Genomic DNA, 230,686 nt, shown 5'->3' with positions numbered 1-230,686 from the left:
AATTCATACAACCCTTTTTTTAAGGCTTCGTCATTCCAACTAATCGGAAGTTCAAATTGACTACGTGGTGCTACAGAAATTTGTTTTGATAATTCGCGAATTTTCTCATTTTTTCCTTTTTTGGTAACAAAGGCGTTCATTTTCAATTGACTCATTAAAACTGGTGCTGGATTTTCAATTGTCGCGAACAGTGTTAAATAGCCATTTTCTAAACCTGGTTTCACCTTTGTTAACTGAAATACAGGTTCCATTTTTTTATTTTCAACAACAAGTTTTGCTCCGATTGTATAAGCAAATTTATTCGTTAAACTAAACCCTTTTACTTCTTTCTCTTTTCCATCTGTTAATTCATAACAATAAAATCCACCTAAAATCGTTCCTTCAAAACCATTTTTAGGAACATTTAATTGAAATGAAACTTCTTTTGTTTCTTTTCCTTGTAATTCGACTGTTTGTGACGGCGAAATCAATTCCTCAAATGTAGGACTACCTAATAATTTTTTCCCATGTTGTGAATAATCTAAAGCGCCATTTTTATTGGTAATCCCATTATTTGCATCGACACGGACTTTAACAGGCTGATCACTTACATTTTTCAAGCGTAACTTAAACTCTTGTGTACTTCCAGGGGTTACTTTTAAATCGTAATAACTAACAGAAGATTGCTGGTTTTCTGGTAAAATAGCTTCTGCTTCAAAATTAATCTGATTCCCCTCAGCGGAAGCCGGTGCAGACCACAAAACCAACCAGCTGACTAAACTAAGAAAAAAGATGGGAATAAAGGTTCCCCATCTTTTTAAAGTCTTACGCTGGCGCATCAGATAATCCCCATGTAATCGTTGCTGTGTAAGCTTGTGCTTCAACACCTGCACGTGGCACAAAAAGTTTTACATTTTCATTTTTACCTTTTTCCCCTTGGAATAAAGCAGCCCAGGCTCCTGCACCTTTACCTTTTTCAGCTGACATTAATGGTTGTGGTGAGTCATTTAACGTTAAACTATTTGATGCAATGATTGGTGCTTCTGATTGGTTACCTTCTGTAGTTACTTGACCATTGGCTAAGGTTAACTGCGCACCTTTTAAAACGTTTTGATTTGTTGCACCTTTAAATTCTGATATGGATGCGTATAGTGCCCAACCTTCTGCACCTCCACGGGTATCATTAACTTGGACAAATGGTTTTTCGTTCTGTGCAAAGTAAGTGGTATCGCCTTGTTGAATTTCTTGTTCACCAAAGCTAATACTTGAAGCGTACGGAATTGATAATGCACCTTCACCACCTGTAGATGGATTTTCATCTGTATCACCTGTTGGATCAACGACAGGTTTGACGTCTTTCCCAGAACCTGCTTTTAAAGTTACATCAGCTTGCGTGTCTTGTAAGGTTGCTTCATTTGCATAAACTGCTGGTCCCGCAATACTTAATGCTAATGCACTTAATGCAACACTTGCTAAAATTTGTTTTTTCATTCTAAAATTCCTCCTAAAATTTCTTGGTCACTTGCGACCTGCTTTTATTTTTACATCATTTTGAAATTTTAGTAAGAGTAAAAAAATTCTTTGTTTTAGAAAAAAAGTAAAAGTGCGTTGTTATTTTTTTGAAAATATACAAAAAGAACGATACTATTTTCAGCATCGTTCTTGTCTGGTTTTATTAACGTTCTTGTTTTACCGCTTCTAAAGCCGCTGTATTAATAATGTTCCAAGGTTTATCAAACGCTGGTTGGAAGAAGAAATCCGCATAGGCTAAGTCTTCAATCGTCATTTTGGCTTGAATCGCTAATGAAATAGCATTAATGTTTGCAGTTAAATCTGCTTTTGACATTAATTGAGCACCTAAAATTTGTGTTGTTTCAGGATCATACACTAATTTAAACCACGCTTTTTGTTTGTCTGGATTAAAGTCCATTAAGTAGTCTTCTACTACTGTCACCGCTTTTGTATCTTTTCCTAACTTTTGGGCCATAACTTCGTTAATCCCTGTAGACGCAAATTTATAATCAAAGACGGCCAAACCAGAAGATCCTTGAACACCAGGGAAAGGTTTAACTGGTTCCTCTAGATTTTTCACAGCAAAGCGACCTTGTTTACGAGCATTCGTTGCTAAAGCAATATTTACTTCTGTATCTGCAGGATTGTATTTAATTAACGTAGCATCCCCTACTGCAAAAACATCTGGCTCACTTGTTCGCATGTATTCATCCGTCTTGATTAGGCCATTCGGATGTAATTCCAAGGTACCTTTTAACCAAGCAGTGTTTGGACGAACGCCGACCGCTACAACGACCAAATCAGCATCGTAAGCATTTTTATCCGTAACGACTTTTTGTACACGGCCGTCGCCTTCGTAACGTTCAACTGTTTCACCAGTTGCAATGGTAATGTTATTGGCTTCCATCTCTTCTGTTAAAATATCTGTAAATTCTTTATCTAGATATACCCCTAATGGACGATCTAAAATGTCAATAACAGTAACCTTTTTGCCAGCTTTCGCAAATGCTTCGGCAGCTTCAATACCAATATAACCACTACCAATCACAACCACATTATTGACTTCCGGGTCTACTGTCTTTTGTTTTAATTTAATGGCCCATTGACGACCACGCATCAAGTAAATATTGTCCAAATCTTTACCTGGAATATCTAATTCAAATGGGACAGCCCCGGGACTGATGATTAATTTATCATAATTTTCAACACGTTCTTCACCTGACACTAAATCTTTCACTGTCACTTGATGTTCTTTTGGTTGAATCGCTGTAATTTCAGTATTAGAAAAGACATTCACACCACGGCTCTCCATTTTTTCGCCAGTCATATAACGAACAGAATTAACATCTTTCACTTTTCCTTCTAGATACAACTGCATGCCACAAGATAAGAATGAAATAAAATCACCTTTCTCATACCATTGAATTTCTGCATCAGGATGAAGATTTAGTAATTCCTCTACCGCTTCATAACCTCCATGTGATGATCCTAAAACAATAACTTTCATCGCTCGTTCCTCCCATATAATATTATTTCTTACTTAATAAAGAATATCATATCTCCTCAAAAAATAACAAGTAATATCCTCTTTATCATTCTCAATTAAGTTCTTTAAATGAGAATAAAAAGGAGTATCCTCTGTATTTCGCCACTTTTCAATTACTTTTTTTATTTACTAAAAAATAAAAAATACTAAATTCTGCGATACGATTGATAGGGGCGCCCCACTTTTAAATAGCTGTTTTTACTTTCTAAAAGGTTATTTTTTTCTAGAAACAACACATATTTGCGAACAGAAACATGAGAAAGCTGACTCGCTTCTGATAATTCTTGAATCGTAAAATAGTCTGTAAATTCGTCTATTTTTTTTAACAATAATTGTAATGTTGCTTGTGTTAGTCCTTTTTCTAAGGACAGGTTTTGAAGATCTTGTTCATTTTTACATGCGTTTGTCTGTGAAGAATGAAACAATTGATCTACTTTTGTTTGCGAAAGCGCCTCCGTTTCCAGCGTGAATTGAGCAGCTTTCTTCTGAAATTTTTCGATACTTTGTTGAAATCGCTCAAAAGAAAAGGGTTTAACTAAATAGTCTAAAACACCTAAGTGTAAGCTTCGCTTAACATTTTCCAACTCGTTAGCAGCCGTAATCAGGATGACTTCTGTATCAATTTTTTCATCTCTAATTGTTGCCAGATAGCTCAAGCCATTGCCATCTTTTAAATGAACATCTAATAAAACAAGTGCTGGTTGTTTTTCTTTCGTTAGTTGTAGACTTTCAGCAATTGTTGCCGCCGTAAAAATAGTCGGTTGGTGAATTAATTTTTCAAGATATTTTTGATGTATATATGCAACCATAGGATCGTCTTCAATAATCAATAGGTTCATTTTCCTCTGCTCCTTCGTAATGAACATTTATGCGAATGACAAGCCAATTGTTTTGTTGGTTTTCCCAAGTCAATGTCGCTTCCGCATTCTCTAATAATCTTGCCAAATAAGAAGTGAAAAACTCTTGCTCAAAACGTTCCAGTTGTTCTTTTGGATAAGCAAACGAATAAGTCGTCGTCAAACTTTCTGGCTGATAATCAATGGTTTCAATGATCTCTTCTGGTAACGGTTGTTCCATCAGGAAACGATGAATATATCGGTAGATAGCAATCAAATTTTGTGTATCTTCATCTCGTTTATTTGGTGGAATTTCTGGATAAATTTCAATGGCTAATTGCGTTTTAATTTCCGCAAACTTAATTCTTTCTCCACTTAAAAAACCAGCTAAAATAGGGTTCCTGACCAAAATAGCTAAGCGCTGTGCAAATTCCTTTTCTGGTTTCAATAAATCGGCGAGATAATTTTTTAGCGCCTCATAATCTTCTAAATCGACTAAGCCATAAATGACATGCATCTTATTCATAAATTCGTGTGATTGACTTTGTAATGCCGAAGCGTACGTTGTTGTGCTGACAAGCTGTTCTGCGACAATAAACGTTTCCGTCGCATTTTTCAGAAAGATAACATGCCCAATTGTTTTTTTACGGACATTAATCGGGGCGATTGAAACGAAATAATCCTGGCCATTTTGACGATAGAATTGCTCTGTTTTTGAATGTACGATTAATTTTTCAGGAGATAAAACCAATGCTGACAGTTTCTTTCCTAGTAAATTTTCTTCGCTATTTGTCATATTATGATACATTTTAGTTGCCTCAATATTTGCTAATAAAATATTTTGATCGGTATCAATCACAAGGATTGCGTCTTTTGTTTCCTCGAGCATGGCGTTTCGCTCTTCTAATAGACGAGCAATTTCTCTTGGCTCTAAATCGTGAAGTTGTTTTTTTAAATAATAAGAAACAACGATGGCTAAAATAAAGCCAAAACCAACACTTAAAAGGACGCTCACTGTGTAATCATTTTTTGTTCGTTCAATCAATTGTGAAAGTGAGGTCATTTTAATGCCCATTGCAACAACCCCAATTTGTTTTCCTTGATCATAGACTGGGACAAAACCTCGTAATGATTCCCCTAAACTCCCCTGACTAACAGACAAATGTTCCTCTCCTTTTAATGCTCGCACTTCGTCGCCACCTTCAAAATGCTTACCTATTTTTTGGCGATCAGGATGTGTTAAACGAATCCCTTGCATAGTCATAATCACGATAAAATCCAATTGATGGATGTTACCTAAACGAACCGTATACGCTTCCAATTCATCTGAATAATGATTATTCTTTAAGGCTTCAATAACATTCGGTTCAATAGCCAACTGTTCCCCGACTGCTAAAAGTGCTTGTTCTTGGTTTTTCTGAACTTCTTTAATTGTTTGGACTGTCGTTACTCCGTAAAAGAAAGTAATCATAATAATTAATGTTGCAATAAAAATCACTGACAAGAAGCACCATAATTTCCCGCCACGCTTCATTCCATCCCTCTTTTCTCTTCAAATAAAGTATAGCATAGGAAGATTTGGTTAAAAAACTTTTCTTTAGTTAAATTAATTAAATAATCTACTATCAAGAAAACGTTTACATTATGATGAATATAGATTAAAGTTATAGGAGGAAATAGCATGGAAAAGAAATTGCACGCAGCTGCTGCTAACGAAACAGATTGGCGCAATAAATTAACCAAAACAAGGATTGGTTCGGTTACGTTACCTATTTATCTTGTAACAGCTAGCATCATTCTCGTTACGGCTCTTTTAAAACAACTACCAGTCAATATGTTAGGTGGTTTTGCCGTAATTTTAACAATGGGTTGGTTACTTGGAACACTTGGTGGAAATATTCCTATTTTGAAACATTTTGGCGGTCCCGCAATTTTATCTTTATTAGTACCATCAATTATGGTCTTTTTCAATTTACTGAACCAAAATGTCTTAGACTCAACAGATATTTTAATGAAACAAGCAAACTTTCTCTATTTCTATATTGCTTGTTTGGTTTGTGGAAGTATCCTTGGAATGAACCGCAAAATTTTAGTCCAAGGTTTAATGCGTATGATTGTCCCAATGGCATTAGGAATGATTTTAGCAATGGGTGTTGGGACCCTTGTTGGAACGCTGTTAGGCCTCGGTTGGAAACATAGTCTTTTCTATATTGTCACTCCTGTTTTAGCTGGTGGAATCGGTGAAGGCATTCTTCCTTTATCCCTTGGTTATAGTGCCATTACAGGATTGCCAAGTGAACAATTAGTGGGGCAATTAATTCCCGCAACCATTATTGGTAATTTTTTTGCTATCATGTGTTCTGGTTTACTCAGTCGTTTAGGAGAAAAACGCCCTGAACTTTCTGGACAAGGTCAGTTGATTAAAATTACCAATTCAGATGATTTAAGTGATGCCCTAGAAGAAGACAAAGCACCAATTGATGTAAAATTAATGGGCGATGGTGTTTTAATTGCGTGTACCTTATTTATTACGGGTGGTTTATTGCAACATTTAACAGGCTTTCCTGGTCCTGTTTTGATGATTGTCGTTGCAGCCTTTTTAAAATACCTAAACGTAGTACCGAAAGAAACCCAACGCGGATCAAAACAGCTTTATAAATTTATCTCTGGTAACTTTACGTTCCCGTTAATGGTTGGCTTAGGTATGTTATATATTCCTTTAAAAGATGTCGTAGGAATGCTTAGCTGGCAATATTTTATTGTGGTGATTAGTGTTGTTTTCACTGTTATTGCTACAGGATTTTTCGTTTCACGCTTCATGAATATGAATCCCGTCGAGGCTGCCATTGTCTCCGCTTGCCAGAGTGGTATGGGTGGTACTGGCGATGTTGCTATTTTAAGTACAGCCAATCGAATGAACTTAATGCCGTTTGCACAAGTTGCGACACGTTTAGGCGGCGCCATTACAGTAATAACAATGACAGCTATTTTTAGAATGCTTTTTTAACCATACTTGAATTATTTAGGAGGAAAATGATATGTCAACAAAAGATGTAAAAGAATTAGCAATTGAACAAGCAAAAAAATTTGGGGGAAAATTAGCAGTCTGCCCTAAAGTTCCGATTGAAACAAAAGCAGATTTAGGAATTGCCTACACTCCAGGTGTTGCGGCTGTTTCTTCTGCCATACATGAAAAAAAAGAACGAGCTTACGAATTAACGACGAAGAAAAACACCGTTGCCGTTATTAGTGATGGCTCAGCAGTTTTAGGTTTAGGTAACATTGGTCCTGAAGCAGCGATGCCTGTCATGGAAGGAAAAGCCGCTTTGTTTAAACGCTTTGCTGGTGTAGATTCGATTCCCCTTGTTTTAGATACACAAGATACCGAAGCAATCATCCAAACAGTGAAATTTTTGGCTCCAACCTTTGGGGGGATTAACTTGGAAGATATCAGCGCTCCTCGTTGTTTTGAAATTGAACAGCGTTTAATCGACGAACTAGATATTCCCGTTTTCCATGATGATCAACACGGGACGGCGATTGTTGTTCTAGCAGCTTTGTACAACAGCTTAAAATTAATCGACAAGAAAATAGAGGACATTCACGTGGTAATCAATGGAGGTGGCTCTGCTGGTCTTTCAATCACAAGAAAATTTTTAGCTGCTGGCGTAAAACATATTATCATTGTTGACCGTACAGGGATTCTGAGTGAAACAGACACAGCTCTACCACCACACCATGCAGAAATTGCAAAGCTAACCAATCAGGAACATCGTACCGGTGATTTAGCTGCTGCACTTGAAGGCGCTGATGTCTTTGTTGGTGTTTCGGCACCAGGTGTTTTAAAACCCGAGTGGATTCAACAGATGAATGAGCAACCGGTTATTTTTGCAATGGCTAACCCAGTTCCTGAAATTTTTCCAGATGAAGCTTTAGCGGCAGGTGCTTATATTGTCGGAACTGGTCGTAGTGACTTTCCGAATCAAATTAATAATGTGTTGGCCTTCCCTGGTATCTTCCGCGGTGCCTTAGATGCTCGTGCGAAAAAGATTACGATTGAAATGCAAATTGCCGCTGCCAAAGGGATTGCAAAATTGATTCCCGATAATGAACTCACGCCGACGAATATTATTCCCGATCCGTTCCAAGAAGGAGTAGCCAAAGTCGTCGCCGAAAGTGTTCGTAACGCTGTCAAAGAAATAAATTAAAAAGAGAAAAAAGGAACAACTTAACTCAAGAGGAGTTAAGTTGTTCCTTTTTAAAACCTGAAACGATAATCTATTATTTAAAACTGATGTTAAACTCTTGCATATCTTTTTCAATATAAGCAAGTAATTTTTTATTTTCAAAGAAACGTGTAAAGTAGTACGCAATACGATAATCTTCCACAGCATCTAGTCCTAGCATTTGTTTATTAAACGCTTTTTCGTATAATAAGCAATCTAAAGAATAAATAGAACTGTGTGTCCGATTGATTTCAATTCCTTTATCACTTAATTCAATGCTCTTTGCATAGTCTTTAATTAATGAATAGAATTTTGCAGTATTATAATAAATACGGCATTGCTCTAAAGGATAATCTAATTTGAATTCGCTTAGCAATTGTAAAGATTTATCGTAATAAACTTTTGCTTTTTCAATATCATCTTCTAATTCATATAAAATACCAATCGCATTCATGCTCAAAATATTATAAATATTAATATCACGACTAATTTCAGAACCACGATGTAAATAGAACAATGCTTCGCTATTATTTTTCTTACCTAATAAACTCGTAATTCCCTTATAATAGAAAAATTTTGTTTCTAAAATTCTGTTTGAACTTTCGATATCATCTGGATAGTCTTTCAACAAATCATAGGCTTCATCGTGCTTAAAGTAAAAGCATAATTCTTCTACTTTATTTAATAAGCTTTCGAGTTTTTTCTCACTAGAACCTTCGATACATTCTTCCACTTGTAAGTCTAAACGTAGACATACAGATGAGAAAATGTCTAAACTGTCACACACATTTTTGTTTTCAATGTTACTAATTGTTGCTTGTGTACAAATTCCTTTTGCCAATTCAGCTTGCGATAATTTTTTCTTTTTACGCGCTGCTTTGATTTTTTCTCCCGCTACTCTCACAGTCAAAACTCCAATCTTTCTATTTTTTTTTGTATTAAACATACCATCATTTTACAGATAATGTTATAATGAAGCTATCATAATAAAGGAGGTGAAATATATGTTTGATTTACTTGCTTTATTAACTGGAATTACAGTATACGGAAATGCTCCTCATCAATAATTAGTGAGCTACATTACTGAATTTCTGACGGCTCTACCTATGCCAGTAGGTAGAGCTATTTTTTTATTCAAAATTATAAAATTAACAGTATTTCCAAAACCCCATCCTTAGTATAACACAAATTATAAATTATGCTAGATAGTTATCAAATTAACGTCATTACAAGGATGTTACGTTTTTACAACATCTTGTAAAACTAGACAAGGCTGTCCTCCTTTATCTAATACGTTCAATGATAGCGATAGTATCTTATGATAGAAACAACATGTACATTATAACAATTATTATTAAGAAAGCTACTTCTCAATAGGAGAAGTAGCGCTTCTCTCGTTACAGTTTTACTCTTCTTCTTCAGCCATGAATGTATTGAAAACTTCTTCAATCATGTCCCATTCAGCATCTGTTTCGATTTGTTGTAAGTCGCCTTCTGTTCCTTCTGCATTTTCTACATATGAGTAAGCTTGCAATTCAACATCTTCATCCTCAGGAATTCCTGCTGGATATAATAAAACATAATTTTTACCGAATTCTTCTTGACCATCGACAGTTAGTAAGATTTCGTATAATGTTTCATTTCCTTGCTCGTCTACTAAAGTAATGTGTTCATGTCCTTCATGATCATGATCGTGGTTGTGTTCTGTCATTCTTCTTCTCTCCCTTGATGTATTCAAAGCTCGATAATTATCGGCTGTGTGCATCTAAATAATTTTGTAGAATCATTACTGCTGCTAGTTTATCAATAACTTTTTTTCTTTTGGCTCTTGAAGCATCTGCTTGCTCCACCAAGAAACGCTCTGCTTGGACAGTTGTTAATCGTTCATCTTGATAGTCAACCGGTAATTGAAATAATTCTTGAATCTTATCACCATATGCTATCGATGCTTCAGCTCTAGGACCAATTGAATTATTCATGTTTTTCGGTAAGCCTACGACAAATTTCGTAACTTCGTATTCTTTCACCAATTCACCTAATCGCTCAAAACCAAAGTTTTCTTCATCTTCGTTGATACGAATAATTTCGATGCCTTGTGCTGTCCAACCTAATAAATCACTGACAGCCACGCCGACTGTTCGCGAACCTACATCTAGCCCCATGATCCTCATTTGACATCGATTCCGTGGTTCACTAAGTAATATTTGGTTAATTCTTCCATGATTTCATCGCGTTCATGACGACGAATTAAGTTTCGAGCATCTTGATAACGAGGAATGTAAGCCGGGTCCCCAGAAAGTAAATACCCTACTATTTGGTTAATAGGATTGTATCCCTTTTCTTCTAATGCCCGATATACGGTTTCTAACGTTTCACTGATTGCTTTTTTTCGATTATCATCAAAATCAAAGCGTACTGTTTCGTCTGTAAAACCCATTTTACTACACCTCACTTCTACTTTTATACAATTTCATTTTACTAGAAAAGAACCGAAACTACAAACAAAATTTCTTCCTCTTCTCTCTTTTTTGTTATTTCTTAGTCTTTTATTAATAAAGGCTTCGCAAAAAAATGACAGCCATCGATAATTTTAAAATTATAAAAACAAATCCACAACTTTATAAAACAAGAATAAAGCTCTGATAAATCGCCAGAATATCACCTTTCCCTTCAATTTATTTTGTGAAAAAATCGACGTTTTTCTTTCGAAAACTTTTAAATATCTATGATTAAATAATATCAGTCTTTTAATGTTACAATTCGCTAACAATCTGTTTACGATGTAATTTTTTGATTGCGGCTGTTATTTATTTCCTCTTTTTGATTGGTTTGTAGTACACTAGAAGAAAATACATAAAGTGAGGCTTGCTCAATGACTCCTGCTCATTTGGATTTACTTTTAGAAACCTGTTTGTTAGCTGGTAAAATTATGATAGAAAGTGATGCAGAAATGTATCGTGTTGAAGATACAATGAGCCGGATTGCGCTTGCTTCTGGCAACTATCGAATGGTTAGCTATGTGACACAAACTGGATTATTTGTTGGCATAGATGGGACCTCCACGATTCGGATGGTTCAAGTAATGAAACGTGGCATTGATTTAGAAAAAATCTCTCGTGTGAATCAACTGTCTCGTGCTTATGTAGCTGGTGATATTTCTTTAGAGGAATTATTAAATAAACTAAAAATGATTGATAGTGAACACCGACATTTTCCGATTAGCGCACGCATCGTTAGTGCGGCCGTTGTCAGCGGTACGATTATGATTCTTTTTGGTGGTGTCTGGTCCGATTTGTTCTTGACTTTTCTAATTGGTGGTTGCGGCTACAGTCTTTATTATTTCAGTTTAAAGTTTCTCAAGATTAAATTTTTATCTGAGTTTTTAGCTTCGTTATTCATTGGTGCAGCCGCTATTCTTTCAGTCAAATTGGGACTCGGACAATCACAAGATTTAATCATCATTGGTTGTGTCATGCCTTTAGTACCTGGTGTGCAAATTACCAATGCCCTTCGCGATTTGTTAGCTGGACACTACTTATCGGGTGTTTCTCGTGGGACTGAAGCATTAATGACTTCAGGAATGATTGGTTTTGGCATTGCTTTTGTCTTTCAACTTTTCTATTAAAAAGGAGTGACTTACTTGCTAGGAATCGTTTTGGTACAATTTATCTTTAGTTTTTTAGCTTCTGCAGCGTTTGCGATTATTATTAATGTTCCTCGACGGTCACTGGTGGCTTGCGGTCTAACTGGCAGTGTCAGCTGGATGCTTTACTGGGTAATCGTTGAAGTTTTTAGTGGAAATGCGGCATTAGGTTCCCTTATTGGTGCTGTGGGTGTTGCTGCAATAAGCTATCTATTCTCGAAAATATTGAAAATGCCTGTCACGATTTTTAATATTCCTGGTATTGTTCCATTAGTGCCTGGCGGCTTAGCTTATCAAGCTGTTCGGAATATCGTAATTGGCAATTATGAAAAAGGCGCCTATTTTACCGTGCAAGCTGTAATGATTGCTGGGGCAATTGCGTTAGGCTTAGTCGCTTCTGAGGTTTTCAATCAGAATATCCGCAGCTTTCGAGAAAAAAGAGAATCTTTGGGTTTTATTCGTCGTAAGCGCAACAAAATAAAAAAATAGATATCAAAAAAGTTGGTTGCTTCCTTATCAAATGGAAGCAACCAACTTTTTTTAAAAGGAACGATAGACATATTGATTTTTTGGTGCTTGATCCGCTATGACTTTCTCAACTTGCACAGTTGGTATTTGTCGTTTAAACGGTGGATAATAGGACAACTCAACCGTTCCAGTAATCGTTACCCAATCATTGTTTTGAAATTGAGTATGTTCAGGAAAATGAACCAACAAGCCAAAAACGCCAGAATCAGCGACACAATGAATAATTCCAAAACGGAAGACAAATTGGTCAACACTTTCTTCTCGTTTTGAATTATAGACAAAGCCTTTATAAGAAATCCTTTTTCCTGCAAATTGACTTGGATAATTATAGATTAGTTCCATAATTTCCAAATAGTTTTCATCCGTAATTGAAATCACAGATTGTCCATCATATTGTTTCATGGCTTTTGCCATCTGCTTGTCATAATCCGTCTTATTGAAGTACATACTTGTATCAGGTTTCAAATATTGCGTTTGCATATCAGGATCCCCTACTGATTCTTTACTTACTGGAAAGTTAAATCCTTTTGCTTCAACAATTGTTGTGTCTAAACTAACTGTCGGAAATAATAAGCCAACAATCAACGGTAAAGACAGTAGTAAATAGGCAAGCCCTCTTTGGCTGGTTTTTTCCAAATTATGCTGATGACCATGATGCTCATGTCCTCCATGTTGGTGTATTTCTTCATGTTTTTTTTGCATTGATGGATCTGCTTGGTTCCACAAAATCAATTGAACAATCGCCATAATAAAAGCTAAAACCATTGATAAAACAGCTAAATAATTATAATGAACATTGATATATTGGTTGAGCTCACCTGAAATTTGAAGATACATCATCAACCCCATATATCCAATTAAAATAATAAATCGTATCATCGATTGTAGGCCTCCTTTTTAAACTACTGCTGCATAAATAGTTACGACAAGCGCCACTATCAAAACAAATTGTACAATGAATGACATTTTAAAATAACGTTTCATCATCAATAAATTTTTAATATCTACCATTGGACCAAAAACTAAGAAGGCGACAATCGGTCCTGTTCCAAACAAACTCAAAAGAGATGAACCAATAAATGCATCTGCTTCTGAACAAAGTGATAGAGTGGCAGCGATGACTAGCATGACTAGAATCGCTAAAATCTTTGAATGGCCCAATTGCATAAGTGCACCAGTTGGGATATACGTTTGCATGATTGCTGCCAACAAAGAACCAAAAATTAAATAACGACCCGTATCAAAAAATTCATCAATACTATGGGTTAACGCTGACCAGCCGTTTTTCCAAAATGAACGAGCTTCATCAACGTGTTCATGCGTATGAGCAACCTGCTCTTCTTTAATTTGCGCCAACTCTTTTTCTGTTAAAATTGATTCTTTTCGAAAATAAGCTAACCAAATGCCGATAACCCACGCAACAATCATACTGCCTAAAACTCGCCAAATCACAAATTTTGTTGCGCCACTAAAGGCTACGTATGTTGAGAATAGCACAATTGGATTAATGATTGGTGCCGTTAACATAAAAGCAAAAGCGGTATGTGTTGGTACATCTTTTTTAACAAATTGATGCACAATTGGTACAATCCCGCATTCACATGAAGGGAAGAAAAAACCTAGAAAACTACCTACACAAATTGATAAAAATTTATTTTTAGGTAACACTTTTTTTACTCGTTCTGGTGTTAAAAAAACATGTAAAGCGCCTGAAATCAGGCAACCTAACATGACAAAAGGCAATGCTTCGATAATAATCGAAAGGAAAATAGTGCTCATCTGTAAAACAGAGTTTGGTAAAAATTGAAACATCATAGACCTCCCACTAGTAAAAATCTAATTAACTATACTCCTAACACCAGACAAACACAAGTATTTGTCAAAAAATTAACTAAGAGTTTAAAAGTATTATCATCGATGTAGCTGTCAAAACAACTGGATAAAAGAACAAAAAGATACGTAGAATACTAGTTATCTAACTACTATCCTACGTATCTTTTTATTGTTAAACCACCATTATTCTAAATTTGAAATAACTCTGAGGCTGAATCTGGGTCTGTATCATATACCTTAAATGCTTCACCGACGCCTAAATCCTTTTGCTTCAAAGTAGATTCCATGGCCATTCGCGCATGAAGCTTCGTGTTATTTTCTTTGCTGAGATGGCCTAAATAAATGCGTTTTGTTTTATCACCTAACACATCCGCCATCACAAGAGCACCATCGTCATTGGATAGATGGCCTTTGTCTCCTAAAATCCGTTGTTTAAGACTCCATGGATAAGGTCCTGCTCGCAAAATTTCAATTTCATGATTGCTTTCGACTAAATAAGCATCCGCATTTTCAATCGTACCACGAATATGATCGCTACAATAACCTGTATCCGTTAGAACAACAAAGGAACGATTATTACGATGAAAACGATAAAATTGAGGCGCAATCGCATCATGTGAAACGCCAAAACTTTCAATGTCCATATCTCCCAAGGTCAAAATTTTGCCCATTTCAAAAATATGTTTTTGGGCAACATCGACTTTGCCAATCATGGGATCCATCGCTTGCCACGTTTTTTCATTGGCATAGACATCTAACTTATATTTTCGCGCTAACACGCCAACGCCGTGAATGTGATCGCGATGTTCATGTGTAACTAAAATCGCATCTAAATCTTCTGGTTTGCGATTGACTTCTGCTAACAGTGAAGTAATTTTTTTGCCACTTAACCCCGCATCTACTAATACTTTCTTTTGGTTGGTTTCAATAAAAAGGGAATTGCCTGTACTGCCACTGGCAAGAACACTGATATTAAAAGCAAACTCTGAATCCATTTAAAACTCTTCCCTTCTACATTACAACATTAACGTGTTTCATTATACAACGACCCTTAATGTTTTTCCACCTTTGGCACAGTATTATTTGTGATGATGGTATTACTTACGGCATTTACCTGTTCAATTTCAACTGAATCTTCACCAGTAGAAATTCCTACAAACCAGACTGGAACGTATACATTTTTCTCACGAATTTTATAAATTCTTGAATAAGCCAATTTAATGAATGTTATTTTGGAATTACTAGGAATGCGGTTATTCATATAGAGCGTGTCTATCGCATCACGATTAGAATATAAATCCGTTTTGTCTCGCAATTCCTCAATATTTTCAATGTGCGTTTGCGAATATTTACTAATTTTCCATAATTCACCTGACGTATCTGCTAAAATACTTAATTTTGCAGTATCATCTCTAAAGGGAATTCCTTTATACGATTGTGCAGCCACAATTTCTGCCGTGGGCTCTTTTAAATGAGAAAACTCCGGTAAGTATTGATATTCGTCTCCGAATAATAAAGCATTTTTTTCATTTAAAAAGGTACTTAAATCTTTATCAATTTTCTTAGGATCAATAAAATAGTTCTTACTAGGCACACTCGTTAAAGTATTATCCGCAATTTGCAGCCCATTTCTCAAAAAGTTCTTGTTCTTTTCACGTTGGATTTTTAAAGCAGCAGAAAAATTGGTTTGTTCCCCACTTAAATAATAGCCTTCCAATCGTTCTGAAGAAAGTGTTCCTTTATACGAAATGTTATCTTTCTCCAACCGACTCTCAATCGATTCTGTTTGGCTGGAAGAAGAGACACTGCTTTCTTCTTGTTGTCCTTCCCGATAAATTCCAAATAAAAAGATATTTAATCCTAAAAACGCTAAGAAGAAAATCCACTCAATTCGTTTAAAATCCATTAGCCCACCTCCAAGCTTGGTAATTGTTTTACCAAGTCCGTTGCAGTGTACCAATTGTTGTTATAAAGGACATACCATTCCGGACTTAAATCAACGACTTGTTTGACTTCTTCAATTGTCTGCCAAGTATAACCGATAACAGCCGATTGGATTTTTTCCTTTTTAGCACCAGCCGTTTCTAAACGCTTAATCAATTTTTCCGTGCTTTCCAACGTCACTTCTTCTTCTGAAGGAATCGGTACTTGAATCGTATTCACACTTGTGTTAATGGTTACGCTTGGCGCAGCACTATCATTGTTCGTGATGCGAATATCCACTTGGCCTTTCAAATCATTACTGAACACTGGGAAACCTTCCACAAAGGTCCGATAATTGACACTATCTTTCGTTCGATCAAAGTAACGTAAATTCCCCATGTTGGTTCCTAAACGTTTTACATAAGAAAAGCTTTGGTTATAAATTGAGTCCCGTTTATTCTCTTCTGGCAAGGTCCCTTTAAAATCGATTTTCCCCAGCTTTTCTTCTGCAAACAATCGTTCTTCTTTGCTCGTGTAGGTTAAGTCTTGACTGTCTTCATTGGTTTGAATATCTTCTGTTTCATTGAAAAAAGCATTTCTAAAACGAGTAACTGGCTGCGAAGCTAAGATATAACTGTACTTTTTCAACTTCATATCATTGGTTAAATAACATTGCCCTTGTTTGGTTAGCGTATTTTCGGAAACGTCTTGATATTGCAAACCCTCTTTATTGATAATTCCCATTAAGCGCGCCTTATTGACAGTCATGGGTGCTTCATAGACGTTGGCTTGGTCATAATCTAAAAAACGTATCTTATTTTCGTTAAAATCCAATTGAATTTTCGTAAAATACTGGTCCGTCAACTCATTAAAGTTAGTAAAATTAATGGATAGATTATAAATCGAAGCATAGTCCGAGATTAAAAAGGGACCTTGATAAAGAAGTTCAATTCCTTGGTCCATTTGATTGTAGCGCTTAAGTTGCTCTGCATTTTTTGTCACAACTTGTGTCAATTTACCAAACGTAGCCATTTTAATATCATTTTGAACATTACTAATTAATGTTTCACGATTACTTTGCATCGCTTTTCCATCGGCTATTCGAATCAATTGCAAAGGTAAATAGACATCGCCAATGGCTTTTTCATTGACAGCTGTTGTGACTTGGCTTCCCGACTTCATTTCTGGTATTTTTTTGGCAGAATTCAGCCAGATATTGACTGAAAAATATATACTTAAAATGACCATCAAAATCAAGCCAATTCTTGTAATCCATTCTGATAATTTCATCATTCCCACCAATCCTCTTCATAAGGTTCATATGGTAGTGAAATATAGAAAGTCGATCCTTCACCTTCTGTACTTTCCACCCAAATACTCCCGTTATGGGCTCGAATTACTTCTTTAGAAATTGCTAAACCTAAACCAGTTCCACCTTGTGCTCGCGCACGTGCTTTATCCACACGATAAAAACGCTCGAAGACTTTCCCGAGATCTTTTTTAGGGATGCCCAAACCTTGGTCCGAGATACTAAAGACGACATTATTATGTGTTTCAACTAGTCGGCAAGTAATGACACCGCCATCTGGCGAATACTTAATCGCATTGTTCAAAATGTTGTCTAAAACCTGAATTACTTTGTCGGTATCTAACTCTACCCATAAATCGCGTTTAGTAAATTCACGGCGAATTTTGTAATTTTTTTGCTCATTTTCAATCATCATATCAAAGCGATCCAAGACAAAATTAATCAATTCGTTAAAATTCACATACTCTAATTGAAGATGTGTATTCCCAGAGTCCATCCGAGATAAATTTAACAAATCATTAATCATACGAATCATCCGGTCAGTTTCTTCTAACGTGACTTTTAAGAAATTAGGCGCAATCTCAGGGTTTTCCCAAGCCCCTTCACTTAAAGCTTCTATATAACTGCGCATACTTGTCAAAGGCGTTCGCAACTCATGAGAAACATTGGAAACAAATTCCCGTCTTTCCCGTTCATTTTTTTCCTGTTCTGTGACATCATGAAGTACGCAAACTAAGCCAGTAATAAATCCTGATTCCCGACGAATCATCGTAAAGTCTACCCGGATAATCATTTGGTCTTCTTCACGATCAGACGTTGAGCGATCAATCAGCAGTTCATCTGGCTCTTCTAACAGCTTTCGTAATGTATAATCTTCTTCAATATCTAACAACTCTAATAACGAGGTCCCAATCACATTCTCATTTTTTACATTTAATAATGAAAGGGCCATTTCATTAATCGTAATCACCTTTCCGCGGCGATCCGTCGCAATGACACCATCTGTCATATGCGTTAAGACACTATCTAAGCGATTTCTTTCTGCTTCCATTGTTTCTTGTGCTTCTTCAATCCGTTCTGATAATTGATTAAATGTTTCTGCTAATTGGCCTAATTCATCTTTTCCATGGACTTCTACTTTTCCAGCGTAATCACCACGAGCGATTCGAATGGCTTGCTCGCGCATCTCCCCAATCGGTTTCGTGATAGATCGTGCAATCAGTAAGGTCACAATAATCGAGATTGCTGCGGCAATAATAGAAGCAGTGAAAAAGATACTTGCTGTGTTGGTAATTTCTTGGTATTTATTTTCTAAATTACTTTTCACATAAAGGACGCCAATCACTGTTTCTCCAGTAGGCGATTGAATCGGCTGGACATTCACATACACGCGTTTATCATTATCTAAAGCTTGATATTTTTTACTCGTAAAGTCATTTAAATCACGATAATCATTCTTTTTCCCAATAATATTTTGTTGATTTAAATCATTGGTTGCCCGGATAATCCCTTTATCATCGACAATTCTCGCTTCAGAAATGTCTGCATTTGAAAAATCAGATAACGCTTTTTTTAGATTTGCATCAACGTCACTACGTTCGAGATCTTTATTGCTCATCTGCGTACTTAACGTGTTTGACAATTGGACAACTTGGGAATCCATATTTTTTTTAAAATCGGAAATTGTAGTGGCTTCCAATTCACGAATGAAATAGCCACCAATGATTTGAATCGCAATCAGTAACAGCAGAATAAATGATAAAGCAATCTTAAAATTAACAGATTGAAAAAAGTGAACTTTTTTCTTCATACCTGATTACTCCTGTTCAGGATTTCTTAGATAATAACCAACCCCACGACGAGTAACTAAATACGTTGGATGACTTGGACTATCTTCAATTTTTTCTCTTAAACGACGTACGGTGACGTCCACTGTCCGCACATCACCAAAATAATCATAGCCCCAAACGGTTTGTAGTAAATGTTCACGAGTCATGACTTGTCCGATATGTTTTGCTAAGTAATAAAGTAACTCAAATTCACGGTGGGTTAATTCAATTTTTTCACCCCGTTTTGAGACCATGTATGCATCAGGATGAATGGTTAAATCACCAATCGTTAATTCAGATTGCGTTGTCACCTCGGCTTCTTTCGCATTGGTTGCACCTCGCCGTAAATTAGCTTTTACACGAGCGACTAATTCACGATTTGAAAATGGTTTCGTTACATAGTCATCGGCTCCTAATTCTAATCCTAAAACCTTGTCAATTTCAGAATCTTTGGCGGTCACCATAATGATTGGCATATCATGTGTTTTGCGCACTTCTCGCGCGACTTCTAAGCCATCCATTTTAGGGAGCATTAAGTCTAAAATAATTAAGTCTGGTTCCACTTCTTCCACTTTTTCAAGTGCTTCTTCTCCATCGTAAGCAGTAAATACTTCATATCCTTCTTTAACCAAATTATATTTAACGATCTCTGAAATTGGCTTCTCGTCATCAACTACTAAAATTTTCTTCACAAAGAGACACCTCTTTTTCCTTCTAATCTTATTTGATACTTTCCTATTATACCTTATTTTGATGATGTTTTCATCTTTGGTTAAAAATGCGCCTTTAGGTTCTCCTAGTATAACAAAAAAAGAATCTCTGACAACAATTGACGCTTGTTATCAAAGATTCTTCTTTCGCTAATCTATTCTTCCGTATCTAAGACGAATTTCGCGACAAGTGCGGCTAATAATCCACCAATTAATGGCGCAACGATAAAAATCCACAACTCAGATAACGCTGAACCACCCGCAAAAACGGCTGGCGCGATGCTACGAGCTGGGTTGACAGAAGTTCCTGTCAAAGGAATACCAACTAAGTGAATCATTGTTAGTGTTAACCCAATTACGATCCCTGCTAATGAAGCATTGCCTTTCTTAGCACTTGTAACTGTCATGACAACTAAAACAAAAATAAAAGTTAAAATAATTTCGACTGTCAATGCACCAGCAACACTTAATTCCCCTACGCCATTTTGGCCTAAGTTCTCAATACTTTTACCAGCACCTTTTAGAATGCTTAATAATGCAAATGAAGCAATTAAGCCACCAACAATTTGTCCAACTACATAGTAAATTAGTTCCATTGTTGTCATTCGTTTATTAAGCCACATTCCTAGAGAAACAGCTGGGTTTAGATGTGCACCTGAAATTGTGCCAATACTATAGGCAGCAGCAACGATTGTTAACCCAAATGCTAAGGCAATCCCCGTTGTTCCAATCCCTTCCATACCATTTCCTAAAACAGCTGTTCCTGTCCCAAAAAAGACAAGAATAAATGTTCCTAAACATTCTGCTATTGCTTTTTTCACAAAAAATTCCCCCTTTGTAGATGAATTGTAACACATTTGTGAAATTTTCAATATAATTTTCGTTATTTTTTCAGAAAAATTATATTTCTATGAAAAAGAGAAATCTTAAATGAAAAATCCCCTCAAAAAATTTGAGAGGATTTTTTATTTAATTAATCATTTAATAACTGTATGCCAACGCCCAAAAGTCCTGGGCCTGTATGAACAACTAACGCCGGACTAATCGTTCCAAAGTAAATTTCTTCTGCTTGCGGAAAAGCTGTTTTCAAGCGTTCCATCATGGCTTTTGCTTCTTCCTCTGCCGCACCGTGAGCAACTGCCAAACGAAAACGGGGTGCCTCACCTATAAAGTTCGTCACCAACTCAAACGTTTTATCAAGACTTTTTTTACGGCCACGAGACTTAGCCACCGTATAGTAAATGCCTTCTTCATTACAAGAAATAATGGGGTTTAATTTTAGCGCATTCCCTAAAATAGAAGTGACTAAACCAATTCGTCCACCCTTTTGTAAATATTCTAAAGTGGCTACATTAAAAAACACTTTTGCGTTGGCTACTTCTTCTGTTAATTTTTGTTGTAGTTCTTGCCAGCCTAGTCCTGTTTCAATTAATTCTGCTGCTCGAATCGCCTGAATGCCAGCCCCGATACCAATGTTCTTTGTATCTAAAACAAATACATCTAGTCCTTCGGTTTGTTCTCCAAGCAAGCGAACCACATTATACGTTCCACTTAAACCACTAGAAATGGTCACCGCTAAAACTTTTTCGTAACCCGCTTCTTTAATTTTGTCAAAAATAGCTTGGATCGTGGCTCCATCTGGTAATGAAGTACTAGGAATTTCTTTCTCTAAACGTTGATACACTTCTTCTGGTGTAATATCTACCTTATCTGTATAGGTTTTTTCAGGATAAATAATCTGTAAGGGCAAGACATACATGCCGTATTGTTTGACCAATGCCTCTGGAACATCTGTCCCAGAATCAACCAGTAATGCAATCTTTTCTTTATTCATGTGTCATCTCATCCATTTCTTTTAAGTATTCTTGTTCCAATTCAATCACTTTTTCACTAAACATTTTAGTAGCAAAAGACATCGTCGCTGCTTTTACAGCCAAATATTCAATCCCCATGGGTTCTTGTGATTTGGCCTGAACTTCTTTTTCTTGCGCTTGAGCAGCAATCACATAAATCGCTCGTTCCTGTTCTTGACAAAATAAATTGTACGCTTCACGAATACCAACCGCGGCTCCTTGGAATAAAATGCCTTGCTTAATTTCTGGCAATGTTAACACTTGTTTCAACAACGTAATCGCAATTAAAAACGCTAAATGTTTTTGATTGTAGCGCTTTTTCACTGGGGCCGGGATTAACCCGTGTTTGACATAATTATTAACCATTGAGGAAGTTAACAAAGTATGTTTTTCCAGTGTAATCAATGGGGATAAGTATTTTTCTATCAGAGTAATCACTTGATCCATATATAATTCAATATCTGGTAACTCATGCCATCTTGGCAAATGAACGTTTTCCAATTGTTGGCCCCAATCTTGTAGTGATTTTTCTATCTCGTCCATAAAAACCCTCCTAACCATTTCTAAAAAAGAATATCATACTTTTGATAATTATTCAATCTAGTTTTTAAAACTAGATTGAATAAAAAAGAAAAGTGAACACTTTGGGAATTGTTCACTTTTCTCTCTTTATTTTTTTAAAGAACGTTTTCCGATTAAAATGCCTATTAAAAACAGGCCTTCTAATAAAACAAAAAACAAGATAAAACAATGCATAAAGTAGGCTTCAGGTAAGGCATTGATAATTGGATCAGTCAGCGGATTAAATAACCAAGCATCGTTGGTAAAAAATAATCCATGAAACGCAATAAAAAATTGATCAAAACCAATCAGCATGAAAAAGCCAAAAAGCACAGGCAAGAACATTCCCCACTGAAATGGCCGTATCAATGTCCATAAACGCTGATTTTTTACCAAATATTTTAAATAAAGGACACTAGGAAACAACGTAACTAGTAATACGCCATAGCACAATAAAAACAATTTTTTCACTTCATAAAAATGAAAAGCCGCACTATCAGACATGGGGAAATCAGGAAATACTAATGTTTTTTCAAAAGGATTGTTTAAGTACCTCATTAAATGATCGTAATTTTTAATCAAGGTCACACGATCAACCTCTACGTCTTTTAAAATATTTAAGTGTTGGATATCAAAAAGATACAATGGACGAAAATTGATCGTAATCGTGATACTTAAAGCCACAATCGTTAAAAACAAACAAATGAGTCCAAGTGTTTCCCTTAAGCGCAATTTCGACCTCATCATACTCAAAAAGTCCATTCATCTAAGGAATCAACAACATAGGTTGGCGGCGTTGGTAAAGTTGGAACCGCTGACTTAGGGGTAAAACCTGATGTAACTAACAAGCTATCAATACCATTTTGAATCCCTGATTGAATATCGGTTTCATAATTATCTCCAACCATAATCACTTGCTCTTTTTCCACGCCTAAATGCGCAATCGCTCGTTCCATGATAATCGCTTTTGGTTTACCAATATAAACTGGTTTTGTTTGGGTAGCTGTCTCCACAAACGTCACAACTGAACCTGCACCAGGTAATAAGCCTCTTTCTGTCGGAATGTTCTTATCTGGATTGGTCCCAATAAATAACGCCCCTTTTTGAATAGCTAAGGTGGCTAAAACCACTTTTTCGTAGGATAGTTCTGTATCAAGTCCCACGACAACATAATCAGGATTTGTTTCCTCCCATTCAAAACCTGCTTCTAAAATTAAATCAATTAAACCAGCCTCGCCGATGACAAAGACTTTCTTGCCTCGATTGGTTTCTTTCATGTAATCAATCGTTGCTAAAGTCGCTGTATAAACAAGGGATGCTGGGACATGAATATCAAATTCATTTGCTAAACGTTGGGCCACTGTTTCAGGAGATTTAGTGGTATTATTCGTTACAAATAAAAAAGGCAAGTTTTTTTCCTGTAACTGCTCGACAAAACGTTTTCCGGCTGGAATTGGTTCTTTTCCTAAATAAATCGTTCCATCTAAATCAATTAAATATCCTTGATAGTCTTTTTTCACTCTGTTTACTCCTCACGTTGACGAATCGTAAAGCCTTTGCCAGATTTTTTGGGACTAGGCTGTTTTGGTGTAGTCGTTTTTTTATTTTCTTCTTTTCGCGTACGAATTACTGGCTTGCTATTTTTATTAGCGGGCGCACTCTTTTCCTCGACAAACGCGTTAGAACGATTATTCTTTTTATGACGACGGCGACGATGCGTTGTTTTTTCTTTGCGTTCACCTGTTCGCTCAATTACAAAATAGGCACAGCCAAAATTACAATATTCATACAGATAGTCTTCTAGTGTATCAATTCGTTGATCCGGCGCCGCCCGACGATTGGAAGTATCAAAAAAGCCACGCAAACGTAACTGTTCATAACCCCAGTCTCCCACGATATAATCATAACGCGCTAAAACTTCACTAAACCGTTCACCTAAGCGTTCAGGATCAAAGGCATCACGATGATTTTTAACAATTCGGTACTCTCTTTCACCAATTTGAATATCTGTTTCATTCACAACGGTGACAATTTCCCCTTTTTTCTTTTCTTTTACAGGTTCTTCTTTTATTTCTTCAAGAACTGCTGTTAATTCTTCTGTAAAGGTTGCAGCAGTTTCTGTTTCTTTTTTTTCGGTTGTCTTTTTGTCTGTCATTTTTTCACCACCTAGTTTTTATTATACCTTGTTTTTATTTGATTGGATAGTGGTCATGCAGATAGTTCGCCACGACAGTTCTTAAAACGTCTGGAAACAAAAATTCGACTTCTCCAACTAACTCAATCGTTGGGAAAAACGGGACAAATTGAAAGTGATCCACTGTTGTCAGCGTATATTTCTGCTCTGGCTGAATAGGTTTCCCTTGCCAAAAAACGGACTGGCTATTTCGATCAAATTGAATCCCATCATAACATAATTCGCCAAAAATTTTCCCGCGGAAGCCCATCCCGCGAATAGGAAATTTCCGCAGAAATTGACGACTTTTTTCCATTTCACGAATCAAACGGCTCATGTCTGACCCTTTCAAAGTAACCTTGATTAAATGCATTGGATGAGGCAAAGCCTCATGTAATTGGTCTGCATTGATTATTCCTTCTGGTAAATCTGCTAAAAATAACCCGTTGTTTAATACAGCTGCATCTGTCTGTCCCGCTTCTTTTAATGCCTTCAAGGCAACAGTTATAAAGGAATGCGGTTGCCGTAAGTCCGTTGAAAGGGTTTCTGGGATTTGTGCAATTTGCTGCGCTTGCAATAGTCGATGACCTTCCGTTAAGTAACCCGCAATTTCCTTGGCATCATTTGTTTGCTCTTCTAAACTTGCTGTTTCAATAGTTTTCGCATAACTTGTGACTTGCTTCGTTTCAGCATCAACAAACAGATGCACTTCACCAATATACTGTCCGTATTTGCCAGCAGCTGCTAGTTGTACATGATTAATTTTTTCCCCATCTTTAAATAAATGATGTGTATGGGAACCTAAGATTACTTGAATTTCAGGATAATTCGCCGCAATCATAAAATCAGTATCTATCCCCAAGTGACTAAGCAAAATGAGAACATCACATTGAGGGGCAACTTCTGTAATCAGTTGAGGAAGGACTGCTTCCACTTGTTTGATTGTCCAGCCATTGGGATTATACGTTAAAGGAAACGGTGCGGTTAAACCAATAAATCCTAACTTTGTGCCTTCTTTAGTTGTCATTATTTTATATGCTTGACAAAAATCTGGTAACATTTGAGTTTTTGGATCTTGTAAATTAGCTAAGATCACTTCAAAGGTTGCCTGATCATATAAATGCTCTAATTGTTTCTTTGAATTGCCGATTCCTTCATTATTTCCAATTGTAACCAGGTCATACGCTATTGTATTCATTATAGCTACATTTGCTTGACCATCTGTTGCTTCGGTCAAAGGATGACACCGATCTGAAAAGTCACCTAAATCAATGGTTACGACTGTTTTGCCCTCTTTTTGGTACAGCGAACGTTTGGCTTTAACCAGACGCCGTATTTTGGGCCAATTTTCAAAGTGAGAATGAAGATCATTGGTATGGAACAACACAATCTCTTCCACTAAAATCGCCTCCTTTATTCAGCGCTCTGATTAATAGTACCATATTTATAGAAGAAAGTTACAAAAAAGAACAGATGACTTTAGAAGAATTTCTCCTAAAATCACCTGCTTTTATCAGGACGAACTATGCGTTATTTTTGGGACGCTTGCGTTGCGTCGCTTCCATGATAACTGGTAAGATCACAGGACGACGTTTGGTTTGTTCAAATAAATAACGGCTTAAGTTTTCACGAATTTCTTGTTTCAATTTGCTCCATTCAAAATCGTCACTCTCTAAATGTTTTTCAACAATTTCTGTGACAATATTGCTACTTTCTTTCATTAGATCTTTACTTGTTTTAACGTAAACAAAACCTCTAGAAGTAATTTTAGCTGGTGAAACAATTCGTTTTTCTCGACGATTAATTGTCACGACAGCCACAAAAATGCCATCTTCAGAAAGAATACGACGATCTCGTAAAACGATATTACCAATATCGCCGACACCAATCCCGTCAATCATAATATTTTCGGCCGTTGTGCTACCGGCTACCGACATTCTACCTTTTGTATATTCTAGAATGTCCCCACGACCTGTAATAAAGATATCTTTATAAGGCATGCCAATTTCGTGAGCTAAGTCCGCATGCGCAGCTAACTGGCGGTACTCACCTTGGACAGGAATGAAATATTTTGGTTTCATTAAATTCAACATCAATTGCAAGTCATTCGGATTAGCGTGGCCTGACACACGTAAATTGTCGGAAATTTGCTTCACTGTAGCACCGGCCCGATAGACAATATCCTCTGTTTTGGCAACTGTTGTTTCCATTGCCGTTGTTGGCGTTGTCGTAATATAAACTAAATCGCCTTCTTCAATCCGAACAACACCATGTGTATTATTAGCCATTTTTTGAAGTGACTTAATAGGTTCTCCCATTCGGCCTGTTTCTAAAATTAATAACTGTTCTGGTGCATATTTTTTCATTTCTTTTGGTTTCACTAATAGATCTTCGCTTGGCAATTGTAATTTTTCCAATTTCATCGCCGTCCGAATAATCCGTTCAAAATCTTGGCCTGTCAAAACGACTTTACGACCAGAACGATCAGCGGCATTCAATACTTGTTGGACCCGTTGCAAATTACTTGCCACACATGCCACGATAATTCGTCCTTCCCAATATCGAATCGTGTCGAACACTTCATCAGCGATTTGGGCTTCGGAAGCAACTTGGGCTGGGTTTTCAGCATTTGATGAATCACTAAGTAGCGCCAAGACGCCTTCTTTCCCAATTTCAGCTAAGCGGCCATAATCGGTTTGATACATCTCAATCGCACTTTGATCAAATTTAAAATCACCAGTATAAACAATGTTGCCTTCTTTTGTTTTGATGCTAACGCCAATCGAATCTGGAATGGTGTGCGTTGTTTTAAAGAAGCTCACCGTTGCTTGACCAAAATCAATTTCTGTATGTGGGTCAATCACATGGAAATCTTTAAATTTCTTCGTTTCCGCATGATTGTTGACACTTAGTTTTGCTAGTTCAATCGTTAATTCTGTCCCAAAAACAGGCACTTGAATTTTTGAAAGCAAATACGGTAAGGCCCCAATTGCATCTGCATGGCCATGTGTTAAAAAGACCCCTGCAATTCGTTCACTATTTTCTTCTAAATACGTAAAATCCGGAATGACGACGTCAATTCCTAAAAGTTCGTTCTCTGGATATTGTAATCCACAATCCAGTACAAAAATTTCATCTTCCACTTCAGCAACGTACATATTTTTTCCATTTTCACGAACGCCGCCTAATGGAACGATTTTTATTGTACTCACTCTTTTCACCTCTCTATGATTACACGTTCTTTAAATCTCTAACGTGCGAATAATTCTTTGCTCTTCTTCTGGTGTACAAGCAACTAGAGGTAACCGTAAATTTCCAACAGGAATACCTAAATGATTTAAGGCTGCTTTCACGGGTGCCGGCGAAGGCACTGAAAACAACGCGTTCATTTTTGGTAACAACTGTCGTTGAATTTTAGCCGCTTCCGGCAAGTTCCCCTGCTCCAGCGCTTGATACATCTCATACATTGACGAACCGAAGACATGACTGGCTACCGAAATAACCCCTTGTCCGCCAAGTGCCTTGGTGGCAAAAGCCAACCCGTCTTCTCCAGTATACACTAGAAAGTCTTTTGGCGCTCTTTCAATCAACTCAGTAATTGCATCTAATCCTGCACATTCTTTAATCGCCACAATTTTTTCCAATTGTGCTAAGCGCAAAGTAGTTTCCACTTCTAGACATGCAGCCGTTCTACTAGGAACATTATACAAAATGATTGGTAGTTCACTTGCTTCTGCGATGGTTTTAAAATGTTGATACATGCCTTCTTGATTTGGTTTATTATAATAAGGAACAACCGCCAAAACAGCATCAATACCAGCGATTGTCGCTAACTCTTTCACAAAAGCCACTGAGTCACGTGTATCATTCGTACCAACACCACAAATAATCGGAATACGCCCATCGATTAGTTCAATAATCCGCTGGAATAATTGTAATTCTTCTTCATGAGTTAAAGTGGGTGATTCACCAGTTGTTCCTGCTAAAATAACGCCTTCTGTATGATTGGCCAATAAATATTCTACCAATTGCGGTAGTTTATCAAAATCTATTTCTCCCGATTCTTGAAACGGCGTAACCATTGCCGTAATAATTGTTGCATTCGTTAAATCCATCCTATTCCCTCCCGAGTATACAATACAAACCTTCTAGTCGTTTTCAGGTACACGAAGCAAATTCATTTCGTGTAGCGTTTCAGCAATTTGGACCGAGTTCCAAGCAGCTCCTTTTAATAGGTTGTCTGATACAATCCATAAATGGAAACCGTTCTTCACGTCAACGTCTTGACGAATACGGCCGACAAATGTTTCTTTCTGATTGACGCTATTTAGCGCTTGTGGATATAGTTGTTCACTTGGCTCATCTTGCAAAATTACACCTGGAGCTTGCGCCATTAATTCTTGGATGGCTGAGACCGATGCATCTGCTTGTTTCACTTCTATATAAACAGATTCAGAATGTCCTGAAATTACCGGAATACGGACACAGGTGGCAACGACTTTTAGCTTGTTGTCCCCCATGATTTTTTTGGTTTCATTCATCATTTTCCATTCTTCGTAGGTATACCCGGCTTCTGAAAAAACATCAATTTGAGGCAACGCATTAAAAGCAATTGGATAATGTTTTTTGTCACTGCCGGCTGGTAAAATTTCAGCTGACCATTCGCTGACAGGTTTTCCCTCTAAAAAATCTTCGGCTTGTTCTTTTAGCTCATTAATTGCACGGATACCTGCACCACTCACAGCTTGATACGTTGAAACGATGATTCGTTCTAAGCCAAACGCTTGCCGAATTGGTTCCAAGGCTACCATCATTTGAATCGTAGAACAATTGGGATTCGCAATGATTCCCTGATGATTTTTTAAGGCTTCCGGGTTCACTTCTGGAACAACTAAAGGAACGTCTTTTGCCATTCTAAAATGGCTAGTGTTGTCAACGACAACAGCTCCACGCTTAACTGCTTCTGGTGCAAACTTTTCGGAAATACTCCCACCAGCACTAAATAACGCTAAATCGATTCCTTCAAATGATTCCGGGACTAATTCTTCCACGATAAGAGGTTGTCCTTTAAATTGAATCTCTTGTCCCGCAGAACGCTTAGACGCCAATAACCTCACGCTTGCAATTGGCAAACTTGTTGCTGCTAACAATTCAATCATTCTTGTCCCGACAGCACCTGTTGCTCCTACCACGGCAACATGATATTCTTTTCCCATATTTCCATACTCCTCTCTTACCTTCTTGTAAAAGCTACTTGTCCTATTTTACCATAGTATTGAAAAAACCTACATAGTCAAAAAAATGATTTTTTTATTTTCCCATGATATTTTAAAACTATTACCCATCAAAGGACTATCCATTGACTTTTGACTTAAATTTGTTATAGTTAAAACGAATTTAATTATAAAGGGAGCGAAATTTCATGGCACGCGTAGAAAGTTTTGAATTAGATCACAACACAGTAAAAGCACCATATGTTCGCCTTGCTGGCACAGAACAAAATGGGGATGCGTTAGTCGAAAAATATGACTTACGTTTCTTACAACCAAACAAAGATGCCCTACCAACAGGCGCATTACACACGTTAGAACATTTATTAGCAGTTAACATGCGTGATGAATTAAAAGGAATCATTGACATTTCGCCAATGGGTTGCCGCACTGGTTTTTATATGATTATGTGGGATCAACATTCACCACAAGAAATCCGTGATGCATTAGTCAACGTTTTAAACAAAGTAATCAATACAGAAGTTGTTCCAGCAGTTTCTGCAAAAGAGTGTGGAAACTACAAAGATCATTCTTTATTTGCAGCGAAAGAATACGCAAAAATCGTCTTAGACCAAGGAATTAGTTTAGATCCATTTGAACGCATTCTGTAATCTTTAGCAATTAAAGACAGAAAAACCCACTATTAAGCTGTGGGTTTTTCTGTTCTCTTTCTTAATTTAAACGGAGGTTTTTTATGAATCAAACAATTGAACAATTACTAAGTCACCGTTCCGTTCGTCATTTTAAAAATCAAGCGTTAACGGACAAGCAGAAACAACAGTTAATTACTGCAGCTCAAGCAGGATCAAGCTCCAATTTTTTACAAGCTTATACAATTATAGAAATCAAAGATCCTGAGCTACGCAGAGAATTGGGACGTTTAGCGAATTGTGAAGACTATGTCGTTAACACTGGTGTGTTCTATGTTTTTGTTGCTGATTTGTATCGTCATGCAACGATTTTGTCAAAAGAGGGGCAATCATTGGAACCCTTAAAAACACCAGAATCATTATTAGTAGCTGCCGTTGATACAACGATTGCTGCGCAGAACATGGCCATTGCGGCTGAATCTATGGATTTAGGGATTTGTTATATTGGCGGCATTCGAAATAACTTAGACACAGTGGCCACACGCTTATCTTTGCCTGAATTAACTGTACCACTTTTTGGATTAACGATTGGTGTACCAGAAACGTTAAATGGCGTAAAGCCACGGATGCCTTTTGAAAATATTTTAAGCGAAAATCACTACCAACCAGACAAATTGACAGACATGCACGCGTATGATGAATTATTAAAAGATTATTATGCCAGCCGCTCAAGCAACGCCCAAACAGCGGATTGGTCACAGAAGTCTTTATCCTATTTTTCTTATAATCGTCGCCCAGAAGTTAAAAATTTCTTGCAAAAACAAGGATTTGATGTCTAAACAAAAGAGTGTGGGCCTATGTTGAAATAACATAGGCCCACACTCTTTTGTTTATTTTTATTTATCTTTACTAAATTTGTCTTTTAAGTCTTCAAAGCCTTCTTTAACTTTATCAGTTAATTTTTCAGCGCCTTCTTTAAGGTCGTCACCGGCATCACGTGCTTTGTCTTTTACGTCAGCAAAGGTTGATTGAGCTTTTCCTTCAAGTTCTTTGCCTTTATCATCCGTAACTTTGCCTTGCGCTTCTTTTGCAGTGCCCTCTACTTTATCTTTTGCATCGTCAAAACGTCCTTTTAAATCTGCCATGCTAATCCCTCCTAAATAATTAATTACATAATAAGAGTATCATTCTTAGCCGTTTCCTTCAAATATAATGCATGAACTGCGAATAAATGGTTATTTTTGAGCCATTAAAGCTTTTTTTGCCAACGCAAAGCAACCAATTGTTCCTGGATTATCTTCTAAAAGAGGCGTCACCAGGTATTTTTCTAACGGCGGTGTTTCCACGTATCCATTGACTAATTCAGCAAATTTTTCACGAACTTTCGGCATCAAATGACGTTGTTTCATGACGCCGCCACCTAAAATGATCACTTCTGGTGCTAATAATAAAGTAGTATTGTACGCTGCTTGCGCTAAATAATAAGCTTCTAGTTCCCAAGTTTTATGATCCTCTTCCAATAAATGACCTTTTTTACCAGAACGCCCTTCAACTGCTGGTCCTGCTGCAATCCCTTCTAAACAATCTCCATGATAAGGACAATTTCCTGCATACGTATCTTCAGGATGACGACGGACTAACGCATGCCCCATTTCTGGGTGACTAAATCCTTCAATAAACTCACCGTTTTGAATCGCTCCAGCGCCAACACCAGTTCCAATTGTATAATATACACAACTAGATGTATGTTGCCCATTTCCAGCAACATACTCACCATATGCCGCAGCATTCACATCCGTTGTCCAAGCCATTGGCACATCAAAATGTTGTTTCATAGTTCCTAACAAGTCAAAGTTACGCCAAGCTAATTTTGGTGTAGAAGTGATATAACCATACGTAGGAGAATCAACGTGAATATCAATCGGACCAAACGAACCAATCCCAATTGCTTTTAAAGGATATTGTTGGAAAAATTCTATTACTTTTTTCATTGTTTCTTCTGGGGTTGTTGTGGGAAAACTGACACGTTCTACGATGGTCAAATCATCTGTCCCAACGCCACATACAAATTTTGTGCCACCGGCTTCGATACTTCCTAAAAGTTTTTCTGTCATTGCAATATGCTCCTTCGTTTCCATTTTATAAGTAAGCGGATACATTACTTTTGATTAAATAACTAACATACACGTTTAGTTTACCACTTTTTTGTCGTTTCGACAGAACAATTTGACAATTTCAGTCAGGTTGCCCAATGAAATCTGGCAAGTTGCTAAAGAGCATTTTCCTAAAACAAAAAAACGAGCATTCACGGTTATCTAACAATGAATGCTCGTTTTTTGTTTATTGATTCTTTAGCGAAAAATATAACAATAGTCCGATTGTGATCCACCCACCACTAAGTAAAAGCATTAACCAACTTAAAAGCGTTTCTTTTAGAATACTTCTGGGTTCTTTTGCATGCTGAATAAAACTCATACTAGTCAGCAAAGAAAAGAGGAAAAACATAAAACAAATGACCGCTAAACAGCCAGACAACCAAAACCAACTAGCCATTATTCTCACTCTCCTTTTCGCTTGTTTTTTGATAATTATTGCGCCAAATGACACTACAAATTGCCCCGATTGTGATTACTAACAACGTGTAGAAAGTCGGTAACCACCATGTAGGTAGGACCCATTTGACCGTAGCTTCTTGATTCAATTTTTTTGCTTCACGAGTGTTAATCGTAAATTCTTGTTGAAAAGGCCAAGACTGTTGTTCATCTTGTTGTAAAATAGCACGTCCTGTAAAAATATAAGTCCCAGCATCTAGCGGGTGTTTGCCCAAATCAAGATGAAAATTCATGGAACTATTCGGGGCAAAGCGGACATTTTTTAGTGTCCGTTGTGCAATTTTTTTAGAGGATCCTTTTTTTACCACTTGACCTTCTAAACGAACTTCTGGAAAAATAGCAGCATACGGATTTTGAATGACTGCCTTTAGTGATTTGACCCCTAGAGCAATTGTAGGGGTTACTTTCGCTAATTTCAGTTGGTTCATCTCTGTTAAAGGAACATTCTCAGCACTCCTCATAGCAATCGCAACATTAAACCCATAGCGACTGCTTAATCCCGTTGTTTGGGTCTTTTCTTCTGTATTTTCATCTTTAAGATGCGCGTAAACTCCACCTAAAATAACTCCTTTAATAGGCTGATCAAGTCCCTTCACCTTCATCTTTGCTGATACTGTTTGATGAGGAGGCACACTCGCTTCCTTGTTTTCTAAAGTAACTAGGTCTGTCAGCGGAACCTTTAACGATGAATCAAGTGGTTTATCAAAATCATTGTATACAATCAATCCATTATCATTTGTTGATGCATTTGCTAGAGTCAATACGACGGACAATTTTTCGTCTGTCTTATTTTTTATGTCTAAGGCAATAGTGGAAGATTGCTTTGGTGCCACAATTAAATCATAATAACTAGATGTTCCTGACACTTGATTTTCTGGCAAAACAGGCGTTACTGTAAATTTAGTCTTCATTTCTTCTGTCGCTTCTACTTTTGGAACAATAATAAAAAATGTGAAAAATAGAAATAGACAGAAAACACCGACTTTTTTTCTACTCATTTCTTCAAAATCTCCTTTATAAAGCTGAATGTACTTACTAGTCTAACAAACCAGCGAAACAATGATGATCAATCTTTGACCTTTGGGAAGGATAATCTTGAAAAGAAAGAGGAAAAGATTGGTAAGTTGCTTTATTTCTTTTCTCTGAATTAAAACTGCCTATCCAACGCAAAAAAAGAGATTTTCCACCACAGTGGAAAATCTCTATAAACCTTGTCATAACAATGTTTTGAAAGACTATGCGTCTGGATTTGCGTTTTCGTCTTTGAGACCGTATTTTTTGTTGAAACGGTCCACACGTCCGTCGGCTTGTGTGAATTTTTGACGACCAGTGTAGAATGGGTGTGAGTCTGAAGTAACCTCAACACGTAATAATGGATAAGTGTTGCCATCTTCCCATTCAACAGTTTCTGAAGATCCTTTAGTTGAACCTGAAAGGAATTTGAAACCAGTTGTTGAATCCATGAATACTACTGGTTGGTAATTTGGATGGATATCTTGTTTCATACGTTTTTTTCGCTCCTTTGCCCTGATCCATTTGCTGTATCAGAGTTATTTTGTCGGTATACAACAATGCTATCTTACCATGTTTTCAGCTGGTATGCAATTATCTTTTTGGATTTCTTTTAATTTGTTTACCAAACGAAACATCATGAAAAACTTCAAATAATTGTTGATTATTTTGGGTCCGTTTTAACATTTTTATGAATTGATCCGTATATTCCAGCGAGTCTCCCGACATATTGTTTCTCAACTTCCACGTTTCCTCTAGTTGTTCTGGTGTCATTAATAACTCTTCTTTTCGCGTACTTGATTTTTTAATATCAATTGCTGGGAAAATACGGCGCTCTGCTAATTCACGAGATAAATGGAGCTCCATATTGCCTGTGCCTTTGAATTCTTCATAGATAACATCATCCATTCGGCTACCTGTATCGACCAAGGCTGTGGCTAAAATAGTTAAACTACCTCCTTCTTCGATATTTCTGGCAGCACCAAAAAATCGTTTAGGTTTGAAAAATGCAGCTGGATCTATTCCGCCACTTAAGGTTCGACCACTAGGCGGGACCACTAAGTTATAGGCCCGTGCTAAACGAGTGATGCTGTCCATTAAAATAACTACGTCTCGTTTGTCTTCAACTAAGCGCATTGCTCGATCCAGAACCAATTCAGCTACTCGCGTATGATTTTGTGGTTGTTGATCAAAAGTTGAAGAAACCACATCTCCTTTAACGCTTCGCTCTAAATCAGTCACTTCTTCAGGACGCTCGTCAATTAATAACAGAATCAATTCCACCTCAGGATGATTTTCTGTAATTCCATTAGCAATTTCCTTTAAAACACTTGTCTTTCCTGCTTTTGGCGGCGCTACAATTAAACCACGTTGCCCAAAACCAATTGGGGCAAATACATCAATCATTCGTGTTGATAATCTGCCAGCTGTGGTTTCTAACGTTAATTGTTTTTCAGGATACAACGGTGTTAGTGCGGGAAAATGTGGTCGCTCTTTCGCTTCTTCAGGATCTTTCCCATTGACACTTTCAACATGCATGAGTCCATAGTAACGTTCTGATTCCTTTGGTGGACGCGCCTTGCCAGCTACTTTGTCCCCATTTCTCAATCCAAAACGACGAATTTGAGAAGAAGAAATATAAATGTCTTCTGCACTTGGTCCATAATTAATTGGCCGTAAAAATCCATAACCATCCTGAGAAACAATATCTAAAATCCCTTCCATGAAGAAAAACCCTTGCTTCTCAGCTTGTGCGCGAATCACAGCTAAAGACAATTCTTTTTTGTTCATTTGGCTATAATAAGGAATTTTAAACTCTTTCGCGTACGCATAAATATCTTTTAACGTACTGTTTTCCAATTCAGCCATTGTTAAATAGTCGCTCATTGATCCACCTCAAACGGACCTTCTTGTTCTTCGGTTTCTAGCATTTGAATATCGGCACCTAAAGCAGTTAACTTTTCGATAATGTGGTCGTATCCACGTAAAATATATTCTACATTATAAATTGTGGTCGTACCTTCAGCCATCAACCCGGCAGTGACTAAGCAAGCGCCAGCCCGTAAATCAGAGGCAACTACTTCTGCACCATGCAAATGATTTGGACCATTTAAGATAATCATATTGCCTTCAACTGAAGCATCAGCCCCCATCCGTACCAACTCAGGAATATGCTTATTTCGTTGAGCATAAATGGTATCGATAATTTCACCAGTTCCTTGCGCTTTTAAAAGTAATGGCGTTAAAGGTTGCTGTAAGTCTGTAGCAAAACCAGGATATGGATAGGTTTTCACCGTCGTCATTTTCAGATCATATGACGGATGAACTTCAATCATGTCTTCTTCAATCGTCATCTTAACGCCCATTTCTTGCAATTTCGCAATGAAGCTTTCTAAGTGCTCATAAATAACATTTCGAACCTTGATTCCTTCACCCATAGCTGCTGCCATAGCTAAATAAGTCCCAGCTTCAATTCGATCTGGAATAATCGAGTGACGACAGCCATGTAATTCTTCGACACCTTCGATTCGAATAACGTCCGTTCCAGCTCCTCGAACTTTTGCACCCATGTTATTTAATAATGTAGCAATATCAATAATTTCTGGCTCACGCGCAGCATTTTCAATAATCGTTTTGCCTTTCGCTTTGACTGCGGCTAACATGACATTGATTGTAGCGCCAATAGACACCATATCCATGAAAATTCGTGTTCCTTGTAAGCCATCATCGTCTGTTCTCAAGTACATCGCCCCATGTTCGTTGGTAACATGAGCGCCTAATGCTTCAAATCCTTTGATATGTAAATCAATTGGACGAGGTCCTAAGTAACAACCGCCAGGTAAACCGACAACACCTTCCCCAAATCGACCAAGAAGTGAGCCCATAAAATAATAGGACGCACGTAAGCTATTGATTTTTCCTTTTGGCATTGGCACAGAAACAACTTCTGTTGGGTCAATAATTAATGTATTATTTTCAAAAGTAATTTTAGCACCCATAATTTCTAAAATTTCAATTAATGAGTGAACATCCTGAATATCAGGAACGCCATCTAAAGTCACGGGCGAATCTGCTAAAATAGCAGCTGGAATTAAAGCGACTACACTATTTTTGGCGCCGCTAATGGTTACTTCGCCCTTTAATGGACGATTCCCATTGATTACGATTTTTTTCATTTATATTCTCACCTATCTATAATATACGTTTTCTAAATAAACTACCCAATCATTCTATCATAATCAAGCTTAAGAAAAAAGAAAACTTCTCAGGTATTTTAATAGAATGAAAAAATAACAAAAAATAAAAAAGACAGCCACGTGCTGTGACTGTCTTTAACGTAACTAGTTGATTAAGCTTTGTTAGCTGAACCGAACCAATCAATGTGTTCTTCTGCATCTTTGATGATTGCAGCTTTACCTGGTGCTAATAGTTTACGAGGGTCAAAACCTTTACCTTCTAAATCTTTACCAGCTTCAATATATTCGCGTGTTGCTTTAGCGAATGATAATTGGAATTCTGTATTTACGTTAACTTTTGAGATACCCATTGAAATTGCTTTTTCGATTTGTTCTTGAGGAATACCAGAACCTCCGTGTAATACTAGAGGTACATCAGAACCGACAGCTTCAGCAATCGCTTGTAAGTGATCAAATGCTAAACCTTTCCAGTTTTCTGGATATTGACCATGGATGTTACCGATACCACATGCTAAGTAGTCAATACCTGTAGCAACCATTTGTTTACATTCTTCGATATCAGCTAATTCGCCAGTACCGATGATTCCGTCTTCTTCACCACCGATTGAACCAACTTCACATTCGACAGAAATACCTTTAGCGTGAGCTTTTTCAACTACATCTTTCGCTAATTTTAAGTTTTCTTCGAATGGTAAGTGAGAACCATCAAACATGATTGAAGTATAGCCAACTTCGATACATTCTAAAGCAGCTTCGTAGTCACCGTGGTCTAAGTGAATTGCTACTGGAACTGTGATATTCATTGAGTCTACTAAATTAGTAATCATGTCTTTAGCTACTTTGTAGCCGCCCATGTATTTAGCAGCGCCCATTGATGTTTGGATTAGAACTGGTGCTTTTTTAGCTTCTGCTGCTTCTAAAATCGCTTGTGTCCATTCTAAGTTATTTGTGTTATAGCCACCTACTGCATAGCCGCCTTTACGTGCTGCTTTTAAGAATTCTGCTCCTGATACTACTGGCATAAAAAATTCCTCCTAAGTTTTTAAAAACTTTATTTGTTAGGTGTTCCCTAACCAACGGTTCTATTTTAGCAGAATTCCTGACACTTTTCTAGTAAAATTCCCTTTTTCAGAAAATTTTTGTCTATTCTTTCACATAACCTTCATTTTTATAAAAAAACCTCCAGTTTTCCCGTTATCACTTTGGGATCTGAAGGCCGACTTGCTATTTTAATTTTTTCTTTGGTGGATAACGTTTCACCTTGTAGGATTGAAGCTCAGGAAATGTTCCTGTACTATGAAAAATCCGTTGTTCATCTTCATTTGCAAAACGCCCTAAAACCGATTGTGTTGGTAAAATATTTACAAAGGCATTCTCATCGATACTGTAAACTGCCTGTTCTAAATCATAGAGTTCGTAGCGAGTAATGACCATCATAATCATCCGACCTTCTGCACCTGAATAGCCGCCGATTGAAGGTAACAAGGTCATGCCACGAGCGATTTGTTGAGAAACTTCTAAGGCAACGGCTTCTGGTCTCGTGGTGACAATCATTGCTGTGACTTTTTGGTGACTGGTATGAATCATGTCAACCACCTGACTCAAACAGTAAATAGAAATAATGGTATACAACGCACTTTCCCAGTTAAATACAAAACCAGCCAACAGCACAATAATACCATTTAATAGGAACATAAAATTACCAACTGTTTTCCCTGTTGTTTTTGAAAGAATCAGTGAAATAATGTCCATGCCGCCAGTGTTAAAACCCATTTTCAATGAAAGTCCTGCGCCAACGCCGACTAACACACCACCCATAATTGCGTTCATCAAAGGATTCGTTGTGACTGTTACGATTGGCACGAACATAGTGACAACGGAAATGCCAATAACATTGATGAAACTAAGAATCGTTGATTGTTTCCCTAACTTTACAAACCCTAGAACAAAGACAGGAATGTTTAAAAATAAAATGAAGATTCCTGTATTAATATGCATCCCTAAATTTGTATATAATAATGTAGCAATGATTTGCGCAATTCCGTTCATCCCTGCCGAAAAAACTTTTGCCGGAATTAAAAAGAAATTCAAACCGACCGCGGAAGTCAAGGCGGTTATCGCCATCACTGCTATTTTTTTTATCGATTCATTTCTTTGGTAAGTACTAACCAATCGACTCATTTTGCTTCGCTCCTTCGCTATTCTTCTGACTTAGAATAACAGGTTCTATCCTAAAAGAAAAGGGGCTAAAAGCGAACATTGAAAAAAATTTTTTTGCAACATTTCCATGAAAGAATGCGGGAAGATATCCCTAAAATTTGATCTGCTAATTTCTCTATTCAAAATGATTCTAACCTAACCTTTTTTGCTATTTCATGATATGATGAAGCAAAGAATATTTTAGGAGGTTTTTACATGGCTGCAAAAGAAGCAAGTTTTGATGTAGTTTCAGAGGTCAATATGGAGGAAGTCAAAAACGCAATTCAAATTGCCTTGAAAGAATTGAAAAATCGTTTTGACTTTAAAGGGTCAATTGCTGATATTAAATTGGAAAACGATAAATTAGTGGTCGTAGCTGAAGATGATTATAAAGTCGAGCAAGTGAAGGATATTTTATTTGGAAAATTAGTCAAACGCAATGTTCCGATTAAAAATATTCATTTCTCAGAAAGTGAAAAAGCCTTAGGCGGTACCGCCCGCCAATATGGTGATTTAATTAGTGGTATTGATAAAGAAAATGCCAAAAAAATCAACACAGCTATCAAAAACTCAGGGATTAAAGTTAAGTCACAAATCCAAGAAGACAAAATTCGGGTAACTGGAAAAAGTCGGGATGATTTACAAAAAGTCATGGCTCTTTTACGAGAATTAGATTTGCCAATGGCTCTTGAGTTTAATAATTATCGCTAAAAAAATCCTTCAACTGTTAATTAACAGTTGAAGGATTTTTTGGTTTTGGTATTGGCCATTCTTGATTATTCAATAAAACAATTGGTTGGCGCTTGATTTTTTCTGAAAAAGCAGCAATCGCTTTGAAAACCTTTGGCATAAAATAAAACGCATTTAATTCTTCTAAATTCAGTTCTTCTTCTGCCGTAAACGAGACACAAACCTCTTGTTCTGAAAGCATAATTTCAATTTTCCTTAAAAATTGAAATTGCCGCATTCCCGGCACGAAATAACCAGCCTTTGCTACACGAGAGGTTGTAATATCTAATTTATCACTAATGATTAGCGCTAGCGTCATTAACTCTTCCGAATCAAAGCCATTACTATGATTTTCTATAGAAGATAAAATTTCTTCTTGATAAGGCAAACAAATCTTTTGCTTACGAAAATATGCTTCTGCAAATTGTTTCCCACGAAGCGCATGTCCTGCTTTTCCTTGTAGCGCACCCACATCATGGAGCAGTGCCGCAATTTTTGCCGCTTCTAAATACTCCTCTGAAACAGCAAGTTGTTTCAAAATCATTTCCGTCATGGCTACGACATTGTTTACATGAAACCAATTATGGTAGGCCCACCCAGCTTCTTCATCTTCCATTTGACCAATTGCATCATAAATTTGTCGAATTTCAATATCTTGATAAATGCGTTCAAACAGCTTCATTTATTTTCTCCTTAAAATTAGTTACTGTTCCAAGAATTCTTTTAACTCTGCAGGATTTTTTTCACTGTTTAAACCAACAATTAAACGAATTCGCGCTTTCGGTCCGTTTAAGCCACGAGCAAAAACGACCCCCATTTTTTTCAAGCCAACGCCACCGCCAGCATAATCATAGATATCTTCAGCAATGCCATTGGAACATCGAGAAACTAAAACAACTGGAATCCCGTTGTCTAGCATTTTTTGTAATGCTGGGAGCGTTTCTGGCGGTAAATTGCCCGCACCTAGCGCTTCAATTACTAACCCATCCGTTTCTGGGGTGTTTAATAATTCAAACATCCGTTCACCCATCCCCGCATAGGCCTTCACTACGTGAACATTTCCTTTCACAGAAGAAACATCGCAGACTTCTTGCGGTAAAACCTCTTTCGCAAAAAAAGCACGTTCTTTCGCAATGGTTCCAATTGGTCCAAAAGTTGGCGTCCGAAACGTTGCGACGTTCGTTGTATGTGTTTTTGTCACATACCGTGCCGTATGAATTTCATCATTCATCACGACTAAAACACCTTTATCGTACGATTCGTCTGAACAAGCAGTCCAAATAGCACTGATGAAATTATACAAGCCATCACTACCGATTTCGTTACTTGACCGCATTGCTCCTGTTAAAACAATGGGAATTTTTTTCTCTAAGGTTATATCTAAAAAATAGGCTGTTTCTTCTAATGTGTCTGTTCCATGCGTAATAACAACGCCATCAATTGGTTCAGAATAAGCTTTTTGAATCCGTTCTTTTAATTGAAACATCCGTTCTAAGGTCATGTGTGGTGAGGGAATATTAAAAATATCTTCGACAACTAAATGAACCTTGCCAGAAAATAATGCTTCTTGTTCCATCAACGGATTTTTTTCATTTGGGGCAACACTTCCTCCTGCTACTTTCGACATGGAAATGGTCCCACCTGTATGAAGGACTAAAATGGTCTTCATTTGTTTCCTCCTTCGTTTTCTTTATTTTTTAACCAAAATTGTCTCACTTGTTGAATGAGTTGTTCATTGGCGTCTGCCTTTCGATACGCCAACCAATGCGGCGGAAAGAAACGCTGGACACTTGGCAATTCAAACCGTTCGTCTAATAACAAGACAAAGCCTTTATCTTGCGCATCTCGAATGACACGTCCAGCCGCTTGCAAGACTTTATTCATACCAGGAATTTGATACGCAAATTGAAACCCTTGCCCTCGCTCTTCTTGATAAAAAGTGCGGATCAGTTCTTGCTCTGGATTCATTTGTGGTAGCCCGACACTAACAATTATCGTACCAATCAATCGAGTACCTTTCAAGTCAATTCCTTCTGAAAATATACCACCTAAAACGCAAAAACCGATGAAAGTTTCTTGAGGATTCTCTTTAAATTCAGCTAAAAATGCTTCCCGCTCTTTTTCGTTTAAGTCCGTCCCCTGAATTTGCGTTTTTACTTGCGGATAACGTTGGCTAAATACTTGATAGACATCATCCATATAGGCATAGGAAGGAAAGAAAATTAAATAGTTGCCTGTTTTTGTTTCACTTAGCTTGCCTAAAAGTTCACTAATCTGTGGATAACTTTTTTCACGGTTTTTATAGGTTGTTTGAAGATGACTACCGATCATCAGCAATTGATTTTCTTCTGGAAAAGGATACGGAATCCGATAACGTAGGCTTTCTTCACCTCCACCAAGCACTTCTTGATAATAATTCAGAGGTGTTAAGCTTGCCGAAAATAAGATACTCGCTTTCCCTTTATCTAATCGTTGTGACAATAAATAAGCCGGATCGACACAAAATTGTTTCACAACACAGTCATAGTTTCGCAAAGAAATAGACGTATAAAAGCCGTTGTCGTAATACTCACTGATTCGAAGATAACTTAAACAATCAAAATAAAAACTGAGAATCGACGCCAATTCCTCAATGTGTTGATTTTCTGGCAACCATTCTGCAATTACTTCTGTTAATTGATGTATCTGTTTAACTAATGAATCAATTGGCGCGCGTTGGGCAAAAAAATCCGTGTCTTTTTCTTCACAGATTGCTTCAATATCATCAAACGTAGTTAAGACTTTTTGACAAGCTCTTTTTAATTGAACAGATTCTTTTTGCAATCTTTTTTGAATTTGTAAAACCGCATTCCTAGAAATAGCGGCCGAATACATCTCCCGTGAACGATTAACCAAATTATGGGTTTCATCCACTAAAAAAATATTCTCTTCTGCACTTTGGGGTTCTTCAAAGAAGCGCCGCAAATAAACCGTTGGATCAAATAGATAATTGTAATCGCCAATAATTAAATCACACCAAAGACTTGCATCTAGCGACAACTCGAATGGACACAATTGGTGCTTTTGTGCATACCGTTCAATAACCTCTCTCGTTAAATGATTTTCATGCTGCAATAAATCCCACAGTCCCTCATTTAAACGATCATAATAGCCGTCAGCAAACGGGCAATGTTCTGGCGTACAATTTCGTTCAGTTAAAAAACAAATTTTATCTTTTGCTGTCAACGTAATACTCTTAGTTTGCGCTTGTTTTTCGGACAGCGCTTTGACGGCATCTTCAGCCACTTGCCGCGTAATGGTCTTAGCTGTTAAATAAAAAATCCGTTCACCTTCTTCTTCACCAATTGCTTTCATTGCTGGAAAAAGAGTGGACATTGTCTTGCCAGTTCCAGTTGGTGCTTCCACAAAGAGCCGCTGTTTACTAAGAATCGTTTTGTAGACGGCTACCGCCAATTCTCGTTGTCCTTTGCGATACTCTCCGTAAGGAAAACTAAGATTTTTTAATGATTTATTTCTCAAAATACGCCATTCTTCTTTAAAAATTACCCACTGTTCATAGCGCCTCATCAAATCAGTAAAAAACTCCGCTAATGCAGCTTCTGTAAAATGGCGTTCTTGTCGTGTAATTTGTTTCGTAGTGGTCTGATAATAAGTGAGTTGAATTATTATTTCAGAAAGCTGTTCTTGTTGGCAATACATATGACCATAACACATCGCTTGATACCAAAACAATTCGACTTTTTCTGGCGGCAATTCTTCAAACGCTGGTTCGGATGTTTTAATTTCATCAATGACCACTTGACCAGTTTCTTTCGCAAAAATGCCGTCTGCACGACCTTCTACACAATAATTATGGCCATTTAAAGGCACCTCAATTTTTAAAGATACTTCCTTTTGATAAAGGCTCCCCGCTTCCTTTTGCAACATTCGATGAAGGCGACTACCTTCTTGTGGTGTATGTTCACTCACATGGCGAGAATCGATACTTCCCCGCCTTAAAATAAATTCGACCACTTGACGAACTGCAATTTTTCTCGTTGATTTCACGTAATCCCACCTATCTGCCTCCCTATTATAGAACATACATTCGCTAAACAAAAGCAAAAAATCCAAAACGAACACAATCATGCGTTCATTCTGGATTTCTCTTTAGATTATCAACAATTAAAAACAACTCGTTTCTTCTAACTGTTTGGTTTCTTTGCCATTTGCTTTTGCCACAACCAATTGCGCCATTTGTTTAAACGAATTATTTAAACCAATGCCGCCCTTTTTGGGCATCTTCACAATTGGCACTTGCTGATAATAGTGACTGACTGCTGGATTTTCTTCTGCCATCGCTGCAATTGCAGGAATGCCCGCAGCATTAAACTTACAAGCTAGACGAGCGGCCATTTCTCCAAAATTAGGATAATGCATGGCAGGTCCGCAAAGAACCGCATCGGCATGAAACTTTTTTGCAAAGCCAATAAATTTCTTTGCTACCTCTTCCTCGTTTTCCAAATAATATTGGTCTCCACAATAAAGGGTCGCAACAATTTCCGCTCCTTGCTTCTGTATAAATGGTAGCAATGTTACCCCTGGACCTAAGGGAGCTTTTTTACCACTTGGTTTCAACTGAGCTTGTTCATCACTGCCAAATCCTGCTAAACTGTGGTTTAAGACTAAAAGGATTTTTTTCACGCCTATTTCCTCCTTATTTATAAATCATCGAAGTCAAAGGAATCAAAATCTATTTCTTCACTCTCTTCTTCTTGTGCTTTCCATTCTTCACGTAAATATTGGTCATCCATAACTCGAATAAAAGGATAATAAATGAACATTCCTAGTACCAATAAGAGAGCTTGCAGAATTGATCCTTGCCAACCGCTGACTAAAAATCCTGAGATAATTGGCGGGGTCGTCCACGGCAATTGAATACCATTCGTCAATGGAACTAAGCCCCAATCCATAGCAAAATAGGCAATAATAATATTAATCGCAGGTACTAAGACAAATGGAATTAAAAGGATTGGATTTAAAACAATTGGTAACCCAAAAATGATTGGTTCGTTAATCCCAAAAACACCAGGAATTAGTGAAAGTTGCGAAAGCTTTTTAATTCGTTGACTTTTACAGAATAAGACCATCACAATGATTAATGAGAGTGTGGAACCGGCGCCACCAAATGTTGCAAACATATCTTGAAATTGCCCAGTGATGATGTTGGGAATTTCATGACCGTCTTTAAATGCTTGTAAATTTTCAACAGACAATGCCCGCAAAACAGGATTAAAGACTGCGCCAACCACACTACCTCCGTTAATGCCAAAGAACCAAAAGAAGTGTAAAAATAAATAAGCAATGCTCATTGCACCTAAGGTATTACCAAGACTCAATAAGGGCGTTTGTAGAAATTCAAAAATAACATCTTGTAAATTACCATAAGGAGTTAAAGCAGCCAGCCAATTGACTAAAAACATGAGAGTAACAACTAAAAAACTCGGAATCAGAGCCTCAAAAGACTTAACCACTGTTGGTGGCACTCCTTCTGGCATTTTTATTGTCCACCCTTTACGAACAATGGCCACAAATAAACGAGTCGCAATTAACGCGACAATCATTCCTAAAAACAAGCCACTGGAACCCATCCATTTTAAAGGTAAACTGGTAACTTCATAAACCTTTGAACTATTTTCCGGTGTAAATAATGTTTGATAAGGCGTTACAATAAAAAATGAAACCAATGCGATAATTCCTGCTTGCATTGCATCCACATTGAATTGTTTCCCTAAACTATAGGCAATACCGACAACGGCCAGAATGGTCATTACATCAAAACTAGCACTAGCTGGAACAGACATCATTGTCGCCCAGTCTTTACCAAGCAAATGAGACATCCAAGTATCCCATTGTGGCAAAGGAAAATTAGCAATTAATAAGAAGACCGAACCAACAATCAACAAGGGCGTTGATAAAAGGAAGCCATCACGAATCGCTACTAAATACTTATTTTCTCCTATCACTTTTGCCAACGGGGTCAATACGCGCTCTAACCAATCCAAAAATTTTTGCACGGTCGTCACTCCTATCTATTATTTTTTATTTTGCTTAATTAACCGCAGCGCTTCTTTCAATGCTTTTTCGCCATCCATCATGCCATAAATTTCTGGCGCAATTGCAGCGACAGGAATCCCTTGAGGAGCAAATTGTTCTTTTGTTTTTTCTAATAAAAAACGGACTTGTGGTCCTAATAAAATAACAACAGGCTTCTCTGCTTCAACCACTTCTTGTGCTCTTGCAATAGGAAAAGCAGTAATCATTAAAGGCATTTGATGTTTTTCAACCACTTCCATCATTTTATTCACCATAATACTTGTAGACATTCCAGCATCACAAAAAAGATAAATTTGTTTTTTACTCATGTTCCTTCACTCTCCTCATTTATTCAATTGGTGCTTTAATTCTTTTTTCATAGGCCGCTAACCATTCTTGTGAAATTGGCTGAATCTCTGTGGTATGATTCTTGCCTGGATTTGCAATATAAATTTCTGGTTGCTGCATATCAGTACCAACCGTAAAAGTAAATTCCACATTCGTAGCTACGCCCCAGTCTCCCTGTTTGTTCATGGCCACCAGTGAAAAAGCTCCTGCTTTCCCATAACGTTGGGTCAATTTTTCGTGAAAAGCATAGACCGCTTGATCACATGCTTGTTGTGGCGAGCGCCCCTCCCCCATTAAACGGACGATTTCATAAGAAAGACAGCCTTTCATTAAATCTTCACCTAATCCTGTAGCCGCAGCACCACCAATTTCGCTATCAACATAAAAACCAGAACCTGACAGTGGTGAATCGCCGACACGTCCTGCTTTTTTCATAAAGAGTCCCGAACTGGAAGTGCCAGCTGCCATTGATCCTGTTTGGTCTAACGTAATAGCGCCGACAGTATCATGCCCATCATAGGGGTCCAACTGATTTTCCTGAATTTCTTTTAAACGCTTTTGCCACCATTGATTAGCGCGTTCTGTCAACATATTCTTTCTTTCAAAACCGTGCAACATTGAATATTTCGTTGCACCTGCGCCAACACGAAAACTATTAAATTTCTCTTTACTTAATGCTTTAGCCACTGAAATCGGATTTTTAACATCTGTAATTCCTGCCACAGCACCAATTGCAAATGTGTCTCCATCCATATAGGCAGCATCCATTTCTAAAATCCCTTCCTCATTAGGTAAACCGCCGTAGCCCACTGACTTATAAAAAGGATAGTCTTCTACTTCTTTAATTAATTGTTCCACGGCCGTGCCTGCAGCACCTCCTTGTTGTAATTCTTCTGTAGCTTTTAGTAACCCATCATGTGCCATCCGCCATGTCGCAATTGCACCCCAAGTCATTTTCCATCCGCCCTTTCGTTAACGCTTACATTTCTCCACTATTATAAACTAGTATATACTGTTTTGTATATACTGGAAATGAAATTTTAAACAGAAAAATAGAAGATACACGTATGCGACCTCTACGAAACACATTGGCTTCTTCTCATACGTGTATCTTCTATTGGTTTTACGCTTCTGTTAATGCAATCATCGCTTGCATATAGATTTCCAGATTAAGCAGTAAATCTTTTTCATCCATATATTCATCTTGGTTATGCGCAATGCCTTTTTGACCAGGAAATGATGGACCAAAAGCAACGATATTCGGCATAAAGCGAGCATACGTAGCACCTGTAGTTGTAACTGGCGTCCCATCTAAGCCAGTAATTTGTTCATAAACCTTGGTTAATTTTTGAACATTGCGCTCATCTTTTGGAAACAGCGTACTAGGGAGGCGGCGGATGACGGTCACTTCACTTTCTGGAAATAGTGCCTTTATTAGCTGCGTGGTTACTTCGTTTTCTGTAATAGAAACAGGATAACGCACGGCCAATGATAACACCAATTGCTGTCCTCGTTTTTCCAACGCATAGGGCGTTAAAATCAATTGCCCGCTATCCTGGTCCTTAAAGTCCAGAGCTACTCCTTCGCCATAGTGCTTTTCGTGAAAACTAGCGGTTAACCAGTCAAAATACTGTAATAAATTTCCTTTGACTAACTGTTCCTCGCTAATTTTCTGTGCCAATAAAGTAATCGCGTTCTTGCCTAGTTCTGGCGCATTGGAAGGAGCACGTTTTCCCGTGATTGTTGTTGTTTTTCCCGCAATTATCACACTTAATTGATCAGGCACATGGTCTTTTGCTTGATCACCCATAATCTGACTAATTTGTTCACTTGAATCATCTGGGATGGTCGTTGTGATTTCATAATTAACAATCCCTCGCTCCCCATAAACTACTGGATATTTACAATCTGGAGTAAATCCAAAAACGGGTGCGTTTTCCTTCTCTAAATATAAGGGGATATCTCCACTCCCACTTTCTTCATCCGTGCCAAACATTAAGCGAATGGTTTTCTTTGGTTGGTAACCAAGTTCTTTCAGTAATTTCATTCCATACAGGCAAGCCAAGATAGGACCTTTATTATCTAGAATTCCTCTACCATACAAACGTTGATTTTTTTTCGTTAATTGAAATGGCGGCACTGACCAGCCAGAACCTTCTGGTACTACGTCTAAATGACCAATAATCCCCAGATATTCTTCCGCTGTTCCCCATTGCGCATAGCCAACTGCGTCATTGACAATCTCAGTTTGAAAGCCATAACGCTCTGCAAGTTTCAGCGTTTCTTCCAAGGCTCTTTTCGCTCCTTCGCCAAAAGGTGCCTCTTTTTTAGGCGACCCTTTCACACTTCGAATCGCGATAATTTTGTTTAAGTCTTCATAAAATAAATCTTTTTGAGCGGCTATTTCTTCTTTTATCTTCATTCGTTCCAAGAACCTCCTAGCTCCACTTGGTTGTTTTCAGACGGGCTATAGCGGGTCAGTGTGTTTTTAAACGTGTACCGATCTGCTCGATATAAAGAGACATCATATAAAATAGGGGTTGCATCAAGCGCATAGGTGATAGAGTGGACTTGTAAAAGTGGCTGGCCCACAGGAACATTCAATAATTCTGAAATTTCCGCTTCAACTAAGATTGCTTCAATTTCTTGATGCGAATAAGCAATCTCGACGTTCTTCTCGATTAAGCAGAAAAGAGAGCCCTCGAAGTCTTGCTTCGTATGGCCTTGTACGTATGCCTGTGGCAAATAAATTTTTTCAACTGTCATTGGCTCGCCGTCTAACATTCGGCGGCGAATCAGTTCATAAATTGCCTCATTTTTGCCCACTTGGAGCGCCTCCCGAATTTTCTCAGCGGGATGTACTACTTCTTCAAAGGAAATGACTTCTGTCTGGCTTTTTTTCCCGTAAGCTTTGGCTGCCTCAGTAAAACCTTGTAAGCCAGCGCGACCACTTTGAATTTTCGCTTGCGACATCACATAACTACCTTTACCATGTCGTTTTACCAAAATATTTTTGCGGATCAAATCATCAATCGCTTTACGGATGGTCAAGCGACTGCAGTTATATTCTTTAGCTAAATCATATTCTGAAGGTAATTTTTGTGCACTTACATACAGACCGTCTCGAATCTTCTTTTCAATTTCTGCAGAAATTTGCTTAAATTTGGGTGCATTTTCTGTCATTTCATCGCCTAACTTTCTTCAAAAAATAAATTCCCTAGTATATACCACACTGTCTATACTAAATCAATTTTTAAGAAACCGCAATCATTTGTTGCGTTTCTTAAAAATCAAAAAAGAAAGCGAGCCACAAGACGCTTGGACTTGTGGCTCGCTTTCTTAGGAAAAAATATGTTATTTCCCTTTCATCCGTTCTTTGCCTTCTTGACACATATAGAGTAACGGACAGGCTTCACATTTAGGCGCTCTTGCTAGGCAATGATAACGCCCGAAAAAAATCATGGTATGGTGCGTTTTCACCCAGAGCTCTTTCGGAACTTTACGCATTAAGGTTTGCTCAACTTCAGTAACATTCGCATTTAGCTTACAAATTCTAAGGCGCTTAGATACTCGTTCCACGTGCGTATCTACTGCAAAAGCCGGTTCGCCGAAAGCATCTCCCATTACTACATTGGCTGTTTTTCTCCCCACGCCAGGTAAACTGACCAGTTCATCTCTGGTTTGCGGAACTTCTCCATTGAAGCGTTCTAAAAGTTGTTGTGCGCACGCTTTAATATTTTTTGCTTTGTTGCGATATAAGCCAATGGTTTTTATTTTAGCAATAATCTCTTCCACCGACGCAGCTGCTAAAGCTTCTGGTGTTGGAAAAGCTGCGAATAAACCAGGAGTCGCTTTATTTACCGATACATCGGTTGCTTGCGCACTTAAAATCACAGCAATTAATAATTCAAAAGGATTCTTATGTTTTAATTCACATTCTGCATTTGGAAACATCTCATACATAATTTCAATAGCTTCCATTGTTTTCACTTTTGATAGCATGGCCCACCTCCTTTTTATTCACTGTCTTCTGGATTTAACCAATTGTGTAATGTAACCTTTGGCAACGTTTCTTGTGTCTGCCCTTGTTGTTCAATCTCATTTTGAATCATAGAATCTTTTCGTTTTTTCTGATCAGCAGCCACTTGTTCTTTGGTGGTAATATTTTTACGCTCCCACGCAAGTAAAATACGATCAATATATTTCAAACTATACGCCTGATTTAAAACGGCTTCTCGCAACGCTAACCGGATTAACTCAGGGGAATAATGGTCCGTGTTCAACCACTGACCAATCATTTCTAATTCAATTGGTGAAAGTGGACGTCCGAATTCTTTTTCAAAGCCTTGGTAAAGCTGTTTAATTTCATCTTCGTGGTTTGCGACAACTTGTTTTTCTTTGCTCGTTTGTAAAAATAATTGAATCTTTTGAAAAACAGGCAGTAAATCATACGTATCCATCATTTGACCTTTTTGGTTTTGTTGTGTTTCAATTCGAATAAATCCGCGAGAAACCAATTGATTTAATAACTTATAAATCGTATCTGGCGTTTTGCCCATCGTCTCTGCAATCGCCATTAAGTCTGGAAATAAATCGCCTGCATTTTGCGAACGAAAAAGTTGCAGTAAAAAGAGAAATTCATCATCTTTCAAACCAATTTTTTGGTAATGATCAAATAGTAAGTTTGAGATTGTCGTTTCACCAGCTTCTAAATATTCACGAATTGATAACATTGTTGTTGTCCACTTCCCCTTGCTTGTTTCACTTATTGCACTTGATAAACATCAAAATAAATAGCTTTCATATAATCAATTAAATAACTAGGATTCAATTCTTCCCCCGTTGCATCATAAATTAATTGATTTGGTTTACGTGAAGCGCCGTACTGATGAATATGTTGTGTTAACCATTTACGGATATCAGAATAATCTTCCGAAGCTAAAATTTCATCAACAGATAATTCTTGTTTCATTGCGTGAAATAGTTGTGCAGCGTACATATATCCCAAGGCATAAGATGGGAAATAACCAAAGCTGCCTCCAGACCAATGAACATCTTGAAGGACACCTTCTAAATCATTTTCAGGTGATACGCCTAAGTACTCTTGGTATTTTTCGTTCCACACTTTTGGCAAATTAGCGACTTCCAAAGAACCATTAAACAACATTTTTTCAATTTCATAACGAATAATGATATGCAAAGGATAGGTAAGACTATCGGAATCAATCCGAATCAAACTTGCTTTCGTTTCTTTTAAAGAAGCATAGAAATCTTCAAAAGAAATATCATCAAAAGTACCTTCTGCGCATTCTTGGAAAAACGGGTATTGTTTTTGCCAAAAAGCCTGGCTGCTACCAATGATAATTTCATTAAAGAGCGATTGTGATTCGTGAATCCCCATAGAGGCGCCTTCGCTTAGTGGCGTAAAGTCAAATTTAGGATCAAAATTTTGTTCGTACATCCCATGACCTGCTTCATGAATCACACCAAATGTTGCCATTGAGAAATTATTTTCTTCCCAGCGCGTAGTAATCCGCGCATCATTTCGATTTAGAGCTGTCATAAATGGATGAACTGTATCATCTAATCGACCTTTTGAAAAATCATAGCCTAATTGTTCAACCACACCAATCACAAAACGGCGTTGTTGTTCTTTGGTCATTTTTCTAGATAAAAAGTCAGTTCTAGGCGGCGTACCTTTTTCCGCTAAAACGGTCCGAATTTCTTGAATCCCTTGTTTTACTTGGTCGAATACTTGGTCTAGCTTCTCAACCGTCATCCCTGGTTCAAATTGATTTAATAACACATCGTACGGTGTTTTTTCTTCTTTTTGCCAATAAGGAATGAACTCTTTTTGGAACGCAACGACCTTCGTTAAGGTTTCTTCTAACAAGCCGAAATCTTGTGCAGCGCGTGCTTTTAACCAATCTGTATGTGCTTGGTTTAATACTTTAACATATTCTTGCATACGTTCAGCTGGAACATTTTTATTCAAAGCATATTCTTCTTTTACTTTTTCAAAAACCAGTTTCCCTAATTCAGATAATTCTTCAGGGCGTGTCTCAAAATAGGCCAATGCTTCTTGAATAACTGGACCAATACTTCGTTCAAAATATAATCCGGTTAAATACCCTTCTACTTCTCCTCGAAAAGGACTACTTTTTTCTGGCATCCCAGTTGAGGAATCCCAGTCTAATAATGTCAAGGCATTTTTTAGTAATTGAATTTCTTTCACTTCTTGTAAAAATACAGTTTCCTTCATTTTTTAACACCAGCTTTCTTAGTCTTCCCGTGGTTTTCTTGGTGGACGTGTTCCCCAGTATTGGAATAAATCTGTTCGTAAGGCTCCGTTGTAAAGCTTCCGTTTTTTAGTAGCTTTGGCACCATAATATTCTTCAAAAGCAAGATCACTCGTCAGTATATACTTGCTCCAAGTAGTTAACGGACGGAAAACATGGCCCATTTCTTTGTACAAACGACGAACACTTTCCTCTTCTCCTAAACGTTCACCATAAGGCGGGTTAGCTACCATTACACCATATTCCTTCTCGGTTGTAAAATCTTTTAATGCCAATTGTTTAAAGGTAATTGAATCACCTAAGCCAACTTCCTCAGCATTCGCCCGTGCGACTTCAATCATTCGTCCATCAACATCTGAACCACAGATATCTAATTCGACATCGTAGTCTGCCTTTGCCTCGGCTTCGTTACGTACTTTTTCAAAAATTGCTGGATCCACCCAATCCCATGTTTCACAAGTAAAACTACGATTAAAGCCAGGGGCAATGTTATGGCCAATTAATGCTGCTTCAATACAAATCGTTCCAGAACCACAAACTGGATCATAAAAAGGACGATCTTTGCGCCAATTGGTCAACATCACTAAAGCAGCTGCCATGTTTTCCTTCAGAGGTGCGCCCCCTTTTTCAATGCGATAGCCCCGTTTAAATAAACTTGGCCCAGTCGTGTCCAACGTCAACGTCACTTTATCTTTTAGAAGAGCTACTTCTAATTTAAACAAAGCTCCTGTTTCGGTTAAAGGCACCGTCACTGGACGATGGTAAACTTCTCTTAAACGGTTAACAATGGCTTTTTTGGTGATGGCTTGGCAATCAGGTACACTATACAATTTTGACTTAATTGACTTACCTGCAACCGGAAATTCTGCATCTAAAGGCAAATAATCTTCCCAAGGAAGTGCTTTAACTTTTTCAAATAATTCATCAAAACTATAGGCGTTAAATTCGCCAACGACGATTTTAATCCGATCCGCTGTTCGTAGCCATAAATTGGCAGTGGCAATTGTTTCAACTGTGCCTTCAAAGACGGCCCGGCCATTTTCAACTTCACAGGGAATCCCTAAATCACGCAATTCTTTTCCAACTAATGCTTCTAAGCCACTAGCAGCCGTTGCAACAAGTTTGAATGTTTTTTCTTTCGTCATAAAAACTCCTTCTTGACTCTTTTTTATTGTTTGGAGCTAATAGTCATGCTGACTACTGCTCCGTTTGTTTTTTGTAATTGTCTGCTTTCTCTGAGCTAAACGGTCCTGTCTTGACCTCTTTAGAACAGAAAACTTACTACTTTTATCTCAGTTTCTTTATTTTAACATTTCTTTATTCTTTTCGTAAAAAAAGCCTTCACAACTACGTTGGAAGGTCTTCCTGAATTACTTGTAATTTTCTATAAGCCATGTTCTGTATCACCAATTCTTCAGGAAAAATTGGTGACGGTCATCATCTATCTGCAGAGTAAACTCTGCCTCTTCTACTCGTTCATTTCCTTTAGAAGAGCGCCCCTACCATTGTTTGGGTTGCTCGCTCGAGGGGTTTACCGCGTTCCACCGATGGAGTTTCCCACATCGCTTCGTCACTGTGGCACTTTCAAGGATACTTTGACATAGTCGAAACCTTAGTCATTTTTCCTGCCGTTACTCTAAAAGAGTACCTTAGCTTATGATTTCGCTAAGCACGAACACTACAAGCATCTCAGCTTGTGCGAGCATGGACTTTCCTCAGCTTGCAAAAGCAAACCGCGATCACCCGAAAATTACAAATCTGTTTAGACGAACAGCAAAAATTTACACACTACAACAAGTATCCACTAGTCTAACAAATGCTTTCTGTTCCTCGTGAAAACTTGACTTTAAATTGTCTTGTTAAAATTGACGTGTTTGTGCATTATCAACATCATGGTTCACTGGTTCTGCAGTCATTGACGGTGCAGAAGGCGTTACAGGTGTTGAAGGTGTTTCATCTAACTTTTTACCAAAAACTTCACGCTCTAAGTTTGATAAACGTTTTAAAATATCAAAGTTGGTCACTGCTGCACTTTTTGGTACTTCTTGAGCAACACGAGGCGTTGGTTGGGCTTTTGATAATTGGTCTAATTTTGCCATTAAGCGGCTGTTTTCTTCTTGCAAGCTTAATAATTCTTTATTATAAGCTTCGTAGTCTTTAATGACATTGTCTAAAAATTCGTCTACTTCAATTGGGTCATACCCGTTCATCATTTTCGTTTTAAATTCTTTTTGTAAAATGTCTTTAGGACTATATACTAAATTTGCCATGTTTACACCTCATTTGTTTATTTACGATAGAAAATTTCATAGTTCCACAAATACTATTGTAACGAAAAATAGCTAGAAAATCAAACAGATTCTCTAATCAATCACCGAGTTTTGTAAATCATCCATTGTAATTAAGCGAATATCATAGGGTTCTCGTTCCGAAAAATGTTGTGCGTCTTTTAAAAAATACTCCGTTTTACCAGGGTACTCTTTGTCATAAATAAGTAAACTACCTCCAGAATGTTCCAAAAGAAATTTCGTATGCATTTTTAATTGTGCTGGCGATTGATAGGGCTGGTGACTTACTGAGTTGATATAATCAGCCAAACCTTCCGCTTTCGTTAACAATTCTCGATTTTGTTCATTCCAATTATTGCCAAAGTCTTTAAATGGATAAAGCAAACCTAGCTGAACTTCTGGATACTCCGTTTTTAATTCACCGACTACTTCAGCCGTCCAAAGTTCAACACCTAAATTGCCAGAAATCAAAATCCATTCTACTCCCGCTTCAATATAACTGGCTAACTCTTTTTTTAAGACATTTTTAATAACTGAGATTTTCGGGTCTTTTCCTTGAAATATCCCCAATTCAAAGCTGCGATAACCGGTGACATAGAGGGTTTTTATCATTTCCATAAGTCATCCCTTTTCTTTCAAGTCTTTTTTTTGGTATAATACAGGCTAGGAGTGTGATAAACGTGACGTTCCATTATCCTAACGGAATACCTTATAATCATCATGAAGCACAATCACCAAAAAAACAAGTAAAAAAGAAACGCCCCGTTGAATTTGGTAATCGCGGGATGGATTTCGAAGAAGCGATCAATCAAAGCAATCAATATTATCTATTGAATAAGCAAGCAGTCGTTCATAAGAAACCCACTCCTGTTCAAATTGTTAAAGTAGATTATCCCAAACGAAGTGCGGCTGTTATTAAGGAGGCCTACTTTAGACAAGCTTCAACGACAGATTATAACGGTGTATATCAAGGCCGTTACATAGATTTTGAAGCGAAAGAAACGAAAAATACCACGTCCTTTCCCTTTAAAAATTTTCATCAACATCAAATTGATCATATGGAACAATGTATAGCACAACAAGGGATTTGTTTTGTGCTATTATGGTTTTCAAGCTTAAAACGCTGCTTCTTTTTTAGTGGTGAAAATCTAATAACGCATTGGAAAAACCAAGCAGTTACTGGAAAAAAATCTATGCCGCTTGCACTCATCGAGAACGAAGGAATTGAGTTATCTTTTGGAATCGCACCGCGAATCCCTTATCTCGACGCAGTGGAACAATATATTCAGACACACTAGATTCATAAAGTTTTGAAAGTATAACAAAGGAGTTGCTATTTATGCCAACCGCAAATTCAGGCTCGCGAGCTGCTAGACATGCATCCAACACCTCATCGAAGTCGAGTTACAAGAAAAAGACACAACCGCCGAAAAAGAAAAAACGGCTTGTTTTAAAAATCTTTCTTGGCTTACTTATCGCTGGGATGGTCGCTTTTTTAGCAGGCGTTGGTCTTTTTTGGTTCTATGCACGACAAGCCCCAAAATTAGAAGATGACAAACTGAATGCGACAGTTTCATCGAAGCTTTACGATATTAATAATGAAATTTTTGAGGATTTGGGCGCAGAAAAACGTGAATTAATTCAACCAAATGATGTGCCTCAGTTATTAAAAGATGCCATTGTTTCTGTCGAAGACCGTCGTTTCTATAAACACATTGGTGTGGATCCGATTCGGATTATCGGTTCTGCTCTTTCAAATGTCAAAAATGGTGGATTACAAGGCGGAAGTACCTTAACCCAACAATTAATTAAATTGTCTTACTTCTCTACAAAAGAATCTGACCAAACCTTGAAACGGAAAGCACAAGAAGCATGGATGGCAGTTCGTTTAGAACGTGAAAAATCAAAAGAAGAAATTTTAACTTACTACATTAACAAAGTCTACATGGCGAATGGTTTCTATGGAATGGAAACAGCGGCTGAAAATTATTATGGTAAACATTTATCTGAACTTGATTTACCACAAACGGCCCTACTGGCAGGTATGCCGCAAGCGCCAAACTCATATGATCCCTATACAAAACCAGATACTGCTAAGGAACGTCGGGATGTCGTACTTTACACAATGTACGACAATAAAAAAATCTCGAAAGCAGAGTACGAAAAAGCCAAAGCTACCCCGATTGATGAAGGCTTAGTCCCATTAAAAGCCAGTGATGACAATCGAAAAGTCGTAGATAATTACGTCAAAGAAGTAATCAATGAAGTGAAAGCAAAAACTGGTAAAAATGTTTACACAGACGGACTAGATATCTACACAAACTTAGATATGAATGCCCAAAAACAACTTTACGATATTGTCAACAGTGATCAATATGTTGCGTTTCCAGATGATAAAATGCAAGTGGCTTCAACCGTTATTGATGTTGCCTCCGGACAAGTCCGAGCACAAATTGGTGGTCGTCACATTCCTGATGATGTGCAATTAGGAAACAATTTAGCAGTCAACACCCAACGTGATGTTGGTTCAACCGTGAAACCAATCATGGATTATGGTCCCGCAATTGAGAATTTAAATTATTCGACGGGTCGCCTAATGGTGGATAAGCCAACGAAATATCCTGGTACCGACATTGATGTCTTCAACTCTGATTTAACATATCAAGGCGTCATTACTATGCGCCGTGCGATTATGGGTTCTCGTAACACAACAGCGGTCCAGACATTTGATGAAGTTGGTAAAGAAAACATCATGCCGTTCATTAAAGGACTAGGAATTGACTATAAAAACTTAGAAGCCTCGAACGCCATTTCAAGTAACACAAGCGATGTAGATGGCAATAAATACGGGATCTCCTCATTAAAGTTAGCAGCAGCTTATGCGGCTTTCGCCAATAACGGGATTTACAACAAACCGTATTACGTAAACAAAGTCGTTTTCAATGATGGAACTAGCGTTGATTATCAACCTGATGGCAAACGTGCGATGAAAGACTCTACCGCCTATATGATGACGGATATGTTAAAAGATGTTTTAAACGGCGGAACAGGATTTAACGGCGCCATTCCAGGCTTAATCCAAGCGGCCAAAACAGGGACTTCTAACTATACTGATGAAGATTTAGCGCGAATGGGCACAACAGAAAAAGGAATTGCTCCTGATAGTACCTTTGTCGGTTATACAACGCACTATGCCGTTTCCGTTTGGACTGGATACAATGATCGAAATACACCAATCTATCAAGAATACTATGGGATTGCTTCGGATGTTTATCGTGAAATAATGAGTTACTTATCTCAAAACGTTTCAAACGATGACTGGGTACAGCCAGACAGTGTTGTGCGAGTAGGAAATGAACTATACGTGAAAGATGCCTACGAGGTACCAAATGTACAAGTTTTACCAAGTGCTACCTCTTCAGCACCACAGCCAGAATCTAGCAGTACTGTGGAGTCCTCTTCCACAAAAGAAGCGGAAAGTTCCTCAAGTTCTAGTTCAGAAAGTGTCCCTTCTTCTTCATCGGAAGCACCACAATCAACAGAACAGCCAGCAAGCTCTTCCTCAGCAGAGCAACCAGCAACATCGGAACAACCACCTGCACCATCAAGTTCAAGTACACAAGAACCACCACAACCACCTGAAAGTAGTTCTAAACCAGATGAAAATAAGGCAGCATAAAAAGCACGGGGCTCATGATGAGCCCCGTACTTTTTATGAGCAAAAATGGACGAAGTGAACTGAATCGCTTCGTCCATTTTTGATTATTTACTTTCTTTATTTGCCAAAGCTGCACCAACAAACCCTTTGATTAAGCGTTGTGGACGATTTGGACGAGAAATTAATTCTGGGTGGAATTGACAAGCCACAAAGAATTGTTTTTCAGGGATTTCAACAATCTCAACTAAACGATTATCTGGTGAAACCCCAGAGAAAACTAAGCCATTTTCTTCAAATAGTTGACGGTATTTGTTGTTAAATTCATAACGATGACGGTGACGTTCTTGGACAACATCTTCATTTCCGTAAGCTGCTGCAGTTTTCGTCCCTTTTTTCAATTTACATGGATATAAACCTAAACGTAGTGTGCCACCTAAATTCTCGATATTTTCTTGATCTGCCATTAAATCAATAATGTTATTTGTCACGTCAGGATTAGTTTCTGCAGAACCAGCATCTTCTAAGCCCACAACGTTACGACCAAATTCTACACAGGCCATTTGCATACCTAAACAAATGCCAAGGAATGGTACGTCATTTTCACGAGCAAAACGAATTGCTTCAATTTTTCCTTCAATTCCGCGATCACCAAAACCACCAGGAACCAAAATACCATCTGCTGAACCAATTCTTTCAGCGACATTTTCAGCAGTTAATTCTTGTGAATCAACCCAATCAATTTCGATATCTGAATCAAAATCAAACCCAGCATGTTTTAATGCTTCTACAACAGAAATATAGGCATCTGGTAATTCAACATATTTACCCACCAGCGCAATTTTTGTTTTCTTTTTCAAGTTAAGAACTTTTTCTTCTAATGCACGCCACTCAGTCATGTCTGCAGCCGGTGCATCCAATTTTAAATGATCACAAACAATTTGATCCATGTTTTGTGCTTGAAGTGCTAATGGAATGGAGTACAATGTTTCAACATCACGAGATTCAATTACCGCTTCCGGATTAACATCACAGAATTGTGCTAATTTGTTTTTAGTGTTTTGAGAAACCGGTAATTCCGTACGGACCACTAAAATATTTGGTTGAATCCCTAAACTTCTTAATTCTTTAACACTATGTTGCGTTGGTTTAGTTTTCATTTCGCCAGCTGCTTTTAAGTAAGGAATCAAGGTTGTATGGATGTACATTACGTTGTCACTACCCATATCAGCTTTCATTTGACGCAATGCTTCTAGGAAAGGTAATGATTCGATGTCACCTACAGTCCCACCTACTTCTGTGATAATCACATCGGCATCTGTCATTTTCGCTGCGCGCATGATTTTTTCTTTGATTTCATTGGTAATGTGTGGAATAACTTGCACTGTTGCACCTAAGTATTCCCCTTTACGTTCTTTACGTAAGACTTCTGAATAAATTTTCCCAGTAGTTACGTTTGAGTATTTATTTAAGTTAATATCAATAAAACGTTCATAGTGACCTAAGTCCAAATCTGTTTCGGCACCATCATCTGTGACAAAAACCTCTCCATGTTGGTAAGGACTCATTGTCCCCGGATCCACATTAATATATGGATCGAATTTTTGAATCGTTACTTTTAATCCACGATTTTTTAATAATCGTCCTAAAGATGCTGCGACAATCCCTTTTCCGATAGAAGAAACCACGCCACCTGTAACAAAGATGTATTTTGTCATAATAGTTAAAAACCCTTTCTTTGATAATATTTTGTAGAGAGAAGTAAAACAACTTTGAAACTCTTACGTTTCTCCAAATAAAAAAGAAACAAAAATAGAAAAGCTCCCTATCCATTACGAATAGGGAGCTTGTAAGTTCGTTCAAACTTCTGACCTTCTTAAAGGTGCCCAAGTAGTATAATACAAGCAAACGGACATCAGGTCAAGTACTTCTATTCAAGAAAATAATTTTTTCTATTTTCTCATTTTACTTGAGTGTTCAACTAAAAAGCTTGACTCCTTCTTAGGAATCAAGCTTTTTGGGTTCTTACTCTTCAGAATATTCGTCATCAAAATCGTCTTCATCTTCAACATCATCGTCATCAATGATCGTTAAATCTTCTTCAATTTGCGGAATGTCTTCTTCATCATCATCTGAATCTGCACCAATCTCTTGTAAGTCAGAGTTGTATGCTTTGATTTCTTCATCTTCATCTTCTTCATCATCGTACAAGATGTCTTCTTCATCATCATTTGTTAATTCAGCATCTTCTGGATCGTCATCGTTATAGTCAATTACATCTTCATCGTTTGGATTAGTGATGAAGGCATTTACTTTTTTACGTTTTCTACGACGTGGTGCATCTTCTTCGTCTTCTTCCAAGCCATGTGTAACTTCTTCATCGATTGAATCGATTGGATACCATGAACGTAAGCCCCAACGATTGTCTCCTAATGAGATAAAGCTACCGTCGATGTTTAAATCTGTATAAAATTGTGCTAATTGGTCACGAATTTCACTATCAGACTTGCCAAGATAATTTTGGATTTGGTTAACTAAATCAGAAAAATCCATTACATCTGCATGTTGTTCTAAAATAGCGTGTGCTACTTCAATCATGGATAATTCTTTTTTGTTTAACCCTTCAAATACATTAATTTCCAAGAGGTACACGTCCTTTCACAGTCTACTCCTTATCATACAAAAACATTGAAAAAAAATCAATTCTATTCTGCAATATTTATGCAGTAAATTCTAATTCTAAATGATATTCTCCGATTCGCTCTGTTTGAGAGTATAAATCATAATCAACTAAAATCTTACCAGACATCGGTTGGTCTTTTAAACTAACACGCAAATTATGTGTAAACGTACTAATTTGTAGCAAGCCATACGGAGTTCGATAACTTGTATCTAATTTTTCCTGATAGCCAAATCTTAAACGCATCCGCAATTCGCCGGCACGAATCAACTGAACATGCCCGTCTGGTTCAATTTTAATGGTTACGGGGGTTGGTTCTGTATCCTCTAATAATTCTTCTTTGTAACGAATGTATAATGTATCACCCATTTTTACTAATTGACCTTCTAAGTCAAAGAAAAAATCTTTTTGTTCGTTGCCTTGTTGGACAATCGTTTTTAGTTGAATCGATACAGGAACGCCTGTTGATAAATCCATAATGGTCACTCCTTTTCCAAAATATAACTTTCTTATTGTTGACTTTTTCAGTGTGTTTGTCAACTAAAGTCAATTCTCCCTTGCTTATGTACCTTTTCTTATTGTATAAGCTCTTTTCACGGGTTGCAAGCATTTGTTTCATCTATTTAATAAGAAAACCGTTTACTATTTTAGAGAATTCCTTCAGAATTCGTTTATATAACATGCTTTTTTACGTTTTTTGTATATAATATAAGAGAGAGTAAGAAAATAAACGTATTAAATGACGTAATTATAAATAGACAGGACGTTTTTTATGAGCACAACTTTTCCCCTTCAAACCGAATCATTTATACTCCTTGATTCAGGTTGTTTAACAAACAGTGACTATTTTTTACCTTTTGCCTTGACCGATGTTTTAACCACATTTTCAGGAATGCAGCACCAACCAATCATTCATTTTTGGCAATTGGATCAAGCAATGATTCTTGGCATGAAAGATACCCGTGTACCACATCTAAAAGAAGGAATCACTTCTCTGCAAGAAAACGATTATTCTGTAGTCGTTCGCAATGCCGGCGGTTTAGGGGTGATTGCTGATTCGGGTATTTTAAATGTTTCACTTATTTTACCAAATAATTCTGAACACAAATTAAGTATCGATGCGGCTTATGAATTAATGTGGGCTTGGCTCCGTCAGAGTTTTCCGGAGAAAGAGATTGACGCCTTTGAAATTACTACATCCTATTGTCCCGGTACTTATGATTTAAGTATTGGCGGTCAAAAGTTTGCTGGGATTGCCCAACGACGTGTCAAAGACGGCATTGCTGTCATGATTTACATCAGCGTTAACGGCAATCAACTTGCTCGTGGAGAAGTGATGCGAGACTTTTACCTTGCTGGCTTACAAGAACAATTTGGTGAAAATGGCTATCCACCCGTTGATCCAGCAGTGATGGCAAATTTAGAAACCCTGATTGAGACTCCATTAACAATAGACGCCGTAAAAACCCGTTTAATCGAAGCATTACCTCAACAATTTGAAAAATCTATTGATCCAAACTTAACCGAACCAATTATAACCTCAGAATGGTTCCAAACAAATTTAACTGTCCAGCTGGAAAAAATGGCGCAACGAAACGCCTTAATTAAAGGAGAGATCGTATGACGATTCCGTATAAAGAGCAACGATTACCAATCGAAAAAGTTTTCCGTGATCCCGTCCATAATTATATTCATGTCCAACATCAAGTGATTTTAGATCTTATTAATTCTGCTGAAGTGCAACGATTACGTCGTATTAAGCAACTAGGCACTTCTTCTTTTACGTTTCACGGTGCCGAACATAGTCGTTTTTCCCATTCTTTGGGTGTTTACGAAATTACACGTCGGATTTGCGAGATTTTCCAACGTAACTACTCTGTGGAACGATTAGGTGAAAACGGTTGGAATGACGACGAGCGTCTGATTACACTTTGCGCAGCCTTATTACATGATGTCGGTCATGGTCCTTATTCACATACTTTCGAGCATATTTTTGATACAAACCATGAAGCAATCACGGTCCAAATCATCACCTCACCAGAAACGGAAGTCTATCAAATTTTAAATCGTGTTTCGGCAGACTTTCCTGAAAAAGTCGCCAGCGTTATTACTAAACAATACCCAAATCCTCAAGTGGTTCAAATGATTTCTAGTCAAATTGATGCCGATCGCATGGACTATCTGCTGCGTGATGCTTACTTTACAGGGACGGAATATGGAACTTTCGATTTAACTAGAATCCTACGTGTGATTCGACCGTACAAAGGAGGCATTGCCTTTGCTATGAATGGAATGCATGCGGTGGAAGACTATATCGTTAGTCGTTATCAAATGTATGTCCAAGTTTATTTCCACCCTGTTTCTCGCGGGATGGAAGTGATTCTTGATCATTTATTGCATCGGGCGAAAGAATTATTTGAAAACCCTGAATTTGACTATGATTTACAAGCGTCTCTGCTTGTGCCATTCTTTAAAGGAGACTTCACATTACAAGAATATTTAAAATTAGATGATGGCGTCCTCTCTACGTACTTTACACAATGGATGGACGTGCCTGATTCAATTCTAGGTGATTTAGCCAAACGTTTCCTTATGCGTAAGCCCTTGAAATCAGCCACCTTTACGAATGAAAAAGAGAGCGAAGCGACGATTGCTTATTTAAGGGAATTGATTGAAAAAGTTGGTTTCAACCCTAAATATTATACTGCAATTAATTCAAGCTATGATTTACCTTACGATTTTTATCGTCCAAATAAAGACCGTCATCGTACACAAATTGAATTAATGCAAAAAGATGGCTCATTAGTGGAATTGGCAACGGTCAGCCCCCTAGTTGCAGCACTTGCTGGTCAGAGTCAAGGAGATGAACGTTTCTATTTCCCTAAAGAAATGCTTGACCAAGGAAATAAAAAACATTACGATTTATTTGATGAGACGTATCGTGAGTTTTCAAGTTACATTCATAATGGTGCGTTAGTTTTAAAAAAATAGGTTTTCTAGGAGGATTCTATGTCAATTCAGTTAGTTGCTATTGATATCGACGGAACATTACTAAATTCACAACACAAGATTACCCCACGAGTCAAAGAAGCGCTCCAAAAAGCAAATGATCAAGGCGTTCGTATTGTTTTATGTACAGGCCGTCCTTTGCCAGGCGTGAAAGAACAATTGGATGAATTAGCGTTATACGGTGAAAATGATTTCGTGATTACCTACAACGGTTCACTTGTCCAAGCAACCAAAGATAATACGATTATTTCACGCTATACCTTGAGTTATGAGGATTTTTTAGAAATTGAAATGTATTCTCGTAAAGTCGGCGCTCACTTGCATACAATTGATGATTCTGCTATTTACACTGCCAATCGTAACATTGGTAAATATACAATTCACGAAGCATCTTTAGTGAACATGCCTTTGAAATATCGTACGGTGGATGAAATGACACCAGAGATGAACATTATTAAAATGATGATGATTGATGAGCCGGAAGTTTTAGATCCTGCCATTGCAAAATTACCATTACATTTTACCGAAAAATATACGACTGTTAAAAGTACGCCTTTTTACTATGAAATCATGAATAAAAATGCTAGCAAAGGTAATGCTCTAGCAAAATTGGCAGACCACTTAGGCTTAAATAAAGACGAAGTGATGGCCATTGGTGACAATGAAAATGACTTATCCATGATTGATTACGCTGGGATTGGTGTTGCGATGGGCAATGCGACAGAAAATGTTAAAACAATTGCCGATGTGCATACCACTAGTAATGACGAAGATGGTGTCGCTCAAATTATTGAAAAAATGGTTTTAATTTAAACGTTCTTTTCAATAACAATAACCCTCAATCTAATCAACATAGATTGAGGGTTATTCGTTATTTTATTATGATGCCGCTAGCCATTTTTCAACGGCCCAGCGGTGGCTTCCTCTTTTTAATAAACGGATTGCTTCTTCTGGTGCAACCCAATGTAAAGTATTGGTCCTTTCTAAGGGTTCGCTGAGTTGCCGCCACGTATTAGCTACATAAAAATATCCAGGGTTATAATAGGCAGTTTGGCGATGGTTCGAATAAAAATATTCATCAGCTTCCCCTAAATAATGGCCAATTTCTACACTAATTCCTAATTCTTCTAGCACTTCTCGATGGATTGCTTCTTCTTTCGTTTCGGTGCCTTCAATTTCGCCTCCTGGTAAAAAATAAGCTCCATTTGGCGCTTGTACCAGAACCATTGTGTTATTTTCTGGTTTTGAAACAATAATGTATGCGGCATATCTTGTTTGATAGGTCAATGTCTCTTCTCTTTTTCCAAATGTTGGCGATTTCATTGGCGCACCTCTTCTCTTTTAATCTATTTTACCTGAGAAATTCCTTTAGAACAAGTCAGAAACCAAGCGTTTTTCTCTACATTTCACGTTTATCTATGCTACTATTAACATTGGAAATATAATTAAGTTTGAAAGGGAGTTTTTAACTATGAAAATGGCTCATACATGTGTGCGTGTAAAAGATTTAGAGGCATCATTAGATTTCTATCAAAAAGCCTTCAATTTTGAAGAAAGTCGCCGTCGTGATTTTCCAGAAAATAAATTTACTTTGGTTTATTTAACTTTACCAGGAGACGACTACGAACTAGAACTAACTTATAATTATGATCATGAAGCATACGATTTAGGAAACGGTTATGGCCATATCGCCATCAGTACAGATGATTTAGAAGGATTACACGAAAAACATCAAGCGGCTGGCTTAACTGTCACTGACTTAAAAGGCTTACCTGGAACTGCACCATCTTATTACTTTGTTGTCGACCCAGATGGTTATAAAATCGAAGTCATCCGTGAACGTTAAAAAGTTTCACTTGTTCACTTACTGAGCTTTTTGTGTTTGAGAGCTGTCTGAGACAAAACTTGTCTCGACTTCTTCTCAAACACTTTTTTCAAAAAAAGTGCTACAATAGAACGTATGAATTTATTGAGGATGTGATGTTATTATGACAAAAAAAATTATTGGAATCGCTGGCAATCAACTATTGCAGGCAGCTGAAGTGTTTCACGGCAATCAAGTGACTTACACCCCACAAGGTTTTGTCAGCGCTGTTCAAGCCGCAGGTGGCGTTCCTCTCGTTTTGCCAATTGGCCCCAAAGAATTAGCCGCTACGTATATACAACAAATTGATAAACTACTTTTAGCAGGCGGTCAAGATGTTGCCCCTGAATTTTACGGACAAGAACCCCATATAAAATTAGAAGAAACAAATCGTCATCGTGACGCGTTTGAGTTAGCCCTAATTGAAGAAGCCTTAAAACAAAACAAACCTATTTTTGCGGTTTGCCGTGGAATGCAATTAGTCAATGTTGCTTTAGGTGGCACATTATATCAAGATTTATCGATGTATCCTCAATGGTCAGTTAAGCATGGACAACAACCCACTCAACCAATCTTTGCGACGCATCGTATTGATGTTGAACCAGACAGTCAATTATCAAACATATATGGTACAACTGGTCAAGTCAACTCGTACCATCACCAAGCACTACATACTTTAGGAAAAGATTTACGCGTTACTGCTTGGTCCTCTGATGGCCTTGCAGAAGCAGTGGAATCAACAAATGAACAGCAGCCTTTATTAGCTGTCCAATGGCATCCTGAACTAATGTACGCACGTGATGCCAAATCCCAAGCACTCTTTAACTACTTTGTTCAAAAATTATAGTAAAAACGGAGGGACGTCTTTCGCCCCTCCGTTTTTACTTGCTATCATACTTAAAAATCAAAATTATCTGGATCTGCACCAAAACGATGATCCTTATTTAACTGATTAATTGCGGCTATTTCTTCTGGTGTTAATTCAAAATCAAAGACAGCAAAATTTTCCTGAATTCTTTTTTCGTGAACAGATTTAGGAATCACGATAATATCATTTTGTAAGTGCCAACGAATAATCACTTGGGCCGCTGATTTGCCATATTTTTCACCAATTTTCACTAGTACTGGCTCAGACAATAGATTACCTTGTCCGAGAGGAGACCAAGCCTCCACGGCAATCTTATTTTCGGCTAAATATTTTCGTAGCGGTTCTTGTGTTAACGTAGGATGTAATTCAATTTGATCCACCATTGGCACAACATTTGCTTCTGTTAATAAATCTTCCAAATGATGTTGATGAAAATTGGAAACACCAATTGCTTTGGCGCGACCACTTGCGTAAATTTCTTCTAACGCTTTCCATGATTCTTTATATTTACCTGCAACAGGCCAGTGAATTAAATATAAATCAACATAGTCTAACCCTAGTTTTTCTAAGCTTTTATCAAACGCTTTAATCGCATTTTCATAGCCTTGATCTTCATTCCATAATTTCGTCGTCACGAAAATTTCTTCGCGGGGAATACCCGATTGACGAATTCCTTCGCCCACCCCTACTTCGTTTTTATAAACGGCTGCCGTATCAATCAAGCGATAACCCGCTTCTAAAGCCCATTTTACTGAATTTGTTGCTTCTGAGCCATCTTCTACACGCCAAACGCCTAAACCCAGGCGTGGCATTTCATTACCGTTTGCTAATTTTTTTGTTTTATCCAAAGTCATGTGTTTCTTCAGTCCCTTCATTTTCATTACTTTTAGTATACTACGCATTCTTCTTTGACGAAACAATCACGACTTGTCAGGTCATTTTCTTTATTTTCAATAAATAACGACGCCAATAAGTCAGCACGCCGATTAGTGCCACAACTACAATTGTCCGACCACTAACGCTTCCAATCCACAGTTTAACTGCAAGTAACCAGATACAAAAAAGATAAACACAAGACCAATTAAAGGAAACTTTCAATGTACATGATTCCGCAATTTCGATTATCTGACTACTAAAAAAACGACTCCCTAATCGTAAAGTAACCGGACTGTGGAAAATGAATGTCCGTCGCTTATCAGCCGTCAAGCGAGTAGCACATCGTTCATCAATAAAAATTGTTACAGGTAATTTAGAAAGTAAATCATTTTTTGCCCATTCAATTGAAACTTTCACGCAGCATTCACAACCTTTAACAAAATTATAAAAGATATTATTTATTTACAAAATTATAACATTCCTAAAAAAACATGTTAAGTCTTAAAAAAACTTTCTATTTTCTTCCCCTTTCGCCGAGAGATTTAGTATACTAAAAGAAGAAATTTTAGAGAAAGTTGGATTTTTATGTTGATACTTGGTTTAGCCAGTACTGAAACAGTCGATTCTTCTGCTCCTGATTTAGCAGAAGCGACCGTAAAAAAAGTGAGCGCGTTGCAACGCTTTTGGAATAATATTAACTGGGATGCAATTGTCGCTACCTTAATCGAAAAAAGTTTATCCATTTTATTTTTAATTTTCCTATTTTTTATTATTCAGCGAATTGGGAAATATTTAATTGATCGCACCTATGCAAATTATAGTAAAAAGCAACATTTTAGTGAAAGCCGTTTAAAAACGTTACACACTTTAATCATCAATGCGTTTCAATATACACTGTTCTTTTTCTTTATCTATTCTCTTTTGACAATTGTCGGGGTGCCTGTTGGTTCATTATTAGCCGGAGCGGGAATTGCCGGAGTTGCCATTGGTTTAGGGGCTCAAGGCTTCATGAATGACTTAATTACTGGATTTTTCATTATTCTGGAACAACAAATGGATGTAGGCGATTATATTCGCTTATTGGCATTAAATATTGAAGGAACTGTTACTTCTGTCGGATTACGAACCACTCAAATCAAAGCAGTTGACGGAACCGTTCATTTTATTCCAAATCGAAACATCACCACAATCAGTAACTTATCTCGTGCCAATATGCAAGTGTTAATTGATGTCCGAATCAATCCTGAAGAAGGCTATGAAAAAATTTGTGAAGTGATTACAGAAGTCAATGAAACGTTAAAAGAAAAGTATATCGAAAGTATCCAAACTGGACCAGATATTTTTGGCATGGTTGATTTAGGCAATGGTAACTTTGCGGTACGAACGACCATGTATGTACTAAACGGCAAACAATTTGCGGTCAAAGAAGAATTTTTAGCCCAATATATCAAAGCATTAACAGAGGCAGGCTTTACGATTCCCAATACGCCCATTATTGCAAAATAAAAAACAGTCACCAGACGTTTATTGGCTTGTCTGGTGGCTATTTTTTTTATACATCACTAAAATAAATAGAAGAATTAAAAGTATTTCTCCCATAAAAAGATAACTCAAAGAATTGTATTCTCCTGTATCTGGCAATGTCCTTTCACTATTATATGAAATATAATAATTTGTTTTAAGATCAGAAACATTCCCTCCACTAATTATTTCATTCGAGTTTTCTTCCATTATCAACGTCGCCTTTGTTTCATCCATCCAATCCCTTCCTTTTCTTCACCAATAATAAAATGAGCAAAATGATTATTATTGTCATTAACGTAATAAATATATAAATATTAAGTTTACTCATCGGTTTTTTATCTTGGGAAATCACCTTCTTTTCAATTTGTTTTATTTCGTCTTGTGTCACGCTAAATTTCTTTTTAAAGGCCCAATTATTTTCTCCTGAGGAAAATAAAAGCTGCGCCTCATATCGCCCACTTTGAATTTTTTCTCTCGCCCACGGAACTTCGAGAGAAAACCAATCTTCTGGTGCAAAATTCATATTTTCTTGCACCATTTCAGAATATAATTTATCTTCGCCTTCTCGATATATTTTGATAGTCATTTTTACTTTATTTAAAACATTCGGTTTAGGATTTTGCATGTGTATCTTTAAAATAGATTGGTTATCTTTTTCAGCAATATTTAGTGAATCAACATTCAATTGATTACCACCTTGATAAGGAATTTCTTCTTGCAACATCACTGCGATTGCATAGGCTAACGTATGTTGTAATTCAATTCCCACTGATTGTTGGCTTTTTTTCTGAGACATGTCATTAATCAACGTTACATATATACCACCTAATAAAATACCCTCGTAACGATGTTCAGGTAATGTCAAATGGAAAGTGACTGTTTTAGAACTGTTTGCTTCTACAGTAACTTTTTGATTGGGCTTGTCTACCAATTGCTGAATATCTATTTTACTCGTTCCTTCATATTCTTTTATTTTTTTATTTAAACTATAATCAATCATACCATTTCCGTTTGTGTTGGCACGATTAAATTCTACATTAAATGTTTGAGGCTTTTTAGCATGATTTTTAATTTCTACAGCAATCTTTTTTTGTTCATTTGGAGCTACTTGATAATAAAAATAGTCAAGACTAGAGTCTGTTTGTTCTTTTTCTAACAATGGCTTTACTTCATAAGATAGTTGTTCTTGATTCGATTCAGCATTTACAATGATTGACAATGTTCCATTCGTAAGCATACTTAGAAGGAAAGCTGAGAAAAATAGCACTATTCTCAGCTTTTTTTTTGAAACTTTTTTCACTATTTAGCACCTTCATTAATACGTGAAGTCAGCGTCCATTTTATTTCTGCATTGTATAATCCTTTTTTAGCTTCATTACTATTAAAAGCTAGCGTGGCACGTTCGCCATCAAAATTTTGATAGTACGTTCCACCACCTTCATTTTTGTTTGCTGAAAAGATAGGTTGCGCTTCGGTATTGACCACAACTTTTTTTGTACTATTTCCTGTCAATTCAACTTTATTATTTTTTCCATCACTTACCTCTCCTGGACTAAGCGTTAAGGCAGCGGGTAATAAATGATCACCATTTTTAAAATCAGTTCTTGAAACAGAAACCACCCAACCTTCTAAAGTTCCGCGACCGTCTGTTACTTGTAAATTACTATTTTTTCTAGTATTGTTTGCAATTTTTTCGCCACTTCCGACTGAAAATTTACCAAAATGAAAATTTGGCGCTAAATCAATCCTTAGTGCTTCTGTATTTCCAGTGGGCTTATCTGGTCCGTTGGGGTCGGTTGGATCGGTTGGGTCAATTGGGGGAATCACTGGATCCGTTGGTGTTTTATTCTCTTCAAACAATAGCGTTGCGTTAGTTGAAGCACCATTTCCTTCAACTTCTTCACCGTTTGCAGTAACAAATTGACTTCCTAATACACTAACAGATAATCCTAACATCATCATTAAATTTCTTTTTTTCATTTTCTTGTTCCTTCTTTCTTTTTTTATATTTTAGGGTCCTAAATTCAAGACAAATTGAATGGATCCTTGGTAGGTTTCTTTTGTTTTGACATTTGCTGAATTCATTTTTAAAAACAGACCTTGATTTGGTTTAAAATCAATAGGCTTTGTTAACCCATTATTTCTTCTATCATTGATAAAAATAGGCGCAAAATCATTACTTAATTTAATGATTTCTTTGTTTTTCCCTTCAATATAAAGGTCTGCAGGTAAATAAGATTGTGTCTCGGTCTGCATTACTTTCTCAATTTTTGCTGATAATACCCAGTTTTTTTCAGATAGATAAGTATCTATTACTTGAATAGAAAACGCATTTTGGTTAAATAATTGGTCTCCAGGCTCTGGAATTGGATGCTGACCAAAATTAATCTCCTTTGTAATTGAAGTGAGCTTAACTTCTTCATTAATTACATTAACGGTAAATTGTTCCTCTTTTATTAACCCGTACTCATTGTTCACCCCAACCGTAATTTGGTGTTTCCCCTCAGACAAACCTTCAATTTCCATTTTTACTTCTTTATTTTTTCCTTTGTTTTCAGCAATTACTCTGTTTCCTGTATCAATTTTATAATAATACGTATCGTTTGTTCCCTCGGATTCAACTTTTCCGGTTACTTCGAATGGCTGATTCACTTGCAATTGTTCAGGAAATGTTTGTAGCGTCAAATTTAAAAATGTCTTTTGGTGAACCAACATTTGAACTGGGCTTAAATTTATTTGCCCGTCAGTTCCTTTAAAAGTATACCTGGTTGTTCTACTAAAATAAGGAATGGCATTTTCTTCATAAATATCTTCAGAGATGACTTGAGAATCAGCTTGAAGCAATGGTGTCACCGGGGTTTTAGTATACAGATTTATCACTCGCATATATTGATTAGGGTTGATAGTTTCTGTAATAGGTACCTGAATTGTCCTAGTTAAATAATTTTCACCATTTAAAACTCTGTTGACTCCTACTACTTCAGTGGTTCCATCTGTTTGTGTATCATCCTGCTTACCATTCACTTCGCCATTTGCTTGTTGGACATTCCAAGGAGAAATGTAGCTGTTCCATGTCGTTAACTCTGTTGAGTGATTTAAAATATTTTGTTGCTTTCGATTATAAAATTGAGAAGAAAACTGTAATCTCTTTAGACGATTAGGTGGTAATTTATTGTTTGTTACTACTTTAGAAACGCTTTTATCTGCTTCATTATTTTTAGATAGCGCATTTACATCTAAAACAAGTCTTGTTTTAATTGTCAGTTCTGGATTAAAAAGTAGCGACGCAAGCCATTTAAGTAATGCCCAAAAATCGAACCCGCTTTTATTAAATGTGTATGTTATTGTATTTCCAGAATAGCTTAATAAACGTTTATCTATTAGCACTATCTGGTTACCAATTTCAATGGTTGAATGATTTGTTAATGACTGCGCCATTTGTTGCCCAGAGATTCCTTCTGGTGTTACCCAGACTATTTTAAAATCGATAGTTTGACTTAAAATAGGATTATAACTAATATCGCTATTGTTGACAGTATAGTTATCCTCAAGGGTAACAACGCCACCTTTCCAAGGATCCTGTTGTAAATTTTCTGGCGTGTAAGTTACTTTCCCGTTGCTGCTAATAGCATAAGAATTGGAGGGGAATGAGAAAATACTGACGAGTATAAAAAATAGCCCCCACTTTTTCATTAAATCTCACCTCCTTTATAAAATTATTGTTCAGTCTTCTTGAAAGAATTTTTGAAAGAGCTCTTTTATCTTTTTTTCTTTAAACCCAATTTCTGGATGAAAAGCAATCAGCCGAATATGTTCTTCCGTTAATTGAATCCCCACCTTTTCATGCCAACTTTTATAAAATTCAACGAATAAACGTGCTTCCTCAGCAGTTATTTGTTTCTTCTGATAAACTTTTTCTTCTTCTTGATATAAATGAATATATTGTTTCTTCATTTCTTTGACGATAGCTTCATTAATTACTGGCATTTCCTCCCAAGAATATTTTTCCAAACACCTTTTTAATTTAATTACTTCTTTATTTAAATGATCTATTTCAATACGAACTAAGCCTAAACGAATATTTATAATTAAAGGCTTTATAAAAAACGGATTATTTAAAGTTAACTCAATATCTGACAATTTTAACTTTAAAGATTTCAGAAAAAAAATATTATTCATTCGTTCAACTATACGTTGTTGATGATAATATCGTTTTCCTTTTATTCTAGTTCCTTGCTCTATTAACCCAATTTCTTCATAATAACGGATTGTCCTGACCGTCGTCTTAAACAACTTAGCTAGTTCTGTTATTGATATCATTTTTTTACCTCCTAGTTTAGAATACTTCATTACGTTACGTAACTTTCAAGTATTTCGAAGTATTTTTTCATAATTTAAAATAAAAAAAAAGCCTAGGACAAAAATCACTTTGGATTTTTGTCCTAGGCTTAAAGACTGATAAAAGGCGAGAACAGAAGCAGCGTTACGTATTGAGTAGAACTAAGCACCTCTATATCGACCTCTGATATTATCTATGAGCAGATAGTTAATAATATTAAAATCATCGAACAAATTTCTAATTATCCAATGATTTTAAAAAGCCACTAACTGCCTCCACCCCAAACAATAACGCCTCTTCGTTCGGCTCAAACTTGGCAGAATGAAGGCTATAAGGGCTTGCCACTCCTAGCCAAAACATCGTGCCTGGGACTTTAGACAACAGATAGCCAAAATCTTCACCTGTCATTGCAACTGGCGCTTGTCGAAATTGAACTGTTGCTTGTTTACTCATGTATTCAATAAAATTCGTGGTACACGCTGGCTCATTTACTACAGGTAAATACCCTTTTTGATCAAGATGAACAGATACTTCACATTGAAAAGATTGCGCGATTCCTTCACTAATTTCGCGAATTCTTCGCTGCGTTTGTTCGTTGGTTTCTGCTGTCAATGTGCGAATTGTACCAGATAAAGTTGCTTCTTCTGCAATCACATTGCAGGCAGTCCCTGCATGAAAAGTCCCAAAGGTAACGACTGCCCCGACCACAGGATCAACATTTCGACTAACAATCGTTTGCGCTTGCTGAATTAAATTGGTGGCCGCCAAGACCATATCATTTGCTTGATGTGGAAAAGCCGCATGTCCACCTTTTCCTTTTAAGGTAATGTTCACTTCACAAGTGGCAGCAAACAACGTCCCTACTCTGGTACTAATAGTTCCGACTGGCAAATCAGGATTAACATGAAGCGCATAAAATTCATCAGGTAACCACTCACCAAACGCGTGGTCTTCATACATCAACATTCCCCCTGCTTCATTTTCTTCAGCAGGTTGAAATAAAAATAAAAAGTTATTGTCTGGTTGCTGTTGACTTAATTCTTTCAAAACCCCTAAGCCGATTGTCATGTGAAAATCGTGCCCACAGGCATGCATAAACCCTGGTCGTTTTGATTGAAAAGCAGAAATCACTTCCTCTTGAATAGGTAAACCATCAATATCAGCACGCCAGCCGATGGTTTTCTGAGGATTTTTGCCTTCTATGAAGACTAAAATCCCAGTTTGCCATGTTCGAACTTGCAGATAAGGTTGCTTCATTTTATCAATTTCATTAAGTAAAAAGGCTTGTGTTTCCTTTTCTTCTAAACCGATTTCAGGTATTTGATGTAGTTGCCGTCTAATCGCAATTAATTCTTCTTGCTCCACAAAAGCCACTCCTTCATTTTTGGGGTAATCGAAAGCCGCCATGAAGAAGTTTCTTCATCGCGACTGACTAATTTATTTTTAGAGTTTACGTAATTCTTCTAAAATCTCTGTTTTACTCTTGGTTTTATCATCAATCTGTTTAATTACTTTTGCTGGCACGCCTGCGACAACGGTATGCGCTGGAACGTCTTCCACAACTACTGCCCCAGCAGCCACAACGGCACCTTCACCAACACGAACCCCTTCTAGTACGACCGCATTCGCTCCAATGACAACCTCGTTTTCAATAACTACAGGTGCGGCACTTGGTGGTTCAATGACACCAGCTAAAACCGTTCCCGCGCCAATATGACAATGTTTTCCTACAGTTGCACGACCGCCCAAAACAGCACCCATATCAATCATAGTCCCTGCACCAACGACGGCGCCAATATTTAGAATAGCCCCCATCATAATCACCGCTTGATCGCCAATTTCAACTTTTTCGCGAATCAAAGCACCAGGTTCAATCCGGGCATTGATGTCTTTCAGATCAAGAAAAGGAATTGCTGAGTTACGCGCATCGTTTTCTACAACATAATCCTCAATTTTTTCTTTGTTTGCTTCTAAAAAAGGTTTTACGTCAGCCCAATCGCCAAACAGTGTCGCAGTTTTACAATTATTAAAGACCTTAATTGTTTCAGGAAACGTGACTTCTTTTAATTGCCCTTTCAGTGTTACTTTAACAGGCGTTTGCTTTTTGGCATCGCCAATATATTGAATAATCTCATATGCGTCCAATCACAGCACTCCTTTACTTCGTGTTATCATACAGAATAACGCATTTATGAGAAAAAAGTAAAGCGTTTCTTGCGTTTTATTTAAATTACTTTCATTTCTTCTTCTGGTTTCGGTAGAACAAGATGATGTTTTTCTAACTCATGCGCCATATGATTGACCGCTTTTAAAATTTCTTTGCGTGTAATGATGCCTTTAAAGCGTTGGTTATCATCAACCACTGGTAAAAAAGAAGCATCTACTAATAAATGCAACACTTCTTCTAAATCCCACGATTCACCAATTACGGGAACATTAACTTCCATTACATCGGCCACAGTAAATTCGTTCAATTTTTCAAAATCCACTGAAGTCAAATCAAACATTTTATCTACAACGTCTGTCAAGCCGATTAAGCCAACAAAGCGATCTCCCTTATCTAACACAGGAATCTTGGAATAGCGAACTTTCGATAAGACTAATGCCGCGTGACTTAATGGATTTAAACACATTACATTGGCGACATTTTCGGCGGGTACTAAAAACGTTTCTTGTTTTTCTAATAATAATTCTTTTACAGCAGTCCCTATCATGATTGGGTTGCCTCCATTTCTAATTCTTTAACACATAACTTATTGTACCTAATTCTGCGAAAAAAGTCTTGGAATTCGCAAATTCTTCATAACTTAACAAACGAAAATTAACGTTTTGTTCTATTCTCATCCAAAATAAGAGAACGCTTTCTTAAAAAAATAAAAACTTAGTTGTCCCATAACAGACAACTAAGTTTTTATAAAAGACCAATTAATCAGTCAATTATCCTTCTTTTTCACACGTTTCATCGTAGCCATCACTGACCATAATAAGCAGAAATCCCATGTTTTCTAAGATAGTGTTTATCCAATAAAAAATGATCAATTGGTTCAACAGCTGGATTAATTGTTTCCGTCAAACGTGCCATTGAACAGATTTCATCTAAAATCAAACTGTTTTCAACTGCTTTTGCCGGAGTCATTCCCCAAGTAAATGGGCCATGTCCATAAACTAGCACACCTGGAACTGCTAAAGGATCTAGTTCTTGTTCATGAAATGTTTCAACAATGACTTTGCCAGTCTCTTCTTCATAATTTTCTTTAATTTCACTTTCAGAAAGCGCTCTTGTACAGGGTACAGCGCCATAAAAAGCATCCGCATGGGTTGTACCGTAAGGAGGTAAGGCTCGCCCTGCTTGAGCCCATGTAACACTATTCAGAGAGTGCGTGTGAGCAATCGCTCCAATTTCTGGCATTTTTTGATAGAGATAAAGATGCGTGGGTAAATCAGAAGACGGCTTTAACGCATTGGTTTCCAATAGTTGTCCCTTTAAATCAGTCACTACCATCTGTTCCTTGGTCATTTCTTGATACTCGACGCCGCTTGGTTTAATTACGATAATCCCTAATGACCGATTGATTTCACTAACATTGCCCCACGTTAATTTGACTAAGCCCAGTTTTGGCAAAGCCAGATTCGCTTCATAAACACGTTGTTTCATTGCTTGAATGATTGCTTTATTGTTCATAATAACCCACCTCTGCTAATTTGGGATAGAGATATTGCTGCGCGGCTTGAATTTTTTCTTGAAAATTCAAATCCGTTTCATTCCACATTTCAATTAAAAAAGGACCACTATAGTTTAACCGCTTGAGTGTTTTCAATAAGCCTGTAAAATCAACACAGCCTTCTCCAAAAGTAACTTCCCGAAACTTCCCTTCAAATGTGTCTGTTACAGCGAAGGTGTCTTTTAAGTGAATAGCAGCGATTTCAGCAATTCCCTTTTCAAGCTCAACCGCCGGATTATTTTCCGGCCAAGCAGACAAATTACCCAAATCAGGATAAACATGCAAAAAAGGGGATGGAATTTGTTCCTTAATCTCTAGAAATTTTTGTATGCTATTCATAAAAGGATCATCCATAATCTCAACAGCCAGAATGACACCGTATTGTGCCGCTTCCTCAACGCCATTTTTCAGACCTTGAAGAAAAAATTCCCTTGTTTCGACAGTTTTTTCTTCGTAAAAGACGTCATAGCCAGCTATTTGAATTACCCGTATGTTTAATTGATGGGCCAAATGAATCGCTTGAGATAAAATTTCCCGTCCTTTTTCACGTGTTTCTTTATTTAAAGAGCCTAATGGAAACCGCCGATGACCACTTAAACACAAAGAATGGATAAAAAAATCTTCTTTCACCATTAATTGAGAAAGTTCTTGTAACTGGCTTGGTGTCCAAGTCAATCGTGCTAGACGTTCATCGGATTCATCAATTGACATTTCTAAAAAATCAAACCCTAATTTTTTGGCCCATGTTAATCGTTCTGTCCAAGTTAAATTTTGCGGGAGTGCTTTTTCATACAGTCCAATTCGTGCCATTTTATCACTTCCAAATCTGATCGATTTTTTTTTGAAAATCTTTGGCTGCTTGTTCAGGATTTTTCGCTTCGGTAATCCCACGGCCCGCAATAAATGTTGCAACTGCCATTGTTTGAAACAATTCAAGCGTTTCGACAGTTAAACCACCTGTGACGGACACTTCAAAGCCTAAGTCAATTAGTTCTTGAACTTTATTCAAATCTTTCTCTCCCCAGCTGCCGCCAGCTAAAAGAGCATCTCTACTTTGATGATAAATCACCTGATTAATCCCTAATTCTCGCCATTGTTGCGCTTGTTGCATTGTCCAATCTCCATATAGTTCTACTTGTAATTCTCGGACTTCTTTTTGAGCTGCAGCCATAGTTGGCAAGGTGGCGCAACAAATGACCGTCATGAAATCAGCACCTGCTTGTGCGACATTACGAGCAACTGTCCCGCCCGCATCAGCACATTTTGTATCAGCAACAATTGTTTTATTAGGAAACATACGTTTTAAACAACGAATTGCTTTTTGCCCTTCTTGTAAACACAAAATAGTGCCAACTTCGATAATATCGACAATTTCTCCGACTTTCATACAATCTGCTAAAGCGTCTTCTAAGCTATTATGATCTAAAGCGATTTGTAAGTTTGGTCTTTTCATCTTTCTCACCCTTTTATTCAGATTTTTGATAACGATCTGAAGCCATATATTTTTCTTGAATTTCTTTTGCAGACATTACATTTTTAATGCCAATCACTGTGACTCCGCGTTTTTCTGCTTGCTGAAACATTTGTAAAAAATTGACTGGAGTAAAAACAACGTCGTATTGGCTAGCAGAGCTTTTTCCTTCTGAAATGGCGCAATGATGAATTTTTGTAATCGGTACACCTAGTTCTTTCATTGCTTTTTCAACACTCCGCATCATCATGAGACTCGTGCCAGAACCATTGGCACAGGAAACAAGTATTCTCATTTCAAATTCCTCCTTTAATTCTCTTGAAATTTTTTAGCATATTGTTCATAATCATTGACAATCATAAAGTAACCTTCTGGATTTTTCCGATACTGAAGTTGCGGAATTATTAATAACCCAATCACCACCACCGCTACGCCAACATAGCCTAGAACTTTCATAATGATTGTAAATAACGGCCAAGCTGTTGCCCAATCGAACATGCCCAAATAACCGCCATATTGAGATAATCCAATCCATGTAGCAAATAAAGCTGAGCCACCTACTTGGATTAAACCTGAAAGGAAGGGGAATAAACAAGCAGCTTTTACTCCGCCACGATTATTTGCATAAACAGCTATGACAGCGTTATCAAAAAACAATGGGATAAAACCCGCAATAACGATTGTCGGAGACTTTAATAGAATCAGTAAGCCAATCATTAAAAACTGGCCTAATGCGCCAAAGAGAAACCCAATTGTTACTGCGTTGGGCGAGCCAAACCCGAAAGTCGCTGCTACGTCAATCCCAGGAACAGCGCCTGGTAAAATGGTATTTGAAATCCCTTGGAATGACTGCGTCAACTCGTCGACAAAGGTTCTAACGCCTAATTGTAAGATAGCTAAATAGACAGCAAAATTTAATGAAGTGGTCATGATATAAAAGAAGAAACTCTGCCCTTCTTGCATAAATTTAGCTTGAATTAAATAATCTTGTCCCAAAACAAGCAAGATAATGCCAAAGAAAAAGAGCATCAAAATGGACGTAGCAACCATATTTTCATTAAAAATGGATAGAAATCCTGGTAATTCGATATCTTCCAATTTTTTATCGACCTTCTCTGAACGATGTTTCTTTTGATCACGTTTTTTCAACCATTCTGCTAATTTTGCAAAAATAAATATACCAAACATTTGTTGATGGGCTACCGCAAAACCAGCACCTTCTGTTAATTCCTGCGTAATTCCTACCGTTAAATTTGAAGCAACTGCCCAATAACACCCAAGAATTAAGCCCATAAAAATTAGTACTTCGATTCTACCTAAGTTAGGGAAACAAAAGAGTAAAATCCAGAAAGCGGTAGCTGCTTGTTGAATCTGAACATTCCCTGTTGTAAAAACGGCTCTCAATTTTGTATATTTTTGAAAACGAACCAGCAAAATATTCATAATAAATGCGATCAATAACAAAATCATCACATCACCAAAGGTTCGTCCAAAGGTTTTCATCAAGCCTGCATCAACTGCATTTTGCCCGAAATATGGATCGGTAACCATTGCCTGTAAATTAAATCGCTCTTTCAAGCCTACTAGAATAGGGCGAAAATTATTAACCAAACCACCAGAACCAACACTCAAAATAAAATAACCAACTGTCGCTTTCAGAAAACCTGCTAAACATTCATAAAAGGGCCTCCGTAACAAGAGATAACCTAATAACACGATGAAACCAATCAAATATGCTGGCTGTGTTAAAACGTTCGTAGCAAAATAAGTCCAACTATTTAACAAGAACTCCCCCATTGATTTTTCCCCCTATAATTGATATTTCTCCATAACTTCTTTAAAATCCATTGGCGTGTTTGTTTCTAACAAGTCAGCAATCACGCCATCCGTCATCAATAAATCCATCAATTGCTGAATATTTTCAAGATGTTCGGCGGGATTTTGGGCTGCCAATGTAAAAAATAATGTTGCTGTTTTTGCTTCTTGATCGCCAGCAAAAGTGACTGCTTGCTTAAATTTTGTAAAAGAAATGGCCGTTCCAAAAACGCCTGCGCTTTCCTCTGATGAATGTGGCATGGCTACTTCAGGAGCAATGATGATATAAGGTCCAAACGTTTCGACACACTGGATAATCTCATCGACGTAACTCTGATCGATGATGTGTTTTTGGAGTAAAATCAAACAACTTTCCTGAATCGCCTCTTGCCAACTAACCGGTTCTTTATCAGGGTAATGAATAAGCTCTTGCTCCCAAAAATAAGTTAACATTGTACATCCAGCCTTTCTTACAAGAATGAAGGAAATGGTGTATCATTTTCTTTAACAAAAACATCATCAAAGCCACGATCAAAGTTAAATTCTAAGTTGTCTTTGTCATCTGGATAAACAAATTTGCCACCCACTTGCCAAATATATGGTTTGAATTGATAATGTAAACGATCTTTTTTAAATTTCCAAATTTCCATGATTTCTTTTGGATCCGCCATAAAATTAGACCAAATATCATAATGAACAGGAATGACTACTTTCGCATTTAAAGATTCTGCCATTCTCAACATATCAACAGAAGTTATTTTATCTGTGATACCGCGAGGATTTTCGCCATATGCTCCTAAGCAAACATCAATTGCATATTGATTACCATGTTTCGCAAACAAGTTAGAATAATGAGAGTCTCCGGCGTGATATACCGTACCACCTGAGGTTTCAAATAGATAATTGACAGCTAGTTTATTCATGTCCTGAGGCATTTTACCTTTAAAGGTATTTTCAGGATTATCAGAAGTAATTAGCGCGGTTCGATCAAAAGCTTCCAAGGCCACTACATTCACATCATTCACTTTTATTTCTTGACCAGGTTCTATAACGCGTGTTTTTTCTGCCGGAACACCCCAACGCTGCCATGTTTTCACTACTTCTTTTGGACCAATAAATAGAGCCTTAGGACAATTTTGATGAACAGCAGCAGCTGTGTGAATATCCAAATGGTCTGAATGAATATGTGTGACAACTAAAGCATCTACCTCTTTTATTTCAAAAGGATCAATCACAAAAGGTTGTGTTCTTAAATTAGGTTGCATTTTTTGGCAACCACTCATGCGCATCATTTGATGGCCGTTTTTCATTAAGCCGTTCCCGTGCGTTTGTTTTCCTGTTCCACACCATAAATCACATAAAATATTCGTGTTCTCATGCGTTTTCAGCCAAATGCCTGTACAACCAAGCCACCAGAGTGCAACCGTTCCTTGAAGCACATTCGTCTGATTAATTTCTTCGTTTAAATAAGTGCCCCATTCTGGAAATGTCGCCTTCAACCAACTTTCTTTTGTAATTTCATGAATCGATTTGCTCATGCTACCACTCCTCTTCTCAAATGATTGTGTTATGCTTTATAAGAAAATCATAGCCGCAAAAAATCACAATGAAAACCCTTTTATATGATTGTTTGCACTTTTAATGATTCTTTTACGTGTTTTGTTTTCCCATGAGTTATACTATTTCATGGGGGACCGTGTCCAAAAAAATAATTAAAGGAGGTTATATCACTTGAAAAGTTCCTTAGAAACCATTGAAAAAAGGCAACAAAACATTCTCGCACTGCTGCAAAAAAACAAACAAATGACTACCTATAAATTAGCAGATGCTTTAAATGTTTCCTTAAGCACAATTCGTCGTGATTTAAATGTCTTAGAAACTAAGAATGACATCATTCGAAAATATGGGTATTGTATTTACAACGACCAAAATCAGAAAGACTTTGATCAATCAGGACCGGAGTTATTAAAACAAGCCATTGCTCGTGTCGCTTGCAGCTATCTAAGTGATTATGATACCGTTTTCATCAATTCAAGTTCCACTGCTTTGAATATTCTCCATTATTTAAAGGCCGATCATCTGACCATCGTAACGAATAATTTAAAAATTGCCACCAAGCCTCATGTTTCTCAATACAATTATATTTTGACCGGAGGCGAATTACGTTTTCCCAAAGAAGTTCTGGTAGGAGATATTGCCATTAACACAATCACCGCAACGCATGCCGATGTTTGCGTAATTGGCTGTAGCGGGGTCAGTTTAGAACATGGAGTCACTACAAAAATTTTCAATGAAGCAAAAATTAATGAGCTTATGATAAAACAAACAACAAAAGTAAAAATTCTGGTCGCAGACCATCGAAAAATCGGCTTGACTTCTAAATTTAAAATTGCTGATATTACCGCTTTTGATTGTTTGATTACGGACAAACATTGCTCATCAACTTTAATTACAGAACTTCGTAAGACCGGCTTAAAGGTTATCCAAGTCGACTAAAAAAAGAGCGTAGGACAAAAATCTCTTTTGGATTTTTGTCTTACGCTCAAAATCTGATAAATAAAAAAGTAGCACTTATTTCTTAACATTCACTTACTTCGTAAACGTTGCCTTTAATCGTTCCAACGGTTGATGCTCTTTGTTATAGTACTGAACAAGATATTGTTCAGGCGTGCTTTCAATTATGGCATATGTTTTCTCTTGAACTGGCCCACGAGGTAAACGAATACTTCCTGGGTTAACAAAAAGAATGTTATTGTGTCGCTCTGCACCAAGTACATGGGTGTGACCAAATAAGGCAATTGTCGCTCCTGCTTCTTCCGCTTGTAAAGCAAGTGTCGTGAGACCCATTCTAACATTGGCCAAATGACCATGTGTCATGTAAATAACTTGATCCCCCACTTTTTTAGACACAGTTTTGGGAAATTCATCATAAAAATCACAATTTCCTTGCACTACAATGAATTTTTGCCAAAGTTCATCTGTCGGTTCTAATTCAGAATCACCACAGTGAAAGAGTGCATCGACTTGTCCTTCATAATGATTCACTAAGTCAACTAAACAGTCACGGTCGCCATGATTATCGCTTACTACCAAGATTTTCATACGTTTCAACTCCTATTTTTTTAGCCATTCTTCCCATTGTTCTTTTAATTTTGCCACCGCTTGTCCACGATGACTGACTTTATTTTTCTCTTCTCCAGACAATTCAGCTGCAGTCTTACCAAGCTCTGGAACATAGAAAAGTGAATCGTACCCAAAGCCTCCTTCACCACGAGGAATCGTACCGACTTCTCCTGGCCATTCAGCTTCGACTACCAGACTTTCTTTCTTTGGTTCAGCAAAAACCAATGTACAATGGAAACGCGCTTGTCTTTTTTCTTTTGGCACGCCCGTTAATTCATGTAATAGTTTCGCATTATTTGAAGCATCGTTAGTTGGCTCACCAGCAAAACGAGCAGAATAAATCCCTGGCATTCCTCCTAACGCATCAACAATTAATCCTGAATCATCTGCTAATACTGGTTTCTGTAAAATTTCTGCAATTGTTTCAGCTTTTAGACGAGCATTTTCTTCAAATGTCCGACCAGTTTCTTCTACATCTGGCAAATTCGGATAATCTAATAACGTCTTAACTGTATATCCTTTTTCACCAAAAATTGAACTAAACTCTTTCGCTTTACCAGGATTTCTAGTCGCAATGACAATCACTTTCTCTTCTGAATCTTGCGAAGGTATTTCTTCAGAGGCTAAAGCATAAAGCGCTTCTTTCTGATATGCAATTAATTCCTCAATCCCTGTTTTTCCATAAAAGAGCATGGCATTCAACTCATCTCCTGAGAAGGTGGCTTCTTCACCCGTTCCTTGAATTTCCACAAATTCACCAGATTCGGTCATCACGATGTTCATGTCCACTGCAGCATTCGAGTCCTCTGCGTAATCTAAGTCCAGTACACAATAACCATCGGGTAAAATACCCACGCTGACAGCAGCTAAATGCTCTTTAATTGGGTCTTCCGCTAGCGCACCAGTCATCAATAAATGATTGACTGCTAAGCGTAGAGCAACAAAAGCGCCTGTAATACTAGCTGTACGGGTTCCACCATCTGCTTGAATCACATCACAGTCGACAACAATGCTCCGTTCCCCTAACTTTTCTAAGTCAACAACAGCTCGCAATGACCGACCAATCAAACGTTGAATTTCCATTGTTCGCCCTGTTAATTTCCCTTTTGCGCTTTCCCGAATATTTCTTGTGTTCGTTGCGCGAGGGAGCATGCTATATTCAGCTGCTACCCAACCTGTTCCCGCACCTCGTAAAAATGGGGGAACTTTTTCTTCGACAGTGGCTGAGCAAATTACTTTTGTATCGCCAAACGAAATAACCACCGAACCTTCTGGATGTTTAAATACATTGGTTTCAATGGTGATCTTTCGCAATTCTTTTGGTGCACGACTATCATGTCTAATCATTTTCGTTTCCTCCTAAGTGAATCTGTTGTGCTTTTAAGTTCTCTATACCAAGCCAACTGCTTGCAATCTCTTCAAACATTTTTGCAGAACCAGTTGTATAAAATTCATGGGATTGTGTAGGAGCTTCAGGTGTATGTGCAATGTCAAAATAATCGAGAAGCATGCTAACTTCGCCAACTGTTTCGGCTCCTGAGTCAATTAATGTCACATGACTTCCCATCACATTTTGAATTACTGGGCGTAACAACGGGTAATGGGTACAGCCTAAAATCAACGTATCAAGTCCTTTTAATTGTAAAGCTTGAAGTGTTTCTGCCACAATTTTTTTTGCTACGGAAGAACGATATTGATTACTTTCAACAATCGGGACAAATTTAGGGCAAGCTAAACTAGTCACCTCAATTGCTGGTGCCTTACTTTTAATGGCGATTTCATAGGAAGCACTTTTGATTGTCCCTAACGTACCTATGACACCAATTTTGTTATTTTTTGTGACTTTAACGGCTGCTCGTGCGCCAGGTAAAATAACACCAACAACTGGAATTGGCAAGGCAGCTTTAATTTCTTCTAATGCGACAGCCGTCGCGGTATTACATGCGATTACTAGCATTTTTATTCGTTTTTTTAATAAAAAATCGGCCATTTCCCAAGTAAACTGAACGACTTGTTCGGCTGGCCGTGGACCATATGGGCAACGGGCTGTATCTCCTAAATAAATTAATCGTTCATTTGGTAATTGCTTTAGCGCTTCCTTTAAAACAGTTAATCCACCAACGCCAGAATCAATTAAACCAATGGCTTCTTGCTTGCTCATTCTCATCCTACCTTTGCCTTTTATTCACTGCCTTTATTTTCTACTTTTTAAGGACTATTGTCAATTTTTCCTGTTTTGCTCTCATTTATTTCTTTTTTTGAAGGAAATCTTTTTCGATTAAAAAACTAGTAATTCATTTTTTTGTATGTTATAATTCCTAACATTGAGAATACAATTAGAAATACATTTGGTTAATTTAATTTAAATAACATGTTTCTCACCGAATCCTCTGTTATCTTTTCTGCCAAATGATTGCAAAGGAGACTGCCTATGATTTCTTTAGAACATGTAAATAAGTATTTTGGGGAGCATCACGTTTTAAAAGATATTACTTTGAATGTAGAACAAGGAGAAAAAATTGTCATTATCGGACCCTCCGGCTCTGGAAAAAGCACATTAATTCGGTGTATGAACCAATTGGAAAAAGTCAATGATGGTTCCGTCGTAATTGATCACATTGACATCACCAAACCGAAAGCACCTATTCAAAAGGTTCGCCAGAAGGTTGCCATGGTCTTTCAAAATTTTAACTTATATGCTCACAAAACAATTATTGATAATTTAACGTTAGCACCGATTAAAGTGATGGGCGTTTCCAAAGACGAAGCGGTTCGGACTGGCATGAAGTATTTAGAACGGGTCGGCTTAGCTGATAAAGCTTCTGCTTATCCTTCGCAGCTTTCTGGCGGGCAGCAACAACGGGTCGCTATTGCTCGTGCCTTAAATATGCATCCTGAGATTATCCTTTTTGATGAACCGACTTCGGCACTTGACCCAGAAATGATTCAAGAAGTTTTAGATGTAATGGTCGATCTTTCCAAACAAAACATTACCATGGTTTGTGTCACACATGAAATGGGCTTTGCTCGTCAAGTTGCTGACCGTGTAATCTTTATGGACCAAGGAGAGATTATTGAACAAGGAACGCCTGAACATTTCTTTACAAGCACTGAAAACCCTCGTGCAAAAGAATTTCTAAGTAAAATTATTCATAACGGGTAATGAATAAAAAACAAAAAATTGGAGGAATGAACAATGAAAAAACAAAATAAATGGCTGGCTGGACTCTCCTTACTTGTATTAGCAGGCATCATTGTCGGCTGTGGTAGCGGCGACAATGACTCAACGTCAAAAAGTGCTTCATCAAACAAAACGGTTACAGTAGAACAATTAAAAAAGGCGGGGAAAATTAAAGTAGGTGTTAAAGAAGATATTCCTAATTTTGGCTATATGAATCCTGATACAAATAAAAATGAAGGAATGGAACCAGATATTGCACGTTTGATTGCGAAAGAAATTACCGGCAGCGAAGAGAATGTGGAATTTGTGGGCGTGACAGCGAAAACGCGCGGTCCCCTTTTAGACAATGGTGAATTAGATATGGTAATTGCCACATTTACCATTACTGATGAACGTAAAAAGACGTATAATTTTACAACTCCCTATTATACAGATGAGATTGGTTTCCTTGTGCGCAAAGAGGATAACTTTTCCAGCATGAAAGATTTAGACGGGAAAATAATCGGCGTTGCACAATCTGCTACGACAAAAGAAAATTTAGAGAAAAAAGCGCAAGAGGAAGGAATCAAATTTACTTATCAAGAATTAGGTTCCTATCCAGAATTAAAAACAGCGTTAACTTCTAAACGAATTGATGCGTTTTCAGTCGATAAATCAATCCTATCTGGGTATGTGGATGACAAGACAGAAATTTTAAAAGATGGTTTTTCGCCACAAGAATATGGAATTACTACAAAGAAAGCAAATACTGAATTAAATGATTATCTAAATGATTTAATTGAAAAATGGGAAAATGACGGCACACTAGAAAAAATTTATCAAGACTGGGGCTTAAAAAATTAATCATTCCTAAGACTTGAAGAATCAAAAATTTTAGGAGGGATTTTTATGTTTTTATTAGCCAATATTTCCTGGCTTGAAGAAGGACCGTTTGCCTTATATCGTTGGGAAGCTTTATTTCAAGATTGGCGAATTTTTGGTCAGGCTTTTCTCTATACTATTCTGCTTTCTTTAGGGGCGATCTTAGTTGCCTTTGCTTTAGGCATTTTCTTTGGCAGTTTATCAGCGACAAAAAGTAAACTTTTACATGCAATTAGTCGTGTCTATGTAGAATTTTTTCAAAACACACCTTTGTTGATTCAATTTATCGTTGTCTATTATGGCTTTCCTCTGCTAAGCCCGCTGCTTTCATTTTCTATTACTACGATTGCCATTCTATGTGTAGGCTTCTATCATGGCGCCTATATTTCTGAAGTGGTTCGCTCAGGAATTGGGGCTGTCCCAAGGGGGCAATTTGAAGCGGCTTATTCGCAAGGATTAACGTATGGCCAAACGATGCGGTATGTGATTTTACCACAAGCATGGCGGATTATGTTACCGCCTTTAACCAATCAAGTCGTTAACCTAATTAAAAATACGTCCACAGTTGCCATTATTTCTGGCGCTGACGTAATGTTTGCTGCCAATAGTTGGTCGTCTGTCAACTTGAACTACATTCCTGCTTTTGCGCTTGCTGGTTTCTTATATTTCATTCTTTGCTTCCCATTAGCGAATTTAGCTAGAAAAATGGAAGAAAAAAATAAGAAAGCATATAGTAGATAGGAGGAAAACAGATGCCTTTTTCAGAAGAAATGCGTCAATTACTGACAGCAAATAATTTTCAATTTCTATTTAACGGCTTAAAATTGACACTCTATATTTCTTTCGTCTCAATTATTTTGAGTACGATTTTTGGCACCATTCTAGCCGTTTTGCGAAATCAAACTCATGGACCACTGAAGTTACTTGCCAGTATTTATGTAGAAGTGGTACGCAATATTCCAAACTTATTGTGGATTTATGTTATTTTTTTGATTTTCAAAATCAAATCCACTCCTGCTGGAATTGTGAGTTTTACTGTGTTTACCACCGCTGCTTTAGCGGAAATTATTCGTGGTGGTTTGAATGGTGTCGATAAAGGACAAATTGAAGCGGCGCGTTCTCAAGGTTTTTCAAATTGGCAAATTCTTTATCATATTGTTTTGCCTCAAGCCATTCGCAATGTTTTACCAGCGATCGTTTCTCAGTTTGTTACTGTCATCAAGGATACAAGTTTCTTGTATTCCGTGATTGCTTTACAAGAACTCTTTGGCAAATCTTATATCTTAATGGGGCGCTACGCACAAACAGGACAAGTATTCACTATTTACGGAATCGTCGCCCTAATTTATTTCATTATTAACTTTAGTATCTCACAATTTTCACGTTGGCTTTCACGAAATTGGGCGAAAAGTTATTAATGTAGTTAAAAACAGGAGGCTGAGACAAAAGTGTTTAGCTCCAAGAAATAAGAAGGAATTTCCGAAAATTGTTCTTTAATTTTTGGAGAATTTCGGCTTATTTCCGAAGGAGCTGCTTTTGTTCAGCTGATTATCTTAAGATTTAGAAAGCGGGGCATAAGTCATTTCGACTTATGCCCCACTTTCCTGTTTTTATTTTATCTTACTTCTACTTGATGTTTTTCAATTAGCGCTTTTTCAACTTTTTCCATTGAACGATTAATTTCTTCATCCACTAATGTCGCTTCTGCATTAACGAAAGTTAAACTATAGGCCATTGATTTTTTACCAGCGCCTAGTTTTTCACCTTGGTATACATCAAATAAATGAACCTCTTTTAAATATTTACCTGCGTTATCTGAAATAGTTTTTACCAGTTCTTGATTGGTAACTGTTTCGTCGACTAATAAGGCAATGTCTCGAGAAACTGCTGGGAATTTAGAAACTGCTTCATAAGTAACTCCGCTTGCTTCTGTGGCTACTAATTGTTGCAAGTTTAATTCAGCAACATATGTTTCAGGAATATCATATGCTTTTGCTGTCGTTGGGTGAACTTGTCCGACAAAACCAACCACTTCATCTTCTAAATAAATCCATGCTGTCCGTCCTGGATGCATTTCTGGAATCGCCGTTGTCGCTTGGTAACTGATTTTTTCTGTTAATCCTAAAACAGCCACAATACTTTCCACTAAGCCTTTTACTGTATAAAAATCAACGGCTGTTGCTTTTGTTTGCCAATCTTTAACCATTGCATTACCAGTTAAAGCAAGTGCTAAGTGATTTTCTTCTGTAGGTAAATTTTTTGTTGGATCTTCTGTTTGGTAGAAAACGCGTCCTACTTCGTAGAAGGCGATATTATTATTTTTACGCGCCACATTGTACGCTACATCATCTAATAAACCAGAAATTAAGTTCATACGTAACACAGAACGCTCTTCGCTCATTGGCCATTGTAATCGTGTTGTTTGACTTTCTTTCATCATAAATTGACGTGATTTTTCTTCTGTTGTCAATGCATAGCTGATAGCTTCACTCGTGCCATGACCTTCTAGTAAGCTCTTTAATTGGCGCGTAACATGTTGTGCTTTGGTTAGACTTCCAGCAACCGTTTCTCCACTTGGCAATGTTGAAGGTAAATGATCATATCCATAAATGCGCGCCACTTCTTCAATAATATCTGCTTCAATCGCAATATCCCAACGTCTTGGTGGAATCGTAATTTCATATGCGCCTTGATTTACTTCATAAGCAAAACCGAGTGCTTCAAAAATTTCATTCACCGTTGCTTCATCTAATGCAGTGCCTAAATATTGGTTGATTCGTTCTAAAGTCACAGCTACCTGCGCTTCTTTAACGGCCACTTCAGAACCAATTGCAGTGCCTGAGACTACTGTTCCGTTGGCTAACTCTGCAATCATCGCGGCTGCCACATCACAAGCTAGCCCAACTGTCGCTTGGTTGATGCCTTTTTCAAATCTACTTGAAGATTCACTCCGTAAATTGAATTGTTTAGACGTTTTGCGAATAGACAATGGATTGAACAATGCCGCTTCTAAAGCCACAGTTGTTGTTTCTTGACTGATTTCAGAATTAGCCCCACCCATTACGCCAGCTAAACCGACAGGCGTTTTTCCATTCGTAATGACGATATTTTCTTCTGTTAATTGACGTGTTTCACCATCTAATGTAATTAGTTCTTCTGCTGCTGTTGCTCGACGAACCAAGATTTCTTTGCTATCTAATTTTTGGTAATCAAATGCATGCAATGGTTGACCAAATAATAATAAAATATAATTTGTCACGTCCACCACATTGTTAATCGGACGGATTCCTTCATTCATCAATCGGTTTTGCAACCACTGAGGACTTTCTGCAATCGTCACATCTTTAATAACACGAATTTGATACGCTGGCGCATCTTGTGAATCTTCAACAGTCACTGTTACGTAATTTTCCACGTTATCTGAAGCATCTTCTTTGAGTTCGGGATCATTAAACTGAGGCGTTTGACGATAAATTGCGCCAACTTCATAGGCTACCCCTCTCATACTTAGTGCATCTGCACGGTTTGGTGTAATTGATAATTCAATAATCGCATCATCCATGTCTAAATAAGGGAAAACCGGTGTCCCATTCACTGCTTCTTGAGGTAAATAATAAATCCCTTCAGCATAGGCTTTTGGTACGACATTATCTGAATATCCTAGCTCTTCTAACGAACAAATCATTCCGTTAGAGACTTCGCCACGCATTTTGCCTTTTTTAATTTTTTGATTTCCTGCAATTCTTGAACCAGGTAATGCTACGATGACTTTAATTCCGGCTTTTACATTTGGTGCTCCACAAACAATTTGTGACAATTCTTCTTCACCGATGTCTACTTGGCAAATTGATAAGTGGTCAGAGTTTGGATGAGGAACACATTCTTTTACTTCACCGACAACAATTTTCTTTAATCCTTCTTCAGGTACAGCAACGCCCTCAACTTCGATACCTGTCACAGACATTTTGTCCGCTAATTCTTGCGGAGTAACGTTTGAAAGATTAACATATTCATTTAACCATTTATAAGAAACTAACATTTTTCAACTACTCCTTTACCTTGAATTGATTTAAGAAACGTAAATCATTTTGATAAAAATTACGGATATCATTTACACCGTAACGTAACATAGCAACGCGATCTGGTCCTAAGCCAAAGGCAAAGCCTGAGTACTCTGTTGGATCAATCCCTGACATTTGTAACACATCTGGATGAACCATCCCCGCACCTAAAATTTCAATCCAACCTGTATGTTTGCAGACGTTACAACCTGCGCCGCCACATTTAAAACAGCTAACATCTACTTCGACTGAAGGTTCTGTAAAAGGGAAATAGCTAGGACGTAAACGAATTTTACGATCTTCACCAAACATTTTTTTCATCATGACTTCTAACGTCCCTTTTAAATCACCCATTGTGACATTTTTATCGACAACAAGGCCTTCAATCTGATGGAATTGGTGACTATGTGTCGCATCATCTGTATCACGACGGAATACTTTCCCAGGAGAAATCATTCGTAATGCACCTTTTGAAAAATCGTGTTTTTCCATTGTTCGAGCTTGAACTGGTGAAGTATGCGTACGAATTAACATCTCATCTGAAATATAAAACGTATCTTGCATGTCGCGTGCCGGATGATCTTTTGGTAGATTCATGCGTTCGAAATTATAGTGATCCGATTCTACTTCGTATCCTTCCACTACTTGATAACCCATGCCTAAGAAAATATCTTCAATTTCTTCCATAACTTGTGTCAAAATATGACGTGTGCCTTGAGGCATTTGTTTCCCAGGTAAAGTTACATCTAAACTTTCTTCTTTTAGTGCCGCATTTAATGCTTCGTTTTCTAAAACAACTTTGCGCGCTTCAATTGCTTCAGTTAATAAATCACGAATTTCATTTGCAAAGCCCCCCACCACTGGTCGTTCTTCTGGTGAAAGGTTTTTCATGCCTCTTAATACTTCGGTGATTGGCCCTTTTTTCCCTAATGTTTCTACGCGAATTTGGTTTAATTCTTTTAAAGTAGCAACTTGTGCGATTTCTTTGAGCGTATTGTCTCTAAGAGCTTCTAATTGCGCTTGTAATGTCATTATGCGTTCCCCTCTATCATTTATTTAAACTAAAAAAAACGATAACCCATTCCTTTCAAAGGAACGAGCTATCGTGTTACCATCCTAATTCATAACAAATTGTTGTCATGCACTCATTTCATTTAACGGCAATTACCGGTTTGCTTTCTTCTTGAAAACAAACAAACTCAGGAAGTGAATTTCGCTTGGTGACTGTGTAAATCAGCTTCCAGTCTCTGGCTGACTCTCCCTAAAACACGTCAATTCAAACTACTTGTTTCCATCACTGTTTTTTTAGTTATTTAATTACGTTTAGTTTACAAGAAGTTTTGCTTGCGGTCAACTGCATTCTTCGTCTTTTACCCATTTTTCTGCCCAATGTTGAATTTGTTCCATTGCTAATTGCAAGTCTTCGCCTTTTTCGGTCAGGAAATATTCTAAGCGATTTCCTTCACCGCAACGAACAGCTTTGGTGATAATCCCTTCAGCTTCTAGTTCCTTCAATCGCTCTACTAAGACACGATCACTTAGCATTGGAATTTTTTCTTTTAATTCGCCAAAACGTTGAGGACCTCGTTCTAATAAAACATCAATAATTAAACCATTCCATTTTTTACCAAGTATTGAAAATGATTTTTCAAATTTGGGACAAAGTACAAACGATCCTGTTTTTACTTTTTCCATCTTCCTCACCTCTTCAATGAGTATAGCACATTCCTTACAAAATGTAAGTGTTTCTGCTTCTAATTTTTTCTACTTTATAAAATCTACAACATTTCCTGTCTGCATGTCAATAATTACTCCTCCATTTAATAAAATTAAATAGACGTGCGACACCTCTTTATGCGTTGCCTCTTGTAGCGCTCTACGATAAAGATTCATCTGTCCGCGATACCGTTCGACAATTTCAGAAATTGCTTGGGGAGAGGTGCCTTTTACATGATCGGTTTTATAGTCATACAAAATGCATTGATTGTCTAATTCGATATAGCCATCAATAATCCCATGAATTAATAAATCATCTTGTGTCGTTTCTGGATAATTTTGAATGAGCTCTTCTGCTTCAATCAGCATAGAAAAAGGTTGTTCCCTTCTAACGGTTTGATGGTGTTGAATCAATTGTTTTCCTAAGGCGGTGTCAAAGAAGGCCACGATTTGTTCCAGATTCATTTTTTCAGCAATTGCTGGTAAAATCAATTTATTTTCCACTAAGCGTTCTTGAACAGCTCGCACTTCCTCATAAGAAGGTTGCGTACTTAAATCAATTAGTTGTAATAAATAATGGGTTGCTGTCCCAATTTCAGCTGCTGAGGGCGCTTGAACCGTATCTAAAAATTTAGGCTTACTTAAATCTCCTTCAATCATTCGATTGACAATTAACGGTTGCGCCTGAATAGTATTGTCTTCCCGAACCTCAATTTTACCAATTTCTTTGTTGTCGGGGTCATCAAATACTCGCTTGATTTCAGAAACAGACTGATAACTGGTGGTCCGAGTAGCCACTTCAAACGGATAGTTGAAACTTAACCGTGCAAGGCCACGATTGATTTTGTCAGCAGATAATTGCGCTTTTTCGGCTAAATCCTCTGCTTGTCTTTCTGGTAATTGTAATTGCTGAATGGCTGCTCGTAGTTGTTCTTCGTTGAACCACTGAATATGAAAGTTAGCTGGGTGCTTTTTGACTTGGGGAACGTTACTTACTACTACTTCTTGCTGATATTCAGCGGCTTTTTGATGGCGTACCAATGTCATCCCAACCCAATTCATTAAACTACTTTTACTTTGCAAGCGATTTTCAGCTGGTAGCACCAGTGTTTCCACATCGCCAACTTTCAGCCACTCTTTCCACATTGCCGCTTGGTCTTTATAGGAGCCCACCAGAAAAAGTTTTTGTTCTGCGCGTGTCAACGCCACATATAACTTCCGCATTTCTTCAGATAGTAATTTTCTCAATCGTACTTGTTTAATCGCCAAAAATGGTAAAGTATCGTACATAACTCGTTCTTCAGGTTGTAAATAACGAATGCCTACCCCTAAATTTTCTTCAAAGATATAGCGTTCATTCAAATCACTGACATTAAATTCTTTGGTCATATCTAAAACGAATACCACCGGAAATTCTAACCCTTTACTAGCGTGAATCGTCATGACGCGTACGGCATTCTCTTCACTTAAAACGACTGGTTCTGCTAAATCTTTGTCTTTTTCTTGCATTTTTTCGATGAAGCGAACAAATTGAAATAATCCGCGGAAGGTTGTTTTTTCATACGCCGCGGCCCGATCGACCAACGCATATAAATTGGCTTGGCGTTGTTTGCCAACAGGCAACCCGCCAACATAATCAAGGTAGGCCGTTTCTCGATAAATCGTCCACAGCAAGGTGCTAATCTGGTTGCGTCGAGCCTGTTCCCGCCATTTTTCTAATGATTCAGCAAAACGTATAGTTTTTTCCTGAACAACTGCTTCCTCCATGGTTGGTTCCATCTTTTGATTAAACGTTAAAAATGCTTCGTAGTAACTGGTTTCCTTATTAGCCAAACGAATAAGCACTAATTCGTTTTCTTTTAATCCAACAATTGGTGAACGTAACACAGCTGCCAAAGGAATGTCTTGATAGGGATTATCAATCAATTGAAGCAAGGCAATCATTGTACGAATTTCCGTTGCTTGGAAATAATTTTGAGCATCATTGACTTGAACTGGAATTTCTAATGATTTAAAAACATCTAAAATAGTTAAATTATTTTTCTTTGTAGGCGTTAATAAGACAATATCTTGATAAGTAATCGGTCGATCCGTTTTCAGCTTTTTATCATAAATTAAGAAATTCTGGTCAATTAATTCACGAATTTTCAAAGCAGTAACGTAAAGTTCCCCTTCTGTCTTATCTTCAATCAACAACTCAGGGGATTGTAATTCTGGAAATTCAACTGATTCTGTTGCTTTTTTTTCATAAATTAGCAATTCAGTTGAATAATCAGCCGCCTCCGAAAATTGATCAAAGCCATGAATCAAAGCGGCTGACTCATCGTAAGCAATTTGGCCCACTCGCTCATCCATTAATTGACTAAATACTAAATTCGTAAAGTCTAAAACGTCTTTGCGGGAACGAAAATTTTCAGCTAGAATAATTCGTTTGCCCTCTTTGCCTTGCCCATACTGATTGTATTTTTCAATAAACAACGTAGGATCTGCCAAGCGGAAAGAATAAATAGACTGTTTCACATCTCCTACCATAAAAAGGTTTCCTTCTGCGCTAAGCGGGCGGCGCAACCAATACAAAATAGATTCTTGTAATTGATTGATATCTTGGTATTCATCGACTAACACTTCATCAAATTTTTCGCGATAGTAAACCGAGGCTTCTGATGCATGCCAGCCATCTGCCTGATTTTTCGCTAAAATAGCTAACGTATAATGTTCTAAATCGTTAAAATCCACTAAATTTTTAAGCCGTTTTTCTGCGCCATAGGCCTCCATAAATTGTTTCCCCACGTGAGCCATTTCTTGAACAATGGGCGTGGCCTCTTTCAAGACTTGTTTCATGGCATCTGGAGAAAGTGTAAACAGTTGCTTTTTCAAATCATTTAACGCTTTTTTATTTTGTTCTCGTAACTGTTTGGCTTGTTCCGCGGTTGGTTTCAACTCTTCGGCACGAACCGTTGGGTAGCGGTCAAAGCTTAACAATTCAGTCAAATTATAGGCGCTTTCTAAATCATTTCTCTCTAAAAATTGTAAAAATTGTTTTGTTTGTTCCTTTTCATTTTGAGCTAAATACCAAATCTTTTGAAGTTTCTCTTCGCCCTCTGTTAAGGTCACCATTTCTTCGTAACGCTGAAGAGTTCGTTGTAACGTCTCAACGGCTAGCGGTTTTAAATACGTCTGAAATAACGTTGATTCGCCTAGCTGATCCCCTACTTCGTAGGCTTGTGTTAAGCCATTAATCCACGCCTCTGGATCAGGATTGGATTTGGCAAATTCATAAAAAGAAAAAATTAAGTTAGTGAGTCCGTCATCACTACGATCATTGGAAAAATTCGCTGTTAATTGGTAAAATTCTTCTTGATTTTCCGCATAAAATTGTTCACGTAATGCATCCCAAACATCTTCTTTTAATAACAATGTTTCTGTTTCATCTGTTAACATCCGAAAAACTGGATCTATGTCAATTAAATAATAAAAACGACGAATAACAGTTAAACAAAAGGCATGTAACGTGCTGATATTGGCTGTTGGCAAAAGAGCAATTTGACGAGAAAAATGCCGTCTTCTTTCTGGATCTTGTTCTTCATTCATTGCCTTTTGTAAAGCCACTTGGATACGTTCTTTCATCTCACGGGCGGCGGCTTCAGTGTACGTCACAATCAAGAGACGATCGATATCGACGCCGCTTTTGACTTTTTCAATGACACGGCGGACTAAAACAGTGGTTTTTCCTGAGCCAGCCGAAGCAGAAACTAAGATATTTTCATCGCCATCAAACACCGCTTGCCATTGACTGTCGGTGAATTGCTCATTGGCTGGACGTAGTGGAATTGTTTTACTCATCTTCGGTTGCTCCTTCCTCATCTTTGTTTAACAAGCGCGCCATAATTTCCTCTTTGGATAAATTCTCAATACGATGATAATTATTTTCTTTTAGCATCACATCAAAATCACAGACACTTCGAAACGGACAATAGCGACAAGCAATCCGTTCCTTGCCTTGATAAGCGGGATTAAGTTGAACTTCGCCGCCAATAATTTGATTCCCCGCTTCAATAAATTTATTTCGGTTATGGGAAAGCAACGCGCCTAATTCTGGTTCTGTCACAAATTTATCTTCTTGGCGACGACCAGGTTTAATTTGTTCTTTGGCGGATTCTTCAATCGGAAACAGCAACGAACTTTGTTTAGCTTGCAGACTCGTATCTAAATGATCCAATAAATCTGGGTCTTTCATCAAAAGACCATCAAACTGATATTTTTTAAGCATTTGTTGTTCAATGTCGTCTTTGCCTTCATAAGATAATGTAGGATTGTGTACATGCAGATAAAGTGAGCCAGCAGGTTTAGCTTCTTGACCAACTAATTGCACAGCATCCATTAAAGCCACATCCAAGTACGTCAGCATTTGCATGGCTAAGCCGTAATACGCTTCTGTCATATTAAATTTACGGTGACTCGATTTATAATCAATCACACCTAAATAGGTTGATTCGGGTGTAACCAATTGATCAATCCGGTCGATTTTCCCACGAACATGAATTTTCCCTTGATTTTTTAATGGTAGTTCCAAACCAGAAATTCCTTTTTTAGCGGCAATTTGGCCAAATAACACTTCCGTTTGAACAGTCGTCATGCCACTTCGTTGACTTTGGCGTTTCAGCGCCCAACTGACTTTTTTAATTGTTTGACTCAATTGATAGCGAATATAGTTCATGCGACTAGAGGTTGTTAATACGGAAAAACGCGCATCCCCTAAAATACTATTTAGCACTTCCTCCGCCAATAAATTGACTTCCTGATCGGTTAGCTCAGATAAGTTCCGTTGATTCATAATCAATAATTTAAAGAACTGATCCAATGCTTCATGGAAAAATTCCCCTGTAGCTGCTGGCGAAAGCCCAAAGACATCTCTTTCTTTCAAACGTAAGCCATAGCGAGAAAAGTATTGATATTGACACCGATAAAAACTTTCCATCCGAGAAACGGATGTATAAATATCTTTGCCGTATAAAGGTTCAGCTAAGACCTCGTCAATTTTTTCAGGAATATTTTGATGCGTTAAACTTTCGAAAACTTGTTTGGCTAGCGGAGCAATTGGTTGGTTCATTAGCGCTTTTTCCATATTTAACCAGAAAGGCAACAATCCTTCTTGTGTTTCTTTCCGTTGTCTTTTCAAGCGCGTTAATTCACCAATTAACGTCCGATACGTACTAATATGGGCTAAACTGGTCGTTTCATCATCGAAAATGGTTGTTTCATTTTTTTCAAAAACAGGCAAGTTTAAATCTTTTTGGATATTTTTAAAATAAGGAGACGGTTTGACTTCTTGAGCGGTGTCTTTAACACTTGGATAGGTTAAATATAACCGTTCTCGCGCTGAAGAAAAGACGAGATATGCAACAAAAGGTTCTTGCGCAATTTTGCGCCCGGTTGTCCCACGTAAATATTGGTTTTCCGTTAAAGTATCATTGATTGTCTGACGTTCTTCATCAGACAATAATGTTTTATTTTCAATCTTTTGTGGAAAAATTTCTTCCGTCATCCCAATAGCAAAAGTAACCTTGACGGCGCCAGGTCGCGTTAAATCCATTGCCCGAACTTGTACTTGGTCAATCGCTGTCGGTACTTTACTATAGTGTAAACCTTCCAAGCCACTAACAAATATTTCCTGAAACGTTGTAAAATCAAACAAACTTTCTCCATAAACAGTGACATATTCATCTAGTAACGACATTAATGCATCCCAGGTCTGTTCATGGTTACGAGCTGTTTCTAATTGACCTGCTTCAATAGCTTGTAAGCGCCACATTTTTAATTGCGTTGCCACACCACTTTGCAATAAAAAGTGATAGAAGATGGTCGCTGCTTCCAAACCAGTTTTGGCACTTATCATTGCATGAAAGTAACTAGGCAGCAGCCGTTGAAGCGATTGACGAATCGCATTTGACTCTTCTTCCATCGTAGCGACATCTTCTTGCTCTTCCGCTTCAAAATCATACCGAATAAATTCCCAATCTTTTTCTTGCGACCAATAATAGCCTTCATAGCCGTATGCAAGGACTACATTTTCGGTAATATCAACTTTTCTACGCCAAGCATTCCGCTGGTTTAACCAATCAGTCAAGCTTTCTTCAGAAGTAGCGTGTTGATTCATTGGCATAAATAATTCCGTTCTCAAAAAACGAAGCACATCTCGATAACGATAATTGTACGTATGAATAGCAAATAAAGACTCAATCCACTCGACTAAAGGATGCCGATCCATAGCCATATCTCGGTCAACATAAACAGGGATCCCGTGTTCCGCAAAAATCGGTTCTAATAAATTTTCATAACAATCTAAATCACGAGTCAATACCTGAATTTCTTTGTAACGATACCCTTCTTCCACCGCTAAACGGCGAATTTCGGTTGCAACATGTGTTAATTCTTCTTTAACGTTTTCAGCACGCCACAGAAATAAACCATCGCCCCTCCAGTCAGTTGTGCTTAATGTAGGTAGGTGTTCTTGCGATTGAATCCAATAATCGTTTAATCCTTGCAAGTCTGGATTTGTAATTAATATCTCTTTTTTTTCCACATAATCTGAAAGAATCGGCACTTGCTTCTGTCTTGCTAGTTGATAAAGCTGATGATAGGTTTGACCCGCTTCATAAAATAATGACCGCGGATCAGGTAAGTCATGCGGATATTGTTTGTCCAATAAAAGGGCTACTTTCACAGAACCTGCTTGTGCCATTAGCACTTCAATCAACTTTAATTCCCTAGCGGTAAACTGCTGATAACCTGAAATAACGAATTGAACATGCGACAAATCAACCGTTTGTAAATACTCGCTTAAATGTTGAATAATCTCCGCTGATTCATAGCCATACTGACTCATTTGTAATTGGAATCGTGTAAAAATTAACGTTAAATCTTGAAACTTAAGTTGTAAATCTTGTCCTTTAGGGTTCTCCGTTTGTTTTTCTAAAAATGGATAGAGCTCCGCGATTTCAATATTGCCTTCGCGCATTTCTTGATAAAGCTGAAATAGTTGCTGAATAAAGCCAGGCTTGTTAATTTCACCTCTAAAAATTTGCAACTCTTCTTCTGCTTCTACTAAAATTTTGCGAAAAATCATTGCAGCTCCTGCATCAGATAAAACATCTGCCGAGTAAAAAGGTGTATGTTGTAAATAGTACCAAGCCAAACGGTAAAAACTAAAAACCTGCAGACGGGTACTGGTTATTGAATCAGACGAGGTTGTCTGTAATTGACGTAACTTTTGCAAGACTTGAATTTCTTGCTCAAATTTAATATGGTTCGGGACTAAATAGAATACTTCATGCTGTGCGTCTTCTTCTAGCCATTGTTTTGTCGCCTGTATAAGTGGCGCTTCTAAATCTGCCACGGCGGTTCCTCTAATAAACTGCACACTCATGGTTTCACATCCTTTTCCTTTGCACTGCCTTTATTTTACCACAAAAGAAGGACGGAAACATGTGTTTGTTTTTACACATTTCCGCCCTTCACTTTTACTCATTGTATCTTTTATTGTTTTGACACTTCTGGTATCGGACCAAACCGTGAGAATGGCCACATAACAAATTTCACTTCACCCAAAATATCTTTTTTATGAATAAAACCAATGACACGACCATCTTTTGAATTACGTCGATTATCACCTAAAACAAAGTAGCTATCTGCCGGCACTTTTTCTTTTAGTGAAAAATCGCCTGTCAAAGGTTGACCATCTGTTAAGGCTTTTTTAAATTCATCTAAATAGGGTTCGTCAACTTCTTTTCCATTGATGTACAACGTATCATCCTTGTATGCAATTGTATCTCCAGGTAAACCAATCACACGTTTAATATAATTTTTATCTGGTTCATCTGGCGCTGGGAAAGTAATAATATCGAAACGATTAATTTCTGTGTTTTTTAATGTAATTACCCGTTCACCATCTGCTAACGTTGGATCCATTGAATGACCTCTCACTACGACAGGCGTAAATACAAATTGTCTCAGTAAAAACAGACCCAAAGCCAAACAGGCAAAAAAGACGACTGTTTTAATTAATTCTTTTGATTTCAAACTCATTCCTCCAAAAACCTTATTATCTTATGACTCATATTCTACCACAAAGTAAATCAATCCTATAGTGCTTAACACTCAATTAATTTTTATGTACGCTTTTTTTACAAAATGATCAGAAAAAAAACGTATTTCTTTCAAATTTGATTCTTACTTTTTTGATTCTGCTCATAAAAAAAGCATAATCAATTCTAAAAAGGGCTGAATTGATTATGCTTCTAGCGTTTTAGCGATCCATCACAACTACGTAACAAACTTCTAAAGGACCATGCAACCCGACAACCAGTTGCATTTCAATATCTCCTGAATTAGAAGGCCCTGAAATAAAGTGAATCGCTGAGCCGATTTTTTCGCCTTTTTCTATTTTTTCTGTATAAAAAGCTGCTGGCTGAGTCGAACGTGGAACGAGTTTGCTAAACGGTATAATTGAAATGTAATGCTTCGGTAAAAAGTGTAAAGCTCTGCCTTGTCCCGCATTGGATTCCACCACAATCGTTCCTGATTCAGCTAGTAAAAACTCAGCAAAGGCAATCGCAATATTAGCTTGGGCAGCTGTTTGAATATTCGCTTCTCGTTGCTCACTTCCAGGTTGCCATTGCTTAACAGAAACGTCCTCTAATGACTTAGCTAAATCAGCTAATCCATAGGTTTCAAAACGTGCATCTGTTGGCAATAAAAGATTGCCCCCTCCAAACTCAGCAACAATTTGCTGAATCGTCGTCTGTAAATTTTCTTGTGTGGTTTCCACTAAGTTCGTGTGAATCGTTTGCACACGTTCTTTCACAATCGTTAATAGCTCTGCTGGTGTTTTATCTGCCAACTGTTCTTCTGGCAAATGATTAATTGGCTCAAATGGATGGGCCGAAACAGGCTGTTTTTCTACGCCTAATTTTTCTCGTAGGTTTTGTAAAAAAGGTTCTCGATTTTGAATCGCTTCATTAGTCATTTTTTTCACCTTCTTGATGTTTTTTGAACCAACTTCTGAAATTTTCCGAAGATTTTGGTGGTCTTGGCAAATCGCGAACATCGGTCCAACCTTTTACTAACCCTGGCCCTTTATCAAGATAGCCCCCATGATTATACATGTTTTCAACAGTAATTTCTTTTTGTTTACTTAAAATGCCCGCTGCAGCATGATCGACTTTCATGGCTGCTTTAAACATTGCTGGTGAACCAGTGGCTTTGCCTACCATACGCATTTGGAAATCTTCAAATCCATGTTTCATTTTCAGATCATCGGTCATCACTTTACGATGTTCAATTAATAATTCGTGCAATGGAATTTTCACAGGACATGTTTCCGTACATGCCCCACAAAGACTAGACGCATAAGGCAATTCCCCAAACTGTTTATATCCGCCTAAAATTGGGGAAAGGACAGCACCAATTGGTCCTGGATAAATAGAGCCATAACCGTGCCCACCAATATGGCGATAAACAGGACAAACATTCAGACAAGACCCACAACGAATACACTGTAAGACTGGCTGAAAGGCTGTTCCTAACGCTTTTGAACGTCCGTTATCCAAAATGACCACGTGAAATTCTTCTGGACCATCGGATTCATCCGCATTTTTTTGCCCAGCAAATGTAACATACGTTGTCAAATTTTGACCAACGGCACTTCTGGCTAAAAGGTTATCTAAAACCTCTGCTTCACGCATCGTTGGTACGATTCTTTCCATTCCCATTAACACGATTTGTGTCTTAGGAATACTGATGGTCAGATCAGCATTTCCTTCATTTGTATTTAAGTTAATTAAGCCGCTATCCGCAATAGCGAAATTACAACCTGTAATGCCAATCTCCGCTTCCAAAAAGAATTTCCGCATTACTTCTCGTGCACAACGTGCCAAATTTACTGGGTCATTATCTCCTTGATACCCTAATTTTTTCGCAAAAACCTGACGAATTTGTTCGCGATTTTTATGAATACTTGGGAAAACAATATGTGATGGCTCATCCCAGTCATCCATTTGTAAAATGAATTCCGCCAAGTCTGTTTCCATCACACTGACATCGTCTAATCCCAATAACATTGGATCAATATCGACTTCGGTCGTCACCATTGATTTAGATTTTACAATTTTTTTCGCCTTTTTTTCTAGAACCACTTGTTTCACATATTCATTGGCCTCTTCGGCAGTTTGAGCAAAAAAGACTTTTCCACCTCGTTTGGCGACGTTATCACTGAACTCTTCTAAATAGTCAGGCAGATATTGAATCGTATGTTGGCGAATTTGTTCTCCCAGTTCACGCCATTGTGGCCAATTGCCTAAAGCTTCACGCGCACCTTCTCGTTTCTCCCATTGGGCATCTTGTGCTTTGGCGACAGCTTTTTGCATAAACACATCTTTTTTACTTTCTTCAATTCGTTCACTTAACGGCTGATTGCTTGTTGATAATCCCACAGTTCTTCCCCCTTACCCTACCGATATGATTTGCGGTTGGTCCATGCGTGCTTCATCCACTTCGTGATTAAGGACTTCTGCAATATGCATAATCTTAATCTTTTTCCCATCACGATTGAATTTACCCCCGATATTCATCAGACAACCCATATCAGCACTAATTAAAATTTCTGCGCCTGTATCAATCACATCGTTCATTTTTTCCGTCACCATTTGTTCAGAAATAGCTGGCATTTTCACTGAAAACGTTCCACCAAATCCGCAACAATTTTCAAGATGTCCTAAAGGAATCATTTCTAATCCTTTCACATGATCCAACAAAACAAAGGGTGATTCTCGTTCATTTAAAATTCGCGTCATATGACAAGAACGATGATAAGTGGCTTTCCCATATAACGTTGCGCCAACATCTTTGACCCCTAAGACACGATAAAGAAACTGACTAAACTCGTAAGTTCGCTCAGCTAAACGTTGTGCTTTTGGCCCATAAATAGGATCATCTGCTAAAAATTTGTGGTATTCTTTCATCATGCCGACACAAGACCCCGCAGGTCCCACCACATAATCGGCACCGTCAAAACTATCAATTTGATTCTTAAGCGTTGTCGTGCTCTCTGTCACATAACCACTATTATACGTTGGCTGACCACAACACGTTTGGTTTGTTGGTAAAACCGTTTCACAGCCATACCGTTCCAAAACCTCTACCATTGCTTGACCTACATTTGGAAAAAGTAAATCCACCACGCATGTCGAAAATATACTCACTTTCACGCAAAATAACCTCCTCGTTTTCTACGAAAAGGCTCCATGAAATCAATCGGGCGGCTGTCATTAAAAGTCACTTGGCTGTCGTCTCTAACTACTTCACAGTGCCTTTTCAACAAATACGTTATCTGTAACAAAAATCGTTTTTTAAAATGATTCTTATACAATAATTATTTTACCAGTATCTGGTTTTAACAGCAAACGATTTCAGAAATTTTGTGCATTTTCACACAAAAAAAGGTGGCTTTTTTATAAAAGTTTCTTTTAACCCCTTAGAAATTCGTTTTTTTCTGAAGAAAAGAGTGACGAAATTTTGAAATTTTGGTAAACTAAGAAAAAACTAGAAACGAGGGCCATGCATGTTCATTTCATTTAACATGTTTATTCTATTAATTGTCGCAACGATCCTAATGATTTTTCTGATTATTTATTTAACAGTCACTGGCAATGATAAAAATAATAAAAAGCAACAAAAGCAAGAAACAAAAAGAACTACGTCAACTTTAAACAAAAAAACAACTGTCCCCCCTTCTCAGAAGCCAACTATTGTGACTGATGTTGCAAAAAAGAGCGAGCCGGAAAAGCAAGCCGTACAACGAACACAGCAACCAACCACTAGAGAAGACGAGACTTCTCAATTTACACGAAGCCAACGTCATAAATGAAAATGGGCGTGGGATAAAAATCACTTTGGATTTTTACTTCACGCTCAAAAACTGATAAACGGCGGGAACAGAAGCAACTCCTTCGGAAATAAGCCGAAATTCTCCAAAAATTATAGAACAATTTTCGGAAATCCCTTCTTATTTCTCGGAGTTAAACACTTCTGTCCCGACCTCATTTTCTAATTCTTAAGATAAACATCTAAACAAAAAATCCGCTAGTTGTTTCACTTTTTCTTTTTAATTAATGATAGTTTATTCTTCTTTTCAGGTGTATACTAAATGATTGAAAAGAGACTTTTACTAATTAGGGAGAGGTGATTTTTTTGTCTGTAAAACGGTTTATTCAATTATTCATTTGTTATGCTATTTCAATGATTGTCGCAATACTTTTAACGGACTTATTTAATTTCTCGAGTCCAATAGCTTACTTAGTAGTGGCTAGTATCATCGGCTATGTGGTCATTACTGTTCCATTAACCATTATGACTCTATTAAAAAATAAAAATTAATAAAAAAATTGAGCGATTTTAATCACTTAAATTGCTCGATTTTTTTATTTTCATAATATTTTTCACTTATTTTTTCATTTTCATTGACAGAATAGTTGTAATTGTCAGAAAATTGTATATAATAAAGAAAGTTATTTTCATATTATTTTTTTCAATTAAAGGAGAATCCTATGAGTGAAACACAACAAACAACCTTAAAAAAACAATTAAGCTCGCGCCACATTACGATGTTAGCCTTAGGGGGAGCGATTGGCGCAGGTCTTTTTAAAGGAAGTGGCGAAGCAATTGGTATTGCTGGTCCTTCTGTTTTAATCGCCTTTCTAATTGGCGGTGCTGTTCTCTTCATCGTCATGAGTGGTTTAGGAAAACTCGTTTTAGATGGCGGAGACACACATCATGGTTTGTCTGGCTTAGTTCGACCATTTTTAGGTGCACATTCTGCTGATTTTATTGATTGGGTTTATTATTCCATGTGGACAATTAATATTATCGCAGAAGCGGTTGCCGCAGCTTCCTTTTTACAACTTTGGTTTCCTAATATTCCTGCTTGGTTTTTTGTTTTCATTTTAGCTATTTTAACGACGCTCATTAATCTTTACTCGGTTCGTTTATTTGCAGAAACAGAATATTGGTTGGCGTTTGCTAAAATTAGTGTCATCATTTTGTTAATTATTTTTGGCGTTTATCTGGTGGGACAACAAATGCTAGGCAGTGGTGTCTTCCCTACTTTACAAAGCATCACCAATCATGGTGGCTTCGCCCCGCATGGCATGAAAGGTATTGTTAATTCTTTATTAGTAGTTATTTATTCTTATGGCGGTTCAGAATTAATTGCGATCACTGTCAGTGAAGCAGATGATCCTAAAAAAGCCATTCCTAAAGCGATTCGTGGTGTGATGGGACGGATTATTTCCTTCTATATCATTCCATTATTCTTACTTTTGATTATTTTCCCTTGGAATACATTAGCAGGCACGACAGTGAGTCCATTTGTTATGGTTTTTGAAAAAATGAATATTCCTTTTGCTGCTGATATCGTAAATTTTGTGATTATTTTAGCCTTATTTTCTTCTATTAATTCTGGGGTATACGCCTCTTCTCGCCTTTTATATTTTCGTTTAAAAGACAAAAAAGGGTCAATGAGCAAACTAGCGGTTTTAAACAAGCACCAAGTACCCCAACGTTCAGTTTTCTTCTGCGCCAGTGTTTTATATCTGGGCGTTATTCTTTCTTATTTTGTTGGCGATGAATTATTTGGTTACTTAGCCGGTTCTCTTTCTTACACCGTCTTGTTAATTTGGATTTTAATTAGCGCTGCGGCATTTGTTCTTTCTTTAAAACGAGGGTCTCTCTTTGAAAAAAGTATTAATCTCCTTGCTTTAATCATTTTAGGCCTCATCTTTATTGGCATTTTATTTACGAATTCGTTAGGTGTCACTATTTTAACAGGCCTACTGTACTTTGTTATTTTCTTTAGTTATCGTAAGAAAAATGATTCCTTTCTACTCTCTGATGAAAACTAAATAGACTGAAAAAACGAACAGTTTTGTAAGACAACTGTTCGTTTTTTCGATGTTCGATTTCCTTCTTCTTTTGCTATGCTATTTTTGTAAATTGTTAGGAGGAGAAAAAATGAAAAAAATTGGCGCTATTTTATTTATTGGCTTATTCATTGTTGGTGGTTATACAGGCTATCGTTATTATGCAGATATCTATAAGGGTGAAAAAGCCTATGCACAAGTTCCTCTAGAAATTCCTGAACGAACGCAAACAGTAGATGACAATCAAAAAAGCATAGATGGGCAATATTCTTTACACTATCGACTAACTTTTGTTAAAAGTAATGGAAAAACGCAAGTCATGGAATATGAACGGACAGACAAAAATCCTCAACCTTTGGAGCCAAATGCTTACATAGAAGCGACCATTAGTAAAAAAAGAATCATCCAATCTCCTGTCAAAATTGATAAAAAAGAGATTCCAGAAAAAGCTTTCGCACAGTTAAAGAAAAGAAAAACGACCAGCGCTAATTAGTGATCGCTGGTTGTTTTTTCACATGGAATAGCAATTAATTCATACATAACAGTACGCTGATTTTGCTTAATTTCATGAGAACCAAAAATTTCTTGTATGCGTTGTTCTAAAATGGGAACTGGCCATTGCTCTTCAAAATAGCGGCGGAAAAAGTCTTTTGAAATAGTTTCTGATGCTTCAAAGAAAAATCTTTTTGTGAAAAAGGGTCGCTGTTCTTTTTTTAGAAATGCTTTGTATTGTGCCATCCAATTTAACTGCGGGTTGCTCTCTTGCTCAAAAGGAGAAAACAACGAATCTTGCTCTTCTACTAGCCGAAATATAAGACACCATTCCTCACTTAATTGGCACAATGCATTAACTTTTTCCGGCGTATCCAAAGCAGGATTCATCGCTGAAAAAACGACTTGAAATTTTCTCCCAGTCTCAATCAATCTTTCTTGGCTTTGGTGAAGAAAAACAACGTTGCTTTGTGCTTTTGCTTCCGCAATCTCCAACATTCTCTGAGAAATATCAGCTAGCGTGTACTCCGTGACTTGCTCTTGAAAAAAAGGTAAGTATCGTCCTGTCCCACCTGCAATATCCAGAAATGTCTGACACGGAAAAAGACCTTCTTGGACCAAGAAATCCCGTAATTCTTGGGCAATTGGAAACGGCGATTCTTGTTGAATTTCTTCATATTCTTCTGCAAATTCATCCCAAAATCCCGCTAATTCTTGCTCATTATTCTTCATCAACGAGTGCCCCTTTCACTCAATTCTTATAAAGAGTATAGCAAAAGATGTACCAAACAGCTAACAAGTTTACCCATTTAAATCAATAATTTCATCTACAAATCGCAGGGTTTTAGGTCGATGAGTAACCAAAATGGTCAACTTATTGTGGGTAAATTTTTGTACTTCTTGCAACACTTTTTCTTCGGTCTTTTCGTCCAATGCGGAAGTCGCCTCATCTAAAATAAGGATCTCTGCTTGTGTAAATGCTAAGCGCGTGAAAGCAATCCGTTGTTTCTCACCACCAGAAAAATTCATTCCTTTTTCACTCACAATGGTACTTAAGCCTTCTGGTAACCGTTCATAAAGTTCCCCCAACTGAAAACGGTACATGGCTTTAATTACTTGTTCATCAGAAATTTCTTGATTAAAAACAATATTTTCTTTCAACGTTCCTTGAAATATTGGCACATCTTGAGATAAATAAAAAACTTTTTCATAATAGTCTTCCAAATTAAATTGTGTTAGAGGAAATTGATTCACATAAACTGTCCCCTCTGTCGGCTTCAATAATCCTAAAATCAATTTAATCAGGGTAGATTTGCCTGTCCCACTTTTTCCAATTAAGCCATAGGTTTTATTCATTGAAAATTGTCGATTTTGTTGAGACATAATCGTTTGACTATCTACGCTAAAACACACTTTTTTTAATGAAATTGTTTGAATTTTAGGTAACGCTTTACCTGGAATCGCTAAGTTAGGATCATCTTCTTTTTTATAAAAATCTTCTAGGCGCTGATAGGCTACTTTATCCAAATTATATTGAACAAATAAAACATTAAATATGGCTATCGGCGTATAAATTCGATCGATATACATCACTATCGCTACAAGTCCACCTAGGCTTAACGTCACGACGTTAGTAAAACTAAGTACGACAATACTTACTTTGATAAGTGCTACTAACAAGGCAAAGAAACCAAAGAAAAATTCGTGGATCATGGTCATTTTTGTTATATTTTGACTATTTTCCTCTGCCATTAACGCGTAATTTTCAATCTCTTTTTTATATTTTCGATTAATTCTAAAAGTTGCTAGTTCGGTCATCCCTCGTATCAAAGTAGCATTCATTGCTTCTTCAGAAATAAGTGTTTTTTCTTTCATTTTTTGTAGCGTTTTCAAAAGTATTTTGGTTAAAATAAATACAATCACATAACCAATTAGAATTGCTGGCAGTAATTTTTTATCAATCAATGCTATGAAAAATAAATTAAATAAAGTCTCTGGAATTAGCTCTCGAAATAAGCGGCCATAAAAATTCAAGTGGATATTTCTCCCAGCTGCTGCACCAACTTCTACTTTTTGTAGTAAAGCTCCCGCTCCCAGTTTTAGATATTCTTCATAGGAAATCTTGCTCATTTTTATTAAACTTAATTTCTTCAAATAGAAATAGATGCCATTAGTTAAGTAAGCTTTCGGTTTCTGTTCACAGTAAGACAATAACGGAATTAAAATAATTGTCGTTCCATACGCTACTAATAACCCTAGTTGGAAACTTTTTTGGTAATTATCTAACAACTGTTGAAAAAAATAAATTGCTAAAGCACTACATAATGAAACAATCATGCCAATCAAAATGTACCAAGTGAAACTTTTTCGAAAGTGAGACCATATTTTTTTAGTCATTTACTCCCCTCCTTTTTCGAGCATTACATACCTTACTGTAGCATAGTTTTTGATTGACGCCTATCAACAATTTATCTCCAGATAATAGAAAAGCCACCTAGCGAATGCTAGGTAGCTTTTCTATTGTTAATTCTTTGTCATTTGTAGATAACTTACACCTAAAATTGCAAATGTACTTGCCAGTATTCCTGCTACTAACATAAACGGTGTTTTTGTTGTACCTGTTTTGGGAAGTTCTCGTTGCCCGTTTGCTTCATTTAATTTTTGAATTGGTTCACTAAGCAGTTGGGGAGCCAACTGTGGGCTTCCTTCATTTTTCAATGTATTTAATGGAGCGTTTAGTATTTGTGGTTGATTTTTTGATGTAACATTTTTATTTGTCTCCACAGTTGTTTCTGTGGATGGCTGTTTTTTCTCAGTTGTGGTCATTTCTTTTGTTGGTGTTACATGAACTTCTGGCTGGCTGCTTTCTGCGGTTTCTGTTGCGCCATTTTCTTCAGTTGTCGTGTTTGGTTTTTCAGGCACAATTGGTTCAATTGTGCCTAATGTTTCACTTTCATCTGGATTTTCTTCTTCTGTTGGTGAGACATGGACTTCTGGTTGGCTGCTTTCTGCAGTTTCTGTTACGCCTGTCTTTTCGCTTGTTTCTGTTGCCTGTTCCGATGTAGGTGTCTTTGGTTCCCATTCTTCTATTGTCTCTAAAGGAATTTCTAGACTTTCTTCTGTTGGCATCTCAACATTTTGATTGCCGCTTGCCTCACCATCTACAAAAACATTTTTAACCTGAGATGTATTTTTTTCATTCGTTGCTTCTTGATTGTTTAGTTGATAATTGATGTCATAACTATTTTCAAACGTTGCTTGATGTTGCCCCGCTTCTGTGATTGTCGAAGTGTAACGGACGATAAAAGAAGTAAAGCGTGCTTTTTCCCGATAAAAACGTAAATTAAAGTCGTTATCTGTCACAAAGTCAATTTTGCCATAACCTTGTTGCTCAAACTCGGCAAGTGAAATATATTTAGTTTCTTTGTCATTCACAATATCAAATGTAAAACTCTCTTTATTTAATTGTTGACCACTGCCTTGTCGATCCGCAATTGTGATATCTTCTGTGACATCAGATTTGTTGAGGTTCACATTTAAAAACCAACGTACTTGATTTGACTCACCAACCAAATCGCCTACTTTATAAAAAAACGGATATTCTCGCTCGATTTGGCCAGCCTCTCCGTTAGCTATTCCTTCAATTGTCAGACGTTGAGTCGCTGTTGCTGTTCCAAAATCTGTTTCTATCACGTTTGGCTGCGTATTATTCGTGATAAGTGTTTTAATCCCAAAGGAAAAATTTCCTTTTACGTTATGTAAAGATTCAACTTTTTCGTTAAATGTTGCTACAACACGATCTTTATAAATGAACACTTCCCCCAAACCATTCAAATTGATTTTTCGTGGCGAACCATCGCTCTCGGTCATTCCAACTAATGCATCTGGTAAAGTTAAAGTGATAGTATCTCCAGGTTTTATTTTCTGATTCTCTTTGTCACTAAAAGATACTTTAATGGAGGTCATCTCCCCTTGATACAAAGTAGTGTGATCTAATTCTACTTTGTCAACGATTGGACTTTTACTCAATTCGGCTCCAAATGAAATTGGACCAATCAGTAACGCCCCCGCAATTGGTAGAATCATTACCAACAGTAACACTAAAAATTTTACACTTTTTGTCATAAAAAAATATTCACCCTTCTTTTATCTTATTTTTTCCACTTATTAGTCTTTTTCAGAAGTTGACAATAGCAAAAAGATGTGTCTCGTACAATATTAATGCTCATTTAAGTAGATTTTTTTTTTAAATTCTAATTCATTTTCTAAGGAAAACGTTTTAGTATGGTAGTTACATTAGATAACATTTGTTACAAAATAACTAGTGCTGCCAATATTGAGTTGCATAAATAACATATTTCGAATCAATAATGAATAAAAATACCGATTTCATCCTGATTTTGTTTCCCAGGCCATTTATTCTTGTTATAATAAAATTTATGAGATGGGGGGAAAAGAATGAAAAATCCACTCTATAAAAAGTCTAACTTTTTAAGGATCACTACACCATCCTTCCTCTTTTTATGAATATCTAACAAACTGTTATCCTACTCTTTGAAAAAACAAGGAATTTATGCTATACTTTGATAAGTATCAAGGGATACTTATGTTATTTCGGGGGCGTTACGGATTCGACAGGCATAGTTGAGCTTGAATTGCGTTTCGTAGGTTACGGCTACGTTAAAACGTTACAGTTAAATATAACTGCTAAAAACGAAAACAATTCTTTCGCTTTAGCTGCCTAAAAACCAGCTAGCGAAGATCCTCCCGGCATCGCCCATGTGCTCGGGTCAGGGTCCTAATCGAAGTGGGATACGCTAAATTTTTCCGTCTGTAAAATTTAGAGGAGCTTACCAGACTAGCAATACAGAATGCCTGTCACTCGGCACGCTGTAAAGCGAACCTTTAAATGAGTGTCTATGAACGTAGAGATTTAAGTGGCAATATGTTTGGACGCGGGTTCGACTCCCGCCGTCTCCATTTTTAGAAAAGTAGAGAAAACCAAAAAAAGAGCTAAAACCTTATAAATAAAGGTTTTAGCTCTTTTTATTTCTAAAAGAAAGAGAAGGCTCGGTTCCTCCTCTTACACTTCCTGTCACATTGTCTTTCTAAAACTACATCATTTTCTTTTTCTATTGGTAATTTTTAGTATTGCATAAAACATGGCTAAAAATATTATTGTTATCAAAAGAGTCTTTAAGATTTCAATTTTTCCTGAATCTATCCAAGTATATACAAAAGCGATGATAAAAGTAATTGCTATTTCCGTAACATGATCTTTTAAATTCATTAGCTTAACCCACATTGAACTGCCCATAAAGCTAGTTGTCCAGCTACAATAATAGCATTCGTCTTCAAACCATTGGCTTTAGCAAAGCGTAATACAGTCACTGCTAATTCTTTCCAGGCTTTCTTTTGTGCAGCTTTTACAATTGCGCTGATACTAATCATTGCAAAAAACTCATCTTTGATTTTGTTAGCGACGCAACCTCCCAATGCATTCCAATTAAAACGTGCTTTAACTACTGTTGAAGCATCAAAAATATTTACATTTAACTCTTTCTCAACTGAAGAAATCTCTTGATAAGGAAAATTATTTTTGACATAGTTTTTAAAGTTATCTTCCGTCACTCCATTCGCATACATTTCTTCCAGTCCTTTTGCTACAGCCTCAACTTCTGAATCCTCTAGCTGGTCAGATGCATAAACACTTGTACCAGCGCTGATAAAAATACCTAATGTCATTAGTAATGCCATCGCCAAACAAAAAAATTTAGCCTTTTTTGTCACCTGTAATTCCATACATAAATCCCTACTTTCTTTTTACTTATTATTATCATAACAAGGAAAAAGATAATTTATCATCAAAGTCCCTATTTGATCCTTATATTTTCCTATGTATCCTAGAGCTGATTTTTCTCACTAGAGATCACATCAATTTGAACTAATGATTCAAAAAAAGACACAGGTTATTTGAGGTACATTCGAGGTAATGCTAGGTTCTATTTTGAAAACAACACTGCTCTCTTGAAATATTTTTTGAGCTTGTCTAAACTTCCTGAAACGAATATAGAAAATTAAAAAAGAGTCCCCTTTCTCAAGGAAACTCTCAATTGCTAAGTCAAAATAACTTCACGTTATCTAAATCTTTTAAATCAATTCTATGGTTCGCGGAACAAAGGAGCTAAAAACTTAATAGAATAAATCGCACAAATTCCGACAATAATATAAATAATTTTTGCTAATGGTGTGGTTGCACCGCCACTAATTGTTGCAACTAAATCAAAATTAAATGCGCCAACTAATAACCAGTTTAAGCCTCCGACAATCAATAAAATTAAAGCAATAATATCCAGATATTTCATTTACAACACTCCTTCCAAATTTGATAAACCAAGAGTAACACGTTTATTCTTTATTTACGAAAATAATGATTCAGGAAAAAAACTTTTTTTAATTATTTTCTTGAATCATTTTTTCATTATTAAGAATTTTATGCTATAACTAAAGAGTAGACAAAAACAGATTCATTATCTCTGATAAGAAATGGTGGTTTATTATGCGTGCTAAGTTATTTTTAATTTTGCGGAATCGAGTGTTATCTCGTGTTGTCTTTGTCATTCTATTTTTACATGTGCTTTTTACCACAAATGATTTTACGGTGTTGCTGCTCCTCTTGCTGTTGAATTATTTTATAACGCTTGAAGATAACGCGAAAAAAAACAGAAAAATCCAAACTTGGCAGGAATTTAAACAGTCGATTGATTGGTCCTTTGTCGCTTTTTATTCGGGGCTTGCTCTTTTAGTTATTTCGTTAATACTTCTGTTTCTCTGGTTCAATTATGCACGATAAGGAGGATTAATAATTGAAAAGCTATTTTTTCACTCTTTTTCTTAGTTTGTTTAGTCTTTTCGTTATACTACTTTGGTTTTCTGGGTATGATAGTAAAGGATTTCTATTGGCCCTTACAGATTTTCTAGGTTTTTCTATTATTCACCAAACGCCTGCGCTGGATACTTATTATTCCCAGCAGCCTTTAACAACCAGAATGTTGATTTCTTCTGGGCTTCATTTTTGTACTTATTTTTGCTTAGGTTTGGTCATTGATTTACTACGTAAAGGGGTTAAAAAAATAAAAACATAGTCACTTTTATTATACGAATCGTTAATTTCCATGCTTTCTGGTGGTCTTTTTCCGCCGCTTGTACCAGATAATGAAGCCGCTAATAATTAACGCACAGGCGATTAAAAGTAATGTCCATAATAATAAATTTTGTTGTTGTGCCACTTTTTTCATTCCTGCTGCTGCTTTTTCTGGTTGATATGGGATACGATGCCCTCGAATTAATAACCGATGACTGTTTATCATATACGGTGTGCAAGTTAATAAAGTGACGAGATCTTGGCCAGACTCAATGTGTAAATCTTTTGTATCAGTTGGTTCAACGGTTTTTATTTGATCCACTTGATAAGCGAGCGTCTTCCCATTGACTTCGATATAAAATTCATCGCCTTTTTTTAATTCTGGCAAATCTGTAAATAATTTGGCTTGAGGGAGACCACGATGGCCTGAAATGACCGCATGTGTATTCGCACCACCTGTAGGATAGGAGGTTCCTTCTAACAAGGAGCTGCCTTTTTCCAATAGCAATGCATTCGTTTTATCAAAAATTGGTAAACGGACATTTATTTTTGGGATGGTTAAAACACCAATCGTATGACTTTCAAAATAGGATTTGTCTGGTTTTTTCGTTGTTTTTTGCGTTTCAGAAAAAGGATCTAAGCCAGGATTGCTGCCTTTTTTTGCTAGTTCTTGATTTTTCTTTTCCATTTTTTCTTGAAGTTCAGCCATTTCTTTGGTGTTTTCTTGGCTTGCTTTTGCTTGATAATGAGCGATAATTTGTTGATCCAAATAGTTATTTAATGCATCGCTAACAAAAGGATACGCAAATGCACCTATTCCAATAATCAGTAAAAGAATCATAAAACCATCAATGATACGACGTTTCTTTTTTGACTTCATTGCTTCCTCCTTAAAAATAAAGCATGAGAGCCTGGGACAGTGATTGGCCCAGGCTCTTGTTTTTTCTAAAAATTTCTTCGGTGATGCTAGAAATTAAGCATTTTCTTTTCTACGTCTAGCAAAGTAGACTCCTGCAATAAGTAACAAGACTGCGCCACTTCCTAAGTAAACGTAGATTCCTTTGCCACCTGTTGAAGGTAAGGTACCTTTGTGTTTGTTTGGTACTTTTTCTGGTGAAACCAGGTTTTCTGTTGTGCCATATGATTGTTCATTGACCACAAATTCAATCCGATTTGTTAACAAGACATAATCATCAGGAGCTACAGTTTCTTCTAAATAATAGGTACCGTATTTAAGTCCTGTGATATCAACTAATCCATCAGCCGTTGTTGTAAAAGTAGTTGCTTCAGCTTTTGTTTTCACCCAAGTTGCTGCTTTCGTTGTTTCATCGATTTTCAAATAATTTGCTGTGTCACTATTTTGATCACGGACGACAAAGGAAGCTCCCGCCAAGGCTTGTGTCGCTGTCACATCGCCATCGACTTTAATGAAACGTTTCCCACCTGTCACAACTTCAACAGTTGGTGGTGTTTGGTCGTCGGTATGACCGTTATCAACATTCGCCTCATTTTTAAAGCCTTTCGTAGGATCTGCTTTTTCATTTAAATGCATAAAGTAAACGAATTTTAGTGTGCCGCCTGGTGTTAGCGCAGGAATATACGCTGGATTAACGGCGACGGTGAAGCCATTTGCTTGTTCAGTCACTTGGTAATTTTCAGGAGCGATCACTGTATCTCCATCATATAAAGCATAGGCATACTCTCCAGAAGTCACGTTATCAAAAGTTAAGGCTGCATCATGTTTATCAATTAAATTGAATTTGACGTATTTATTAGCATCGCCTTCTTTGTCTGCAATCCCCAATGGAATATTTACAGAAATTTGATATTTAATTTTTTCGCCAATTGCCACATCTTTGCCCTCTAAGTTTGGTGTTGTTTTATCAACTTTAGAGGTATCATTTTTGACTGTTTTTTCAACAGGTGTTTGATTGTTTGCTTCAATTGTAAATGGTGTTTTTGTTTGATCTTCAATTAATTCTGCATTATTTGGAGCTTTCACTTCTTCTAAAATATACGAACCAACCTCAAGATTTTTAACTGTTAATTCTCCCATTCCATTCTCTGCTTCTGTGAAATCATTTTCGCCAATTTCATAACTTTTCCCAGTAATAAAGCGTTTTGCTTGTTCTTTATCCGTTGTCCATGTATATAATCCATCTTTGACTCCTTGGATATATTTTACTGTGCTTGGTGAGCCTTCGCTTTTGGAAATAACAAATTCTGCGCCATTTAATCCTTCATTTTCAGCCGTTCCTACTTTTTTCACATGTAAACTACCATCGTTAGCTACCACATTTTTAGGATAAATATGAACAACCGCTAATTCTTCTGTTCCATATTTATAGGAACCATCTGCTTGCTTAATCATTTCGTAAACTGGAAACGCCACCACCATATTCGCAGCAGCAACTACGCCCTCTTTTGGTTCTTCTTTAATGGTATACACTGCATCTTTACCATTTTGTTTTTTAGGTAACTGAACAGTAACATTACCATTTGCATCGGTGGTTCCTTGAGCAACAGGTTTCCCAGGAGTTAAACTTTGGACAGCTTGTTTAGCTGCATCGACGCTTGCGCCTGCCGCTCGTTGCTCGTAAAATTCAGTCGTCACATTATAAACACTAAACGTCACATCTGCCAGTCCTTGATATTTATCAAACTCGCTCATTTCTTTCCCGCTATTTTGAATAAGCGAATCTGGTAAATCCGTCATTTTCTTTTTGTGAATAATGAGCTGTGCGCTCTCCCCATTTTCTTCTGCAAATGCAGTTGTTGTCCCTAATACACTCGTGAAAAGTGGCAAAATTAGTAACAAGGTACTAATGGTGTACCAAACTTTTTTTAATTGCTTCATTTTCTCTCTCCTCTTTTTTGTTTTTGATAAAATAGCCAAATGACTACCATCCCAATGATTAGCAGGCCTGCAATCGTTAACCAAATAGAACGTTCTTCATTTGTTTTTGGTAAGAAGCCTGACTCTTTTACTTTTTTATTGATTACATGTAACGGTGCGGTTCGTTGTCCATTCGTTGCATAAGAATTTTTTTCCACCGTAAAAGGAATTTCTGTTTGATTCAGAAGATAACCTTTTGGTGCAGAGACTTCTTCTAAGAAGTACTGGCCATCTTTTAAGCCTTTGACTGAAAATTCTCCGGCTTGATTAGATGTGATTTTTTTAGCTAACGCTTTTTCTTTCTGCCAACGATACCCGTTTACTGTTTCATTGAGGTATTCCCCCGCTTGATTTTTGACGATAAAAACAGCCTCTGGCAAGGTAATTTTCGCATTTTCACTATCAACTTTGACAAAAGACTTGCCACCTGTACGAACTGTAGCTCTTTTAGTCAAGGTATGCTTGTCAGTGACTAATTGTCCTTCGTTGTTAATCGCAGTGTCAGGTTCAGCGGTCTTTTCTAAACGCATTTGATACGACACAGCCATGGTTTGATTTGCAAATTTTTGTAAGTCTTTAATTGAAAAATCAAGCGTAAATCCATGCTTTTGCGTCGTCAGTGTGTAACCTGTAGTAACTGTTTTTCCAGCCACTTTTACCTCAATTGATTCTGGTAAAAGTGTCAACGTTGTATCCGCCTTATCTGACAAGCGGAATTCCTGATATCCTAAAATATTCGCTGGAATCTGAGTCGTTAACTGATAGTTAATGTGCTCTCCTTGATTAAAACCTTGTTGCTTATCGAGTACCGTTTTTTCAAGTGGTGGTAAGTCATAGGCATTTTCTTCATTTTTTGGATATAAATGAATATGCGTTAACGATTGCCCTTGTGGATCTTGAACAGGCAAAATCACTACTAGGTTGCTAGCTTTTTCTTTTACCACTTCTGGTGCTTCCGCTTCAACAAATAAATAGGCTTTATCTCGTTGCTGCGAATCTTTGCTAGCTAATGAAAAAGAAACCACTCCATCTTCTCCATTTATTGTCTGTGTTTTATCTTCTGCGATCGGTTTTCTATTCGTTGCACCGGTTTCTGCTAATTGACGCTGTGCCTCTTGGACCGTTTTTCCTTCAGAACGAAGCTGATAAAATGGCTCTGTCACATCATAAACTTGATAAGTGACGTCATTTAAGCCCCGATAATTTTGAAGCAATGTTCCTTCTTCCCCTGTGTTTTGCTGCTGTTCTGGTAATTGACCATCAGGGAACAATAATTTGTGCAACGTAACTTGAACGCTTGCTTGCGATACTTCTGCTAATGCTTGCTGTGAAAACCCGAAAAGAGCGAGTAGCATGATGCAAATACTTAGCCAACGTGCGTTTTTCATTGATTACACACTCCCTTCTGGTCGTCTAATAAAGAGATAAACACCTGCTATCACGAATGTACTAATCGCTATCAAGTAAAACCACAAGCGTCCTATGCCACCAGTTTCAGGTAAAGGAACCTTTGCTTGGTTAGTAACATCTAAAGTAATTTGATTATTCTTCTCCCCAGAAATTAAAACATCTGCTACTTTTTCCCCATCTATCGTGACTGAACCATCTTCGCGAATTATTAATTCGATTGGTTCTTTTAATCCCTGATATCCTTCTGGCGTAAATGTTTCTGTTAAGACATATTTTCCTGGCTTTAAGTTTTCAAAAACAAAAGTATCCGTTTCTTTGCCATCTTTTGGTAATTCAATATCCGTATCTGGTCCTGTTAAACGGAATTTCGCTCCTTTAAGTGGTGTCTGATTATCGGCTTTTTTATGAACCGTTAAATCAAAAGGTTTCAAATGATTTTGATGTGTCAGTGTCCATTCTGACGCATTTTCTTCAATATTTTTGCCTGCATAGTGAATTTTCCCATACTTATCAACAGTAAATTCATAATTCCCAGCAAGAGTGTCGTAACCTACTGGTCCTGATTGTTCGACCATTCGATATTCACCAGGTTCACTAATTTTAAAATAGCTTAATCCTGCAGCATCTGTTTTTTGGGTTGCCACAGTTTGGTAAGTTCCTTGAGCATTTTTTCTTTGCAACGCAAAAGTCGCCTCTGCTAAGTTCACTTGTTTGCCATTTTGCATAGTGTATTTTCTAATTCTGATTGGCAAAGAAGAAAATTTATTTTCAATTTCCAATGGAATAACTTGATTTGTGGTGGTCACTTCTTGTCCATCGATGCTTACTTTTCCTTGCTCACTCACCGCAATTTGCCAAGTCGTTTTCTTACCTAACTCATGTCCTGCAGGTGCTTTTACTTCGGTTAATGTATAGCGTTCCCCTTTTTGTAGGCGCACATCTTTTGGCAAGGAATAGCTCCCATCTTTATTGTCCACTAATGTTGTTTGAACGTTTTTACCACTCAATTCAAAGACGGCTCCCACTAAGTTTTTCTCACCTGAGGAAGAATTTTTGATTACTTTTAAATCTAATGGCTTGAATTGCTTCGTGTTTTTCCAAGTAGTATCGTCGATTTTTTCTTGACTGTAACCAGGAACTGCTAATTCACGGGTTGTTTGATAATTGAAAGCTTGTCCTTGATTGTTGTATTGGGGAAGCCCAAGAACTTCTTGATAGCTTTCATCCGCGGTTTTGGAAAGTTGGGTTACATTTTTGCGCTCCCAACTATTGCTGGTATCATTTTCTGGTTTTGATAATTTAATATACCCAGTTTGCCAGTTGGCTGTGTCAGTTACTTGCTTTCTACTAATTTCATAAATCACATTATCTGGTCGACTTGTTGGGTCTTGATCATACTCTTCCCAGATTTTTTTCACGTTTAACTTCACGCCAGGTGCTTTTCCAGAAGGAACCCCAAAATCAACTTTTTCAGGGGCCGTGGCTAATGGCTGAAACGTTGTCCGACCATTCATTTGATACCAAAAATCAGGTTTGAAGTTTTCTGACTCTGTTTGAATGCGTACTTGATAATGAATTTGAATTTCTTGCCCTTTACCCAAATAAATCTCATTACTATTAATTGTAGCGCCTGTTAGCGATACTTCCGGTAAGGTTTGAACCTGAACGGGGCCCACACTTTTCATTGATAATGTATTTGGCTCGTATTTAAAAGGTTCAGCAATTGGATCGACTACTTTTCCGTTTACAACCGTTCCTGAAATTTGAACGGCTTTTTTCGCTAAATAATCAGAAATGTCTGGTGCATAATCCGCGGATTCATAATAAAGATCTCCGTTTTCATCGGCTGACACCATTTCACGCATTTTATCTTCAACTTGTTGTTTAGATAAATTAGCTCGTGGATCGCTTTGCAATTGAATGCCCAATCCATGTATTTCAATCCCACGTTGTTTTAAGGCCATTGCCTCACCTATCGTGGCGATAAACGTACTGTTAATTCGTTTATTGATATTGTTTTGATCTGGCGCATTGTAGCTACCAGAGATATAAGAAGTACTGCCTGGTTGATCTTGTCGATTTGTAAATTGTGTCCCGTAAAAGCGACCATCCGCCTCTGTTTGAACTCGACTCACTTTATAGGAGAAGGTTGGGACACCATCCGTTAAAAGTACAATGACTTTCTTATGTCCATTTGGCGTTGCTAACATATCACCGGCATCTCTTAACGCTCTTTGGGTGAAAGTTCCTCCTCTAGTGCTACTTGGTGTAATATTTTTAATTGGATTTTTGACTGTATCAAACGGCCCCATTTGAATGGCGTTGTTATTATAACCGTCACTTGAGTAGCCAACATAGCCCATATTGATGTTATTGGTAATACCGCTATTTGCCAATGTATCAACAAAACGGTTCACGCCTTTTTGAACTTCACCGATCCGATTGTTTTCATTCATACTACCGGACCAGTCAACGACTAAGACCAAATCCAATGGCGTGATTTCTTTCTGAACATTTCCACGCACATTAAGATATACGTCAAAAAGCCCTGGTGTTGTTGTTTCTCTAGCATATTTTCGGATGGCATAGTCGGCTTGGTCTCCTGTACCGCCATACTCAATATAAGAATTTGTGCGATTAGTAGGGTCCCCATTCCAACTCGTTTGGCCATCCCATTGTGCACCACCGTCTTTATTCCCTTGATGGTTTAACACATTTTGATTACCTGTGGGCTGCCAATTAGCAGTCGGATAAGTGCCAGAATTATCCGTTGTATATTGTGGTGCAATTAAAGGCAGTGCAAGATTCGCTCTCAAAGTAGCTGGCGCCATTCTTGCTTCTGCAAATGGATTAGTTACCTCTTCTGTTGCGGTCGGCTGTTCTGTTTTTTCAGGAGCCGAATCATTTTTGTTATTTTCTTTCACATTTTCTGGTACAGTTATTTTTTCTGGTTCAGTTGATTCTTTAGCAGAATCCTCTACTGTTATTTTTTCAGAAGTAACTGAAACATCATATTCGTTGTTTTCATACAATAACTTAGGTTGCTGAGCGTCTTGAATAGAACTTTGCTCAACAGCTAACGAAAGCTGTACCGGCTTTTTTACTTGTGCATCCAAAGTGAGATAAAGCGTACCATTAGTCACTTGGTAAGAATATCCGTCTTTTTCAATTCCAGCAGAATCCATGAACTGTGCATTTTTCAATTGAATTTCTCGTTGTAATGGCTGCTCTGTTTGGTTGAGAAGATTTAACTCGATATTAATATTCGTTTTATCATTCTCATCTGTTATCATTTGAGCGGATGTAATTTCAACTTCTTTGGCTGTTTCTGCATAGCCAATGAGCGGTATGAAATAGGATGAGACAAGTAAAAAGACTACGCCGAAAACCCCAAATTTCTTTAGTAATTTAATGTCTGTTCTCTCCTTTCTTTTATGAATTAACAGTTAAATTAGAATTGCGTAGCACGTAAAATTTCATTATTCTAATCTGATAATTATTATACAGAGAAGGAGCTCATTAAATCACACCAGCTTTCATACCAAGCGGTTTCATTTCTGAAATTGCGTTATTGTTTCGATGATTGTTTCATTAAAGTAAAGGACTTGGGAGGAAACAATATGATTAGGTTTTTAGAAAAAAATTATCGGAAAATGGAAGAAATCATTCGTGTATTATCCATTTCTGATAAATGGATGACTAAAAAAGAACTTGCAAAATATATTGGTAGTTCTGAGTCTACTTTTATCCGTTATATTGAGGAGATTAAACAACGCTGGGGCGAAAGCTTAACCATTAAAACGTCTCATAAATTAGGCTATCGTTTAGAAAACTTTAATGCATCCTTATATTTAAAAGTACTGACGGATATGGCAAAAACGTCAACGACCACCCAATTGCTCCATGAATTTATCCAAAATCCTGGCAAAACTATCGAATATTATTGCGATACCATCAATATTAGTCGCTCTTCTTTTGCTCGAAAATTAAAGCAGTGTAATCAGGTCTTGGAAACTTACTCTCTTCGCGTTATCGTTGATCAAGGCTATCAATTAACTAGCCAAACAGAAGAATTACCCTTACGTGTTTTTACGACCTTTTTCTTTTTAATGTATTATGGTCATTATGAATTGCCCTATCAATTAGACAAGCAGGAAATCAAGCAATTAATGCGCCGTAATCAATGTCAATTAAATATTATTAGTATGGATAACAGTTATGAACACGATTTTTTTATTATGTATTTTATTGTTGATTTATTAAGAGAACATCAAGGATTTCAACAACGTTTCCAGAAAAAATCAGACAAAAAGAGTCCAATCAAAATGGAAGATTATCTTTTACTCAGTCGTCATTTTACTGGACTCAGCCGTGAGACCTATCGGGAAGTTCTCCGGTATTTTCAAAGAGGCGCTTTTCAGCAATACTACTCTGAAGAACAAGAAGTTATCAGTCAAAGGATACGTGAAAATTTAAAATTTAATGCTTTTTCACAGATTGAACAATTAACAGAAGAAGTCGTTGACTTTGCTGTTCACTTGTTAACCTGTCTTTATTTGTTTTCTCAATTAGTGCCTTTTGACACCACCGAATTAACACAAAGGGCCACCTTTTTCACTCGACAAATTCATTTTACTCAGCTCCACTTATATGCACGATTAAAAGCAGAATTGCATTTCTTTTCCGCTCTTTTAGAAACAAACCTATTAAACTATTCATCTTCTTATATTTTTTGGTTGCTCAATACTTTTCCAGAAATTAACCAGAGTTTCGACTCAAAAAAGATTTTGATTATTAGTGACATGGGCCTGAATCATAGCCAATACATAGGAAACTATGTCCACGATATTTTAGCGTTACATCGGATTCGTTCAAATACGTTAGCAATCACGGAAGAACAAATAGATGATCATCGACTCGAAGAATTTGACTTGATTATTACCAATCAACCAATTATTGAAACCAATGTTCCAAGTATTTTAATTAATGATGCTATCTTATTTTCTAACAAAAGAGAATTGCTCGATTTATTAAACTTTTAACGTCTTAATAGTTTGCCCTATCTACCAAAAAGATAACTCTTTTATCAAGAAGCACGCAATGTGAGGTACCATCATTCAAAAGATAATTTTATTTTTCTGAAATAAAAAAGAAAACATACTAAGATTAGAGGGTAAATTCATCGACGGATGAATTTACCTTCTATTGCTCTTTTAAGCGTATAGTTGGATGTGAAAGGAAGACCGACCACAGGCTCTTGGACTTCGAGTCCCAAACAAAAAATGGTCTCCTTCACTGTCATTTTAAAATCTGGTTTAAGTATGTTGGGGCTTCGAGCCCGTGTGAAGGAAATTAGGAACGAAATGAAGCAGTGAAGAACCTTTCAATACTTTTTAGGAGATGAAAATCATGTATGTACTTGCTTTAGATGTCTCAATGGGAAAAAGTTATGCCGTTATTTATCATGAAAATACTTGTCTTTTTGAACAAGAAATTCTTCACGATAAAATACATTTCAATGCACTTCTTCAAGAAATTTATGCTCTTCCAGAACGACCACAAATCGTTTTTGAAGCAACGGGTGTTTATTCAAGAGTCATTGAAACGTTTTGTCAAAAGAATCATTTCGCCTATTGTTTACTAAACCCTTTAGAAGCCAAAAGACAACTGAATATTGACTTACGTTCAGTAAAAACGGATAAACGTGATGCCCATCGTCTCGCACAAACACACGGTCAATTTTTGCGGAAACAAAAACAATCGCAATCAGAAATCTATGAACAAACACGTGATTTAGCACGTTTTTATCAACAAGTTGAAGGGGACATTAAACGCATGAGAATGAACCTGCATACCGCTTTACAATTAACTTTTCCAGAATTGGAAACACTTTTCACCAACAGGTTATCAAAACTCGCCTTAAATCTTGTCGAGCTGTTCCCGCATCCTACTTGTTTAGAAGGTTTGAGTCAAACAAAAGTAAAAAATCTTTTGAAGAAAAATACCGATAAAAAAATCTCCGATCAAAAAGCATTGAATAAAGCCCAAACCTTACTTTCACTGGCGCAAAATTCTTATCCAGCAGAATCTAGACAAAGTATTTCTGTTCAAAAAGTGGTGTACTATGCCCAACAATTGAAACAATTACTGGTGACGAAAGAGCAACTCGCTCAACAATTAATTGAAACTGCGCAACAAACAATAGAATTTGATTTGTATCAAAGTATTCCAGGGATTGGTGAACTTTCTGCTGGACTCATGATCGGTGAATTAGGGGACATTCGTCGTTTTTCTTCTCATAAACAATTGAACGCTTTCGTCGGTGTTGATACCAGGAGGTATCAATCTGGAAAATATATTGCCCAAGAACACATGAATAAACATGGGAATCCAAAGGCACGAAAGAATTTGTATTTTATTATGATGAACATGATCAGGCAACAAGCGGCGGGCCCCAATCATTTGGTGGACTATTACTATAAACTAAAAACGCAACCTTCGCCCAAAAAGCATAAGGTTGCGCTCATCGCCTGCATCAACAAGCTCTTGAAATGTCTCCACTCAATGGTACGACATTCAAGTCCGTATGATTACTCATACACGGCCTCTAACGACCAATAAGGAATATATCCTTAAATAGATTATAGCACACCTAATAAAAAAAATTCTAATTTATTAGGCTTATTTCGTATACTTTTTTTTCGTGATAAAAATAAACGAAAAAACACTTGACTAAACGTAGGAAATGAGCCTGGGACAAAAATCTCTTTGGATTTTTGTTCCAAGCTCAAAACCTGATAAACGGCGGGAACAGAACCAACTCCTTCGGAAATAAGCCGAAATTCTCCAAAAATTAAAGAGCAATTTTCGGAAATTTCTTCTTATTTCTCGGAGCTAAACGGTTCTGTCCCGACCTCATTTTCACTCTTAAGATAATCAGCTAAACGAAACCAGTAAATTAAATTTCTGATTGATTCACTGGCCATCTTGTGTGACTTTTACTTGGCAAAATTAATGTAATGAAGATCACTAAAGTACCGATAAAAGGAAGTAAATAGAATAAAATCCACCAGTTACTGTGGTCGCGATCATGCAATCTTCTTGCTCGAACAGTAAAGTTTGCCAACCAAATTAAAGCAGTCAACAAGAAAAAGATAATAGTCACAGTATTCCATTCTTTAATGATTGTTCCATCATTGGGTGTTACTTCAATATATCTGTAAACGCCCGTAATTGCTGAATAAATCCCTAACACTAAATAATTAATTAATTGTGGCCACCAATATTGTGCTCGTGTTGCTGACGCATTCATTGTTGTAATATTATTCCAGTATTCTCTATACGCGTTAAACATATTATCACCCCCGCATTAACTATTACAGAAGTCTTTCGTTTTGTCAAAGAATAACGTTATTTTATGCCGCTTAATGACACGTCCATGTGCCTTCCTTAAACTCACACGAAGCTGACTCTTCAGAAGAAGTAGTTAATGAAACTAACGGTTGCTGTTGGTTTTCTTCTGCGAGAATTTTTTGAATAGTTTGACTGATTTGTTGTTTCGGTACTGCACCATTAATTAAATATTTTTGATTAATGATTAGTGCGGGAACTCCTTGTAAACCATAAGCAGAAGCTAGCGCAAAATCTTCTTGAACCGCCGTCCAAACAGCCTCGGAAGCAACAGCTTCTTTCCATAAAGCAAAATCAATCGTTGTCTCTTTTACTAGCTCCTCAATTACTTTTGGCTCTTCAATATTTAAACTTCTCACAAATAAACCTTCTTGTAACTTATCAAACAGTAACCAATAGGTGTCTTGGTTGCCAATGTATCCAGCTGCTTTTGCTGCTAATAATGCATTCTTTGATGTTGGAAAATCAAATCGTTGCTTCCTCATCCCGTCAATATTAAAACGATGCTTTGAATCGTTTTGATTGGCATGCACCCAATGCGTCAAAACTTCTTCTTTTACTGCTGCTCGTGAGCCAAACATTGTTTCAAAATCGTTTGCTGACCACCCCAACGCAAACGACCGATGGATTAATTCAATTTCAGGAAATTCTTGTTGAATCTCATGCATGCGATCAGACATTGGAAAACAAAAACTACAAATAACATCATGGAAAAATTCTATTTTCTTCCTTACCCTCCAGTAACTCTTTTTTTCAAAACAGATTGAACTAAATTTACCATTTTACTTACTAAAAGTAAACAAATGAAGCCAATTAAAAGAAACAAGTGAAACAAAATGCGCTGTGGCTTTTGTCTCACCTGTTCTATCTACTTATTCTGATATGTCCATTCCATTACCCGCTCGCCATTCGTATCTAATTCACCATTAAATACAAAACCAAGTTGTTGGTACAACCGAATTGCTGAGCTGTTCGTATCATAAACACTCAAGTATAGCTTGTTTGTTTGGTATTTTTCTATTAGTGTTAACATTAAAAGTCGACAAGCTGTTTTCCCATAACCTTGTCCTTGGAACCGTTGATCAATTAAAAAGCGGTCTAACCAAACGCGCCCATCTTGCCAACGTCCATACATGGCATAGCCGATTAATTGATTGCCGTCATAAATACCTGCCGACTCCCATTCTGGAGATTGGTCCGATTCTTTCAGGTTTTCTGCCATTGATTCAATGAAGTCTTGTTGTTCCGCGAAGACCTGTAAGTTTTCCACTGCCGTACGATTATTGTTTGTTACTTTTTCAAAATGTATTTCCATTGTTTTCACCTAATTATTTTTTTATTTTATGACGCGATCGTAATAGGATTTTAGAAGGCTAAATTGCGACGAACATTTATTGAGAAAACAGTGTTTAGTTTCAAGAGCCAAGACCATCAATTCTAGCATGTTCCATACATGGAATTTGATGCAACCGAAATGAAATGCGGAATACTGCACACCATCAGTTCATTCTTCGCTTTTTTTATTTTTATACCATCTTTGGGAAATTCCTTCTTATTGGCTTTCTCACCTGAGCATTTATCTCCAAGTTTAAGACTTGGGAAGTACGTCATTTCTTTTTTTCTTACGTTTCACATTCCTTATATACTTATCTACTTCTGTAATAAATAGGATAATCATACCTGAAACGATTGAAATTACCCAAGCTAACAAGGACAGATTAGCCGTATAAAAAATTGATTGCATTAATGGAACATAAGTCAAAATTAGTTGCAATATGACCATTATACCGATAATCCAAAAAGCTTTTGGATTTGTAAATAAGCTTTTAGAGAAAAATGGTTGTGTTGTTCGAATATTAAATAAATAAAAGATTTTACTTAAAACAACAATATTAATCATCATAGTACTTGCTACCGCTTGTCCTACACCTTGAGTTAATAACCACTCATAAGAAATAAGACTAATTAAAGCCATTATTATTGAAACATAGGCCATTTGCCAAATATCATGATTATCCAATAAACGATTTCCAGTTTTCCTTGGTTTTCTTTTCATAATACCTTCTTCATCCGGTTCAAAGATAAACGCAAACTGAATAGTAATTGCGGAAACCATATTAATCCATAGTAGTTGGGTTGCTTGTAGAGGCATTTCTTTTTGCATTAAAATGGTAAATACTATAATTAAACCTTCAGCAAAAGAAGTTGGTAAAAGAAAGAGAATGCTCTTTTTTATATTGTCATAGATGCGACGTCCTTCTTTAATTGCCACCGATAGGGTACCAAAATTATCATCTGCTAAAATCATATCTGCAGAGTCTTTGGCTACGTCCGTTCCTTTTTTTCCCATCGCTACCCCAATATCTGCTCGTTTCAACGCGGGGGCATCATTGACACCATCACCTGTCATTGCAGTAACTTTACCGCTTTCTTGAAGGGCTTTGACAATATCAAGCTTATTTTTAGGCGTCGTTCTTGCAAAAACTTGATTTTCCAAAACAGCTTCACGAAACATTTCTGGAGTCATTTTATCTAGTTCACCGCCGGTTATGACACGAATTGTTGGTGCCAATCCTAATTTTTCCCCAATTGCTTTGGCGGTCAAGGGATGATCCCCTGTAATCATTTTAACATGAACTCCTGCTTGATTCATTTCACCTAACGCTTGAATGACTTCTTCTCTTGGCGGATCAATAATCCCTGCAATCCCGACTAACTGAATACCGTTCTTTAAAAAATCATGCGTAATTTCTGTTATAGCTGAAGAAACTTTTTGGAACCCGACCGCTACTACTCGTTTTCCTTCTTTGGATAGTTTTTCAACTTGTTCATACCAATACTTCGTATCAAAAGTTTGATCTGCTTTTTCTGCCATGGGCAAAAGCTTATCAGGCGATCCTTTTATAAAAATAAATTGCTCGCCCTTTTCATTTTTAATAAGTTTTGCTATATAGCGATACTCCGAGTCAAAAGGCAACATGTCCAATTCCTCATAACTAGGTTGGTTAGGATAATCAAATTGCTTATAGTATAAAGTAAGAAATGAACCATCAGTTGGTTCTCCGTTAATCGACCAATGATTTTCTTCTTTTACCAAAACTGTATCATTCGCTTCAAAGCCTATTTCTAAAAACAATTTTAGCTTCTCATCTAATGACGCTTTTTTATTTTCAAATAAAATTTGTCCTGTTGGCTGGTAGCCATCGCCCGTCACTTGGTACTCTTTTTTATATAATAGGATGTCTTTTACTGTCATTTCATTTTTGGTTAATGTACCTGTTTTATCCGTAGCTACTACATCTACAGAGCCTAAAGTTTCCACAGCAGGTAAAGTCTTAACAATGGTATGTTTATTTTTAGCCATATCGCTCACACCCATTGCTAAAACAACGGAAGTAGTAGCAGGCAAGCCTTCAGGAATAGAGCCGACAATCATTGTCACGACAGCCAGAGATAAAACAGACAGAGAGTAAGTTTCAAGAAACAAACTTACCAGAAAAAGAACAATCGCTACTGACATAATTACGTAAGTAATCCCTTTTCCCAAACTATCGATTTCTTTCATTAACGGAGTTTTTCTGGTTTCTGTATTGTTTACTTCAGAGGATATTTTTCCTATCTCTGTTTGTTCTCCTATTGCTATCACCAAACCAATCCCGCTTCCAGAAGTAACATCCGTAGAAGCAAAAGCTAAGTTAACTTGTTCTGCTAAAGGTGTATCTTCAGCGATTATCGGAGTCGTAACTTTTTCAACAGAATCTGATTCTCCTGTTAAAGCGGATTCTTGTATACGTAAATTATCTGCTTCAATCATTCGTAAATCTGCTGGAACATTGTCACCAGCCTCTAAAAAAACTACATCTCCCACTACTACCTGTTCAGCTGGAATGTCCTTTCTCACACCTTGTCGGTAAACGGTTGCTTTTGAAGAAAGAAGTTCTTTTATTTTTTCTAATGCATTTGTCGCACTAGCTTCTTGATAGTACCCAATCAGCGCGTTTACAAAAACTACTAGAACAATGATAATAGTATCTGAAGTATGTCCCATGAACAGCGTCAAAGCTGCGGAAAATAACAAAATATAAATAATCATATTGTTAAACTGTCGAAGCAACAATTTCCATTTAGGAGTCGTTTTAGCTTCTAGTTTGTTTACCCCATATTTCAAAATACTATCTTCTACTTGCTTTGCTGTTAAACCGTTTTCTAAATTTTTTATTTCATATTTTTTTAAAATCTCTTCTGTACTCAATTGATACTCTTTTATCTGTTCCATTTATTTACCTAACTTTCTTAATTATTTTTTTATAGTGCAAATAAGCTCATCATTTAATAGCCCATACTTGCTATCAATACTGAACTTCCCTATAAATTATTCAATTAAAAAGTAGGCTAAACACATTAAGAATCTCTGCTCGCCTTCTGACGTGTCACTTGTCAATCAAACGCACCTCCTAATTTTTTAAACATAATACTACTATAGAAGGATAAAAGTTGCAACATGAATAAACTGTTGCTATAAAAACTTAAATATCTATTATTAGTGAAAAAATGCTTTTTTATTTCCCTATTAAAGTTTCTCTTTTTTATGCCCATCTTTTCCTACAAATAGATACTCTTTTCAAGAGATTTCTTTTTACACCACCAGTTTCAAATGATATAAATGATATATAGAGTGTTTTAACTATGTGCAACATGATTAAAAGTTAACTGTTGGGGAGCAGTTAACTTTTTCTTTTTAACCACAAAAGAGAGGATCCGCTGTGAGAAATAACTGCAGCGGATGCTCCCTTTTGTATACTATTTATTTACTAGCCGATAGTTCAAAGCTTTCCCGTTACTCAGTAGTATCGATATTGTCTTCTTGACTATCTAAAGAACGGTCAACTTTTTCGTCGTAACTTTCCAGGGAATTTTCATTTTGATGTTTCTGATTATCGACAGTTTTATCGACTTTTTCTTTCTGTCGATCAATTGTCTTTTCCATCTCTTCGCCAGCCGAGGTACAGCCACTCAGCAAAAAGAAACTTGTGAATAAAAACGCTGACAAGATAACTGTTTTTCCGATTTTTGTTTTCATAAACTCACCTCTCGTTTAATTTAAAAAAACGCTCCGATAAAACATTGTGTCCTTGATTATTTACTCACAATTAGCGAACGACTAAGACATTGCACGAAGCATGATTAACCACATAATCTGTAGTAGAACCAATCAAGGTTCGTTGAATAGCGCCTCTTCCCGTGGCCCCTAGCACAATTAAATCTATGGCATAATTTTCAGAAATCGTGTTGGCAAGATAGCGTTTTGGGCTCCCAAGTTCAACAATTTTTTTAACTGTTTTTACACCAATTTCACTCGCTTGTTTTGCCTTTTCAGTGAGCATCTCTTCTGACTTATGTTTTTCTAAATCATACAATTCTTCAAAAGAAAAGGGACTCGTCGTAAATTCAGCATCATTAATAATTGTAGCTAAATAAAGAGTGGCTTGTTCCTCTTTGGCAATCCTGACAGCTTCATGAAAAGCTTTTTCAGATTGATCTGAGCCATCAAGAGCAACCAAAATATGTTGATATACTGACATTTTATCCGCCTCCTTAACCAAATTAAGAATCACAACTAACACAACAGCTGCATTACATTTTAGTGGCTATCTGTTGTAATTTTTCCACGGTTAATGCTTGATAATTTGTTTCTTCAAGTAGTCCCATTTGAATTTCAACAGAAACATCTTCCGTACATGTTTCTAAAAACATTGTGGCATAATCAAACTGTTGCTCTAAAAATGCTTCATACTCCAGTCGACAACGTAAAAATTCTTTCGCGGTATCTGAAACATGTAAACACATGCGGCGATTATTCGCTTTCTTGGTTATCACAAAATAGGTTCCTTCTAAAATCGTGGTAATCTCTTCAATAATATACGCTGCATCTTTTACCATTCCGTCAATCCAGTCCTTTATTTGTTTTCAGTATCGTTGCTTTTTTCTTTGTCATCACTTAACAGCTCTTTAATTTTTTCACGATTGTCGTATAACTTTTTTCCTACGCCCACTAAGGCGCCACCTGCCAATAACTTTGTTAAAAAGCCGCCACTTGCATTTGTTTTTTTACCATGGTGTCCTTTTAAATGATGTCCCATCCTAGCCACCTCCATAATTTTTATTTCTATTACCTATGAACATTATCTCATATGTTTTCACAAAACGCACGTATAACAATAGTTTTTTAATCAAGGCTCGACCACTTTGTAAACTCATGACTTTTAATATGACGAATATCTTCAAATAAAATATGTGTATGTCCAACTTTTGCATGCTCCATTGAGCTCATCCCTTCAAAAACACCGATAATTGGCGGCTGAACGCGGCCAAAATCATCCAAAGTATTCAATTGGATTTCTAAAACTTGGTTATTTTTTAAAGACTGCTCTAAGTATTCTTCAATTTCTTCTGTTGTCTGTTGCGGTAAGCGTTCAAACGCTCTCTTAGAATATTCGTCAGAAGCTTCGATTCCTTCTTGTAACTCCCCCAATGCAAAAGCAGTCGCCCATTTCAGTTCAAAGGGCCGATCGTGGTACTCATTATAAGGTGTAAATTCTTTTTTTGTTCGTTTCATGATGTTATCCTCCTAAACCGACATTTCCCCCAGCATGTCCACCCACTAATCCTGAACGATGAATTGCTGTCGCGCCTTCTAACAAAGAAGAGGCATGGATTAAAGCTTGAAAGCCAAATTTTTGTCGGATTTTATCAATCAGATAGTTTAACTCCATTTCACTAATTTGCTCTTCTGGTACCGAAAATAAATCTAATTGTAAAGATTCATTCCAAACTAATTTTCCATAAGAAAGACCTAATTGTCGGACATCGGTTCCTACTAGATAGTGTTCTCTAAAAAGGGCTAATACATGGGTGATCAAAACTTTTGTATTGTTTGTTGCAGGAATCGTTTGTTGTTTTCGCCAACCAGTTCGTCCTTCACGGTCAATTTGTCCTTTGGAATAACCAACGTAGACTGTGATACATTCCGTTTGACAATGCGCTTTTCTTAAACGAGCAGCCACTTGCTCTGTCAGTTCCTTTAAGACTAGTTCAATCTGATCTCTTCGCGCATAATCTCTCGGTAAAATCTGACTATTCCCAAATGATTTTTCAGCTTTACGTTGCGTTTTTTTTCCTAAAAAAGTACGATCAATTCCCCATGAATGAGCATACAATTGAAGCCCCATCACGCCAAATGTTTCTTGTAAAAGATGCGGATTCGCTTGCGCTAATTCATATACAGAATCAATTCCTAAACGATTTAGTCGTTTAGCCATTCTGCGACCAATCCCACAAAAATCTGTCAAAGAAGGCAACTGCCAGACAGTATCTGGTACACGATCATACCGCCATTCTGCAATAAAATCTGGCGAATGTTTGGCGCCATTGTCCAACGCCAATTTAGCCAGTAACGGATTGTCCCCTATCCCAACGGTCACATAAATACCCACATGATTATAAACGACTCTTTGGATAATCCGAGCCATTTTATAGGCGGTTTCACAATGAAAATAACTTAAAGAAGCCGTTACATCAAGAAATGATTCATCTACACTAAACACAGAGTGATCTTCATCTGCGACAAACTTTTTATATAAATTATTGATTTCTTGATTCTTTTTCATGTACAAATTCATTCGTGGCGGAACCACATATAAATCAGGATGAGCGGGCACTTGATTTTTACGCGTAACATTTGAAACACCTAAAACTTTTTTTGCCATTGGCGATGCTGATAAAACTAATCCCCCCGCATTTTCGGCATTGCTCATCACTACCAACATCGTTTTCAACGGATCTAACCCACGTTCTGCGCATTCTACACTAGCGTAAAAACTTTTACAATCAATACAAAGAATATCGCGACTAGGTTCTTTTTCATAATCAAATTTCACAAACATCACCTCACTTGCAAAATCATTATACGAACAAACGTTCGATTAATCAAGCGAACACTGTTTATTTTTTGTTTTTTTTCCAGAACGGTTGGTGATCAAAAAAATAAGTATTCGGAATTATTATATTCCAAATACTTATTTTTTCTTTTACATCTTATTTCGATTTAAAAATAATGATAAAAAGCCTGTTCCTAACAGAATCACTGCTGAAACATAATAAGGGAAAAAGTGGTTGATATCAAATAATGCACCTGCTGCCATTGGTCCTAAAATATTACCAAAACTTGTAAATGTCGAATTTAGCCCATTGATGGTTCCTTGTTGATCTCCAGCATGTTTAGATAAATAAGTGGTTACTGCTGGTCTAAACAAGTCAAACGCTAAAAAGACAATAAACGTTGAAAACACAACAACTAAATTATTTTTTGTAAAGGCAATCACGGCAATAAAAATGGCACTTGCAAAAAAGGTTAATTGGATTAAGCCCATTTCACCTATTTTTTGGACGATTGCATCAAAGAAAAACAACTGACAAATCAACGCTAAAATACCACTAACCGTAATCACGATTGCTATTTCACTTGTGGTAAAGCCGAAATTAATGGTCGCCATAATACTATAAATAGATTCGAACGCTTGCAGACCAAAAGAGGAAATTAAGATAATCACAAATAATGAGGTAAACATTGGATTTCTTAAAATATCCATAAATGAACCTTTTTTCGCTTCAACAGCGGCTAAAATTCGTTTCTCTGGCTCCTTCAAAACAGTTAATGTCAAAATAAAACCAATAAACGCTAAAAATGCGGCTGCAAAAAATGGGGCGCGAATACCTAAATAAGCAATAAAACCACCAACTCCTGGTCCGATAATAAAACCACCACTAATTGCGGCTGATACAAGTCCCATCGCTTTCGGGCGTTCAGAAATCGTGGTCATATCTGCCACAAAGGCTGTCACTGACGGCATTAATAAAGCGGCTGCAATCCCACCTAAACCACGAGAAATATAAAAACCGCTTTTCGCTTGGGCTAAACCAAATAATAACTCAGAAATTGAAAAAACCAACATGCCCGTCGCAATCATCTTTTTCCGACCAATTTTATCCGAAAGGACACCTGCGATTGGCGATGTGATTAATTGGGCAATCGCAAAAATAGAAATCATCATTCCCATTGTGGTACCAGAAAAATGCATTTCTTCTTTTAATTGGGGAATTACGGGAATGACTAGGCCTACGCCTAGAAAAACAAGAAATAAGTTAGAAATTGCTAAGTACATCATACTATTTTTTTTCGTCATAATTTGCCTCCTCCATAAAAAAACAGCCATCAAAAATGGCTATTTCTGTTTCTTTGTATGTACTTTCTTTGACAGTGTTTCGGCTGAAACACTCGTTGAGTCATTGAGATACATTTTACACTAATTCGCTGAAAATTTCACTAGTTTTTACTTATTTTTTTAAAGGAAATTGTTATTTTTTAAAGACATAAATTAAGTATCCAAGTATTTAATGAATCGCTTTTGTTTTTTATCAGAAATATAGCCAATGTGTTCATAAAATTGATGTGCTGCTATACGCTGTTCTCCCGAATTTAAGCGAATCGCAGACAAGTTACACTTTTTGGCTTCCGTTTCTAGTTTCGTCATTAATTGTTTGCCAATCCCACGGCCTTCTGCTTCTTTTGCGACTGCTAATCCCAGAACATTCAATAACGTTTGGGAATAAATTGTTTCATACAGTTGCGCATGCATATAGCCTAAAATCTTACCTGTCTTCGTTTCTTCATAAACATATAAAAACTCTCTGTCACTGGCTAGTAGTAATTTTTCAATCTGTTTACAGGTCACGTCAACGGGAACTTCATAGCCCAATTGTTCTTTATTAATGATAGTTAACGCCGCTGCATCGGTTGGCTTCATTTTTCTAATCAAGGGTAACAACCTCCTAAATGATATTTATAGAATATTACTTTGGCTACTCTATAGTTTTTTCGATAAATAAAGAACTAACGCATCATCATTAACACACCGATCGTTTGGTTTCAGCTGCTTATTTTGAAACCAGACTCCTGAACCATCTGGCACATATCCTTGTTTGATATATAATCTTTGCGCTGCACCATAACCAGGATGCAGGCCTACTCCCAAAGAAACAGTATCTGCATAACTTTTGGCAACATTTTCTGCACGATTTAATAATAACCGCCCCACTCCTTGTTTTTGAAATGGTAAGAATACATTGAAATCAGCTATTTCAGGATATAAATTTTTAAAAGGTCCTTCCTTAGCTAATGGCAGTAACGTCACATAACCTAACAGCGTTGCCTTTTTCTCCGCTACAAAAACCGTTCGTTGCTTGACTAATTGTTCTTCTAAATAGTTCATTAAAATCTCTTGGCGACTTGGCCAACCTTGTTGGACAAATTGAGTATCCAGCGCTAAGATATCTTTCTCTTGCATTTCTCTAATAACCACTAGCTCAGACATCAGCCTCCCCTCCAAAAAAACGTTTTCATTTTATACAACGAAGCGAATAATTCTCCGCTCCCTTATTCATTTTCAAAAACCATCGAGTTGATGATATTTGGGCAAAACAGCAACACATGTTTCTTCTGAATTAACAGCAATAACGAACCCTTGCCATAAGGACCACGTCACCGCTTCACCTAATTTCTCTTTCACTCGTTGAATCATTTCAGCTTGCGTTAAGTCTCGAGCAGGGAAATGTTGAACTTTATCGTTACTGATTAAAAAAATAAATGATTCTGAAAAAGCTGTCATGACTTCAGGTGGTAAATTTTTTAATCGTTCTTGGTAATCCATTGAAACCACTCCTTCTTTTTTATCATACCACAACATCCATTTCTCTAAAAAGCGCAGCACTTACTACTGAATATCTGCTAAAATTTGCCTGATAATCTGCTTTTCAGACAGTTGTTCAGATAACCGCTGTTCTCCCGGAAGCCCTAAATAATCTTCTGGTAGCCACCAACGTTTCATTTCCACGACACCAAATTCTTGATTCTTGTTTCTCTGGCTATGTCTTTTCAGCGTTTCTTCAAAAGAAATATCAAAATAATAAACCTGAACGTTTCCTTCAAAGAGATGAATTATTTCCTGAAAAAAGGAATGATAAATGGCTTTTTGAAAAATCCCTTCAACAATCACATACTGGCATTCTTGATAACCAAAAGCTACCAACTGTTTTAACAAAGCAATACTTAGATTACCTGTTTCATCTTTAACACGAAGCATTTCTCTGCGCACCACATCTTGAGAAATCAATAACGATTGTTCTTTAAGACATTGATGAAGCGCTTTAGCTATCGTTGTTTTGCCACTACCAGAATTACCACGTAAAATAATTAATTTCGGTTGCATCTGTTTCCCTCCATTTTCTTGATTGTTGAAAACCAGCAGAAAAGAGCAAAAAACTTGGAAAAAACTCTCCAAGTTTTGCTGTTATTTTGATGAACGTTTCGTTGAGTCTCGCTGAATGAATTCCGTTCCGATAATAATTTTTTTAGGAACTGGTGGTGTATTCAAGCATAACTCTTTCATTGTCTCAACGGCTAGCTCGCCCATCCATTCAGTATGAACTTTGACTGTTGTTAATGTGGGTGAAACATATTTTGCGACACTAATATCATTAAAACCAATGATAGAAATATCTTCTGGCACACGAATGGCTGCTTCTTGTAACGCCCGCATCGCACCAATTGCCAACGTATCACTTGCAGCGAAAAAAGCGGTTGGACGAGTGTCCGCTTTTTCAATAAAGTCTTTCATCGCTTGATAGCCTTCTTCAACAGAAAAAGCTGCTTCGACAACCCATTCTTGATGATAAAGGTCCAGATCTTTTAACGTTTCTTTAAAAGCAACAAAACGTGAATCAACCAATGCCACACGGGACTCTTTCGTATATTCTTGCCCAGAAAGCATACCAATTTTCTGATGCCCTTGCGCCAAAAATTCTTGCACAATTGTTTTAACACTTCCAGCAAAATCAACAACAATGGAGTTTTGGCCAAAAACCATTGCATCAAAGTCTACAAATAGAAGAGGTGCGCCTAAGGCGGCTAAGGACGCCACTTGCTTTTCATCAAATTTTCCTAGGGCAATTGTCCCATCAAATCTTTTTTGAGACAGGTTTGTCAGAGATTCTTTGACTAAAAGAAAACCCAATTCCTCTGCTCTCTTTTCAACACCTAAACGAATCGATAAATAGTAGATATCATCCAGCTCTTCTGGATCGCTGAACCACTGGACAAATCGAATTTTCTTTTTGCCTGCTTGTTTTTTTCTGGCTCGTTTTTTATAATTTAACGTTTCTGCTGTTTCAAATATTTTCTTCTTCGTTTCATCACTAACTGATAATGTTTCATCATAGTTCAAAACTCTCGAAACTGTCGCTGAAGAAACACCGACTTGCTCTGCTATATCTTTAATGGTTACGATGTTCCTCACCTCAAATTAATCATTTTCAATACATTGAATAAACCGTTCAAAAGCACGACGGCCTTCTTCGTCACGTTTAAAGACGCCGGCATCTGTTAAAATTTGAACAAAAATCGTCCCAATTCCTTGTTGAATCACTTCTTTGACATTGGCTTCAGTGATGGTTTGCTGGCTGAGTTCATCCGCCCAAGCTCGATGGCTTTCAGCAATTTGATTGGGTTGCTTTAATAAATACTTTTCGACTTCTCTTAATTCTTGTGCCAGCCTTGGTGGCAAAATAGCTAGTCCCATTACTTCAATTAAGCCAATATTTTCTTGCTTAATATGTTGTACTTCTGGATGTGGATGAAAAATGCCATCTGGAAATTCCTCCGAAACATTATTATCTCGTAAAACTAAATCCAATTCAAACAATGACCCTTTGCGTCGAGCAATTGGCGTAATCGTATGATGCGGTGTGCCATCTTCTGAATAGGCCCGAACTGAGACTCGTTCATCAGAATAATTGCGCCATTTGGTCAAAATTAATTCGGCTGCCTCAACTAGTTCCTCTTGATGATCACTTTGAAGACGAATCACAGACATCGGCCATTTTAAAATACCAGCAGTTATCCCAGGATATTGTTTCAAAGAAAAAATTTTTTCCATTGGTGCTAAATCCATTGGAAATGTATGCCGTCCTGCTTGGTAATGATCATGAGATAAAATAGAACCACCAACAATTGGCAAATCTGCATTAGAGCCCACAAAATATTCAGGGAATAACTCCGTAATTTTAAGGAGCCGCTGGAACGTTTTTTTCTCGATTTTCATTTCTCGATGCTGTTGGTCCAAGAAAATCGCATGCTCATTATAATAAGCATATGGCGAATATTGAAAGCCCCAAGCTTCGTCCTCTAAATTTAGTCGGATAATCCGGTGGTTTGTCCGTGCTGGATAATTCACACGACCATAATAGCCTTCATTCTCCATACATAACATACACGCTGGATATTTTTTTTGACTCATTTTCTTTTCAGCCAAAATTTTTCGAGCATCCTTTTCTGGCTTCGATAAGTTAATGGTAATTTCTAGTTTACCATAGGGTGAGTCCATTGGGAAAATAATATTTTTGGCGATTGCTTTCGTTTTAATGTAGTTATTCGTTTTACATAACTGATAAAAATAATCCGTTGCTTTTCGTGGAGACTCTTGATAATAGTCCATAAACTTCCGATTAATAGTGGTTGGGGTCGGCGTAATAAAATCCATTAACTCCGCTTCTAGTTGCTCTGCTTCCGTAATTGAGCCATCGATTTGGTGATTGGCTTGTGCAATGTTTAAAAGATGTTCCACCACACTCAACGGTTCTTGCTCACAGTCAACCGCCTCTGGTTGTTCAAAAAAATCACAGCCAACTAGTTTGGCAATCCGATTCGTCAAATAATAGCGGTCTGTTTCCGTCCAATCGCCATTTTCTATGATTATCTCTACAAATGCAGCAATCCATTTACTACTTTCTTTCATCATCTGATGTTCTCCTATTCATTATAGCCTTGAGGATGTTTCACATGCCATTGCCAAGCGGTGGCGATAATGTCCTTGACCTCAGTTACTTTTGGTTGCCAGCCTAAAACTCGTTTGGCTTTTTCACTAGAAGCAATTAACGTACTAGGATCCCCTGCTCGGCGTGGCGCGATTGTCGCAGGAATTTCTTGACCTGTCACTTCGCGAGCAGCATCTAACATTTCTTTAACAGAATAGCCGTTGTTGCTACCAAGGTTAAAGACGTCACTTTCACCGCCATTTTTCAAGTATTCTAAAGCCAAAATATGCGCTGCAATCAAGTCTTCAATGTAAACGTAATCTCGAATACACGTGCCATCTGGTGTATCATAATCATCCCCAAAAATACTTAGCTCTGCTCGTTGGCCTAATGCTACTTGTAAAATAATCGGCACAATATGCGTTTCTGGCGTGTGATCCTCCCCAATTGAGGCATCTTTTTTTGCTCCTGCGACATTAAAATAACGCAAAGCAACATATTTCATTCCATAAGCGTTGTCGCACCATTTCATGATTTTTTCCATCATTAATTTACTTTCCCCATACGGATTTTTAGGATTCGTTGGGGTTTCTTCTGTAATAGGCATTGCTTTTGGTTCGCCATAAGTGGCTGCTGTGGAAGAAAAAACAATGTGTTTCACCCCAAATTCTTGCATGACTTCCAAGGCAATTTGAGTGCCGTGAACATTGTTATTGAAATACATTAACGGTTGCTCCACGGATTCTCCCACTAAAGAATTGGCCGCAAAGTGCAACACACCTTCAATTGATTCCTTTTCAAAGACACTACGTAAAAAAGCTTTATCACGAATATCGCCTTCATAGAAAGTCGCTTGTTCATGAACTGCTGCACGGTGCCCCGTTAATAAATTATCAACAACCACAACGGCATAGCCTTTTGAAATTAATTGATCAACGGCATGTGAGCCAATGTAGCCTGCGCCACCTAATACTAAAATAGACATTTTAAGCCTTCCTTTCTAAAATAACTTTCTGGCACCATCATCAATTGATGCAGGATAAAAATCAGCAGCATAGCCAATTTTATCTTGATAACTCTGGCCAACAGCTTCAATAAATGCGTCTATCTTTTGCTTTGGTACCAAAGCAATACTACAGCCACCAAACCCTGCACCAGTCATCCGTGCACCCAAAACGCCTGGTTGTTCTTGCGCACAAGCCACTAAGGTATCCAACTCAATGCCAGTTACTTCGTAATCTTCTTTTAACGAACGATGTGAGGCATTTAATAATAAGCCAAATTCTTCCAAATCCCCTTCAGTTAGCGCTTGTTTTGCCAATAAAGTTCGTTCATTTTCTGTGACGGCATGACGTGCTCGTTTAATCAACGTTGGATCTCCAATCAATGCTTGATATTGTTCAAATGTCTCGCTGTTTAATTCACCTAGAAACTCAATAGATAACTCTTTTTGAAGCAAACGAACGGCTTCTTCGCATTCTGCACGGCGTTCATTATATTTTGAATCTGCTAATTCACGACGTTTGTTAGTATTCATAATGACAATCGTATACTCACCTAATTTGGCGGGAACCATTTCATAGTGCATATTATTGGTATCTAGTAGAATAGCTTGATCTTTTTCTCCCATCCCTACGGCAAATTGGTCCATAATTCCCGAATTAACGCCAATAAATTCATTCTCCACTTTTTTACCGATTTGCACCAATTCAAGCATTGGACAGTGTAAAGCATATAAATCATTACAGATCGTTCCCATTAAAAGTTCAATAGAAGCAGAAGAAGATAAGCCAGCACCATTAGGAATCGTACCGTAGAAGAGCACATCTAAGCCAGAATCAATATTGTGTCCGCTTTCAATCAAGTAATTTAAAACACCTTTCGGATAATTTGCCCAATCATCTGAATCTGAATAGGTTAAATCTTCTAATGTAAATTCGATGAGACCAACCTCTTTAAAATTATCAGAAAACATCCGAATTTTTTGGTCGTCTCTTTTTCTTGCCACACCAAATGTCCCTAAAGTAATAGCCGCTGGGAAAACATGACCGCCATTGTAATCTGTATGTTCACCAATCAAATTAATTCTTCCAGGGGCAAAATAACAGGCTGTCCCTTTCTCACCAAATATTTCTACAAATCGATTCATTAACAGTTCTTCCATCACTAATCGCTCCTTTCACTAGTAAACAAATTGTATAATATTTACTAAACTTTTGCAAATATTTACTTAACATTTTCTTAATTGTCATTTCGGTTGAAAACGTGTACAATACAATTAAATAAAGATTTATTTTCTTAGCGTTTCTTTTTGACTATTTAAATAATCTAAATAACAAAGTTAAATTTACTAAATATTTACTTGAAGGAAGGATTGATTATTTTGACTATTTCAACTGAATCATTTGGACAAGGAATGCTTCTTTACACACTGACGAATAAAAATGGTGTGTCTTTAAAAGCAACAGATTTTGGTGCACGAATTGTTGCGCTCGACGTTCCTCTTACAAAAAATGAATCCCGATCACTCGTGCTAGGCTTTCCCTCAGCAGATGAATATTTGTCTAAAGACTTATATTTTGGTGCAACAATTGGTCGAACAGCTGGTCGAATTGCCGATGGCTCCTTTGAACTAGCGGGTAAAACGTATCAAACGATGATTAATACGCCTACTCAAACAACACTTCACGGCGGCACACCTGGGTTTGAAAGTAAAAAATGGCACAGCGAAATCCAAGAGGCACAAGTGAATCCTTCTGTGAAATTTTGGCTAGAGAGTCCTGCTGGTGAAAATGGTTTTCCTGGGAACCTCACTGTTTCAGTCACGTATACATTGACTGAAGAAAATGAATGGCAAATTGAGTATCAGGCAACTACAGATGAACAAACACTTTTTAATCCAACCAATCATGTCTACTTTAATTTAACTGGAAATCCTGCAATCCCCATTGATGCGCATGAGTTACAAATAAATGCCCAAAAGTTTGTCCCGCTTGATGAAAGAGTTTTACCGCTTGGAGAATTAGCTTCCGTCGACCAGACAGCTTTTGATTTACAAAAACCTAAAAAATTAGCTGAGGTTTTTTCAAGTAACGATGAACAAATCCAAAAGATGAACGGCTTCGATCACCCTTTCATCTTAACCAATCATGATTTAATTAACCCGGATGTTATCTTAAAAAGTCCTACTAAAGATATCACCTTAGAGATGTTCACTGATCAACCTTCAGTTGTTATTTTTTCAGCAAATTTTGCTGATAACGGTCCCGATATTCAAGGGCAACAATTAGTCAATCACGGAGCGCTCACCTTTGAAACCCAAGTCTGTCCTGGTGCTGAAAGATTTCCGTTGTTCGGTTCTATCACCCTCTCACCTGAACAGGAATTTCATTCAACGACCCGTTTCAAACTAATTTTTTAAGTAACATGGTGCTCTTAACCAAGCTTATCTATGAGCTAAAAAAGAGAAGAAGGGTTAAGGGCATTCTATTATTTGACATTTTTAATCGCTCCATTTACACTATTTTCAATTAGAAAGGTGGTGATGTCTATGTATGCAATCAAGTTTTTTCATGGCTATTTAACTGCAGATGGTAAACGTACGCGTGATAAATCAGGTTGTTTAGTTTACCACTCTGAAAAAGAAGCACAAAAATTAGCAGATAAAATTGGCGGGAGAGTTAAAAAAATTGGATAACCTTTGATAAAGGATAGATAAGCAAGGCTATTTTGCTATCTGTCCTTTTTTATTTTACATATTCCTCGACTTATTGTATTGATTTGATACAATAGAGAAAAAGCCTAAAGGAGCGCTTACATGACACAAAATGACTTTGATTACATGCAAATGTTAAAAGGCGAATTATATTACGCCCCCACCATTTTACCCGAAAATAACTCGACAAAAGGCAAGGTGTTAGCTCAAAAAATCAATCAACTTCCTATCGATAATGTGAAAGAAATTGTGGCCCTAGAAAAAGAATTATTAGGAAAAACTGGCAAGCTGTTATATATCAACCCGCCCCTCCATGTAGATTACGGTCGCCATATTGAGGTAGGAGAAAATTTTTATGCAAACATGGATTGCATTTTTTTAGATGTAAACAAAATCATCTTCGGTGATAATGTCATGGTTGGTCCTCGTGCTAGCTTTTATACTGCCGGCCACCCAACTGATCCAATGATTCGAACTGCAGAATTAGAATTCGGTACGCCAATTATTGTTGAAGATAACGTGTGGATTGGCGGAAGTGCTACCATTTTACCTGGCGTTACAATTGGAAAAAATGCGATTGTTGCTGCTGGTGCTGTCGTTACAAAAGACGTTCCTGCGAACACAATTGTTGGGGGGAATCCAGCAAAAGTCATTCGCAAAATTGATGAAAACGATCAGCAATTTTGGACAGAAAAGCAACGGCAGTATCAAATCGCTAAGAAGCAATTCTTTCATGAATAAAAAAGCCCCAATCCAATGAAAATAGTGGATTGTGGCTTTTTTATTTTAATCTTCTTCATAATAATTAAACATCCAATGGATGCCAAACTGATCTTTTAGGGAACCATACTTTTTGGACCAAAAAGTTTCAGATAATGGCATTGTAACAGTGCCACCTTCAGATAATCGTTTAAATAAGCGTTCAATTTTTTCATCATCATCTGTGCTAACCACGAGCGAAAGGTTATTTCCTTCCGTAACTTCAAAACCAAACATATCAGGAACATCTGAAATCATTACATAGGTTCCTTCAATAATGATACTTGCATTCATCACTAAATCCTTTATTTCGTCGTTTATAGGATGCTCAGGATCTTCAGGTGCTTCGCCAAAAGTCATTAAATTTTGACATTTTGTATCAAAAACATCTTCATAGAACGCGATTGCTTCTTTTGCTTCACCTTTAAAATTTATATACAGCTCTAACAAATGACTCACCTTCTTTCATGATCAAATTTTATACTTTATTTTCTCATGACTTTTCAGAAAGCAAAAATAGTCTGCTTAAAAATCTGATTTTTCTAGCAATAAGGTAACAAATTTTTCCAAATACAGTTGGTCAACCGCATCATAGCTATTTGTTACACCACTATCAATATCTAAAACACCAACCAATTGATGATTTTTCACCATCGGCACAACGATTTCAGACATCGCAGCCGAGTCACAAGAAATATAATTGGCGTGTGTCTTCACATTATCAACAATCAATGTAACTTGTTTTTCTGCTGACTCACCGCAGACACCTTTGCCCATTTTAATTCTGGTACAAGAGACTTTCCCTTGAAAAGGCCCTAAAACTAATTCTTCATCTTTATATAAATAATACCCAGCAAAAACGGTATCTGGTAACGTTTGTGTAAGTAACGCGGACGAGTTTGCTAGATTTGCAATAGTGTCCGTTTCTATTTCTAACAAACCGCTCAATTGTTGTAAGCACAATTCGTAGGCTGCTTTTTTGTTTTCTCTCGTTTGTTCAGTCATGCTTGGTTCATCTCCTTCATTTTGTCTTATTATAAAGGAAGATACGCAAAAGTGCTATGTTAAAGTGAGTAAAACAAACTTGAAAAGCTGATACACGTTGTGAGCAGAAGCACTTTATAAGGATTAAACTGTGACGAGTAACCGCAGGACTAACACTATGTGTTGCTCATAGTTGAACACTGTTTCCTCTGTTTGGCTTTTTAGCATTCTATTTCAACCTAATTTTAAAGCAAGTTAAACCCATTGTCCTTTCAACATAATCTGGCGTTTCTGTGGTTTTCTAGCAATCACTTCTGCTGTAGAAGCTGCTTCTGTAAAGATAAAGTTTGCTTCGTCGCCTTCTGTAAACCAAAGGCGTTCTTCTTCAAATGAAAAAGGTGCTTCTTTGCCACAGCCATGGACGTAAGCTTGAGTAAGTTGCTCTTCTGTAATCTTTCCTGTCATTTCACAAAAATTTCGTAATTTTTCAAATAAATCACCTGAAACATTAGAACTCCAAGAGTCAAAAAAGCCGTCACTACCTAAATGAACCGATACACCAGCTTGGCGTAACACGTCAATTGGTGGCAATAAATAACGAGGATCGTAGGGAATTGTAGACATAATCGCCGTTTGATGCGTTGCCAAGCGTTGGTATAATTTTTCTTTTTCTGCTGGTCGAACATCTAGCAGCGCAAAGGCGTGACTGATAGCGGTTCGCTGAGTAAATTTTCGTTCTTCCAAAATGTCTAAAAATTTATCAATTGTATAAACACCCACTTCCCCCGTATCATGCAAGTGGATATCGATTCCTACTTGAAATTCTTCTGCCAGATCGAAAATGGTTTCTAAAGATTCTTCAATTGCATAATCAATGCCTGCAGGATCTAAACCGCCAACCATTGTTCCACCATTTTTTAGGGCTTCTCTCATGAGTAAAACCGTTTGGGGATTTTTTAATAATCCATGCTGTGGAAAGACAACAATATCATAATCAATCACATGCGCATATTTTTCTAAGGCTCTTTTGACGCCCCAGAAGTTTTCTAGTTCTACATAAGGATCAATGTTGACATGTGTCCGAATATAAGAGGCTCCATACCCAATCAATTTTTCAATCATGGCCGTTGCTCGTTGTTCTGTTGACGGAGCTAACAATTTAAGTTCACTGGCTTCGTCTGCTAAACGCTCTTTTAAATTCTTAACAGGTTGGCTAGCACGCCAGCCTAATGAAAGGTAGGTTTTATCTAAGTGGTTATGGCTCTCTTGAAAAGCGGGAATAGCCAGTTGTCCGTTTAAATCAGTACCTTGTTGCTTTTCAGCAACTTGATTTTGCGGAATAATCGCTTGGATTTTCCCTTCTTGAATCGCTAAAGTATAGCGTGCGGTTTTAGTATACGTTAATTCGTGGTGGTCTTTAGCAAAACCAGTTTCTAAACGAATATTATTCAAATAAACAATGGATGCTGTCATTCTTTTTCCCCCTTTTGAACGGCTTCAACCAGTTGTCCTTTTAGTATCAGTTGTTGGATTGGCTGTTGGCGGGCAATCACGTGAGCAGTGCTCTCAGCATTAAATAGTAGGAAATCTGCAGAATCGCCGACGTTAGGCCAAACACGCTGCCCGTTAGGATCAAGAGGCGTTACAAAATTACTTGCTAAGGCCCATAAACGATTCAAGCGATACTCATCGCTAATTTTAAATCTTTGAGCGGCTGTATTTAATTTTTCTATTGTATTGCCACTGCCAAAAGGCGACCAATGATCCGTCAAACTGTCATGAGCGACGGAAATCTTAACGCCTTGTTCAACCAAGGTTGGAATCGGCATGGTGGGCATGCCAATCGGGACAGTCGAAGTCAAATCAATACCTGTTTCGATGAATTTTTGCGCAATGCCACTAATTGCTGCTTCTTCTAAGCCCCCTAAGGCTAAAGCATGACTTAAAGTGACTTTGCCAAACATCTTTGCTTGTTCTGTATAATCAACAAATTTATTAAATTCATAAAGTCCCAAAGTATCACGGGCGTGTAAATGAACATCAATTTTTTTATTAAATGTGGTAGCTAATTCAAACATTTTGGCGATTGAATGATCCACATGACGATCCACAAGGGCTGGATCAACGCCACCGACATGAGTTGCCCCCATGCGTAAGGCTTCGCGCATCAAAGGTTCGACTTGTGAGCGGAGTAATCCGTGTTGAGGAAAAGCCACAATTTCATGAGTAATGTATTGTTCATATCGACTAAATGCTTCTTTAGTAATTTCAATATGTTTCGTTCCAATAGATGGATCTACATTACAATGACTGCGAATATGATAATGGCCTTGTTGAATATACTGTTCAATAACTTGGCAAGCACGTTCTAAACTAGTTGGTAATTGTTCAGGTAACAGCCAAGTTTCTTCTTCAATACGTGTTAAAATTCCTTTCGTTAGTGGACGACAGGCCTTCCAAGGTCCTCCAAAATACGTTTTATCAATATGAATATGCATTTCTCTTAGAGCAGGTAAAACGAGTTGCTGATTCACATCGATAACTGTTTCGTTCTCTAATGGCCTTAACTGCGGTGCGACCGCAGTACAGACCTCGTTTTCAATTCGAATATCATAGCTAGCTGTTTCTGTCGCAACAATTCGCTGATTCACAGTAGAAAAGCCTGTTTCTAATTTACAGTTTTTTAAAAGCATGACAAACCCCTTCCTACCTTCATTCAATTAGTTAACATAAGCCCATTTTAAACTGTACGTAGGTCCAAATGAATGCCAATACAGATCCTTGATTTTTTGATTAGCTAATACAGAAATGCTTCGATTGTAGATTGGTGCTAAAACCGTTTCCTGATTCACCAAAATATCTTGTGCTTGAGCAAAGTCATTTAAACGAGCCTCTTGATCAGCCGCATGTGTTGTTCTAGTTTCTTGAATTAATTGATCATACGTATCACTCTTGAACGTTACACCGCCCAAGGTACTATCCGAAGTAAAGATGCGCATAACCGTTAATGGATCACGATAATCGGTTCCCCAACCAGATAATTCTAAATCATAGTCTCTCGTTTGATCACGATCAACACGAATAGTAAAAGGAACTTGAGTAACATTCACTTCTAATCCATCTAGATTTTCTTCCAATTGAAATTGGAAAAATTCAGCAGCTTTTTTGGCACTATCTGTATCATCTGTTAAAAATTCTAATTTGATTTTAGCCAGCCCAATTTCTTTTTTCCCTTTTTCCCAGAATTCTTTTGCTTTCGCTGTATCGTAGGTTAAGTAGTTATTTTTCTTAGCAGCTAGTTTTGTGAAATCAGTTCCATCTGGTGCAATCGTTTGTCCCGGCGGAATTACTTGATCTGTAGCCGTGGATTGATCTTGCAAGACTTCTTTTACAAAACTTTCTTTATCAAAAGCTTGTGCCAACGCTTTACGAATATTGTTGTTCGCTAGAGCCGGATTTTCTTTTCCATCACGAACACTGTTCATTTTTAAAAAGTATGTGACGAATTGAGGAATCGAAAGAAAGGCTGGATTATCAACATAACCAGGAATAAATTCACCACTTAGCTTATTCACTACATCCAATTCATTCGAGTCAAACAAATTCACCGCTGTCGTTGGGCTCTTAATTACTGAAACTTTTGCTTCTGTTAATTTAACTTTTTCAGCATCCCAATACGTATCATTTTTTTCGTAGGTCCAATCATCGGAAGAGGCGTTATCCCATTCTTTCAATTTAAAAGGACCATTATAAATCAAATGTTCTGCATCAGTGGCATATTTATCCCCTTGTTCTTTGATATATTTTTCATTTTGTGGAAACAAAACAGGAAACGAAAGTAATGATTTCAAATAAGGGGTAGGCCGTTCTAAAGTTATTTCTAATGTTTTATCATCTAGCGCCTTAACCCCAAGAGTATTCACATCTGCGCCTTCTAAAGCAATTTCCTTAGCATTTTTAATGACATCAAAAAATAAAGCTTGATGAATCGACCCTGATTTAGGGGAAGCAACTTGTTGCCATGCATAAACAAAGTCGTTTGCTGTCACTGGATCATCGTTCGACCATTTGGCATCTTCTCTAATCTTAAATGTATAAACGGTTTCATCTTCAGAAATCGCTGGTTCTTCGGCAGCGACCCCCAACTCTAATTCGTCTTCCTTACCTAAAACATAGAGTCCTTCATAAACTTGATTCATGACTAAAGTCGAGGTAGTATCCCCCGCTGTGTGCGGTTCCATTGTCGAAATAGCCGCTTCAGAACTAATTGCAATTTTTTGTTCCGCTGCTTTGTTACTATCAACCGAGTTTCCCGTTCCCGCCTGACAAGCCGTTAAAGCTAAAAGCAAACCGACGCATCCTAACATTTTTAATTTCTTCATACCGATCCCTCCATTTTACAAACTATAACCTTCAAAATTATCAGAATTTTCTGATAAAATATAGAAAAAGAAGCATATCTGATAAGAGTCTCAAAAAACTTACAGATTATAGAAATACTTGAGAAATTTAAAGTAGCTGAAACAATAGTAAAAGCACTAAAAATTAAGTATACTATTGCTATATCTTTAAACGATGCGTTTCTATAAGTTGCAAGCGCTGATTGTTCTTATTTGGTCACTTGTGACTACCAATCACGTGATGACTTGGAACTTTTTTCTATTAGTATAAGGATACCTTATTTTCCCTAAAATAGTTTTGTAACATCTTACAATAAATACACTTAATTTTTAGATAATTCATACAAAAGGAGGGCTTGCTAATGATGACGGTCAATGATCTACTCCATGCAGAAGAACTACCTGGTTTAACCTTATTAACGCACGAGACCAATTTAGATGCGCCAATTCTACAAGCAAATATTTTAGAAAATCCTGATGCTTTTGACTGGTTAACGCCAGGAGAAATTTTATTAACTACCGGCTATATTTTCAAAGATCAGCCTTGCTTGCAAAAACGTCTTATTCAAGAACTAGCAAATATGAACTGCGCTGCTCTAGGCTTTAAAGTCCAACGTTATTTCAATGAAGTTCCACAAGAGATGATCCAATTAGCGAATGACGTCGGCTTACCAATTCTCTCAATTCCTTATAATTACAACTTTTCTCAAATTATTTCATTGGTCAATCGCCGAGTCAATCAACCTGACGAAACGATTAGCCAACATTCTGTTCATATGCATAATAAATTTTATACAATTATCAAATCTGGCGGAAAAAGTACCCAATTACTGGAAGTATTAAGTACCGCGATTCAAGCGCCTGTGATGCTTCTAGACGAGCGTTTTCAGATTATGAATCATTTTGATTTACCTGATGCGCCAACAAGAATCACCAGTATTTTAAACAACGCGACTCTCAAAAAACAGTTTGAGACAGCTTTAAAAGCCCAGAACAATGAGCTACTATTATTTTATAAAGAACCATTGACTGTTGAATTTTCCTTAGCGAACCATCAGTTATCTTTGCGAATTTTACCCATCAAAAAGAAAAATCTCAGCTTATCTTACTTAGTGATTTGGCAAACTACCAAAAAATTACAGACGATTGATTTATTATCTGTGGAGGTCTGTGCTCACTACCTTTTACCACAACTTCAATTAGAATCTTCGGAAAATTTAACAACGAGGCAAAAGATCGGGGCGCTGTTTCAAGACCTTATCCAAGAAAAAAATACCAATCCTCAAGCTTGGCAAGAATTTAGTAATTATCTGCAATTAAATGAAAAAGATACATTTAGTCTCTTGCTTGTAGCCATTGAACAATTGGAACAACTGTTTAATCCGACTATTCAAATGAATAGCATTGGCCATCAATTGAATCATATTTTAGAAGGATATCGACAAAAAATTACTGCCTTTCCTACACAAACTGGCTTTATTTTATTACTAGAAAATCCAGTACAAGAGGAAGCCACCTACCTTGCACAAACCACTCATCTTGCCAAGAATTTACTAGAGCAATTAATGAAACTGAATCCAAAATTATCATTTAAATTAGCGATTGGTCCAACTGTCAAAAAAATCACCAATCTGTGTGATTCTTATAAATTAGCACAAGAAACATTCCACTTAGCACAAGCAAGTCAAGAATTACAACAACGAACCATTTTGAACTATGACGACCTCTTTTTTTATCGTTTAATGATCGAAACCCTGACCAAACAAGCCAAACAAAAGATATATCAACGATTGATTGAACCATTAGAAAAAGAAGATCAAAAACATGAAAGTTCCCTACTAGAAACCATCAACACCTACTTTCAATCGAATAAAAATATTTCGTTGACTGCCACAAATATGTATGTACATCGTAATACAATTATTTACCGCTTAAAAAAAATAGAAGAGATCCTTCACTTAACTTTAGAATTTCCTGATAGTTCGCTACAACTAAGTTTGGCTGTTTATTTATACAAACAAAAATTATTATAAAAAAGGCCACCACGATTTACTATTCGTGGCGGCTTTTTTAACTGTTTAAATTTTGTTAGCGAATAATCATTACAGAAATTGGGGCATATCGAGCCATATAAGCTGCTTGGCTACCAAAAAAGCTTTTTAATTTGCTAGTTGACTTGGAGCCAATAATTAACAAATCTGGTTTATTCAAAGGAATAAGCTTATTAATAATTAATTCCCCTGGGTTTCCTTCATTGACAATTATACTTACTTTATCGATGCCATTCGCTAACGCTTCTTGTTGATATTTTTCCGTTTGTTTCTCTAATTTCGCCAACTGTTCTTGCCAGTAATTTTTATCTAACGATTGGTAAACATTAATCTCTTTCTCTTCTAAAATCGAAACAATAACCAATTCAGCTTGGTCTTCTTTTGCTTTTTGGATAGCATAATGAAATGCTTTTAACGCATCTGGCGACTCTTCAACACCAACCATAATTTTTGAAAATTTCATTATTTAACCTCCTCTACTTGTTGCTCCATAGCTGCAAGCTGCTGTGCATATCGTTTATCGCCTTTATATAATTCTACAACCGTCCAAACTAACAAGAGAATGACGAGTGCTATGATGACATAAGCAATATTATCGGCTAACGTAATTTGACTCGCTGTCGGATTATCACCGAAGAACCCTTCAATTTGATCAGGTAAACCTTTCATATTGAGATAAATTAAGCCAATGACAGAAACCCAACCTAACAATTTAATCAACCACGAGTTTTTAAAATGCTCACCCATTTCAACACGGCTATCTGTAAACATCAGTAAAGGCAACATCGAAAACGGCAAAGCAAATGCTAGAAAAACTTGTGAATTGTTCATTAAATTATTAATCGCGATATGCTCTTCCACCGTGCTTTTCCCGCTGGTCATTAAAACACAAATTAAGACAGGAATAACAGATAACAAACGTGTGACCATCCGACGTAACCAAATTGGCACGCGCATATGAATAAACCCTTCCATAATGATTTGACCAGTTAACGTTCCTGTAATTGTTGAATTTTGACCTGATGCCAATAAGGCTACCGCAAATAAAATCGATAAAATCCCAGAACCTGCAATATGTGCCAAAATAGAATTACTCATAACCGCTGGATTTGATAAAGCATCAAACAAACCAAAGAATGAAGGATCTTTGACACTGCCGGATTTAAAAACGGCCACACCCATGATCAATAACAAAGAGTTAACAAAAAATGCCATCGTTAATTGAATATTAGAATCCCAAGTTGAAAAGCGTAAAGCGCGTTGAATATCGGTTTTATCTTTACGATCAATTTTACGACTTTGTACAACAGAAGAATGTAAATACAAATTATGAGGCATCACTGTTGCACCAATAATCCCCAATGCACCTGTCAGTGGCGTTTGCCCATTCACCGCATGCGATGTAGAAAAAGCTTCTGCACTAGGAACCAGCCCTTTAATTACATCTCCCCATACTGGATTTGACAATGCCACTTGATAAGCAAAAATCACAAAAATAACAACAATTAAAGCAACAACGATAGCTTCAATTTTTCTAAAACCAATTTTTGTCAATAACAACAAAAGTAAAACATCAAATACCGTAATAAAGACAGCCAGACCTAAAGGGATATGAAATAATAAATATAAGGCAATTGCGCCCCCGATAACTTCAGCAATATCTGTAGCCATAATTGCTAACTCTGTTAAAATCCATAATACAATACCTAACGTCTTACTAGTTCTAGCACGAATCGCTTGTGCTAAATCCATCTGTGAAACAATGCCTAATTTAGCCGCCATATATTGGAGCAACATTGCAATCAAACTGGAAATTAAAATAATCGACATCAATAAATATTGAAAATTTTGTCCCCCAGTAATTGAAGTAGACCAGTTTCCTGGATCCATATACCCCACTGCTACCAATGCTCCTGGACCTGAGTAAGCAAATAACGTTTTCCAAAAACTCATATTTTTAGGCACGTCAATGGTGCCATTAATTTCTTCAAGCGAAGGACCATTTGCATATTCAATCAAATGATGTCTTTGCTTTGGTTCATGTTCTTCTGAATTTTTCAATTCAATTCCTTCTTTCGTTTTGCAATAATTTTAAAAGGCCCTTCTCATCAGAAGGCTAACCTCTAATATATTTTAGGTACACCTAAAATATACTGCTAAAAATAACAAAATGCAAGACTTAAAAGAAAATTTTGACAGTGTAAAAATAGATTGTCGTAAATGTGTAGTCTTAAAGTTTGAAGAAATTAGGGTAGCTGGTAGTTGATTATCTTAAGAAGTAGAAAATAAAGGACCTAAGTCATTTCGGCTTAGGTCCCTTATTTTGTTTTTATTCGGTTACTCTATTAAGAATGGTTGCTACAATTTCTGTCGTGTCAGCTGAATGATTTCTAAAAATCTCGGTAAACTGAATCTGACGAAAACCTTCAAGTACTTCGGGCAACTTATTTTTCCCCCATTCAAAAGTTCCATCATTTCTTTTCAATAATCTTTGTAAAATTTCTTCTTTCTCGACCGCTAACAAAAAATGATAAACGTCAATGCCTGCTCGTCTCAGATATCCAATCAGCTCTTCTTCATATTCATTTTTATAAAGGGTCATTGGAACAATAATCGGCCGTCCAGACGCTTTCGACAGTCTTTTTAATAAATGAGCATTCCAGCAACGCCATTCCTGATACTCTTGAAAATCATTTTCTTTCATTTCTTCGGGAACTAACTCCATCAATGCACTACCAATAATTTCTGGATCATAAATGATTGCATTGGGAAGTTTTTGTTGTAATTCATGTGCAATGGTCGTTTTTCCAGCTCCAAACGCACCGTTTAACCAAATAATCATCATAATTTCCTTTCTTCTGAACAAATTTCTTTGTTGCTTCATATAGGTGCTAGATTACTTTTAATTTTTTATCCATTCACCTATAGTTAAGATTACATCTTTAACAGTAAACGAGACAAACTAAAAATATAACATCCTACGCTATTCCCCTTGCGTTACATAACATACTCTTCTGATAATTTTTTCTTAAAAAAAACAGAATCTGGGCAAACTTTTTAAGAATAATTGAATAGAATAACAACAAACAGTCATTCAGGTATAACTAGCTAGAAATTGTTTTATTTTTAGTCACGAGTATGATAAGCATGTAAATCAAATAGAATCATATTAGGTGAGGTTACTCTGAAGAACACAGGTTATCGCTCGGAAATGTCGAGAGACAGTAACGAGTAAAGCAGGGATTGTCGAATTAAGGCTTTCCTAAGATAACTAGAATTTTTTCTTACGTCTCAGAAAGCCAAAGCTCAATTATTGTGATTACCCTATAATCTTCTTCTTTTATTCGGCGACCTCTTTAATATGATTAATTGGAGGTTTTTAAATTGAAAGCTGTCACTGCATCATCTAAGAAAAATACCCTACTTGCTAAAAGTATCGGGAATCTTACCTTGCTCATCATTTTAGGCATTTTCATTTTTATCATCGTCTTCTCTTGGCTAAAAATGAATCGCCCTCTTCACACCCTTCCCTCAGAAGAATTCCTCGCAACACCAAGTAAAACAGATGATTTCTTATCTCCATCAAATCTTTTTTACTTTTCAATTCGAACCATGTTTCGAATGATTGTAGGCATGGCTTGGTCCTTCCTGTTTTCCTTTGTTTTTGGTATTTTAGCCGTAAAATATAAAACGGCACGAAGAGTCATTTTACCATTAGTTAATTTCCTTGAATCCGTTCCATTACTAGGCTTTTTGACCTTTACAACTGCTTGGTTACTTGGGTTATTTCCAGGAAATGTGATGGGCGCAGAGGCGGTTGCTATTTTTGCTATCTTCACAGGTCAAGCTTGGAACATCATGTTGACTCTTTACCAAATAATGGAAGTGATTCCTTCAGATCTAGTGAATGTGACCGATCAGTTCAAGTACAATGCTTGGGAAAAATTTTGGCGCCTTGAATTTGTTTACTCAATTCCTGGCTTACTTTGGAACGTTATTATTTCTCAAACGGCGGCTTGGTTTGCCTTAGTGGCTAGTGAGCAAGCTTCTGTTGCTTTTCCTAAAGAAACCAACCTTTACTTACCAGGAATTGGTTCTTATATCCAAGTGGCATTAAATCGAGCCGACTTTAAATCTTGTTTATGGGCTGTTTTTGCCTTATTAATCAATGTGGTGATTTTAAACTTTTTAGTCTTTCAACCTTTAGTTCGAGCCACTTATTATTTTAAATATGAAACAGATGTCGAAAGTACGACGCCACCTAAATCCATCATTTATCATTTATTAAAAAAAGCAACTTTAACGAAATACTTTTCAAAAGCTTTTGTGAAATTCAGTCATTTTTGGATCTATGATTTACCAAAAGTTTGGTACTTTTTCAAACTAGATTATCTCTATCGCTTACTAGCAAAATTACGCCATTTCTTCAAAACATTATGGTATGTCAGCTTAACGATTATTGGGATTTACTGTTCTATTAAGCTCTATCATTTCCTGCCCCATCAAGATTTCAGCATGATTCCTAGATTAACACTTTATACTACGCTAAGGGTTACCTTGGCCATGGTCGTTGCTGGCATTATCTTTACTCCCTTAGCAATTTGGGTTGCGAATGATAATCGGCGCTTAAGCATCGTTCAACCGATTGGACAAATTTTAGGCTCCATTCCGTCAAATGTTTATACTCCATTCATTGTGTTGATTATTAGTATGGGCTTCAACAAATTAGAATGGTGGATTCTACCACTCATCATGGTTGGTTGCCAATGGTATTTTTTCTTTAATGTAATTGCTGGCTACTTAGCCATCCCTGATGATATTCGTGACGTAACTAAACTTTTTAAATTATCTAAATGGCAATGGTGGACAAAATTTTTGATTCCTTCTATCTTACCTTACCTCATTACAGCAATTATTAACGCTGCTGGTGCTGCTTGGAACGCTGATATCGCAGCAGAAAGCATTCAATGGGGCAAAAAATCAATAGATGTTACTGGCCTAGGACAATATATTGCGACAAACGATGGTGTAAAAGATAAATCTGCCTTAGGAACCTTAGCGATGTGTTTCGTTGTTGGTTTATGTATCGCCTTTGTTTGGCAACCTTTATATCGAGCAGCAAAACAAAAATTTCACTATTAATAGCTGGATGACTCAACTCGACTAAATTTTTAAGATAAACTAGAGAGGAGAACGATAGGTGATTTCCCTTGACCTATCTAATAAGACGATGGAAAATAAAGAATTATTAAGCATAAAATCAGTATATAAAGAATTTGAAATTGAAGGACATTCAGAACATTTAAAAGTCCTTGAAAATATTGATTTAACAGTTAAAACGAATGAATTTTTAAGTATTATCGGACAATCAGGAACAGGCAAATCAACGTTACTCAGAAGTATTGCTGGACTTCTTCGCACAACTAGAGGTGAAATTACTTTTGAAGATAAAATCATTAATGAGCCTGATGCCAATATCGGTATGGTTTTTCAACATTTTGCCCTTTTTCCTTGGTTGACAGTCGAAAAAAATATCAGCTTTGGCTTAGAAAACCGTAAAGAAATTTCCCACGAACAAATAAATAAAAGAGTTAGTAATCTCATTGAAATGATTGGTTTAACTGGTTTTGAAAAAGCTTATCCCAGAGAGTTATCTGGTGGAATGAAACAGCGTGTAGGCTTTGCTCGTGCTTTAGCCATCGAACCTAGCTTATTACTTTTAGACGAACCTTTTTCAGCTTTAGATATCATTACAGCCAGCCAATTATCCAACGATTTATTAGAAATTTGGCTAAACAATCAAATTGCGACTAAATCAATTGTAATGATCACGCATGACGTTCAACAAGCAGTTCAACTTTCTGATCGGGTTGTATTAATGGATGCAAATCCTGGACGGATTGCCAAAATTTACTCAATCGATATCCCCAGAAATCAACGTTCACCAAAAACAACCATTGATATTGTAGAACAAATAACAGAAGAAATGATTCGTCGCATTCATTTGTAAATAGAACTATTTCTCCTACTGCTTATGTCTTGACAAAGAGTTACTTAAAAGACTATTATTTCTTTGTAATAAGTTAGGTGAGGCTCCTATACAAACATAGGCTATTGCTCAGAAATGTCGAGAGACACCAATGAGTAGAACAAGACTGGTCGAAGAGAAGGCTTTTCTTAAAATAGCTAAGAGTGATCTTTACGTTGTATAGTGCTAAAGCTCAACGTTCATGTTGATGTATGTTTTTAGTCTTTAGCAAATCAATTAAGTACTTTTATTTAAAATTAAGAGAGGAGTGAAAGTATGACTACTATGTTAGCAATCATTGGAACTGTTGCAATCATCACAGTTCAAGTTATTGAATATAATATGACAGAAATTCATATTCCCACTGCAGGAACATTTAATGACGATGATTCAGAACCCCCACATTCTTCTGTAACCCCTGTATTTATTCGCACTATACTTATCACTCTCTCACGTAACTTTCCATCTCATTTTTTGAGATGGTTTTTTTATGTATTTTAGAAAATAATAAACAAAAAAGACTGTTAAATCATTGATTTAACAGTCTTTAGTATACCGGCGGCCAGAGATTGTTTACCTAAAATACTGTCAAATACTTTATAAACTCTGTCATTTCAACGTTTCACTTTAAATACTTTTAACTATTTTTCATTTTCTCGCACCATCTTTGCACCAGCTAATTTAGTATTAAATAACAAATTAAAAGAGTGAATTCATCAATTTGCGCGTTTTAGATCGTGTTCTAACTTCATATTCCTGAAAGACATGATAGTATGTTTTTCTTATTTCTTCTGGTTTATCTCCAACAATTAAAGCAACTTCTTCTACTGAATAGCCTTGATAGATTAAAAAAGAAACAAAAGTATGTCTGCAACAATGCATAGAAAATTTTGGTTTATCAGTTATGCCACATGTCACAAGAATTTTTTTAATCTTAATATTGGCCTTTCGGTTGTCACAGGCACCTTCTTGCCAATCAAAGAAAATTTGTTTACGTGGATTTTTAATTTGATGAAACTGGCATTTTTTCTGTTGATATTGCCAAAACTCTTGCAAGAGTTCTGCCAAGTTCTGTGGCATTTCTACCTTACGATAGCTATTTTTATTTTTACAAGGAAGCCAATCGCTTGAATTAGACGGCGGATTCATATGATCATACGTTTTGTTTATATCTACAAACCCTTGTTCAAAGTTTAAATCATCAATTGTAATCCCAACTATTTCAGAAAAACGGCAACCTGTAATTAGAGAAAAGATGATTACATAATAAATAGAAGATTCTTTATCTCTATGTTGAACAACATACTGTAAAACTTTTTTATACTGAGTATCATCAATATACTTTTGATAAATTGGTTTCTCTTTAGACTTATCTCCAAGGCCTCTCAAAGAACTACCTGAAGTAAACTCAATAGGAATATGCCCCAGAGCAAAAGCCTGTTTGACACAAGCACGCATATGAGTATGAAACTTTTCTAAAGTAGCTGGCGAATAGTCTTTAGAAAACCGATTTAATAATTCTACATACTTATCATTTGTTAAGTCAGATAATGGTGTATCACCTAAATACCTTTTAATATATCTTTTAGTATGCTGATAGTGTCCTTGCGTTTTTTTGGAACAAGCTTCTTTTTTATATTTTTGAAAAAACCATTCAAAATACTCATAAAAAGGAAGCGTAAACGCCATACATCGATTTTTTGAAGCGACGGATTGCGCATGTTCCACTGCTTTTACTGCTTCAAATTTGGTATCAAAACTACCTAAGGTCTTATTTCTGTATTTTCCACCTTCCTTTTTTACGCTTACAAAAGCACGCCACTTTGTTCCTCGTTTACTAATTCCCATTTAAATCGCCTCTTTTAAAAAGAGCTTTTAAATAGCTATGGTCAAGATAATTATACCGCATCTATCTGAAAACTGGTAAAAATCTCGGAAAAATACTCTTCAATAAACGTTAACATCTTACTTTCTAATATATAATATTTGCCAGCACTACCACCTTTTGGATACGAGACACAACCATTGGGATTTTCTCTTATATCTAAGATTTTTTTTAATCTCGGATTTAAAAGAATTCGTTCATTAAACATTGGTCGACTTAAACAAGTATGTTTTTTCCTAAACGCTTCTACAGAAATACAGTTTCCTTTAAAACCTGCTCTTTTTAAATGATCGTACTCCTCTCTTTGAATTAGAATGAAATTTTTTGGTAAGATTATTTGAGCACTATATTCTATCACTTGTTCCAATTTTTCCACTTCTTTCATCCATTTAGTTTAAATTATTTATTTTTCTTTCTATTAATAAATATCTCTTTAAATCTATCAGCTGCTTTTGTCAGAAGCATCATAGGAATTTCACCTCTCCCCTCATTATGGCGAGCCTCACGGAAGTATCATTAGTTCATTTACGAATCTTGGCCTTAATTGACAGTTAAGTTGCTTTAGAAATTATTCGCTCAAAGAATTTTTTTCTTTGTCTTGGCGTAGCTAAAACATGCTCCTCGTAGATGGAAGGTACTGGTAGATTTTTATTTAGTTGTCAAAGAACACAAGCAGGAAATTTAATGTTTTTTTCCTGTTTCATATCTATAACAACCCAGAAGGGAGGATTTTCAATATATAAAAATAAGTTTATACAAAAAAGTCAAGTATCAAACTAAAATACACCTCGATATTTGCCTATAATAACCGTGTTTCTTACTTTATCAAAGTTATAGTTCTGTAGTTTTTAAGACAACTTCTTCACTATACGCTTTATAAATTCTCAATAACAATTTCACTCACTTGATTTTCTTCTTTAGTACTTTTAAAAATAAATCCAATAATATTTTCTATTTCTTTCTTTTTCTATATTAAAAGTATTTTACAAGAATTCCTAAAAACAAAACAACTTTTAAGATCACTATCAAATTATTACTCAATTCTTTTAGCTCTTTATTTTATAACTTTAATATAAAAATCCATGGTATATTTTAAACAAATACTTCATCTTAAACGGAGTAAATTTAAAAAGATGATACCTTAACTGATCAGTTGAAAAAGTTTCATCTATAGTAATATTTTAATTTTATATTAAAAAATCTTATGCGAAATCCATTCCATCTACAAACGTTAGAAATTTGGTATTCTGCATACCAATATAAATATTCTTCACAAACAAATTATATAACTACTTCAAAACAAATAACTAAATTCTATTTTTATTCTCTTATGAGTGGTTAATTTTTCGTCATGATTAATCTTAATGGAAATAGCTTTCTACACGTATAAATTTTCTGATGACAATCTTTCTTCTCCGTTTATGCTGCCATAACTTGTAGGATGGGTGGCAACTACTTGCCCTCTTTCATTTAGTAAAGGCAAGCCAGATCGATCTGCTTTTATATCATATTTAATAACCGGTTTATTTACGTCATCTGATTGTTTTTTTGAAAGCAAATTATTTTGTTCCCATTGATAATAACCTAGTCTTGGGACTGGATATCCAACAAGAGTTAGTAAACTAATAATATTTTCAAATTGCTTTAATTCAACAGGTATAACGATAAAACCATTAGGATTATTATTTTGTTTGCTAACTTTAACTACGGCTAAATCAAAACCTCCTTCTGATAAGCCTAAATTTTTTAAATAAAAAGTTCCATAAGGTAATTGATTATCTTGGTCTCTTATTTGTGAGGTCCTAAATTACCCAGTATATCCATTATCTGTCTTTACTGCATTTTTGCCACATGCCTATTAGTAACCCTATAATCTTTGCCTACAACAATACCTATACTAGATCCTATTCCGGTTATTCTCCTCACGAATGAATATTTGTGAAAGTCTTTGACTCTAGTACATCGATCATTTCCTAGAGAAATAATTCCACGTATGGATCTTAATCTTATAGGATTCTCTGAAGTTAATGAGCCTGTTTTTTTCAATATCCTATAGAGAAATTTGCTTGCTTAACCCAATCTCATCATTAACAAAAACAGATACTCCAACTGCTGTGACACTTGCGACAATTCCTTTCAATAAAATTAATGAAGCTAGGAATGAATCATTTTTTCGAGAGGAGATTGCCTAGATGTATCTAAGAAAAAACTAACAAGTATTGTAAACACACCATCAGTATTTGACAAAATTATTCTACTATAATAGAATAATTCTACATTTATAGAAAAGGTGAATTTTATTGATAGACAAATTAATCGGAAAGAGACTAAAAGCAATACGTGAGGAAAAAGGTTATTCTTTAGAAGATGTTGCATTAATGACTGGTGTCAGTCGTCCAAGTTTAAGTAATATTGAACGCGGCATTACTTCTACTTCTATCAATAATCTGTGGAAAATCTCAAAAGGGTTATCCATTCCAATTTCTTATTTTTTTAGTGAAAAAAATAGTACCTATGAATTAGTCTCTTTAGGAGATACTACAAAAATTGACTCACAGGATGAACTAATAAACATTTTTTCAACTTTTACATGGCGACCATCTGATAATTTTGAAACATTTTATTTAGAATTAGACTCTCATGCTGATCGTCTTTCCCAACCTCATACTTCGGGCGTGCAAGAAATAATTATCGTTTTAGAAGGGGAACTTCACCTTATTATTGACAACATTACCTTAATAGTTACTCCAAAACACATAGTTCGCTTTGATGCTGATAAAATCCATCATTATAAAAATAATACGAATCATCTTTGTAAATTTATAAGTATGATGTGTTATCCCGCTAAAGGAGAGTTATAATGGCATTCATTTTAAGTATATTTGCTTCATTCTTCTTCTCAATAACATTCGTATTAAATCAATTGATGTCAGTAGAAGGTGGCTATTGGCTTTGGACCGCATCCCTTCGCTTTCTATTTATGATCCCCTTTTTTTTAGTTATTGTAAGCTTTAAAAAAAATAGCTGTCTTTCTTCAATCTTGATAGCAATAAAAAAAAATAGTAAGTCTTGGTTTTTGTGGAGTCAAGTTGGCTTTGGACTTTTTTATATTCCTTTGTGTTTTGCCTCAACTATAGCTCCTGGTTGGCTAATTGCAAGTACTTGGCAAGTGACTATCATTATGGGAAGTGTACTTGCCCCATTCATTGAACCTAATCTTAGTATTGAAAAAAATATCACAAAAAATGATTGGTTTCTTTTTGGTCTTATTTTATTAGGTATCGCAATCATTGAATTACAACATCTTTCTTTTCACAATGTAGAAAGTATGATATTTGCTTTTTTTGCTGTATTAGTTGCTGCGGTTGCTTATCCACTAGGTAATCGAAAAATTATGATAATTAATCATTTAACTGATAAATTGAATACAGACGAAAGGATTTTGGGTATGCTTTTGTGCAGTTTACCAACCTGGCTGATCTGTTCATTAATAGGTTTAGTAAAAAGTGGACTTCCTTCAATTAGCCAAGTACATTCTTCATTTTTGATTGCTTTGTTTTCAGGTGTTATCGCAACCTATCTATTTTTTTTAGCTACACAGTATGTTCATAAAAATTTAAAGAAATTAGCAGCTGTGGAGGCAATTCAATCATTAGAAGTCATTTTTTCTATTATTCTAGGAATCACATTGCTAAAAGATCCTTTTCCAAATATTCTAACATTGTTTGGTTTAACACTAGTCATAGTAGGAATCGTTTTTAAAGTTTTGAAAAGTTAATTAAATGAATTTAAAATAAGAAATAACAATTTTTAGAGTAGACTAGTTTTATTAGGATTTAAAAATGATAAAACTGGTCTGATTATTCTTGTGTTTTTCTCTAAGAGAAGTTATCGGTAAAAAAAGATCATTAAAAAAATTATAAACATATTATTTTTTTAGTCAAATATAACGCCAGTCTTTCAATCAAATGAATTGGGATAAATAATAAGATCAATGTATTTTAACAAATTGAAACTGCAGTTCCTGTTGGAAAGTTGTCGTATAACCATTTTGAGTCTTATAGAGGAAAATCGGATACATCCTAGTAAAGCTTCTTGTCCTAATTTAATAGCTTCTTTATAGTTCTTGTAATTAGGAATGAACCACGCATTAATAAAGTCAACAGAACAAAAACTATAATTTTTTATTTATTTCAAGTTTTTAATTCCCCAACATAGCTTAGCTATATACTTGAAACTACTATTACTTTATCTCAATTAAAATTTATTGCTATAAAACTAATTTCTATGTAGTAATTTTCTTAAATAAATGAGAGTGATTTATCCTAATTATTATGCTTATTTACCATTTCTACTAATGTTGTATCACAAACCTAATTTCTAGTCTTATGCTAAAAATCTTAACATTAAACACTGTGTCTTGATTTTTATTATCTTGAACTCATATGAAATTAATCCCCAGTTTAGAACATCAAAATAAATCCATCTCAATTTGTTATACAAAAGTTAAGATGGATTTATTAAGATTGATAAGATAGTTTAAAACCAAAAGATATCTTGATTATACTCTAAGCGATCGCTAAACTTCCTTTATCTATCGAATTAATTTGTAGTGAATTTGGAAAGAAATGCAACTTCATATGATGTTTACAAAGAATCTTATAATTTACTAATTACTAAATAGTAGAATGATTGTTTTCTCTCATAACTTAAATACTAAAATATTTATTTTTATTTAGTAATATATCTTGTAATTTAAATATCTAAAAAGTACTAATGCGGGTAAAGATGTCTTTATTTTTTTAATAGAATTTAAAGAGACTTAATCGTTGTTTATCAATGGAATTACTAATTTTTCATATTTCTGATGACTCTTAGCTACTGGTTGCACAACTAGGCTTGTTGCATCTGCGGGGATATGATTCAAGTAGCTGTCTTCACTATTAATTCGGGTAATAAATGTTCCATTTGGTGCCGTTACATCATAGTATAAGAGGTCATCTGCCATCGTCGCATGTACAAATGCTTCGCCACTATCTTTCAAATAACGGTCAACTACAAAAATTGGAGTCCCTGCAACTTGCTTATTCTTTGGAACAACACCCAACTGACCTAACAAGATAGATTTTTTACTAGTATTTTCAACCGACACTGAGATTTTGCCAATTTCCCGATCTTTGTAGGCCGCTAAATCAAGCGTTGTTTCTTCCCATTGATTACTATTTCTAATTGATAACGCCACGGGATTTGTTAAATCATCTTTAAAGTAAAGAAGAACTTGTGCTTTAGCTCCTTCAGGCACTATCGTTTCCAACGTTAGTTCTTCTTGCCCTTTTAGTACATTATCCATTTTGAATAGGTGAACAATCGCTTGTCCCTCCATGTTTTTAATTTCTAAAGAACTTCCCCCGTTCCATGCATTACTGTAATTATAAGCAATCTCTGCTTGTCCTTCTTTCCACCATTGCCAAGTTGGTAATACGTCTTGAATACCAATATTGCTCCATTCTCTAGTTGAAACAGCTTGCCCTTCTGTGTAAAAACCTAATCCATGCCCTGTATTGAAGTTTGTTACAAAAGGAATACTTTGGACACTTGACTTTTCAGCAATAAAATTGGCTACACCATCCCAATGAGCGGCATTATTCGCATCATTTGGTTGCCCACGATCAGGATACGGAGAACTATTTTCTTCCGTCAATCTGCCTGTGGTGGTCGGATCTTGCTTAGGTCCAGACCAGTACTCCCGTTCCCGCGTATTGATAGCAACTTGATTGCCATTCGCTAAATTGTCTCCAGGGTAACGGGAATAGACAAAATCCGAACCAAATAACGCCCATGAAGCCAATGGATTCGTTTTATCTGCAAAAATTTGTCGTGGATCATACGGTGGATTAAACCCATATTTTTGATTTTCAGTTCCAGCAAACATGACTTGTAGCGGATCTAACCCAATGCTCTTCGCATATTGATTGCCTTTTTCTAAGCGATTTGTATTCCAGGCATAATTCATAAAAATACTATCTGAAGCAGAACCATTTGCCGCTTGTACCCAATAACTATTCGTTGTATCAAAGCCATTGACATAGTGCAATTGACCATCTTTGGTTAACGAATCGTAGAATTGGATATATAAGTCAGGCGCTTGCTGTTTAAAGTAAACTAGCATTGCCTGTAACTGATGGGCATTTTCTTTTGAAATGGTCGCCTCCTGATTAATGAAATAGCCATCAAAGTTCATGTAATGTGCTAACGCAATCATCTTATCTGCAATAGGGAAACTGCCGTCTTCCTTTTGAACCACCCATTTTGAAAACTCTTCCTGACGTGGCCAAAACCAGCTTCCTAAACTTTTCACCCCATTGCGGTGGGCCGCATCCGTATAGGCTGGATTAGGATAATTAACAACTCCATAGGTCAAACTATGATTACTTTTAATGTCATCATAGTTGGTTCCTTCGATTGGCACCCCATTCCATGATGCATAATAGTCAACGTATTGCCAGAATTGAAACACATTGCGGGCGTAAGCGTCCACTGTTCGTGTGAAGTCAGGAATTCCTTTTTCCACACCATAGCCCGGATCACCATAATCCCCAGATAGCGTTAATAATGCTGCCTCATTTTTTAATTGCGGTTGTGCCTGCGTCGCTGTATAAGGAGCATTTCTTTTTTCCAGTGGTGTACTTGAACGGAAATACTTAGCCGTTGTATCCGTCTCAGGGGACCAATTCAACATTTGTTCCGCATTAAATCCATGAAAGTAAGGTTGATTTTCCCCCTTAACAGAATAATTATCGGCAGCTTGACCGGCTTGTGGAACTCCTGCAACAACCACTCCAACAACGATAAAACAAAATAACAGAAAATAGCTCTTTTTCATTCGTAGTTCCTCCTGTTCAAAACAAATAATCGACAGCCAACAATAATGAATCTATTTTTTGTCTTCTCCCCTTCTTTATTCCTAATTTTTGCTACTTTTACGTAATGGTTATTGATGTAAAATTCGTTCTGACTCAATCCACTTTTTCACAGAATCCGCGTACAAATGAATATAACGTTCATAAACCATGTCTAATTGAATAAGAATGGGAATCTGTGGCGAAATGTTCCCTAACGCTTCTTCTCTGGTTAATATTGCTGTAAACAAGGTTACATCAGCGAATGGCAGCAGTTCGGATTGTTGATTAGACGTGACTAATAAAACCGACAAGGATTTTTTCTTGGCTTCCCGCATAGCTTGGCGCATTTTTTCGTCTTGTCCTCTAAGGCTGGACACAACAATGAGCTCATCAGATTCTGCAAATTTTGATGCCATTGAAATAGAATTCTCATCAGAACTAATTCGAATATATTTCCCCAAACGTGAAAACTTAAATTGAAAATCTAAACCGGCAAAAGAGTTGAAGCCTTTTCCGTAAAAATGAATCATTTTGTGCTGATGGATATATTCACAAAATTTGTCGATTTTTTGTTCCACATAAATATTCTCGCTTCGTGTCGCCAACGAGTGATAAGCGGCTGTAACCACAGAGGAAACCGACAGTTCTTTTTTTGTTTTGTCTAACGATAACTTGTAGAGAAAAATCAGTTCTTTGTAATTGTTTAAATCAATTTTCTTACAAAAGCGGGTAATTGATGCTTTTGAGACCGCTAAGTGTTTCGACAATTTATCAATCGTAATCGGCTGTTTCTTCGCTAAAAAATAATCCGCGATTAACTGCTCAACATACGTCATTTCCATTCTGTATGATTCAATCAACAGAAAAATATCTTCTTGCATGTTCTTCACCCTTTGCTAAATAATGTGAATGGTTCTAATTTCACCAGGAGCAAATATGCCTAAATCGATTTGATTTCCTACTTTTCTTGATGTTGTTGGGATTCCCTTTAAATTAACCCACTCATATGCTACTTGTTGATTAAAGGTTAACATACCGCCCGGCACCTGAACATTCTTAGGGTTAAATACTCGTAAATCAAACCCTGTCAATGTCGTAGATTTTCTCAACGAACGAAAGACTAATTCTTGACTGATTAAGGCCATACCCAAGGTTTGGACGGCTGGTTTCGGCAAAGGATTAGAAACAAAATATTTTAATGGATTCGTAAAACGGTTCAGCTCTTGAATTTGATAATACGGTAATGAGACCGCATAATCTAAATAGCTCTTCTCAATTTGTGCTGGTTGATATTCACTATCCCACTGTAACGCAAACTTGAATACCAGCGATTGCTGTAATTGGCTGTCTGGCGTGGGAATGTACTTAAATTCATTCCCAGAGGCAATTCCCGGACGTCTTAATAAGTCCGGTCTGCCCAGATATCCCACTGATCGAAACAGCGTAAGTGCTATTTGGCGAAATTCCTGTCCGACAAACTGATATTCTTTAATTCCTTTCGTAAATACCGTCAAACTCCCCGTTGTATTGTGTGCGTTGACATAGTGAAGCATCGGGAAAATCGTAGTTGGTTCTTCTTTCCAACCTAACTCCCGCCAATCAACCAAGTGAGGTTCTACTACTGCCCGTTTAGCGACGCCAAATGGTGTATCGGCGTAAGAATATCGGTTCGCAAACGGTGTCTGAATATGCACCCGCATTCGATGATCTATCGCTTGATTATCAATAGTCAGCTGACACTGAACCTGTCGAGACGCTTTTTTTAGGATGATACATAAAGTATATGCAATTTCTTTCGTTACACATTTTTGTTTTCGTTCCTCTAAATTTTGTGCCACCAGCCAGACACCAGAGAGCTGTAGTCTCTCTTCCAAGTGGTGTCGAATCACATGTACTTTAGCTTCACGAAAATCATGTAACGTCGTGAAATCCTCATAAGGTGGGGAATAATCATATGTATCGCCTTCATCCCCACTGTCTTCAATTTGAAAGATATCCTCTAACCATAGTTGCTGTTCTTTCACCAGTAATTGAATTTTCCCATTCTTCATTTTCACTTGATAATAGCTATTCTCAATCTGAGAACTGGTATCCTTCACCTTCGGCACTACAGCAGTTTCTGTTGCCTGCTCTATCAATTGATATGTTTTAAAGCTAAACGCAGGTACATTTACTTCAACTAATAATGTATGGATGTAGTAAAACTTCGTTTCGTCTTGTTCTTCGAGATTTCTACGAATCGAACCACTATATTCTTTAATGGTCTTACACTGCTCTATCTGAATTTCTGAGCTATTTTCCAGAATAGTAACGCTAGGACTTTTTACGGAAACCTCAACGGTTATTACTTGCTTCATAGCCCAAGGCAACGGGTTATACACGGTTATTTCATTTTCTTGTACTTCCGTGCGAGATTCCGCTATTTTTCTCGTTAGATAGTCCACCAAGGAAGCAGAGAGTTGCTCGGCTTCTGTATACCGCTCTGAAATAATCTGGTTGGTTCGATCACTGTTACAACCACCGGCACTGTCGTGGGCTTGGTTTTTAGTCAATAATTTCCAAATTCGATCCAATACACCTTTTTTATAGGGAATGCCGACTTTTTCTGCCATAACCATTAGCGGTTCGACTTGATAAATCATTCGCCGTTCCAATCGGTCATTCATATATTTGTGGTCATAGCGAGACGAATATATTGATCGATGGATTTTTGACACTGAACTAGCTATAAACTCTCCTGAAATTGTTTGTAACTTCTGCTCATTCAATGCATCAAAAAAGTCATCGTAGGTGCTTTCTACTAGTTCATACTCCGGCAAATGTTGATTGTATAACGCAATTCGTTCACGCAAGTTCCGATCGACATATCGCTGATCCCCACCTACTGGCAAAACTAGCTGCTCACTGGTAGCACCTGCCTCAATCTCTGTCATCAATTCTTGATAGTTTTCCTCACAGATCAGACCTACACCAACAAAGTAGCCATTTTTAATATTGGACACCCGAACAGTGGATCCATCCTGACTCACCCAATTAAATTCTCGATCCGTTAACTGTTCCTCCGATAAGCCTCGCCAAAAAACAGCCCGATGAATCCCAAAACCATTATAAATTTTCGGCATGTCCTGACTTTGACCAAAAGAATCCGGCAAATAGCCAACTGCCATATATCCCCCTAAATCATCCGCTAATTCAATTCCTAAATTCAAATTGCGAATAATCGATTCTCCTGAAACGATGAGCTCATCTGTCTGTGTATACCATGGGCCAATCTGTAACCTTCGGCTTTGAACTAATTTGTTCAATCGTGGCTTTTGCTCTGGAAAACTCTGTAAATATTCATCTAAAATGCTCATTTGTCCATCTAGTAAGTAGTAATCAATTTGATTAGTTTCCAATGCATTTATTACTTCATCTAAATGGTAGACTAATTGCACAAATGATTCGTTGTTGGTAAAATACCACTCAAAATCCCAATGGGTATGATGAATAACATGTACCTTTTTTTTCATTGCCAAACATCCCTCTACTATTTTTTCGTCCGCCTCATTTATCGATCGTTAAAAATCAATTTGATTTACAATTGTGGCTAATTTTTTTGGCTCTGTTTCTGTTAAAATTCCTTCTCTAAATGTTTGATCGATTAACTTGCGCGCAATTAAACTTAGTAATTTCAGATGTTCGGTTGCTCCTTCTTCTGGAATCGTTAAGGCAAAGGCAACCTTTACCGGCTGACCATCCAACGCTTGCCAAGGAATTTTGTGGGCAAATTTAACCAAAAACATGCCTGGCTTTAACACCGCTGGATTCTTACTATGAGGAATCGCCAATTGGTCCTTAAAACCTGTTGTTGCTTTTGCCTCTCGTTCTTTTAATCCTTCAAAATACGCTTGTGCATTAGTTACAAAACCCATTTCGTGAGCAAATTCGGCAATCACTCGAAATGCCTCTTCTTGCGTGGTTGCTGTTTCATCAAATAAAATATGTTGTTGATTAAATACTTCTGCATTCATCGTGGTTTCCTCCGATTACATCTCCGTCGTTTGTTGTTCCAAAATTTCTTCCGTTAACTCTCTGTGATCTTTACGCATAACACCAATTAGAATGGCCGTAGTCAAAATCCCTGCCGAAACGGAGAATATCCATGTAATAAATGGGATTGGCTGCTCGACATAGCCAATAAAGGTGCCTAAAGGTGAACCAATGCCTCCAAAGAATTTACAACCCGTCGCAGCCGCCATGCCACCAGCGACCGCTGAACCAACTACATTAGCAAAAATCATTCGAACTGGATCAGCCGCTACAAAAGGAATCGCTCCTTCTGTCACACCAACAATTCCCATACCAAATGCTGCACTTGCCGCTACTTTTTCATCTTTTGAAAATTTCTTTTTAAATATTATAGTTGCTAACCAAACGCCTAAAGGCGCCACTGAAATAGCCGCTTGCGTCGCTGTTTGAGGAACAAAATTTGTGCCTTCCACCCCATATTTTGCTAACGTATCGGTGAATATGGCGGTGCCAAACACCAACGCGGTTTTATTAACTGGCCCACCTAAGTCAAAACCAATCATCGCGCCACAAACAGCTCCAATAATGACATGCGCTCCAGCATAATTATTATTCAAAGCAGTTAAACCGTTATACATAGCATCCATGCCATTGGCAATTGGTGAACCAATAATGTATAGAACGATTAATGAAATCACCGCGGTTGCAATAAATGGAATAATCATAATAGGTACAATTGGTTGCAATAATTTGGGCCATTTTATTTTTTTCAAGCCCTTAACCATATAGCCGACAACAAACGCAACAATGATCGCACCAATAAACCCGCCACCTGCATTAGCTCCTAAGAATTCTGGATCGTTCGCTAAATATGCACCAATCATAGCTGGTGCAATTGCTGGTTTATCCGCAATTGAATTTGCAACGAACCCTGCAAATAATGGAATCATTAATTTGAAACCGACTTGACCGACATAAAAAAGTTTTGACATCAAGAATCCTAACTGAGTATCTGTATCAAATCCCCATTTAACGATACGACCTAAATCGTCTTTTTGAAATGCATATAAATTAGCAATTAAAAGAATAAGTCCTGCTGCAATAACCATAGGAATCATATAGGAAATTCCACTCATTAAATGGGTAAATATCGTTGTTTTTTCTTTGTCATTTCCTATTTGGATTTTTCCAACTTTGGATCCTTTCTTCCCAAATACTTCAGCTTCTGAAAAAGCAGTCGTGATTAGACCTTCTGCATCTTCAATCGCAGGAATGGATTTCGTTACATATAATGGTTTTCCAGAAAAGCGAATTGGGTCTATCTTAATATCTGAAGCAATAATTACTAAATCAGCCGCTTCAATATCTTCATCAGTTAAAACACTTTCTGCTCCAATTGCGCCATTGGTTTCCACTTTCATCTGATATCCTAATTTTCCAGCCGCACGTTCTAATGACTCTGCTGCCATATACGTATGCGCAATTCCAGTTGCACATGCTGTTACCGCAATAATTTTTTTCATACAATCCCTCCTTTGTATAAAACGCTTACAATTTTAGTTTACAATCTATTTGTTGGTAAATCTAGTTTACCTCGTCATTTTGTTTTTGGTTTCAAGAAAAAGCATAGTTTCGATACTTTTTTCAAAGCTTATTGCAATCCTGTTATTTAGCAGAAATATACTCAAGAATTTAATTTAAATACACATACTATTCTTTTTATAGACCTATAAGTAGTGTTTATCAAATGAATTTAACTACTCAGAAAGCTAAAAATGATAATTGATACAAATAACAAAGCTACTTACATAGTGATTGTTTTTATTTGGTTAGAATAAATGATCCTTATATGGTATTTTTTTATCTTTTTCCTTAAATATATACCGCTCTCCATATCAATTATCTAATAAAGCGTCATTGTATGTTTCTTCTTGCTTAAACAGTTATATCCCTCATATCGCTTAGTCAATGATATGATAAATTCTAATCGCTGACTACCTTACTTTAAAAAAACTAAGAAAAAGTAACAAGCTTGATGTAGTGAAACCCAAAAATTAGACTGAATATTGCCAGAGAAAGCTGGGCAGTACTTTTATAATACGAACCGTTCACGAAATTGAACGGGACTACACTCTAGTGGTATCTTGACTCTATTGTATTTATAATAGTCAATCCATTTCTTAATTGCTTAAACCTAGAATAAATAATGCTACAATAGGTTTCTTATTTTAGTAAATCGAAGAAATTTCCTATACGAGAATTGTCAAAACAATTTCCTTTACCTTTTTCGTGAATGCATAATTATATTTTGCCCAATTTAAATACGCCCCCAAAGTTAGACTTTTTGATCTAACTTTGGGGGCGTACTACATGAGACTTATTCTTTTTTTAATTTATCTGTCTAATTTTTCATCACTAGCAATATCTTCTGCTCTTTGTTTGTAGTCATCAGTCACATTTTCTACGACTTCCTTTGCTTTCCCAGATCCCTTCTCAGAAGTGCCTGTTCCTACAATACCTGATATAGATTGTTTTAAATCCTCTAAAACTTCTTTAGAAGCTCCGATAACTTGATCCAAAGTTCCTTCTGCCTGCATTTGTTCATTTCCTATCACTTTTCCAGCGACTTCTTTTGCTTTTCCCTTAACAGAATCTTTATTAGTATTCATCTTCTGCATTTTATTAACAACAGCTAAACCAAAAGCTGTAGCTAAAAAACCAACGATAATTCCACTTTTTTTCATAGATATTCCCTCCACATTTAAGATACCTTTATTCTACCAGAAATTGAAGTAAAACACTTGTATTATACATTTCAAAGAGTAAGGCAATTCGACTATGTTAAATCCTACATCCACTAGTTTTATTTCCTTGATTATTGTGCCACAATATATTACTCTATTCACCTAAATCGCTTGATAACGAAATTATTGCAATGGTCCCATCAGATTACAATCGTTTTAGCTTTTTCTTAATGTGTATTTCTACTCACTTCTTTCAAGAAATTACTTTGCTAAAAATATATATTATTTCCTAAATAATTACTAAATGGTATAATTATTCTACTTTCTCGGGAATATTATATTTGGAATAATTTTCCTCTCTTTCTAAAATAACTGTTGATAAACGATTGTCTCTATCATATCAGTTATTCAGACAGTGGTAGGCTGACTATTTTTTGTTAAAAACTTCTGGATATGGGGATAGTCCCAAGAGAAACAACCAGATCATAAAATAATTGTGGTTTCTACTTTTATTAGTCCAAAATGTACTATTTATATATCAAAATTAGGCAATTGAACTCTAAAAGTTACAGAAAACAGGTCAAAAATTTAAAAGTTTCTGACCTAGGAATTTTCCTAATCTCTTAAATAATTTGTTGAATTTAAAAAAATGTAAAGAGCAATCTATGTGTAGTCCACCCCCAAAGTTAGACCAAAAATCTAACTTTGGGGCCGCACTACAATGTTGACTTGCCCTTTACATTTATTTACGTTAGAGGATTAAAATGTTAGCTGATAATTATTCACTAAGATTCTTTATTTCAAATTCTACATCATATCCCAAGTCGTTGAGACGCTTAATATAACTTTTATATTTTTCTTTTTCATCTTTATCACTATCTACCATAATTTTAGTAGCTGAATTAGTTGCTAATTTGAGCAGCTCTTTAGCTTCTTGTATTCTGTCCATAACTTACCTCTTTCTATTATTTAAACAATTTTCTTTTAAAGAAGATTAATATTCCCGTTAGTAAAAGACTTATAGCTCCTAAACAAACTAATGTATTCTCTGATACTACTCCTGTCATAGGGAAAATTTTTGACGATGGCTCAGGCTTGTTTGGTACTTTTGGCTTATTTGGCACTTCTGGTTTTTCTGGTACTTCCACTGTCTGATTGACATCGTTGATGTCACTATGTGTCGCTATCTGTTTTCCATCCTGTTTTAGATCTTCAAATACAACAATCTTCTTCCCATTCAACGCAGAAGCATTGAATTCAAAGATTAACGCTTCTTGACCTGTTGCGTTTGTTGGCGTAAATTTCTTACTTGCCGTTACTTCTTTTCCATCTACTACTAAAGCTTTTCCAGTTGCTTTATCCATTAGCTTTCCTTGTAACTCATATTCTTTACCAGGAATAAGGTTTTTGTAATCAACTACGTCTTTCACTTGGACTTTTTCTTCTGCTGGAATAACTTTTGTGTTGTCTTTTGCGTTTGTCGCATTTGTTTTGATTTCTGGCACTTCTGGTTTTTCTGGTACTTCCACTGTCTGATTGACATCGTTGATGTCACTATGTGTCGCTACCTGTTTTCCATCCTGTTTTAGATCTTCAAATACAACAATCTTCTTCCCATTCAACGCAGAAGCATTGAATTCAAAGATTAACGCTTCTTGACCTGTTGCGTTTGTTGGCGTAAATTTCTTACTTGCCGTTACTTCTTTTCCATCTACTACTAAAGCTTTTCCAGTTGCTTTATCCATTAGCTTTCCTTGTAACTCATATTCTTTACCAGGAATAAGGTTTTTGTAATCAACTACGTCTTTCACTTGGACTTTTTCTTCTGCTGGAATAACTTTTGTGTTGTCTTTTGCGTTTGTCGCATTTGTTTTGATTTCTGGCACTTCTGGTTTTTCTGGTACTTCCACTGTCTGATTGACATCGTTGATGTCACTATGTGTCGCTACCTGTTTTCCATCTTGTTTTAGATCTTCAAATACAACAATCTTCTTCCCATTCAACGCAGAAGCATTGAATTCAAAGATTAACGCTTCTTGACCTGTTGCGTTTGTTGGCGTAAATTTCTTACTTGCCGTTACTTCTTTTCCATCTACTACTAAAGCTTTTCCAGTTGCTTTATCCATTAGCTTTCCTTGTAACTCATATTCTTTACCAGGAATAAGGTTTTTGTAATCAACTACGTCTTTCACTTGGACTTTTTCTTCTGCTGGAATAACTTTTGTGTTGTCTTTTGCGTTTGTCGCATTTGTTTTGATTTCTGGCACTTCTGGTTTTTCTGGTACTTCCACTGTCTGATTGACATCGTTGATGTCACTATGTGTCGCTACCTGTTTTCCATCCTGTTTTAGATCTTCAAATACAACAATCTTCTTCCCATTCAATGCAGAAGCATTGAATTCAAAGATTAACGCTTCTTGACCTGTTGCGTTTGTTGGCGTAAATTTCTTACTTGCCGTTACTTCTTTTCCATCTACTACTAAAGCTTTTCCAGTTGCTTTATCCATTAGCTTTCCTTGTAACTCATATTCTTTACCAGGAATAAGGTTTTTGTAATCAACTACGTCTTTCACTTGGACTTTTTCTTCTGCTGGAATAACTTTTGTGTTGTCTTTTGCGTTTGTCGCATTTGTTTTGATTTCTGGCACTTCTGGTTTTTCTGGTACTTCCACTGTCTGATTGACATCGTTGATGTCACTATGTGTCGCTACCTGTTTTCCATCTTGTTTTAGATCTTCAAATACAACAATCTTCTTCCCATTCAACGCAGAAGCATTGAATTCAAAGATTAACGCTTCTTGACCTGTTGCGTTTGTTGGCGTAAATTTCTTACTTGCCGTTACTTCTTTTCCATCTACTACTAAAGCTTTTCCAGTTGCTTTATCCATTAGCTTTCCTTGTAACTCATATTCTTTACCAGGAATAAGGTTTTTGTAATCAACTACGTCTTTCACTTGGACTTTTTCTTCTGCTGGAATAACTTTTGTGTTGTCTTTTGCGTTTGTCGCATTTGTTTTGATTTCTGGCACTTCTGGTTTTTCTGGTACTTCCACTGTCTGATTGACATCGTTGATGTCACTATGTGTCGCTACCTGTTTTCCATCCTGTTTTAGATCTTCAAATACAACAATCTTCTTCCCATTCAATGCAGAAGCATTGAATTCAAAGATTAACGCTTCTTGACCTGTTGCGTTTGTTGGCGTAAATTTCTTACTTGCCGTTACTTCTTTTCCATCTACTACTAAAGCTTTTCCAGTTGCTTTATCCATTAGCTTTCCTTGTAACTCATATTCTTTACCAGGAATAAGGTTTTTGTAATCAACTACGTCTTTCACTTGGACTTTTTCTTCTGCTGGAATAACTTTTGTGTTGTCTTTTGCGTTTGTCGCATTTGTTTTGATTTCTGGCACTTCTGGTTTTTCTGGTACTTCCACTGTCTGATTGACATCGTTGATGTCACTATGTGTCGCTACCTGTTTTCCATCCTGTTTTAGATCTTCAAATACAACAATCTTCTTCCCATTCAACGCAGAAGCATTGAATTCAAAGATTAACGCTTCTTGACCTGTTGCGTTTGTTGGCGTAAATTTCTTACTTGCCGTTACTTCTTTTCCATCTACTACTAAAGCTTTTCCAGTTGCTTTATCCATTAGCTTTCCTTGTAACTCATATTCTTTACCAGGAATAAGGTTTTTGTAATCAACTACGTCTTTCACTTGGACTTTTTCTTCTGCTGGAATAACTTTTGTGTTGTCTTTTGCGTTTGTCGCATTTGTTTTGATTTCTGGCACTTCTGGTTTTTCTGGTACTTCCACTGTCTGATTGACATCGTTGATGTCACTATGTGTCGCTACCTGTTTTCCATCTTGTTTTAGATCTTCAAATACAACAATCTTCTTCCCATTCAACGCAGAAGCATTGAATTCAAAGATTAACGCTTCTTGACCTGTTGCGTTTGTTGGCGTAAATTTCTTACTTGCCGTTACTTCTTTTCCATCTACTACTAAAGCTTTTCCAGTTGCTTTATCCATTAGCTTTCCTTGTAACTCATATTCTTTACCAGGAATAAGGTTTTTGTAATCAACTACGTCTTTCACTTGGACTTTTTCTTCTGCTGGAATAACTTTTGTGTTGTCTTTTGCGTTTGTCGCATTTGTTTTGATTTCTGGTACTTCTGGTTTTTCAATAGTAGCTTTTGCATTCGCAGAAAATATTTTGTTACTTGTAACTTTAAACGCTTGTATTGTTGCCATATGTTGTCTTGACGATTGATCAGGAACTAAATATCCAGAAAGTTGCAGAGCGCTTGCTAATTTTGTTGTAACGTTTATATTAAAGTCTACTTGGTCTTGTGTAGAGTTTACCACTTCCACAGGTATACTAATTTCCAATGTTTTTTCTTTAATTGTATAGCTGACCTTCTCTTGAGCTTCAGCATTATTACTTTTTATATCTACTTTAGTATCAGATATATCATTAGCTTCGGTTTCTAATAAATATGTTGCTTTATATCTGTTGCCATCTTTAATCATCATTTGATTTTCTGGATTTATATTTAGTTTGAAATTATTGATTTGTTCGATAGGATCTGGTTGGCTAGTCGCGTAGTTAACTAATTTTCCGACAACAGGATCAACATTCAGATCATCTGTGTTACCAGAAACAATATAAAATATAGCACATTGAGTAGCTGCGTATTGGGCATCTTCATCTAAATGAGAAATAAATTCTTTTTGATATTGAAAGTTTAGAATTAGATTTGCGATAGCTTTGTTTTCTAAACGTGACTTTACAGTTAAATAGCTACCGTTTGATGGATATTCTTTTTTAGGTTCTACACAAAATACAGCATCTCCTGTAGCAGAATTTCTCACCAAAGACATCTTATACTCATCAGAGTATTCATCCCAGTTTTTTAAATTAACATCAATTTCATCTAATTTTTTTATTCTTTGTACTTGTATTCGTTCTCCTGTATCAGCATATGCTACATTCCATAAAGGAATTGCATTTCCTGTAACTATTAGCAATGTTACAAATATTTTAAAAAATTTATAAAGCTTTTTCATTATAAGCCTCCTCTAAGTTTCTATCTTTAATGACACTATCCCTCTTTATTTATTATCGGTTAGTTTGTTAGTAATTAAATTTTTTATTAAAAGTAAAGCATAGTTTATAGGTAAATATAAACTATGCTTTATATAAAGTTACTCCCTCCTCCATTTTTTTAAATTCCAATTGCACTTATTAGAATACAATAGTATCAATATTACCTATATGTTTTACTAATACTCCTTAAACAATACCCTCTTTTTAAAATACGTCATTTAATTCTCCTTTCTTAGATAAAAAATTTGTAATGTAAACAAATGTATATGTACATCAATGTTAACTAAAAAAAATAGGGATTTCATAAAATGAAATCCCTTATGTACCAACATTCGACATAGTGTTATTTTTTTGTTGACATGGCGTCACATATACATTAGTATATTTTACATATAAAATCTTTAGTAGTATACTGTTATAACTGAATACTGCAATCCAATTTACGTATAGATCTATACGTAAATTGGATTGCAAACGAGAGGAGTGCTGTTATTTTAATACGTAAAAAAATGAAAGATAAGTTGTTAATTCTTTACTTACTAAGTCATCCAAATTGGACTACAGATAGTTTAGCGTTAAAATTGAACCAATCAAAAAGATATACAAAAGACTTGCTAAAGGAATTAAAAGACGACATAGTTTATCACTTAGATTCACCACTAAATATTCAAGTAGGATTTAGTGGTGAAATTATTATTACACCACACACACCAAGTGACATTTTGCACTTATTCTATGCTTTAAAGCTTGCTTATTTGGAACAAACAAATGAATTTAAGCTGTTGCACTTACTTTTACAGAAACAAACACTCTCTATTGAAGCCATAGCTAATTATCTATTTGTATCTCCTTCTTATGTTCGAAAGATAATAAATAGAATGAACGCTTTTTTTCAGTCCTTTCAGTTTCAGATATCCGAAGAAAAAAAAGTCTACGAATTAAAAGGAAATGAACTTTCTATTCGCTTATTTTTTTATGTAATTATGAATGACACTTACCAATCTATCCCTTGGCCTTATAAAAGTAAAGACTTTCCTGATTCTATTGATTACCGGCAGTCACTTCATATTATGCTCACTATTCTAAACAGTCGAAAAAGTCATAAGAATCGTGTGCCTGTACTAAGTAAAAAAAGTGCTTGGATTATCGCTCACATGAAAGAAACATATAATTTTATTCCACATTTGAAAAGTCAAAATATTTATTTTCATAATAGTTTAAATCAAGCTGCCATAGAAGAATACTTCATTTTTTTCACACATATTTGCGCACCACAGGTCATTCCGAAAGAAATCAAAATTGTTTTGGGCGAGACATTTCTAAATGCTACTACTGACATTACTTTCTCAAGGACACTTTCTTTTAAAGTCATAGACCATTTTCAATTGGACTATGAAGAAGAAAAAAAATATTTACTTGCATATTACTTAACCGTTCTAGAAGGTTTTTATGATCTTATGCAAGAAACTACTATTTTATTTGAAAAACTTGTATTCCCACCTCTAGAATATTCTTTGCTTTTTGAAAAAACATATGTTAAAGAAATAATGCAAGTCTTTCAAAACTTCTTATCAGAAGAACGTCATGAAGAGTTACTCAACAACTATAAATTACAGCAATACTTCTATGGCTTAATTTACACTATTTTACAAATTGAGACTCCTCCAGTTGTACGTATATTTCTGTATATAACAAATGCCCTTACAGCTCAAGATCTTATTCGGACGCGTTTAGAGACAATATATAATTCTAAGACTGTCTTGTTTGTCCCATGCTTTGAACAAGCAGATTTAGTTGTAACCGATTCGCTAAATTTTGGTCAAGATATTGATACAGAAATTTTTTCTTTCAATACCATTTTAAAAGAAGACCAATGGTCGCTTTTATTGCAAAAAATAAATCAATTGATTTTAAATAAAATGACTATACAAGAAAGGGATTATGAATGAAAATAGTTGGTTATGCTAGAGTTAGTACCACCCATCAACAACTTGATTCGCAAATCTATGCGCTAGAAAGTTTTGGTTGTGATATCATTTTTAAAGAATACGAAAGTGGACGCCTGAACAATCGTTCCCAGTTATCTCAGGCTTTAGAAAGTCTTTCACCAGGAGATACATTTGTTATATTCAAATTAGACCGACTTTCTCGAGGAACAAAGCACTTGCTTTCCTTAATGGAGTTCTTCAATGAGAATCAGATTAATTTCATTAGCATTCAAAACAATATTGATACAAGTACATCAATAGGAAAATTCTTTTTTACTATTATGAGTGCTTTCGCAGAAATGGAAGCTGATTTAATTAGAGAGCGAGTTATTTCTGGATTACAAGCTGCGAAAGAAAACGGTGTTACTTTAGGTAGACCTGTAAAAAACAAAAATATTGAGCAAGTAATTGATCAATACCTATACACTGATAAGTCAATTACACAGATTGCCATAGAGAACGATATATCTCGTCCTACTGTGTATCGTTATTTAAAAACTAGAAATGTGCCTCTCAGACCCACTAAAGAGAAACAAGATACTAGGATTAAATAAATCTATATCTCCCCCTAGTTATTGGAAAGTTAGTAAAGTATTATTGGCATCTTCTTTACTTTTATGTTATAAATGTTGCATAAGAAGCAAAAGTCTCACTTCTTTACAAATCTATCTCTTTGACCAGTCGGCGGAAAACGGCTGGCTATTTATCTGGTAAAAATGAAAAAGCAATCAGTGGTCGATTGCTTTTTTCCCATTGTCCTAATGTAATTCTTTGCACGATAGATACAGCAAATAGTTTGTTTTTTCTATGAATTGATAAAGAGCCAGTTTTATTGAAGTACTCAAATCTATCATCTTGTCTATTCTACTTTCTATCTCTTCCTTGTTATAAGTAAAAAATTATCTTCCCATACCAACGCTATTACTAATTCTTCTTCATGAAAACTTATAAAATACGTACATCCATAAGAATTTCCTCTTTCATGAGCATAAATTTGCATATGAACCTTTTCCTTCCCTTTTTATTAGTGGACACCAAAGGTTATTTTAACACTATTTTTTATTATTTATCTCCTCTTAATTGCTTCTTGTGAGCTAATTCTAATTCATTCGCTGTTTGCCGTAACCATTGAACTAGTCCCACTGTATCAAAGGTTAAAGCTGCTTTTTTTGTTCCATTTCCCACGTGTGTTCCTTTTTTACTAAGTAGAGTAATACTTAGCCATTCTACTGGTACATCAGGGGTTGCAATTGCAATTGAGCCGTGGTACCCTCTTTCTTCATTTAATGAATTCAATTCTTAATTCATTAATTACACTCCATTATTTAATTCCTCAGGATACAAAGCTTTCTTTTTGTATATAATCGGATATATATGTGATTTTTACCATATGAACAATTCCTATATAGGAAAGTATTTATTCTGAACACAAATTTTTCAAAAATATTGAATCCAAGTACAGCAAGATAAAACAAAGAGGTCAAAACTTTTATGTTTTTGACCCCAAACTTTATTATCCATAAATATATTTAAATCTATTACAAAATACCTATTCTTAAACAAATACTTTTATTAAAATGTAGCTTCAACTCAATCAGAGTTAATCCAACTTTTTATTTCTTTAAATAGTTTCTTGCTATTAGAAAATTGTATAATATCTTGAGTATTTCTATCTAACATCGATAAATCTACATAATAATCTGGTGGGACAGGTTGATTGTTAAACAACCATTGTCCCTTTATGGGCTTTATCGTCTCATAATAGCCAACAGTGTATACGAACCACCAATAATTATCGGAATTTTGATTTGTTAAAAAACGTCCTAAGTTAACTGAAGTATACCCCGCAGAAGGCATACCAAAAACTTTTACATTTGGATTATTCTTTAACGCTAAAAGTAAACTTTCAGCAGCACTTGCTGTGTTATTGTTTATTACAATTGCAACTTTTTTTCCTAGCTTCTTTTTTTGTAATGATAATTTATAAAGATTCAGTTCGTTAATCGTTCCTGGAATACCACCAAATAATTTACCATTTTTTAAGTAAACAGGATACTTTTCCTTTTTATTATTAATATTGCTAAAGAGCATACCATCGGGAATTAAAGAACTCGCACCAATAATCATAGGTTCTTTCAGTCCGCCATAATTATTTGATAAATTTAAAACAATGTTGCCAGAAATATTTTCGATTAAATCTATCAACTTTGATGCATATTTAATTGAGAAGTTATCATCATTGCTATAGACACCTGGAATATTAATAATTGTAAGATCCTCATACTTTGAAATACTTGGTAACTTAAGAGTTTCCATATCTTCCATATCTTTGTCACTACTTATTTGTTTTACAGAACTATGTTTGTTAGCACCATATACTAATGTATTTAAATTATCCACATTAGTTACTTTTTTACCGTATCTTGTTAATTCTAAAATATTTCTCCACTCATCTTTATTAGTAATTACTCCATATTGAGATATCGTATGAAGTACTTCATAGCTTCTAGAATCAATCGATTTTAGAGGTAAAAAGAAAAAAATAAGAGCAACAAAAATAATGACACATGTGCTAATAATATAAAAAAGTAAATATTTTTTGATACTCATCCTGTTCATCGTCCTTAAAAAGTAATATACTTCAATATTTCACTATACATGGCTGTTCTAACTAATTTTATTTTCACCAACGTACTTCTTCCTTTATATCTATAAATTGATTCACTAGCTTCTGGTACTCTTTTAGTTGTTCCTTTAAGCAAATCGTAAATATTCCACCCATGAGACTACCAAAAAACAACGAGCCTATTAATGAACCAAAAATAATAAATTCTTTTCTTACAAAAACTTGATGAAAGTTTGTTAGCATAACAAACATGAATAAGGCATTACATATAAAAAGGTTAAGGAATAGATGAATACTAGAAAAATCATGTTTTTCATCAAGAACAATTGGTTTAAAGAAACGATACATAACATAATATTCACTGATCAATATTCCCATTAATAATATACCTTTCACTATTATCAGCCAAGAAAAATCGCTTAAAATAAGATCAAAAAAACCAAGTACTGGTATAAACACAAATAGCCATCGAAATTGATAAACATACTGGTAGAAATTATGTGTCTTAAAAAAATCCATCTGTTTTTGAAACTTTTCTTTATCCGTTATATCCATATTAGCCTCTCTCTTCTTTAACGATTACTATTGCTTATTCTATCGACTTTTTGCCTATTATTTACTTTGAATGAATCCTCTTTTTATTAGTATTGTTAATATAGACGAAGTACGACATAAAACAGCGCTTTCATATTAGACGAATGATCTCCACATGAAATCATAGTTAACTTTATTAAATGATATATGCAGTTAAAATAAATCACACAAAAATCCTAAATCATATCTTATCTTAAGCTTCTGACCTTGATTTTCCATATTTTTATCTGATAATTTAAATTAAAACCTATTTTAATATTTGAAGTAATATTGAACAAAAGTGTTAAAAGTAAAATTTACTCAAAATATACAAAAAATTTAAATCAAATTATTGACTAGCAATATAATATTTTAGCTGAAAATTTTAACAACTCCTTATTCATCAACTATATCAATATTGTTAGGGGAATAAAGAACTTCTGCATGGTTCACTTTAATTAAGGTTCGATTGATTAAAGTATTATTATTATCATAACAGTATTGATATATTTTTCCACATCGGTATACTTTATCATCTTTTTGTACAAATTTTTCTTGTTCTATTTTAACTTCATATCTTAAATTCTGAATATCAGAACTATACAGTTCACCATGAAGGTAGTTATCACTTACGAATGTTACCAATTGATAAGTACTTTTAGTAGTGTTTTTAAATCGGTAATCCAGATAATTAAAAACAATTGATGTACCACTACCAAAGGGGACTTCCCTTTTAGCATCAGGAAACATATCTATCTGCTCATGATGATGTTTTTCTACAATCTCTAAAGGTGTGTGCAATATCATCCAATGAATTAGGTTACTAAACTGACATAGTCCCCCACCTGTTCCTTTTTTTAATTCGCCATCATTGTGTATCATCAGACCCATTTGGTATCCTTCTTTTTCTGTACATCTACCAATTAAATTCCAAAAAGAAAATACTTCTCCTGGCTTAATTATTATATTACTAATCTTCGGAGAAGCGATTCTTAGGTTTGTAACTTTTGCCTCTTCTATTTGAATAGGCACCTTGTGTAACCCACGTCTCATCAATGATTTATGGGAAAATACCTTATGCGGAAGTAATTCTTTACTTTTTTCTGTTGCAATATTTCCTGTGATTAAATCATGTACTTTCCGCTTGAAAACATGTAATTCATAGGATATTTTATAAGTTAATGGTGATACTTCACAAAATAGTTTTCGTCTAATTATCATACATTCCCCCAAAATTATTTTTTTACTTGAATATAAGCTATTATCTGAAACATATTCACAAACTTATTATTTCAGAATTAACAACGAGTTATGTTAATTTTATCCCAAAGAAAGTTGTTATACCAGTGTTTCCAAAATAAACTATGGATTTCTTTGAATTTTACACATAATTTCTACTAGTCTGTGTAACTGCTAAATAATTCACACAAACGTTTTACAATCTATTTAATCAAATAAAATATAAAAAATGACAAACTTTGTAGGTCTGTCTTTAACAGTATTATTTATCCAGTTTTTCTTTTACGTCCTCAACAACATCTTCGACTTTGTCTTTCGCATCAGAAGCGACTTCTTTTACTTTGCCAATGGTTTGATCTAAGAAGCCTTCTGCTTTTTGCTGATTATCGCCAGTCACATTTCCTGCCACTTCTTTTGCTTTTCCTTTGATTTTATCTGTCGTTCCTTTATCTGTCATAATTAATTCCTCCTGATATTTTATTTTTGTTAGTTGTTTGTATCTGAAGACTCTAATTCTCTACTAGCACCTTCAATGGCTTTACTAGCTTTTGTTTTACCTTCTTCTACTTTTTCTTTGCCTTTTTCAACTGCTTCACTGGCTTTTGTCTTTCCAGTTTCAACAGCATCACTGGTTTTATCTTTCGCTTCATCAAGCGCGCTGCTTCCTTTTTCCTTTGCCTCTTGTACTTTAGAAGAAGTAGCTGTAGAATTCTCTGTTTTCTTTTCTTTACTTCCGCCACACGCAGCTAATGAGAATACAGCTACTCCGGCAGCAATTGTCAATACAATCTTTTACAACTTTCATCGACCTCCGTGTATTAATTTTTTATGGAACAAACTAATTATAAAACAAATGCATAAAAAAATATAATAGTCTAAAGTCTGATTTTTTACCTTAAACACTAAAAAAGTGTTGTGTTTGAAAGTTCTCAAAAACAAAAGTCAAGTCCAATTTTTATATTAATCGTTAGGCATCCATGAGTAGGTGGTCAATTTCATCCCAAGGGGGAAGTACAGCTGTAATCCCTGTAAGTATGTGACAGCCTGTCTAATTATTCTTTGGCCTTTACCTTAATATATCGATTAAATCTTTTTTTGCTGCTTCTGATGCAGGCATTACAGAGAAAACTAAGCCAATAACTGAAGAGACGCCAACTGCTAATAAAATAGTAAATAGATCAACTGATACGTGGACCTTTATCAAGGAGCCAATGCCATAAGCAAAAACCATTCCTAATAAATAGCCAATTATTCCTCCTGAAATAGTTAAAATTAAACCTTCTAAAAGGAATTGTAACATAATAGATTTTCGAGTAGCTCCTAATGCTCTTCTTATACCAATTTCTTTTGTTCGCTCAGATACAGAGATGTACATCATATTCATGACCCCTACCCCCGCAATAAACAATGATATTCCTGCTACAGCTGTTATAAAATAAGTAATTGTACTGAGAATCTGACCAATTCCTTTCGTCAACATTGCTGTATCTAATACTTCATATTCTCCCAGATGTCTCAAACTACCCTTATCTTTTAATTGTTTTATTACTTTTGAAGTCACCTTATCGGGTTTAACTCCTTCTTTTAAGGTTAATGTTAGAGAGGAAGTATTTTTATCTGATTTAAAATAATAGTGATACGTATCTTTTGGAATCTCAATATTTGTATTTGACAAGGAAAACAAATTATCTTGCTCTTCTCCAGGGAAAACCCCTACCACTCTAAATAATTCTTGCTCAATTTCAATCCCTTTACCCAATGCTCGTTCTGGTGTATTAAATAACTCTTTGGCTGTAACTGAATCAATTGTTGCTACTTTATTTAATAATCCACTATCTTGATCTGTTAAATTTCTGCCAATAGAAACTTTTTTTCCTTCAGAATCTATAAGTTTAATCTGTTTATTTTTTTTATTTCCTCTAATAAACAAATCTTTGTAGATCTGCTCTTCATCAATTTTAGAATAGTCAGCTTTTTTTACCCCTTCTACATTTCTTACTGTAGATAAGTCTACATCTTGAAAAAATTTTGTATTTGTATCATATAAGGACGTATCACTCGGTGTAAAATTTAATTGAATTTCCACATTCTTAGAATCACTCTTAGTAAGATTTTTTACGGTGTCTTTCTCGAATCCTCTTCCAATAGCTAAAATTGTAATAACAGACGATATTCCTATAATAATTCCTATCATGGTTAATACACTACGTTTTCGATTATTTTTAATTGCTTTCCAAGCAGAACGCATGTTTACATAAAGATTCATTGCACCAACTCCTTATCTTCAATAATCGCACCGTCTCTAATAGTAATCAACCGGTGACAATAAGGAACGACTTCAGGATTGTGCGTAACCATAATAAGCGTTACGTCATCTTCTTTATTTAAAGTAGTAAAAAGCTGCATAATCTCCTCTGAGGTGTGTGTATCTAAAGCACCTGTCGGTTCATCTGCTATAATAAACTTAGGGTGATTAATCAATGCTCGGGCGATGGCCACCCGCTGCTGTTGGCCACCAGACAACTGCTTTGGATATTTATATTCTTTTCCTTTTAAACCAACTCTATCCAATACGGAAAAAACTTTTTCCTTCGTTTTAAAAGGAGACACCCCATTATAAAGAAGAGGTAGTTCTACATTTTCATAAACTGTGTTACTCTCAATCAAACTAAAGTTTTGGAAAATAAAACCTACTGTTTGATTTCTTACTTTAGAAAGAATGTCATCTGCTGTATTAACCAAAGATCTGCCTTCAAACAAGTATTCTCCCTCAAATTTACGATCGATAAATCCCAAAAGATTAATTAATGTCGATTTGCCAGATCCTGAAGGGCCCATGATCGCTATCATTTCCCCTTTTTTGATGGATAAATGAATATCTTTTAATACATGAAGTGACTCCTCTTCATTTGCATAGTATTTATTTATCTTATTGAGTTCAATCATTGTTTCACCGTCACTTTTTGGCCATCTTTCAGACTAGTATCTGGTTTTTCAACAATTGAATCATTTTCTTTAAGTCCAGTCTTTACTACGTATTTATCATTATCATCTTTTACTTCTATTTTCTGTTTAACAACTTTTCCATCTCTGTAAATAAAAACGAATACCTCATTATTTTTTTCTTTAACTGTATTCTTTTTAGACAACTCTAAATTATTCATTGGAACACTGATTTGGACATTATAACCATAATGAATAGGTTCTTTAGGGCTAACTATAAAGGAGAATGTTGAAATTGTACTGTTTTTAATTGATGATGTATTTTGTGGACTGACAGCCATATCTTCAGGCAGTGCATTAATTTCAGTAATTATTCCGTCCGTTGCTTTTTCTTCATTGATTTGACTAATCGTTACAGGTTGACCCACTTTTACTTTATTATAGTCATATTCTGTGACAGAACCTTTTATAACTATCTCTGGACTCACAATAGTCGCATATGGTACTGTTGCGTCTACTTTCCCTTTATCATTAATATAGACAATTCCTTTGAATGGTGCTGTTACGGTAGTGGTAATTTTCTTTTTTGTTTGTTCAATAGTATTATTGGCACTGGATAAATCAACATTCGCCGCATCTAACGCTTGTTGTGCTTGTAAAACTGCCTCTTTTTGTGCATCTAACGCTTGTTGTATAGTTTCAATTTTATTATCAGCTTCAGCTTTTTCGGCTTTTTTCATTTCATCATCCATTTTTTTATTTACAATGGTGGTTTGTTCATTTTTAGCAACAGTTAAGCGATTTTCTAATTCTTGTTGTTTTTGTGTTGCATTATCTAGATTTATTTGAGCATTTGTAACTGCCAGATTCAACTTTTCTAGAGATTGGGTTTGTTCTTCCGCTTGATCTTCAACAGTTGTATTTTGATAAGTAGCCACTACATCATTTTCATTGATTTCTTGACCATTCTTCACGGAAATAGTATCGATTTTCCCAAGGGATTGATCAAAGTTTAAATAACTAGTTGTTTTAGGTTGAACAATTCCTTTTAAAATCAAGGGATCACTCTTTTTTACCTTGATAATTTTATAGGATTCTTCTTCTTTTGGTTCAGTGGCGTTCAATTTATAAATAAGGGTCGCGCTGATTAATAGTACTCCAACAAGACAGCCTATGATCGTTAAAGAAACTTGTTGTTTTTTAGTTAACTTTTTCAATATCATTCTCCCCTGTATTTACTTTGAATAAGTAGACTAAAACCATAATTACTGGTAATTTGAACACTAACATGAAAATAATAATTGTAATTCCGATAATTAGTCCCATAGATTGCATTTCTGAAGTATTTGTAAAACTAGGCGTTGTTAACAAAGAAAATATAATGGACACGACAGTCCATCCCAAATTTAAATAATAAGGATATTTTAGTGGAATTTGATTCTTTTTTACCTTCCTGTGTGAAATAAAAAAGAAAATCACAAAAGTAATTGAAAAAAGAACATTTAAAACTGTAAACACTTTTACTGGCATACTGCTTAATTGATTATAAATGCTCATCCCCTCTGATCCCAAATCTGTGTATAGTGTTTTATCTGGATTTAATGCAGCAGGTAGCCCAATAATTGAAAAAATTGTTCCAACTGAAGTCAATACTAGAGCAATTAAATTCCATACTTTAATTTTTTTTACTTGTTTTTTATAATTGTCCATGAACTTTAAATCCTTTCTTATCATCACTTAAAAAATCTAATTTTTAAAAATCTAGGGCGTGTTTGAAAACTATCAGTCGTTCATGTTAATCTCTATTCAGAGGTGCCTTAAAATGAGAAAAAAACGTGAATCTTCTGATGTACAACGGCTTCAAATTAAAGAATCATTTCCACCTTATAGAACTGGCCGACCCCAAAAAGATCATCGATTAATGTTTGAAGCAATCCTATGGATTGCACGGAAGGGCACACCATGGAGAGCTCTACCAGCATATAATGGACCGTTTGAAACCGTCTATTCTCGTTCTAAAAACTGGCAAAAGTCAGGACTATTGGAGCAGTTATTTCTTAAATAATCAAAAGATCCGAATACAGAAAATTTTAGTATTGATTAAACTTCTATAAAAGTCCATCAGCATAGAGTTGGTGCAAAAAAAAGGCTGAAAATTCAGAAGTGAATCAGTACATTGGTTTAAGTAGAGACGGGAAAATAACAAAATCCATGCAATTGTTGATGGATTGGAGAATCTGGTATCCTTTCAGCTCTCTTCAGGAAATATTTATGATGGTAGTTATGCCATACACACGCTATCTAATATCAATATCAACGGCTACAATATTCTAGCAAATAAAGCCTATAATTCTTCTGCAATTCGTGAGTTTATCAAACGCGAAGGAGCGACTTACACCATTTCCCCAAAGTCTAATGCAAAAGAAAAATGGACTGTCGATTGGAACATTTATAAAGAACGACACTTAATAGAACGTTTCTTTTGTAAAATCAAGCAATTCCACAGAATTGCCACAAGATACGAAAAATTAATGGAATCTTTCATAGGATTTATTTATCTTGTCACTATATTTATTCTAAAAAAATAAGTTTCAAACACGCCCTAAACTAAATTAGATTTTTTCAAAATATATTAAGATTGTAAATTTATAATCAATTTAATCTTTTATTAGAAATTTATTTTACTTTTTAATAAGTTTAAGTCTCTTTATAAAGTTTCATTTGTCATCCCTCTAAATCTACCTGGTTTGCCTGCATGATTGGCTTCATAAACAACAATTCATTTTTTTGATTACTTGATTAAATGAACTTTTTTGTCAAGATTACTTCAGTACTACCTTCCTTAACAACTAAATTGTACAATGTTGTTTAAATATTTCTTCATATTTCATTGAAATATCTACCTCGACTAAGTTGTAGTAAACTTTTAGTATCGGGCTCCTTACACCATAGGACTGATTTGTTTAACACACTAACATACGACGTTGCGGATTTAATGGCAGGGTACATGTTTTCAATATATGTTATGCATTCATCTTATAACTAAATTCAATAATCAAGACTATCTATAAAATATAGTAGGTAGTTTCAAAAAACATAAAAATTTTTAAAATTATAATTGTATAGCTTTTTTAATTCCTTGTTTCGCAATAGCTGCTTTTACAGCAGCGAATACACCAGCTAAACCAGCGGTTGCCCCACCAATAATCGAAATTATAGATCCAACTGTCAATCCTGCGTTAATTAAACCCACAATTTTTTCAGCTACTCCCTGCGCAATACCATATGCTACTAAGTCATATACCATGAATATTCCTCCTTGTTTATACATGTACCCTGCTATTAAATCCGCAACTAGTTATTACAATAAAGCTATTAACGAAAAAGAAATAATTAATATTACTTTACTCTTCAAGGACACGCTAGATATCCGGCTAAACAATTTGAAATTAGTAAGGCCAATCACTATTATCAAGAATAGTGTAACAGCCCAACTAGAAATCTGATACTTACCAACTATTAATATCAAGTTACTCACAGTGAGAACAATTAACTTGATAGAATAGTCAACAAAAAAAATTCTTTTGAATAAAATTAATGCTTCTTCTTGAAATATTTTTTTATATAAGTATTTTAATATAATATATTCTAATAGAATTATTACAATTAAAGAAACCATAGAGAATATGGCACCTAATATTATTACTCCTGTTAGTTGTTGTTGGTCGATTGACACCGCTTCTAAAGTATTTTCTGGAAGTTCAATTAACTTCAATATAAGTGTCACCCCATATATAAATAAGCTAATATAAAAAAATGTTTTAAATAGATTTTTTTCTATCTTTTGCAACGTTTCTCCTCCTAAATAAAATTAAAATATATTAATGAAGATTCTATAACCGAACTCAGTAGCAATAAAAATATGACAAATATGAAACTAACTGTAATTTTTTTCCCCTTATCATTATAAACATAATTTGATTTGTCTTTTAAATAAGCCATTAAAATATCTGATATATAATATGAAATTGCTAAAGAAATGATTATTGCAGGTAATTCTAAAATGGAATGAGGATATTTAGTAAGGGTATTCTGAATTCCATTTTGAATGGTGTTTATGGTAGCCGAATAACTAAAAATGTATAAATTCACAAAAGTTAACAGTGTTGCTCCGCTATAAAATGTTATGCTTAAAACAATTGTAATTATACTAATCCGAAGGTTATTCATAAATATCTCATATATATTATCCAAAAAATTATAACTAGTTATAATTTGAACTATATTCTCTGAAGAAGATTGTGTTTGAAAAAGCAATCCTAACATGATACCTGAAATAATACCTATAGATGATACAAAAGCTGCATATGCAATTTTGTTAGACGGAATAAAATACTTTTCAATGTGATTCAAAATGTATTTCACCGTCCTTAACTATTAATTCTTCGTTAGATAGTTCGTGAAGTATTCTTGTATGTGAAATTAAAAATATAAAATGATTATTTGACAAATCTGTAAGTTTTCTTTTTACAACTTCCATTGCATATTTATCAATATGCTCAAAAGCCTCGTCAAACAATATAATTTCACTATTAGTTATAATTGTAGCAACAAAAGCTAATTTTTGTTTATTTCCTTGAGAAAGATCTTTTATTAATTTATAATTGTAATCTATTAATTCTAGTTCGGATAATAAATTTGTTATCATCAATTCCGTAACTTTTACATTGAAAAGTAATGATATATAAACTAAATACTCTTTGACCTTTAAAAATTCATAACCCACAAATTCATCATTTATACAAACTATTTTGTCTGACCTTTTTTTAATAATAGTATTATCTATATCTACTTTGTGTACCTCAACATCGATATCTCCTAGTAAACTTTTAAATAATGTTGACTTACCTGAGCCGTTTCTTCCACTTACAAAATAAAGTCCATGTTTATTTAATTTAATGTCTACTTTTTTTAATATTATATTTTTTTTATCATAGCTGCTGTTTCTAATTTCTATCTGTAAAAGACTCATAGTTTCTCCCCATTATAAATTCATTAATTGTAAACAAGCCCCTAGAACAATCAAAAATAAAACAATAACAAATATATAGCTCAACCATTTATATTTAGACTCACTTGTTTTGTTGTACATTGTCCTAAATTTCAGTATCAAATGTATTGAATATCCTATAACGATAATATCAAACAAATAATTAAATGTGGTCATATAGTTTCCTCCTCATTTTCAAGTTAATAGTTAGCAAACACATTTTAAAACATGTAAGAACAATTAGTAGTAGAGCAGTAAATAAATAAAAGTAATCTAAATAAATTGAATTTCCTGTTCTAATAATTTGATCAACAATTGCTCCGCATAGAACTAAAACCATAATGATTAGAGCATCAAAATTAACGCTGTATTTTATTTCACCAACTATAGATACTGTTTTCCAAGTAACTATTACTAATTTTTCATCTAAGACTGGCAAAATCACTCCCAGAAATACACAAATTGCTAAAAAAACTGAATCTTTTAAAGTTATATTATTAAAACTAAAATAATACGAAAAAAATATAGTACTCATATATAAGCTTTTAGCATATAATAAAAGTTTGATTTTCCATGTGAAAATCTTCAAGTTATTTTTTTGTATTTTTTCAAACGAAATCCTTTCCCTCTCGTTAACAAAAAAGTGAAAAAAATAAGCATATTGATTTAAAAATTGTTTAGTACTCAATATAGCAAATGAACAAGCAATCATAGGGAATACAGCTTGCTTTTCTGAGTAATTCCATAATGTCAAGATAAGTATTATTACTAATAAGTCCCATGGAAAGAAAATCATTAATTTTTTTGTTGCAGGCAGGGTTTTTACGTAATTAATAAAGGATGTATATCCTCTATCTAGACCAAAATGAAATTTTTTTGTAATAGATAGACTTTGTCTTGAGTATAAAATATCTATTACGAATATTAAAACAGCCGAAATAATTACTATGCCTGTAAAAACCGGTAAAAAAGCTTCAGCATTCACATTAAGATACAACAAATATTTATTCATGTTAACTGCATCGGGAATATTCAACATATGATTTTTAATGAATATACTCAAGCTTACAATAGTAATACATAAAATAAGATATATATGCTCTTGTTTACCTTCCATCATAAAATAAATAGAAATGACTATTGATAACAGCATAAACAGATCGCTAATTGACATGAATATAATCGTTCTAGATAAAAAAAACACAATGGTTAATAAAAAAAATAATATGTCTAAAACGGTTACTACCGATAAAATTTTATATATATTACTAGAAGTCGCTCTTTTAATTTTCAAACTATAAAAACTTTCAGGATGAGAAAATTTAAATACAGAAATTTTATTTCCAGTAATGAAAATTTTCCAAAAGACAACTATTACTAATGGATATAATAATTTATTTGTTGAAAGTATTAATAAAAAAATAAACGGAACAATTGACATGCATAAAAAGAAAAAACTTATTACAAGTGATAACAGTTTAATTTTTTTATCCCCCAAATAGATTAATAACCCCGGTAAAATTTTATTATAGTAACACTCTATCTTTCTCCTGTAGCAATTCAATAAGTAAAAGAAACTAAGCAACAATTTTTTTAAATAAAAGTAATATGTGTGATTATCAATGACAAACATCCTCCTATTCATGTTATGGCATCTTCCAAGCAATATTTTCGATTAACCTTTAATATAATTAATTATGATAAAAATTTTAATTAATCAATATTTCCTTAAAGTGAAGTAGCTATTAATTTATTAAGCGTAGCAACATATAGGAAGATCCCATCTATTTAAGGTCTATAAGGTGCTTTGCTCCAGAAAGGTTAAAATACTATATTTTGTTATCTTTAAAATTAAATAGTCTAGTTTGCATTAAATTATTAAAATTAATGGTTTTGTTGCTAAGTTTTCCGATAAGCCCAATTTAGGATAAAATTTAGGAAACAGATAGACTGGGAAACGAATATGGATCATTTTAAAGATAAACAATTTCAAAAAGATGTGATTATTGTAGCCGGAGGCAATTATCTTCATTACAACCTCAACTATCGTGAAGTTCAAGAAATCCTGCATGATCGTGGAATTCATGTATACTACACAACGATTTATCGTTGGGTTCAGGAATACGGAAAGAGACTCTATCAAACTTGGAAAAAGAAAAATAAGCAGTCCTTTTATTCATGGAAAATGGACGAAACCTATATCAAAATTAAAGGAAAGTGGCATTACTTATATCGAGAAATTGATGCAGGTGGATCAACTTTAGACATTTGGTTGCGTAAGAAACGAGATACATAATCTGCCTATGCCTTTCTTAAACTATTGAGGAAGCAGTTCGTAGAACAAAAGGTTCTCGTAACAGACAAAGCGCCATCAATCAAAGCAACATTCAAGAAATTACAAAAAAGGAGTTGTATCAAAAAACAGAGCACCGAACAGTGAAATATTTGAACAATTTGATTGAACAAAATCATCGTCCCATCAAACGCCGGAATAAATTTTATCAAAGTTTACGTACCGCCTCCACTACGTTTAAGGGCACGGAAGCGATTCGAGGAATCTATAAGAAAAGTCGAAAAGAAGGAACTTTTTCGGTTTTTCAGTGACGTTTGAAATCAAGCAGTTGTTGGATATTTCAACTTAAAACAAAGCCATTCTAGGAGACACTCTCTATTTTTTGAAACTTTGCAACAGAACCGTTTTATGCTTGAAAAATCATAAGTCGTTAATCTTGGCAGACTAAGATATTTTACTCGGTTGTTTTTAAAATTGACTAGAAATTCGTGTTTCTTACTATTATTCAGTATATTTAACTAACTAATCTTCACCAATCTAAATTCCTTAAATAAACCATATTTCCCCTTATATGGTATACCTCATCATCATGACCATCACGCTAAAAAAAAATGCTACATAACTTTTACATATCTTTTTTTATGCATGTATTCTCTGATTTTGGTATCTGGCAACAATATGTATAAAAAGAGCTCACTTCTCTCAATTTTAAGTGTCATTCAACATAATAACGAGCAAATAGTCGAAGTGTATCTAATTCTTTATCATATAAGCCAATTAGAACACCTAAATTGTCGCTTTCCCCAATAAATGGATTGAGGTAAATTAAAAAGAAGCGATTATTTTTAGATTCAATACTTATTTTAACTAGGGACATGACCTGTTCTTCCTCTTAAAAAAACCAGGATCTGTTGCTTGCTCCGTAAAAAGTTTTGAAATGTTTCGGTTGTTAGTGTCATAATTCTTACCTGCTTTCTCTTTTTTTGATTTGTTTTTTGGTACTTGTCAATGGAACTAAGGTAAGTTACACTTGTGATACATCGATTTTTCAAGTATAACTACCTTTTTAGAAATCTTTTGTTCATAGCAAGTGGTTTCTTTTTTTACTTTTCAAGGGCGTTATTCCGATATTCTTCCCACTATTTACCAATAACGATATAAAGTTCGTTCCAGTCTTTGTTCATTAATTCCAACATTTGCTCTAATTCTTCGTTAACCTCAGAGCGGACAATTCCGTTTTCTAGTTTTTCCATTGCGTAAGCTAGTGAATCTAATGTTTTAAGGACTTATTCTTTGTTCATTTGATTTTCCTTCTTTTGGTTTTGATTCTGGCTTTTGACAATTCATTTTTTTGAAGACTTAGGAAGGGATGTTCTTTTGATTTTGTTGGTTCGGCATTTTTTTGTATGAGCCTCCTTTCGTTGTTTGCTGTTATGGTGTGAGCTTGAGGTTTTGGGCGTGCAGTGAAAAGACAACGGACACAAAGCCGCTCACTGGAAAAATCATCCCTGCAACCAAGTGAAGCGGACAAAAAACATGCCACAGAACCAATGCTCTTGACCTTTGCCTTGTGAAACAAGGCTTTCTTCAGGTGGCGGTTGTAGTAAGGAAGAAACCGCTATTTTCTTTTGATTTTTCTCTATGTAGGGGTCAATTAAATATTTGGAAGAAAAGATACGCTATGCATCTGTTTGTCATCTTTTTGTATTATTTCTCTCGTGTCCTAAAAATCCTAAGTTTCTGAACCTAACGAATTAAGTCTAAGATATTTAATATTAATTGATACATTTAATTACATTAAGTTAATTAAATGTAATATATAATTATTTTATTATTCAGTATAACAAACAATAAGAGGTGGTTATGTGTTAACCACAAAATCAAGAAAATTAGGAAGTTTTGTAGTATTGATATTACTATCTAATAACGGTCAGAAGCTAAAACAGACCAAGAATATATCTTTATGTATTCTGATGATGGGACAATTTTGTTAGTTTCTAAATTGATTGTAACTATTTAAGAGAAACCTATATATTATAGCTTTATAGGTTTCTCTAATAATTATATTCTACAATATATTATTTATTTTTCTTTTCCAAAAAAATAAATATTAAAATTATGGAAACAAAAACACCTGAAACGAGAAGGATATATAACCAAACGTTATTAGATTTTTTAATTGTTACATCTTTATCATTAAGACTTTTAGCTACCTCTGATTTTATTCCAAAGTCTTTTGTAAAAGACCATTTTTCTTTAGAAGATCTGACGTTCATTGTTAATGTATACTTTCCAGGCTCCAATTTTTTCCCCTCTAAAGGAAATGATAGGTAACACTTTAAACACGATTCTAATTCTGAAGAAGTAAAATTCATAGTCACAGACCTGAAGCCGATAGCTTCCCGTTCACTAACTGTGTTCTAACAAAAACAGAATTAACGACTGATAGATTTCACATTATCAAGCATATAAATGAAGAGCATGTCCTGTTGACACTTTTAATCCATAAGACCTAAAAAAGAAGCCACCACTAGGTAGCTCTTTTATATATATTCTGGAGGTTTTAAGTTTCTGACCTTTTTTTATTATTATCTATTTTTGTTCAACCACTTTAAACAAGTTGGCTTAAAAATAAATGAGTCATACACCTATGATGAGTTAGATACTAACGATAGACGTATGAATTTACTTTTTAACTTTTCTGTAAGGATAAACAGGCCTTATTTTCCTGTCTTTGTATTCATATCTCTTCTTTAAACGTCGCAGGATATACTTTATTTAAATCTAATAACATTTCAGCGTATTGCCTTTGTGAAATTCCCTCGTCATGAGCAAGTTGTGCAAACAGCATGGATAAAAATACATGTTTTGTACATTTATCTAAATTTGATGATGTTTCTATCCAATATCCTTTTCCTGGTCTGTGGACTAATCTAAAACTCCCAATAATATTTTTACTCATTATCCTTCCTCCTTTTGGTAATTTTTTGTTTTATAAAGCAATCTCTTGGAATTTCAGTAGGTTCCTTAAAAATAACGCCTTCTAGCGCACGATCCCACTTGCTTTGTTTAACTAAACGTTTCTTTATGCTATCTTGATACTTTTTCTTTAAGCCATCTTCTCCCATATACTAGAACCTCCTTTTTTAACAACCATTATGGATACTTATTACCCAAAAAACACATAAGCTTCTTCTATCTATCAAATAAATCAATATAATTCTTAAAAAATATCTTATTAATGTTTCAGCAATACCGAAGATAAAATTAAAATGAGCAGCTCGGCATGATTGCCTCAACTGCTCATTTTAGGCTATTTGAATCATTCACAAAAAGAACAATAACAATCGGCTGATGGACTTTTGAAGGCTCTTTCTACTTGTAATTGATATAATAACTTTTCCAAATCCTGCCAATTGCGATGGGTAGGAATACTTTTCATTAATAAAAGTGGCTTATCTCCAGTTTCTACGTAATAGTTGGAAATAACTAAGTCGGCATCCGTTATCTCCTTTAAATGATTGTAGCAGACTAGACTATAAACATTTCCGAAAAAAGCTTCTATTTTGTGCTTTAGCCATACGCAATTAATTGGGTCACGATCATTTAACAACAAAATTTTTAATGGTGGAAAGTTTTTTGTTAGCAAACCATAGTAATCGAGAATATAGTAATAATTTACAAATAATTGATTCCAGTTTTCTAAGATAGAACTCGTCTCACGGTCAGATATTTTCAGCAGCATTTTGTGCAGTTCCTTAATTTTCTGATAAGAGCCTAAATTCTTATCCTTTATCTGATCAGGAAAAGAATGATGGAACAAAACATCTGTGTTACCAAAAAAAAGCTCACTACGTTGATAAAATGTTAAAATCCCAAATATCTGATTCTCATCATGAAAATTGATTGGAACAGAAAATAGTTCCTGAATAGCTTTTGTTAAATACTTAGCTAATCGATAGCATTTGCTGTCAGTCAGCGCGTGTGCCTGAATATGGCACTGTTCAAATTCTGCCTGTCCTTCCAAAATACCATAGGCGTAAATAATTGTGTAAATAAAGCATTGCTCTTCTTCGCTCAATTGAAGCTCTGTTTTATCTATCCATCTTTTTACCAACGAATAGCGACTATCCATTTGAGCGATATGCCTCATTTCATCAGAAATAACTATCGGGTAGAGCTTGCTACGTTCTAAGATAATCGTAAGCCAATAGGCGAAAAATTTTTTTCGCAAACCGTTTAACGTAATTTGGTAAGTTTCCTCAAAAAAAAACAAATACTGATCAATTTTAAATTTTTCTGTTACAAATGGCCAACCGCCATGACGAGTTGATTCCCAAAAAAAATAGTAGTAGAAGCAACGGATTGTCGTTTCTTCACCCTCAAGGGCTAAGCTAGCTTTACGAAAAACTAGCTTATGTTGTTTAAAATAATTCATCAGTAACTTAGCGTAACGTAAAACGGTAGACAAACTCGTACAATAAATCTCTAAAAAGTCTTCTAAATCTTTGTCTGGATGCTTATACATGAAATCAATGATTTGGTAATTATATGATTCCTTATAATAATGCAGATAAACATTATATATTGGAAACCCTTCGTTTTTTTCCAAACAAAAAAAATTATTGGTATCATTTTTAAACGTAATCTTACCATCGAACTGTTCAAAAATGTTTGTCAGTTCTTGTATATAGAGTATCACTGATTTACTACAAACACCTAAAAAATGGGTCAATTCTTCCATGGTACGCCCTTTATTTTCTGATAATAAGAAACGAATCAATTTAATTTTCTTTTGCGAAGCCTTAGACAAGAAAGTTTCGATAATCTATCGCTCCTTTCACTATAATTCTCTATTACTATATTTTTCGTATAAAGGGGAATACTTTTATCCCCTTTACAAATTAGCTAATTACGTCCTGAAATGCCCATTGCAGTTCTCCATCATAAGTTAAGATACCATCTATTAACTTTGTTCATAAACGTATATATTCTAGGTTACCTAAATTCTTAGTTTACTTTCCAAGCAAGCTTAATCGGTGTAATTCAAAACGGTAAATCCAAACTAGCTAATTATATGACTCCCTTTTTTTATAACTACATGTATCATTAATTTTGATATTTTTGTTGCTCTATACTTAATACTTTTTCAAATGAATGTCTCTTATTGGTTGCTACTGCGCAACTTGTGAATATACCAAATCAATCCTAAAATTACCGCTAGACTCAAAGCAGCTCCTACATATACCCATTCAAGAGACGTTTCTTTATTTACTTCGACTGCTTGTTCATTAAGCTTTTTGTCACTTTTCTTAATTTCAAACTCCTTCGAAAGTTTCCACTCTTTTCCAGAGTCATCCTTCAAATGAATAGCCAAGTTATAGAAACCTGGTTTAAGCGGTTCATTTTCCCAACTAATTGGCATTTCAAATGGACTACTTGGCGCTAAAGAAATCTTTTTTTCTACTTTACGTAGCACCTCTTTTTGGCCTTTTTTTGTTACATTTGCTGTCATATCCAATTGACTCAACAAAACTGGCTGAGCGTTTTCAACAGTAGCAAAAACCGTAAGATAACCATTATCTAATCCAGGTTTTATTTTAGTTAGTTTAAGGTCTGGTTCTACTACATCTTTAAAGCACTGAAGCTTTACTCCAATATTATAGGAATATTTGTTTTCCAAACTTAGGCCGCCAGAACTATTTTTTTCTTCATCGTCTTGCTCTTCATACAAATTAAATCCACCTAGGACTATCCCTTTAAAGCCTTCCTTAGGAATCGTTAGTTGAAAGCCGACCACTTTTTCTTCTTTAGGATTTATTTCTATTAATTGCGGTTCCGAAATCAATTCCTCAAAACTAGGAGAATTAAGTAATTTTGCTCCATGTTTTGAATAATCTAAAGCACCATTACGGTTTGTAATAGCATTATTACCTATTACCTTTACTTTAATCTTTTTTTCGCTAGTATTTTTCAACTGCAAGTTCAGTTCCTGAGACTCACCTGGTTTGACCTGTAAATCATAATAACCGACTTTTGAAATTTGATTATCTGGTAAAATCGCATCTACCGTGAAATCAAGCTGATTTTCAGCAGCCCATGAAACGTCATTAATAGTAAAGAAAAGTAAAAAAAACAACCAAAAGATGGAGAAGAAACTTCCCCATCTTTTTATCAACCTAGGTTGGGGCATTAGTTAACACCCAATTCATTTGTCCTTTATAGCTCTGTAATTGAGCTGAAGATCTTGGGACATACATAAAAATATTTCCATTTCTCTCTCCTTTTTTTCTAGAACCTTCAAGACCATAGTTCAATCGGGTGTACCCAGCACCTTGACCTTTTTTTGCAAGTAAGATATCCTGAAATTCTCCATTTGGACTTAACTCAATAGTGTTTGAATACCCCATCATATTCGGAGTTGTAATCAAGGTAGGTTTTTCACCATCAGGGACATCACCTGAAACTCTCCCGTTTTGTAAAAACAATTTTGCTCCACGTAACTCTTCACCATTTTCTCCCATTAATGGTGATAGAGATACTCCTAAATTCCATCCTTCTTTAGTTCCTCGGGTATCCATCACACGTGCCTCTTGCGACCCGTTATTAATAGAGCTATACAGAGGACCACTTGCAATATTAAGTTCCCCAAATGATATCTCAGGAACTTTCTCAAGCTTTAAATTTCCTCCGATAAAGTGGATATCAACATCAGACTGGAGTCCTTCTTGTATAAACTCACTCTGTGGTTTCTCTGTATTTTCAGTGGCATACGCTGCACTCCCGAATACATTTAAAGCCAATAAACTTAAACCTACTGATGCAAATAATCTTTTTTTCATTCTTTTTCCTCCTAGAAAATAATTTACCCATTTGGGTAAATCCAATTATTTCATCCTTTAAAACATTTTGAAACACAAATAATTTTCCTAAAAAAGAAAAAAATTGATATTTTGTTGTTATATTAATTCATAAATTAGCAGATATAAAAAGTTTAAGTAGTACTCGGCCCTGAAATTTTTCAACTATAGGTTTAGCAATAACCAACTATCTAAATATTTCCCTTCATCTTAGTTTAAAAATCTACTTTTTTCTAAGTCAAAGAAATTTATTGACCTATTCAGAAGATGCAAACAATGCGAAAATAAATAGTGGTAAACAACTAATTTTATGCTAGGAGGAAAAACGCATGAAGAAAAAAATATTAGGAAGTTTATTTGCAGCAACTTGTTTTATGGGCGGGGCTTTGTTATTAAACACAGACTCAGCTTCTGCACATGGTTATGTCGCTACACCTCCAGCGAGAGGTTATCAGGGAAAACTTGACATGGCACATATGGGTTGGACAGAAGCTCTTAATTTATATGGGAATGTTATTACTAACCCACAATCATTAGAAGCACCAAAAGGGTTCCCACAACAAGGACCTGCTGACGGACGAATTGCCTCTGCTAACGGTGGTTTAGGACAAATCGGCGATTTTGTATTAGACAACCAAACAAGTGATAGGTGGAAGAAAACGGATATTAATACTGGAGCAAATACTTTTACTTGGCACTACACTGCAGCACACAAGACAACAAAATGGCATTACTATATGACTAAGCCCGGCTGGAATCAAAATGCTCCTTTGAATCGTGAGGAATTAGAATTAATTGGTACAATTAACCATGATGGTTCAGCTGCTTCAAATAACTTGAGCCACACGATTAATATTCCCAAAAATAGAGTTGGATATCATGTAATTTTAGCTGTATGGGATGTTGCCGATACTTCTAATGCCTTCTACAACGTCATTGATGTAAATGTGAAAAATGCTGGAATCCCTATTCTATTGACTAAACCAACAAATATTAAAGTAACAAATATTACTAAACATACTTCTACATTATCTTGGGATGCACAAACTACTGCCCAAGCATATAATGTTTATCGTGACGGTAGAAAAATAGCAACAATTAAAGAAAACTATTTTGAAGATCACCAGTTAACTCCTTCTACAGAATATAAATATGAAATTGAAGCAATTGGACAGTCAGGAGAGCTATCCGAAAAAAGTGAAGCAATTTCTGTAAAGACATTGGATGAATCTGCCAAAGAAGCACCTACTGCTCCAAGCGGTTTACACTCAATGGGTGAGACAGAAGAGTCCGTTTCATTAATGTGGAACAAATCTACTCATTCATCCGGTATTAAAACCTATGAAATTTACCGAGATAACCGTCTAATTGGTGAAACAACAGCTACTCATTACAAAGACAGTGGTTTAACCGCTGCAACTGCTTATACGTATCAAGTAAAAGCAATCAGTAATGATGGCGTTGAATCTCAGTTAAGTAATGAATTGGCTGTAGCAACGAAAAAAACAGATAATACTGCTTCTAATTATAGAGAATTTAAATTAGGTTCACTTTTTAAACCAGAGCTATATACTAAGGATGAAATTGTCACCTATCAAGGGAAAGACTATGTATCTTTAGTTACACACTATAACTACGGTGACGCTTCTTGGAATCCAGCTGAAGCACAAAGCTTGTTCAGAGCTATATAAGTAGTTAGTAGACAAGCTTACACCTACAGAAAATTTCTATTTGTGTTAATATTTTTTAACAAAGTGCGTGTGCTGTTTTCCTCTCTCAAACAGCACACGATTTTGTACTAAAAGATTCAATTTTTTAAATGTGCAAACTGCGATTATATCAAAAGACCAACAGGAGCTATTCTGTTGGTCTTTTGATATAATTAAATTATTACATAAATTTAACTATTCTCTTTCTATTTAGGTTTACTGGATTATTTACTCTTATCTTGTTGGTATTTTTAAGATATCTTTTTTATGAACGTATAAAAAATTAGTTGTGGGAGCTATTACATTATCATTTAATCGATCAACCATAATTTCACTATCATTGGCTGTCTGAAATATATAGCGTTTAATACTTCCTAAGCTAAGTTGTTCTTTTAAGGTAACCGGAATAGCAATCATCTCCATATCACCTCGAAAGTGAATAAGCTCAGGTCTTAAATAATAGATAAAATCATTACTGTTGGCTGCAAATTCATCTGTATAAACAGCTAACTCTTTCCAATTGAGTCTATTATAGTTTCCTATAAATTCTGCTACAAATGGACTTTCCGGTTGCAGATACAACCTATCAGCCGTTGAGACTTGAACAACTTTCCCTTGGTTTAAAATAAAGATGCGGTCACTAATCAGCATAGCCTCTTCCTGATCATGAGTGACAAAAATCATTGTCATTTGTAACTCCTGCTGGATTCTTCGGATATCCCGTTGCAACTGTTTCCTAATGCGAGCATCCAAGGCACTTAATGGCTCGTCTAACAAGAGAACTTTGGGCTCCATCACTAACGAACGAGCCAGAGCTACTCGTTGCTTTTGCCCGCCTGACAGCTGTTGAACATTTTTTTCAGCGTGTTCTGTCATACCAACTAAATCCAACATCTTAAACACTTGTTGATTAATTTTCTCTTTGTTTAACTTTTTAACTTTCAAGCCAAAAGTTACATTCTCAAAGACAGTCATTGTTGGAAATAAAGCATAATTTTGAAAAACGAAGCCTATGTTTCGCTCTTTAGTTGGTTTGTCTTGAACTGCTTCATTATCTAAAAAGACTGTTCCTGTTTTTGGCTTCTCCAAACCGGCAATACATCGTAGTAAGGTAGATTTACCACAACCACTAGGACCTAACAAGGTTACAAGTTCTCCTTCTCCAATTGCTATTTCATCAATTTCCAACACCTGTTTTTCATCAAAGAAAAGTGTTATATCACGAATCTCCAAGAACATTTTTTACTATCACTCCTTCTTTGGCTAAGATAGAACGTTGCTTTATCTCATGCTGTTTTCTATGCCAAGATTTCTTTTTCTGACGATTCGCAATAACAAACGTTGCCCAAGCAATCACAGTCATTAATAAAAAATACATCACCATTACTGCACTTGCTAAATGACCATTTTCATTCATTCGTTTCAACATATAAATCCGCACTGTTTCAAAGCGCCCGCCAATCAGCAAATTAGTTAACATATACTCACCAAAAACAGATGAAAAAACCATTAGGGAAACTAAGATTGCGCCAATTCGAATGTTAGGAAATACAACCTGGAATAAGACTGTTTTCGTTGAAGCACCTAAGGTAGCGGCTGCATCGATTAATTCTCGTAAATTAATTAATCGCATCTGATTAGTAATTCCTAAAAATACAATCGGTAAGGTATTAATAAACAAGGCTCCAACCAGGACTAGAAACATCGGCAATTCTGTTTTTGAATAAGTTCGCAATAATGCAGTAACTAAGATAATCCCTGGAATTGCATACGGTAGCAGAACTATTTTTTCCATCACTTGATTTATCCGTGGAGCAAATAAATAAATCCAGATAATCGTAGGAATCATTAATCCTAAAGTTAACAGTAAAACTAAGACGGCTAAAATTAATGATCGTCCAACGGCCAATAAAAAAGCTTGATCCCTAAGCAATTGACTAATCCACTTTAAAGTCAAGTCATCTGGTAAAATCGTTTTGCCCCACGAGGTAGAACTGGCATACAAGACCGTACCCAAAAGTGGTAAAAAATAATATAAACCAAAGCAAAAAAATATTATCATTACAAGCTTTTTCTTCATCTCTTTATCTTCCTCCCCCACCATTGAGTTATCATCATTGCTAAAATTAAAATAAAACCAAACAACACAGCCAGAGCGCTTCCAAGATTTGGTTTAGCAAATACATCTCCTGAAACAAGAGCACCAATTCGAATCGTCAATAGATTAATGTTGCTCCCTGTTAGGGCATAAGCTGTCTCATAAGTCCCCATTCCATTAGCAAAAAGAATAACAAAAGTACTCAGAATTGATGGCCATAAAAACGGCAACGCTACTTTTCGCCAAGCATAGAGTTTTGACCCGCCTAATAAAGCGACCGAGTCTAGCCATTCTTTTTTTATTTCTTTTATACTTGGGTAGAGAAATAGTAGTCCTAAAGGAATTTGAAAATAAACATAGGTGACGGTTAATCCAATCCAAGAATAAAGGTTAAAATCCTCTAACAAGGGAAATATCATCTTTAATACACCAACGTTTCCCAATAAGATAATAAAAGAAAACGCCAATGGGACTCCAGCAAAGTTAGCAGCTAAATTCGATACAAAGGTAACCCTTTCTTGCGTTCGCTCAGATAAATTCAATAAGCATAGACAAATAACAAACGATCCTGCTAAACCTAACAAAGCAGACACTGTTGCAATTAAAAAACTATTTACAAAGGCCTGATTATAATACGGGTTGTTAAAAATAGTTGTATAATTGGAGACAGTCCATTCATTCGTTACATCTGACTGAAAGCTACCAAGAATCATTAGTATTAATGGAATAACTAAAAATGCCAAAAAGATGATCCCCATCGGTAACATAATTAAGTGTTTTTTCATTTAATTACTCCTTAATGATATGATTAATCTCGTTCATTTCTTTTGCCGGCGCTAAGCCTAAAAAAAAGCAAAGTAGCGGTGCTAAGTCTAACTGTTTAATTTCTTTAGCAGTGATTTGATTTCTTTTTTCTGTAAACAAGTAACAAGGAACTGCACGGTGAGCCTCTAAAGAACCCCCGTGTAAGCCGAATTCATCCATTCCATGATCCGCAGTTACAACAACCTGATAACCTTGCTCTAACCAATCTGGCAATACCTCTGCTAAGATTATATCTACCCGATTAACAACCTGTTGATATTCTCTAGATACTGCAGTGTATTTATGGCCAATATCATCGATGTTCATTGAATGTACTACCAGAAAGTCTGGCGCATACTCTTGCACCAAATAATTGGCATCCGCAAATAGATGAGAATCTGGGTAAGAATCTTCATTGTAAAAAATTCCATGTTGAATCAACTTTTCTGGATCATTCTGAATTCGATCTGTTTTAATATTGTAGGGAGCTTGATTATACAATTCACTAAACCAAGCATATGTGGCAGCTCCTGTTTTTCCTCCGTACGCTGTAACTAAATCGAATATTGATGTTTGTTTAGAACGCATCACGCTAAAATTGCTATAAATTTTCGTTTGATACGTGGGTACACCAGTCATTAAGACTTCATAAAGTGGCCGTGAATTGCTGGGCATTTCCGACTGAACTTTCACTAATTTTCCTAGATCATGATCCACTAAATGGTTTAAAAAGCCCAATTGATCAATCGCCGTATCATAGCGACAGCCATCTAAGATAATCAAAATTAGTTTATCTAAGGAATTATTTTGCATAAGCTAACACCTCTGACTGCCATAATTCTGGTAGTACTGCAGCTGTTTCATCCCAGACGTTATTGTCTTTGACTGGCACAGCCAATTTATATTCACTATCAGGCAATAATCTCGATTGAACATCATCGGGTAACTTTACAGATCGGATTGGTTTTGCATATCCTTTGGCTAAATTAATTTGACCTTCATCAGAGAGAATATATTCTCTGGCTAACTTGGCCGCGTTGGGATTTGGTGCATACTTATTAATAATCGTTGTATAACCACTAATAATTGAGCCGTCCGTCGGAATAGAAACTTCAAAACGAGTGGGATCAATCTTATCCCGATAGTTCAATCCATTAAAATCCCAAAGAATCGCCACTTCAATTTCTCCTTTTTCAAGGTTAGCAATGTTTGGTTCAACAGTTGAAATTTTGCCAGCTTTAGCCAGTTTTCTAAAATAATCTAATCCTGGTTGAATATTTTTTTCATCACCACCATTAGCAATTGCTGCGCTTAAAACGGCAAATTGAGCTTGATTTGCTTTAGTCACATCACCAATGCTAACTTTGTACTTTCCATTTAATAACTCTTTCCAACTTTTTGGTGCTTTATCAGCATTGTTTTTATCTGTCATAAAAGCTATAGTTCCTGTATAACTCAATAACCAATCGCCATCTCTATCCTTAGCCCAGTCTGGAATATCATCCCAATAGCTAGTTTTATATGGTAACGTTAAACCTTTCTTTTTAGCCAGAGGGCCAAAACTAATTCCTACATCACCTATATCAGAAGTCGCTTTTTCACCTTCTGATTCAAATTTTGCTAGCTCTTCTGCACTGGACATATCTGTATCAGTATGTTTAATCCCGTATTTTTTTTCAATATTTTGCCAGGACTCCCCCCAGTTTGCCCAAGTGTCAGGCATGCCAATACTAATAACCTTACCTTCTTTCTTTGCTTTTTCTGTAATCATTTCCAGTGTAACTTCAGAAGAACCTTCTACAGTTTCTACTTTTTTATTGCCGCATCCAGTTAATAATACAAATAAAGAAATAACAGCCAACAATTTTACAATAACTTTTTTCATTTTCTTTCAGAAAACCTCCTTCACTTTATTACGTTAATAGTAACAATTGGCTGTTAATAATGAATATTTTTTTTGTAAAAAAGGGGTAAACAATGTAAAATTTCATTCCAAATTAGAAATATTTACAAAAAGCCCTACATTATTTGTATTTTTCGCTATATATTTAGAAAAAACAGCAATACTAGATTATCAGATTTTGAATTTTTACCTTGCTACTTCAAAATTAAAATTAAAATATCAATAACTTTCACAACTAACATAATTTAATAAATGTTATCAAATCAATATTTTAAACTAAATTCGATCACCACATTCTGACCTAACTATCATTTGACTACAAAATAGTAGTAATGAGGACAACCGACTCTGGAAATTTTTATTTTATTATACTTTATATATGTGATATATCTTTTTCGAGGTGATAGTTCCATTGGAATCCTACTACGGTCAATTAACTACTATAGAGTTTAAAAAAATAATCCTCCAGCCTAGTTATATACTTATAGCTATCATTTCTAAATGATGATGCCTCTTAAATTGAAAAACGTATAGGGCATGCTTTACCATAGATTGGCAAACTTATTATGTCCTCTATTTGTATGTTAGTTAGAAAAAATTTAAATATAGAAAAAGCCCCTAGCTAATTCTTGGCTAGAGGCTTCTTTATCTTAATCCTATATAATGAGTCGTTCGGTAGTACTTGTTATTTCTAATTGTATAAGATTGTCCACATGCTGGACATAAATAAATATTTTTATTGTATTGTTTTCTTGCTATTTCTCCACATCTACAATCTATATAATAAGTTTGATTTTCATCGTATCTAAGGTTCTTTGGATAAATTGGCTTTTTAAAGAAATCGTACCCCATTTTTCCACCTCTTCTACTATTTTTTAAGAAAAAAGTTCCCAGCTATACCGAGAACTTTTTTCTGTATGAAAGAATTCCTACACTGTAGGAGGTAGGTTTTATTTTCGGATATGTTGAGAACCGTATCCTTATCTGTAAACCTATTATATTTTAGGTACACCTAAAAGTCAAGTTTTTTGTATGAAACTTATAGATTAGATAGGTTGCACCCTCCATTTAACCGTTATGTCAGTTTTGTTCTAGCCATTTGAGCCTATGACTTCTTTTTTAGTTTGAATTAAAACAAAATTCAACAAGGTTGTGTCATATTCAAAACGTAGTATTTTTATTACAAATCCAGAGCGCCAAATTTTTTTAGTTTTGGCGCTCTTTTTTTGTATCTATTTTTCTTTAACTACTTTAGGACAAGTCTGATCCGTAAGGGTGAATTATTTATAGGGAGTTAAACACCTATAAATATTACGAAAGACGGTATTTCACATGAATTCATTCTTAATTGAAGCAGTTACACTTTTAATCGTTGAATCCTTATTCTTGATTTTCCCAAAAGAGTTCGATAATCCCCTAACAAGAAGGATTTTCGAATGGGCTGTTTCCAATGTGTTAAAGTTAATTTTTGCCTACGTGAAAAGAAAACTGCAAGAACACAGATCAAAATAGCTGATAACAGAAAAGAGGGAATAATTTCCTCTTTTCTGTTTAAGTATGCCCAATTTGAATGTCCTGCTACGTATCTGATTACAATTGGAATATAAAAAAGACCAAAAGAGTATACCCTGTTGGCACTTAATATCTAAAAGTTTTTGCCTCTGTATTTGACCCATTATTTTACATGTAAATTTTATACTATAAAATACTTCTAGATAAGGATTAGTAAATATAAATTTTGAGTATACTCAAAACTTACATAAAGAGTGATCTGCATATAAGGTGAACTGCCAATAAAAAATGACATTCTCTAAACTCTGATGAGATTTAAGAATGTCATTTATTTATCGAAAAGCAAACCATTTAATATAAGAGCTACAGTTCGCAATTTGGAAACTTTTAATTAAAATATAGCATAGCGTAGGAAACAAACGATACAATCATCATAAGGATATTATTTAACATGTGTAATAAAATAGAATCTTTAATATTGTGTCTTCTGTAATAAGCAAAAAAGAATGTTAAACCCATAATAAAATACATGGAGAATGTAATAAAATTATCAAATCCATGGGCAAGGGCAAAAATTGAAGAAGTGATTACAGCTGGAAGCCATTTTTTATGCACGTTAAACCATGTATCTATAAAAATTCCTCGGAAAGCTAGTTCTTCTAAAATTGGGGCCACAAGACCTATTACTAGATTGAAGACAATGAAATACATAGGGAAAATAGCTAGCGGATCAGAGGCTTGTAGTGCAGCATCGTTCGACGTCATTTCATTTCCAGTGACATAAGTATTTAAAAGGGTCCCTCCTATGGCAATCCCTCTTAGAAAAATAAATAATCCTACCGCAATTGCAATATCTTTTAGTCTAAGTTTTTGAAGGAAATAAGCGGTATGCTTTCTATAATAACGCCAAAGCCATCTAATTGAAAATAAGATAAAAGCAATAAGAATCAGAGAAATTCCCCATTGAAGATATATTGGTGTATATTTTTGCAGGCCAATGGCACTCATCGTAAGCATTAACGGGAGCGTCGACCAAATAATGAATCCTATTGTTTTTAGGACATCTACTACTGTAGAGCCTATTGTTCGTTTATCAATTTTTCTTTCCATATATACTACACATCCTATTCTTGATTTAATAGTGTATCTTTGACTTGTTGCCAATAGGTTTTCTTTCCAACAATGAGAGAAAGCTCCCCTGTAAGACCATAGCGACCGGTAAACTCTTTTGGAGGTTTTAGTGTGCCTTTTATTGTATAAAAAGCTCCTTGTTCAGTTGTCGTACTGTTTTCTGAAATTTCCGTTAGCGTTCCGTCGATTGTTTTAGTTGCTACTCCTTTCTTATCCAGTTTGAAATGTATTGCCATTCCAGGTTTGATTCTCATACTTTCACTTGTAGGAATAAGTGCGGTAAACGTAAGTTGTGGGTCTTTTGATTTCGGATAAATTTCTGCCAACGTTGTGCCTTTCGGGACTTCCAATTGGCTTTTTACTTCCTCATTTACGTGAACGGTTCCTGTGATAGGTGCTTTCAACGTACTTTGTGCGAGTTGTTCGTTGATTGTTTTCAGTGCTGTTTCATTTTTCTTTTGGGTCTCGGTTAGTTCTACCACTTTTTGTTTCGCTGTTGCCAAGGCTAATTCTTTGGTTTGCTTTGTTTTTTCTGTTTGACTACTTACTTCATTATCAGACGGTGTTGGCGCTACTAGCTTTGATTGTTCGCTTTGAAGTTGCTCGATTTCTTTTTTTACCTGACTGATTTGTTCGTCAATTGTAGCCAATGTCGTTGCTTTAATTTGTTTTTTTTGTTCTTCTGGTACGTCGGTTAATTGAGATTGCCACGCCTGATACCTGGATGTGATTTCAGTTGAAAATCTCTCTAGGGATTGTTCATTGATCCATGCTGTGCGTACCTGCTCCCATTCCTGTTGTTCTTTTTGACGCGTAGTTAGTTGTTTTTCTAGTTGCTCTTTGGTTTTGTTGTACGCTTCTTGCTCCTTTTGTGTGTTTGTTTCACTTTGCTTTGAGGCATAGCGCGTTGCCTCTTTTTCAGCCAGAAAACTCTTTACTTGATTGCTATAGCCGAAGGAATCTTCTGTCTCAAATAAATTTTGTTCATTTGTTAGGCTGTCAATAAAAGTTTGTGCCGCTTTTTTTTGTTCCTCAATCGTTGTGTTTTCTTGCTCTAATTGTTTTTTTTCGTTTTGCAAAGTGGTTGTTTCAAAAGTGACTAACTCTTCGCCCTTTTTTACTGTTTGGTTTTCTTTCAGTGTATTTGTTTTTATCTTTGCTTCTACCGGTACTTGTAGTTTTTCTGTTTTTTGTGCCGTTAGTTGTGCTGGTGTTCGAATCACGACTTCTTTTTTTGCAAAAGCTAAAAATAAGGCCCCTAAGCACAAAAAAAGAATGACAGGATACAAGACCCATCGATAGAAGGTGTGGTGCTGTTGGCTATAAACACTCGAATGATCGAGCCAATCCTTTTGTTGCATAGATTCTTCTGTCCTTTCCTAAATATCCCATAACTGTTGATAAACACCCTGATTATAACGGAGGTCGTCATGAGTACCTTGTTCAACCAGTTGCCCTTCATGAAGAACTAAAATGTGATCGCACGCTTTAGCAATGGGCAAATGGTGAGCAATAAAAAGCAAGGTTTTCTCTTCTAACGTTAGTAAATAATCAAGAATCGCATGTTCTAATAGTGTGTCTAATCCGCTCGTTGCTTCGTCTAAGATTAAAACATCAGCGTCTTTCAAAAGAGCACGAGCAATCGCCAATCGTTGCCGTTGTCCTCCTGAAAGATTCGTCCCTCCTTCTTCTAGTACCATGTCATAGCGTAAAGGCTGTTGTTCAATGAATGTGTTTAGTTGAACGGCTTCACACACTTCAATAATCCGTTCAAAACTAGGCATATTCTGTAAGCCAAAAGTTAGGTTTTCTACAATTGTCCCGCTAAAGAAAAAAGACTCTTGCGGCACATAGGTGACGTGTTCACGTAATTGTTGAAAAGGAATATCTAAATGATTCATTTTTCCGTAGCGAATGGTTCCTTCTGAAGGCGCATAAAAGTTCACTAATAATTTTGCTAATGTTGATTTCCCTGAACCACTTACCCCAACCAAGGCGATTTTACTTTTCGATGCAATGGTGCAAGAAATGTTGTTTAAGGTAGGTGCTTTCATATTATAGGAGAAGGAGACATTTTCTAGTCTTATTTCTTGTTGGAAAGTTTGATTTGGAATTTCGCGTTCCGAAGAATCGTTTGTTTGTTCTGGTTCAATGGCAAAAATCTCGTTTAAGCGTTTGTTGGCCACTTGCGCTGTTTGCATTTTGACTTGTAGATTAATAATATTCTGTAAAGGATCCGTGAAAAACACCAACAAGGCATTGTAAGTAATCAATTGACCAAGGCTAATCGTACCATCCATGACATAGAAAGAACCTAGCCACAAAATAAGGGCACTACTGATTAACTGAATAGCATGTTTAATCCCTTGTTGCACATTATCTAGCGTAACAGTCCGGAAGGACTTTTTCATTAATCGAATAAATTCTCGATCCACGCGATCATAGACTTTTTCTTCCCCACTGTAGGCCTTGATTGTCTCGATTCCTTTTAGGCTCTCGATAATACTTGAATTTAAGGTAGCGCCAGCCGCCATTTCTTCTTGATTGGCTTTTTCATAACTTTTAACAAAGGCTAAAATGGCCACCAAATAAAACGGTAACGAAGCTAAGGTAATTAAGAATAATGTACCATTTTGAATGGCTAAGGTAATCCCTACTAAGAAGACCATCCCAATGTCTAAAAAGACGGATAAGGTTGCACTGGCGAGGGCATCAATGATTTTATTTGCGTCTAGAAAACGAGAAATGATCTCCCCTGATTTACGGGTAGCAAAAAAGTTCATAGGTAAAGTAAGCACATGTTTAAAGTATTGAAGCATTACGGCCATACTCATGCGTTGTCCTAGGACAACTAAGAGATAACTACGACTGTATTCAAACAGGACACGGAACAGATAGACAGCAATCAAGCCAATCGAAACAATGTTTAAAGTAGACCGTGCTTGATTAGGAATAAAGTAATCTAAAATTCCTTGAAAATAATAGGAGCTCCCAATCCCAAATAGCGTAATAAAAAGAGACGCTAAAACAATGTGAAAAACTAAGCCTTTTTGACGCCAAATAATGGGTAAAAAAGAGCTCAATCCAGCGACTTTTTCTTTGGTAGGAGTATAAGACTCTTTAGGTGTAGGTAACAGTAAAACACCTGTCCATTCTTTGGAAAATTCTTCCATTGATTTTTTTACTTTTCCTACTTTTGGATCTGGATTGGCAATTAATAAGGTGTCGCCTTTTACTCCATAAATAACAACATAGTGCATGTATTTATTGTCAATTAAGACATGAGCAATTAAAGGTAAAGGGAGTTCTTTTTCTTTCCATACTTCATTATCTGCTTGAATTGCAGGAGAATCAAAACCAATTTTTTCTAAGGTTTTTTTTAATCCAAAAGCAGAAGTTCCTTCTAAATCTGTTCCAGAATATTCACGTAATTTGTGAATGGGAATTTCTGATTTATAATGTTTTAAGATCATAGCGATACACGCAACACCACAATCTTTTTCGTCTTGTTGTAGTACACAGGTAAATGATTTAAACATAAGTTGTAATCCTTTCAAAAGTTACTAAGAATTAAGATTTTTTAGATGTTCCTTAATCTTTGTTGCTTTACCTAACGAAAAAGATCGTATTAAGTTAGAGTTAAAATAAACGGAGCGTGTCTTGAAATCAATTTTTTTAACCTGCTGAAGGTTAGCTAAACACGAACGATTGATTCTAACTAACATAGGATATTTTTTTTTCAAGTCTGCTAGTTTTCCGTAAAATTCATATTGTTCATTTTTTGAATACACGATAACCCTGTGAGGGAGTTTCGAGGGCTCAATAAAAAGGATTTCCCGTAAGTCAAGAGTATAGGTTTGAGACCCTACGGAAAAAATGAATGCTTGCTTTTTGTTGTCCCTTGTCGCATCAATTCTTTTTTGTGCAAGGCAAAGCAACTCTGTAATCTCTACTCGATATGATTCTAACGGCTGATCTTTTATAATAAAGCCCAATGCCTCCACTCGCCTCTGTATTGTTAATGGTAGCATTTCATCATGTGTCGTAATAAAGATAATTTTAGCTTGAACATCTTGTGTACGTATCTTTTCTGCTAAATCGATACCATCAATACTATGATTTAAGTCAATATCTAAAAAGTATATTCCTTGAACAGGTTTAAACTTTTTTAGGTATTTTTCAACTTCTGCAGGACTTTGTGTTTTTAAACTAATTTTAAACAGATCATTATGAAATAAAATAAAATTTTGAATAATCGTATCTAATTGATTTAATTGAATTAATTGGTCTTCACAAATAATAATTGGATAACTCATTTCTTCTCCTTACTCACCACATTAAAATAATTTGAGTGACGAATTGTTTGGAATTTTTTTTGTATTGAACAAATATATTTTTATTCTTTTCTTTTATATCTTGAATAGTATTTAAACCTAAACCTTCGTGACCCACTTTCGTTGAAATGTTAGCTTTAATCAACTCATTTAATGAAAGGCTTGTTTCTTTACAACTATTTTTAATTAAAAATTCAACTTGTTCATCATCTTGATAAATCATTACAGAAAGACTTTTATTTTCGCTTTCTTTTGTTGCTTCTATTGCATTATCGAGTATAATTCCTAATATCCGAACACAATCAAATATAGCAATAGGCACATTTTCAATTATTTCAGTACATTCAAAGCGGCAGTGAATCTTATGCTCACTTGCTTCATAAAATTTAGAAATAAGCAGGCTTTTTAGGAAGTCATTTTTTACATTCTTAAAGTATCTATAGTCAAAAGTTTTTATAGAAAGATATGAATCTGAATAATTTTCTAATTGCTGAATTTGATCCAACAATTGTTTTGTATCTCCATTTAAAGCGAGTTCTTTAAAACTTAATAGTAAGTTCTTATAATCGTGTTTAAATTTCGATAAATGTTCTTGATTTTTTTCTAACTGATAAGTATATTTTTTTAGATTTTTAAGTTCTTGAACTTCTATTTTTTGTTCATAGTCTTCTTTTTGTTTAATATTTATTCTAAGAAATAATAACAGAGCGAATATTGTCTGAATAACCAAAAAAGTTGCTACTCCCATAATAAAATTATCGAATATTTGATACTGATGAGCTATATAGGAAGAAAATAAAGATATTACCCACAAATAAATCATAAACAATAATGTTGTCTTTGTACTATATCTTTTAACCAAAGTTGATAAATTTACTTTTTTTGCGAAAAAAGTAAAACACACCAAAAATAAAATTTCTATGGCTATCTGAATGCCAACATATACATACCCTTTTATACCATTGTGAGAAAATCCTAAAGTCATAATTGTTGAACTTAAAATAGACATACCATACTTTATAAGTATACTTAAAACAAGATTGTTTAAGAGAACAACGTCCTTTTTTTTCTTTTGTTTTAATATTAAATAGCTACTCAGAACAGGAATAAAATCAAAAAAAGGACTGAATATTTCAAGAAAAAAAGTAATTCCCATAAACATTATTATTTTTAAACAATTTTGTCTCACAGACTTTCTATTAAATAAAAATATTAAAAAATAAAGGCAAACAATATCTACGAACATACGAAGTAAGTACGCTTTTGTATCAATAATAATCAAGAAATCACCTCCTGATTAAATCATACCAAATTATTTCCTTTTCTAACACTTTTTAAATAAAGAGAATATGCATTGTGCTAAATTCGAAGCAGCCCCTCCTTGTTTAATTACACTGTTTCCACCTGTAATTTTTTTTAATTGTTGTTCTGTGTATTCTTTTCCTTTTAATTGTTTCGTCTTCATCGTTTTATTAAACTCCTTACTAATACTAAAATTTTGTATGGTTAGTATGCCACACATTTAGCCTCACTATGAAAAACATTCCTGAAACATGCTTAAATAATTCCTGAACGCTATAATCCAGTATTATTTACTATTCAAGAAACATTACTGGGGTATTTAGGAAGGTTTTACCAAAAAATAGAAAAGTTATGCTATAGTCACTTTGTACAAAAAATAATTTATATAGGAGCGTGTGTAACATGCAAAATGTTAAAGAATTAAGCGTTAAAGAGATGCAAATGACTACAGGTGGTTATGGTGCTGGTCAATGTTTTAAAGATATTGGTAAAGGAGTGGCCACTGGAGTCGGAGCTGGAGCGCTTTGGGGATTGCCTGCTGGAGGAGTTGGAGCGGTGCCGGGGGCTTTTGTAGGAGCTCATGTTGGGATTATCGGTGGTGGTTTGGGTTGTATTGGTGGACTATTAGGTAACTAAATTGTTACGAAAAATTTAGACAAGTTTTATTAATTTCAAGATAGGAGATGCTCACAAATATGAATAAGTATAAACAAATAGATGAAAAAAAACTACAAAAAATATCAGGGGGTAAAATAAACTGGGGATCTGTAGTGGGTAATGCAGCTGGGGGTGCTGTTATTGGTGCTTTTGGAGGAATTCCAGGAGCTGTTGTTGGCGGTGTTGTAGGGGCTGGTTCAGCTATAATTGACGGGTTATAAAATGTCCTCTATACAAAAAGAAGTATTAGTAATTCTATTGTATTTTATGATGATAATTATGAATAAAAAATACAATAAAAAAAATATTAATAATCAAAGAATAATTTTAAGTTTTCTTTGTATTTCATATATGGTGCATATTATATTTGACTATGTTTTATAGGATTCTGTAAAAAAGTGATATTGTCAAGTAAGGTGTGTAAGGGGTAGCAGCGGTGACTTATGGACTTAAAATCATTGAATGAAGTACAAGCCTGGTGCAATGACAACCTGCTCAATCGAACTGAAGCAATGGACATTACCAATCAAAGTTATGCCGCATTTGCCCAATCAGTGTATACGAAACAGTTAGTCCCATTTATTGAAAAAAAAGGAGAAACGCCCTCTGGCACCGTCAAGCTTTTTCTAAAAGCAGACGTGGAAGCCTATGCCCAAAAAATTAAACGCAGACAACTAAATCAACCAAAAAAACACAAGTAGCCAAATGATTAAGCTTGTAGTGACCCCAAGAAGTTAGACTTTTATGGAGTGGAAAAATCCACTCCTTTTTTATGCAATGAAACAGGTTGTTACATTCACCTTTGTGCTGCTTCTCGAAACACCACTGGACTTTGATTATTTAATTTCCTTTTCGTTCGTTCATGATTATAATACTGGATATAGTTTTCAATGGCTTGTTTCAGCTCATCAAAGCTGTGATAGATTTCTCCATGAAACATTTCTTGTTTTAGTAAACTGAAGAAATTCTCCATCAAAGAGTTATCCAAACAATTCCCCTTTCGAGACATGCTTTGAAATATTTTATGTCTCTTCAGTTTATTTCTGTAAGCTCTCATTTGATAAGCCCACCCCTGATCTGAATGAAAGGTCCGACGATAAGGGCAATCCATTGTAATCTGGAGCGCTTCTTCCAACCCAGCCATTACAAGCCAATGCGTTTGGTTTTTCTGAGATTCGATAGGACAGAATCTCACTATTATACATATCCATAAATGGATCTAAATAAAGCTTTTTCTGATGAATGATACCTTTGGTATCTAATTCAAAATACTTGAATTCTGTGGTGTCTGTCGTAATTTTTTGATGACAAATATTCGTATAGAAACGACGACGAAGTCGATTCCTTATAACCGTACCAAGTTGACCACGATAGGAACTATAACGTCGGGATTTTCGAGTATAAGAGCGGACTTCAATCCCCAGTTTACGAATCAACCGTTGAACTTTCTTTTTGTTCACATGAAATCCTCTATTTTTTAACTCACTTGTCATTCGCAAACAGCCATAATCTTTATGCTTTTCACGAATACGACTCATTTCTGTTTCTATTTCTTGGTCTGGATTGTTCTGTTAAATCGTTTTTGCCAGTACATAAAGGTTGCTTTAGGGAAGTTTAGTGTCTGAAGAAGCTCAACTAATTTGAATGATCCTCGGAGGCTTGCGATGATTCGAGCGATTGATTCCTTCGACTTTGTTGGGCTTCCTGTTTTCGCAGCTTCCTCAATTCTTTTAAAAAGGCATTTTCAATTTGAAGAGAACGGACTTGTTTTTCCAGTTCCTTGATACGGTCGCGTTCTTCTGATGATTCTTGACTCATTTTTTTCTTTTTCACTTCTTTTTTCTTAGTCAAGGTAGAGGGACGTCCTTTCGTTTTTGAGAGCCCATCAATGCCTTCTGCTTGAAAGTTTCGCATCCAGTTGGCAATCAAGGAAGGATTGTTCATTCCCAGACTACTGGCAACTTCACGATAGGACAACTCGCTTGTTTGATATAACTCTATCGCATTTAACTTGAAATGAACAGAATATTTCTGATTTTCTCGTTTTCTAAGCAATCCTTCTTCTCCAAAATCACGGTAAGAATTGACCCATTGTAACACTTGTTCTTTGTTCTTGATTGAATGCTTTTTGGCTAGGTAAGCTTATCCTCCTTTCCCATCAAGGTAAACTTGAACGACTGCCATTTTGACTTCAAAATTATAGTTAGCCATAAAAATACCGGCCTCCAAAAGTTAGATTTTTGATCTAACTTTCGGGGGTAGGTACAGCTACTTGTGTTTTTTTATACAGAAAATTCTACTCCTTCAGTTGCTTCAATCACTGGTTTTCGTTCATGATTGGTACCGTCTTTAGCTAAGGATTGTTCAATTTCTGCATTCAGTTGGGCTTGTAAAGCAATCTTCTCTGTCAGCTCTTCTTCTTGTGGAAACGAAGAATTTTTTAATTCTTTTACAACAAATTACTGGTGGAGGGATTAAACCCAATGAATTTTTAAATAACGTCAAAAATGGTGTGAAATGGGGTTCTAAATTGGGTGGAGTTAAAGGAGCAGTTCTAGGTGGCGTTCTTGGAGGTGTATTCACCCCAATCCGTGTATCCTGATAAACAAACTTCTCGTTGACTCTGTCGCAAATTTTTTATCTTACTATAAGACTATAAGGGGTTGACTTTTGAAGACCTTTTCATATAGTTTGTTGATAGACTCACAAGAGTTTTATTGATAAAAAATAATCGCTATGAATTTGAATTCATAGTGTAAAAACAAGTAGGAGAAACATTAAATGGAAAAATACAAAGTATTGAATGAAAAAGAAATGAAGAAAGCTGTTGGGGGTTCTAATGACGGATTTTGGGAAAGAGTAGGAGTTGGAATTGGAGCCGCAGGTAAATGCGCGAAACGCGGTGGTGTTAGTAGCATGGGTGGCGCCTGTATTGGTTATGGTATAGGAGCTGCTATCAGAGGATAAACATAATCGGTTTATTGTATTTAAAATATGAGGAGGCAAAACATGAATAATAAAAAAGTGAAAACATTAAATGAAAAAGAACTAAAGCAAGTAGTTGGAGGAATTGGACCAGCGGTATTTTTAGCACCTCTAGGAATCTATTTAGCAAAACAAGCTTTTGAACATACTGATCAAATTGGTAAAGGAATTAAAAAAGGCTGGAATAAATACTAATGATATTAACTATTATTAACAAATGGTGGATCGACTCTTCATACATTGAAAAAGTATTAGCTTTTTTTATAGGTTTCTTTATAGGTGATTTAGTTAATGAGTTACTGTATAAATATTTATCTATAGATAGTTTCATAATAACCACTATAAGCGGTATTTTTTCTTTATTTTTAACTTTTTTTATTTTTCAGATAGTAAAAGATAAATTTAAAAAGAGTTCATAAAATCTGTATATTGTTAATGATAAATGGGAGTGTAAAAAAACTGTGTAAGTTGCTAATTCTAGATAAAGCAGCTTCACAGTTTTTTTGTTTTGATCCAAAATTGGATAAAATTAGACGAGGAATGATTACACTATGGCTAAACAAAAACGAGACAAAAAATCTGTGGAGTTATCCTAATCCATTATTGATACCTATCAGCCTGAAAGTGTAGAAGATATGCAAAATGCTTTGAAAGACATTTTTGGCACCATGTTTGAAGCTATCTTACAAGGCAAATTGAATCACCATTTTTTGAGTACTTTTTACAAAGATCGATTGCTTTTTAACTGTAATTCATAAACTTCACCTCATATTTTTTGTCGCGGCTTTTTTCGTATACATCAATATATGTTGTTGAATAATCTTTTTTGTGACAAAAAAAGTAGAAAATTATTTGATATTGATATGTTAGTTATTTTGTAAATTCTCCATCATAACATCTAATTGATCTTCTGAAACATTTCCAACGTGGTTTTCGGTTGCTAGAGATATAGACCCTTCTTTGTTTTTAAATAAATACATTTTCTCTTGGTTATCACATATAATTTCTGTATTTAATTTTCTGGTCTTGCAAAAAGCCATTAAGTAAAATCTTTTAGAATGTATAAAAAGACAGACTATATAGGTCTGTCTTTTACGGAATTATTTATCCAGTTTTTCCTTTGCATCTTCAATTTAAACAGAAAACTGAGTTAAATGTATAATAAAGACTGTCTCTTGGGGGGAGACAGTCTCTAAGGTTATAACTTATTTTAGCCTTTCATTTCTAACAAATACTCATAGAACTGAACGATCAATTCATTCAGTCTGTAAGAAAATAGTTAAATCTGAAATAGCTATTTTTATTTTACAGTATCTACCCCGGCCTTTCAATTGCCTTGATATTACTTTTGTTTCAAGATTATTTAACATGAACAAATACTTCTGAATCTTTTACATAAATGTCATGGTAATAATTAGATTTCATTAACTCACTTTCTTCTTTATTCAACGCGTTAATATCAAAGATCTCCATGTTCACGTTTAAACCAGTGTACGTTCTAAATAAAAACTGATTTGGCCAATAAAGGGCTTCATTTGGTGGAACCAGTTCTTTTAATATAGGATAATTCTTCGAACTATTGACAAATACTGGCGAATCCTTAAATAAAGACGTACTATGCACGGTCACCGTGTCACGGTTCACTAGGTCTTTTAAATCATCGGTTAATATCATACTTTGTCGTTCAAAAGATTCCTTTTGGTGACTTAACGCGCTAGCATAAACAAATGTAAAAGATAAAAGGTAACCACAGAAAAGACAAACCACTGTTTTTGACACATATCCTAGCACGTTTTTAGAAGTATTTGCCAAAGTAAGCATGATAATTGAAACTACAAAAAAACTAAATCCATAGCCGTATCTAGGCGAAATTAACAGAAGTTTTTCCGGAAAGATTAAAAAGACCCCGTAACTCAAAATAGAGCCTAAAAATAGAAATAATACTGCGTATAAAAAGCTTTTAACAGGAGATACTTTCGCATTAAGAACCGTACTTAAAACAAAGAAAATTACTAGAATAACAAACAAAAGTATCCATAGTTTTGTACTCTGTTCAGTTATTTTTGACAGATACATTTGACTATTAACCCGGTTTGTTTTAGGTATATCCTTAACACTTGCGATTGTTGTAATATCGCGAGTGTTGCTATTTTAGGATTAAATTTCGTTTCAATAAGATAAAAGTTTCTGACACCTAAAATTAAAGGTTCTAAAATTCATTGACTCCCTATTTTTATCTGAACATAGATTTTGTTACAGACTTGTGTACACGATATAAAATTACTTCCGTATAAATTTTATACAAAAAAGAGTGCCCAGAACTATTCCTTTTTCTGGACACTTTCTACTTTGTTTGCTTATCCCTTAAGCTAAACAAAACCCACTCAATTATTTTGAGTTGTTTTCATTTTTACATATTAATTAGATTTTTCTTAGTACAAAAACTCTGCCAAAATTAAGCTAACTTAAAAAAACGTCCAAATTAGTAAATCAAATTTTGGAAAGCTGTGCCATTTGAAATGAAGTATGACTGCTGTAATTTTTTCATCTCAATCCTACTATTATTTTATTCAAAGAAATCATTTCAATCAACCCTTGAGCAACGTCTGCTCCCTTATTTCCTGCCTTTGTCCCAGATCGCTCAATCGCCTGTTCAATGGATTCAGTTGTTAACACACCAAACATTACAGGAATTTTTGATTCCAGACCAATATGAGCCACTCCTTTTGCGACTTCATTGCTTACCAATTCATAGTGTGTCGTTGCTCCTCTGATGATGGTTCCTAAGGTAATTAAGCCATCATACTTTTTACTTTTAACTAGTTTTTGGGTTATAAAAGGAATTTCAAATGCACCGGGCACCCAATAAATATCAACATTTTCTTCTAGTACACCATGACGAGTTAGATTATCCATTGCTCCACTCAATAGCTTTGCGTTAATAAATTCATTGAATCGTGCAACTACAATTCCCACTTTCATATCTTTTCCATTAAGCTGTCCTTCAAACGTTGCCATATGTTTCTTCCTCTCTTAAATAGTTAGTAAATGATGAAATTTTTGTTTTTTTGTTTTTAAATAGTTTTCATTCTCTTTCACTGCTGGAATTTCCAGAGGTATCCGTTTATTGATATTTATTCCAAGAGCTTCTAATTGCTCTATTTTTTCAGGATTATTCGTGATTAAGTCAATTTTTTCTACACCCAAAGCATCCAGTATTTCTGCTGCAAACTGATAATCTCTTTCATCTGGTTTAAAACCAAGCGCCAAATTTGCATCAAACGTATCCATACCTTGTTCCTGTAGTTGATATGCATGTAATTTATTTTTCAAACCAATCCCACGACCTTCTTGACGAAGATATAAAATGGCTCCTCTTCCCTTTTTCTCAATCATTCGCATTGCTTCATGCAATTGTTCGCCACAGTCACAACGATGCGAGCCAAAAATATCACCTGTCAGACATTCAGAATGCACACGAACTAGCAACGGCTCTTTAGACTGTCGAATCTCTCCTTTTGATAATAGCAAATGTTCCTTAGCTTGTTGGTCTTCAAAAAGAGTCAGGTCAAATTCGCCAAATGCAGTAGGAAGGCTCACTGTTACCGGTTCTTCTGCGTTTAGGTAGTTTACTAATTCTTCCACTGTGATAAAAGGCAGCTTATGTTTTTGGGCAAATTGTTTTAATTGCGGTCTTCTTGCCATTGTTCCATCCTCATTTAAAATTTCACAAATATAGGCTACTTCACTTTGATTTGTAAGTTTCGCTAAATCGATGGCTGCTTCCGTATGCCCTCTTCGTTCCAAAACACCGCCTTCTTTACCAATTAGTGGAAAAATGTGTCCGGGACGATGAAATTCTTCCGAAACACTCTCATTTTTTGCCAAAATTTCAATCGTTTTTGCTCGATCATAAGCTGAAATCCCCGTTGATGTCTCTTGGTGATCTACACTAACGGTAAATGCGGTTCCGAAGCTGTCAGTATTCTCTTTTACCATTTCTCTAAGTTTCAAACGATTAGCTATTTGTTTTGAAACAGGAGTACAAATCAAGCCTCGCGCAAATGTAACCATAAAGTTGACACTTTCAGGTGAAACTAAATTTGCTACACCAACCAAATCACCTTCTGCTTCTCGATCATCATCATCTGCTACCACAATCAACTTGCCTTTTCTTAAAAATTCAATTGCTTCCTGAATATTTTTTCTACTCAACTAATTCAGCTCCTTCCATTCTATTGACTTAGATATACTTAATTGTGCTTTTACATATTTCCCGAGCATATCTGTTTCAAAATTCACATACTCTCCACGCATTAACTCGCCTAAATTTGTCTGCTTCCTTGAATGAGGGATCAGGCTAATGGAAAAATTTGTGGCAACTACTTGTGTGACTGTTAAACTGACTCCGTTGATTGCGATAGAACCTTGAGAAATAATTTCGCCCTGAAATTCTTTAGGTAAATCAAAGGTCAAAACAAGGGCATTTTCCTGCACTATTTTTTCTCTAAGACGAGTAACACCATCTACATGCCCTGCGACTAAATGTCCTTCCAATCGTCCATTATAAGGCAGCGCCCGTTCCAAATTCACCTCATCATTTATTTTCAATCGTGAAAATGTTGTTCGCTGAAAGGTTTCCGGCATAATATCCACTGTAAACTGTTGATTCGCTTTTTCAACCGCAGTCAAACAAACGCCATTGATCGCCATGCTGTCACCAATCTGATAATCTTCAAGCAACTGTCGAGAAGCTTGACAAGTCAGCTTAATTGTTTGACCCATATACTTTATTCGAAGAATTTTCCCTTTTTCTAGAATCAAACCTGTAAACATATTACGCTCTCCTTCCAACAATCTTAAGATCACTGCCTAATTTTTCGATATTCACAAATTTCAATGGGGTTCCGGAATTGCTTACTCGATTACTCGACATACTTGGAAGACTATTTCCACCAAGAAGTAATGGTGCTACGTAACAAATTATCTCGTCCCAGTAATCACTGGCTAAAAAAGCATCATGAATGACTGAGCCCCCCTCAACATAAACAGAGTGAATATTCCTTTTGTATAGTTCATTTAGAACATTCTGAATCGTAACGGAGGTTAAAGAGAGAACCTCTACATGCTTTGGTAATTGATTTGCATGTCCAGCTTTTTCAGTAAAAATCAATACTGGGACACTAAATTCTTTAAAAATACTTAACTTAGAATTAGCCAAAATTCTTCCTCTTCTATCCAATACGATACGAACAGGTGGAAATTGAGATTTTCTTGTTGTTAAAAGTAGCGGATCATCAATTAAAATCGTTTCACTTCCTACCAAAATTGCTTGATAATCTCCTCTTTCTTCATGAACTCTTTCAAATGCCTGCTTTTGAGTAAGATTTGTTCGTTTTTGCCTTAAAGAAATTTTTCCATCTAATGACATTGCCTGCTTTAAAGAAACAAACGGACGTTGCTTCTCAAAAAAGTGGTTATAATGTATATTTAAGTCTCGTGCCTCGTTTTCAAGTATACCTATTATTACATGAACACCTTGCTCTCTTAACTTATCCACCCCTTTTCCTGAAACCAGCGGATTAGGATCAAGCTGCCCGATTACGACACATTTTATTCCTGAATCAATGATTGCCTGCGTACAGGGTGGCTGCTTTCCATAATGAGCACAAGGTTCCAAGGTTACATAAATTGTTGAATTGAGTAGTTTTTCGGGAGACTTACATGCATTAATTGCATTTATTTCAGCATGTGCTTGGCCATATTTCAGGTGTGCACCTTTTGAGATAATTTCATTTCCACTGACAATTACTGCACCAACTAAAGGATTAGTAAAGGTTCTCCCCTCTCCCATTTTCGCTTCCTTAATCGCCAGTTCCATAAACGCTTCATGCAAGAAAATTCCTCCTTTCCAAACAAAACAGCCCTACGTATACACGCAGGGCTGGTAAAAAAATCAGACTTAAAGAAGACATGACAATAGAAGACACACTCCTCCTATCATATCCACTAAGTTCTTCTTCTCCCATCCAGACTTTAACTGTCGGTTCCAGAGTTTCACTGGATCAACCGCAAAAATGCGGGTCACGGACTTCAAGTAATTACTCGTCACCGTCGGTCGGGAATTACACCCTGCCCCGAAGAAATCTATTCAATTAACATATACAGAATACAAGTTAGAAAATAACTTGTCAACTTTTCATGTATTAGTTCCTCTATCGCTAATACTGCTTCACGTTCTTCTTTGGGTTTCTATTCAATAAAAGAATGACACCGACCATACTCCAGTCCCAAAAGTTAAGATTAGGATTTTTTACAAATAAAAAACTAGCTAATAATATTGATAATGCGTATCCAAAAGACTCCCAAGCTCTTGAGTAACCGCAAGAAAAACCAATTACTCTAGAGAATCTTTCTGCTGTATCTTCTAAAATACCTACTGCAGATAAATAAACTGTCGATAAAACAGGAGCTCCAATCCATGTTACAATAAGATGAAAAAGGGGCAAATGAGAGAGACAATTACTGCACTGAATATGAGTAAACTTCGTTTAATAAAAAGTTTATCTTGCACTATGACATATATAAACATAAGTAGTACACTTAGTATCAAATTAATAAAAAAAATTTTACTTACTCGAATCCTAGATAATCCTTAAACCAGTATCAGAGGTTAATCAAACTTGGTAAAAACTCCACTAAATTCCCCAAGATGCAAAAAAGAGAAACACTGTAGCAGAGCCTTGTAAATAATACGGATTTTTGTATTATCCATGTTTACTTAATGTTTTCATATTAAATCTACTCATAAATGACAACCAGTTATCATATTTCTAGCTTAATTAGAGCATAGGACATAAAACTGATTAAAAAATTCAATGTAACCGTACCGGCCATTCCACCTAGAAAGAAATTTTGCACCTGATCTGAAGCAGTTGCTAGCGCCATCGAGGAACGTCCTACTATATGAAAAGTAAACCACAATGGCGGTATATCCTATTAATAATTTTAAAAATATATATTTAAAAATTTTATCTACAACAATAGCTCGATGACTATCAGTTTTTATATTTGTATTTTTTAAGCCTGAGGTATCTGTATTGGATTTTCTAGCTATAGCTACAAGCAAATCAGACACTTCTGTTGTTTTACTTTACCAGCTCAAATATATATTATTTAAAAACAACTTTATATGATTCGTTTTATAGGTAAACCACACTTAATATCAATTTTCTTATCTAGAAAATCTATATATCAATGTTGAATTATCTTCTTCTCTATGCGTAAATTGATTGCTTTTTAACCCGTATTAATAAAAATTCGTTCTCCTTACACTTTGATCAAGTCTGGGCGTACTAAACGGGCAACTAGGTCCAAATATTAAAGTATGACCGTATCTTTCAAACTATGGCTAGGAAAGGAGCATGGTTAGATAATTCTTCTATGGGAAATTTCTTCAGTATTCTAAATAAGAAGTATATTGTGTAAAAGTTTATCAAAGCCGAAATGAGTTTCGACAAACCAATACGAACAATATTTATTATTACAATCATTATAGAATCAAAGAATACTTAATTGGAAAAGCCCAGTAAAATTTCGACGTTTCACACAAAAAACTGCATAAAAAATAGAGTGGATTGTTCCACTCTATAAAAAGTCTAAATTTTTTTGATCAATACATTTGTTTTTGTTAACAGTCCACTTTTATAGAATCAATATGTTTACAAATTACAAAACTATAGCAAAAGATATTACAAAAATTGTTTGAATTTGAAAGCTACATATTTATCTTGACATACTTCTTCAGACTATAAAGTAATACTTATTGTATATTTTTCTAGTTTTTTATAAGTTTCGTTTACAATATTTCCTAAAAAGTAAGGCTCTATTCTGATCTTGTTTTTTTCTAAAGTAATATAATACCCTATTCCTTTCTCAATTAAACCGTTCTCAGGGTAGCTGAAAGAAGGTGTATCTACTAAAAACCCAAATTTTTTCTTAATAATCTGATTACATCCTATTCCATTGTGTATATGGCCACTAAAAAAAACAATGTTTTTAGCTTTATTTAATATTGCCTCAACTTGACTATTCTGTGGACCAAAACCACGAAAATCATTGCTTCCAGAATGAGTATTATTTAATGCCTGATGCGACAGAATAAATACTATTTTCTTTTCTTTCTTTGATTTTTCAATTGTTTTTTCTAATGAGTTCAATTGTTTTCTTGTTAAATAACAGCTATCCTTTAAAGGTCTTTCCGTACATAAAGAAAAAATTAAACAATTATCGTATTCATACTCTCCAAAATTTTTTTTGTTAAATGAAGAAAATATACTTTTTACTTGATTGAATGAATTGAACCGTGGATCATTTAAAGTATCTTTTTTTGAATCCCAAAATACTTTCCAAAAATCTATCCAACCATCATTATCAACATTCTCAGCAAGCCCATTTTTTCTTCCTCTGACATCATGGTTTCCTAAAGTAATTATTGCTTCAGGAAAAAAATTTGAAATTTCAGTTAAACAACTTTTTGTATAGATTGAATCCCCATAATTTGTTAGATCCCCTAAATGAAAAAGATTTGCTTTTTTATTTATTTTTTTCATGTTTTTCAAAGCAATAGCAAGATCTTCCATTCCCACTGCTGAATTGCCTACATGACTATCAGAAATTAAAAAGAAACCTTCTAATTTACCTGACATTACTATCACCTCTTTCTTTTTTGTTTAAATCTTTATTTTCTTTCTGCTTTAATAAATAATGTAATAATAGTGATTGAAAATAGCTAAAAATAATACCGATTACAACTGAAATTAATCCATAAGTAAGCAAGCCGAAAGCTAATACAGTGTAATTTAAAAGTCGAATAGCTTTAGCTATGGCTATTTTAGGATTTTTTTTATGGATAACTAGCGCAATTACATCCATTCCAACAGTTGACGAATTTTCCGAAAGACAACAATAGTATCCTACTGCAATAAAAATAGTTG

The 230,686-nt window shown here is 35.8% G+C and carries 218 protein-coding genes, 2 other RNA genes, 4 pseudogenes, 3 riboswitches and 1 other annotated feature (2 of these 228 cut by a window edge); of the genes and pseudogenes, 49 read left to right on the top strand and 175 right to left on the bottom strand.

The window, feature by feature from the left end:
- The 5 genes from IGI87_RS05670 to IGI87_RS05650 form a co-directional block, all read right to left on the bottom strand.
- Positions 1-818 carry the 5' portion of a DUF916 and DUF3324 domain-containing protein gene (locus IGI87_RS05670; protein WP_438736436.1) on the bottom strand. It extends 211 nt beyond the left edge of the window, so the window shows 818 of its 1,029 coding nt (coding positions 1-818); it begins with the start codon at positions 816-818; the stop codon falls past the left edge of the window.
- Positions 805-1,470 (bottom strand): WxL domain-containing protein, encoded by a 666-nt coding sequence (locus tag IGI87_RS05665; protein WP_280210246.1) that lies wholly within the window; start codon positions 1,468-1,470, stop codon positions 805-807. The genes IGI87_RS05670 and IGI87_RS05665 overlap by 14 nt, the downstream gene beginning before the upstream one ends.
- Before the next feature lie 184 nt (positions 1,471-1,654).
- On the bottom strand, positions 1,655-2,998 hold the full coding sequence (locus IGI87_RS05660; protein ID WP_438736435.1) for an NADH peroxidase: 1,344 nt from the start codon (positions 2,996-2,998) through the stop codon (positions 1,655-1,657).
- 185 nt (positions 2,999-3,183) lie between these two features.
- Positions 3,184-3,876 carry a response regulator gene (locus IGI87_RS05655; protein WP_438736434.1) on the bottom strand — a complete coding sequence of 231 codons (693 nt, stop codon included), beginning with the start codon at positions 3,874-3,876 and terminating at the stop codon, positions 3,184-3,186.
- A complete protein-coding gene (locus tag IGI87_RS05650) occupies positions 3,857-5,407 on the bottom strand; it encodes a sensor histidine kinase (RefSeq protein WP_280210240.1) in 1,551 nt (516 codons plus the stop codon). The genes IGI87_RS05655 and IGI87_RS05650 overlap by 20 nt, the downstream gene beginning before the upstream one ends.
- Positions 5,408-5,554: 147 nt before the next feature.
- On the opposite strand from IGI87_RS05650, the gene IGI87_RS05645 reads away from it, so the two are divergent.
- Positions 5,555-6,880, top strand: a complete 1,326-nt coding sequence (locus IGI87_RS05645; protein ID WP_438736433.1) for a 2-hydroxycarboxylate transporter family protein — start codon at positions 5,555-5,557, stop codon at positions 6,878-6,880.
- A gap of 31 nt (positions 6,881-6,911) precedes the next feature.
- Positions 6,912-8,081 carry an NAD(P)-dependent malic enzyme gene (locus IGI87_RS05640; protein WP_104853775.1) on the top strand — a complete coding sequence of 390 codons (1,170 nt, stop codon included), beginning with the start codon at positions 6,912-6,914 and terminating at the stop codon, positions 8,079-8,081.
- 73 nt (positions 8,082-8,154) lie between these two features.
- On the opposite strand, the gene IGI87_RS05635 is transcribed toward IGI87_RS05640, so the two are convergent.
- From IGI87_RS05635 to ireB, 4 genes are all read right to left on the bottom strand, one after another.
- Entirely contained in the window at positions 8,155-9,003 is an 849-nt protein-coding gene (locus IGI87_RS05635) for a helix-turn-helix domain-containing protein (RefSeq protein WP_104853774.1), read from the bottom strand.
- A gap of 501 nt (positions 9,004-9,504) precedes the next feature.
- A complete protein-coding gene (locus tag IGI87_RS05630; RefSeq protein WP_002357933.1) occupies positions 9,505-9,810 on the bottom strand; it encodes a DUF1292 domain-containing protein in 306 nt (101 codons plus the stop codon).
- Between the two features lie 37 nt (positions 9,811-9,847).
- Positions 9,848-10,270, bottom strand: a complete 423-nt coding sequence (ruvX, locus tag IGI87_RS05625) for a Holliday junction resolvase RuvX (protein ID WP_113793845.1) — start codon at positions 10,268-10,270, stop codon at positions 9,848-9,850.
- Complete coding sequence (gene ireB, locus IGI87_RS05620; protein ID WP_104853772.1) at positions 10,267-10,536, bottom strand: regulatory phosphoprotein IreB; 270 nt, start codon at positions 10,534-10,536, stop codon at positions 10,267-10,269. The genes ruvX and ireB overlap by 4 nt, the downstream gene beginning before the upstream one ends.
- Positions 10,537-10,971: 435 nt before the next feature.
- Between ireB and IGI87_RS05615 the strand changes: the two genes are divergently transcribed.
- Together IGI87_RS05615 and IGI87_RS05610 are read left to right on the top strand one after the other, a co-directional pair.
- Positions 10,972-11,724 carry a threonine/serine exporter family protein gene (locus tag IGI87_RS05615; RefSeq protein WP_104853771.1) on the top strand — a complete coding sequence of 251 codons (753 nt, stop codon included), beginning with the start codon at positions 10,972-10,974 and terminating at the stop codon, positions 11,722-11,724.
- A 6-nt stretch (positions 11,725-11,730) separates the two neighbouring features.
- On the top strand, positions 11,731-12,231 hold the full coding sequence (locus IGI87_RS05610) for a threonine/serine exporter family protein (RefSeq protein ID WP_162782432.1): 501 nt from the start codon (positions 11,731-11,733) through the stop codon (positions 12,229-12,231).
- A gap of 51 nt (positions 12,232-12,282) precedes the next feature.
- Here IGI87_RS05610 and IGI87_RS05605 read toward each other — a convergent pair whose 3' ends face one another.
- From IGI87_RS05605 to IGI87_RS05525, 17 genes are all read right to left on the bottom strand, one after another.
- Positions 12,283-13,149: a TIGR03943 family putative permease subunit gene (locus IGI87_RS05605; RefSeq protein ID WP_438736432.1), complete on the bottom strand. Its 867-nt coding sequence runs from the start codon at positions 13,147-13,149 to the stop codon at positions 12,283-12,285.
- Positions 13,150-13,167: 18 nt separating this feature from the next.
- Positions 13,168-14,082, bottom strand: coding sequence for a permease (locus IGI87_RS05600; protein WP_002357942.1), 915 nt, complete (start codon positions 14,080-14,082; stop codon positions 13,168-13,170).
- Between the two features lie 209 nt (positions 14,083-14,291).
- Positions 14,292-15,098: an MBL fold metallo-hydrolase gene (locus tag IGI87_RS05595; protein WP_113793844.1), complete on the bottom strand. Its 807-nt coding sequence runs from the start codon at positions 15,096-15,098 to the stop codon at positions 14,292-14,294.
- Between the two features lie 56 nt (positions 15,099-15,154).
- Positions 15,155-16,009 carry a two-component system regulatory protein YycI gene (locus IGI87_RS05590; protein ID WP_104853766.1) on the bottom strand — a complete coding sequence of 285 codons (855 nt, stop codon included), beginning with the start codon at positions 16,007-16,009 and terminating at the stop codon, positions 15,155-15,157.
- On the bottom strand, positions 16,009-17,319 hold the full coding sequence (locus tag IGI87_RS05585; protein WP_438736431.1) for a YycH family regulatory protein: 1,311 nt from the start codon (positions 17,317-17,319) through the stop codon (positions 16,009-16,011). The genes IGI87_RS05590 and IGI87_RS05585 overlap by 1 nt, the downstream gene beginning before the upstream one ends.
- Entirely contained in the window at positions 17,316-19,145 is a 1,830-nt protein-coding gene (gene walK, locus IGI87_RS05580) for a cell wall metabolism sensor histidine kinase WalK (protein WP_002357946.1), read from the bottom strand. Before walK ends, IGI87_RS05585 begins: the two co-directional genes overlap by 4 nt.
- A gap of 6 nt (positions 19,146-19,151) precedes the next feature.
- Positions 19,152-19,856 carry a response regulator YycF gene (gene yycF, locus IGI87_RS05575; RefSeq protein ID WP_002357947.1) on the bottom strand — a complete coding sequence of 235 codons (705 nt, stop codon included), beginning with the start codon at positions 19,854-19,856 and terminating at the stop codon, positions 19,152-19,154.
- 173 nt (positions 19,857-20,029) lie between these two features.
- Complete coding sequence (locus IGI87_RS05570) at positions 20,030-20,731, bottom strand: MIP/aquaporin family protein (protein WP_174125762.1); 702 nt, start codon at positions 20,729-20,731, stop codon at positions 20,030-20,032.
- Between the two features lie 116 nt (positions 20,732-20,847).
- Positions 20,848-21,708: a DegV family protein gene (locus IGI87_RS05565; protein WP_113793841.1), complete on the bottom strand. Its 861-nt coding sequence runs from the start codon at positions 21,706-21,708 to the stop codon at positions 20,848-20,850.
- On the bottom strand, positions 21,701-22,270 hold the full coding sequence (locus IGI87_RS05560; RefSeq protein WP_438736430.1) for a DUF1836 domain-containing protein: 570 nt from the start codon (positions 22,268-22,270) through the stop codon (positions 21,701-21,703). The genes IGI87_RS05565 and IGI87_RS05560 overlap by 8 nt, the downstream gene beginning before the upstream one ends.
- A 126-nt stretch (positions 22,271-22,396) precedes the next feature.
- A complete protein-coding gene (locus IGI87_RS05555; protein WP_438736429.1) occupies positions 22,397-23,050 on the bottom strand; it encodes a TIGR01906 family membrane protein in 654 nt (217 codons plus the stop codon).
- Positions 23,038-23,808: a TIGR01457 family HAD-type hydrolase gene (locus IGI87_RS05550; protein ID WP_104855369.1), complete on the bottom strand. Its 771-nt coding sequence runs from the start codon at positions 23,806-23,808 to the stop codon at positions 23,038-23,040. The genes IGI87_RS05555 and IGI87_RS05550 overlap by 13 nt, the downstream gene beginning before the upstream one ends.
- 5 nt (positions 23,809-23,813) lie before the next feature.
- The gene (locus IGI87_RS05545; RefSeq protein WP_104855370.1) at positions 23,814-24,443 is read right to left on the bottom strand and encodes a YutD family protein; all 630 of its coding nucleotides are present in this window, start codon (positions 24,441-24,443) and stop codon (positions 23,814-23,816) included.
- Positions 24,444-24,477: 34 nt separating this feature from the next.
- The gene (locus IGI87_RS05540) at positions 24,478-25,860 is read right to left on the bottom strand and encodes a bifunctional metallophosphatase/5'-nucleotidase (RefSeq protein WP_438736428.1); all 1,383 of its coding nucleotides are present in this window, start codon (positions 25,858-25,860) and stop codon (positions 24,478-24,480) included.
- 124 nt (positions 25,861-25,984) lie between these two features.
- Positions 25,985-27,673: a ribonuclease J gene (locus IGI87_RS05535; RefSeq protein ID WP_104855372.1), complete on the bottom strand. Its 1,689-nt coding sequence runs from the start codon at positions 27,671-27,673 to the stop codon at positions 25,985-25,987.
- Between the two features lie 30 nt (positions 27,674-27,703).
- Positions 27,704-28,576: a 4-hydroxy-tetrahydrodipicolinate synthase gene (gene dapA / locus IGI87_RS05530; protein ID WP_438736427.1), complete on the bottom strand. Its 873-nt coding sequence runs from the start codon at positions 28,574-28,576 to the stop codon at positions 27,704-27,706.
- A 33-nt stretch (positions 28,577-28,609) separates the two neighbouring features.
- A complete protein-coding gene (locus IGI87_RS05525; RefSeq protein ID WP_113793835.1) occupies positions 28,610-29,677 on the bottom strand; it encodes an aspartate-semialdehyde dehydrogenase in 1,068 nt (355 codons plus the stop codon).
- Between the two features lie 206 nt (positions 29,678-29,883).
- On the opposite strand from IGI87_RS05525, the gene IGI87_RS05520 reads away from it, so the two are divergent.
- Both IGI87_RS05520 and nfsA read left to right on the top strand, forming a co-directional pair.
- On the top strand, positions 29,884-30,342 hold the full coding sequence (locus IGI87_RS05520; RefSeq protein ID WP_002357960.1) for an S-ribosylhomocysteine lyase: 459 nt from the start codon (positions 29,884-29,886) through the stop codon (positions 30,340-30,342).
- An 83-nt stretch (positions 30,343-30,425) separates the two neighbouring features.
- The gene (nfsA, locus tag IGI87_RS05515) at positions 30,426-31,160 is read left to right on the top strand and encodes an oxygen-insensitive NADPH nitroreductase (protein ID WP_104855374.1); all 735 of its coding nucleotides are present in this window, start codon (positions 30,426-30,428) and stop codon (positions 31,158-31,160) included.
- Positions 31,161-31,217: 57 nt separating this feature from the next.
- Here nfsA and IGI87_RS05510 read toward each other — a convergent pair whose 3' ends face one another.
- The 9 genes from IGI87_RS05510 to IGI87_RS05470 form a co-directional block, all read right to left on the bottom strand.
- Positions 31,218-31,466: a YtxH domain-containing protein gene (locus IGI87_RS05510; protein WP_002357962.1), complete on the bottom strand. Its 249-nt coding sequence runs from the start codon at positions 31,464-31,466 to the stop codon at positions 31,218-31,220.
- A gap of 90 nt (positions 31,467-31,556) precedes the next feature.
- Positions 31,557-32,435 carry a fructokinase ScrK gene (gene scrK / locus IGI87_RS05505; protein WP_002361643.1) on the bottom strand — a complete coding sequence of 293 codons (879 nt, stop codon included), beginning with the start codon at positions 32,433-32,435 and terminating at the stop codon, positions 31,557-31,559.
- Between the two features lie 226 nt (positions 32,436-32,661).
- Positions 32,662-32,874, bottom strand: a complete 213-nt coding sequence (locus IGI87_RS05500; RefSeq protein ID WP_421502916.1) for a hypothetical protein — start codon at positions 32,872-32,874, stop codon at positions 32,662-32,664.
- Positions 32,867-33,931 (bottom strand): DUF916 and DUF3324 domain-containing protein, encoded by a 1,065-nt coding sequence (locus IGI87_RS05495; RefSeq protein WP_438736426.1) that lies wholly within the window; start codon positions 33,929-33,931, stop codon positions 32,867-32,869. The genes IGI87_RS05500 and IGI87_RS05495 overlap by 8 nt, the downstream gene beginning before the upstream one ends.
- 237 nt (positions 33,932-34,168) lie before the next feature.
- Positions 34,169-34,438: a type B 50S ribosomal protein L31 gene (locus tag IGI87_RS05490; RefSeq protein ID WP_002357967.1), complete on the bottom strand. Its 270-nt coding sequence runs from the start codon at positions 34,436-34,438 to the stop codon at positions 34,169-34,171.
- Positions 34,439-34,538: 100 nt separating this feature from the next.
- The gene (gene rho, locus IGI87_RS05485) at positions 34,539-35,831 is read right to left on the bottom strand and encodes a transcription termination factor Rho (protein ID WP_113793831.1); all 1,293 of its coding nucleotides are present in this window, start codon (positions 35,829-35,831) and stop codon (positions 34,539-34,541) included.
- Positions 35,828-37,120, bottom strand: coding sequence for a UDP-N-acetylglucosamine 1-carboxyvinyltransferase (locus IGI87_RS05480; protein WP_438736425.1), 1,293 nt, complete (start codon positions 37,118-37,120; stop codon positions 35,828-35,830). Before IGI87_RS05480 ends, rho begins: the two co-directional genes overlap by 4 nt.
- A gap of 173 nt (positions 37,121-37,293) precedes the next feature.
- Positions 37,294-38,163, bottom strand: a complete 870-nt coding sequence (locus IGI87_RS05475; protein WP_002357972.1) for a class II fructose-bisphosphate aldolase — start codon at positions 38,161-38,163, stop codon at positions 37,294-37,296.
- A gap of 202 nt (positions 38,164-38,365) precedes the next feature.
- A complete protein-coding gene (locus tag IGI87_RS05470; protein ID WP_104854337.1) occupies positions 38,366-39,322 on the bottom strand; it encodes a YitT family protein in 957 nt (318 codons plus the stop codon).
- A gap of 234 nt (positions 39,323-39,556) precedes the next feature.
- On the opposite strand from IGI87_RS05470, the gene IGI87_RS05465 reads away from it, so the two are divergent.
- Positions 39,557-40,051 carry a YajQ family cyclic di-GMP-binding protein gene (locus tag IGI87_RS05465; RefSeq protein WP_002357974.1) on the top strand — a complete coding sequence of 165 codons (495 nt, stop codon included), beginning with the start codon at positions 39,557-39,559 and terminating at the stop codon, positions 40,049-40,051.
- Positions 40,052-40,067: 16 nt separating this feature from the next.
- On the opposite strand, the gene IGI87_RS05460 is transcribed toward IGI87_RS05465, so the two are convergent.
- The 16 genes from IGI87_RS05460 to IGI87_RS05385 all read right to left on the bottom strand — a co-directional run bounded on the left by IGI87_RS05460 (position 40,068) and on the right by IGI87_RS05385 (position 55,697).
- Positions 40,068-40,751 carry an HD domain-containing protein gene (locus IGI87_RS05460; protein WP_438736424.1) on the bottom strand — a complete coding sequence of 228 codons (684 nt, stop codon included), beginning with the start codon at positions 40,749-40,751 and terminating at the stop codon, positions 40,068-40,070.
- Positions 40,752-40,772: 21 nt separating this feature from the next.
- Positions 40,773-41,738, bottom strand: a complete 966-nt coding sequence (locus IGI87_RS05455) for an asparaginase (RefSeq protein ID WP_002357976.1) — start codon at positions 41,736-41,738, stop codon at positions 40,773-40,775.
- Positions 41,735-44,197, bottom strand: coding sequence for an ATP-dependent DNA helicase (locus tag IGI87_RS05450; protein ID WP_438736423.1), 2,463 nt, complete (start codon positions 44,195-44,197; stop codon positions 41,735-41,737). Before IGI87_RS05450 ends, IGI87_RS05455 begins: the two co-directional genes overlap by 4 nt.
- A gap of 36 nt (positions 44,198-44,233) precedes the next feature.
- Positions 44,234-44,752, bottom strand: coding sequence for a GrdB-related putative oxidoreductase (locus IGI87_RS05445; RefSeq protein WP_438736422.1), 519 nt, complete (start codon positions 44,750-44,752; stop codon positions 44,234-44,236).
- Positions 44,753-44,769: 17 nt separating this feature from the next.
- Positions 44,770-46,125: a PTS cellobiose transporter subunit IIC gene (celB, locus tag IGI87_RS05440; RefSeq protein WP_002384702.1), complete on the bottom strand. Its 1,356-nt coding sequence runs from the start codon at positions 46,123-46,125 to the stop codon at positions 44,770-44,772.
- An 18-nt stretch (positions 46,126-46,143) separates the two neighbouring features.
- The gene (locus tag IGI87_RS05435) at positions 46,144-46,473 is read right to left on the bottom strand and encodes a PTS sugar transporter subunit IIB (protein WP_248857916.1); all 330 of its coding nucleotides are present in this window, start codon (positions 46,471-46,473) and stop codon (positions 46,144-46,146) included.
- Between the two features lie 19 nt (positions 46,474-46,492).
- Complete coding sequence (locus IGI87_RS05430) at positions 46,493-47,446, bottom strand: N(4)-(beta-N-acetylglucosaminyl)-L-asparaginase (RefSeq protein ID WP_368552505.1); 954 nt, start codon at positions 47,444-47,446, stop codon at positions 46,493-46,495.
- A 169-nt stretch (positions 47,447-47,615) separates the two neighbouring features.
- Entirely contained in the window at positions 47,616-48,914 is a 1,299-nt protein-coding gene (locus IGI87_RS05425; RefSeq protein ID WP_104854332.1) for a Sapep family Mn(2+)-dependent dipeptidase, read from the bottom strand.
- A complete protein-coding gene (locus IGI87_RS05420; RefSeq protein ID WP_002357984.1) occupies positions 48,911-49,675 on the bottom strand; it encodes a GntR family transcriptional regulator, LSA1692 subfamily in 765 nt (254 codons plus the stop codon). Before IGI87_RS05420 ends, IGI87_RS05425 begins: the two co-directional genes overlap by 4 nt.
- Positions 49,676-49,846: 171 nt before the next feature.
- Positions 49,847-50,494, bottom strand: a complete 648-nt coding sequence (nth, locus tag IGI87_RS05415) for an endonuclease III (RefSeq protein WP_104854331.1) — start codon at positions 50,492-50,494, stop codon at positions 49,847-49,849.
- Positions 50,495-50,508: 14 nt separating this feature from the next.
- Positions 50,509-51,225 carry a DnaD domain protein gene (locus tag IGI87_RS05410; protein WP_104854330.1) on the bottom strand — a complete coding sequence of 239 codons (717 nt, stop codon included), beginning with the start codon at positions 51,223-51,225 and terminating at the stop codon, positions 50,509-50,511.
- 32 nt (positions 51,226-51,257) lie between these two features.
- The gene (locus IGI87_RS05405; RefSeq protein WP_104854329.1) at positions 51,258-52,754 is read right to left on the bottom strand and encodes a carboxypeptidase M32; all 1,497 of its coding nucleotides are present in this window, start codon (positions 52,752-52,754) and stop codon (positions 51,258-51,260) included.
- A gap of 18 nt (positions 52,755-52,772) precedes the next feature.
- Positions 52,773-53,936, bottom strand: a complete 1,164-nt coding sequence (locus IGI87_RS05400; protein ID WP_104854328.1) for a THUMP domain-containing class I SAM-dependent RNA methyltransferase — start codon at positions 53,934-53,936, stop codon at positions 52,773-52,775.
- Positions 53,937-54,173: 237 nt separating this feature from the next.
- Positions 54,174-54,542: RNase P RNA component class B (gene rnpB, locus IGI87_RS05395), an RNA gene on the bottom strand.
- 108 nt (positions 54,543-54,650) lie between these two features.
- Positions 54,651-55,061: a cell division regulator GpsB gene (gpsB, locus tag IGI87_RS05390; RefSeq protein WP_104854327.1), complete on the bottom strand. Its 411-nt coding sequence runs from the start codon at positions 55,059-55,061 to the stop codon at positions 54,651-54,653.
- 93 nt (positions 55,062-55,154) lie between these two features.
- Complete coding sequence (locus IGI87_RS05385; protein WP_104854326.1) at positions 55,155-55,697, bottom strand: DUF1273 domain-containing protein; 543 nt, start codon at positions 55,695-55,697, stop codon at positions 55,155-55,157.
- Positions 55,698-55,759: 62 nt separating this feature from the next.
- On the opposite strand from IGI87_RS05385, the gene recU reads away from it, so the two are divergent.
- Both recU and IGI87_RS05375 read left to right on the top strand, forming a co-directional pair.
- Positions 55,760-56,377 carry a Holliday junction resolvase RecU gene (recU, locus tag IGI87_RS05380; protein WP_280210192.1) on the top strand — a complete coding sequence of 206 codons (618 nt, stop codon included), beginning with the start codon at positions 55,760-55,762 and terminating at the stop codon, positions 56,375-56,377.
- 41 nt (positions 56,378-56,418) lie between these two features.
- Complete coding sequence (locus IGI87_RS05375; RefSeq protein WP_280210191.1) at positions 56,419-58,758, top strand: PBP1A family penicillin-binding protein; 2,340 nt, start codon at positions 56,419-56,421, stop codon at positions 58,756-58,758.
- 83 nt (positions 58,759-58,841) lie between these two features.
- On the opposite strand, the gene IGI87_RS05370 is transcribed toward IGI87_RS05375, so the two are convergent.
- From IGI87_RS05370 to IGI87_RS05360, 3 genes are all read right to left on the bottom strand, one after another.
- Complete coding sequence (locus IGI87_RS05370; RefSeq protein WP_002357995.1) at positions 58,842-60,452, bottom strand: CTP synthase; 1,611 nt, start codon at positions 60,450-60,452, stop codon at positions 58,842-58,844.
- 307 nt (positions 60,453-60,759) lie between these two features.
- Positions 60,760-61,377: a DNA-directed RNA polymerase subunit delta gene (gene rpoE / locus IGI87_RS05365; protein ID WP_002357996.1), complete on the bottom strand. Its 618-nt coding sequence runs from the start codon at positions 61,375-61,377 to the stop codon at positions 60,760-60,762.
- A gap of 76 nt (positions 61,378-61,453) precedes the next feature.
- Positions 61,454-61,891: a DUF1934 domain-containing protein gene (locus IGI87_RS05360; RefSeq protein ID WP_002382132.1), complete on the bottom strand. Its 438-nt coding sequence runs from the start codon at positions 61,889-61,891 to the stop codon at positions 61,454-61,456.
- A 295-nt stretch (positions 61,892-62,186) separates the two neighbouring features.
- On the opposite strand from IGI87_RS05360, the gene IGI87_RS05355 reads away from it, so the two are divergent.
- From IGI87_RS05355 to yidA, 3 genes are read left to right on the top strand one after another with little or no spacing between them, the layout of a single operon-like run.
- Positions 62,187-63,038 carry a lipoate--protein ligase family protein gene (locus IGI87_RS05355; protein WP_438736421.1) on the top strand — a complete coding sequence of 284 codons (852 nt, stop codon included), beginning with the start codon at positions 62,187-62,189 and terminating at the stop codon, positions 63,036-63,038.
- Positions 63,035-64,405, top strand: a complete 1,371-nt coding sequence (locus tag IGI87_RS05350; protein WP_104854323.1) for a dNTPase — start codon at positions 63,035-63,037, stop codon at positions 64,403-64,405. The genes IGI87_RS05355 and IGI87_RS05350 overlap by 4 nt, the downstream gene beginning before the upstream one ends.
- Positions 64,406-64,423: 18 nt before the next feature.
- The gene (yidA, locus tag IGI87_RS05345; RefSeq protein WP_242365797.1) at positions 64,424-65,236 is read left to right on the top strand and encodes a sugar-phosphatase; all 813 of its coding nucleotides are present in this window, start codon (positions 64,424-64,426) and stop codon (positions 65,234-65,236) included.
- A gap of 66 nt (positions 65,237-65,302) precedes the next feature.
- On the opposite strand, the gene IGI87_RS05340 is transcribed toward yidA, so the two are convergent.
- On the bottom strand, positions 65,303-65,746 hold the full coding sequence (locus tag IGI87_RS05340) for an NUDIX hydrolase (RefSeq protein ID WP_113793815.1): 444 nt from the start codon (positions 65,744-65,746) through the stop codon (positions 65,303-65,305).
- Positions 65,747-65,894: 148 nt separating this feature from the next.
- Here IGI87_RS05340 and gloA point away from each other — a divergent pair, with 148 nt between their 5' ends.
- Together gloA and IGI87_RS05330 are read left to right on the top strand one after the other, a co-directional pair.
- A complete protein-coding gene (gene gloA, locus IGI87_RS05335) occupies positions 65,895-66,269 on the top strand; it encodes a lactoylglutathione lyase (RefSeq protein WP_002358003.1) in 375 nt (124 codons plus the stop codon).
- Between the two features lie 142 nt (positions 66,270-66,411).
- The gene (locus IGI87_RS05330) at positions 66,412-67,134 is read left to right on the top strand and encodes a gamma-glutamyl-gamma-aminobutyrate hydrolase family protein (protein WP_438736420.1); all 723 of its coding nucleotides are present in this window, start codon (positions 66,412-66,414) and stop codon (positions 67,132-67,134) included.
- A gap of 50 nt (positions 67,135-67,184) precedes the next feature.
- Here IGI87_RS05330 and IGI87_RS05325 read toward each other — a convergent pair whose 3' ends face one another.
- Positions 67,185-68,057 carry an aldo/keto reductase gene (locus IGI87_RS05325; RefSeq protein WP_438736419.1) on the bottom strand — a complete coding sequence of 291 codons (873 nt, stop codon included), beginning with the start codon at positions 68,055-68,057 and terminating at the stop codon, positions 67,185-67,187.
- A 28-nt stretch (positions 68,058-68,085) separates the two neighbouring features.
- Positions 68,086-68,448 carry a hypothetical protein gene (locus tag IGI87_RS05320; protein ID WP_162782428.1) on the bottom strand — a complete coding sequence of 121 codons (363 nt, stop codon included), beginning with the start codon at positions 68,446-68,448 and terminating at the stop codon, positions 68,086-68,088.
- 168 nt (positions 68,449-68,616) lie between these two features.
- On the opposite strand from IGI87_RS05320, the gene IGI87_RS05315 reads away from it, so the two are divergent.
- Positions 68,617-69,537: a mechanosensitive ion channel family protein gene (locus IGI87_RS05315; protein WP_002382128.1), complete on the top strand. Its 921-nt coding sequence runs from the start codon at positions 68,617-68,619 to the stop codon at positions 69,535-69,537.
- An 18-nt stretch (positions 69,538-69,555) separates the two neighbouring features.
- On the opposite strand, the gene IGI87_RS05310 is transcribed toward IGI87_RS05315, so the two are convergent.
- The 15 genes from IGI87_RS05310 to ulaG all read right to left on the bottom strand — a co-directional run bounded on the left by IGI87_RS05310 (position 69,556) and on the right by ulaG (position 82,440).
- Positions 69,556-69,789 carry an LPXTG cell wall anchor domain-containing protein gene (locus IGI87_RS05310; RefSeq protein WP_113793812.1) on the bottom strand — a complete coding sequence of 78 codons (234 nt, stop codon included), beginning with the start codon at positions 69,787-69,789 and terminating at the stop codon, positions 69,556-69,558.
- Positions 69,782-70,792 (bottom strand): WxL protein peptidoglycan domain-containing protein, encoded by a 1,011-nt coding sequence (locus tag IGI87_RS05305; RefSeq protein WP_438737399.1) that lies wholly within the window; start codon positions 70,790-70,792, stop codon positions 69,782-69,784. The genes IGI87_RS05310 and IGI87_RS05305 overlap by 8 nt, the downstream gene beginning before the upstream one ends.
- 62 nt (positions 70,793-70,854) lie before the next feature.
- Positions 70,855-71,535: a WxL domain-containing protein gene (locus IGI87_RS05300; protein WP_002366469.1), complete on the bottom strand. Its 681-nt coding sequence runs from the start codon at positions 71,533-71,535 to the stop codon at positions 70,855-70,857.
- Between the two features lie 30 nt (positions 71,536-71,565).
- Positions 71,566-73,248, bottom strand: a complete 1,683-nt coding sequence (locus IGI87_RS05295; protein WP_438736418.1) for a hypothetical protein — start codon at positions 73,246-73,248, stop codon at positions 71,566-71,568.
- 30 nt (positions 73,249-73,278) lie between these two features.
- Positions 73,279-73,875, bottom strand: coding sequence for a MerR family transcriptional regulator (locus IGI87_RS05290; protein ID WP_240185112.1), 597 nt, complete (start codon positions 73,873-73,875; stop codon positions 73,279-73,281).
- A 256-nt stretch (positions 73,876-74,131) separates the two neighbouring features.
- Positions 74,132-75,301 (bottom strand): N-acetyldiaminopimelate deacetylase, encoded by a 1,170-nt coding sequence (locus IGI87_RS05285; protein ID WP_438736417.1) that lies wholly within the window; start codon positions 75,299-75,301, stop codon positions 74,132-74,134.
- 36 nt (positions 75,302-75,337) lie between these two features.
- Positions 75,338-76,039: a 2,3,4,5-tetrahydropyridine-2,6-dicarboxylate N-acetyltransferase gene (gene dapD, locus IGI87_RS05280; RefSeq protein WP_438736416.1), complete on the bottom strand. Its 702-nt coding sequence runs from the start codon at positions 76,037-76,039 to the stop codon at positions 75,338-75,340.
- 80 nt (positions 76,040-76,119) lie between these two features.
- Complete coding sequence (cbpB, locus tag IGI87_RS05275) at positions 76,120-76,608, bottom strand: cyclic-di-AMP-binding protein CbpB (protein ID WP_113793807.1); 489 nt, start codon at positions 76,606-76,608, stop codon at positions 76,120-76,122.
- Between the two features lie 257 nt (positions 76,609-76,865).
- Positions 76,866-77,576, bottom strand: coding sequence for an L-ribulose-5-phosphate 4-epimerase (locus IGI87_RS05270; RefSeq protein WP_242365808.1), 711 nt, complete (start codon positions 77,574-77,576; stop codon positions 76,866-76,868).
- Positions 77,566-78,426 carry an L-ribulose-5-phosphate 3-epimerase gene (locus IGI87_RS05265; RefSeq protein ID WP_438736415.1) on the bottom strand — a complete coding sequence of 287 codons (861 nt, stop codon included), beginning with the start codon at positions 78,424-78,426 and terminating at the stop codon, positions 77,566-77,568. The genes IGI87_RS05270 and IGI87_RS05265 overlap by 11 nt, the downstream gene beginning before the upstream one ends.
- Before the next feature lie 4 nt (positions 78,427-78,430).
- The gene (locus IGI87_RS05260) at positions 78,431-79,069 is read right to left on the bottom strand and encodes a 3-keto-L-gulonate-6-phosphate decarboxylase UlaD (RefSeq protein WP_438736414.1); all 639 of its coding nucleotides are present in this window, start codon (positions 79,067-79,069) and stop codon (positions 78,431-78,433) included.
- A gap of 13 nt (positions 79,070-79,082) precedes the next feature.
- Positions 79,083-79,382 carry a PTS sugar transporter subunit IIB gene (locus IGI87_RS05255; protein ID WP_002358018.1) on the bottom strand — a complete coding sequence of 100 codons (300 nt, stop codon included), beginning with the start codon at positions 79,380-79,382 and terminating at the stop codon, positions 79,083-79,085.
- Positions 79,383-79,396: 14 nt separating this feature from the next.
- Entirely contained in the window at positions 79,397-80,884 is a 1,488-nt protein-coding gene (locus tag IGI87_RS05250) for a PTS ascorbate transporter subunit IIC (protein WP_002366460.1), read from the bottom strand.
- A gap of 12 nt (positions 80,885-80,896) precedes the next feature.
- Positions 80,897-81,355 carry a PTS sugar transporter subunit IIA gene (locus IGI87_RS05245; RefSeq protein ID WP_002358021.1) on the bottom strand — a complete coding sequence of 153 codons (459 nt, stop codon included), beginning with the start codon at positions 81,353-81,355 and terminating at the stop codon, positions 80,897-80,899.
- Between the two features lie 17 nt (positions 81,356-81,372).
- A complete protein-coding gene (gene ulaG, locus IGI87_RS05240; RefSeq protein ID WP_438736413.1) occupies positions 81,373-82,440 on the bottom strand; it encodes an L-ascorbate 6-phosphate lactonase in 1,068 nt (355 codons plus the stop codon).
- A gap of 193 nt (positions 82,441-82,633) precedes the next feature.
- Between ulaG and IGI87_RS05235 the strand changes: the two genes are divergently transcribed.
- Entirely contained in the window at positions 82,634-83,398 is a 765-nt protein-coding gene (locus tag IGI87_RS05235; protein ID WP_002382117.1) for a DeoR/GlpR family DNA-binding transcription regulator, read from the top strand.
- A gap of 93 nt (positions 83,399-83,491) precedes the next feature.
- Here the strand turns inward: IGI87_RS05235 and IGI87_RS05230 are convergent, their stop codons facing one another.
- The 3 genes from IGI87_RS05230 to racE are packed head-to-tail and all read right to left on the bottom strand — an operon-like array spanning position 83,492 to position 86,192.
- On the bottom strand, positions 83,492-84,004 hold the full coding sequence (locus IGI87_RS05230; protein ID WP_438736412.1) for a metallophosphoesterase: 513 nt from the start codon (positions 84,002-84,004) through the stop codon (positions 83,492-83,494).
- A 12-nt stretch (positions 84,005-84,016) separates the two neighbouring features.
- Positions 84,017-85,372 carry a ribonuclease PH gene (gene rph, locus IGI87_RS05225; protein WP_104854311.1) on the bottom strand — a complete coding sequence of 452 codons (1,356 nt, stop codon included), beginning with the start codon at positions 85,370-85,372 and terminating at the stop codon, positions 84,017-84,019.
- On the bottom strand, positions 85,365-86,192 hold the full coding sequence (racE, locus tag IGI87_RS05220) for a glutamate racemase (RefSeq protein WP_438736411.1): 828 nt from the start codon (positions 86,190-86,192) through the stop codon (positions 85,365-85,367). Before racE ends, rph begins: the two co-directional genes overlap by 8 nt.
- Before the next feature lie 264 nt (positions 86,193-86,456).
- Between racE and IGI87_RS05215 the strand changes: the two genes are divergently transcribed.
- From IGI87_RS05215 to IGI87_RS05200, 4 genes are read left to right on the top strand one after another with little or no spacing between them, the layout of a single operon-like run.
- Positions 86,457-87,188, top strand: coding sequence for an amino acid ABC transporter ATP-binding protein (locus IGI87_RS05215; RefSeq protein WP_280212499.1), 732 nt, complete (start codon positions 86,457-86,459; stop codon positions 87,186-87,188).
- A gap of 33 nt (positions 87,189-87,221) precedes the next feature.
- Positions 87,222-88,049, top strand: a complete 828-nt coding sequence (locus IGI87_RS05210) for a transporter substrate-binding domain-containing protein (RefSeq protein ID WP_438736410.1) — start codon at positions 87,222-87,224, stop codon at positions 88,047-88,049.
- Positions 88,050-88,094: 45 nt separating this feature from the next.
- A complete protein-coding gene (locus tag IGI87_RS05205) occupies positions 88,095-88,808 on the top strand; it encodes an amino acid ABC transporter permease (protein WP_002366455.1) in 714 nt (237 codons plus the stop codon).
- A gap of 11 nt (positions 88,809-88,819) precedes the next feature.
- A complete protein-coding gene (locus tag IGI87_RS05200) occupies positions 88,820-89,485 on the top strand; it encodes an amino acid ABC transporter permease (RefSeq protein WP_002382114.1) in 666 nt (221 codons plus the stop codon).
- Positions 89,486-89,682: 197 nt separating this feature from the next.
- On the opposite strand, the gene pheT is transcribed toward IGI87_RS05200, so the two are convergent.
- The 9 genes from pheT to IGI87_RS05155 all read right to left on the bottom strand — a co-directional run bounded on the left by pheT (position 89,683) and on the right by IGI87_RS05155 (position 105,108).
- On the bottom strand, positions 89,683-92,106 hold the full coding sequence (gene pheT / locus IGI87_RS05195; protein ID WP_438736409.1) for a phenylalanine--tRNA ligase subunit beta: 2,424 nt from the start codon (positions 92,104-92,106) through the stop codon (positions 89,683-89,685).
- A gap of 7 nt (positions 92,107-92,113) precedes the next feature.
- Complete coding sequence (gene pheS, locus IGI87_RS05190; protein WP_002358034.1) at positions 92,114-93,160, bottom strand: phenylalanine--tRNA ligase subunit alpha; 1,047 nt, start codon at positions 93,158-93,160, stop codon at positions 92,114-92,116.
- A 56-nt stretch (positions 93,161-93,216) separates the two neighbouring features.
- Positions 93,217-93,435 (bottom strand) — a binding site (T-box leader).
- Positions 93,436-93,478: 43 nt separating this feature from the next.
- A complete protein-coding gene (locus tag IGI87_RS05185; protein ID WP_104854304.1) occupies positions 93,479-93,823 on the bottom strand; it encodes a winged helix-turn-helix transcriptional regulator in 345 nt (114 codons plus the stop codon).
- A gap of 69 nt (positions 93,824-93,892) precedes the next feature.
- A complete protein-coding gene (addA, locus tag IGI87_RS05180; RefSeq protein WP_438736408.1) occupies positions 93,893-97,687 on the bottom strand; it encodes a helicase-exonuclease AddAB subunit AddA in 3,795 nt (1,264 codons plus the stop codon).
- Entirely contained in the window at positions 97,680-101,270 is a 3,591-nt protein-coding gene (locus IGI87_RS05175) for a PD-(D/E)XK nuclease family protein (protein WP_438736407.1), read from the bottom strand. The genes addA and IGI87_RS05175 overlap by 8 nt, the downstream gene beginning before the upstream one ends.
- Positions 101,271-101,380: 110 nt before the next feature.
- On the bottom strand, positions 101,381-101,929 hold the full coding sequence (gene lepB, locus IGI87_RS05170) for a signal peptidase I (protein ID WP_002358039.1): 549 nt from the start codon (positions 101,927-101,929) through the stop codon (positions 101,381-101,383).
- Between the two features lie 220 nt (positions 101,930-102,149).
- Positions 102,150-102,869 carry a LutC/YkgG family protein gene (locus IGI87_RS05165; RefSeq protein ID WP_280212491.1) on the bottom strand — a complete coding sequence of 240 codons (720 nt, stop codon included), beginning with the start codon at positions 102,867-102,869 and terminating at the stop codon, positions 102,150-102,152.
- Positions 102,862-104,334, bottom strand: a complete 1,473-nt coding sequence (locus IGI87_RS05160) for a LutB/LldF family L-lactate oxidation iron-sulfur protein (RefSeq protein ID WP_438736406.1) — start codon at positions 104,332-104,334, stop codon at positions 102,862-102,864. The genes IGI87_RS05165 and IGI87_RS05160 overlap by 8 nt, the downstream gene beginning before the upstream one ends.
- Positions 104,335-104,346: 12 nt before the next feature.
- Positions 104,347-105,108 carry a (Fe-S)-binding protein gene (locus tag IGI87_RS05155; RefSeq protein ID WP_280212489.1) on the bottom strand — a complete coding sequence of 254 codons (762 nt, stop codon included), beginning with the start codon at positions 105,106-105,108 and terminating at the stop codon, positions 104,347-104,349.
- 371 nt (positions 105,109-105,479) lie between these two features.
- Here IGI87_RS05155 and IGI87_RS05150 point away from each other — a divergent pair, with 371 nt between their 5' ends.
- From IGI87_RS05150 to IGI87_RS05135, 4 genes are all read left to right on the top strand, one after another.
- On the top strand, positions 105,480-105,767 hold the full coding sequence (locus tag IGI87_RS05150; RefSeq protein WP_280212518.1) for a hypothetical protein: 288 nt from the start codon (positions 105,480-105,482) through the stop codon (positions 105,765-105,767).
- Between the two features lie 323 nt (positions 105,768-106,090).
- Positions 106,091-106,276, top strand: a complete 186-nt coding sequence (locus tag IGI87_RS05145; protein ID WP_141439444.1) for a hypothetical protein — start codon at positions 106,091-106,093, stop codon at positions 106,274-106,276.
- Positions 106,277-106,446: 170 nt separating this feature from the next.
- A complete protein-coding gene (locus IGI87_RS05140) occupies positions 106,447-107,799 on the top strand; it encodes an amino acid permease (protein WP_280212488.1) in 1,353 nt (450 codons plus the stop codon).
- A gap of 109 nt (positions 107,800-107,908) precedes the next feature.
- Positions 107,909-108,310, top strand: a complete 402-nt coding sequence (locus IGI87_RS05135; protein ID WP_104854296.1) for a YxeA family protein — start codon at positions 107,909-107,911, stop codon at positions 108,308-108,310.
- On the opposite strand, the gene IGI87_RS05130 is transcribed toward IGI87_RS05135, so the two are convergent.
- The 3 genes from IGI87_RS05130 to IGI87_RS05120 form a co-directional block, all read right to left on the bottom strand.
- Positions 108,307-109,041 (bottom strand): class I SAM-dependent methyltransferase, encoded by a 735-nt coding sequence (locus IGI87_RS05130; protein WP_104854295.1) that lies wholly within the window; start codon positions 109,039-109,041, stop codon positions 108,307-108,309. The genes IGI87_RS05135 and IGI87_RS05130 overlap by 4 nt on opposite strands.
- 69 nt (positions 109,042-109,110) lie before the next feature.
- A complete protein-coding gene (locus tag IGI87_RS05125; protein ID WP_280212484.1) occupies positions 109,111-110,706 on the bottom strand; it encodes an ABC transporter ATP-binding protein in 1,596 nt (531 codons plus the stop codon).
- 126 nt (positions 110,707-110,832) lie between these two features.
- The gene (locus IGI87_RS05120) at positions 110,833-112,434 is read right to left on the bottom strand and encodes a collagen binding domain-containing protein (RefSeq protein WP_438736405.1); all 1,602 of its coding nucleotides are present in this window, start codon (positions 112,432-112,434) and stop codon (positions 110,833-110,835) included.
- A 491-nt stretch (positions 112,435-112,925) separates the two neighbouring features.
- Here IGI87_RS05120 and ssrA point away from each other — a divergent pair.
- Positions 112,926-113,292, top strand: a transfer-messenger RNA (tmRNA) gene (gene ssrA, locus IGI87_RS05115).
- A 136-nt stretch (positions 113,293-113,428) separates the two neighbouring features.
- Here the strand turns inward: ssrA and IGI87_RS05110 are convergent.
- The 3 genes from IGI87_RS05110 to IGI87_RS05100 all read right to left on the bottom strand — a co-directional run bounded on the left by IGI87_RS05110 (position 113,429) and on the right by IGI87_RS05100 (position 114,674).
- Positions 113,429-113,614, bottom strand: coding sequence for a hypothetical protein (locus IGI87_RS05110; RefSeq protein WP_280212294.1), 186 nt, complete (start codon positions 113,612-113,614; stop codon positions 113,429-113,431).
- Complete coding sequence (gene entV / locus IGI87_RS05105) at positions 113,599-114,111, bottom strand: enterococcin EntV (RefSeq protein ID WP_104854275.1); 513 nt, start codon at positions 114,109-114,111, stop codon at positions 113,599-113,601. The genes IGI87_RS05110 and entV overlap by 16 nt, the downstream gene beginning before the upstream one ends.
- A 359-nt stretch (positions 114,112-114,470) precedes the next feature.
- Positions 114,471-114,674, bottom strand: a complete 204-nt coding sequence (locus IGI87_RS05100; protein WP_002381996.1) for a DUF378 domain-containing protein — start codon at positions 114,672-114,674, stop codon at positions 114,471-114,473.
- A gap of 194 nt (positions 114,675-114,868) precedes the next feature.
- Between IGI87_RS05100 and IGI87_RS05095 the strand changes: the two genes are divergently transcribed.
- On the top strand, positions 114,869-115,162 hold the full coding sequence (locus IGI87_RS05095) for a hypothetical protein (protein WP_104854274.1): 294 nt from the start codon (positions 114,869-114,871) through the stop codon (positions 115,160-115,162).
- A gap of 13 nt (positions 115,163-115,175) precedes the next feature.
- Positions 115,176-115,454 (top strand): hypothetical protein, encoded by a 279-nt coding sequence (locus IGI87_RS05090; protein WP_438736404.1) that lies wholly within the window; start codon positions 115,176-115,178, stop codon positions 115,452-115,454.
- Between the two features lie 21 nt (positions 115,455-115,475).
- Here the strand turns inward: IGI87_RS05090 and srtC are convergent, their stop codons facing one another.
- The 4 genes from srtC to ebpA form a co-directional block, all read right to left on the bottom strand.
- Positions 115,476-116,333: an Ebp pilus assembly class C sortase gene (gene srtC, locus IGI87_RS05085; RefSeq protein ID WP_280212263.1), complete on the bottom strand. Its 858-nt coding sequence runs from the start codon at positions 116,331-116,333 to the stop codon at positions 115,476-115,478.
- A 93-nt stretch (positions 116,334-116,426) separates the two neighbouring features.
- Entirely contained in the window at positions 116,427-118,310 is a 1,884-nt protein-coding gene (gene ebpC / locus IGI87_RS05080; RefSeq protein ID WP_438736403.1) for an endocarditis and biofilm-associated pilus major subunit EbpC, read from the bottom strand.
- On the bottom strand, positions 118,307-119,737 hold the full coding sequence (gene ebpB / locus IGI87_RS05075) for an endocarditis and biofilm-associated pilus minor subunit EbpB (RefSeq protein WP_280212261.1): 1,431 nt from the start codon (positions 119,735-119,737) through the stop codon (positions 118,307-118,309). Before ebpB ends, ebpC begins: the two co-directional genes overlap by 4 nt.
- Positions 119,738-119,740: 3 nt before the next feature.
- A complete protein-coding gene (gene ebpA / locus IGI87_RS05070) occupies positions 119,741-123,205 on the bottom strand; it encodes an endocarditis and biofilm-associated pilus tip protein EbpA (protein WP_438737396.1) in 3,465 nt (1,154 codons plus the stop codon).
- 174 nt (positions 123,206-123,379) lie between these two features.
- Between ebpA and IGI87_RS05065 the strand changes: the two genes are divergently transcribed.
- The gene (locus tag IGI87_RS05065) at positions 123,380-124,801 is read left to right on the top strand and encodes a helix-turn-helix domain-containing protein (protein WP_104854269.1); all 1,422 of its coding nucleotides are present in this window, start codon (positions 123,380-123,382) and stop codon (positions 124,799-124,801) included.
- A gap of 358 nt (positions 124,802-125,159) precedes the next feature.
- Complete coding sequence (locus IGI87_RS05060; protein ID WP_438736402.1) at positions 125,160-126,380, top strand: IS110 family transposase; 1,221 nt, start codon at positions 125,160-125,162, stop codon at positions 126,378-126,380.
- Between the two features lie 337 nt (positions 126,381-126,717).
- Here IGI87_RS05060 and IGI87_RS05055 read toward each other — a convergent pair whose 3' ends face one another.
- From IGI87_RS05055 to IGI87_RS04965, 19 genes are all read right to left on the bottom strand, one after another.
- The gene (locus tag IGI87_RS05055) at positions 126,718-127,113 is read right to left on the bottom strand and encodes a DUF805 domain-containing protein (RefSeq protein ID WP_002358131.1); all 396 of its coding nucleotides are present in this window, start codon (positions 127,111-127,113) and stop codon (positions 126,718-126,720) included.
- Between the two features lie 70 nt (positions 127,114-127,183).
- Positions 127,184-127,849, bottom strand: a complete 666-nt coding sequence (locus tag IGI87_RS05050; RefSeq protein ID WP_438736401.1) for a DsbA family oxidoreductase — start codon at positions 127,847-127,849, stop codon at positions 127,184-127,186.
- Positions 127,850-128,037: 188 nt separating this feature from the next.
- The gene (locus IGI87_RS05045; protein ID WP_113793783.1) at positions 128,038-128,484 is read right to left on the bottom strand and encodes a GNAT family N-acetyltransferase; all 447 of its coding nucleotides are present in this window, start codon (positions 128,482-128,484) and stop codon (positions 128,038-128,040) included.
- A gap of 273 nt (positions 128,485-128,757) precedes the next feature.
- On the bottom strand, positions 128,758-131,445 hold the full coding sequence (locus IGI87_RS05040) for an HAD-IC family P-type ATPase (protein ID WP_280212256.1): 2,688 nt from the start codon (positions 131,443-131,445) through the stop codon (positions 128,758-128,760).
- A 561-nt stretch (positions 131,446-132,006) separates the two neighbouring features.
- On the bottom strand, positions 132,007-132,249 hold the full coding sequence (locus IGI87_RS05035; RefSeq protein WP_104854265.1) for a hypothetical protein: 243 nt from the start codon (positions 132,247-132,249) through the stop codon (positions 132,007-132,009).
- Between the two features lie 70 nt (positions 132,250-132,319).
- The gene (locus tag IGI87_RS05030; RefSeq protein WP_104854264.1) at positions 132,320-132,751 is read right to left on the bottom strand and encodes a universal stress protein; all 432 of its coding nucleotides are present in this window, start codon (positions 132,749-132,751) and stop codon (positions 132,320-132,322) included.
- Positions 132,752-132,803: 52 nt separating this feature from the next.
- Entirely contained in the window at positions 132,804-133,109 is a 306-nt protein-coding gene (locus tag IGI87_RS05025; protein ID WP_280212252.1) for a hypothetical protein, read from the bottom strand.
- Positions 133,110-133,126: 17 nt separating this feature from the next.
- A complete protein-coding gene (locus tag IGI87_RS05020; RefSeq protein ID WP_002375234.1) occupies positions 133,127-133,324 on the bottom strand; it encodes a hypothetical protein in 198 nt (65 codons plus the stop codon).
- Between the two features lie 71 nt (positions 133,325-133,395).
- On the bottom strand, positions 133,396-133,785 hold the full coding sequence (locus IGI87_RS05015) for a hypothetical protein (protein ID WP_113793782.1): 390 nt from the start codon (positions 133,783-133,785) through the stop codon (positions 133,396-133,398).
- Positions 133,786-133,789: 4 nt separating this feature from the next.
- Positions 133,790-135,112, bottom strand: a complete 1,323-nt coding sequence (locus IGI87_RS05010) for a Y-family DNA polymerase (RefSeq protein WP_164982879.1) — start codon at positions 135,110-135,112, stop codon at positions 133,790-133,792.
- A gap of 144 nt (positions 135,113-135,256) precedes the next feature.
- A complete protein-coding gene (emeA, locus tag IGI87_RS05005; RefSeq protein ID WP_002358140.1) occupies positions 135,257-136,411 on the bottom strand; it encodes a multidrug efflux MFS transporter EmeA in 1,155 nt (384 codons plus the stop codon).
- A 192-nt stretch (positions 136,412-136,603) separates the two neighbouring features.
- Positions 136,604-137,044, bottom strand: coding sequence for a GNAT family N-acetyltransferase (locus IGI87_RS05000; RefSeq protein WP_438736400.1), 441 nt, complete (start codon positions 137,042-137,044; stop codon positions 136,604-136,606).
- A 48-nt stretch (positions 137,045-137,092) separates the two neighbouring features.
- Positions 137,093-137,599 (bottom strand): GNAT family N-acetyltransferase, encoded by a 507-nt coding sequence (locus IGI87_RS04995; protein ID WP_002358143.1) that lies wholly within the window; start codon positions 137,597-137,599, stop codon positions 137,093-137,095.
- A 72-nt stretch (positions 137,600-137,671) separates the two neighbouring features.
- Positions 137,672-137,971, bottom strand: a complete 300-nt coding sequence (locus tag IGI87_RS04990; RefSeq protein ID WP_002390034.1) for a hypothetical protein — start codon at positions 137,969-137,971, stop codon at positions 137,672-137,674.
- A 27-nt stretch (positions 137,972-137,998) separates the two neighbouring features.
- The gene (locus tag IGI87_RS04985; protein WP_174108329.1) at positions 137,999-138,565 is read right to left on the bottom strand and encodes a kinase; all 567 of its coding nucleotides are present in this window, start codon (positions 138,563-138,565) and stop codon (positions 137,999-138,001) included.
- A gap of 9 nt (positions 138,566-138,574) precedes the next feature.
- Positions 138,575-139,579: a LacI family DNA-binding transcriptional regulator gene (locus IGI87_RS04980; protein ID WP_113793780.1), complete on the bottom strand. Its 1,005-nt coding sequence runs from the start codon at positions 139,577-139,579 to the stop codon at positions 138,575-138,577.
- Positions 139,580-139,585: 6 nt separating this feature from the next.
- A complete protein-coding gene (gene galT, locus IGI87_RS04975) occupies positions 139,586-141,076 on the bottom strand; it encodes a UDP-glucose--hexose-1-phosphate uridylyltransferase (protein WP_174108333.1) in 1,491 nt (496 codons plus the stop codon).
- Between the two features lie 14 nt (positions 141,077-141,090).
- Complete coding sequence (gene galE, locus IGI87_RS04970; protein WP_113793779.1) at positions 141,091-142,080, bottom strand: UDP-glucose 4-epimerase GalE; 990 nt, start codon at positions 142,078-142,080, stop codon at positions 141,091-141,093.
- 15 nt (positions 142,081-142,095) lie between these two features.
- Positions 142,096-143,259, bottom strand: a complete 1,164-nt coding sequence (locus IGI87_RS04965) for a galactokinase (protein WP_438736399.1) — start codon at positions 143,257-143,259, stop codon at positions 142,096-142,098.
- A gap of 198 nt (positions 143,260-143,457) precedes the next feature.
- Here IGI87_RS04965 and galM point away from each other — a divergent pair, with 198 nt between their 5' ends.
- From galM to IGI87_RS04950, 3 genes are all read left to right on the top strand, one after another.
- On the top strand, positions 143,458-144,516 hold the full coding sequence (gene galM, locus IGI87_RS04960) for a galactose-1-epimerase (protein ID WP_438736398.1): 1,059 nt from the start codon (positions 143,458-143,460) through the stop codon (positions 144,514-144,516).
- 129 nt (positions 144,517-144,645) lie between these two features.
- Positions 144,646-144,792 (top strand): hypothetical protein, encoded by a 147-nt coding sequence (locus IGI87_RS04955; RefSeq protein WP_002384758.1) that lies wholly within the window; start codon positions 144,646-144,648, stop codon positions 144,790-144,792.
- A gap of 120 nt (positions 144,793-144,912) precedes the next feature.
- Positions 144,913-145,551 (top strand): sugar O-acetyltransferase, encoded by a 639-nt coding sequence (locus IGI87_RS04950; protein WP_104854255.1) that lies wholly within the window; start codon positions 144,913-144,915, stop codon positions 145,549-145,551.
- Positions 145,552-145,596: 45 nt separating this feature from the next.
- Here the strand turns inward: IGI87_RS04950 and IGI87_RS04945 are convergent, their stop codons facing one another.
- The 5 genes from IGI87_RS04945 to IGI87_RS04925 all read right to left on the bottom strand — a co-directional run bounded on the left by IGI87_RS04945 (position 145,597) and on the right by IGI87_RS04925 (position 150,935).
- Positions 145,597-146,028: a VOC family protein gene (locus tag IGI87_RS04945; RefSeq protein WP_104854254.1), complete on the bottom strand. Its 432-nt coding sequence runs from the start codon at positions 146,026-146,028 to the stop codon at positions 145,597-145,599.
- Between the two features lie 66 nt (positions 146,029-146,094).
- The gene (locus IGI87_RS04940) at positions 146,095-146,574 is read right to left on the bottom strand and encodes a GAF domain-containing protein (protein WP_113793776.1); all 480 of its coding nucleotides are present in this window, start codon (positions 146,572-146,574) and stop codon (positions 146,095-146,097) included.
- Positions 146,575-146,808: 234 nt separating this feature from the next.
- Positions 146,809-148,026, bottom strand: coding sequence for an amidohydrolase (locus tag IGI87_RS04935; protein WP_438736397.1), 1,218 nt, complete (start codon positions 148,024-148,026; stop codon positions 146,809-146,811).
- On the bottom strand, positions 148,023-149,273 hold the full coding sequence (locus IGI87_RS04930) for an amidohydrolase family protein (RefSeq protein WP_438736396.1): 1,251 nt from the start codon (positions 149,271-149,273) through the stop codon (positions 148,023-148,025). Before IGI87_RS04930 ends, IGI87_RS04935 begins: the two co-directional genes overlap by 4 nt.
- Entirely contained in the window at positions 149,274-150,935 is a 1,662-nt protein-coding gene (locus tag IGI87_RS04925) for a peptide ABC transporter substrate-binding protein (RefSeq protein ID WP_438736395.1), read from the bottom strand.
- A 380-nt stretch (positions 150,936-151,315) separates the two neighbouring features.
- On the opposite strand from IGI87_RS04925, the gene IGI87_RS04920 reads away from it, so the two are divergent.
- Entirely contained in the window at positions 151,316-152,986 is a 1,671-nt protein-coding gene (locus tag IGI87_RS04920) for a PucR family transcriptional regulator (protein ID WP_438736394.1), read from the top strand.
- A 55-nt stretch (positions 152,987-153,041) separates the two neighbouring features.
- Here IGI87_RS04920 and IGI87_RS04915 read toward each other — a convergent pair whose 3' ends face one another.
- From IGI87_RS04915 to IGI87_RS04905, 3 genes are all read right to left on the bottom strand, one after another.
- Positions 153,042-153,467, bottom strand: coding sequence for a universal stress protein (locus IGI87_RS04915; protein WP_104854248.1), 426 nt, complete (start codon positions 153,465-153,467; stop codon positions 153,042-153,044).
- Positions 153,467-155,065, bottom strand: coding sequence for an Nramp family divalent metal transporter (locus tag IGI87_RS04910; RefSeq protein ID WP_002382010.1), 1,599 nt, complete (start codon positions 155,063-155,065; stop codon positions 153,467-153,469). The genes IGI87_RS04915 and IGI87_RS04910 overlap by 1 nt, the downstream gene beginning before the upstream one ends.
- A 268-nt stretch (positions 155,066-155,333) precedes the next feature.
- Positions 155,334-155,849 (bottom strand): AAA family ATPase, encoded by a 516-nt coding sequence (locus IGI87_RS04905; RefSeq protein WP_438736393.1) that lies wholly within the window; start codon positions 155,847-155,849, stop codon positions 155,334-155,336.
- A 313-nt stretch (positions 155,850-156,162) separates the two neighbouring features.
- Positions 156,163-156,329, top strand: a riboswitch (M-box (ykoK) riboswitch).
- Positions 156,330-156,373: 44 nt separating this feature from the next.
- Here IGI87_RS04905 and IGI87_RS04900 point away from each other — a divergent pair.
- The 3 genes and pseudogenes from IGI87_RS04900 to IGI87_RS04890 all read left to right on the top strand — a co-directional run bounded on the left by IGI87_RS04900 (position 156,374) and on the right by IGI87_RS04890 (position 159,568).
- Positions 156,374-158,146 carry an ABC transporter permease subunit gene (locus IGI87_RS04900; protein WP_317095446.1) on the top strand — a complete coding sequence of 591 codons (1,773 nt, stop codon included), beginning with the start codon at positions 156,374-156,376 and terminating at the stop codon, positions 158,144-158,146.
- 88 nt (positions 158,147-158,234) lie between these two features.
- Positions 158,235-159,014: an ABC transporter ATP-binding protein gene (locus IGI87_RS04895; protein WP_162782568.1), complete on the top strand. Its 780-nt coding sequence runs from the start codon at positions 158,235-158,237 to the stop codon at positions 159,012-159,014.
- Between the two features lie 62 nt (positions 159,015-159,076).
- Positions 159,077-159,244: riboswitch (M-box (ykoK) riboswitch) on the top strand.
- A gap of 64 nt (positions 159,245-159,308) precedes the next feature.
- Positions 159,309-159,568: pseudogene (locus IGI87_RS04890) on the top strand (hypothetical protein).
- Between the two features lie 163 nt (positions 159,569-159,731).
- Here the strand turns inward: IGI87_RS04890 and IGI87_RS04885 are convergent.
- A complete protein-coding gene (locus IGI87_RS04885; RefSeq protein ID WP_438736392.1) occupies positions 159,732-160,880 on the bottom strand; it encodes a tyrosine-type recombinase/integrase in 1,149 nt (382 codons plus the stop codon).
- 50 nt (positions 160,881-160,930) lie between these two features.
- Positions 160,931-161,302: a DUF771 domain-containing protein gene (locus tag IGI87_RS04880; protein ID WP_438736391.1), complete on the bottom strand. Its 372-nt coding sequence runs from the start codon at positions 161,300-161,302 to the stop codon at positions 160,931-160,933.
- 1,915 nt (positions 161,303-163,217) lie between these two features.
- Between IGI87_RS04880 and IGI87_RS04875 the strand changes: the two genes are divergently transcribed.
- Entirely contained in the window at positions 163,218-163,778 is a 561-nt protein-coding gene (locus IGI87_RS04875) for a helix-turn-helix domain-containing protein (protein WP_202563143.1), read from the top strand.
- On the top strand, positions 163,778-164,695 hold the full coding sequence (locus IGI87_RS04870; protein ID WP_202563142.1) for a DMT family transporter: 918 nt from the start codon (positions 163,778-163,780) through the stop codon (positions 164,693-164,695). The genes IGI87_RS04875 and IGI87_RS04870 overlap by 1 nt, the downstream gene beginning before the upstream one ends.
- Before the next feature lie 1,044 nt (positions 164,696-165,739).
- Here the strand turns inward: IGI87_RS04870 and IGI87_RS04865 are convergent.
- The 8 genes from IGI87_RS04865 to IGI87_RS04830 all read right to left on the bottom strand — a co-directional run bounded on the left by IGI87_RS04865 (position 165,740) and on the right by IGI87_RS04830 (position 179,643).
- Positions 165,740-167,800 carry an endo-beta-N-acetylglucosaminidase gene (locus IGI87_RS04865; RefSeq protein WP_438736390.1) on the bottom strand — a complete coding sequence of 687 codons (2,061 nt, stop codon included), beginning with the start codon at positions 167,798-167,800 and terminating at the stop codon, positions 165,740-165,742.
- Between the two features lie 108 nt (positions 167,801-167,908).
- A complete protein-coding gene (locus IGI87_RS04860; protein ID WP_202563140.1) occupies positions 167,909-168,700 on the bottom strand; it encodes a MurR/RpiR family transcriptional regulator in 792 nt (263 codons plus the stop codon).
- A 15-nt stretch (positions 168,701-168,715) separates the two neighbouring features.
- On the bottom strand, positions 168,716-171,331 hold the full coding sequence (locus IGI87_RS04855) for a glycoside hydrolase family 38 C-terminal domain-containing protein (protein WP_317095436.1): 2,616 nt from the start codon (positions 171,329-171,331) through the stop codon (positions 168,716-168,718).
- Positions 171,332-171,379: 48 nt separating this feature from the next.
- Positions 171,380-171,832: a PTS sugar transporter subunit IIA gene (locus IGI87_RS04850; RefSeq protein WP_202563138.1), complete on the bottom strand. Its 453-nt coding sequence runs from the start codon at positions 171,830-171,832 to the stop codon at positions 171,380-171,382.
- Positions 171,833-171,847: 15 nt separating this feature from the next.
- Positions 171,848-173,353 (bottom strand): PTS fructose transporter subunit IIC, encoded by a 1,506-nt coding sequence (locus tag IGI87_RS04845; protein WP_438736389.1) that lies wholly within the window; start codon positions 173,351-173,353, stop codon positions 171,848-171,850.
- 870 nt (positions 173,354-174,223) lie between these two features.
- Positions 174,224-174,574 carry a CsbD family protein gene (locus IGI87_RS04840; protein WP_438736388.1) on the bottom strand — a complete coding sequence of 117 codons (351 nt, stop codon included), beginning with the start codon at positions 174,572-174,574 and terminating at the stop codon, positions 174,224-174,226.
- 778 nt (positions 174,575-175,352) lie between these two features.
- Complete coding sequence (locus tag IGI87_RS04835) at positions 175,353-175,523, bottom strand: hypothetical protein (protein ID WP_438736387.1); 171 nt, start codon at positions 175,521-175,523, stop codon at positions 175,353-175,355.
- Between the two features lie 16 nt (positions 175,524-175,539).
- Positions 175,540-179,643, bottom strand: a complete 4,104-nt coding sequence (locus IGI87_RS04830; protein WP_438736386.1) for a VaFE repeat-containing surface-anchored protein — start codon at positions 179,641-179,643, stop codon at positions 175,540-175,542.
- Positions 179,644-180,192: 549 nt separating this feature from the next.
- Between IGI87_RS04830 and IGI87_RS04825 the strand changes: the two genes are divergently transcribed.
- A complete protein-coding gene (locus IGI87_RS04825; protein ID WP_438736385.1) occupies positions 180,193-181,632 on the top strand; it encodes a helix-turn-helix domain-containing protein in 1,440 nt (479 codons plus the stop codon).
- Positions 181,629-182,225 carry a recombinase family protein gene (locus tag IGI87_RS04820; protein WP_438736384.1) on the top strand — a complete coding sequence of 199 codons (597 nt, stop codon included), beginning with the start codon at positions 181,629-181,631 and terminating at the stop codon, positions 182,223-182,225. The genes IGI87_RS04825 and IGI87_RS04820 overlap by 4 nt, the downstream gene beginning before the upstream one ends.
- Before the next feature lie 204 nt (positions 182,226-182,429).
- On the opposite strand, the pseudogene IGI87_RS04815 reads toward IGI87_RS04820, so the two are convergent.
- The 11 genes and pseudogenes from IGI87_RS04815 to IGI87_RS04765 all read right to left on the bottom strand — a co-directional run bounded on the left by IGI87_RS04815 (position 182,430) and on the right by IGI87_RS04765 (position 190,762).
- Positions 182,430-182,671 (bottom strand): annotated as a pseudogene (locus tag IGI87_RS04815) (hypothetical protein).
- Positions 182,672-182,733: 62 nt separating this feature from the next.
- Positions 182,734-182,967 (bottom strand): hypothetical protein, encoded by a 234-nt coding sequence (locus tag IGI87_RS04810; RefSeq protein WP_438736383.1) that lies wholly within the window; start codon positions 182,965-182,967, stop codon positions 182,734-182,736.
- Positions 182,968-183,261: 294 nt separating this feature from the next.
- Positions 183,262-184,281: a S41 family peptidase gene (locus IGI87_RS04805; protein ID WP_438736382.1), complete on the bottom strand. Its 1,020-nt coding sequence runs from the start codon at positions 184,279-184,281 to the stop codon at positions 183,262-183,264.
- Positions 184,282-184,354: 73 nt separating this feature from the next.
- A complete protein-coding gene (locus IGI87_RS04800) occupies positions 184,355-184,852 on the bottom strand; it encodes a hypothetical protein (protein ID WP_202563115.1) in 498 nt (165 codons plus the stop codon).
- A gap of 414 nt (positions 184,853-185,266) precedes the next feature.
- The gene (locus tag IGI87_RS04795) at positions 185,267-186,085 is read right to left on the bottom strand and encodes a VanW family protein (protein ID WP_202563607.1); all 819 of its coding nucleotides are present in this window, start codon (positions 186,083-186,085) and stop codon (positions 185,267-185,269) included.
- Between the two features lie 286 nt (positions 186,086-186,371).
- Positions 186,372-186,566, bottom strand: a complete 195-nt coding sequence (locus tag IGI87_RS04790) for a CsbD family protein (RefSeq protein ID WP_113836570.1) — start codon at positions 186,564-186,566, stop codon at positions 186,372-186,374.
- 29 nt (positions 186,567-186,595) lie between these two features.
- Positions 186,596-186,892: a hypothetical protein gene (locus tag IGI87_RS04785; protein ID WP_438736381.1), complete on the bottom strand. Its 297-nt coding sequence runs from the start codon at positions 186,890-186,892 to the stop codon at positions 186,596-186,598.
- A gap of 283 nt (positions 186,893-187,175) precedes the next feature.
- On the bottom strand, positions 187,176-188,375 hold the full coding sequence (locus IGI87_RS04780) for an ABC transporter permease (RefSeq protein ID WP_202563111.1): 1,200 nt from the start codon (positions 188,373-188,375) through the stop codon (positions 187,176-187,178).
- On the bottom strand, positions 188,372-189,055 hold the full coding sequence (locus IGI87_RS04775) for an ABC transporter ATP-binding protein (RefSeq protein ID WP_202563109.1): 684 nt from the start codon (positions 189,053-189,055) through the stop codon (positions 188,372-188,374). The genes IGI87_RS04780 and IGI87_RS04775 overlap by 4 nt, the downstream gene beginning before the upstream one ends.
- Complete coding sequence (locus IGI87_RS04770; protein ID WP_202563108.1) at positions 189,052-190,275, bottom strand: efflux RND transporter periplasmic adaptor subunit; 1,224 nt, start codon at positions 190,273-190,275, stop codon at positions 189,052-189,054. The genes IGI87_RS04775 and IGI87_RS04770 overlap by 4 nt, the downstream gene beginning before the upstream one ends.
- A complete protein-coding gene (locus tag IGI87_RS04765; RefSeq protein ID WP_202563106.1) occupies positions 190,253-190,762 on the bottom strand; it encodes a hypothetical protein in 510 nt (169 codons plus the stop codon). Before IGI87_RS04765 ends, IGI87_RS04770 begins: the two co-directional genes overlap by 23 nt.
- A 112-nt stretch (positions 190,763-190,874) precedes the next feature.
- Between IGI87_RS04765 and IGI87_RS04760 the strand changes: the two genes are divergently transcribed.
- Both IGI87_RS04760 and IGI87_RS04755 read left to right on the top strand, forming a co-directional pair.
- A complete protein-coding gene (locus tag IGI87_RS04760) occupies positions 190,875-191,117 on the top strand; it encodes a transposase (protein WP_438736379.1) in 243 nt (80 codons plus the stop codon).
- 142 nt (positions 191,118-191,259) lie between these two features.
- Positions 191,260-191,640: a transposase gene (locus IGI87_RS04755; protein WP_317095568.1), complete on the top strand. Its 381-nt coding sequence runs from the start codon at positions 191,260-191,262 to the stop codon at positions 191,638-191,640.
- 524 nt (positions 191,641-192,164) lie between these two features.
- Here the strand turns inward: IGI87_RS04755 and IGI87_RS04750 are convergent.
- From IGI87_RS04750 to IGI87_RS04730, 5 genes are all read right to left on the bottom strand, one after another.
- Positions 192,165-192,359: an uberolysin/carnocyclin family circular bacteriocin gene (locus IGI87_RS04750; protein WP_033628158.1), complete on the bottom strand. Its 195-nt coding sequence runs from the start codon at positions 192,357-192,359 to the stop codon at positions 192,165-192,167.
- Positions 192,360-192,413: 54 nt separating this feature from the next.
- Entirely contained in the window at positions 192,414-192,902 is a 489-nt protein-coding gene (locus IGI87_RS04745; protein ID WP_202563100.1) for a hypothetical protein, read from the bottom strand.
- An 11-nt stretch (positions 192,903-192,913) separates the two neighbouring features.
- On the bottom strand, positions 192,914-193,465 hold the full coding sequence (locus tag IGI87_RS04740) for a stage II sporulation protein M (RefSeq protein WP_438736377.1): 552 nt from the start codon (positions 193,463-193,465) through the stop codon (positions 192,914-192,916).
- The gene (locus tag IGI87_RS04735) at positions 193,452-194,084 is read right to left on the bottom strand and encodes an ATP-binding cassette domain-containing protein (protein ID WP_438736375.1); all 633 of its coding nucleotides are present in this window, start codon (positions 194,082-194,084) and stop codon (positions 193,452-193,454) included. Before IGI87_RS04735 ends, IGI87_RS04740 begins: the two co-directional genes overlap by 14 nt.
- A gap of 181 nt (positions 194,085-194,265) precedes the next feature.
- Entirely contained in the window at positions 194,266-195,600 is a 1,335-nt protein-coding gene (locus tag IGI87_RS04730; protein WP_438736373.1) for a hypothetical protein, read from the bottom strand.
- Between the two features lie 465 nt (positions 195,601-196,065).
- Here IGI87_RS04730 and IGI87_RS04725 point away from each other — a divergent pair.
- A pseudogene (locus IGI87_RS04725) lies at positions 196,066-196,744 on the top strand (IS6 family transposase).
- Positions 196,745-197,110: 366 nt separating this feature from the next.
- Here IGI87_RS04725 and IGI87_RS04720 read toward each other — a convergent pair.
- From IGI87_RS04720 to IGI87_RS04690, 7 genes are all read right to left on the bottom strand, one after another.
- Positions 197,111-197,272 (bottom strand): hypothetical protein, encoded by a 162-nt coding sequence (locus IGI87_RS04720; RefSeq protein WP_202563092.1) that lies wholly within the window; start codon positions 197,270-197,272, stop codon positions 197,111-197,113.
- A gap of 1,201 nt (positions 197,273-198,473) precedes the next feature.
- Positions 198,474-198,770, bottom strand: coding sequence for a WxL protein host-binding domain-containing protein (locus tag IGI87_RS04715; protein ID WP_438736372.1), 297 nt, complete (start codon positions 198,768-198,770; stop codon positions 198,474-198,476).
- Positions 198,771-199,135: 365 nt separating this feature from the next.
- Complete coding sequence (locus IGI87_RS04710; RefSeq protein WP_438736371.1) at positions 199,136-199,357, bottom strand: hypothetical protein; 222 nt, start codon at positions 199,355-199,357, stop codon at positions 199,136-199,138.
- Positions 199,350-199,523 (bottom strand): hypothetical protein, encoded by a 174-nt coding sequence (locus tag IGI87_RS04705; protein ID WP_438736370.1) that lies wholly within the window; start codon positions 199,521-199,523, stop codon positions 199,350-199,352. Before IGI87_RS04705 ends, IGI87_RS04710 begins: the two co-directional genes overlap by 8 nt.
- A 194-nt stretch (positions 199,524-199,717) precedes the next feature.
- Positions 199,718-201,139 (bottom strand): helix-turn-helix domain-containing protein, encoded by a 1,422-nt coding sequence (locus IGI87_RS04700; protein WP_438736368.1) that lies wholly within the window; start codon positions 201,137-201,139, stop codon positions 199,718-199,720.
- 420 nt (positions 201,140-201,559) lie between these two features.
- Complete coding sequence (locus tag IGI87_RS04695; protein ID WP_438736366.1) at positions 201,560-202,588, bottom strand: DUF916 and DUF3324 domain-containing protein; 1,029 nt, start codon at positions 202,586-202,588, stop codon at positions 201,560-201,562.
- Positions 202,575-203,237, bottom strand: coding sequence for a WxL domain-containing protein (locus tag IGI87_RS04690; protein ID WP_438736364.1), 663 nt, complete (start codon positions 203,235-203,237; stop codon positions 202,575-202,577). Before IGI87_RS04690 ends, IGI87_RS04695 begins: the two co-directional genes overlap by 14 nt.
- Before the next feature lie 347 nt (positions 203,238-203,584).
- Here IGI87_RS04690 and IGI87_RS04685 point away from each other — a divergent pair, with 347 nt between their 5' ends.
- A complete protein-coding gene (locus IGI87_RS04685; RefSeq protein WP_438736362.1) occupies positions 203,585-204,946 on the top strand; it encodes a lytic polysaccharide monooxygenase in 1,362 nt (453 codons plus the stop codon).
- A 252-nt stretch (positions 204,947-205,198) separates the two neighbouring features.
- Here IGI87_RS04685 and IGI87_RS04680 read toward each other — a convergent pair whose 3' ends face one another.
- From IGI87_RS04680 to IGI87_RS04630, 11 genes are all read right to left on the bottom strand, one after another.
- A complete protein-coding gene (locus tag IGI87_RS04680; protein ID WP_438736360.1) occupies positions 205,199-206,203 on the bottom strand; it encodes an ABC transporter ATP-binding protein in 1,005 nt (334 codons plus the stop codon).
- Positions 206,184-207,044, bottom strand: a complete 861-nt coding sequence (locus tag IGI87_RS04675) for an ABC transporter permease (RefSeq protein ID WP_438736358.1) — start codon at positions 207,042-207,044, stop codon at positions 206,184-206,186. The genes IGI87_RS04680 and IGI87_RS04675 overlap by 20 nt, the downstream gene beginning before the upstream one ends.
- On the bottom strand, positions 207,041-207,847 hold the full coding sequence (locus IGI87_RS04670; RefSeq protein WP_438736357.1) for an ABC transporter permease: 807 nt from the start codon (positions 207,845-207,847) through the stop codon (positions 207,041-207,043). Before IGI87_RS04670 ends, IGI87_RS04675 begins: the two co-directional genes overlap by 4 nt.
- A 4-nt stretch (positions 207,848-207,851) precedes the next feature.
- Positions 207,852-208,679, bottom strand: coding sequence for an alkaline phosphatase family protein (locus tag IGI87_RS04665; RefSeq protein ID WP_438736355.1), 828 nt, complete (start codon positions 208,677-208,679; stop codon positions 207,852-207,854).
- Positions 208,669-209,751 carry an ABC transporter substrate-binding protein gene (locus tag IGI87_RS04660; RefSeq protein WP_438736353.1) on the bottom strand — a complete coding sequence of 361 codons (1,083 nt, stop codon included), beginning with the start codon at positions 209,749-209,751 and terminating at the stop codon, positions 208,669-208,671. Before IGI87_RS04660 ends, IGI87_RS04665 begins: the two co-directional genes overlap by 11 nt.
- A gap of 1,917 nt (positions 209,752-211,668) precedes the next feature.
- The gene (locus IGI87_RS04655; protein ID WP_438736352.1) at positions 211,669-212,391 is read right to left on the bottom strand and encodes a lysostaphin resistance A-like protein; all 723 of its coding nucleotides are present in this window, start codon (positions 212,389-212,391) and stop codon (positions 211,669-211,671) included.
- Positions 212,392-212,405: 14 nt separating this feature from the next.
- On the bottom strand, positions 212,406-213,773 hold the full coding sequence (locus tag IGI87_RS04650) for a bacteriocin secretion accessory protein (RefSeq protein ID WP_438736350.1): 1,368 nt from the start codon (positions 213,771-213,773) through the stop codon (positions 212,406-212,408).
- Positions 213,774-213,791: 18 nt separating this feature from the next.
- A complete protein-coding gene (locus tag IGI87_RS04645; protein WP_438736349.1) occupies positions 213,792-215,951 on the bottom strand; it encodes a peptide cleavage/export ABC transporter in 2,160 nt (719 codons plus the stop codon).
- Between the two features lie 24 nt (positions 215,952-215,975).
- Positions 215,976-216,728, bottom strand: coding sequence for a response regulator transcription factor (locus IGI87_RS04640; RefSeq protein ID WP_438736348.1), 753 nt, complete (start codon positions 216,726-216,728; stop codon positions 215,976-215,978).
- A 13-nt stretch (positions 216,729-216,741) separates the two neighbouring features.
- Positions 216,742-218,028, bottom strand: a complete 1,287-nt coding sequence (locus tag IGI87_RS04635; RefSeq protein WP_438736347.1) for a sensor histidine kinase — start codon at positions 218,026-218,028, stop codon at positions 216,742-216,744.
- A 42-nt stretch (positions 218,029-218,070) separates the two neighbouring features.
- On the bottom strand, positions 218,071-218,211 hold the full coding sequence (locus tag IGI87_RS04630; protein WP_202584284.1) for an EntF family bacteriocin induction factor: 141 nt from the start codon (positions 218,209-218,211) through the stop codon (positions 218,071-218,073).
- Positions 218,212-218,450: 239 nt separating this feature from the next.
- Here IGI87_RS04630 and IGI87_RS04625 point away from each other — a divergent pair, with 239 nt between their 5' ends.
- From IGI87_RS04625 to IGI87_RS04615, 3 genes are all read left to right on the top strand, one after another.
- Positions 218,451-218,684: a Blp family class II bacteriocin gene (locus tag IGI87_RS04625; RefSeq protein WP_438736346.1), complete on the top strand. Its 234-nt coding sequence runs from the start codon at positions 218,451-218,453 to the stop codon at positions 218,682-218,684.
- 59 nt (positions 218,685-218,743) lie between these two features.
- Entirely contained in the window at positions 218,744-218,926 is a 183-nt protein-coding gene (locus IGI87_RS04620) for a Blp family class II bacteriocin (protein ID WP_438736345.1), read from the top strand.
- Positions 218,927-219,148: 222 nt separating this feature from the next.
- The gene (locus IGI87_RS04615; protein WP_438736344.1) at positions 219,149-219,406 is read left to right on the top strand and encodes a hypothetical protein; all 258 of its coding nucleotides are present in this window, start codon (positions 219,149-219,151) and stop codon (positions 219,404-219,406) included.
- Between the two features lie 95 nt (positions 219,407-219,501).
- On the opposite strand, the pseudogene IGI87_RS04610 reads toward IGI87_RS04615, so the two are convergent.
- A pseudogene (locus tag IGI87_RS04610) lies at positions 219,502-220,916 on the bottom strand (IS3 family transposase).
- A gap of 570 nt (positions 220,917-221,486) precedes the next feature.
- Here IGI87_RS04610 and IGI87_RS04605 point away from each other — a divergent pair.
- Both IGI87_RS04605 and IGI87_RS04600 read left to right on the top strand, forming a co-directional pair.
- On the top strand, positions 221,487-221,672 hold the full coding sequence (locus IGI87_RS04605; RefSeq protein ID WP_252671233.1) for an enterocin 1071A family bacteriocin: 186 nt from the start codon (positions 221,487-221,489) through the stop codon (positions 221,670-221,672).
- 42 nt (positions 221,673-221,714) lie between these two features.
- The gene (locus tag IGI87_RS04600; RefSeq protein ID WP_202584280.1) at positions 221,715-221,885 is read left to right on the top strand and encodes a class IIb bacteriocin, lactobin A/cerein 7B family; all 171 of its coding nucleotides are present in this window, start codon (positions 221,715-221,717) and stop codon (positions 221,883-221,885) included.
- 1,164 nt (positions 221,886-223,049) lie between these two features.
- Here IGI87_RS04600 and IGI87_RS04595 read toward each other — a convergent pair.
- The 9 genes from IGI87_RS04595 to IGI87_RS04555 all read right to left on the bottom strand — a co-directional run.
- Positions 223,050-223,766 carry a DUF6056 family protein gene (locus IGI87_RS04595; RefSeq protein WP_438736343.1) on the bottom strand — a complete coding sequence of 239 codons (717 nt, stop codon included), beginning with the start codon at positions 223,764-223,766 and terminating at the stop codon, positions 223,050-223,052.
- A gap of 468 nt (positions 223,767-224,234) precedes the next feature.
- Positions 224,235-224,708 (bottom strand): 6,7-dimethyl-8-ribityllumazine synthase, encoded by a 474-nt coding sequence (ribH, locus tag IGI87_RS04590; protein WP_202563079.1) that lies wholly within the window; start codon positions 224,706-224,708, stop codon positions 224,235-224,237.
- Positions 224,709-224,723: 15 nt separating this feature from the next.
- Positions 224,724-225,905, bottom strand: a complete 1,182-nt coding sequence (ribA, locus tag IGI87_RS04585) for a GTP cyclohydrolase II (RefSeq protein ID WP_438736342.1) — start codon at positions 225,903-225,905, stop codon at positions 224,724-224,726.
- Positions 225,906-226,526, bottom strand: a complete 621-nt coding sequence (locus IGI87_RS04580) for a riboflavin synthase (protein WP_202563076.1) — start codon at positions 226,524-226,526, stop codon at positions 225,906-225,908.
- A gap of 1 nt (position 226,527) precedes the next feature.
- A complete protein-coding gene (gene ribD, locus IGI87_RS04575) occupies positions 226,528-227,586 on the bottom strand; it encodes a bifunctional diaminohydroxyphosphoribosylaminopyrimidine deaminase/5-amino-6-(5-phosphoribosylamino)uracil reductase RibD (RefSeq protein ID WP_407057405.1) in 1,059 nt (352 codons plus the stop codon).
- 117 nt (positions 227,587-227,703) lie between these two features.
- Positions 227,704-227,839: riboswitch (FMN riboswitch) on the bottom strand.
- A 72-nt stretch (positions 227,840-227,911) separates the two neighbouring features.
- Complete coding sequence (locus tag IGI87_RS04570) at positions 227,912-228,199, bottom strand: MFS transporter (RefSeq protein WP_438736341.1); 288 nt, start codon at positions 228,197-228,199, stop codon at positions 227,912-227,914.
- 316 nt (positions 228,200-228,515) lie between these two features.
- Entirely contained in the window at positions 228,516-228,674 is a 159-nt protein-coding gene (locus tag IGI87_RS04565) for a hypothetical protein (RefSeq protein ID WP_368754231.1), read from the bottom strand.
- Positions 228,675-229,498: 824 nt separating this feature from the next.
- Positions 229,499-230,398 (bottom strand): metallophosphoesterase family protein, encoded by a 900-nt coding sequence (locus IGI87_RS04560; protein WP_174126173.1) that lies wholly within the window; start codon positions 230,396-230,398, stop codon positions 229,499-229,501.
- A protein-coding gene (locus IGI87_RS04555) for a YitT family protein (protein ID WP_438736340.1) crosses the window boundary here: on the bottom strand, positions 230,388-230,686 show its end. Its footprint extends 337 nt past the window's final position; 299 of the gene's 636 nt are visible here — the last part of the coding sequence; its start codon lies off the right edge, out of view; it ends in the stop codon at positions 230,388-230,390. The genes IGI87_RS04560 and IGI87_RS04555 overlap by 11 nt, the downstream gene beginning before the upstream one ends.

It is taken from the genome of Enterococcus sp. DIV1444a, assembly GCF_051712125.1.
Lineage (GTDB): Bacteria > Bacillota > Bacilli > Lactobacillales > Enterococcaceae > Enterococcus > Enterococcus faecalis.
This window is presented reverse-complemented; position numbering and strand designations above follow the sequence as displayed.

Bases quoted from the DNA above. Each gene is read 5' to 3' on its own strand.
- IGI87_RS05665 (WP_280210246.1), bottom strand. From the start codon at position 1,470: ATGAAAAAACAAATTTTAGCAAGTGTTGCATTAAGTGCATTAGCATTA.
- IGI87_RS05660 (WP_438736435.1), bottom strand. From the start codon at position 2,998: ATGAAAGTTATTGTTTTAGGATCATCACATGGAGGTTATGAAGCGGTA.
- IGI87_RS05655 (WP_438736434.1), bottom strand. From the start codon at position 3,876: ATGAACCTATTGATTATTGAAGACGATCCTATGGTTGCATATATACAT.
- IGI87_RS05650 (WP_280210240.1), bottom strand. From the start codon at position 5,407: ATGAAGCGTGGCGGGAAATTATGGTGCTTCTTGTCAGTGATTTTTATT.
- IGI87_RS05645 (WP_438736433.1), top strand. From the start codon at position 5,555: ATGGAAAAGAAATTGCACGCAGCTGCTGCTAACGAAACAGATTGGCGC.
- IGI87_RS05640 (WP_104853775.1), top strand. From the start codon at position 6,912: ATGTCAACAAAAGATGTAAAAGAATTAGCAATTGAACAAGCAAAAAAA.
- IGI87_RS05630 (WP_002357933.1), bottom strand. From the start codon at position 9,810: ATGACAGAACACAACCACGATCATGATCATGAAGGACATGAACACATT.
- ruvX (WP_113793845.1), bottom strand. From the start codon at position 10,270: ATGAGGATCATGGGGCTAGATGTAGGTTCGCGAACAGTCGGCGTGGCT.
- ireB (WP_104853772.1), bottom strand. From the start codon at position 10,536: ATGGGTTTTACAGACGAAACAGTACGCTTTGATTTTGATGATAATCGA.
- IGI87_RS05615 (WP_104853771.1), top strand. From the start codon at position 10,972: ATGACTCCTGCTCATTTGGATTTACTTTTAGAAACCTGTTTGTTAGCT.
- IGI87_RS05605 (WP_438736432.1), bottom strand. From the start codon at position 13,149: ATGATACGATTTATTATTTTAATTGGATATATGGGGTTGATGATGTAT.
- IGI87_RS05600 (WP_002357942.1), bottom strand. From the start codon at position 14,082: ATGTTTCAATTTTTACCAAACTCTGTTTTACAGATGAGCACTATTTTC.
- IGI87_RS05595 (WP_113793844.1), bottom strand. From the start codon at position 15,098: ATGGATTCAGAGTTTGCTTTTAATATCAGTGTTCTTGCCAGTGGCAGT.
- IGI87_RS05590 (WP_104853766.1), bottom strand. From the start codon at position 16,009: ATGGATTTTAAACGAATTGAGTGGATTTTCTTCTTAGCGTTTTTAGGA.
- IGI87_RS05585 (WP_438736431.1), bottom strand. From the start codon at position 17,319: ATGATGAAATTATCAGAATGGATTACAAGAATTGGCTTGATTTTGATG.
- walK (WP_002357946.1), bottom strand. From the start codon at position 19,145: ATGAAGAAAAAAGTTCACTTTTTTCAATCTGTTAATTTTAAGATTGCT.
- IGI87_RS05570 (WP_174125762.1), bottom strand. From the start codon at position 20,731: ATGTGTTACAATTCATCTACAAAGGGGGAATTTTTTGTGAAAAAAGCA.
- IGI87_RS05565 (WP_113793841.1), bottom strand. From the start codon at position 21,708: ATGAATAAAGAAAAGATTGCATTACTGGTTGATTCTGGGACAGATGTT.
- IGI87_RS05560 (WP_438736430.1), bottom strand. From the start codon at position 22,270: ATGGACGAGATAGAAAAATCACTACAAGATTGGGGCCAACAATTGGAA.
- IGI87_RS05555 (WP_438736429.1), bottom strand. From the start codon at position 23,050: ATGGACTTTTTGAGTATGATGAGGTCGAAATTGCGCTTAAGGGAAACA.
- IGI87_RS05545 (WP_104855370.1), bottom strand. From the start codon at position 24,443: ATGACAGACAAAAAGACAACCGAAAAAAAAGAAACAGAAACTGCTGCA.
- dapA (WP_438736427.1), bottom strand. From the start codon at position 28,576: ATGGATTTAACGAATGCAACAATTATTACGGCAATGGTTACGCCGTTT.
- IGI87_RS05525 (WP_113793835.1), bottom strand. From the start codon at position 29,677: ATGGGAAAAGAATATCATGTTGCCGTGGTAGGAGCAACAGGTGCTGTC.
- IGI87_RS05520 (WP_002357960.1), top strand. From the start codon at position 29,884: ATGGCACGCGTAGAAAGTTTTGAATTAGATCACAACACAGTAAAAGCA.
- nfsA (WP_104855374.1), top strand. From the start codon at position 30,426: ATGAATCAAACAATTGAACAATTACTAAGTCACCGTTCCGTTCGTCAT.
- IGI87_RS05510 (WP_002357962.1), bottom strand. From the start codon at position 31,466: ATGGCAGATTTAAAAGGACGTTTTGACGATGCAAAAGATAAAGTAGAG.
- scrK (WP_002361643.1), bottom strand. From the start codon at position 32,435: ATGACAGAAAAACTTTTAGGAAGTATCGAAGCCGGTGGCACAAAATTT.
- IGI87_RS05500 (WP_421502916.1), bottom strand. From the start codon at position 32,874: ATGGCTAGTTGGTTTTGGTTGTCTGGCTGTTTAGCGGTCATTTGTTTT.
- IGI87_RS05495 (WP_438736426.1), bottom strand. From the start codon at position 33,931: ATGAGTAGAAAAAAAGTCGGTGTTTTCTGTCTATTTCTATTTTTCACA.
- IGI87_RS05490 (WP_002357967.1), bottom strand. From the start codon at position 34,438: ATGAAACAAGATATCCATCCAAATTACCAACCAGTAGTATTCATGGAT.
- rho (WP_113793831.1), bottom strand. From the start codon at position 35,831: ATGAGCGACTATTTAACAATGGCTGAATTGGAAAACAGTACGTTAAAA.
- IGI87_RS05480 (WP_438736425.1), bottom strand. From the start codon at position 37,120: ATGAAAAAAATCGTAATCAATGGGAATCGTCCATTAAAGGGCGAAGTA.
- IGI87_RS05475 (WP_002357972.1), bottom strand. From the start codon at position 38,163: ATGCCAGTAGTATCAGGAGCAGAATTCTTAAAAGCAGCACGTAAAGGC.
- IGI87_RS05470 (WP_104854337.1), bottom strand. From the start codon at position 39,322: ATGAGTCGATTGGTTAGTACTTACCAAAGAAATGAATCGATAAAAAAA.
- IGI87_RS05465 (WP_002357974.1), top strand. From the start codon at position 39,557: ATGGCTGCAAAAGAAGCAAGTTTTGATGTAGTTTCAGAGGTCAATATG.
- IGI87_RS05460 (WP_438736424.1), bottom strand. From the start codon at position 40,751: ATGAAGCTGTTTGAACGCATTTATCAAGATATTGAAATTCGACAAATT.
- IGI87_RS05455 (WP_002357976.1), bottom strand. From the start codon at position 41,738: ATGAAGACCATTTTAGTCCTTCATACAGGTGGGACCATTTCCATGTCG.
- IGI87_RS05450 (WP_438736423.1), bottom strand. From the start codon at position 44,197: ATGATTGTGTTCGTTTTGGATTTTTTGCTTTTGTTTAGCGAATGTATG.
- IGI87_RS05435 (WP_248857916.1), bottom strand. From the start codon at position 46,473: ATGAGTAAAAAACAAATTTATCTTTTTTGTGATGCTGGAATGTCTACA.
- IGI87_RS05430 (WP_368552505.1), bottom strand. From the start codon at position 47,446: ATGACTTGGGGTGCAATTGCGACATGGCGGATGGCACATGATGGGTTA.
- IGI87_RS05425 (WP_104854332.1), bottom strand. From the start codon at position 48,914: ATGAAGATAAAAGAAGAAATAGCCGCTCAAAAAGATTTATTTTATGAA.
- IGI87_RS05420 (WP_002357984.1), bottom strand. From the start codon at position 49,675: ATGACAGAAAATGCACCCAAATTTAAGCAAATTTCTGCAGAAATTGAA.
- nth (WP_104854331.1), bottom strand. From the start codon at position 50,494: ATGCTATCAAAAGTGAAAACAATGGAAGCTATTGAAATTATGTATGAG.
- IGI87_RS05410 (WP_104854330.1), bottom strand. From the start codon at position 51,225: ATGTTATCAATTCGTGAATATTTAGAAGCTGGTGAAACGACAATCTCA.
- IGI87_RS05405 (WP_104854329.1), bottom strand. From the start codon at position 52,754: ATGAAGGAAACTGTATTTTTACAAGAAGTGAAAGAAATTCAATTACTA.
- IGI87_RS05400 (WP_104854328.1), bottom strand. From the start codon at position 53,936: ATGACGAAAGAAAAAACATTCAAACTTGTTGCAACGGCTGCTAGTGGC.
- gpsB (WP_104854327.1), bottom strand. From the start codon at position 55,061: ATGGCAAATTTAGTATATAGTCCTAAAGACATTTTACAAAAAGAATTT.
- IGI87_RS05385 (WP_104854326.1), bottom strand. From the start codon at position 55,697: ATGGAAATGATAAAAACCCTCTATGTCACCGGTTATCGCAGCTTTGAA.
- IGI87_RS05375 (WP_280210191.1), top strand. From the start codon at position 56,419: ATGCCAACCGCAAATTCAGGCTCGCGAGCTGCTAGACATGCATCCAAC.
- IGI87_RS05370 (WP_002357995.1), bottom strand. From the start codon at position 60,452: ATGACAAAATACATCTTTGTTACAGGTGGCGTGGTTTCTTCTATCGGA.
- IGI87_RS05360 (WP_002382132.1), bottom strand. From the start codon at position 61,891: ATGGATTTATCAACAGGCGTTCCTGTATCGATTCAACTAAAAACGATT.
- IGI87_RS05355 (WP_438736421.1), top strand. From the start codon at position 62,187: ATGAGCACAACTTTTCCCCTTCAAACCGAATCATTTATACTCCTTGAT.
- IGI87_RS05350 (WP_104854323.1), top strand. From the start codon at position 63,035: ATGACGATTCCGTATAAAGAGCAACGATTACCAATCGAAAAAGTTTTC.
- yidA (WP_242365797.1), top strand. From the start codon at position 64,424: ATGTCAATTCAGTTAGTTGCTATTGATATCGACGGAACATTACTAAAT.
- IGI87_RS05340 (WP_113793815.1), bottom strand. From the start codon at position 65,746: ATGAAATCGCCAACATTTGGAAAAAGAGAAGAGACATTGACCTATCAA.
- gloA (WP_002358003.1), top strand. From the start codon at position 65,895: ATGAAAATGGCTCATACATGTGTGCGTGTAAAAGATTTAGAGGCATCA.
- IGI87_RS05330 (WP_438736420.1), top strand. From the start codon at position 66,412: ATGACAAAAAAAATTATTGGAATCGCTGGCAATCAACTATTGCAGGCA.
- IGI87_RS05325 (WP_438736419.1), bottom strand. From the start codon at position 68,057: ATGCGTAGTATACTAAAAGTAATGAAAATGAAGGGACTGAAGAAACAC.
- IGI87_RS05315 (WP_002382128.1), top strand. From the start codon at position 68,617: ATGTTGATACTTGGTTTAGCCAGTACTGAAACAGTCGATTCTTCTGCT.
- IGI87_RS05310 (WP_113793812.1), bottom strand. From the start codon at position 69,789: ATGGATGAAACAAAGGCGACGTTGATAATGGAAGAAAACTCGAATGAA.
- IGI87_RS05305 (WP_438737399.1), bottom strand. From the start codon at position 70,792: ATGCTTACGAATGGAACATTGTCAATCATTGTAAATGCTGAATCGAAT.
- IGI87_RS05300 (WP_002366469.1), bottom strand. From the start codon at position 71,535: ATGAAAAAAAGAAATTTAATGATGATGTTAGGATTATCTGTTAGTGTA.
- IGI87_RS05295 (WP_438736418.1), bottom strand. From the start codon at position 73,248: ATGAAAAAGTGGGGGCTATTTTTTATACTCGTCAGTATTTTCTCATTC.
- IGI87_RS05290 (WP_240185112.1), bottom strand. From the start codon at position 73,875: ATGATATCAATAACAGAACTAGCTAAGTTGTTTAAGACGACGGTCAGG.
- IGI87_RS05285 (WP_438736417.1), bottom strand. From the start codon at position 75,301: ATGGCGGCTTTCGATTACCCCAAAAATGAAGGAGTGGCTTTTGTGGAG.
- cbpB (WP_113793807.1), bottom strand. From the start codon at position 76,608: ATGATAGGGACTGCTGTAAAAGAATTATTATTAGAAAAACAAGAAACG.
- IGI87_RS05270 (WP_242365808.1), bottom strand. From the start codon at position 77,576: ATGAACAATAAAGCAATCATTCAAGCAATGAAACAACGTGTTTATGAA.
- IGI87_RS05265 (WP_438736415.1), bottom strand. From the start codon at position 78,426: ATGGCACGAATTGGACTGTATGAAAAAGCACTCCCGCAAAATTTAACT.
- IGI87_RS05260 (WP_438736414.1), bottom strand. From the start codon at position 79,069: ATGAAAAGACCAAACTTACAAATCGCTTTAGATCATAATAGCTTAGAA.
- IGI87_RS05255 (WP_002358018.1), bottom strand. From the start codon at position 79,382: ATGAGAATACTTGTTTCCTGTGCCAATGGTTCTGGCACGAGTCTCATG.
- IGI87_RS05250 (WP_002366460.1), bottom strand. From the start codon at position 80,884: ATGGGGGAGTTCTTGTTAAATAGTTGGACTTATTTTGCTACGAACGTT.
- IGI87_RS05245 (WP_002358021.1), bottom strand. From the start codon at position 81,355: ATGTTAACTTATTTTTGGGAGCAAGAGCTTATTCATTACCCTGATAAA.
- ulaG (WP_438736413.1), bottom strand. From the start codon at position 82,440: ATGAGCAAATCGATTCATGAAATTACAAAAGAAAGTTGGTTGAAGGCG.
- IGI87_RS05230 (WP_438736412.1), bottom strand. From the start codon at position 84,004: ATGAAAATCTTGGTAGTAAGCGATAATCATGGCGACCGTGACTGTTTA.
- rph (WP_104854311.1), bottom strand. From the start codon at position 85,372: ATGATTAGACATGATAGTCGTGCACCAAAAGAATTGCGAAAGATCACC.
- racE (WP_438736411.1), bottom strand. From the start codon at position 86,192: ATGAGAATGAGCAAGCAAGAAGCCATTGGTTTAATTGATTCTGGCGTT.
- IGI87_RS05215 (WP_280212499.1), top strand. From the start codon at position 86,457: ATGATTTCTTTAGAACATGTAAATAAGTATTTTGGGGAGCATCACGTT.
- IGI87_RS05210 (WP_438736410.1), top strand. From the start codon at position 87,222: ATGAAAAAACAAAATAAATGGCTGGCTGGACTCTCCTTACTTGTATTA.
- IGI87_RS05205 (WP_002366455.1), top strand. From the start codon at position 88,095: ATGTTTTTATTAGCCAATATTTCCTGGCTTGAAGAAGGACCGTTTGCC.
- IGI87_RS05200 (WP_002382114.1), top strand. From the start codon at position 88,820: ATGCCTTTTTCAGAAGAAATGCGTCAATTACTGACAGCAAATAATTTT.
- pheT (WP_438736409.1), bottom strand. From the start codon at position 92,106: ATGTTAGTTTCTTATAAATGGTTAAATGAATATGTTAATCTTTCAAAC.
- pheS (WP_002358034.1), bottom strand. From the start codon at position 93,160: ATGACATTACAAGCGCAATTAGAAGCTCTTAGAGACAATACGCTCAAA.
- IGI87_RS05185 (WP_104854304.1), bottom strand. From the start codon at position 93,823: ATGGAAAAAGTAAAAACAGGATCGTTTGTACTTTGTCCCAAATTTGAA.
- addA (WP_438736408.1), bottom strand. From the start codon at position 97,687: ATGAGTAAAACAATTCCACTACGTCCAGCCAATGAGCAATTCACCGAC.
- IGI87_RS05175 (WP_438736407.1), bottom strand. From the start codon at position 101,270: ATGAGTGTGCAGTTTATTAGAGGAACCGCCGTGGCAGATTTAGAAGCG.
- lepB (WP_002358039.1), bottom strand. From the start codon at position 101,929: ATGAGTTTGAAATCAAAAGAATTAATTAAAACAGTCGTCTTTTTTGCC.
- IGI87_RS05165 (WP_280212491.1), bottom strand. From the start codon at position 102,869: ATGACTAATGAAGCGATTCAAAATCGAGAACCTTTTTTACAAAACCTA.
- IGI87_RS05150 (WP_280212518.1), top strand. From the start codon at position 105,480: ATGTTTATTCTATTAATTGTCGCAACGATCCTAATGATTTTTCTGATT.
- IGI87_RS05140 (WP_280212488.1), top strand. From the start codon at position 106,447: ATGAGTGAAACACAACAAACAACCTTAAAAAAACAATTAAGCTCGCGC.
- IGI87_RS05135 (WP_104854296.1), top strand. From the start codon at position 107,909: ATGAAAAAAATTGGCGCTATTTTATTTATTGGCTTATTCATTGTTGGT.
- IGI87_RS05130 (WP_104854295.1), bottom strand. From the start codon at position 109,041: ATGAAGAATAATGAGCAAGAATTAGCGGGATTTTGGGATGAATTTGCA.
- IGI87_RS05125 (WP_280212484.1), bottom strand. From the start codon at position 110,706: ATGACTAAAAAAATATGGTCTCACTTTCGAAAAAGTTTCACTTGGTAC.
- IGI87_RS05120 (WP_438736405.1), bottom strand. From the start codon at position 112,434: ATGACAAAAAGTGTAAAATTTTTAGTGTTACTGTTGGTAATGATTCTA.
- IGI87_RS05110 (WP_280212294.1), bottom strand. From the start codon at position 113,614: ATGTGGGTTAAGCTAATGAATTTAAAAGATCATGTTACGGAAATAGCA.
- entV (WP_104854275.1), bottom strand. From the start codon at position 114,111: ATGGAATTACAGGTGACAAAAAAGGCTAAATTTTTTTGTTTGGCGATG.
- IGI87_RS05100 (WP_002381996.1), bottom strand. From the start codon at position 114,674: ATGAAATATCTGGATATTATTGCTTTAATTTTATTGATTGTCGGAGGC.
- IGI87_RS05095 (WP_104854274.1), top strand. From the start codon at position 114,869: ATGCGTGCTAAGTTATTTTTAATTTTGCGGAATCGAGTGTTATCTCGT.
- srtC (WP_280212263.1), bottom strand. From the start codon at position 116,333: ATGAAGTCAAAAAAGAAACGTCGTATCATTGATGGTTTTATGATTCTT.
- ebpC (WP_438736403.1), bottom strand. From the start codon at position 118,310: ATGAAGCAATTAAAAAAAGTTTGGTACACCATTAGTACCTTGTTACTA.
- ebpB (WP_280212261.1), bottom strand. From the start codon at position 119,737: ATGAAAAACGCACGTTGGCTAAGTATTTGCATCATGCTACTCGCTCTT.
- IGI87_RS05065 (WP_104854269.1), top strand. From the start codon at position 123,380: ATGATTAGGTTTTTAGAAAAAAATTATCGGAAAATGGAAGAAATCATT.
- IGI87_RS05060 (WP_438736402.1), top strand. From the start codon at position 125,160: ATGAAAATCATGTATGTACTTGCTTTAGATGTCTCAATGGGAAAAAGT.
- IGI87_RS05055 (WP_002358131.1), bottom strand. From the start codon at position 127,113: ATGTTTAACGCGTATAGAGAATACTGGAATAATATTACAACAATGAAT.
- IGI87_RS05050 (WP_438736401.1), bottom strand. From the start codon at position 127,849: ATGTCTGATCGCATGCATGAGATTCAACAAGAATTTCCTGAAATTGAA.
- IGI87_RS05045 (WP_113793783.1), bottom strand. From the start codon at position 128,484: ATGGAAATACATTTTGAAAAAGTAACAAACAATAATCGTACGGCAGTG.
- IGI87_RS05040 (WP_280212256.1), bottom strand. From the start codon at position 131,445: ATGGAACAGATAAAAGAGTATCAATTGAGTACAGAAGAGATTTTAAAA.
- IGI87_RS05035 (WP_104854265.1), bottom strand. From the start codon at position 132,249: ATGAAAACAAAAATCGGAAAAACAGTTATCTTGTCAGCGTTTTTATTC.
- IGI87_RS05030 (WP_104854264.1), bottom strand. From the start codon at position 132,751: ATGTCAGTATATCAACATATTTTGGTTGCTCTTGATGGCTCAGATCAA.
- IGI87_RS05025 (WP_280212252.1), bottom strand. From the start codon at position 133,109: ATGGTAAAAGATGCAGCGTATATTATTGAAGAGATTACCACGATTTTA.
- IGI87_RS05020 (WP_002375234.1), bottom strand. From the start codon at position 133,324: ATGGAGGTGGCTAGGATGGGACATCATTTAAAAGGACACCATGGTAAA.
- IGI87_RS05015 (WP_113793782.1), bottom strand. From the start codon at position 133,785: ATGAAACGAACAAAAAAAGAATTTACACCTTATAATGAGTACCACGAT.
- IGI87_RS05010 (WP_164982879.1), bottom strand. From the start codon at position 135,112: ATGTTTGTGAAATTTGATTATGAAAAAGAACCTAGTCGCGATATTCTT.
- emeA (WP_002358140.1), bottom strand. From the start codon at position 136,411: ATGACGAAAAAAAATAGTATGATGTACTTAGCAATTTCTAACTTATTT.
- IGI87_RS04995 (WP_002358143.1), bottom strand. From the start codon at position 137,599: ATGTCTGAGCTAGTGGTTATTAGAGAAATGCAAGAGAAAGATATCTTA.
- IGI87_RS04990 (WP_002390034.1), bottom strand. From the start codon at position 137,971: ATGTTGTGGTATGATAAAAAAGAAGGAGTGGTTTCAATGGATTACCAA.
- galT (WP_174108333.1), bottom strand. From the start codon at position 141,076: ATGAAAGAAAGTAGTAAATGGATTGCTGCATTTGTAGAGATAATCATA.
- galE (WP_113793779.1), bottom strand. From the start codon at position 142,080: ATGTCTATTTTAGTATTAGGTGGCGCAGGCTACATTGGCTCACATGCC.
- IGI87_RS04965 (WP_438736399.1), bottom strand. From the start codon at position 143,259: ATGGAAGAACTGTTAATGAATCGATTTGTAGAAATATTTGGTGAGAAA.
- IGI87_RS04955 (WP_002384758.1), top strand. From the start codon at position 144,646: ATGTATGCAATCAAGTTTTTTCATGGCTATTTAACTGCAGATGGTAAA.
- IGI87_RS04950 (WP_104854255.1), top strand. From the start codon at position 144,913: ATGACACAAAATGACTTTGATTACATGCAAATGTTAAAAGGCGAATTA.
- IGI87_RS04940 (WP_113793776.1), bottom strand. From the start codon at position 146,574: ATGACTGAACAAACGAGAGAAAACAAAAAAGCAGCCTACGAATTGTGC.
- IGI87_RS04935 (WP_438736397.1), bottom strand. From the start codon at position 148,026: ATGACAGCATCCATTGTTTATTTGAATAATATTCGTTTAGAAACTGGT.
- IGI87_RS04925 (WP_438736395.1), bottom strand. From the start codon at position 150,935: ATGAAGAAATTAAAAATGTTAGGATGCGTCGGTTTGCTTTTAGCTTTA.
- IGI87_RS04920 (WP_438736394.1), top strand. From the start codon at position 151,316: ATGATGACGGTCAATGATCTACTCCATGCAGAAGAACTACCTGGTTTA.
- IGI87_RS04915 (WP_104854248.1), bottom strand. From the start codon at position 153,467: ATGAAATTTTCAAAAATTATGGTTGGTGTTGAAGAGTCGCCAGATGCG.
- IGI87_RS04905 (WP_438736393.1), bottom strand. From the start codon at position 155,849: ATGATGATTATTTGGTTAAACGGTGCGTTTGGAGCTGGAAAAACGACC.
- IGI87_RS04895 (WP_162782568.1), top strand. From the start codon at position 158,235: ATGGAAAATAAAGAATTATTAAGCATAAAATCAGTATATAAAGAATTT.
- IGI87_RS04885 (WP_438736392.1), bottom strand. From the start codon at position 160,880: ATGGGAATTAGTAAACGAGGAACAAAGTGGCGTGCTTTTGTAAGCGTA.
- IGI87_RS04880 (WP_438736391.1), bottom strand. From the start codon at position 161,302: ATGAAAGAAGTGGAAAAATTGGAACAAGTGATAGAATATAGTGCTCAA.
- IGI87_RS04870 (WP_202563142.1), top strand. From the start codon at position 163,778: ATGGCATTCATTTTAAGTATATTTGCTTCATTCTTCTTCTCAATAACA.
- IGI87_RS04865 (WP_438736390.1), bottom strand. From the start codon at position 167,800: ATGAAAAAGAGCTATTTTCTGTTATTTTGTTTTATCGTTGTTGGAGTG.
- IGI87_RS04860 (WP_202563140.1), bottom strand. From the start codon at position 168,700: ATGCAAGAAGATATTTTTCTGTTGATTGAATCATACAGAATGGAAATG.
- IGI87_RS04855 (WP_317095436.1), bottom strand. From the start codon at position 171,331: ATGAAAAAAAAGGTACATGTTATTCATCATACCCATTGGGATTTTGAG.
- IGI87_RS04850 (WP_202563138.1), bottom strand. From the start codon at position 171,832: ATGAATGCAGAAGTATTTAATCAACAACATATTTTATTTGATGAAACA.
- IGI87_RS04845 (WP_438736389.1), bottom strand. From the start codon at position 173,353: ATGAAAAAAATTATTGCGGTAACAGCATGTGCAACTGGAATTGCGCAT.
- IGI87_RS04840 (WP_438736388.1), bottom strand. From the start codon at position 174,574: ATGAAAAAAAGTGGAATTATCGTTGGTTTTTTAGCTACAGCTTTTGGT.
- IGI87_RS04835 (WP_438736387.1), bottom strand. From the start codon at position 175,523: ATGGACAGAATACAAGAAGCTAAAGAGCTGCTCAAATTAGCAACTAAT.
- IGI87_RS04830 (WP_438736386.1), bottom strand. From the start codon at position 179,643: ATGAAAAAGCTTTATAAATTTTTTAAAATATTTGTAACATTGCTAATA.
- IGI87_RS04825 (WP_438736385.1), top strand. From the start codon at position 180,193: ATGAAAGATAAGTTGTTAATTCTTTACTTACTAAGTCATCCAAATTGG.
- IGI87_RS04820 (WP_438736384.1), top strand. From the start codon at position 181,629: ATGAAAATAGTTGGTTATGCTAGAGTTAGTACCACCCATCAACAACTT.
- IGI87_RS04805 (WP_438736382.1), bottom strand. From the start codon at position 184,281: ATGAGTATCAAAAAATATTTACTTTTTTATATTATTAGCACATGTGTC.
- IGI87_RS04800 (WP_202563115.1), bottom strand. From the start codon at position 184,852: ATGGATATAACGGATAAAGAAAAGTTTCAAAAACAGATGGATTTTTTT.
- IGI87_RS04790 (WP_113836570.1), bottom strand. From the start codon at position 186,566: ATGACAGATAAAGGAACGACAGATAAAATCAAAGGAAAAGCAAAAGAA.
- IGI87_RS04780 (WP_202563111.1), bottom strand. From the start codon at position 188,375: ATGAATCTTTATGTAAACATGCGTTCTGCTTGGAAAGCAATTAAAAAT.
- IGI87_RS04775 (WP_202563109.1), bottom strand. From the start codon at position 189,055: ATGATTGAACTCAATAAGATAAATAAATACTATGCAAATGAAGAGGAG.
- IGI87_RS04770 (WP_202563108.1), bottom strand. From the start codon at position 190,275: ATGATATTGAAAAAGTTAACTAAAAAACAACAAGTTTCTTTAACGATC.
- IGI87_RS04765 (WP_202563106.1), bottom strand. From the start codon at position 190,762: ATGGACAATTATAAAAAACAAGTAAAAAAAATTAAAGTATGGAATTTA.
- IGI87_RS04760 (WP_438736379.1), top strand. From the start codon at position 190,875: ATGAGAAAAAAACGTGAATCTTCTGATGTACAACGGCTTCAAATTAAA.
- IGI87_RS04750 (WP_033628158.1), bottom strand. From the start codon at position 192,359: ATGGTATATGACTTAGTAGCATATGGTATTGCGCAGGGAGTAGCTGAA.
- IGI87_RS04735 (WP_438736375.1), bottom strand. From the start codon at position 194,084: ATGAGTCTTTTACAGATAGAAATTAGAAACAGCAGCTATGATAAAAAA.
- IGI87_RS04720 (WP_202563092.1), bottom strand. From the start codon at position 197,272: ATGTCCCTAGTTAAAATAAGTATTGAATCTAAAAATAATCGCTTCTTT.
- IGI87_RS04715 (WP_438736372.1), bottom strand. From the start codon at position 198,770: ATGAATTTTACTTCTTCAGAATTAGAATCGTGTTTAAAGTGTTACCTA.
- IGI87_RS04710 (WP_438736371.1), bottom strand. From the start codon at position 199,357: ATGAGTAAAAATATTATTGGGAGTTTTAGATTAGTCCACAGACCAGGA.
- IGI87_RS04705 (WP_438736370.1), bottom strand. From the start codon at position 199,523: ATGGGAGAAGATGGCTTAAAGAAAAAGTATCAAGATAGCATAAAGAAA.
- IGI87_RS04700 (WP_438736368.1), bottom strand. From the start codon at position 201,139: ATGGAAGAATTGACCCATTTTTTAGGTGTTTGTAGTAAATCAGTGATA.
- IGI87_RS04695 (WP_438736366.1), bottom strand. From the start codon at position 202,588: ATGCCCCAACCTAGGTTGATAAAAAGATGGGGAAGTTTCTTCTCCATC.
- IGI87_RS04690 (WP_438736364.1), bottom strand. From the start codon at position 203,237: ATGAAAAAAAGATTATTTGCATCAGTAGGTTTAAGTTTATTGGCTTTA.
- IGI87_RS04685 (WP_438736362.1), top strand. From the start codon at position 203,585: ATGAAGAAAAAAATATTAGGAAGTTTATTTGCAGCAACTTGTTTTATG.
- IGI87_RS04680 (WP_438736360.1), bottom strand. From the start codon at position 206,203: ATGTTCTTGGAGATTCGTGATATAACACTTTTCTTTGATGAAAAACAG.
- IGI87_RS04675 (WP_438736358.1), bottom strand. From the start codon at position 207,044: ATGAAGAAAAAGCTTGTAATGATAATATTTTTTTGCTTTGGTTTATAT.
- IGI87_RS04670 (WP_438736357.1), bottom strand. From the start codon at position 207,847: ATGAAAAAACACTTAATTATGTTACCGATGGGGATCATCTTTTTGGCA.
- IGI87_RS04665 (WP_438736355.1), bottom strand. From the start codon at position 208,679: ATGCAAAATAATTCCTTAGATAAACTAATTTTGATTATCTTAGATGGC.
- IGI87_RS04660 (WP_438736353.1), bottom strand. From the start codon at position 209,751: ATGAAAAAAGTTATTGTAAAATTGTTGGCTGTTATTTCTTTATTTGTA.
- IGI87_RS04655 (WP_438736352.1), bottom strand. From the start codon at position 212,391: ATGGAAAGAAAAATTGATAAACGAACAATAGGCTCTACAGTAGTAGAT.
- IGI87_RS04650 (WP_438736350.1), bottom strand. From the start codon at position 213,773: ATGCAACAAAAGGATTGGCTCGATCATTCGAGTGTTTATAGCCAACAG.
- IGI87_RS04645 (WP_438736349.1), bottom strand. From the start codon at position 215,951: ATGTTTAAATCATTTACCTGTGTACTACAACAAGACGAAAAAGATTGT.
- IGI87_RS04640 (WP_438736348.1), bottom strand. From the start codon at position 216,728: ATGAGTTATCCAATTATTATTTGTGAAGACCAATTAATTCAATTAAAT.
- IGI87_RS04630 (WP_202584284.1), bottom strand. From the start codon at position 218,211: ATGAAGACGAAACAATTAAAAGGAAAAGAATACACAGAACAACAATTA.
- IGI87_RS04625 (WP_438736346.1), top strand. From the start codon at position 218,451: ATGCAAAATGTTAAAGAATTAAGCGTTAAAGAGATGCAAATGACTACA.
- IGI87_RS04620 (WP_438736345.1), top strand. From the start codon at position 218,744: ATGAATAAGTATAAACAAATAGATGAAAAAAAACTACAAAAAATATCA.
- IGI87_RS04615 (WP_438736344.1), top strand. From the start codon at position 219,149: ATGGACTTAAAATCATTGAATGAAGTACAAGCCTGGTGCAATGACAAC.
- IGI87_RS04605 (WP_252671233.1), top strand. From the start codon at position 221,487: ATGGAAAAATACAAAGTATTGAATGAAAAAGAAATGAAGAAAGCTGTT.
- IGI87_RS04600 (WP_202584280.1), top strand. From the start codon at position 221,715: ATGAATAATAAAAAAGTGAAAACATTAAATGAAAAAGAACTAAAGCAA.
- IGI87_RS04595 (WP_438736343.1), bottom strand. From the start codon at position 223,766: ATGTATCTGTCAAAAATAACTGAACAGAGTACAAAACTATGGATACTT.
- ribH (WP_202563079.1), bottom strand. From the start codon at position 224,708: ATGGCAACGTTTGAAGGACAGCTTAATGGAAAAGATATGAAAGTGGGA.
- IGI87_RS04580 (WP_202563076.1), bottom strand. From the start codon at position 226,526: ATGTTTACAGGTTTGATTCTAGAAAAAGGGAAAATTCTTCGAATAAAG.
- IGI87_RS04560 (WP_174126173.1), bottom strand. From the start codon at position 230,398: ATGTCAGGTAAATTAGAAGGTTTCTTTTTAATTTCTGATAGTCATGTA.